A 230,686-nucleotide genomic window follows, 5' to 3' on the forward strand; every position below is an offset into this window, starting at 1 on the left:
GCGCCTTCCACATTCGCACCGGCGGCAAGACCTACTTCAACACCACCCCACTGGGCCGTGCCGTCACCGGCACCCTGCTGGTCCGCGCAATGCGCGAGGATGGCGTGGATGTATGGGGCGATGGTTCGACCTACAAGGGCAACGACATCGAGCGCTTCTACCGCTACGGCCTGATGGCCAACCCGAAGCTGCGCATCTACAAGCCATGGCTTGACCCGAACTTCGTCACCGAGCTCGGCGGTCGCCAGGAAATGTCCGAGTGGCTGCAGGAGCACGGCTTCCCTTACCGCGACTCGGCTGAAAAGGCCTACTCCACCGACGCCAACATCTGGGGCGCAACCCACGAAGCCAAGACCTTGGAGTTGCTCAACAGCTCGATCGAGTCCGTTGAGCCAATCATGGGCGTGAAGTACTGGGACGAAAGCGTTGAGATCAAGTCTGAAGACGTTTCGATCTCCTTCGTTGCAGGCCGCCCAGTGGCCATCAATGGCAAGGAATACACCGATGCCGTTGCATTGGTGAATGAAGCCAACATCATCGGCGGACGCCACGGCCTGGGCATGAGCGACCAGATCGAGAACCGCATCATCGAGGCCAAGTCCCGCGGCATCTACGAAGCACCTGCAATGGCGCTGCTGTACATCGCCTACGAGCGCCTCGTGAACGCGATCCACAACGAAGACACTGTAGCCAGCTACCACAACGAAGGCCGTCGCCTGGGCCGCCTGATGTACGAAGGCCGCTGGCTGGATCCACAGGCCCTGATGCTGCGCGAATCGCTGCAGCGCTGGGTTGGCTCTGCCATCACCGGTACCGTCACCATCCGCCTGCGCCGTGGAGACGACTACACGATCGTAAACACCGAGGGCGAGAACCTCAGCTACCACCCGGACAAGCTGTCTATGGAGCGCGTCGGCGATGCAGCCTTCGGTCCGGTTGACCGCATCGGCCAGCTGACCATGCGCAACCTGGATATCGCTGACTCCCGTGGCCGTCTGGAACAGTACGCCAACATGGGCCTGGTCGGTGGCACCACCGCAAAGCTCGTTGGCTCGTTGGAAGCCGGTGGAGCAGACGACATCGTCAACGCCACCGCTGTGGATAGCGATGATCTTGCTACCGATCGCGCCATTGAATCGGCTGCCTTCGACGCTGGCACCGACTAAGGTCTGCCGCTAGATAAGCAATGACCGGCGCTACTTCTCAGGAAGTAGCGCCGGTCATTTTGCTTATGAACCCAGTTCTCAGCGGGAGAATCCGTTCAGAGCGGCAAGGGACTGCAACGCCATGATGAATCCAATCAAGGCCAGCAGCCGAAGCGAACCGTGGATGAAGGCTCCGGCCTTGGTATCCTTCGCCGGAAGCTTGAATACTTCATCACCCAGCCATGTCACCAAGGTGATCAGGGTTCCGATCAGCGCGACTTGTTCCTCCGGCAGCGCCATCGATTTGGCCATGGCCAATCCGATGGCAATTCCTGCCACAGCTTGAGCCAGCACCCACAAGCCCCGCCTCATGCGCTCGCGTTTGGCCGGTTGGGGTTGTTCCGCCGGGCTCATGCTTCCAGCAATGCCAACAGCGGGCTGATAGCGAGGGTGAAACCAACCAGTGAAACCATGCGCAGGATCAGACGGACCCGCGCACCTGGCTTGGAATTAACCGGTGGCAAGTTGAATCCATGCTCGACGATCCACGCCGCCACGGCTACCAGCACACCGGCCAAGGCCAGCTGCGCTGGTGCAACCTCCGAGAATAATGACGCAATCCCGATGCCGATGATGGCACCGATAAAGGCCTGGAATACGAGATGAAGCGGTGTGCGCGTGGCACCCATTTGCGGCGATTTGCGAGGGGCTCCGGGAGTTTCATCCCGATCTTCCTGAGGAATCATGTCTCCTAATTTCCTATGTCAATTCTGCCGATGAGTCCCTGGCTGCTTCGGTAAGATCCTTGCGGAGCAATACACCGCTGCCTCCAGTGAACCAAACGGATCCAAAGTGCTCGGATCTGGTTACCTCCTCGAATCCTGAGGAGCACTGCAAGCGCAGTGATCCGATATTTCGCGCATTGACAACGCACCAAGCCTGCTGCGCTCTCTGGGCGATCCAGGCCAGTCGCGCAGCTGTCAACCGTGATGCATAACCGCGCTGTTGGAATTCGCGGGCGATTTCGACGCCGGAAAGGTAGTACCCCGCTGGAGCGGAATCGTCGTTGGGATCCCACCAGGCCGCTCGGCCCCACCCGATGAGACGACCGCTCTCGTCTTTGAGCACCAACTGGCATTCTTCATCCCCGAAGCGCGATGGTTCCGAAGTGCGTCCTAGCGATCTGGAGAGCAGGCGTATGGCTTCATGGTCTGAAGCCTTCATCGGCACTGGCTCAAAGGCGCTCATTGCTGCTTAGTCGAGGGTCATTGGCTTGGGCGGCATGGGATGAACACTCTTGATCTTCCCAGGCGTCGCGTAATCGGCGGTGCCAATGCTCATCTTGGTGAAGTCCAGCTTCGCTTCGCGGATGCAAGTCTTGATTGCGGCAACGGCAAGCTTTGGAGCAGGAGTGAGGATGCGGATGTTCAACTTGCGCGGTGCGAAGTCACTCGATTCCACTGTGCCCAAGCCGCGCCAAGCCAGGTGACCGGTCAATGCTTCCTTGGCTTTCTTCTCCAAGTAGCGATCGCGTTCGGTACCCGTCGCAGACTTCAACGAGTACTGCACGATGACCCACGACTGGTCTTCGTCCTGGATTTCGGCATAGCCCTCATCGGAGCATGCCTGCAGGAATCCTGCGAACAACTCGTCGGCACGGTCGTTATTAACGTCCTGAACGTCGCTGGTGGTGGACATGTGTCCCACGCTGCCGTGGTTGATGACGAACTGGCCTACTTCTTCATCTTCGAATTGCTGGAACCACGCCTCACGGAAGTGAAGTACGTTTTTCTCGTCCAAACGGTAAGTGCGAATAATCGCCATTGGTTTCCCTTTACAGGTCAGTAGAACAATGAGGTGCTGGGTTTATGCGTTGTGCAGCTGGTTGGCTTTATCCAGCCAATGCTGGCGGTGCGAATGGTTGAATGGAGGTTCGTCCCGGCGTACGGCATCAAGCAGTGCGCCGCTGACGGCCCGGATCTCGGCTTTGAGTTCCTCGGGGTAGCCCATGGACAAGCCGTGCTCCTCGAATTCGTCTTCATCATCGAGGAAGGTTCCGCGGCTCCGAGACCGGATGACATCAAGATCAAGGTCCACCGAGTTCACTTCCCAGCCGCCCTGTTGCAACGGACGCCATCCGATGCCATGGGACAAATCGATGTACACATCAAAATCGTCAGCGGGATCCGCATAAAGGGTGGCGACCCATGAACCTTCAAAGGGAATGAGGCACAGTGCGTTGGTCTGGGCCAGATGCGCGGCACCAGGCCTCGCGACCAGTGATCCGGCCGGCTGGTGCAACCAGTGGCCGTGCTCGTCGCTTCCAAGGTAAAAGCCCGGAACCACCCAGTGGGGCAGCCCGTTGTATTTCCATGCGCGGGCAACCACCAAGGCACCAAAACTGATGTCCTCAGGATTGCGCGGCAGATCTACGGGGAAACCGTGCAGGTTGCTCATAGCTTGGGAATCTGTCCCGTGGGCAGATCCTGGCCCGGCAACGGACGGGCAAACGGAACCTTGGTACCAAGTACCTGTGCGAGGGTATCGCGAGCTACCTGCTGCGCAGTGAGTCCGACTCGTTCGAGCACCTCGGAGCGTGAGCCGTGCGCCAGGAATTCAGTCGGCAGCCCGACTTCGTTCAGTGCGGTGTCAACACCTGCCGCGCGCATTTCAGTGCGCAGGCGCGATCCGACGCCGCCTGCCCTTACGCCGTCTTCGATGCACACCACGATGCGGTGCCGTGCTGCCAAGGAAATGACGGACTTCGGCATTGGCAGCACCCAGCGCGGATCCACGACTGTTACGGATACGCCCTGGCTGTTCAGCCGCTGGGCTACGTCCAGGGACAATTCGCTCATGGCGCCGACGGATACGATCAGCACGTCCGGTGCAGCCCGGTCCCCCAAGCGGGCCAATACGTCGACGCCATCTGGCAGGCGGTCTACTGCATCAATGGGTTCACCGACAGAACCCTTGGAGAAACGAACGACGCTTGGCGCATCGTTGATATCCAGTGCCTCGCGCAGTTCTTCGCGGAGTCGAGTGGCATCGCGCGGCGCGGCCAAATGAAGATTCGGCACGATCTGAGTCAAAGCCATATCCCACATGCCGTGGTGGCTGGCGCCATCTGGACCGGTTACGCCTGCACGGTCAAGGACGATGGTCACCCCTGCTTTGTGCAGGGCGACGTCCATGAGCAGCTGGTCAAAGGCGCGGTTGAGGAATGTTGCGTAGACACACACCACTGGGTGCAAACCACCGAAGGCCAGGCCTGCCGCGGTGGTCATAGCGTGCTGCTCGGCGATGCCAACATCGATCACGCGTTCGGGATGTTCCTGCGCCATTTTCTTCAGGCCCACAGGCTGCAACATGGCACCGGTGATGGCAACAATGTCATCGCGCTCATTGGCGACTTGCGCGATCTCCTCGCCGAAGACGCTGGTCCAGCTTTGCGCGCTCGGCTTCGAGACTGGAAGACCGGTAACCGGGTCGATGATGCCCACCGCATGGAACTGGTCAGCTTCGTCGGCGCGAGCAGGCGCGTAGCCGTGGCCCTTTTCGGTCAAGGCGTGCACGAGGACAGGTCCAGAATATTGCTTTGCCTGCTGCAAGGCTTCTTCAACGGCCTGCTGGTTGTGGCCGTCAATTGGGCCAATGTACTTCAACCCCAGGTCCTCGAACAGACCCTGCGGAGCCCACCAGTCCTTGATGCCCTTTTTGGTGGCATGCAGGGATTTGTAGGTGAATCCACCAACAGGACCCGAGCCCTTGAGCTTGTCCTTGAGCTTTTCCATCGCCGTTTCGTAGGCAGGATGCGTGCGGAACTTATCGAGCTGCTGTCGAAGGCCGGAGAGCTGGTTTGCCAAGCCGCCGATGGTTGGGGCGTAGGAGCGGCCATTGTCGTTGACGACAATCACGGCTTTGCGGTCCTTGTCGGCCGCGATGTTGTTGACGGCTTCCCAAGCCATGCCACCGGTTAGGGCGCCATCGCCGACCAGCGCCACTGCATAACGGTCGTTGTTGTGCGTGAGCTTGTTTGCGCGGGAGATGCCGTCAATCCACGACAATGACGACGAAGCGTGGGAGGACTCGACCACGTCATGTTCTGATTCGGCGCGGTCCGGATAACCTGAGAGGCCGCCTTGCTGGCGAAGGGATTCGAAGTTCTGGCGCCCAGTGACAAGCTTGTGAACGTATGACTGGTGGCCGGTGTCGAAGACGATGGAGTCTTGTGGCGAGTCAAATACGCGGTGGATGCCCAAGGTCAGTTCGACGACGCCGAGGTTGGGTCCTAGGTGGCCGCCTGTGCGTGCCACATTGTCGATGAGGAAGGTGCGGATTTCGTCCGCGAGCTCATGAAGTTGTTCCAGGGTCAGCGCCCGCAGATCGCTTGGTTTTTTGATGGTCTTCAGCAAAGACACGCTCGTCCCCTTTACAAATTCGCCCGTGGTGGCCGTGAGCCCATGCGAAATACTTAGTCTACCGCGTTGGAAGCTTCTCCTATTATCCGCCACTGCCGGAGATAGCGCGAATTTCTGGGCAATGACCTTGAATACCTTCCACCTCGTTGATGAACAGTGCGTATTTATTCGAACCTCGCCAGCGCCTCGTGAATCATCTGGTGCCCTTGCGCCTCAAACTCATCGTCGCCCACTTCGTATGCCCAGATCGCTGTGCCGACCGCTTCCCGCAATAACATGATCGACCATGCCGGTTCCTGCCGAGGATCTTCGCCGTAGCCTTCCAGGAATGCTGATTCCAGCGCTGGGAGTTCTTTGAACTGTTGGCTGGCCAGTCGTGCGAAGTCGCTGGCTGGCGGACGGAAATCGAACCTTCCAAAATCGATAACGCGCAGGCGCCCTTCTTCGACTAGCCAGTTTCGTGGTTGCCAATCCCCGTGGGTTGGCACAAGGACAACGCCTTTCGGAAGGTAAGCACCTAATATGCGTTCCATCTGCTGGCAATGATTCCGGCTAATTCGATGTTGCAACGACAATAGGTGACGGAATTTTTCGGTCAAGCGCGACTCGTAGTGATGGTCGAAGTGCTGAGTTTGTTGATGGAAGACCTTCAGCGCGGCCCCTGCTTGATGGTAGATGTCGGGACTATATTCATGGCATGTACCCACGCATAGTGTGCCCGGTAAATACTCCAGCACCATCAAACGCAGTTTTTCGTCGTGGAACAACATTCCCGCAGCGAGGCCAAGAGATTTCAACGTACCGGTGTATCGTCGGTGTGCCTGAAGCTCACGAGAAATATGATGGTTTCCTGCTCCCCCGGTTTTGAGGATGATATCGCGCTGATCCGACCGCAGACGAAGAACTATTGTGTCGGTGAGATTCCACGAAAGGTCACGAATAACCTCAACATTTCCCAACCAGACACGAACCTGTGCTGCTTGTTTAGTGGTTAGATACTTTGCAAGATCATCGACCATCATCACGGACCCTTTGCCCATCATCATTGGCCGATGGCACTAGAAAGACCACGTGTTCAGGGCTGACGTAGCCGGTGGTCGAGCCGATTCGCTGCAGTCCCAATCGTTCGCACAGCTGTAGCGACGGGGTATTGCGCGGGTCGACAATGGCGAGAATTTCTGTAGTCACGTTCCGTTGATTGGCATAGTCAATCACGGCGCGGGCGGCTTCCGTGGCGTAGCCTTGTCCCTTGGCATCAGGGTGCAAATGCCAGCCAATTTCCCGGGGCTGATCCGCCAGGCCCATGCCGATCAACCGCTGCATTTGTTCGCTCATCGGCTTGCATAGCAGGTTACCGACGAGCTCACCGCCGTTGCGCAGGGTTATGGCCCAAATACCTTGCCCATCTTCACGAACAGCGCGACGTCGAACAATAGAGGCTGCTGCTTGTTCAAAGGTCGTCATGGGCATTGGATCCGGTCCCAAATATTGCACGGTTTCGCTGCGCGATTCCAGGTCAAGCAAGAACACGGCATCTTCTGGTTCCCAAGCGCGCAAGATCAATCGCTGAGTGTGAAGTTCTTTCACAGATGATCCTTTCTCGCCAAGATATGGCCCAAAGTTCAGCCGTGGACTGTGTATCGGACGGCTACGCTAAATACATGGAACCGAGAGAACCAGCAGATTCCACAGCCAGGCGTTATTCCTCTCTAGCCGAAGCATATATCGAGCTTTTCGGACGCGTCGAGCAAGCTGAGGCAGAAGATCTGGAACTGATCACCCAGTGGTCCCAGGAACAAAGAGGACCGGTTCTGGATGCAGGGTGCGGCCCCGGACACTGGACCCACGTGATTTCCGGGCCTGGTCGTCCTGCCACCGGCGTGGACATGGTGCCCCAATTCCTGGAACACGCCAAGTCCAGCTACCCAGATTGCACTTTCCTGCAGGCAGACATAACCTCCTTGCCCTTCCCGGATGATAGTTTTTCCGGGGTCTTGGCGTGGTATTCGATCATCCACACGCCGCCAGAAGACCTGCCGTCAATTCTGAATTCGCTGACGAGGGTCCTGAAACCAGGCGGAGACTTATTGGTGGGCTTTTTCGCAGCCGAGAAGATCCAGCCCTTCGACCACAAGGTGGCTCCAGCGTGGTACTGGCCTGTCGCTGAATTGTCTGAGCTTATGGCCAATGCCGGTTTCACCATCATTGATCACGCAACACGGGATCGCGCTGGAGCCCGTCGCCACGGGCAGATCATAGCCCGGCTCGAATGCTGAGGTTGTTGAGGGATTAAACAGAGTTGAGGCCCAAGGCTAATGCCTTGGGCCTCAAATCTTGGGTGTTGCGTAACTACTTGAGAGTCACTCCGACAGGTGCCGGGGTGGTTTTCTACTAGTTAGCAGCAGCGATCTGGCGCAGTACGTACTGCAGGATGCCACCGTTACGGTAGTAGTCAGCTTCACCTGGGGTGTCGATGCGCAGAACTGCATCGAACTCGGTGACCTTGCCGTCTTCAGCGGTTGCGGTAACCTTCAGGGTCTTCGGGGTGGTGCCGTTGTTCAGCTCGGTCACGCCGGCGACTGCGAAGGTCTCGGTACCGGTCAGACCCAGCGAATCAGCGGACTCGCCCTCTGGGAACTGCAGTGGAAGAACGCCCATGCCGATCAGGTTCGAGCGGTGGATACGCTCGAAGGACTCGGTGATGACAGCCTTGACGCCCAGCAGTGCGGTGCCCTTAGCAGCCCAGTCACGCGAGGAGCCCGAACCGTATTCCTTACCACCAAGAACGACCAGCGGGGTGCCGGCAGCCTTATAGTTCTCTGCAGCATCGTAAACGTATGCCTGCGGAGCACCTTCCTGGGTGAAGTCGCGGGTGAAGCCACCCTCAACGCCGTCCAGGAGCTGGTTCTTGATGCGGATGTTAGCGAAGGTACCGCGGATCATGACTTCGTGGTTACCACGGCGCGAGCCGTAGGAGTTGAAGTCCTTGCGATCCACGCCATTCTCGATCAGGTAGCGGCCGGCCGGGGTTTCCGACTTGAACGAACCTGCAGGCGAGATGTGGTCGGTGGTGACCGAGTCGCCGAGCTTGAGCAGAACGCGAGCGCCGTTGATGTCCTCAACAGGCTGTGGCTCTGCGGTCATGCCCTCGAAGTAAGGAGCCTTGCGTGCGTAGGTCGAGTTCTCGTCCCAAGCGAAGGTCGAACCCTCAGGGGTGTCCAGTGCCTTCCAGCGCTCGTCGCCGTCGAAGACGCCTTCGTAGCCCTTGGCGAACATGGCCTTGTCAATCGACGAGTCCATGATCTGCTGAACCTCAACTGGCGATGGCCAGATGTCCTTCAGGAAGACATCGTTGCCCTCGGAGTCCTGGCCCAGTGCGTCGGTCTCGAAGTCGAAGTCCATGGTGCCAGCCAATGCGTAAGCGATAACCAGTGGCGGGGAAGCCAGGTAGTTCATCTTGACGTCTGGGTTGATACGGCCTTCGAAGTTACGGTTACCGGTCAGCACTGCGGTAGCTGCGAGGTCGTTGGCGTTGATAGCCTCGGAGATCTCAGCATCCAGTGGACCGGAGTTACCGATGCAAGTTGCGCAACCGTAGCCGACAACGAAGAAGCCGAGCTTCTCCAGGTATGGCATCAGGCCGGACTTCTCGTAGTACTCGGTAACGACCTTCGAGCCTGGTGCGACCGAAGTCTTAACCCATGGCTTGGAGGAAAGGCCCTTTTCGGCAGCGTTGCGAGCCAGAACGGCTGCGGCCAGCATGACCGAAGGGTTGGAGGTGTTGGTGCACGAGGTGATCGAGGCGATCGAAACCAGGCCGTGGTCCAAGGTGAACTTGGTGCCATCTTCCTTGGTGACCTCGACAGCGGTCGATGGACGGCCGATGCCCTGGGTGTCCTCTGCGTCCGACACGTAGTTGTGCAGGTCCTTGCGGAACTGTTCCTTCGAGGACGAGAGCTCGATGCGGTCCTGTGGACGCTTCGGGCCAGCGATCGATGGAACAACGGTGGACAGATCCAGTTCGATGAATTCCGAGAAGCGGATTTCGCGGCTTGGATCGTGCCACATGCCCTGTTCCTTGGCGTAAGCCTCGACCAGTGCCACGTTCTCGTCGCTGCGTCCGGTCAGGCGCAGGTAATCGAGGGTGACATCGTCGATTGGGAACATTGCGGCGGTGGAGCCGAATTCTGGGGACATGTTGCCGATGGTGGCGCGGTTTGCCAGCGGCACCTGGGCGACACCTTCGCCGTAGAACTCAACGAACTTGCCGACTACACCGTGCTTGCGCAGCATTTCGGTGATGGTCAGAACCACGTCGGTTGCGGTGGCGCCAGCTGGGATCGAGCCAGCAAGCTTGAAGCCGACAACGCGTGGGATCAGCATGGAGACAGGCTGGCCGAGCATCGCTGCTTCGGCTTCGATGCCGCCAACGCCCCAGCCCAGCACGCCCAGGCCGTTGACCATGGTGGTGTGGGAGTCGGTGCCTACGCAGCTATCTGGGTAAGCGCGCAGTACGCCGTTGACCTCGCGGGTCATGATGGTGCGAGCCAGGAACTCGATGTTGACCTGGTGCACGATGCCGGTTCCCGGTGGGACGACCTTGAAGTCGTCAAACGCGGTCTGGCCCCAGCGCAGGAACTGGTAACGCTCGCCATTGCGCTGGTATTCGATTTCCATGTTGCGCTCGACTGCGCCCTTGAAACCGAAGGTATCGATCTGCACGGAGTGGTCGATGACCATTTCGGCAGGTGCCAGTGGGTTCACACGGGTTGGGTCGCCGCCGAGGTCCTTGACTGCCTCGCGCATGGTTGCCAAGTCAACAACACATGGAACACCGGTGAAGTCCTGCATGAGGACTCGACCTGGGGTGAACTGGATTTCGGTGTTCGGCTGAGCCGAAGCATCCCACTGACCCAGTGCGTTGATGTGTGATTTGGTTACGTTCGCGCCATCTTCGGTACGAAGCAGGTTCTCAAGCAGAACCTTAAGGCTGTAGGGAAGGCTTTCCGAGCCTTCGACCGTATTCAGTCGGTAAATTTCGTATTCGGTTCCATTGACGTCAAGTACGCCCTTGGCACCGAAGCTGTCCACATTGCTCACGTGGGACTCCTCTCGCCAGACACTCATTCTGTTGCACACGCACACTGTAATTCCAGTTAGGAGTTCCTAACTGAGATAGTCAGGTTCCTAGCGCGGCAGAGCTAAAAACAGTCTATCGCCAACTGCGAGAAAAAGACTCCTCGGAATAAACTTTCATCGAAATTCGTGTCCGAACGGACGTTTTCGCCCGGTTAACGGCGCACGAAGAGCCCGATCGACTCCATATGGTGGGTGTGCGGGTATAAATCGTGAATCTCTACGTGCTCTAATTCGTAGCCGCGTGCAGTCAATCGAGCGATATCGCGGGCGAAAGATGCCGGGTCGCAGGAGACGTAACAAATGCGCGAAACCCCGCTTGAACCTAGTTCAGCGGCGACTTGCTTGTCGATGCCAGCCCTAGGCGGATCCAGCACCACCGCATCCAAGTTGGCATCGCGAGCTACCTGGCGCAAGACGCGTTCAACGCGTCCGCGAATCACCGTCGCCTGTCCGAAGGCCTTCAAATTCTTCTTCGCATCAGCGTGGGTTCCCGGGGCGCCCTCAATGGAGAAAATCCGTCCTTGCTGCCCAACGGCTTTGGCCAGCGGCAATGAGAACAGCCCTGCTCCGGCGTACAAGTCGGCGATTTGCTCACCACGTGCCGGCTCAAGCAGTTCGACAACTCGTTCGCTGAGCAGGTTCGCCGCGGCGCGGTGCACCTGCCAGAACCCTTCACCGGTGATCCGGTACTTCTCCCCCATGACCTTTTCGCTCAGCCAAGAATTGCCGGCCACGACCTGCAATGAGCCCTTGCCATCCGCTGCAGAACCGCCCTGCTGGCTAAATGATGCAACATTCACGCCTTCGGGGAACTGCTTGGCCACTTTAGCGGCAGCACCTGGCTTGGTCTCGGAGAGCAAAACCAAAATGGTTCGATCATCCGCGCTGGACACCGCAACTTCTACGCGGTCGATGCCGGAATAGTCCACCGCATAGATGCCGCTGCTTTCAATGGCAGGGTGGGCCAACGGCATCGAATCGATGCTCGTCAGCTCGTTGCTGCGGAATCCGCTCATGGCCAGGCGTCCTGCGCCGTCCACCGAATAGGACATACGGGTACGCCAGCCAAGGCCGTCCGTCGATCCGGGAGCCGCCTGCACTGATGGGAAGTTGTAGTCCTCGGCCTTCAAACCGCCTAGCCGGGTGAACTGCTCGGCAGCGACCTGGGCTTTCAATTCACGCTGATAGTCGAGGGAAATATGGCCGAACTCCGCTCCGCCTACAGGATCCTGGTGCTTGAGCGCATCGGCGGCATCCCAGAAGTGCGGTACACGATGCTCGCTGGCTTCATGGACCTCCACGACATCGGCGCGCCAGAATTTGGCATCAGGCGCCGAATCGGTGAGCCGGACGGATACGAGTTCGCCGGGAATGCCGTGACGCACAAAAATCACCCGTCCTTCGTGGCGGGCAACAGTATGCCCACCGTGGGCAATATTGCCCAAACGAACTTGGAGCACAGGTGATTCAGTCATGTTTTCGTCTTTCATCAAAAGTATTTTTAGCGGTGTGCCGAGTATTCTTCGGTGGCGCCGCCGCCGACAGTGCGCGATGCGCTCTGCAGTCGCCATGGCACCGAAGCGATCAACACGCCTGGTTCGTAATGCAATCGGTTCTTGACGCGAAGCGCGGTCTGGTTGTGCACCAGTTGCTCCCACCAGCGTCCCACCACGTATTCGGGGATGTACACCACGATCAATTCGCGGGGAGACTCGCGTTTGATGGACCGGATATGTTCGATCAACGCACCGGGAATATCGCGGTACGGCGAGGCCAAGGCGGTAATCGGCACTGGAATCCCCATGCGATCCCAGTCTTCAAGAGTCTTCTCGGTTTTTGCGCGCTCGACATCCACGATGATTGCTTCAAGCTTGGAAGGCCTCGAAGCGCGGGCAAAGGCCAAGGCGCGCAGCACCGGCTTGCGCACCGTGGAGACGAGAACCAAGGCATGCACACGGGAGGGCAGTGCGGTGACCGCGTAGTCTTCATCGACGGCCAGCTCTGCATCCACCTTTTGATAATGGCGCTGCAAAGAATCCATGATCAGCATCAGCACGACAATGCCCAGCAGTGCCAGCCACGCGCCATGCACGAACCTTGTCGCCAGAACGACCACCAGCACCAGTGCCGAGAGGACCAGGCCCACGAGGTTTAACATGCGCTTGCGCTGCTTTGCAGCCCTGATCTTTCGGTCCGCGATCGGCACCAGCACACGTTTCCAATGCTTGAGCATGCCCAGCTGGCTAAGCGTAAAGGAAACGAAAACACCGACAACGTACAGCTGGACAAGTAATGTGACGTCGCCTTGGAACAGCAGGACCAAGACAATGGCCGCCACGCCCAAGGACAAGATGCCGTTGGAGAAGCCCAGGCGATCGCCACGGGTTCGCAGCTGGCGCGGCAGGAAGCCATCGGTGGCCAGGTGGCTGGCGAGCAGCGGGAAGGAATTAAAGGCCTGGTTGCCGGCCAGCAGCAACACCGCGATAGTCAGCACTGAGACCAAGATCAGACCCAGGGTGTAGTCGCCGAAAACAGCCTGCGCCAGTTGCCCCAGAACCGGAACCTGGACAAAGTCATCGGGGATCGGGTTGCCGTGCAGCAAGAATGATTTCTGCGGATCGGCGACCACCTTGATGCCAGTGGCGCGGGCCAGCATCATCGTGCCGAGGGTCAGCACACCGGACAACAGACCCAGAACCAAGAGGATCCGACCGGCGTTCTTGGCCCGTGGCTTGGCCAGCGTCTGGACATTGGAAATGGGCACCTCAATACCAGTCAACGCCGCCGAGCCGGTGCTGAACGCGCGAAGGATCAATAGCGCACCCACGACTCCTTGCAAACCGGTCGAGAATTCCGCCTCCGGGACAATCGTGAATTCAGCGCTTGGCGCCAGTCCGAGGTTGCCGGTCAGCGCCAGCACCCCGCCAATGGCAATCAGCAGCAGCATTCCGGCAACGAACAGATACACCGGAATGGCCAGCGTCCAGCGCCCCTGCCAGGTTCCACGGAGGTTTCCCACCACCAAAAGGGCCACCAGGATCGCGGCAACCCAGGCTTTGTGCTCGCCTAGGAAGGGGAAAATAGCGCTCAAATATGCGGCGGCCGAGGAGCTGGAGACCGCAACGGTCAATACGAAGTCGACCAACAAGGCGGCTGCAACAGCAGTACCCGGGCGTGCCCCGAGATTCTTTTTGACGATCTCATAGTCGCCGCCACCCGAGGGATACTCCACCACCGACTGGCGGTAGGACAGCACGAGCACTACGAGGACTACCAGCACCGCCACACCCACCGCTGGGGAGAGCATCGTGGCTGCGATGCCAGCCATGGCAAGGGTCAGCAGAATTTCGTCTGGCGCGTATGCCAAGGACGACAAGGCGCTGGAGGAGAAAATCGGCAACGCAACGTTCGGCGGCAGCGGCTTCTTTTTCAGCTGTTCAGTGCTGAAAGGCCGCCCCACCAAAATCCTCTTGAGACCATCAAATAATGCAGGCACGACATAACGTTATCGCAGGTATGCAAGGCACACGGGTGGTTCATCGCCAATGAAGTAGGACCGAACAGCGCTATTGTTGCATTCGGAGCACCGTTTGGCGGTGCTTTCGACCAATCATCACGAGCAGCGATTCCAAGGAGATTTCGGTGGCACATTTTGTGATCATGGGTTGCGGGCGCGTCGGCGTTTCGCTCGCCCATACACTGGATTCAGCGGGGCATTCGGTGGCAATCATCGATCAAGACGCTCATGCGTTCCGCCGTCTAAGCAAAGACTTCGGGGGCCTCACCGTCACCGGTCGCGGATTCGACCGCGACACCTTGGAAGCAGCAAGAATTGATGGCGCCTACGCTTTCGCCGCTGTTTCCAGCGGTGATAATTCCAACATTCTGGCTACCCGCGTAGCGCGCGAAACCTACAACGTCCCCCATGTCGTGGCCCGTATCTACGATCCAGGGCGAGCCGAGATCTACCAGCGCCTGGGCATCCCGACTGTGGCCGCGGTGCGCTGGAGCACCGATCAGGTCCTGCGCCGCATCTTGCCGGATTATTCGATGCGCGGTGATTTCCGGGAGCCATCAGGCCGACTGGTGCTGACCGAAGTTGCCTTGAATCGCGGCTGGTACGGACGCTTGGTCAAGGACCTTGAAGCCGCTGCCGGCGTGCGGGTTGCCTACCTGACGCGCTTCGGAGAAGGCACCATTCCGCAGAACCGAACCCGCTTGCAGGGCGGCGACCTGGTCCATGTCATGATGCGCATTGACCAGCTCAAGGACGTTGAAAAGGTTCTTGCCAGCCCTCCTGCTCCCCTGCCGAACGACTAACTGAAAGGCCACCATGAAAGTCATGATTGCCGGAGCCGGTTCAGTCGGTTCCTCCATCGCCCGCGAACTCGTGATCAACGACCACGAGGTCCTGCTGATCGATATCCAGCCGGAAATGGCTGAACGTGAAGATCTTGAAGGCGTTAGATGGCTGATCGGCGATGCGTGCGAGCTCGCTGTTCTGCAGCAAGCGCGCCTTGAAGACTACGATGTCGTGGTTTCTGCCAGCGGCGATGACAAGGTGAACCTCGTGGTCTCGCTCTTGGCCAAGAGCGAGTTCGGCATACGCCGCACCGTAGGCCGGGTGAACAATCCGAAGAACGAGTGGATGTTCGATGATGCTTGGGGCGTCGACGTGGCCGTTAGCACCCCGCGCCTGATGACCGCGCTGGTCGAGGAAGCGGTGGAAGTCGGCGACCTGGTGCGGCTGCTGACGTTGAAAACCGGCGAGGTGTACATGGTTGAATTCACCGTTCCCCATGACTCAGCACTGATCGGACGCACCATCGGGCGCATTCCATGGCCTGAGGACACCACCTTGATGGCCGTGGTTCGCGATAAAACGCCATTCCCGCCAAGTGCGGATGATGTAGTTGAGGGTGGCGATGAAATCTTCTTCATCACCACCCCGCAGGCTGAACCTCTATTGCGCCGGACCTTGCGAGACGCGACGCGCTAGCTAGCTCGTCGCTGCACCCGTTGCGTCGCCGGTAGCGGTTTGAGCGGGCTTGGAAATGAGCCAGGCGAACCACAGGCCGGCGGCATACAGCGGCACGCCCATCAGCGCACGGGCAACTCCCAAAGCCACCACATGATCCATGTAATACATGGGCAGCTGCACGGCCAGGCGGAGTGCGAAAACGGCGATGACGATCCACGTCGCGATCTGGTACCGGCGCAGCCGATCTGCCTTGTTGCGCCATTCAACGCCTTCGTTGCGGATGAAACCGAAAAGCAGGCCGATCAGTGGCCAGCGCACGATCACCGAAACCAGCATCGCCAGCAGGTAGGCGCCAGAGGTGTAGAAGCCCGGGATGTAGTAGTCCTTCGCGTTGCCGGTATGACGCGCGGCGAACGCGCAGATCAGGATGCCGATCAGCCCGGTTGCGGACTGGATCAACGTGGAGCGCTTGGCCAAGCGGATGATCATGAAAACTACGCCGAGGCCGATCGAGGCAACCAGCGCCCAAGTGAGGTTGCTACTCAGGGCAAAAACCATGATGAAGACGAATCCGGGCAGCACCGTTTCCAGAATGCCGCGGACTCCTCCTACCGTGGAGAGCAGATCGATTCCGCCGTCTGCATTTTGGGCGATATTCGAGTTCGCGCCAATCATCGAAGCCAAGCTGGGCTTGGTCTCTTTCTCAGGTTGTTGGCCGTCTTCGCGCCCGAGGTCCTCATTGTGCATTGCTTCTACTTCCATATTTCCAACAGCACCATGGGTGCACGGTCACCGCGGATATCACTTGGTCGCTACCCGCGGGGTACCGGAACAATAACGTAGCGCGGATTAAAGATCGTCGGGATCTGCTCCACCGGCGCGACCATGCCTGAATAGGTCACCTTTACGCCGGGCTTGATCCCCGGAACCGACTTTTGCCCCATGAAGATCAAGCGGACATGCGCAGCTGTGCCGCGTCGAGCAGCAGCCCCGCCGAGCTTGTCTACCACCACGGCTTTGAGCAATGGCCGTTCATTCGGCGCGGAGTAGCTCACCGATTGAACATACCCGGTGTGCTTCACCCTGCCTTTGAGCGGCAACTGCTCCAATGAATCCAGGCATTGATAGTTCAATGTCGGGTCCGAAGGCCCGAGGTGCGCTGATACCGGCTTATCCTTCAACGACATCTTTAGCCGATCTGGGTAATCTCTGGTCCGCGCTCCGGACGCTTGATCTCTGGCTGCGCTTCTTCCTGCGCCGGGCGGGTTTGGGCATTTGCCGGAACGTTCAGAGGCAGTAGTTCTGCCGGCGGCAGTGGCTTGTCGCCACGGTTCACGATGACATCGCGCAAGATCGCGTCCACAACACCAGCTGCCTCTTCATCGGCAATGGCCTTACCGCCGATTACCGCGCGGAGGAACCAGCGCGAGCCGTCAACGCCGACAAAGCGCAAAGCTACATGCCCGGCACGGCCGTCTGGCAACTGCTGCGGAACCTTGGCCAGCAGCTCTTCGCCATATTGGCCTTCACGGGTGAAAATCTCGCCGTTTTGCGCGCCGATATCGCTTTTGATCTTGTCCTTTATGCCAGGCCACAGTGATTCGGACTTCGATGAAGAGAAGGCCATGAGCTGGATGCGGGACTCTGCGATCTCGAGCGAGACAGCGATGACGCGCTTATTTGATTCTTCTACGTCCATGCGGACCTTGAGGCCGCTGACTGGCCTGATAAGAATCGATCCGAAGTCAAGGTACTCAGTGGTGTCCTCAACATCCTTGATGTCGAAAGGGCCAATTTTTGGTTCGGCCGGTGCCGCGGCAGCCTCGGATGACTCGACCGGAGCCTCATGCTCTTTTGATTTTTTACGCTTGAAAATCATGGTGTCCTTAGAAAACTTGCTTGTTATCTTCAGTGCTTAGTTAGCGGCAAATCCGCCGGTCGATCCAAAGCCACCGGCGCCACGCGCTGTTTCTTCGAGGGAATCAACTTGGGTGAACGCTGCCTGCTCGACTTTCTGGATCACGAGCTGGGCAATGCGATCTCCGCGGTTGATGGTGAAAGCTTCCCGCTTGTCGGTATTCAGCAGCGTGACCATGATCTCACCGCGGTACCCTGCGTCAACAGTGCCGGGGGCATTAACTACTGTGATGCCGTGTTTGGTTGCCAGTCCGCTCCGCGGGTGAACCAAGCCAACGTAGCCATGAGGTATCGCCAGAGCGATGCCGGTGCGCACCAATGCACGCTCCCCTGGTTCGAGCACCAGACCTTCGCGAGCATGCAGGTCAGCGCCGGCGTCCGAAGGATGCGCATAGCTCGGCACAGGAAGGTCGCTGTCTAGCATCTTGATGGCGATCGAGATTGTTGGCTCACTCATCAGTTTGGTTATCCCCCGGGAGTTTTGTGAAGTGGTCGTTCGGTAGTTTCGCTGGGTTAACTCTATCGCGTGCGGCTAGGAATGACCTGTCTGCTGTGCGCTGTTCTTGGCTCAAAGAATTATTGCCTAGACTTGGAAACATGAGTAACACCAGCCCTGCGGCATCGAGCGTCCTGTACAGCGAAAAACTTTGGCCTTCGGCCAGCACCTGGATTTGGCCGATCATTATCGCGCTGACCGCTGGTATCGCTGTGGCGCCGGTTAATACCGTGCTGGGCTGGGGCGTAGGCATAGCCATGCTCATCGCCTTGGTGGTCATTTTCCTGGTCCGCGTCCCAACGATTGGAGTCACCGAAACCATGGTGACTGTCGGCCGCGCTAGCATCGAACGTCAATTCATTGGCGAAGTCGTCGGTTACCGCGGAGACGAAGCGTTCAAGCAGCGTGGGCAGAAATTGCACGGGCTTGCCTACATGTTGCTGCGCGGATGGCTTGATGGCGTAGTCAAGATGGAAGTCACCGACGAACGCGACACCACCCCGTACTGGCTGACGTCCACCCGCCGGCCAGAGGAACTCGCAGCCGCTTTGGGTGGAGTCATGTACGAGTTCACCGAAGAAGGCAAAGCCGAGGCAGTAGCCGAAGAATCATCAGCACAGGATTCCGAAGACTGATTCCACGGCTTCTCAAGCACTCACAAATTCATATCGGCAATCCCCGATGCTGACTGCGAAACAGTCCAGTCGTCGGGGATTTATCCTTCACACTCGCTGCAGAACTTTTGCCCGTCATCTTCCCGCACCAGTTGCGTGCGGTGGCGGACCATGAAGCATGACGCGCAGGTGAACTCGTCGGCTTGTTCGCTCAGAATCTCGACCCCGGCTTCTTCCTCGGCCGCTTCCCCGCCTGGAAGCACGTACTCTTCGGCCAAGAACGTTTCGGTTTCGTCGATCAGGTTCGCCATTTGCGCGGTCTTGCCCGCCTTGAGCTGAGCGATCTCTTTGGCGCGTTCCTCTTCCGAGATGACGGCTGATGCAGCAGATTCAAATGCCATGATCGTATTTCGCTCTTTCCTGCAGGTATTCTTCCGAGCCGGTAGCTTCACAACGTGAAAATTCATACCGGCATAAAAGTATAACGTTCTTCGAGCCAATCCATTCCTTCACGCCGAGACATCAGCCACCGGCTGAAGGTTCGGGAATTAAGACGTGAAGTTGATGACTAATCTTGCGCCACACCCGGGGCGGTGGTAGGAATTCAGCCTTCAAGGTGGCAGAGTTTTACTCAGGAAATAGAGCGTGTGGAGGGTATTAATGCGTCAGCTGAGACTGGTAGGAATTCATGAAAATGGTTCCAGCCTGCAGGTCAGCAGTGACGACGGGATGAGCTACGAGCTCCCCGTTGACGATGCACTGCGCAGTGCAATGGCAGAAATAGCTCGCTCACGGGCTCCGAGGAACCGTGAAGAGTCCTCCTCGGTCCACTCGCCACGTGAGATTCAGGCACGTGTACGTGCTGGCGCTTCTGCTTATGACCTGTCGCTTGAATGGGACATCCCGGTAGAAGACATCGTGAAATACGAGGGGCCAGTACTTGCAGAACGCGAGCACATGGCTGAGCTTGCGCGCCGCGTGGAAGTATCGGGACCGCAGACCGATGCCGAATACCGCGAGGTCTTCGGCGAAGAGCCAGCCGATCTCGGGTCCATGGTTGTGCACCGCTTTAATCAGCTGCACATCGATAGCGAGACTGCACGGTGGAATTCCTGGAAGGATCCAGAAGGCCAGTGGATCATCACCGTTGAATTCGATTCCCCGTTGCCAACGGAAAATGTCGAATCCCTTGGGGCCGATTCGTCGGAGGCATCGGAGAACATCGCCCGTTGGGCCTTCTCCCCTGCACGCAAGACGCTGAAGAACTTGAACCGCTGGGCGCAGACCCTCAGCGAACAAGTCGCTCCAGAATACTTTCGCCCCATCTCGGCTGTGAACCAGTCGGAGCCGGAGCCGCCAGCTTCCAATTCTCCTGAAGTTGATGAGACTGAAGAACTGGTGACCCTGCTCAATGCTCGTCGCGGCCAGCGTCCGAAGGACCAGGACCCGGAGCGCGAGTCCCGCTTCAACGACATTATCGAGCGTGGCATGAGCAAGTACGATGCCGAGGATGACGACTCCCTGCCCCACCTGCCGCAGGGCATTTCGCCCCGCACTTCGCAGCTGGTTGTTGTCACCGATTCCGATCAGGATGACTCAGACGCCGAGGACAAGCAGGGCGAACAGAACACCGAGGACTCCTCGCCGCGCAAGGCGAAGCGCTCATCGGTCCCAAGCTGGGATGACATCATGTTCGGCAAGCGCAAGAAGGACACTGATTCCTAATCAGTGTGAGTAACGCTTAAATGCGATCGGGCAGCACCTTCAGGTGCTGCCCGATCGCATTTTCTAAGTAGTTCGATGCATCAGTAACGGTACGTACCGCTCCCCCGAAGTCAACGATCCATGTTGCCCGACCATGTCGAAGGCCATCGGGGCAACCCGGCGCCCATCATAAAAAGCAATGGACTCCGCGGCCAAAATCATCAGGTCGCCCAGCCGGGCTGCATGTTCAGGGATGATCGGCCCGAAATAGCCTCGTTCGATGGCTTCCTGGCGTGTCAGGACCCATGCCTTGGAGCCAAACTCCCTGTGCCACGCGCGCTTGACTTCCAGCCTGCCCGCTTCATTCGTTTCCGGCGCAAAGGTCAGCTGCACTCCACGAGGTTCCCCGCTGGTCAGCTCTACGCCTTCAATCAGTTCCGGATACTGGCTGTAGTCGATCCGCTGCGATTGCGGTACATCAACCATCCCGTGGTCGCCAGTGATCAGCACCGTGGTTTCCTCCGGCAGGCGGGACACCAGGTTTTTGATAACGTAATCGAGTTCTTCCAAAGTGTCGCGCCATTGGCTCGAATCGACACCGAATTTGTGTCCGGTCTTATCCAGCTCATTGAAGTAGGTGTAGACCAGTGCGCTGCGATGCGTTTCAAAGACGGTATGCGTTGCGCGTGCCCGGGCCATCGGCTGATTCGCCGCGACGAACTTCGGCCCGCGCAAGGAAGCGCGAGTTAGTGCGGACTTTGCGAACATTGGAATGGAAACCGTGGCGACATGTATCCCATGCTCAGCCACCTTTTCGAATACCGTCGGGCGGGTTTGCCATGCCTCGGGATTCAGATCACCGGGCCAGCCGCCGAGCTGATTGACCACTCGACGTCGTGCCGGATCGATCACGTCGTATCCGAGCATTCCGTGTTCTCCCGGAGTGACACCGGTGGCGAGGCTGCTCAGCGACGTTGCCGTAGTCGAAGGGAACCCTGTTCCGATCTTGCGACCCACGGCAAAGAGCGAACGCAAATATGGAGCATGGCCAACATGGCTCTTGAGCTGGTTCCACCCCAGTCCGTCCACCATGACCACAACTACGCGCTTGGTCGGCTTGAATCCGAGGGCATTGTCATACCCCGGGACGCCTAGCGCGGCTGCTGCGGAAGGAAGGATCTCCGATAGTGTCGCCTCGCCATACTGCGGCGCGTCAGGGATTTTTTGCTCTGGCACGGGCAGTGCAGTTTCATTCAGCGACTCGTTCATGCTCAAGCGATCGTTGCCAAACGTAGTCGTACCGCGAATTCTCGGGCCTTGTTCACTGCGCGCTGGCCGTCTGCTTCGGCGCTGACCCGGATCACGAGGTCCTCTGGCTGGGACGTGCCGTTGAGTCCATGGTCGGCGTCGCACTGGGGATCACCGCAGGCCGCTGGTGCCAGGTCGATGCGCTTGGTGCCACCCCAGGACATGCCGAAGGTCAATTCCTTCACCGCGTCAGCCGACGAATAGTGCTGCGGCTGGTGGTACACATAACTCGTTGCTACCGACGCGATGCGCGAAAGTGCAATCATTTCGACGGATACTTGCGCCATGACATCCTTGCCATGGTCATCAAGCTGCTGGTCATCGACGTGCAGGATGAAAAGCACTTTTTCGCTCTTCACCATGACCGTAATATGGCGATGCACTTCGGTGTGGTCGAAATGAGTTTCCAGGTGTACATAGTGGTCAAGTACTGGCTGCCCGGCCATGGCCTCAGCAAGGACGTCCTGGACCATCTGCGGGTAGAAGCCCGCCCGTACCAGATCGTCGAGAAGCTCAGCGCCTGGAGCAGTCGAATATGTTGGAGAACTCATAGGTCAAGTCTACTCAGTAGCTCCGGCCAATTCACGTTTTGCGCCTCGGCTCAGCTCCTCAAGGCTCGCCGGACACTGTCGGTGCGCTGCTCAGCATTGCTGATCTGGATATTGACCGAGAGAACGCTCAATGAATCAGCCGCGACGGAAATCGGAGCGAATTTCGCGACAGTGACCTCGGGATGGTTGTCCTTGAACAGCGACACCCTGGTGATGAAGTCTTTCAAGGCGTTAAGATCCACTGCGGCAAGTCCTTGATACCCCAACAGGCGAACGCTGCTTCGCGGACGGCGAATCAGCTGTTCCAAATCATACGTGGACAGCGGCGCGACCCCGTGGGCCCAATCGTCCAACAAATTCACCGGGTCACCACTGAGACCGAACGAAATAACCGGTCCCAGGAGTGGATCTTCTACGGCTTTGAGCACGCACGCTTGGCCAGCCGGGGCCATGCTTTGAACTTCCAGGGCATCAACACCATAGGTCTGCATCAGCATCTTCATATGGGTGAAGTTGGCTTCCAGGCTCGTCCGGTCCGGAATGCTCAACCGGACGCCGCCGAGATCCAATCTTTGGCGCAGGTCTGGATCATTGGCTTTGAGCGCGACAGGCCAGCCCAGTTCATCGGCTGCTTCCACGGCTTCTTCCACGGTATTGACGACTCGTGATCCGTAGATCTGGATCCCATAGAAGCCCAGCAGCTTTTGTGCCTGCGCTTCGGACAGTTCCAACAGGTTGGATCCCGAAACCGTAGCCACCAGTTCCGCAAGGTATTCGGCAGCTCCGTCGGCATCGATGCCCGCCGGGTCTTCGATGCCTTCGTAGGGAACATCAACCCACTGCTGGTAGCCGTAGGCTTTGGCCAAAGCCCCGATGGCGGTGGTCGGCGAGGTATAAAGCGGGACTCCTTGCTTTACGCCGCCGGTGATATCGGAATCCGACAGACCGGGAACCAAGGTCACAACCGGCTTGGATTGGTCGAGGAATTCACGGGCGACCTTGAGAACCGCTGAAGTCTCTAGTCCGGAATACGGCAGATGCGCCAGCAGCACCGTGTGGACTTCTGGATCGTCGACCAGTTCCTGGAGCCGGCTCCGAAGCATTGGGATGGTTCGCGACTGCCCGACACTGTAGTCGAGTTCTTCGCCGTGGATCGCTGTATTGAGATTTCGGTCTTCCGCCACGTCGCAGACGACTTCGGCGATCGTCAGCGAATTGGAGATGATCGCGACATTTGGTCCTTGCGGCGGCGGGAAGACCGAAAGCAGCGACGTAACATCCAAGAGTTCTTCGGATGAACGTACGCGAATGACTCCAGATTGACGCAAGATCGCATTCATAGCGCCCGCCGGAGCCTGGCCGACGCGAACCGAGTGGCCTGGGGGCAGGCGTCGGCCCATGACATCGGTTTTGGCCACGACAACGGGCTTGCGACGCGCCAGCCTGCGGGCGATGCGCGCGAATTTACGCGGATTACCAAAGGACTCCAAGTACATGGCCACAACGTCCGTACGCGGATCATCCTCGAAAAATTGCATGGCGTCATTGCCCGATACATCGGCGCGCAGCCCAGCGGAAATCGCGCTGCTCACCCCAACGCCTTGCTGGATGCCAACGCCCTGGAGAATCATTCCCATGGCTGCCGATTGGCTGAAGAACCCGACGTTGCCGGGCTTAGATGCTCCGGTGCTCCCAGAGATATGCAGATTTACTTCCGGATCGGTGTTGATCAGCCCGAGCGAGGCAGGGCCGAGAACGCGCATCCCGTTGGCCCGGGCCAACGCGACGAGCTCTCGCTGGGCGCTCAGCCCTTGGGCGGACTCGTACCCGGCTGTCATAATGACCAGGGCTTTCACCCCATGTTTTGCGCAGTCCTTGATTGCTTCGAGGATTCCCGCGCGGGGGATGCATAACACCGCCACGTCCACTGGGCCCGGCAGTTCGGTGACCTTGCCGTAGGCGACCATGCCGCCAACTTCCAGCGCCGCATCGTTGACCGCGTAGACGGTGCCGGTGTACCCGGACTCGACAATACGCTCGAGAACATCGTGGCCTAGTTTTCCCCAGGTGCGGCTGGCGCCAATTACGGCGATGGACTGCGGTGATAATAGGCCGGCGACACTGCTCGCTTCGGCTCGGTGTTCCCGGGATTCGGTGACTTCGCGCGATTTGTCGGTGGGGTTGATGGAGAATTCCAGCATCACTACGCCGTCTTCGAAGTGCCTGGCCACTGCGTAGCCGGCGTCCGAGAAAACGGTGAGCATTTTGCGGTTTTCCGGTAGCACCTCCGCGGAGAATTTCTCGATGCCGTTCTCGCGGGCGGCGGCGGCCAGATGCTCAAGCAAAATGGATCCGATCCCCGTGCCCTGGTATTCGTCGGAGACGTTGAAGGCGACTTCCGCTTCCTGCGGATCGTCAAGGCGGTCATAGCGTCCAACGCCGATGATTTTTGATCCGCGCACCACGGTGAAAGCGACCCGATTCACATGATCAACGTTCGTGAACCGTTCGAGCTCTTTAGGGGTCAGCGAGGACTTGTACGTAAAATAGCGTAGGTAGACCGAGGTTTCAGATTGATGCTTGTGCATCTCCTGCAGGGCTTGCGCGTCCATCGGGGTGATGGGCCGCAAATGTGCCGTTGTCCCGTCGCGAAGCACAACATCAGCTTCCCAATGCGCCGGATATGCCGCCGAAAGTTTACGATCCACCATAGGCTTAGGATAGTCGCGACCTTGGTGATGTGCCCAGACGCAACACGAAGTATCGACAGCTCCGGCCGCACGACAGCAGATGAAGGACAAAGAGAGTAATGGCTCGAAAGAAGTCTGAAGAGATTCCAGAGGATTTCATTGAAAACATCGTCGACATCGACGTCACCAATGAAATGGAATCCTCCTTCTTGGAGTACGCCTACTCCGTCATCTATTCACGCGCGCTTCCTGATGCCCGCGACGGGCTGAAGCCGGTCCAGCGTCGAATTCTTTTCCAGATGTCCCAGATGGGCTTGCGCCCCGAGAAGGGGCACGTGAAGTCTGCGCGCGTGGTCGGCGAAGTCATGGGTAAATTGCACCCGCATGGCGATGCCGCGATTTATGATGCGATGGTCCGCCTGGCCCAGGATTTCTCGCTGCGTCTGCCGTTGATCGATGGCCATGGCAACTTCGGTTCCCTTGACGATGGGCCAGCTGCGCCTCGTTATACCGAGGCTCGCCTGGCGGCATCGGCCGTAGCAATGACCGCGAACCTGGATGAAGATGTCGTCAACTTCATTCCGAACTACGACAACCAGTTCATGCAGCCAGAAGTGCTCCCGGCCGCCTTCCCGAACTTGCTGGTTAACGGAACCACCGGCATTGCCGTGGGCATGGCCACCAATATGGCACCTCACAACCTCGGCGAAGTCATCGCAGCCTCGCGCCACCTATTGCTGGAGCCTGAAGCAACCGTCGAAGAACTGATGAAGTTCATCCCCGGACCCGACCTGCCCTCCGGCGGCAGCATCATCGGCCTCGATGGCGTGAAAGATGCATACCGCACCGGGCGCGGCCTATTCCGTACCCGGGCGACGGTGGCGCTGGAGAAAATCTCGGCACGCAAGTCCGCCCTGGTCGTCACCGAGCTTCCATACACTGTGGGGCCGGAGAAGGTCATCGAAAAGATCAAGGACGGTGTCAACAACAAGAAGATCGTCGGGATCTCCGATGTTGTCGATCTCACCGATCGCCATCATGGCTTGAAACTGGTCATTGAGCTGAAGAATGGTTTCAACCCCAACGCCGTGCTGGCCAGCCTTTACAAGTACACCCCGATGGAAGATTCCTTCGGCATCAACAACGTTGCCTTGGTTAACGGGCAGCCGCGGACCATGGGACTGCGTGAACTGCTCACCGTCTACGTCGACCATCGGATCGACGTTGTACGCCGACGGACCGTTCACCGCTTGGCCAAGCGTGAAGACCGGTTGCACCTGGTCGAGGGCCTGCTGATCGCCATCGTCGATATCGACGATGTCATCGCGATCATCCGCTCTTCCGAACAGACCAACGAGGCGCGCCAGCGCCTGATGACCGTCTTCGACTTGAGCGAACCGCAAGCCAACCACATCCTGGAACTGCGCCTGCGCCAGTTGACCAAGTATTCAAAGCTTGAATTGGAAACCGAAGCAGAACAGCTGCGCGAGGAAATCGAGAAGCTGCGCGCCATTTTGGAGTCGGATCAGCTGTTGCGTTCTGTCGTCTCCGACGAGCTGGAAGAGATGGCCGAGACCTTCGGCACTCCGCGACGCACCAAACTGCTCAAGTCCGCGCAGCTCGCCCCGCTCAAGGGCACCGCGCTGCCCGAAGCGGTAGGCAGCGGCAAGCAGGCCAAGCTAACCATGGAGATCTCCGATAGCGCCTGCTGGGCTTTGCTCTCTGCCACCGGCCAGATCGCGCGGACCCACGACCGCACGGACTTGGACTTCTCTTCGGCTCGCATCAAACATGACGTGCTGCTCTCCCAAGTGCCTTCCACGGCCCGCGGTGAGATCGGCGCGCTGACCAGCACCGGCCGGATCATCCGCATCTCCCTGATCGATGTACCGGTGCTACCCGAGTCCCATGGATTCCCGCAGCTGGCGCAGGGCGTGCCGGTCGCTGAATTCTTGAAGCTGCCAAAGAACGAATCGGTGATCGCGCTGGTTCCGCTGAACGCGGTCCTGGCCATCGGCACCCGCAATGGCGTAGTCAAGCGGGTGACTCCCGAGTACCCGCTGAATCGCGATGAGTTCGAGGCGATTACCCTCAAGGATGACGACGTCGTGGTGGCTGCCAGTGTGGCCGGCGAGGATGACGAATTGGTCTTCCTCACCCGTGGCGCTCAGCTGCTGCGGTTCCCGGCCTCGGCAGTACGGCCTCAAGGACGCACCGGTCGCGGCATGGCGGGCATCAAGCTTGGCGCCGATGACCACGTCATCTTCTTCGGCGTCGTTCCGGCGACCGCAGGCAATGCCGTGGTTGCAACGATCGCGGCTGGTTCGCAGACCTTGCCGGGAACTTCTGGCCAGTCGGTGAAGCTGACTGATTTTGCGGAATTCCCCGCCAAGGGCCGTGCCACAGCCGGTGTACGCGCACATCGCTTCGTCAAGGGCGAAGACCACTTGCAACTTGCCTACGCCGGACAGGGGCCAGCACGAGCCAGCTCCACAGCCGGTGTGGTCAGGGCTCTGCCAACGGAATTCGGCAAGCGTGACGGCTCTGGTGCGCCATTGGCCCAGTCCATCAATATCCTGGGCGGCTCGTTGAGCGCGAGCCGGATTTCAGCCACAGCTGAAGAGGCTGGATCGGAACTTGAGCCGGATCAGGCCCCGGTTCAGGAGGAACGCCCGAAGGCGGCTCCAGCATTCAATCCGGGCGAGGATACCCTGCCCTTTGATGATGGAGGAGTCATCCTCTAGATTTCAGGGCTCCTGAAATTCAAAGGTGCTGTTGCGGATCAGGTGATCCGCAACAGCACCTTACTATTTGCTTCCAGCGCCTACTGCAGCGCCCAGGTCGATACGCCCGTCGCACTCCCCCGCCAATTTCTCATCGTGGGTAATGAGCACCACGGTGCGCGAAGCCAGCGCAGTGCGCAGCGACGCCATCAGCTCGCCAGCTTCATCTACTCCCAGATGCGCTGTGGGCTCATCGAGCAGTACCACTTGATGTCCGCCGAGAATCGCCCTGGCGACTGCCAACTTGCAGCGTTGGCCGCCTGAGAGGTTGTGGCCTCCGGATCCGATTCTCGTATCGAGTCCCTGGGTCTGCTGTCCGTACCAGGTTGAGAGGCCAACGTGCTCAAGAACCTCGATCAGCGCTCCGTCGCTGCGTTGCTCGCCTTCGGGCACGCCGAGCATGAGGTTGCGGCGTATCGAGGAATCAAACAGGTGGGCTTCCTGTGGGCACCAGGCCACCGAATTCGCCTCGGCATTCGCTAGCGGGTGAAGTTTCCCCTCGCCATCGAGAACTCGGAGATTGCCGGTGCGTGCTGGCAGGGCACCGAGCAGAGCCGTGAGCAGCGTTGATTTTCCGGATCCGGAAGGGCCGACGATGGCGGTCCACTGGTTTTTCGGAATCCTTGCGCTCAGCTTGTCGATGACGTTGGGACCTTGCCCATATCCGAGGCTTACTTCCTCCAGCTCAAAACCAACGGCTGCGATGGCCCCGCTCGGCGTGCCGGCATGTTCGTGACCTTGCCGGTTCTCGCTGGCCAAGCCATGGCGTTCGAGTTGTTCAGTGAGTTGCCTCAATGCTTGCCCCTGCTGCACTGCCAGCAAGGCTCCACTGGCGCTGTCCCCCAAGGCCAGGCTGAGCAATACCGCCAATGCGGTCAACGAAGCGGAACTTTCGGATACCGAGGTCATCACTATGGCCATGAGCACGCTGAGCAGGACGGCGAGCGCAGAGGCGCTGCCTTGGCCCAGTGCGTGGTGACGAGCATCCTTGGTGTTTTCTTCTTCTGCTCTGCGCATCGACGCAATCGCCGGCTTCAGGGATTCGTTGATTCGCAATGCGGATTTGTGCCGCAGGATCCCGAGGATGGATTGGTTCATGGACATTCGATGGCCCAGCTGCCGCACCAGATGTTGCCCCTCGATGCGCTGGACCAGCCAGCGGATGGGTCCTGCAAGCATCAATCCTGCGACCAGGGCGGTCCAACCGAATTCCGGCTGAATCAGGAACAAGGCAATTATGGCCAGAACCCACAGTACGGTTGCCGACAGCGGCGGGAAGACCACTCGTGCGAGTTGATCGCGTAGTTCATCCACTTCGGCCAGCAAGAACCGCAGGACTACCGAGGATCGACTGAACAGGCCCCAGCGGGCTGGATCTGCAACCATGGCATTCCATATTTTTTCGCGAAGGTTTCCCGCGTATTCGAGGACTGCATCATGGATGGCCAGCTGTTCAAGATAACGGAAGGCAGCTCGTCCGATGCCCAGCGCACGCACCATGACGAATGCGACGCTCAAGTGGAGGATGGGTGGCTGGTAGCTGGCTTCGACAATTAGCCAGCCGCTGAGCGCGGCCAAGGCGACTGCGCACAGTACGCTGGCGGTCCCCCACCCGATGGCTTTCGGCGCGCTGCGATAGCGCTTGAGCAATTCGCTTCGGGGGTTGAAGCGGTGTCCGCTCATTTCACCCTCAGGTGCGCCTGTCCCGCGGTGTGGATTATCCTCGTCAAGCTCGGGATCCGGGGTTGGCACCTTCGATTGGCCCCGAGCCTCAGCGTGGTTGCTTGGTGCGTTGTTGAGCAATGGGTCATGGCTGGCGACAAGCACAGCGCAGTGTTCCGGGAGCTCGCGCAGCAGCTGGCGCACAACTGCGGCATTTCGGTCATCCAGGTGCGCTGTTGGCTCATCCGCGAGTAGCAGGGTGCAGTTGGGGTCGCTGTGCATGCGCAGCACTGCACGCAGTACCTCTAGTCGACGCAGTTCGCCTGGCGAATATTCGGCTATCTCATGTTCGAGCATTTGTCGCATCGAAAGGCGCTCCGCCAGCGCTGCGATCAGTTCGGGGTCGGCCCCGGGCACGTCCTGGTCTAGTTGCTCCCGCCCGGTCTCGGCATCAAATCGCGGATGCTGGCTGATCATGGCCATTGATCCGGAAGTCCGGATACTACCGTGGACTAGCTCTGGATTAAACTCGTTATTGCTGCTCTGGGCTTCGGCAATGATCGTTAGCAGGGTTGTCTTTCCCGACCCGCTCGCGGTTGCGAGGACTTGCCGTTCCCCCGCGCCCAGGCTGAGGTTGAAGTCCTGGTAAATTGGTTCGTCCTCGCCGTAGCGAACACTGAGATCCTCAATTTCCAGAATATGCATAGCCGGCTTGTGGGTGGTTACGTTCAAGGCAATGCTTGGCACGTCAGCGGTTATCTTCTGGTAACGCTGGTAGGCTGCGAGACCGTCGTCTGCCGAGTGATAGGCCGATCCCACCTCGCGAAGGGCGGAGAATAGCTCGGGCGCCAAGATGAGAATTGTCAGTCCCGCGGACAGCTCCATGGAGCCATGGACCAGCCTGACCCCGATGAAGACGGCCAGCACCGCGACTGACAGAGTCGAAATGAGTTCCAGCCAGAAGCTCGACATGAAAACCGTCTTCAGATTGGCCATGGTGGCCGAACGATATTTCGCGCCGACTTGCGCGATGGCATTGCCCTGCTGACGCGCCCGGCCAAGTCCCAGAAGCGCCGGCAGGCCTTGAGCCAGTTCATAGAGCTGGTTGGCCAGCCGGTCAAGCGATGACTGCGTTTCCTTCAGTGTCTCCTGCGTATGCATTCCGATGAGGGCCATGAACACCGGCACCAAGGGAACGGTCAGGAGCAGGATGACCGCGCTGACCCAATCCAGCTGCAGGATGTACAGGCCTAGGAGTAGCGGAATAGCGACGGCACCGATCAGCGCAGGGATAAATTTCGTGAAGTAGTCATCCAGCTTCTCAAGTCCGTGGCTGGCTAGGGTGGCGACCACAGGAATCGGATTTTGAGTGGCTGGAGCGATCGTTGGACGTGATGCCTCGGTTTGGAGCAGCTGCAGCCGCATGCGTTCTTTGGCTCCCAACCCCATGCGCCGGGCTCCAGCGTTGAGTCCCCAGGCAGCGAGAGCACGTAATAGGGCTCCGGCTCCTGCTAGGTACAACAACTGTGGCTCGTTTTCTGCGCTGGCGGCCATGTTGGCAATCCAGGTCCCCAGAGCGTAGGCGACAAGCACCAGCCCCAAGACCTTGAACACTGAAAAGCACGTCAGTACCGCGAATTGGCGTGGCGTGATCAGGTCTTTGGGGAGGAATCTTGGGGCTGGCATGCTTCGACTTTCGGGTCCGGTTCGTTTACTTGACGATTGATGTCACGCGATGGGTTTCGGGAATGTGCTCCTCGCGCAGCCGCTTGCGAAATACCCAGTAGCTCCACGCTTGGTAGGCCAGCACCAATGGAACACCAAAGGCAGCCACGATGCTCATGAGTTTCAGCGTGTATGGAGTGCTGGAAGCCGTTTCAACTGTCAGGTTGAAGGCAGGATCGAGTGTCGAGGGCAAAACCACGGGGAAAGCAGCGATGAAAATGGCTGCGACCGCTGCGACGAGCATGATTCCCAGAGCGATGAAGGAGATTCCCTCTTTTCCGGCTCTGCCCATAATGATTGCTGCGACCAGTGCTGCCAGCGAAAGTGCCAGGCTCACCCAGGACAGTGCCGAATCGTTGTTGATGATCACCCAGAGGGCCCAGACCATCATCGGCAGTACGGCCACCGGCAACCATCGGCCGACGAGTTTCCCTGCTTCTTCACGGACGGGCCCATCGGTCTTCAGCCGCAGGAAGGCGAGCGCGTGGATCCAGCAGAATGCCACCACTGCTACTCCGCCTAGTACTGCGTGCCAGGTAAGCCAGGCGAAGGCGCCACCAATGCGGTCGCCGTTCTCATTCAGCGGCAGGCCAATGGTTGTCGATGCCAGCATGGCTCCTACGCCAAAGGCGGCGACCAGAGAGCCTAGGCCGAGAGCCAGGTCCCAAGCTTTTCGAGTGGGCGCGGTGACTGCTTTGCCCCGGTATTCGATTGCTACCGCTCGGAAGATCAACGCGAGCAGCACGATGGTCAGTGGGATGTAGAGCGCTGAGAAGAGCGAAGCGTACCAATGCGGGAAGGCGGCGAAGGTTGCGCCGCCAGCGGTCAGCAACCATACTTCGTTGCCGTCCCACACCGGGCCAATGGTGTTCAGCAGTAACCGCTTGCGCCTTTCGGTGTTGCGTCCGAGGCCAATGAGCATGCCTACGCCAAGGTCAAAGCCCTCCAAGAAGAGGTAGCCGCACCAGAGTACTGCGATGACAATGAACCAAAGTGTTGGTAGCCATTCCATGGTTTTCTCCTTAGTTCCTGGGTCTAGTAGGCGAACGCCAAGACGTCATCGTCGTCGTTGTCATCGGGTTGTCTTGTGCTCGTGTCGTGGGGCTGATGCTCGGATTCAAGTTCCGGCATTGCCGAGGCCACGCCTCCGCGGACATAGCGGAACAAGAGCACCAGTTCTACGACGAGCAGTACTGCGTAAATGGAAGTCAGAGCAATCAGCGAGAATAGGAGCTCCCCCGCGCTCACCGTGGGTGAGACAGAGGCCGCGGTGTACATGAATACCTGGTCCACCCCGCCCATTTGAGGGTTGGGAGCTACGGTGAAGGGCTGGCGACCCATTTCAGTGAAGATCCAGCCGGTGGCGTTGGCACCGAACGGCGCTGCGATTCCTAGTACAGCGAGACGCGAGATCCACTTGTTATCCGGAACGGTTCCCTTGCGGGTAATCCACAATGCAATGGCCGCGGCAACTGCAGAGAGCCCACCGAAGGTGATCATCAGACGGAATCCCCAGTAGGTCACTTCCATGACCGGCAGGTAGTCGATTTCTTGGCCGGCGTAGGGGCCGAAGGATTCATCTTGCGGATAGTACTTTCCGTACTTTTCCTGGTATTCGGGAATCAGCGTGTTGACGCCCTTGATTTCCGTTGTGAAGTTTCCGTTGGCTAGGAAGGAAAGAATTCCCGGAACTTCGAATACGGCAACTACGTCATCGCAGTTGGTGGATCCATTGGCCGTGATGTCGCCCAGCGACAGCACCGAGAAGCCGGTTCCATCATGGCAGGCAGCTTCCGCCGAGGCCATTTTCATGGGTTGCTGTTCGAACATGAGCTTGGCTTGCTCGTGGCCAGTGAGAGCTACGCCGAGGAAGGCGACGACGGCAATGCTTGCACCGATTCGAAGGGATTTGATCCATACGTGGTAATCCGTTTTGTCTCGGTTCTTGCCTCGGCTCAAATCCTCGCCGATGATCACGCGACCGTCAGCATCTACGGTGTCAATGCCTTCTTTGCGCCGGCGATAAAGGTGGAACCATGAGATACCCAATAGGAATCCGCCGGCTACGGCAAAAGCCCCGAAGAGCGTGTGCGGGAACGTGATCAGCGCCGTGTTGTTGGTGAAGACAGCCCATGCGTCGGTCATCACGGCGCGTCCATCAACGATCTTGGTTCCTACTGGGTGCTGCATCCAGGAATTAGCGACGAGAATGAAGTACGCCGAGAGCATTGTGGCCAGAGACGCGCACCAAATGGTTGCCAAGTGCAGTCGTTTTGGCAATTTCTTCCAGCCGAAGATCCACAGTCCTAGGAAGGTGGACTCTACGAAGAATGCGAGCAGAGCTTCCATCGCCAGAGGTGCTCCGAAAACGTCGCCAACGTAGCGGCTGTATTCACTCCAGGCCATGCCGAACTGGAATTCCTGAACGATGCCAGTAGCGACGCCCATGATGAAGTTGATCAGGAAGAGCTTGCCCCAGAATTTCGTCATGCGCAGCCAGTGCTCGTTACCCGTGCGATGCCAAATGGTTTGCAACACAGCAACTGTTAGTCCCAGCCCGATGGTCAGCGGGACCATTAGGAAGTGATAAACCGTGGTTATGCCGAACTGCCAGCGGGCAATTTCTAGTGCATCCATTGAATCCTCAATTTGTCGCGTGTTGAGATCTTCCACGACTTTTCTACGAATCGTAGAAATGCCGTCAAATATCACCATAGACGATTTCGACAGGTTGTAGAAGTCGGAAACCCGAGATTCAACCCACACTATAAAAACCACCTGACACACAGAGCGATGACTGCAAATCTTGAGGACATTCACAGCCTCAAAACCCTTGCCCGCACGCATCATCTCCTCGATATCACCCCTGCAACTCAGCGCTCCGGACACGAATGCCTCACACTTTTACATGTCGTAGAAATATTGATCAAAACTCGCTACAATTGGTGTTTCAAGCAGTGTGCCGAAGTCCCAGACCCAGGCATGCGGCGAAAGAACTAAAGCAAATGAGGTAAGACCTAGTGGCCAGCCTTGGCGATCTGGAACGTTCCGTCATGGATCTGCTGTGGGATTCCGCAGAACCGCTCACCGCGAATGACCTTCGCGATGATCTCGCGGCACTTGGCACCGATGCGAAAGAACTCGCAGTAACCACGGTGCTGACCGTGCTTGCACGCCTGGAAAAGAAGGGGCTAGTTGAGCGCGAACGCTCAAGCCGCCCTCATCGCTACGCCGCTTCCTCCTCGCGCGAGGACCACACCGTGGGTCTTCTCAATGAGGCGCTGGGCACAGCCCAGGACCGCGAAGCAGTTCTCGCTCGATTCATCGGCGGCATTTCAGCAGATGAAGCAGCTTCCCTGCGTGCTATCTTGGACTCTGTAAAGTCCGCATAAATTATTCAAACTTCGGGGACTGAGTGCTTCTCACCTCATACTTCCTAGCGGCGTTGGCCATCGCATTAGCGTGGCCGACGCCGTTGGCCTTATCTAAAGCCAAATGGACCACTCGCGCGCCGGTCCAAGCTGTTCTCCTCTGGCAAGCCATCGCACTCGGCGGTGGCCTATCCATGATTGGATCCATGCTGGTTTGGGGACTGACACCGCTTGGCGATGATCTCATCTCAGCCTTGCACGGTGGTTGGCGGCTGCTCACCGGCGACCCGACCGTCCGCTATCCAGGCGTCGTCCACCTCTTCGCCCTGAGCACGGCACTGCTCTTCGGATTCCATTTGGTTCTAACCCTGATACGCGCTGCCTGGCGAACCTCGAGGCAACGGGCTAAACATAGGCAGCTGCTTCGGCTGCTCAGTAACCCATCACAAACGCGCCCGAACACTCTCGTCATTGACCACGATATGCCCGTCGCATATTGCGTCCCCGGAATCTCCCAATCAGTGACTGTTCTTTCTCGAGGGTTGATCACCCAGCTCACTGCCGAGGAACAACAGGCAGTGATTTCTCACGAACGATCGCATCTGGATCAACGCCATGATCTGTTGATCCTGGCGTTCACTGCCTGGAATGAAGCGCTGCCGTGGTTGCCCACGTCAAAGCTGTCACTTGAAGCAGTGCGGCAGCTGATTGAAATGCTCGCCGACGATAAAGCCCTAGAGCGCGTGAACCGCCAAACGCTGTTGAAAGCCATAATTACTGTCGCCACCGCGGCCGCGGACTTCGACGAAATATCCCCCAAGCCGAACTCATCGAATGCCGAATTAGTAGGCATGCCTGGCGGAGAAGTTTCATCCCGGCGCCTCCAACGGCTTTTGACCCCGGTTGCCCCGTTGAGGCGCGGGCCGCGCTACCTCGTCCTGGCCTGCACCATCTTATTGCTGGTTTGCCCGACCGTGCTTTTAATTGCTCCTCGTCTGCTGACCTGGTGAACCACAGTAGTCTTCAGCAAATAAAAAAAGAAGTCGTTGGCCAGGGAAAGCCCGGGCCAACGACTTCACATTTAACGATTACACATCGATGCGATCGCGTTCCAAATCATCTGCTCCATCAATGATGAACTTCTTTCGCGGAGCTACATCAGATCCCATCAGCAGGTCGAAAACTTCCTCAGCCGCCTGGGCATGTTCAATACCGACACGGCGCAGCATGCGATGGCGTTGGTCCATGGTCGTTTCAGCCAGCTGGTCGGCATCCATCTCTCCGAGCCCCTTGTAGCGCTGGATCGGTTCCTTGTAACGTTTGCCATCCTTCTCCAGCTGGGCGAGCAACTTGTTCATCTCAGCTTCCGAATAGGTATAGACCACTTCATTCTGCTTCGAGCCTGGATTGATGACTTCGATACGGTGCAGCGGCGGAACCGCAGCATAAACTCTGCCATGCTCGATCATCGGCCGCATGTAGCGGTAGAAGAGCGTGAGCAAGAGCGTGCGGATGTGCGCGCCATCCACGTCCGCATCGGTCATGAGAATAATTTTCCCGTACCTGGCTTGCTCAATGTCGAAGCTTCGGCCGGAGCCTGCGCCGATAACCTGGATCATCGCGGCGCATTCAGCGTTGGAGAGCATGTCCGAGATGGATGCCTTCTGAACGTTGAGAATCTTGCCTCGGATCGGCAGCAAGGCCTGGTACTCGCTGGAACGAGCCAGACGCGCGGTGCCCAAGGCGCTGTCACCCTCGACAATGAACAGTTCAGACTTTCCGACTTCCTTGCTTCTGCAGTCCAACAGCTTTGTCGGCAACGTCGAGGATTCCAAGGCCGTTTTACGGCGCTGGGTTTCCTTGTGCATACGGGCCGAAACACGAGACTTCATCTCGTTTACGACCTTCTCCAGCAACGTAGAGGCCTCGGCTTTTTCAGCGCGCTTGTTCGATCCCAGACGATCATTGAGCGCCTTTTCGACAACCTTGGAGACAATCTGGCGCACCTGCGGGGTACCCAAAATCTCCTTGGTCTGTCCTTCGAACTGCGGTTCGGCAAGACGCACCGTCAGCACTGCTGTCATGCCGGCGAGTACGTCGTCCTTTTCGATCTTGTCTTTTTGGCCGAATTTCAGCTTGCGAGCATTCGCCTCGATATTCTTGCGGAACGACTTGAGCAAGGCCTGCTCGAATCCAGCGCTATGCGTACCGCCCTTGGGGGTAGCAATGATGTTGACGAAACTCCGCAACGAGGTGTCGTAGCCGATCCCCCAGCGCAACGCGACGTCGACTTCGCACACGCGCTGAACATCTTCGATATGGCTACGGCCCTTGTCATCGATGACAGGAACCTTCTCATGGAAGGAGCCACTGCCCTGGAAACGCCAGATATCGGTGACCGGCGAGTCGCTGGAGAGGTAATCCACGAACTCGCTGATGCCGCCATCGTGCTGGAAGATCTCTTCGTGCGGACCATCAGCACCGGGGGTATCCGGAAGGCCACGTTCGTCGCGAAGTGTGATCCGCAGGCCCGGCACCAGGAATGAAGTCTGCCGCGCCCGATCCTGCAGATCCTTGTATGAGAACTTCGCGTCAGGGGTGAAGATGTGGTTATCTGCCCAGTACCGAATGCGGGTACCGGTAACACCGCGCTTCGCCTTGCCAATGATTTCCGGAGACGTGGCGGACTCATGAGGAGTGAAGGTGGCTTCGGCTTTTTTCCGCCCCTTGTCGGCAAACTTTCCGGGCTCGCCACGACGGAACTGCATGCCGTAGGTCTTGCCTCCGCGATCGACTTCTACGTCGAGTCGCGCGGACAGGGCGTTCACAACCGATGCGCCAACGCCGTGAAGGCCGCCAGAGGCGCTGTAGGATCCGCCGCCGAATTTGCCGCCGGCATGGAGTTTGGTGAAGACGACTTCCAAACCGCTCAAGCCCGTTTTCGGTTCAACATCAACGGGAATACCGCGGCCATCGTCCTGGACTTCGACAGAGCCGTCGGCATGCAGCACGACGCCAATTGCCTGGCCGAATCCACCCAACGCTTCGTCAACTGAGTTGTCGATGATTTCCCAGAGGCAGTGCATAAGGCCTCGGGAGTCCGTGGAGCCGATGTACATGCCGGGACGTTTGCGCACCGCTTCCAGTCCTTCAAGGACAGAGAGGTGTCTTGCGTTGTAATTGTCGGATGAAGCCACTGGGCCTTTGTCTCCTACCTACATAAGAAAGAACGTCGTGAGTACTATTCTAATCGTTAATGTGTTCGAATATTGGCCATTTTCCGCTGTCTAGGCGCGGTTTTGATTGCTATGACCTTATCCACATCTACTACGCGGTGAGCGAAAGACACCCGTTTTCGGGATAAAGTCGGAGCTCGAACTGGTTCTATTGAGTAACCATCAACTTTAGGAGGCTGGCAATGACTACTACGACCGCTAGTCGTGAACTGAACGCCCTCGACCGGTGCGACCGCTGCGGTGCACAGGCCTACGTGCGAGCCGTGCTGGCTTCAACCGGCGGTGAACTGCTGTTTTGCGCTCACCACGCCCGCGATGTGGAACCTAAGCTGCGCCCTCAGTCCTCAGTTTGGCAGGACGAATCGTCGCGACTTTACGAAAAGCCAACGGTCGACGTTAACGACTAATCTCGTTGCCGACTAATCGGAGACCGGAGGACCAACCATCGTTGGTCCTCCGGTTCTCTTTTTATCCAGGCACAAAAAATGGCCAGCGGAACAATTCGTTCCGCTGGCCATATTTCTAGTCTGGCTTAGTCGAGGTAGTCGCGCAGCACCTGGGAGCGCGACGGATGGCGAAGCTTCGACATCGTCTTGGATTCGATCTGGCGGATGCGCTCACGCGTCACTCCGTAGACCTTGCCAATTTCGTCTAAGGTCTTTGGCTGTCCGTCGGTCAAGCCGAAGCGCATTGCAACAACGCCGGCTTCACGCTCTGAGAGGGTGTCCAGTACGGAGTGCAACTGCTCCTGAAGCAGGGTGAACGATACAGCATCTGCTGGAACGACTGCTTCGGAGTCTTCGATGAGATCACCGAATTCTGAGTCTCCGTCTTCACCCAATGGGGTGTGCAAGGAGATAGGTTCGCGACCGTACTTCTGGACTTCGACTACCTTTTCAGGAGTCATGTCCAGTTCCTTGGCCAACTCTTCTGGAGTTGGTTCGCGACCGAGGTCCTGCAGCATCTGGCGCTGAACACGAGCCAGCTTGTTGATGACTTCAACCATGTGCACCGGAATACGGATGGTACGTGCCTGGTCAGCCATTGCACGGGTGATGGCCTGGCGAATCCACCACGTAGCGTAGGTGGAGAACTTGAAGCCCTTGGTGTAATCAAACTTTTCGACCGCGCGGATCAGGCCCAGGTTGCCTTCCTGGATCAAGTCAAGGAACAGCATGCCACGACCGGTGTAGCGCTTTGCCAGCGAAACGACCAGACGAAGGTTCGCTTCGAGCAAGTGGTTCTTGGCAATCTTCCCATCGTGGATAATCTGCTCGTAGTCCCAACGCAAACGCTGGTCCATCGAGCCGTCGTCCTTCTCCAGCTTGTCAGCGGCAAAAAGACCAGCTTCAATGCGCAGTGCCAAGTCGACTTCCTGCTCTGCATTCAGCAGGGCGACTTTACCAATCTGCTTCAGGTAATCCTTAACGGGGTCCGCAGTTGCGCCGGCAACCATGACCTGCTGCTGCGGGGCATCGTCATCACCGGTGGAAAGGGTAAAGCCCTTGGAATCGTCTTCGGCCTTAGCGTCGGAACCGGCCTCAGCGTCCTCTTCGCCTTCTGCCACCGCTGCGGTTGATTCGTCCTGTGCTGCAGTATCTGCAGCTACCTTTTTGGTCCGAGGCTTGGCCTTGGTAGCACGCTTCTTCGCCGCGGGAGTTTCCGCCGTTACTTCAGCCTCGGTAACCTCGGCTTCAGTTGCTTGACGATTAGCGTTCGTCTCAGAAGATGACACGAATAACCTTTCTAACGATGCGTTCCGGATGCACCTGCCGGTAACACCACTATGACCCTGTCAAGTCCGAAGACGTTTAATCAGTGACTAAACGCCGCAGGGCTGGCACATTGTAATCAACGCATCAAGCCCGCCTTATGTTCCCAAAATCCGTAGATTTCAGGCAAAGGCAATTCGAACCTAACCGGGTCTGTTATCTCATTATCCATGAATTACCACCTAGACACCACTTGAGACACCCCGTGCACCGGCTTTCAGGAAAAGTTAGCACGCCAGGCTCGCAATTGATCTGTAGCCCATGCAGGCATCACGCCATGCTCCATGAGCTTCTGAAGCAGTCTCGCCAATTCATACGTCTCGTTTTCGAGTACGGCCTGGTTCAAGAGCACCAAAGCCATCGATCCCCTGCCGCGAGCCCACTCAATCCAAGCCAAAATGCACAGCAGTGCCTGTCTCGGTTCACCCTGGGCAACGCCCAACAAGTCCCGGCACACTTCCCATAATCTATCCACCCGTTGCCAGTCCGGCGCGTACCAGCCACGACCCAGCAAATAGTCCGCCAGAGGAGCGACAGCTGCTTCGCGTTCGTCGATAGAGATGCCAAAAAGCGTATCGAGCGCGCTTTCTATGCCCTCCCCTGCCAGGAACGGCAGCAGGTCTCTCACTAGCTTTGTTTGCAACGACCCCACCAGCATCGCGGTCTTGAGTGGATCCGCATGCAAAGCAGCTGTTGTTTCGTTGGCTGGCCTGCTCAACGATTCATTCCATGCTTCGAGTGACACGACAAGATTGGCCTCATGGACTTCTAAGAGCTGAAGGACTTCGTCTGTGTTCGACCACTTCGGGACTCCACTGCCGTCCCATGGCTGGTCCAAGGGCGACGAACCCGCAAACACCATTGACAGGTTCGTTTCATTCGTATCGAGCGCAGGTATTTCCTGCACATCTGAACCATCCGCGGTGTCGTAATTCCAAATTCGCGAACCTTGCCGGCACCACGCATGCCGAATGCGGATATCTTGTTGAGCTAAAGCATCCTCAAGTTCTGACACGAGATTAGCCAGCGGAACGCACTGCTGGTTCCCCGAAATTTCTGGGGCGTAGATGACGACCGCGACATCCTCGATGTTCGGAATGCGGTGCAGCAAGCGGACGACTTGCGCGTTCCAGATCTTGAGATCGAGGTGTTCATCAGTTGAGGGCAGGTCCACGCGGAGGGTTGCTTCGAGTCGATCGTCATCGATGAGCAGCAGGACAGCCGAATTACGCGGATGAAATCCCAAGGCGTGTGGCACATAGGCCAAAATGTCTTTGTAGCTGGACAGCGAAATCGGCTGTCGTTCTGGAGTAGTTGTCATGCACTAAAGGTGCATCGGAAGCACCTTCAATGACCGTTGATCGACACTAGCTGTGGAGAACTATCCGCGGCAGAGAACGGCAGCTACTGTTCTGCTAGGAAACGACGGGCCTTGCGGCGTTCAACCAACATGAAAGCTATGCCCACCGCTGCCATGGCGAACTGCACTGAAAGTGCAATCCTGAACGAGCCGAGGTTGTAGAGCTCGCCCGAAGCGCCGTTGGCTTTGTTCAGCATGTCGAGAATGAACCCGATGACATAGATGGTGATGAATGCTCCGATGAAGCCGCCGGTGTTGACCAAACCGGTTGCCGTGCCCAGGACATTTGGCGGGTTGAAAGTACGAGCGAAATCGAATCCGATCACCGAAGCCGGACCGCCTGCTGCCACACAGATCATCAAGATGATGAGCACCCACAACGGTGCCTGCCCAGGCCAGAAGAGGACTACAGCCCACATCACAAGCATCAAACCGATGATGCCAAGCGCATAGTTGGAGCGGTGTTCGGCGTGGCGCGCTGTCAAGGCGCCGAGCATTGGCCCCAGCACGACGGCGACGACCACGAATATCGACATGAGACCCGACGCCAGCGAGCTGTCTAATCCCTGCCCCTCGACCAGGAATGGATAGCCCCAGGTCATCATGAAGGTGTTAATCATGAATGCGGTCGTGAAGTGCGTCCAGAACCCCAGCCGAGTGCCTGGCTGCTTCAATGCCTGCGCAATTCGCGAACCCGAGGAGTGCCCACCCTGGCCAGCGCCGGCCCAGCTTTGTCCATTGCGCACAAAAGCGATGGTGGTAATAAACGTGGCGAAGGCGAATCCTGACATCACGGAGAACGCTGGCGACCAGCCGACATTCAGCAGCATCATGTGGAACGGGAAGATGCTGATCAGCTGTCCGAGCTGGCCAAAGGTGCCGGTGAGCTGGGTGAGGACCGGTATCCGCGATCCTGAGAACCATAGCGGCAGCAGCTTGAGGACCGAAACGAAGACCATCGCGTCGCCCATGCCCACCATGACACGACCAACCAGCCCCATCGGAACGTTCACCGAGATAGCAAGGAATGCCTGGCCTGCAGACATCAGCAAAGCGCCACAGGTAATCAGGATCCGGGGGCCGAACTTATCCAATAGCAATCCGACGGGCACTTGCGCCCCGGCATAAACGATGAGCTGGACTACCGAAAACGTCGCAAGGATCTGAGCACTCGCGTGAAAACGCTCTGTTGCCTCAATGCCCGCCACGCCAAAACTGGTGCGCTGGGATATTGCAGATATGTAGGCGATGATGGCAAAGCCATAAACCAACCAGGATTTGGTCGAATTCAAGTGCGGTTGACTCACTAGTCTTGATCACCTGATGACGGCTCGTCGTGTCCGTTCCTCAACCAATCGTCGGTGTTTTCAATCGCTGCCAGGAAGTGCTCGGCACTAGCGCCTAGTTCCTCGGCGCCTGGCATTTGCTTGTCTTCATCAAGCAACAATGAACGCGGCTCATGCTCTTGCACGTGGGCATCGAAACGCTCTTCAAACCCATCAACCATCTGCCGCACGTCATTGTTGGCCTCAAGCTGTTCGGCGAGCTGCTGGTCAACCAAGCGTCCAGCTTCGCGGAGCTTATCAGTCGGCAGGGCCAGCTTGAGGGCAGCACCAACATATTCCAAAGTAGCTACAGCCGCCGCAGGATATTCAGATTCGGCAAGATAGTGGGGAGTATGCAGAGAATAACCCACGATGTCGCGTCCCGCTTCGGTCATGCGGATCTCCAGCAGCGAGGTAATCCCCGCTGGAGACTCGACAGTTGGGCTCCACGTGGAGATGTTCTCGATGAGGTCCTTGCGGTTTCCGTGCGCTGTCACGCCAACGGGCCTCGTGTGCGGAACCGGCATCGGCAGTGATGCCGACCCGACGACCAGGGAAACGTTGAAGGCCTCAATGAAACCTAGAAGCTCGGAAATGACGCGTTCCCATTTGAGGTCCGGCTCCACACCGGTGAGGAACCAGAACTTGCGGTCCATCTCATCAGTCATCAAATAGATTTCGATGCGCGGCGCCTGGTATCCAGCGAAGTGGTCGCCAAGGAAAGTCAGTCGAGGTCGCTGTGAAGTGTAGGCAACGAGCTCATCGGCATCGAAAGTGGCAAAAAGTTGGGAGTCGAGGCGCCCGAATAGTTCGTTGGTCACCTGTGAATGGGTATGCCCAGCGTCGCTCATGGACTTGAGCAGGACGTACATTCCCAGTCCCTGTAGACGTGAATCATCCAAGTCGTCTGCGACCATCGTCATCAACGATTGCTTGGACATTTTCTCCTCATTCAATGCCGAACTGTCTAAAAACCGAGTTCAGCGCCACTAGACACTGCTTGGCACCCTGCATTCAGAGCGATAGTACATACTATCGCTTCTGCACTTACGCTCGCTGTGAAGTGACGCACCATGAACTAAATCCTCAGATAACATCGGAGGTAGCAGATGCGTTGCCCACGAGCATGCACTACCTTCCGGATTACCATTCCGGAATTCACGACCTTAGACCCTACAAAGGCACAGAAGGAATGATTTTGTGATCAACTCAAGTGATCTCACTTTGAGCGCCATTGGCACCGACATTAAACGCAAGAGCGCCGATACTCTGGTTTTGGGTGTGCTGAAGAACGACGGAAAAGCATCCATAGTCGCTTCGCCATTCACTGCGGAAACCACCTCGTCGCTGGAGCAGTCGCTGACCGCACTGGGCGCCTCAGGCAAGGCCGACGAAGTGACCTTGCTTCCAGGCGTAGAGGGCTCAAAGGCAAAGGTCCTGCAGTTCATTGGTTTGGGCGTCGAGGAACTAGCTGACCTCACCGATGAGCAGCTTCGCCGCGCCGCCGGCTCGGCCGCGCGGCAGCTTAGCAATGCCAAGTCCGCCATCTTCGCACTGCCATCGGACAGCGTTGAGCGGGTAGCGGCGATTGCAGAAGGCATCGCCTTGGGCAGCTACCGCTATGAAAACCAGCGCTCAAAGAAGAGCGACAAGCCGGTTTTGGCCGATGCACAGATCGCCACCGCCGTCGCCACGTCCAAGGATCTCCCGGCAGTGCTCAAGCGCGCAGCCATCCTCGGCCGTGCCGTGCGTGGCACCCGTGACCTGATCAATGCCCCGGCAAACTTGCTCTACCCTGAATCCTTCGCCACCGCGGTAAAGGACTATGCCAAGTCCTTGCCTTTGAAGGTCACGGTATTGGATGAGAAGCGTTTGGCCAAGGACGGCTTTGGCGGTTTGCTCGGTGTTGGCGGCGGTTCGGTTCGCCAGCCTCGCATGGTCAAGGTCGAGTACTCCCCTGCCAAGGCAACCAAGCACATTGCGCTCATCGGCAAGGGCATCACCTTTGACACCGGCGGCACCTCGCTGAAGCCAGCTGCCGGCATGCACGCGATGAAGTCCGACATGTCCGGTGCCGCCGCGGTATTCCAGACCATCGCGGCCGTCTCCGAGCTGGGCCTGAACGTGAAGGTCACCGCATGGCTGTGCCTGGCAGAAAACATGCCAGGCGGCGCGTCGACCCGTCCGGGCGATGTCTTGACCATGTTCGGCGGCAAGACCGTCGAGGTGCTGAACACCGACGCCGAAGGCCGCCTGGTCATGGCCGATGGCCTAGCAGCTGCAAGCTTGGAAAAGCCAGATGTCATGATCGACATCGCTACCCTGACCGGTGCGCAGATGCTCGCTCTGGGCCTGCGAACCGCAGGCATCATGGGCGACGAGCAGGTACGCGACGACCTCGTTGCCGTTTCGGACCAGGTTGGCGAATTGGCTTGGGGCATGCCGCTGCCCGAAGAACTGCGTCCAAGCATCGAGTCCCAGGTTGCCGATCTGGCTAATATCGGTGAGCGCATGGGCGGCATGATGACCGCCGCGGTCTTCCTGGAAGAATTCGTTGGCGAGGTCGACGGAAAGAAGATTCCGTGGGCACACATCGACTTCGCCGGCCCTGCATTCAACGAAGGCAACGCTTGGGGATACACCCCGAAGAACGGCACCGGGTCACAGGTTCGCACGCTCGTAGCGTACGCCGAGCAGCTCGCCGCAAAATAAGCACCGCTTGCCTGCTTAGCCAGGAGGCAGTGCAATAACAATTCTGTTCCCCGGCATCAACTCGCACCTGCGATTGGCGCCGGGGACAGGATAAAAATAAGAGACATGCCTGACTTTTAGGCCCGCGAAGGTGACTCTGGCCGGTTTGCGGTACTAAGGTAAGTTTTGAAACATCACCGTGGATCAATGGTGCGCGCCAACAAGCGTCACGCTCCCAATGATCTGCGACCGATCCCCTGGTCGGCCAAAGCCGGCCACACTTAGCGAATACGAGGGAGCGTTCACGTGGCCGATTCGGCAGCAACGCAAGAATTTGATGTCCTCATCCTCGGCGGTGGATCCGCTGGATACTCGGCAGCATTGCGTGCCATCCAGCTGGGTTACACGGTTGGATTGATTGAAAAGGAAAAGCTGGGCGGCACCTGCCTGCACACCGGCTGCATCCCAACCAAGGCTTACCTGCACGCAGCAGAGTTGGCTGAAAACGCTCGCGAGGGTGCCAAGTACGGCATCAACACCACGCTCGAGTCGATCGACTTGGCTGGCGTGCGCAAGTACAAGGAAGGCATTGTTGCTGGCAAGCACAAGGGCCTGCAGGGCTTGCTCAAGATGAAGAAGGTCAACGTTATCACCGGTAACGGCCGTCTTGTCTCCCAGGATTCCATCGACGTTGATGGCACCGTATACAAGGGCAAGTACATCATCCTGGCTACCGGCTCCACCTCCAAGACCTTCGGTCTGGAAATCGGCGGCCGCGTACTGACCAGCACCGAAGCATTGAACATGGAAGACCTGCCAAAGAGCGCCATCGTGCTCGGCGGCGGCGTCATCGGCGTCGAGTTCGCTTCCGTATGGAACTCCTTCGGTGTCGATGTCACCATCGTTGAAGGCCTTCCTTCGCTGGTTCCGAACGAAGACCCAGCCATCATCAAGACCTTGGAGCGTGCTTTCAAGAAGCGCGGCATCAAGTTCAACACCGGCGTCTTCTTCGAAAAAGTCGAGCAGGACGCCAACGGCGTCAAGGTCTCGCTGGCTGACGGCAACGTACTGGAAGCAGACATCGTTCTGGTTGCAGTGGGTCGCGGTCCAGTCACCGAAGGCCTCGGCTTCGAAGAGCAGGGCATCACCATCGATCGCGGCTTCGTGATCACCGACGAGCGCCTGCACACCGGCGTCGGCAACATCTACGCCATTGGCGACATCGTCCCAGGTGTACAGCTGGCACACCGCGGCTACCAGCACGGTCGCTTCGTTGCCGAGGAAATCCACGGCCTGAAGCCAACCATCATCGAGGACATCAACATCCCGAAGGTGACCTTCTGCGAGCCTGAGATCGCTTCGGTGGGCTACTCCGAGCCAAAGGCCAAGGAGAAGTTCGGTGCAGACCAGATCGAAACCACTGAATACAACCTGGCTGGCAACGGCAAGTCTTCGATCCTGGGCACCAGTGGCCTGATCAAGATGGTCCGCGTCAAGAACGGTCCAATCGTGGGCGTTCACGGCATCGGCGGCCGCATCGGCGAGCAGATCGGCGAAGCTCAGCTGATCGTCAACTGGGAAGCATACCCAGAGGATGTTTCGCAGCTGATCCACGCTCACCCAACTCAGAACGAGTCCCTTGGCGAGGCCGCAATGGCTCTCGCCGGTGCTCCACTGCACGGCTAATAGCTTTTGGCTCAACTAGGCAGCGCGTTGATCAACGCGCTGCCTAGTGCACAAAGCTCGGAGGCACTGCCTCCAACCACAATTCAAGATTTAAAAACCAAGGAGATACGGGACGATGTCTGAAACCGTAAACCTACCCGCACTGGGTGAAAGCGTTACCGAAGGTACGGTAACCCGCTGGCTGAAGCAGGTTGGCGACCGTGTAGAGGTAGACGAGCCGTTGGTGGAAGTTTCCACTGACAAGGTAGACACTGAAGTTCCTTCGCCGGTTGCTGGCGTAATCGAGGAAATTTTTGTCGCAGAAGACGAGGACGCCGAAGTTGGCGCACCTCTGGTGCGCATCGGCGATGGCTCGGGTTCGGGCGATTCCGCTCCAGCCGCGCCTGCTGCCGAAGAAGCACCAGCACAGGAAGAAGCACCAGCTGCTCCAGCCGCTGAAGAAGCACCAGCTGCCGAAGAGGCACCTGCGGCTGCACCTGCTGCTGCCAGCTCCGCTTCGGGCACCGAAGTCACCCTGCCTGCACTGGGCGAATCGGTGACCGAAGGTACCGTTACCCGCTGGTTGAAGGAAGTTGGCGAGGAAGTCGCCGTTGACGAGCCACTGCTCGAAGTTTCCACCGACAAGGTAGACACTGAAGTTCCTTCCCCGGTTGCCGGCACCCTGCTGGAAATCCGCGTTCCTGAAGACGAGACCGCTGAAGTTGGCGCAGTTCTCGCAGTGATCGGTGCCGCCGGCGCTGCTCCTGCTGCTGCTCCAGCCAAGGAAGAAGCACCAGCTGCTGCTCCTGCACCTGCCAAGGAAGAGGCTCCGGCCGCTCCTGCTCCAGCTGCGCCTGCCGCACCAGCTCCTGCTGCTGCCCCAGCTCCGGCAGCTCCAGCTCCTGCTGCAGCACCTGCTGCTGCCGAGTCGACCAACGAGTCGGGTTACGTAACCCCTCTGGTTCGCCGCCTTGCCAACCAGCACAACATCGACATCGCATCGGTCAAGGGGACCGGCGTTGGCGGCCGCATCCGCAAGCAGGACGTGCTCGACGCCGTTGCTGCCAAGGAAGCTGCTGCACCTGCCGCTGCTCCAGCTGCCGCTCCTGCTGCAGCTAAGCCAGCTGCCCCTGCAGTTGAGGCTTCGTCGCTGCGCGGCACCACCGAGAAGGCTCCACGCATCCGCCAGGTCATCGCCCGCCGCATGCGCGAGTCGCTGGACGTCTCGACTCAGCTGACCCAGGTCCACGAGATCGACATGACCCGCATCGTGAAGCTGCGCGGTTCGGCCAAGGCTGGCTTCAAGGCCACCAACGGCGTGAACCTGACCTACCTGCCATTCATCGCCAAGGCAGTTGCCGAAGGCCTGAAGGCTCACCCGAAGCTGAACGCTGAGTACAACGAAGAGACCCAGCAGATCACCTACCACAATGCCGAGCACCTGGCATTTGCTGTCGATACCGACAAGGGCCTTCTGGTTCCAGTCGTTTCGAACGCAGGCGATCTGAACCTGGCTGGCCTGGCATCGCGCATCGCCGATGTTGCTGAACGTACCCGCAGCAACAAGATCGGTCCAGATGAGCTGTCCGGTGGCACCTTCTCGATCACCAACATCGGTTCGGTTGGCGCACTGTTCGACACCCCGATCATCAACCAGCCTCAGGTAGCCATCCTGGGCACCGGTGCGATCGTGAAGCGCCCAATGGTCATCACCGACGCCGACGGCAACGATTCGATTGCCATCCGCCACATGATGTACCTGTGCCTGACCTACGATCACCGTCTGGTTGACGGCGCCGACGCAGGTCGCTTCCTGCAGACCGTCAAGGCTCGCCTTGAGGGTGGCGCTTTCGAGGGAGACCTGGGACTCTAAGCTCCCGATAAGCCCTTGGGCAAAGCGACGATCGCCTCTGCTGATATTGATCAGCAGAGGCGATCGTCGCTTTTCTACGTTCAGTCGAATTTAGATTAGGCTAGAACCATGGAATTCCTGAAACTCATTTTAGTATTTGTGCATGTTCTTGGTGCAGCGGCAATTTTCGGTGGCTGGCTGGCCAACTTCAAGACCCCGACCGTCAATGCATGGCAGTGGTACGGTTCCCTCGTACAGCTGGTGACCGGTTTGGCACTCGTAGGTATCGCTGAGGCTGGTACCGACCCGGTCAATCATGCAAAGATCGGTGTCAAGCTGGTTATCGCAATTGTCATCGCCGTAGCAGCCTTCATCGGCCGCAAGAAGATCAAGGCAGGCGAGGAAGTTTCGACCGGCATTGCCCACGCAGTGGGCGGCATGGCCTTCATCAACATCGCCGTAGCAACTCTCTGGTCCTAATCCGCACGAGGATCCGCAGAAGGAACCGCAACCGCAAGCATTGAGCACGCTTGGGATTGCGGTTTCTTCCTTTAATGCCGAAGAACATTGCCAATTCGCCACCCACGATCCGAAAGCACAAGCTCGATCTCAATACGTTCAGCCATTGTGGCTTTCGCCGTATGTATCTGTCGGCCTTTGCGATCCACATAATGGTATTGGCTTTGGCTGGATTCGGCCGACAAGACCACGGTGTTCCCCTGTCCCCGGGCCTTGATCGAGACATTTTTCAGTTGTGTCTGCAGCCCCTCGAAGCGCAAACCCAATTCTCGCAGTGTGGCGATGGTTTCTTGATCCCGCTTCAGTTGCTCCGAACCAGAAGAATAAATGGCGGTCAAATCACCGCTGGATAACTTGGACATCGCCCGATCACGCTGTTGGGTCAGGCTGAGGAATGCAGACACTACGGTGTCTTGCTGCATGGCACACGCCGGGACCCTGGCCACGTCATCGATTCGGCACGAAGGCTCAACGGCAGCAGTTTGTTCGTTGGTAGCGTCCGAGGCCGTAGCAGCCCGCAAGTGATTGACGCCTACGAGGCTGCCGGCGACGACGAGCAGGCCGAGCGCTGCAGCGCCTACCAGTTTCATCGCTCCCGGGGTGGGCCGAAGCGGATGATCCTGCCAGGCATCAACCGGTTCATCGACTTTTGTCTGCTGTCCAGCGGCTTTCGCATGCTTGCGCCCTCGTCGGCTGGACGACACTCGGGTTCCTGGATGGACGGTTTCCATCAAATGGGTAGCTTCAGGCGAGACATGGCCTTCCCACCTGACCGGTTCGGCGCTTGCACTGGAAAATAACGTTCTCGCGAACTGTTCAGCGCTGGGCCTCAGCCCCGGATCCGAATCAAGGCTCTCAACCAGGAGCTCCTGGATGATCTGCGGCAGGGTAGGAAATTGCACCTGCACAGGGGGTCTAAGAATTTCCTGCTCCGGGGGCTTGCCGCTCAGGAGGAACCATAGGCAGGCACCCAGCGAATAGACATCCTGCTCCCCTGCTGCCTGTTCCCGACCACCCGGGCATGCTTCCGGTGCCATGAACCCCGGCGTCCCGGCACCAGATACCAGCTCTGCCTGCGATGCAGTCTCCTGAAAATCAATGATCTTCGGCATCCCACTGGCTGTCAGCAGCACATTGGCAGGTGAGATGTCGCCATGACGAGTGCCCTCAGCATGCATAATCGATAATGTCTGGGCCACCGGCGCCAGTGCCGTAATGCACTCACCGAGGCTAAAAACCCCGCGACTGTTCACCAGATCACCGATGCTCCCCCCTGGGCAATATTCCATGATCAAACCATCGCCCAATTGAGTCGCTAGCGTGCCGTAAAAATCGACGACATATTTCCTCGACTGGGTGACCGGGTTTTGCCTTAGCGAAGCGACATCCTCCATAGTCAAACTAAGTTTTAGCACCATGTAAGTTTGGTCACTCTCCCTTCGGATCAGCCAAACTTTACATGGTGACTTGGAGCTTAACGGTCTAACTGTGACATGTCCCGGGCTCGTGGGCCACGCTAGAACATTTGTTGATTCATCCATAGCTCCGTTGTAGATCAAAAACCGAAAATACAAGTTCGTTATCCACAGGTAAGTCCTTCTCAACCGAATTAGCGACGAGCGAAACAACGGCGTAGGGTAACCCTCATGGCGATCGAATTCGAACGAGTCGGACTAGGCTCAAAATTTGTGCCCTACATGGAAGCCTGGGACTACCAGATCCAGCTGCATGATGCGGTAGCCGCGGACGAACAGTCCCCGAGAGTCCTGTTCCTAGAGCACGAAGCGGTATATACCGCAGGTAAACGAACTGAACCAGAAGATCTACCGCTGGACGGAACCCCCGTCGTCGATGTGGATCGAGGCGGAAAGCTCACCTGGCATGGCCCAGGGCAGTTGGTCGGCTATCCGATCGTCAAGCTCCGCAAAATGAGCGCAATCCGCCTCTATGTTGAAACCATCGAAGAGGCGCTGATCAATGTCGTCAGCGATATGGGCATTCCCACCGCCCAGATCAAAGGCCGCTCCGGTGTTTGGGTCCCCGGGAAAGACGGCGAGCAAGACCGAAAGATCGCTGCGATCGGGCTTCGCATCAGCCACGGAGTCACCATGCATGGCTTCGCACTGAACTGCAACAACGATCTGGGAGCCTACGAGCAGATCATCCCTTGCGGAATCACTGATGCCGGCGTCACCTCCATCTCGGCAGAGCTGGGCCGCACCGTTACCCCAGAAGATGTTGTCGACCGGGTTCAGACCGAACTCGAACGTCTCCTTACCCCACAAGTCGTCTAGACAATCATTCCCTCCGAAAGAAAGAGCCGATAATGAGCGTCGCACCTGAAGGCCGCCGCATGCTTCGCGTTGAAAAGCGCAACGCTGCCGTACCCGTTGAGCGCAAGCCCGAGTGGATCAAAGCCAAGCTGAACATTGGTCCCGAGTACGTAGGCCTCAAGAACCTGGTGCAGTCCGAAGGCCTGCACACTGTCTGCGAAGAAGCAGGCTGCCCGAATATCTTCGAGTGCTGGGAAGACCGCGAAGCTTCCTTCCTCATCGGTGGTTCCGAATGCACCCGTCGCTGCGATTTCTGCCAAATCGCAACCGGCAAACCATCCCCCATCGATCGCTCCGAACCTTTCAAGGTCGCGATGAGCGTTAAGAAGATGGATCTGCGCTACGCAACCGTCACCGGTGTAGCCCGCGATGACCTCGAAGATGAGGGCGTGTGGCTGTACGCGGAAACCGTCCGCCAGATCCACAAGATGAATCCGACCACTGGTGTGGAGCTCCTGATTCCGGACTTCAGCGGCAAGCCAGAGAACCTGGATGCGATCTGCGATTCAGAACCTGAAGTCTACGCGCACAATGTCGAGACCGTTCCACGCATTTTCAAGCGCATCCGCCCTGCATTCCGCTACGACCGCTCCATGGATGTCATTTCGCACGGCCGCAAGCGCGGACTAATCACCAAGTCGAACCTGATCCTTGGCATGGGCGAAACCCGCGAAGAGATTTCCGAGGCCATGCGCGACCTGTACGAGGCCGGTTGCGACTTGTTGACGCTGACCCAGTATCTGCGTCCAACCGATCTTCACCTTCCAGTGGATCGCTGGGTTACCCCTCAGGAATTCATTGAGTTGCAGCAGGAAGCCGAAGAAATCGGATTTGCCGGCGTCATGTCCGGGCCATTGGTTCGTTCTTCCTACCGTGCTGGCCGCTTGTGGGCTGGCGCCATGCGCAAGAAGGGACGCGAGATTCCTGAGGCGCTTTCGCAGATAGAGTCCTCCGGCAATACCCGCCAGGAAGCTGCTTCGCTGATCAAGTAATCATCAACTGAAGCACGACCGGACTGCGGCCCCGTATCCAATTGGTTAATGACACCTCTTGGCTGCGGGGCCGATTTTCTACTTCCACACGTCACAAGCACTACAAATTTCATTCCAGATCTGGCGCAAGTTAGATCTATGGGCAACATCGCGTAGAATTAAGGCACTATGGCCAAAAACTCCGACAACGACGCTGCTGCGCAACCAAAGCGCGGTTTGTTTTCGCGTAAACCAAAAGCTGAGAAGAAGAACAAAGAACCAGGTCGACTGAAGCAAATCGGCCAAGTCTTCCAGATGACGCGCCGCAACGACCCTATGGTCGTTTGGTGGATGGCACTGGCAGCCTTGGCGGTAATCGCAGTCTGCTTGGTCATCGGTATCTTGATCAACAACTGGATCACCATGTTGATCATTTCCATTCCGCTAGCTCTTCTTGCGGCGATGTTCATCATGTCCCGCCGCGCAGAAAAAGCGGCCTTCTCTCAGCTAGAAGGACGCCCAGGTGCTGCAGGCGCTGCGATGAGCGTTCTGCGTCGCGGATGGATCCTCAAGCAGGAGCCTGTCGCTTATAACCGACACCAGGATTTGGTCTTCCTTGCCATCGGCCGTCCAGGCGTCGTGCTGGTCACCGAAGGACCTAAGTCGCGAGTTCGCGAACTGGTCACCTCTGAGCGCAAGCGCATTGCGCGTGTTCTTCCGAACGTTCCTGTTCATGTCATCAACGCCGGCCAGGACGAGGACCAGACCAGCTTGGTAGATGTCAGCAAGGAAATGAAGAAGCTTCCTAAGTCCATTACCAAGCTTGAAGTCAGCGCTATCGACAAGCGTTTGAGCACGCTGACTGCCAACCGCCTGCCAATCCCCAAGGGTGTGGATCCGAACCGCGTTCGGCCAAACCGCCGCGCTACCCGCGGACGCTAAAAACTCAGATACAAAGAAGCCGCAACAGGATTTCCTGTTGCGGCTTCTTCGTTGTCCTGAAATTGCTGAATTATTTGATGTTCACAAGAATGGTCTTTGGCAGCCGGTCATGAAGTCCACGCTGATCCTTGTCGGTGATGAAAACCGGAATCGCCAAGCAAAGAAGCAGCGAACGGACCAGCCCTTGCAACGGCTTCACTGCAGTGCCATCCATGGACTGGACCTGCAGGCCGAAGGTTCGGTGCCCGATGGTGTGGCCGGTGAAACCTACGCCAATAATCTGGCCGAGGCAGAATAGCAAAAGAGTCGCCAGGTCGTTCAGGTTAAAAAGCCACCAGCTGAGCAACATTGACAGTCCCCAGTCGATGCAGATCGCGCCGATCCTGCGAGGGAAACGCCCTATGGAGCCAGGGCCCTTCTCCGGTCGCCCTAGATCCTGTCCAGGCCATTCCTGCGAGTTATGCTGTGGCGGGCCTTCAAGCCACGAACTAAAGTCTTTTCTTTCCACGACTCAAGTCTATCGATGGTTTCTGTGCATGCTCGGGGCCGATAATTTCCTCCGCTTGAGACCGCTAAGACTCCAAGTCAGTTTGTTACGAACTGCATCGTCCCTGATCAGCGGGATAGGACATGCCCGAGCATCACCTCTGTAACAGGTTGGAAACAATAGAGACACCATTCAGAAATGGATAGTGGGTAAGCTCTATACGTAAGCAAGGGAACCAGATGGGACATTCCTTCTGATCGTTCTGTTTACCAATTCTCATATCTCACCAGGGAGTCACCTGCACATGTTTACCAGTCCAGAAGAAGTCTTGGCATATATTGCCGAAGAGGACATCAAGTTCGTCGACATCCGTTTCACCGACCTTCCAGGCGTCCAGCAGCACTTCAACGTGCCAGCCAAGTCTGTCGATGCCGACTTCTTCGTGAACGGCCAGCTCTTTGATGGTTCTTCCATTCGCGGCTTCGCTGGCATCTCTGAATCAGACATGCAGTTGATCCCAGATGTCACCACCGGTTTCATCGATCCATTCCGCATCGAAAAGACCCTGGCATTCAACTTCTCGATCATCAACCCACGTACCGGTGAGCCTTACCACCGCGACCCACGTGGCGTTGCAGAGCGTGCCGAGGCTTACCTCGAGTCCACCGGAATCGCGGACACCGCATTCTTCGCTCCAGAAGCAGAATTCTTCATCTTCGAGGACGTTCGCTACGAGTCCAAGCCAGAAGGCGCGTTCTACAAGATCGACTCGGACGAAGCTCCTTGGAACACCGGCCGCAAGGAAGAAGGCGGCAACCAGGGTTACAAGACCGCTTTCAAGGGCGGCTACTTCCCAGTTGCACCAACTGACAAGCAGGCTGACCTGCGCGACGCCATCTGCGTCGAGCTGGACAAGGCTGGCCTTGAGGTCGAGCGCAGCCACCACGAAGTCGGCGCTGCCGGCCAGGCTGAAATCAACTACAAGTTCAACACCATGGTTCACGCTGCGGACGAGCTGATGCTCTTCAAGTACGTCGTGAAGAACGTGGCAGACGCTTGGGGCAAGTCGGCAACCTTCATGCCAAAGCCAGTCTTCGGCGACAACGGTTCGGGCATGCACGTGCACCAGTCGCTGTGGAACGGTGGCGAGCCACTGTTCTACGACGAAAAGGGCTACGCTGGCCTGTCGGACACCGCTCGTTGGTACATCGGCGGTCTGCTGAAGCACGCTTCGGCTGTTCTGGCCTTCACCAACCCAACTGTGAACTCCTACCGTCGCCTGGTCAAGGGCTTCGAGGCTCCAGTGAACATGGTTTACTCGCAGGGCAACCGCTCGGCTGGCATCCGTATCCCGATCACCGGCTCGAACCCTAAGGCAAAGCGCATCGAGTTCCGCGCACCAGATGGCTCCTCGAACCCATACCTGGCTTTCGCGGCTCAGCTGATGGCTGGTCTGGACGGCATCAAGAACCGCATCGAACCAGCAGAGCCAATCGATAAGGACCTCTACGAGCTTCCTGCCGAAGAGGCCAAGGACATCCAGCGCGCTCCTGAGAGCCTGGAAGAAGCCCTCAAGGCCCTGGAAGCCGACCACGACTTCCTGCTCGAAGGCGGCGTCTTCACCGAGGACCTGGTCCAGACCTGGATCGAGTACAAGCGTGAAAACGAAATCAAGCCACTGAGCCTGCGTCCGAACCCATACGAGTTCGACCTCTACTACGGCTGCTAATTCTGATCCTGCGGTTTCCGCGGATTAGATAGTCAAAAGCTGGGTCTCACCATTTTTGGTGAGGCCCGGCTTTTTGTTGTTAGGCTACGGCTATGGATACTTCCCAGTGGGTCAGCGTGCAGCGCGACGATGGAGAAACCCTCGGCTATCTGGAACCGCTCACCAAAGACTACGACAGCGTGCAGCCACGCAATATCCTGGGACATGCCGTATCCGGTCCATGCGAATACTCCGAGGGCGAAGAGCTGCTCCAAGATCGGGGAATCGGGGAGTTGATGTTGCCATGGATCCTTGACGGCCAGATGGAAGACCGCGCCCAGGAGCTATCAATTATCGAGCTCTCGTCTCAGGGAATTGTCCTGGCCAATGCCCTGCATGCCAAGGCCTTGGCCCCAACAGATCCCATCGTGCTTCCCTGGCCCGATGTTAACGGCCGGCTGGCACCTGCCCGACGGCCAGCCTGAGCCAGCCACCGGCTCAACAAGACCGGCGCAAGCGGCTTAGACCCTGTTTGGAAGCAAAGCCCTGCCGTAGCGCCAGCGGGTGAATGCCTGGGCCACCAGCAACAGAGGAAAGGCGACCCGCCAGCAGACACGATCCGAGGGCGCCGTCAAAGAACGGATTTCCAGGAAGACCTCCTGGCCCTGACGAGTCAGGATAAAGGCTTCCTCTCCCCTGACCGGATGGCCCGGGCGGGTCCGGTAAGCGAATCCCACACGACTTGCGCTCCGCAACGTATCCACAACTTCGATGGGCTCGTCAATCGCAATCGGGCCCAGCACCGCTTGCAAGCGAGGCCGATCCCCGATTTGCGCTGGTTCTAGAGGTTCGACGACGAAGCCGCTTCGGGTTTTGATCCGCCAAGTCAATAATGCCTCGGTGGCCTCGTTCCACAGGGCATCTCCGGATCCGAGAAGCCGACGACTCTGCCAGATCCGATGCCCGGTCGCCGCTGGCCCCCAGTGTGCCTCTCCCAGCTGAGTCAGCGTCATCGGATGCTAGTCTTCGAAACCATAAAAGAGTTGTTCGAAGATGCTCCTTGCGTGCCTCGTGGCGCGCAAGTAGTCCTCTTCAAGCTCGGCACCGAAGCGCGGCTCGTAACCGCACCATCTGGCTACAGCTTCCATATCCCTTGACGAACTGGGCAGGACATCGCTGGATCGGCCTGAGGTGATGATTTCAGCGCTACGAATACGTGTTGCCAATCGCCAGGCTATGGCGAGCTGCTCGCTGTCATCCTGCGTGATGAACTCCAGCTTCGCCAGCTCTTCAAGCGCCGCCAGAGTGGATGTGGTTCGCAGCGATTCGTGCTTCCAGGCGTATTGCAGTTGATAGAACTGCACCAGCCATTCGATGTCGGACAGGGAGCCACGGCCCAGCTTCAAGTGGCGGTTCGGGTCGGCGCCACGAGGCAGTCGTTCGGATTCCACGCGTGCTTTGATCTTGCGGATATCGCGAATCTCGTTCACATCCAGGCCCTTGCCGTAGCGCACTGGCTTGATCAGTTCGATGAAATCTTCGGCCAGCGACGCGTCCCCGGCGAAAGGACGAGCACGCTGCAATGCCTGGCGTTCCCAGACTTCCACCCACCGCTCGTAGTAGCTGGCGTAGGCATCGATGGAACGCACCAAAATGCCCTGGCGGCCTTCCGGGCGAAGATCCGAATCGACTTTGAGCTTCACTTCTGCCGGGATCGCAGGCTTGAGCGGCTTCGACGTCCAGGAGACGAGATCAGTTACTACACGAAGCGCTTGTTCCTGGGCTGCCTGGGCCTCGGCACCAGGCAGCGGCCGCTGGATGAACAGGACATCGGCATCGGAACCATAGCCGATTTCCTGGCCGCCCTGGCGCCCCATGGCGATCACCGAAATGACAGCGTGTTCGCCATGCTTTTGGCGGTCTGCTGCGAGCAGCACCTGGAGAACACCGTCAATCATCGCGCCGTCGATATTCGACAACGCTTTGCCCACCTCATCAACGGTGAGCAGGCCAGCTCCATCGGCCAGGGCGACGCGCAGGAATTCCCGGCGACGCACCATGCGGATCATCCGGATAGCGCTCTCGGGCTGCTTGGTGCGGTGGATGATCGACAAATTCTGCTGCAGCAGGCTTTCAAGGCTCTGTGGCATCAAGGATGAGTCCGAACCCAGCCACGCGGCGGCAGCTGGCTCATTGGCCAGCAGATCGGTGAGGAACCGGGTATTGGAGAGCAGATGGCTCAAGCGCTCGGCGGCGGCATTAGTATCCCGAAGCATGCCCAGGAACCAATGGGATTTTCCCAGCGCTTCGCTGAGCCTGCGGAAGCCCAATAGGCCAGCATCAGGATCAACGCCGCGGGCGAACCAGTCCAGCAGAACCGGAAGAAGCTGGCGCTGCAACGACGACCTGCGCGAGACTCCCCCGGTGAGCGCTTCGATATGACGCATGGCAGCCTTGGGATCCAGATATCCAAGGGCTCGAAGGCGGGCCTGGGCCGATTCAGCGGTGAGCCTGACGTCGTCTGCTGAAAGGTTGGAACTGCTGACCAGCAGCGGGCGGTAGAAAATGCGTTCGTGCAGCGAACGCACCATGCGCTTGGTCTCATTCCAGCGCCGCATGAGCTTCTCTGGGCTGGTTGGCTGCAGGTCGCCTGCCCCGCGGATCGATCGGGCGAGTACCCGCTGTGCGCTTTCCACCCGTGGCATGAGGTGGGTTCGGCGTAGCTGGCTGAGCTGGATTCGATGTTCCAGAAGCCGCAGGAAGCGGTAGGAATCATCAAAATTCGTCGCATCTTCACGGCCGATATAACCGATGTTGCTCATGGCTTGGATTGCCAAGGTGGTTGTCGGAATCTGGATGTCAGGGTCTACGCGCCCGTGGACCAGCTGGAGCAGCTGGACAGTGAATTCGACATCGCGCAACCCGCCGGGACCGAGCTTGATCTGCCATGCGACATCGTCCTTGTCGATGTTGTCGCTGACCCGTCGCCGCATCGCCTGCACGGATTCAACAAAACCGTCGCGCTCGGAGCTCGACCAGACCATGGGCGAGACCATGCGTTCATATGAGCGACCAAGATCGGTGTCCCCCGCGATGCATCGCGCTTTGAGCAACGCCTGGAACTCCCACGAGTGGGCCCAGCGCCGATAATAGGCTTCGTGGGAGGACAGGGTTCGGGTCAAGGCTCCGTCCTTGCCTTCGGGGCGCAGGTTCGCATCAACTTCCCACAGCATGGGTTCGGGTCCCGGGACCATCAGGGCGCGCGCAGTGTTCCCGCAGATCACCGTTGCGATGGCTGCCGCCAGGTCCTCTTCGATGCCCGGGGCGGAGCCATGAACGTAGATAACATCCACGTCGGAGATGTAGTTCAGCTCTCGGGCACCGCATTTGCCCATGCCGATAATCGCAATCTTTACGCGGTCTACGTCTTCGGCATCGTATTGTTCAGCGGCTTCGGCACGAGCAATAGCTAGCGCGCCTTCCAAGGCGGCGCCGGCCATATCAGCCAGTTCAGCGGCGACGTTCGGCAAGATTCGCTGAGGATTGCCAGAGCCCAGATCGCGGTGGGCCAGAGACAGCAAGGCCATTCGGTAGCTTGTGCGCAGCCGTTGCCGTGCTTCAGCACCGGTGACCGATGAGACCCAGTGTCCGCCGTCGGTGCGCTTGGCATCAATGGATTCCAGCATGCTGCCCACCAGGTGCTCACTGGTGGCCTGTACAAATTCGGTTGGCGGTGCGGTGCGCACCGTCTCAAGGGCCTGTGGACAGCGAATGAGGAATTCGCCTAAGGCTGAAGAGCTTCCCAGCAGACGAACCAGGCCTTGGCAGCTCTCCGGATCCATGAAGATGTCGATGGCTTCGGGGTGCCGATCCACAAGACGCAGGGCCAGCAGCAGGGCTTGGTCCGGGTCCGGCGCATGAGCCATCTTGCTCACGATCAGGTTTGGATCAATCGGGGCAAGTTCCTTGGCTTGAAGGAATTTCTTGGCCCGTTCTATGTCGCTGAAACCAGCGTTGATCATTGATCGTGAGGATACGTCCGGCATGGTGTTTCTTATTTCTCCCACGAGTCGCCGTGAGCAAGCACACGGCGACATCTCTAGAGGATACTTAGATTCTTATTCAGTTCGTAGGGAGTAACTACCTGGCGGTATTCTTCCCATTCGGCCTTCTTGTTCGAGATGAAAGAGTTGAAGACCTGCTCGCCGAGGACCTCGGCCATGAATTCGGACTCTTCCATCACGCGCAGCGCGTCGTGCAGGCTGCCCGGCAGCGGCACATGGCCCGATGCCCGGCGCTCAGCGGTGGAGAGGTTCCATACGTCATCCTCGGTTGGGTCTTCCAGCTCGTAGCCTTCACGGATGCCCTTGAGACCGGCGCCCAATAGGCAGGCGTAGGCCAGGTACGGGTTGGCTGCGGAGTCGATACCGCGGTACTCGACGCGAGCGCTTTGGCCCTTGCCCGGCTTGTACAGCGGAACGCGCAGCAAGGCGGAGCGGTTGTTGTGGCCCCATGAGCGGTGGCTTGGCGCTTCTCCCCCGCCCCACAGACGCTTGTACGAGTTCACGTACTGGTTGGTGATCGCGGTCATCTCCGGCGCGTGGTGCAAGATGCCGGCAATGAATGAGCGGGCTACGTCGGAGAGCTGGTATTCGCGGCCGGCCTCGAAGAAGGCATTGCTGTCGCCTTCGAAAAGCGAGAAGTGCGTATGCATGCCGCTGCCTGGATGCTCCGAGAAAGGCTTCGGCATGAAGGTGGCATGGATTCCCTTCTGCATTGCCATTTCCTTGATGACAGTGCGGAAGGTCATGATGTTATCGGCGGTCTGCAAGGCATCCGCGTAACGCAAGTCGATCTCGTTCTGGCCTGGGCCGGTTTCATGGTGGGAGAACTCCACCGAGATGCCGAGCGCTTCCAGGGTCGTCACGGAGGCGCGACGGAAGTCCTGCCCTACGCCGTCGGGCACGTGGTCGAAGTATCCACCGGTGTCGATCGGGCGTGGTCGTCCATTGGCGTCAAGCTCAGCCGATTCCAGAAGGTAGAACTCGATTTCTGGATGGGTGTAGCAGGTGAAGCCCATATCGGAGGCTTCGCCGAGTTGGCGCTTGAGTACCTGACGCGGGTCAGCATTGGATGGCTGGCCTTCCGGGGTCAGGATGTCGCAGAACATGCGGGAGGTCGGTTCAACCTCACCACGCCATGGCAAAATCTGGAAAGTGGATGGATCTGGCTGAAGCAGCATGTCAGACTCGGAAATCCGGGAGAGCCCGTCAATGGACGAACCGTCGAAGCCCAGACCCTCTTCAAAGGCATCTTCAACTTCAGCAGGAGCCAACGCCACGGATTTCAGCGAACCAACGACGTCGGTAAACCACATTCGCACAAATCGAACATCACGTTCTTCAATGGTGCGCAGCACAAATTCCTGCTGACGATCCATTTTCCACCACCTTTGAATTTCTAATACCGGCGCTGATCACGGCCGGTAAGAAAATTGACCTGTGGCAACACTATATCGGTTCCTGCCGGGGCATCCAGTAAGCATCGCCCAGTTCAAGTGCGATAAAGTCATTTTATGCCTCAACCTTACCTAGGGAATCCTGATAAAGGCCCGTCCCGCATCCGAATTCATCATCTTCAGCAGGCAAAAGACAATGGCGAAAAATTCGCGATGTTAACTGCCTATGACGTAATGATGGCCGAAATTTTCGATTCAGCGGGCATAGAGATCCTGCTGGTCGGCGATTCCGCGGCCAACACGGTGATCGGTTATGACTCGACTTTGCCGATCACGCTGGAAGAAATGATCGTCTTCACCAAGGCCGTGGCCAACGGAGCCAAGCGGGCCATGGTGGTAGCTGATTTGCCCTTCGGAAGCTACGAGCAGTCTCCGGCCCAAGCCGTGGAGACAGCCGTACGCCTGATGAAGGAAGGCCGCGCGCAAGCGGTAAAGATGGAAGGCACCGCCCAATACGCTGAGCATGTTCGCGCCATGGTTCTGGCAGGCGTTCCTGTCATCGGCCACATCGGGTTCACGCCGCAGTCGGAACATGCCCTTGGCGGTTTCCGCGTGCAGGGCCGCGGCGATGCATTGGATCAGATGAAAGCCGATGCTCTGGCCTTGCAGGACGCCGGGGCTTTCTGCATCCTGATGGAGATGGTTCCTAGCCCCGCTGCCGCCGAAATCGACTCAGTCTTGCGCGTTCCGACCATCGGCATCGGCGCCGGGTCCTCCACTACTGGCCAGGTATTGGTCTGGCAGGACATGCTGGGGCTAGGCGAGCGCCGCACCCCACGCTTCGTGAAGAAGTACGCTGATCTGCGCAGCGTCATTGGACAAGCCGTTAGCGAATACCATCAGGACGTTCTTTCCGGTTCCTTCCCTTCGGAAGAGTACGAATTCAAGGAATAAGCCCGATGGCATAACAAAATAAGGGCGGAGCGCGGACCAATATTGGAATTGGTCCGCGCTCCGCCCTTGTCGTCACGATGCGAGAATGATCCTTCGAGAATTACTCCTCGTTCTCCTCGGCTTCGTCCCACGCTTCATTGCGTGCTTGGACTTTGCTCATGGCTGTTTCAGCTTCAGCCGCCGTCTCATATGGGCCTAACAACTGCGACCAATCGGACTGGGGTCCCTTTTCCACGCTTTTGGTGGAAACGTTATACCAGTACTGGCCTTCGCCTGGGGTGCCAGCTGAGCTCATTGGAAACTCCTCAATTCGTGGTTGGTACTTCCCTCTACACGTTAGCCCACCGTGAGAAAAATAGGTGGAACACCACCCTACTTCACGCTCCAAGCCGAGTCTGCCAAAACCCGTGTGAAGCTAGAATAAGTTCTATGGCTACAGCTTCAACCGCACCCATTGGCAACCTCACCGCAGGCATCGTTTCCCCCGAGCTCCCGGTCCCGAAACATATCGAACGTCCTGAGTACGTCGGCAAGAAAGAACCAGCTGAAAATACGGCATCCGAAGTCAAAAGCGCTGAAGTCATCGAGCGCATTCGCGTGGCTTCCCGGATCGCCGCACAGGCGTTGCAGGAAGTCGGCAAGGCTTGCCAGCCAGGTGTCACCACCGATGAGCTAGATCGTCTTGGCCATGAATTCCTCATGGACCACAATGCCTACCCTTCCACGCTCGGCTATCGCGGCTTCCCGAAATCCCTGTGTTCATCACTGAATGAAGTCATCTGCCATGGCATCCCCGACAGCACGGTGCTGCAGGATGGCGACATCATCAACATCGATATCACCGCCTTCATCGGCGGCGTCCATGGCGATAACAACGCAACGTTCCTGGTTGGCGATGTCGACGAGGAATCACGCCTGCTGGTGGAACGAACCGAGAATTCGTTGAAGCGAGCCATCAAGGCTGTCATGCCTGGCCGCGAAATCAACGTGATCGGGCGAAGCATCGAAACCTACGCCAAGCGTTTCGGCTACGGAGTGGTCAAGGACTTCACCGGCCACGGTGTGGGCGAATCCTTCCATTCGGGCTTGATCATCCCGCACTACGATGCGGCCCCTGCCTACAACACGCTCATCGAGCCGGGAATGGTCTTCACAATCGAGCCGATGCTCACCCTGGGGACAATTGAATGGGACATGTGGGCGGACGATTGGACAGTCACGACCAAGGACAAGAAGCGCACCGCGCAGTTCGAGCACACCTTGCTGGTCACCGATGACGGCGCGGAGATTCTTACGCTTCCATAATCCGGGCAGCAAACGATAGGCCGGCAGCCAATCCCTCCAACGGGATCGGCTGCCGGCCTATTTCGTCTTGCGCTTGAAACCTAGTCCGCGGTCAAGGGCCGCTGGTTGCCCTGCGGTGCGGTGTTGCGACGCTCGCGAAGCCGCCCGATGGCGCTCTCAAAGTCAGTCAGGGACTGGAAGTTGTGATACACGCTGGCGAACCGCAGGTAAGCGACTTCGTCCAGCCTTGAAAGCGGTTCGAGTATGGCCAGACCGACCTGGTGCGCCGGGATTTCGGCAGCGCCGGAGGTGCGTACGGCTTCTTCCACTTCCTGAGCAAGAATCGCAAGATCGTGGTCGGTGACGGGTCGGCCCTGGCAGGCCTTGCGCACGCCGTTGATGACCTTGTTCCTGGAGAACGGCTCTACCGCACCTGACTGCTTGAGAACGCTGAGGCTGGCAGTTTCGGTCGTCGTGAAGCGTCGAGAACACGCGGTGCACTGGCGACGCCTGCGGATGGACACGCCGTCGTCAGCGACTCGGCTGTCGACCACGCGGGAATCAGCATTACGGCAATACGGGCAATTCACGGCACCTCCATCTGTAGCCTGCGAAGCATTCTCGATTTTTCACGGTAGACGAGAATCCACTCATGTCACCTACCAGTTTAGCGCCTATTACGCATTTCGCACGGCGACAGCGTCGCCATGCGCTGGCAGGTCCTCCGCATTGGCCAGATTGATCACGTGCGCTGCCACATCGCCCAGCGCGGCCTTGTTGTAGTTGATGACCTGAATCGCCTTGAGGAAGGTATTCACATTCAAGCCCGAAGCGTGCAAAGCGGTGCCGTTGGTGGGAAGCACGTGGTTCGACCCAGCGCAGTAGTCCCCCAGCGATACCGGCGCATAAGGCCCGACGAAGATGGCCCCGGCCGCAGTGATTCGCGTTGCGGTGGCTTCGGGATCGGCGACCATGATTTCAAGGTGCTCCGCTGCGTAGGCATTGCACACCTCGATGCCCTGGTCCAAGTCCTTGACCAGGATGATGGCGGACTGCGTACCGGAGAGCGCCTGGAGAACGCGATCGGAGTGCTTCGTAGCCGCGACCTTTTTGACCAGTTCTCCTCGCACCGAGCCTGCCAGCTGCACCGAATCGGTGATGAGCACAGCAGCGGCGTTAGCGTCGTGCTCCGCTTGGGAGATCATGTCCGCAGCGACAAAGCTTGGATCGGCGTTTTCATCAGCCAGGATAGCGATCTCAGTGGGGCCGGCTTCAGCGTCGATTCCGACAACGCCCTTGACCAGGCGCTTCGCGGTAGCAACAAACACATTGCCCGGTCCGGAAATGACGTCGACCGGTTCAATCCCGCCGCGCTCGTCATTTTCGACCTCAACACCGTAGGCGAAGGCGGCAACGGCCTGGGCCCCGCCCATGGCGTGGACTTCATCGATGCCCAGCAGCTTGGCCGCGGCCAAGATGGTCGGGTGTGGCAATCCGCCGAATTCCTTTTGCGGCGGGCTCGCCAAGGCCAGCGAGGCGACGCCTGCGGCCTGCGCTGGAACGGTATTCATGATGACCGACGACGGGTAGACGGCCAGACCGCCAGGCACATATAGCCCGACGCGGCGCACGGCTACCCAACGCTGCGTGACGGCAGCGCCATTGGCGTAGTTAACTTCGGTGTCCTGCGGGCGCTGGGCTGCAGCGAAGACCCGGGCACGGTCGATGGATTCTTCGAGCGCGAGGCGAACTTGGGGATCAAGTTCTTCCAAGGCACGGTCCAGCTCGTGCTGCGGCACCCGAGTGTGGTCCAGATCCACATGATCAAATCGCTTGGCAAGATCCGTGAGGGTCTGCATGCCGCGCGCGCGGACATCGTCGATGATCGCTTGCACGGTCTCCGTCGCGGTCTGCGTATTCATCTCAGGGCGTGGCAGATGGGCCTTGAGCTGTGCGTAGCTCAGGGATTCATTGCGCCAATCGATGGTAGCGAGGTCTGAAAATTCGGTATCTGGAATAGTGCTCACCCACCTAGTTTAACGCCGAAGACCGGGTGAGGTTTTATTGATTACCTCACCCGGTCATTCAAGCCGCTTGGGTCGGCGGAAACCAGCCGTCCCACCAGATAATTTCGGTTCTTACACGTCCAAGCAATGTGGACCGAGCAGGACTTTCAGGTCGCCGAACAGCGCCGGATTCGGATTCACCCGGAAGTTCATTCCCAGGCGCATCAACGATGTCCCGCGGCTGCCAGTGAGCTTGACGCGCACTTCGGTATTTCCGCTGTGGGTTCGCAACACGTCGCCGAGTTGCTGGACGAGCGATTCGGTAGCCTTGTGCGTCGGGATGCCAATCACTACGGGCCCGCCGTTGGCGTCCTCCGAAATTTCCGGGATCATCATCTCCTGGGCGTTCAAGGTAATTGAACCGTCGTCGCGTCGCTGGACGCGTCCCTTGATCACCACAATGAGGTCGTCAGCCAGGATTTCAGCAATTGGCTGATAGGCCTGGCCGAAGAACATGACTTCCATGGAACCTGACAGGTCCTCGATTTCACACCGCGCATACGGATTGCCGCTCTTCTTGGCGATACGACGCTGCAAGCCCGAAATCATGCCGGCGATTGAAATGATGTGCCCATCCTGCGGGCCATCGTCGGAGAGCACATGCGTCACGGGCATGTCAGCATACTGGTCCAATGCCGAGCCCAGGCCCTGCAACGGGTGATCGGAAACGTACAATCCCAGCATGTCGCGTTCGTACGCGAGCTTTTCCTTCTTATCCCAGTCGGGCAAGTCGGGAATCGCGACATTCATGGATTCGGAAGCCTCTTCGGAACCAAGGGCGCTGAAGAGGTCAAACTGGTTGGCCGCTTCGTTGCGCTTGACCTGGATGACCGAGTCAATTGCTTCTTCGTGGATGGCCACCAGCGCGCGGCGCGGGTGCTTCAAGGAGTCGAAGGCGCCGGCCTTGATCAACGATTCAATGGTTCGCTTGTTGCAGACCACGGCAGGAACCTTGCCCAGGAAGTCGCTGAAGTCGTTGTAGTGGCCCTTTTCCCGGCGGGCCTCGACGATGCCTGCCACCGCGTTGGTGCCGACGTTGCGAATCGCGCCCATGCCGAAACGGATGTCCTTGCCCACAGGGGTGAAGTTCAGGGCGGATTCGTTCACATCCGGCGGGAGCACGGTGATGCCGATGTGGCGGCACTCATTGAGGTAGAGAGCCAGCTTGTCCTTGTCGTCACCTACGGAGGTCAGCAGTGCTGCCATGTATTCGGCCGGGTAGTGGGCCTTCAAATAGGCAGTCCAGTATGAGACCACGCCATATGCAGCCGAGTGGGCTTTGTTGAATGCGTAGTCGGAGAACGGCAGCAGGATATCCCACAACGTCTGCACCGCAGCGTCGGAGTATCCGTTGTCGTTCATGCCCTGCTTGAAGCCAGCGAACTGCTTATCCAGCTCGGATTTCTTCTTCTTACCCATGGCTCGGCGCAAAATATCGGCTTGGCCCAGCGAGTAGCCGGCAAGCTTCTGGGCAATTGCCATAACCTGCTCTTGGTACACGATCAGGCCGTAGGTGCCACCGAGGATTTCAGCCAGCGGCTCTTCGAGCTCAGGGTGGATCGGGGTTACTTCCTGCAGGCCAGTTTTACGCAATGCGTAGTTGGTGTGCGAGTTCGCGCCCATCGGGCCTGGGCGGTACAGCGCGATCACTGCGGAGATGTCTTCGAAGTTATCCGGGCGCATCATTTTCAGCAATGAGCGCATTGGACCGCCATCGAGCTGGAACACGCCGAGCGTATCGCCGCGCGCCAGCAGGTTATAGGCTTCCGGGTCCTCAATGCCCAGGGTTTCCAGATCGATTTCATCGCCGGTGTTATACCGGATGTTCTCCAAGGCGTCGGAGATGATGGTGAGGTTTCGAAGCCCCAAGAAGTCCATCTTGATCAGCCCCAAGCCTTCACAGGTTGGGTAGTCGAACTGGGTGATAACCTGGCCGTCCTGGATGCGGCGCATAATCGGCACCACGTCGATAATCGGGTCAGAGCTCATGATGACGCCCGCAGCGTGCACACCCCACTGGCGCTTCAAGCCTTCCAGGCCCTTAGCAGTTTCAAATACTCGGGCGGCTTCCGGGTCATTGGCGACCAAGTTGCGGAAGTCCCCGGCTTCTGAGTAGCGCTTGGAGTCCGGGTTTTCGATGTCGTTGAGCGGGATGTCCTTGGCCATCACCGCTGGCGGCAGTGCCTTGGTCAGCGTTTCACCCATGCTGAAGGGATATCCCAGCACGCGCGAAGAGTCCTTCAATGCCTGCTTGGTCTTGATCGAACCGTATGTCACGATCATGGACACGCGTTCGTCGCCGTACTTTTCGGTCACGTACTTGATGACCTCGGAACGGCGGCGATCATCGAAGTCGACGTCGAAGTCGGGCATGGAAACACGTTCCGGGTTCAAGAAACGTTCAAAGATCAATCCGTGCTTGAGCGGATCCAAGTCGGTAATACGCATCGCGTAAGCGACCATGGAACCTGCACCGGAACCACGTCCTGGACCGACTCGGATGCCGTGGTCCTTGGACCAGTTGATGAAGTCGGCCACCACGAGGAAGTAGCCGGGGAAGCCCATCTTGATAATGACGTCGAGCTCGTAGTCTGCTTGCTTGCGCGAGGCTTCGGGAACGCCATCGGGGTAACGGTAGTGAAGCCCCTTGTCGACTTCCTTGATCAGCCAGCTGGTTTCGTCTTCCCCTGGCGGGCAAGGGAATTTCGGCATGTAGTTGGCGCTGGTGTCGAAGGAGACCTCGACACGGTCAGCGATGGCCAAGGTGTTATCGCAGGCTTCTGGGAATTCCTTGAAGAGTTCGCGCATTTCGCGGGCGCTCTTGAGGTAGTAACCGGTACCGGAGAATGCGAAACGGCTGCCGCCCTGATCATAGGTCGGTTCATCGAGAGTGGAACCCGAGTTGATCGCCAGCAAAGCCTCGTGCGCCTTCGCATCGGCTTCGTGCGTGTAGTGGAGGTCGTTGGTGGCGACCAGGGGGATGTTCAGTTCCTTGGCGAGCCGGAGCAGGTCTTTGGTGATCCGTCGTTCGATCTCCAGGCCGTGGTCCATGATCTCGCAGAAGTAGTTTTCCTTGCCGAACAGGTCCTGGAGTTCAGCGGCGGCCGCCTTGGCCGCGTCGTATTGGCCCAGTCGCAGCTTGGTCTGCACTTCGCCGGAAGGGCAACCGGTCGTGGCGATGATACCTTCATGATGCTCGTTGAGCAGCTCGCGGTCCCAGCGGGGGTACTTGCCGAAGACCGAGTCCAGCGAAGCGCGCGATGAACCCTTGAACAGGTTGTTCATGCCCACATTGTTGTAGGACAGCAGCGTCATGTGGTTGTAGAGGCCACCACCGGAGACGTCGTCGCCCTTTTGCGATTCGTCGGTTCGCCATTTCACACGCGTCTTGTCATCGCGGGCCGTGCCTGGCGTGACATAGGCTTCGACGCCGATGATGGGTTTCACCCCAGCGCCGGTTGCCTGCCGCCAGAAGTCGAAGGCGCCGAAAAGATAGCCGTGGTCGGTGATCGCCAATGCCTCCATGCCCTGGCGATTGGCCTCGGCAAAAAGCTCACCGAGGCGCGCAGCACCGTCCAGCATGGAATATTCGGTGTGGGTATGAAGATGAACGAATCCGTCGCGTGTAGCACTCACCCAACCAGTCTAACGATTCACAAGCCTGGTTGCGTCCACCCATGGCTGGGCAGTGGATGTGGTTATTCCGACAGCGCACTCCCCCGGCGCTCTGCGCCCTAGTAGTCGCCGGTGCGCAGGAGCTCGACGGCACCTTCCAGGTCTGCCGGGTAATCACTTTCATACTCCACCCATTGCCCGGAAACCGGATGGCTGAAGCCCAGCTTTTTGGCATGAAGCCACTGGCGGGTCAACCCGAGGGCCGCTCCGAGTTTCGGATCCGCGCCGTAGGTCTGGTCCCCCGCGCAAGGATGTCCGAAGGCCGAGAAATGCACACGGATCTGGTGGGTCCGGCCAGTCTCAAGGTGCACCTCGACCAAGGATGCCCGGCCAAAGGCCTCGATGACCTTGTAGTGTGTCACCGACTGGCGTCCGCCTTCGAGAACTGCGAACTTCCAGTCATGCCCCGGGTGGCGTCCGATGGGCGCGTCAATGGTGCCCTCCAGTGGATCAGGCAATCCCTGGACGACAGCATGGTAGATCTTCTTGGGCGTGCGCTCCTTGAAGGCCCGCTTCAATGCGGTGTAGGCCCGCTCGGTTTTGGCGACGACCATGAGACCGCTGGTGCCCACGTCCAGACGGTGGACAATGCCTTGGCGTTCGGCAGCCCCGGACGTGGAGATGTTATAGCCTTCAGCCATCAGGGCGCCGACCACGGTGGGTCCGACCCAGCCGGGAGACGGATGAGCCGCGACCCCAACCGGCTTGTCGATGACTACGTAGTCATCGTCGTCGGCGATGATCTTCAGCTCTTCCACTTTCTCAACCTTAATTTCTAGTGGGTCCCGTTGTGGCGGAATGGTGACATGCAGGCGATCGCCGGCCTTGAGCTTCAAGGACTTTGCGATGGTTCGCTCATTGACTTGTACGTGCGAATCCTTGCACAGGCTTGAGGCCAGCGTCCTGGGGATGTCCAGATTCCGCGCGAGATAAGCATCGAGTCGAGAGCCGGCATCAACTGGTTCAACGACGAATTCGTGGATTGCGGTTTCGCCGGAAATCATTTCTTGGATTCCGTTTCGTCCTCGCCTGCGTTCTTCTTTACAGGAGCGTCACCAATGGTGCCGTCGAGATTGCGTCCTCGAATCAGCATGTAGGCCACTGCGATCATCGAACAAACGATAAATGAATCGGCGACATTGAAGATCGCAAAGTGCGTAACCGAGAACATGTCCACGACGTGCCCGAAGCCGAAAGCCGGTTCACGGAAGATCCGGTCGCCAAGATTTCCAAGCACCCCGCCGAGCAGGCTGCCAAGCGCAACCGCCCAGCTGCGCACCAGTACTTTGCGAGCCAGGAGGTAAATCACGAATATGGCCACTGCAGCCTGAAGCAGCGCGAAGATGATAGTGAAGTCTTCACCGATCGAGAATGCCGCTCCGGGATTCAGGATGTAATGGATGTTGAAGATCCCGGGGATGACTTCAATCGACTCGCCAAGTCGCATGTTCCGTTCCACCAAAATCTTCACGATCTGGTCGATGACCAAAGCGATCAGTGCAATAACCAGTCCCGTGCCCAGAAATTTTTTCGGCGATGGGGACTTACCCCCAGTTTGAACTGCGTCCACAGTGATACCTATTAGTTCCTCTTAAACGTCAACGGTGGTGCCCGGATAAAATCCGTGCACCACCGTTGATCTTACTAGAAAGCTAGATCAGGTTATTACCTGTCAGCGACTAGTTCGACTTGCTTGCGTCTGCGTCGATCGAGCCCTGGGACTCGAGGTCGCGCAGCTGACCTTCAATGTAGGTCTTCAGGCGAGCACGGTAATCGCGCTCGAATCCGCGCAGCTGCTCAAGCTTGCGCTCAAGAACGGACTTCTGCTGCTCAAGTGCCGACAAGGTCTTGCGGCTCTTTTCTTCAGCGGAGGTAACCAGCGAGTTCGCCTCGGTCTTTGCTTCCGAGATGATCTTGTCGCGCTGCTCGACACCGGCGGCAACGTACTCGTCGTGCAAACGCTGAGCCATGGACAGCACGTTGGCTGCGGACTCTGCGGATTCGGTACGTGGTGCTGCAGCAGGAGCGGCAGCTGGTGCAGCCTGGGTTGCTGGAGCAGCGGCGGCAGCAGGAGCTGCTGCAGGCTTCTCGGTAGCAGCTGGCTTTGCTTCGGCCTTCTTCTCCTCGGCTGGCTTCGGAGCTGGCGTTGCAGCCTTGGCTGGCTCAGCTGGCTTAGCCTCAGCCTTCTTCTCCTCAGCTGACTTTGCAGCAGGAGCAGCCGAAACAGGTGCAGGTACTGCCTGCTCCTTCGATACCGAACCGGCATCCTCACCAAGTTCGGCAAGTCGACTGCGAAGAGCCTCGTTCTCACCGGTCAGGCGACGCAGCTCCACTACGATCTCGTCGAGGAAGTCATCTACCTCGTCTTGGTCGTAGCCTTCACGGAACTTGGTCGGCTGAAACCGCTTATTGACTACGTCTTCTGGCGTCAAAGCCATTGGGTCACCTCAATACTGGGATCATTTCCGCACGACCATGTCATGCCTTGCGAAACACTTACCGTTGTTGTCAGTGTCGCGACCGGTGAAGTCGGAGCACCATTTCCTAAAGGATATAACGATTTGGACACTAAATACGAAATCGAGCTTACGCCCGTGTCTCATATTCTTTGAATCTACAGGGTTTGAACTGTTAGAACAATCCCCGTTTTAGACGAAAATCGCCTAATCAGATCCCTGTAGTACTACCTAGACTACTTACCACTGCTTTGACAAGCATTACAACGATAAATAGCAGCAGAAACGACAGGTCAAGACGGATTCCGCCGAGATCTAGGGGTTTGATCCGCCTACGCAACCAACGCAGAGGAGGATCGGTTATCGACACAATCGCTGTTGCAGCGATCAGTGCGATGCCTTTGGGACGCCAGTGGCGAGCAAAGCTTTCAGTAATATCCAGCACAATTCGCATCAAAAGCAGAATTTGCAGGATTGCTAACGCGAGATAGATGATCCCGAACACCATTTTGCGCTTATGCTCCTGGTGTCTTAGCTCTGGTTGAAGAAAGTAGCCTGGGCTTCAGACTGCTTGCGGTCTTCACCGAGGACCTCAACGGTCGCTGGAGAAAGCAGGAAGACCTTGTTGGTGACTCGTTCGATCGAGCCGTGCAGGGCGAAAACCAGCCCGGCGGAGAAATCTACGAGGCGCTTGGCATCGGTCTCTCCCATATCAGTGACATTCATGATCACTGGGATTCCGTCACGGAAGTTCTCACCGATGATCTTGGCATCGTTGTAAGAACGCGGGTGAACGGTTGTAATCTGACGCAATTCGGAATCCTCATCCCGTACTGAAGGGGCACGCTTGATTGGGGTGACCGGAGCACGGTATTCCGTCTCTGGTTCTCTAGCTTGTGATTGCGGTGCAGCCGGCCGTGCGACAGCCTGCGGGCGTGGGGCTTCTGCAGGGCGCTTGGGAGCAGCATCTTCGACAACACGCACCTGGCTTCTCGGCTCGGCTTGTGTTGCTTGGGTTTCTTCTTGCTCGACGGCGTCCGCCAAGCCGAGATATACCATTGCTTTACGCAGTCCGTCAGCCACGATGTTTCTCCTTGTTCATCCCTTGCATGCAACCCCAGTGCATGCTTCCGCTACTTCGACGCTACCGTACAAATTTCGGCAGATAACGTTCATTCGTTCTATTGTGCGCGGTGTGTCGCGCACGCCTAGGCTACGGACCAGATCAGGCCGGCTAGCCTTCCAGCATCACTGGAGCGGCGATAGGAATAGTAATTTTCGTCTTCCAAAGTGCATACGCCGCTTTGCCGTACGGCCACTGCGAGTCCAGCCAGCTCTTGCTCGGCGGAGGCAGGTAGGTTCAATCCTGTGGTGCCCCATCGGGTCTCGGACCGAATGCCGGACCTAATATGCTCGGATTCTTCGGCCATTTCTGGAGAGACTTCATAACATGCACCGCAAATCGATGGCCCGATAATGGCCTCGATGTCCTGGGCGCCCAATGCACGCAGCTCCTCGACGGTGCGGGTAAGAATTCCATCCAGTAGTCCACGGCGACCAGCATGGGTGGCCGCGGTGACTGTCCGCTGTTCCGTATTGTCACGTCCGACAAAAAGGACCGGAAGGCAGTCCGCGACCATGACTGCTAGCGCTTGGGTCCCAGACGGATCAACGAGTCCGTCGCAGGTGGGCGCCTGCGGGTCAAGCCATGAGTTGCGCTCTACTGGCCGGACGGTGAAAACGTCGGCCGAGTGCACCTGGTTCATGAAATTAAGCGAGAAACGCCGGACCCCGATCGAGTCTTCCAGCCGGCTTCGATTCTCCGCCACGTGGTGAGGATCATCATTCACATGCAGGGCGAGGTTTCCCTCGTGCTGCGAAGTGAATGCCAGTCGAATACTCGGATCAAGGTCCGACGTGAAATGTAGCACTGCTCAGCTTCTCGCTGTTGTTTACTTCAGGAAGTCAGGAACATCCAGGTCGTCGTTGGAACCGTTGAGGTCCGAGTCGACAACGTCTGGAAGATCCTGGAACGAGCCCTTGTTTTCAGCGGCAGGCTTTTCTTCAGCTACTGGTGCTGGCTTTACGGCCTCCGGAGCTGGCTGCGACTGCGCCTCTGGCACAGCAGCAGGTACCGGCTCAACAGGACGCGAAGATACAGCTGGCTTTGCTGCGGCTGGGGCCATTGGCTTGCTAGTGACATCTGGCTCGTCGAAGCCGGCCGCGATCACGGTAACGCGTGCTTCGTCGCCCAGTGCATCGTCGATAACAGCACCGAAGATGATGTTGGCTTCTGGGTGAGCAACTTCCTGCACCAGGCGTGCAGCTTCGTTGATCTCGAACAGGCCAAGATCAGAGCCACCCTGGATGGAGAGCAGCACGCCGTGCGCGCCATCAATCGAGGCTTCCAGAAGCGGCGAGGCGATCGCCAGTTCGGCAGCCTTGACTGCGCGGTCTTCGCCTCGCGCCGAACCGATGCCCATAAGTGCAGAACCTGCACCCTGCATGACGGACTTGACGTCGGCGAAGTCCAGGTTGATCAGACCGGAGGTGGTGATCAGGTCGGTAATGCCCTGGACACCGGAAAGCAGGACCTGGTCGGCCTGGCGGAATGCGTCCAGCACTGAAACGTTGCGATCCGAGATCGAGAGCAGTCGATCGTTAGGAATCACGATCAGGGTGTCGACTTCGTCGCGCAGGGCTTCGATGCCCGACTCGGCGGAGTTCGCGCGGCGACGGCCCTCGAAGGTGAATGGACGGGTAACGACACCGATGGTCAGCGCGCCCAGCGAACGGGCGATACGTGCCACGACAGGTGCGCCACCGGTACCGGTGCCACCGCCTTCGCCTGCGGTCACGAAGACCATATCGGCGCCGCGCAGGACGTCTTCGATTTCTTCGACATGATCTTCTGCTGCCTGGCGTCCCACATCTGGGTTGGCGCCGGCGCCGAGGCCACGAGTAAGTTCGCGTCCCACGTCCAGTTTGACGTCGGCATCACTCATAAGCAGAGCCTGAGCATCGGTGTTAATGGCGATGAATTCAACGCCCTTGAGACCGACTTCGATCATTCGATTGACTGCGTTTACACCGCCACCGCCGATTCCGACGACTTTAATGACCGCGAGGTAATTCTGTGGAGCTGCCACGTCCCGCTTCCCTTGTTAGATGTGCTACATATGTCACGACCCCAGCTCAAAACCTTCATCTTTAGCCTTAAGGTTTAGGTTCTGTCAAGCTGTCGTTATTAGAAACGCTATGAGTCGTGTGGTCTTTGTGCAACGACCGCCTAGGCGTGTCGCTTGTTCAAAACTATCTTTCCAGAATTTCTCGGCTTATTGGTCTTCCCGCGCCCAGAGGAACGCGACTTAATAAACCACTGGATTCTCTGGGTTGGTCACGTCGATGGTGGTCTTCGACGCATACTCTTTGTTCAATTCCTTGACAAAGATTTTTGCGACCTCGTTTTTCAGTGCCGCCTTCGAAGCATCGCCCCAAATCAGGGTGCGCTTCTTAGGCAACAGCAGTTCAGCGAAACCTGCCTTGGACAGTGAGGCAGTAGAAACCTCTTTGAGCACCGAAGCATCAACTGTGCTCAAGATACCAGTGAGCAATTTGAACTTCTCGGGGTCCTTGGTTTCATCGCTGGCTTTGATCTTCGGCAACTTCGTCTTGTCGTTCTTGCCCAAGGTGCGAAGCTTCTTGCCGATATCGGATACGAGGTATTCCTTATCGCCGTCAACCAAAATAGCGACGGGGACTGCCTCAATTACTTCCACCACCAAGGTGTTGGGCATTTGAGCCTTGACGACCACTTGGTCAATGGCCGGCTGGTTTCCCAGCAGTTCTTGCACCTTTGATTCGGAGATCCGAGGCAATGGCGTTCCCTTGAGCGGTTCCAAAGACTCGGTCAATTTGCCAGCATTGACCAGTTTGGTTCCAGTGACCTCGATTTTCTTCGCCGCTAGCACGGGAGAAAAACTCAGTATCAACACCGCAATGAGGCTCAACACCACGATGCAAGCGGCAATAATGATCAGGAGCTTGCGTCGCTTCTTCTCTGGACTTTCTGGAAGTTCTACGACTTTTGCTTCTTCACCCATGGAACACCTTGTTTGGTTGATACGACCAACGTCAGTGGTCTACGACAATTTCGAGTTGCGATTAGCTCAGTGACGCCACGATCTGCGGACCCAGCGCGGTGACATCCCCGGCGCCGATGGTCATGACCACGTCTCCCGGTTCGGCCTGTTCAACAATATGAGCGACGGCACCTGCCGGACTCAGCACATGTGATGGGACCTCAACGCGGGATGCGATCAATTCGCTGGTGACGCCTTCAATTGGTTCTTCGCGCGCAGGATAGATCTCCAGCACGGCTACCGAATCGGCCAGGGACAGAGCCTTGGCGAATTCGCGGTAGAACTCCTTGGTGCGGCTGAACAGGTGTGGCTGGAACACCACATGAAGGTGCCCCTCCCCGGCTACAGTGCGACCGGCAGAAAGCGCGGCAAGGACTTCTGTTGGATGATGGGCGTAGTCATCGTAGACCCGTACATCCCCCACATTGCCTTTGAACTCGAAGCGGCGTGCCGCACCCGAGAAGCTCGCAAGTGCCTTGAGAGCTTCGTCGACGTCCAGCCCAGCATCGATGCCCACCGACAGCGCCGCCGTCGCATTGAGCAGGTTGTGCTGGCCGGGAACTGCCAGGTCCAGGGTGTAGCTCTGGCCGCTGCCCCACTCAACGAGCGCGGAGAACCGGCCGTCCTCGGTGGCTTGGGCCTGCGAAAGCCTGCGGTCGGCGTGGTCGCTGAAGCCGTAGGTCTGGACGCGAAGGTCGCTGCGTTCGTGGCGCATCTTTCGGGCAAGCTCGTTGGCTCCGGGATCATCGGCGCAGCAGATGAGCAGGCCGTCTTCTGGAAGCAGGCGCGCAAAATCCACAAAGGCCTGGTGCACGGCTTCTTCGGTGCCGTAGTGATCGAGGTGGTCGGCTTCCACGTTGGTCACGATGATGACATCAGGACGGTAGTTCAGGAATGAGGCATCCGACTCGTCGGCCTCTGCCACGAAGTATCCACCTTCACCCAACTCGGCATTGGTGCCCAGGCTCGGGATATTTGCTCCCACTGCGAAACTAGGGCGCGCGCCGACTGCCTTGAGCATGTGCGCGGTCAACGACGTGGTAGTGGTCTTGCCGTGGGTGCCGGCGATGGTGACGATCTTCTCGTGGCCGCGCATGGTTGCTTCGAGGCCTTCGGAGCGGTGCAGGATTTTCAGACCGCGGCGAACCGCTTCGTCGTACTCAGGGTTGCCGGGCTTGATGATCGAGGAGATCACCACAGTTTCCGCGTCGCCCAGGTTGGCCGCGTCGTAGCCGATCTCGATGCGTGCGCCGCGCTGGCGCAAACCTTCGAGCACTGGCAGGTCCTTGGCATCAGTTCCTGAAACTTCCAGACCGTAGTCCAGCAACAAGCGAGCTACTGCTGAAACACCGACACCGCCAACTCCCATGAGATGTACTTTGCCGAGTTCAGCTTGCAGTTCGTTGGCGCGCAATGCCATTGTTCTAGCCTTCCTGACCCGCACCACGGCGGGTTGAAACTTCTTCAATAATCCGACGCGCCATGATTTGTGCGGCGTCGCGCTGCCCTAGAGAGGCAGCTGCCTGAGACATCTGTTCAAGTTTATGCTGATCTTCCAGCAATTTAATGACATTTTCGGTGATGTACGACTTGGTGAATTCATCATCCGAGACCAGCACCGCTCCCCCGGCTGCTACCAGGTCGCGGGCGTTGAGCTTCTGCTCTCCATTGCCGATAGGCAGCGGAACCAGAACAGCGGCGGTTCCAGCGACGGCCAGTTCGCACACCGTTCCGGCGCCGGAACGGCAGACCATCAAATCGGCGACAGCGTAGGCATAGTCCATGCGGTCCACGTACTCGACCTGGGTATATCCCTCGTGGGCGAGCAGCTGGCCTTCGGCATCCAAGATCTGCTTGCCGCGACCGGTGATGTGCACGGTATGAACGCCTGCAGCATGCAGTTCCGCCAAGGACTCGGAAATTGCGGTATTGATGCTCTGTGCGCCGGAGGATCCGCCGGTCACCAAAAGCACCGGCTTGTCGCCGCTGACCCCGAAGTACTCGCGTGCTTCACCACGAAGCTCCGTGCGGTTCATCTGCGCCACGTTGGAACGCATCGGCATGCCGACCTGTACCTCGCCTGGCAATCCGGTGTTGGCAAAAGTCGTGCCGACAAAGGCCGCGGACTTGGCCCCCAGCTTATTGGCCATGCCGGCCACGGAGTTGGCTTCGTGGACAAAGATCGGAAGTTTCAGTTGCTTGGCAGCCAGATAGGCCGGCGTGCAGACGTACCCGCCGACACCCAACACGGCTTCGGCTCCGGACTGCTTCAGAACGCGCTTGGCTTGGTTCAGCGCAGTAATGAATCGGAATGGAAACTTCAGCAGGTCGAGGTTCAAGCTGCGCGGCATCGGCGCCTTGGGAATGAGTTCGAGCTGGTATCCCGCTTCGGGAACCAGTTTGGTCTCCAGCCCACCGGGCGAACCAAGCGCGGTGATCTGCGCATCGGCTTGCTCTACTTTGACGGCGTCAGCAATTGCCAGCATGGGCGAGATATGACCGGCAGTTCCGCCGCCGGCCACAACAAGTCGCATTGCTTCAGTCATCTGGTCTTCTGCTCCTTCGTCCCGTTCCTGCGGGATCAGTGCCCCACGTCGTCTAATCGAAGGGCTACAGCTTCACTAAGCGTGTGAACGCCACACGCTACTTTGCGTTATTTGGCTTAGGGGTGTTGTTCTCCACCGAAGAATCAAAGGCGAGCTTCTGGGCCCTGGCCGATGAAAGCACAAAGCCCATGGCCAGCATGATGGCCAGCATGGCTGAACCACCGGATGAAATGAATGGCAACGGCACGCCGATCACCGGGAGAACTCCGGTCACGGTTCCGAGGTTGACGAATGTCTGGCCGATGACCCACGACATCAGGCAGCCCATGAGGACCTTGGTGTACAGGTCGCTGGCTCGCAGGGCGATTCGGTACATGGCCAGCGCCAGGAGGATGAACATCACCAGCACGAACAGGACACCGATCAAGCCGAATTCTTCACCAAGAATGGAGAAGATGAAGTCGTTCTGCGCTTCTGGCACATACGACCATTTCATGCGTGACTGGCCTGCGCCCACGCCGAACCAACCGCCCGAGGCGAAAGCGTGCAGGCCCATGCTCGCCTGGTAGCACAGCTGGTCGCTGGGGCCGCAGTCGGTATCCAGCCAGGCCAAAACGCGCTGGCGTCGGTTGGAGGAGCCCATGACGGCCACGGACAAGCCGACCAGGCCAACAGCACCGAAACCGGCTAGCCACTTCATGCGGATGCCGCCGAGGAACATTGCCGAGGCGATGATCATCAGCAGGACCAAGGCGGTGCCAACGTCCTTGCCGAGGACAACCAGGCCCACGATGCCAATGCCCACGGGAACGACGACCGGAATCACCAGGTGCTTCATGTCGTGCAACAGGTGCTGCTTCTTCTCAAGCATGAATGCGGCAAAAACTGCCAACGCCAGCTTGGAGAATTCACTTGGCTGCAATCCGAGCGGACCAATCTTGATCCAGTTTCGGTTACCGAGAACTTCGTGGCCCAGGGGCGTGAACGCCACCAGGAACAGCAGGAAGAAGGCGGCAATGGCAGATGGCCATGCCAGCCGTTTGAGGCTGGTCGGCTTGACGTACTGCATGCCGAGCATGCAAAGAATACCCACACCGGCGAACATGCCTTGGGACAGTGCGACGGTGAATCCGTCTTTGCCCTTGGCAATGGCTTCAACAGATGCAGAGGACTGCACCATCAGCACGCCGAAGATAGCGAGCACAACGGAGATGACGACGACGAGCCAATAGTCCATGGAGGCCATGCGCCCGCTGGCGTTTTCCACGCTGCCGATCAGCTTGGCGAACCAAGGAGTTTTCTGCTTGGCGCCCGTGGACGGTCGTTGTTGCTTCATCGCCATAGGTGCCTCCTGCCTCGGTGTCATCTGTTCGGTACTCGGTTGCCTAATTGCCTTCGTCAGCTCTATCCATCAGATCACTGACGGCGCTGATAAATGCGTTGCCACGCTGTGCGTAGGAACTGAATTGATCCATGGACGCTGCGGCAGGCGCCATCAGCACGGTGTCACCGGGCTGTGCAATCTCGGCGGCCTTGTACACGGCGCGGGTCATCACCTGGGTTCCGCTCGGCGCGGCCCCGTCGGCATTCTGTGCTTCAGCGGTGACGTTGATGACTTCAACATCCGGCGCCTTCGAGGACAATGCCTCGATCAGGCCCGCGGTGTCGGTGCCGATGAGCAGCACCTTTGCCAGGCGGTGGGCATGCTTGGCAACCAGATCCTCGTAGTCCACGCCCTTGGACAGGCCGCCGGCGATCCACACCACCCGGGTGAAGGCTGCCAGCGACGCGTCTGCGGCGTGCGGGTTGGTGGCCTTGGAGTCGTTGATCCAGAGGATGTCGTTCTTCCGGGCTACCGCCTGGATGCGGTGGTCCCCGGCGTCGAATCCGCTCAGGCCTTGGGCGATGGCTTCTGGCTCTACGCCGTAGGCGCGAGTCAGGGCGGCCGCGGCAGCGGCATTGGCAGCCGTGTGGCGAGGGACGATCTCGCCGATCTGGTCAAGCGGGATCAGTTCCACCGCGTTGGTCTTGCGGTCCTCGATGTAGGCGCGATCCACCAGAAGGCTTTCGACCACGCCGATCATGGATACCGAAGGCGAATCGGTGGTGAATCCGATGGCACGGCAGCCCTCGATCACGTCAGCATTTTCAACCATGCGGATGGTGATCTCTTCTTCGGCGTTGAAGATCGCCGCAACCTGCGTGCGCTCGTAGATCTTCGCCTTGGCTGCCTTGTAGTTCTCGAAGCCGTCATGCCAATCGACGTGGTCCTCGGCGATATTCAATACCACGGAGGCCACCGGCGAAATGCTATGGGTGTAGTGCAGCTGGAAGCTTGAGAGCTCAACAGCGAAGACGTCGTAATCCACCGGTTCGCGGACCGCATCCAGAATCGGGGTGCCGACGTTGCCTACGGCGATGGCTTTCAGGCCGGCAGCCTGCAAGATCGACTCGGTCATTCCCACGGTAGTGGTCTTGCCGTTGGTGCCGGTGATCGCCAGCCACTTCGGAGCGGTATGCCCTGCGCGATTCTGGACGCGCCAGGCAAGTTCGATGTCGCTCCAGATCTCGATGCCCGCTTCAGCGGCCTCGGCGATAACCGGGTGGCGCGGATTCCAGCCTGGCGAAACCATCACCAGCTGGGCGTCCTGCCCATCAACCTGCGGGAGGCTGCGGACATTCTCGGTCCCCAGCAGCACCTGGTGTGCCCCGACAATCTTCAAGGTCTCGGCACGCTGCTGGTTCAGCTCATCGTTCTTGCCGTCAATGACGGTGACGATGGCGCCGAGTTCAATCAGCGTATCGGCGGCGGAGAACCCGGACAGGCCAAGTCCCGCAACCACGACGCGCAGGCCTTTCCAGTCTGCATCCCAGCTGGTTAGCGAATCCAATACTTTCTTGGCATCTGCGCTCACAGTGCGACAACCCATTCAGAGTAGAAGAGTCCCAGGCCGGCGGCCACGAAGAGACCGGCTAGGATCCAGAAGCGGATAACGACGTTTTCCTCGGACCAGCCCGAGAGCTCGAAGTGGTGCTGCAGCGGTGCCATCTTGAACACGCGCTTGCCTCCGGAAAGCTTGAAGTAGCCCACCTGGATGATGACCGACAGGGAGATGATCACGAACAGGCCGGCGATGACGACCAGCAGCAGCTGGGTGCGGGAAAGGATCGCGAATGCGGCAACCGCGCCGCCGATGGCCAACGATCCGGTATCGCCCATGAAGATCTTCGCAGGCTTGGCGTTGAACCACAGGAAGGCGATCAACGCGCCGGACAGGGTGGCGCCGAGCAAGGCAAGATCCTGGGGGTCGCGCACCGAGTAGCAGACATCAAGGGAATTGCTGTTGGAGCATGCCTGGTTCTGCTGCCAGATGCCCATCAGGGTGTAGGCGCCGAAAACCATGATCGAGGCACCGGTGGCCAAGCCATCCAGGCCATCGGTGAGGTTCACTGCGTTGGTGGTGCCGGTGACGATGAAGTTCGCCCAGATGACGAACAGGATCAGTCCCAGCATCGGACCGGCGAACGCCAAATCGATATTGCTGTCACGCAGGAAGGAGATCGCGGTGGATCCCGGAGTCAGGCCGCGCTCGTCAGGGAACTGGAGTGCCAGCACTGCGAAGCTGATGCCGATGACGGCCTGCAGGACGATCTTCTGCCAGGCGCGCAGGCCCAGCGAACGCTTCTTGAAGATCTTGATGAAGTCATCAAGGAAGCCGACCAATCCCATGCCGCCGAAAAGCAGCAGGACCAGCAGGCCGGTGGCAGTGATGCCCGAGGAGGAACGTCCCATCAGGGCCAAAACGCCATGGGTCGCGAAGTAGGCGACGAAGACCGCCAGCACGAAGACAACGCCACCCATGGTGGGGGTGCCGGACTTCACGGCGTGCGAGTTCGGACCGTCATCACGCACGACCTGGCCGTACTGCTTCTTGGTCAGCAGCTTGATGTAGAGCGGCATTGCCACCATGGTCAGTACAAGGGCAATACCTGCCCCCAAGATCAATGCGATCACGCGTCTTCGCCTTCCTTCACGAATGCTGCGATGTCGTCGCCGAGGAAGCGCAGACCGGCCCCATTAGAGGACTTGAACAAGGCGATATCGCCTGGCTGGAGTTCCTTTTGCAGTAGTTCGCGGGCTTCATCTACGTTCTCCACGTAGTAGGCCTCGTCGCCCCAGCTGCCTTCAAGTACCGCCGAGTTGTAGGCGGGCTTGGCGCCGCGACCGACAACTACAAGTTTTTTGATGTTCATTCGAACAGCCATGCGTCCGAGCAAATCATGCTGGTGAATGCTTTCATCACCCAGTTCGAGCATCTCGCCCAGAACCGCCCAGGTCCGGCGGCCCGGGCTGCCGTCCTCGCCCAGGCCCAGCTCGGCCAGGGTGACCAGGGCAGCGCGCATGGATTCAGGGTTGGCGTTATAGGCGTCGTTGATGATGCTCACGCCGTCGGCGCGGTCAATGCGCTCCATGCGCCAGCGGCTGCCGGCGCTCTGCCCGTCCAGGCTGTCGGCGATGAGCTGCGGGCTGACATCCAGCGCAAACGCAGCGTTGGCGGCGGCGAGGATGTTGCTGACGTGGTGGCGGCCAAGCAGCCCTGAGGTGATCCGCTGGCTGTAGCCATCGGGGAACTGCAAGGTCAGCTGCGGCTGGCCCTGGCCATTAACGACGACGTCGCTGGCCCAGACCCCTGCGCGTGCGGGCTTTTGCTCCCCGGTTCCGAAGAAACGGACTTCCGCCGTGGCGCGCGAGTCCATGCGCGCGACGCGGGAATCCTCTGCGTTCAAAATGGCGATGCCGCTGGCATCCAGTGCCTCAACGAGTTCGCCCTTGGCCTTCTCGATGTTCTCGACTCCGCCGAATTCCCCAGCGTGCGCGGTGCCTACACAGAGCACGACACCCACCTGGGGGTGCACCATGTCGGTGAGGTAGGTCAGGTGGCCGATGCCGGTCGCGCCCATTTCGATTACGAAGAACTTGGTCTCTTCGGTGGCGTTGAAGACGGTCAGCGGCACGCCGACTTCGCCGTTGTAGGAACCGATCGGCGAAACCGTCGGTGCCACCTGGGAGAGGATTCCGGCCAGCAGATCCTTGGTGGTGGTTTTGCCGGCAGAGCCGGTGATGCCCACGACCTTGGCGTCGTTTTTGGCTTTGAGGTACTCAACGATGTGCGCTGCGATTTTGCCCATGGCTTCAACAGCGTCGTCGACGATGATCGCGGGATGCACGTCCCGGTTATCGTTATAGGTCAGCCGTTCGGCCAGGGCCAGTACGGCGCCGGCGGCCAGGGCTTTATCGATGAAGGCATGTCCATCGGAAAATTCTCCGGGCTTGGCTACAAACAAGCACCCGGCGGTGACTTCACGTGAATCCGTGGTCACAGAAGTGACCACCGTGTCGGAGGCGACTGTCGCAGTCGCTTCTCCCCCGGTGATCTTCAAAAGGTCAGTCAAAGACAGTTCAATCATGGCATTAAGGACTTTACACTTGAGCGGTGGTGATCGTGGTCTTGTGCCGTCTAGGAATTGGTCACAAATCCATGAAGATTTAGGGCATTTGCCAGTTCCACGCGATCATCGAGTGCAACGTCGATTCCCGCAACGTCTTGGCTAACTTCATGTCCGCGGCCGGCCACCAGGATCGCATCGTTCAGCTGCGCTAAACTCACAGCGAATTCCACGGCTTTGGCGCGTGGCGCGATGTTGAATAGCTGGGTATCGGGCCGTTCAGAGTCGATCACGCCCTGTGCGCCGGCGGCAACCTGCTCGCGGATCGGCTCAGGGGCTTCGCCGTGCGGGTCATCGTCGGTGACAATCACGATATCTGCGTGGCGCGCTGCAACTGCACCCATATCTGGGCGTTTGGTTTTGTCTCGTTCGCCGGTGGCCCCGAAGACCACGATCCGGCGCCCCTCGGCACCCGGTCGGATGGAATCCAGTGCCTTGGCCAGCGCATCGGAGTTATGGGCGAAATCGACGACGGCAACCGGCGACTGGGCTACCACCTGCATGCGTCCTGGAACAGCGACCGACAATGGGTCTTTGGCATCGAGGGCCGCTTGCAATGCTTCGAGTTCTACGCCGCTGGCAAGCACCATGGTCGTGGCCAAGGCGGCGTTGGCCACGTTGAACATGCCTGGCAGCGCGGTGCGAGTGCGCAGCGCGCGGCCATCACGGTTCAGCAGCGTGAAGCTGTGGCCGAGTCCGGAGTGAGCCAGTTCGGTGACGCGCCAATCGGCGTGTTCATTGGCTTCGTCCAGGCTCAAGGACTGCGTAGGAATCTGCGCCTCTTCGGCCAGTCGCGCGCCGTAGGGATCATCGATCATGACGACGGCGCACTGGCTGTGTTCTTCCGTGAACAGCTGCGCCTTGGTCTGGAAGTAGTCTTCCATGGTCCCGTGCAGGTCCAAGTGGTCCTGGGTGAGGTTGGTGTAGCCGGAGACTTTGAAGTCCAGGGCATCAACGCGTCCGTAGCTCAAGGAGTGGCTGGAGACCTCCATGGCTACAGAGTTCACATCTTGTTGCGCCATGCGCGCAAGGACTCCGTGGAGCTGGGTGGACTCTGGCGTCGTCAATACGCTAGGGATGATCTGCCCGCGTGCGGACATCTCGATGGTGCCGATCAGGCCCGTCTCTTCTCCGAGCGCTTCGAGAATCGCGCGAATCATGAAAGTCGTGGTGGTCTTGCCGTTGGTTCCGGTGACGGCGAACAACTGCGGACTGCGCTCATCAGTGCCATAGACCGTCTGGGCGATCTGGGCAGCGGCCTTGCGGACATCGGCCACGACTGCCACAGGGATGGAGAGTTCTTCAGGGAGGAAGTCCAAGCCAGCGGTGTCGGTGATGATGGCAAGGGCACCATTGGAAATCGCGGTGTCCACGAACTCGGCCCCGTGTCGCTTGGCGCCCGAGATGCCCAGGAAGACATCGCCTGGCTGTACGACCTGCGGGTTCAAGCTGACGCCGAGGATCTGCGGAGTCGCGTTGAATTGCGTTCCGGTTCGCACGGCGCCAACCGCGCCGCATACCTGATCGAAGCCCACACCGGCCATATTCTCTGGACGAAGGTACCGTTCCAATTCACGCGGGGTTCCGGGATTCTGGACTACCAAGATTTCTTTTGTTCCTTACCTACAAAGACGTCATACGCCTCTGACTTAGTCGTGCTCGGAGGCACATTGAATGTGTTGAGCGTATGGCTCATCACGTCGGTAAACGTGTCAGCTACCGAGAAGTCTTTCCAGTTGCCCTTTGGACGGTACATCGTCGCCACAACAACGAACTGCGGATCCTCCAAAGGAGCTACACCTGCAAAGGAATAAGTATAGCCGTCGTAGCCCTTGGCGCTGGCGGCCTGGCCGGTACCGGTCTTGCCGCCGACACGGTATCCGGGGATGGCTTCCTTGTAACCGGTGCCGTAGTCGACCACGGATTCCATGATCTTCAGCATTTCCTTGGAAGTGGATTCCTTGATTACACGCTTCTCTTCGGGATCAGGGATCTTTGTGACCGAGCCGTCGTCGTTTCGGTAGCCTTCGATCAGGCTTGGCGAGAGACGGACGCCGCCGTTGGCGATGGCTTGGAAGATGGAAGCGGTGTGCAGCACGGTCTGCGAATAGCCCTGGCCGAACATGGTGGTGTACTGCTGGCGTCGATCCCAATTTTCGGGTTTCGCCAGCTGGCCGGCGCTGGCACCGTTCAGGCCCACCTGGATTGGCGTGCCCAGGCCAAAGGCCCTCATGTAGTCGTAACGGGTCTGCTTGCTCATCTTGTTGCCGACCATCACGGTACCGGTGTTGTACGAGCGGGCGAAGATACCTGCGACGGTCATGTCGTAGGTGGCGTGCTCCAAGGAATCGTTGATGGTTTCCTTGGTGAAAGTCTTCTTGTGCGGCACAGTGAGCTCGTCCGTGGCCTTGACGACGCCTTGGTCGAGGGCAGCCGCGAAGATCGGGGCCTTGCCGGTTGAGCCTGGCTCGAATGCGCGAGTAATCGAAGTGGAGTGGCGGAACTCGGGATCGGTGGCGCCGGGGTCATTGGGGTCCAACTCGGCGGAGTCGCCAATAGCCAGGATCTTGCCGGTCTTCACTTCCATGGCAACCACGGAGACCCACTCGGCGTTGAACTCCGCCTGCTTCTTTTCAGCAGCTCGCTGGGCGACGTAGTTGATGTCGGAGTCGATGGTCAGCAGGACGTCCTGTCCGTTGACCGCCGGGGTTTCTTCGACTTCGGTCACCGGAATACGCACGCCGTCAGCGCTGATCTCGTATTTGCGGCTGCCGGCGGTACCTGCCAAGTGGTCTTCCTGGCTGAGTTCAAGGCCTTCAGCACCGACCATGGAGGTCTGATCTTCCGAATTCCGGACGAAGCCAAGCAACGGGCCGGCGATAACGCCCTGAGGGTACTGGCGTTCGCTGCGCAGCAGGGAGGAAAGTCGCGGGATGCCGATTTCACGGACCTCGTTGCGCACTTCTGGTGTCACGCTCTTGGCGATGACCACATAGCCCTTTGGCTTGGCATCGCCTTGCGGGCGCACCTTGGTGGCGAGTTCTTCGGGATCTTGGTCCAGCGTCTCGGCAAGTTCCTGGATGGCTTGGTCCCAGCTGATGCGCTCGTGGCCATTGGAACCGTCACGCTTGGCACGACGGATATCTTCGTCCTGCTCGCGCTGGTCGATAACCAGGTCATAGCGGTCGACGGAAACAGCCAAGGTGGTTCCATTGCGGTCTTCGATTGAGCCGCGGGTGGGAGCGATGACTTCTTCGCGTTCACGATTCTGCTGGGCCGCGTTGGCTACCGTAGCCGCGTTGATGCCCTGGACCCAGACAAGCCGGGCCAGGATGATCACCAACAGGGTTACTGAGAGAACCAGTACGAAGCGCATCCGCTTTTTCGCAGTGTCGATTGCCGTCGAACTCACAATGAACCTAACTTTCCCTCAGCGTGGTTTCCAGCAGTATCAGCTAGCTCAGTTCTAGCTTAGAAAGATCTCGCTAATTTGCTGGGGATTTGATGCTTGGCGCCGGGATCGTGCCGCCGTTAAGTTCCGAGTCCTGGAAGACCGGACGACCGTCTTCAGCGACCTCGCGCTCGCTCTTTGCTGGCTTCACTTCGCCTTCCTTCGAATCCGCGGCAGAGTCAGTCTTCTTCTCTGCTTCGGTTGAGGTTTTGCCCACAGTGGTCTTCGGGGTCGACGACTTTTCGGTGTCAGCCTTATCCTGGGTGCCTTCGCCTTCGCGGACGCTAGCACCAGGCAATGGCAGGGTTCCGTATTCCTGCTTGTTGTCCTTGGCCTTGACGGCGTCTTCGGCTTCCTGGGTCACCTTGCCTTCGGAAAGGCTGATCAGGCCAGGAGCGCCAGGCGAAACCAGGCCGAGATCCTTGGCTTTGGCAGCCAGAGCCTGCGGTGCAGCCAATGACTGCGCTTCCTTGAGCAGTGCCTGGTTCTCCTGGGACAGCGCGCGTTCCTGGTTGCGCAGCGAAACGATGTCGTATTGGCGCTGGGCTACCGAGGTGTTGAGCAGTACCAAGGTCACGATGACGCTGAAGGCCAGCAGAACCAGAATCGCCGACATAGTGACCATGGAGCGGCGGTTCGTTTCCTTGATCCGAGGGACCAAGGACAGGGTCACCCGCTGGCGGGATTCGCCTTTGGGCAGATCGCTGGCAAGCACGGGCTCGGGGCGCAAGGCTCGTGCAGCACTGCCATCGACAACTGGCTGGTTGTTCACAGCTGCAGTCTTCTGCACGCGGCGCGGGGCTCGTTGGCTCATCCTAGCTCCTCTTCAACACTCGCTCCACAGCTCGCAAACGAGCTGAGGCTGCACGGGAATTCTCGGCAATTTCCTGGTCGCTTGGCTTTTCAGTTCCCTTGGTCAGGACCTTGTATTCAGCCTTATGTTCCTCCAGCTCCACCGGGAATCCCGGAGGGGCCGAAGAGGTTGCACCCTGCACGAAGTGCCTCTTGGTGATCTTGTCTTCCAAAGAGTGGTAGCTCATGACGACGACGCGACCGCCGACGTTCAAAGCTCCCATGGCCGCAGGAATCGCACGCTCAAGCACGTCGAGTTCCTCGTTGACCGCAATGCGCAGGGCCTGGAAGGTGCGTTTCGCTGGGTGGCCGCCATTTCGAGCGGCTGCCGCTGGAACTACACGTCGAATGATTTCCACCAGTTCTGCGGTGGTCGTGATTCGTGCTTGTGCTCGGGCTTCAACGATGGCGGTTGAGATTCGTCCAGCGAACTTCTCTTCGCCCCACTGGCGGATGATGCGCAACAGTTCGTCGCGTTCCAGATCGTTGACCAGGTCCTCGGCGGTTGGACCCACCGAGGTGTCCATGCGCATGTCCAATGGAGCGTCGTAGGAATAGGCGAATCCACGTTCGCGCTCGTCCAGCTGCAAGGATGAGACGCCGAGGTCGAAGAGCACTCCATCAACGCCGGGGAATCCGAGGTCTTCGACTACGTCAGCGATTTCGTCGTAGACGGCGTGAACCAAATCGATGCGGTCTTCGAATGGCTTCAAGCGTGCGCCGGCAAGCTCATGAGCTTGTTCGTCGCGATCGAGGCCGATGAGGTGAAGGTTGTCGAAACGCTTCAGAATGGCTTCTGAGTGTCCGCCCATTCCAAGGGTGCAGTCCACCACGATTGCCCGACGGCCTTCAGCATTTGCACGCTCAATACCTGGTGCGAGGAGATTGACGCAACGGTCCAGAAGTACTGGAACGTGGCGTTCGGATGCTGGTCGCTGGGAATCCTGATTTGGCACTGCGCCCCCTTTCGCTGTTCGATCTGTTGTTGAGATCAGATCCCCCTCCAACCAAGAGGTGGTCCACCTTCTGGCTCCGGGGAAGTGAAGCCAGATGATTTTCCCCGCTAGGTGGCTGGAGATCTCATCCCAACATCATGTGTTGTCGGAATAAACCTCGGTCTGACGACCTCAGTCCTCATCAGTATCTGAGAAAACATCCTCTTGTTCGTCCAAATACTGTTGCCAAGCGTCCGTGTCCCAGATTTCGATGCGATTACCTGCACCAATGACTGTCACTTCACGGTCAAGGCCTCCGTAAGTGCGAAGCACTTGCGGGATCGTGACGCGCCCTTGCTTGTCCGGCACTTCATCCGAGGCCCCCGAGAGGAACACACGTGCATAGTCGCGTGCTCGTCGTGAGGTCAAAGATGCCTGAGCTAGCTGTTCATGCTGCTTTTCGAACTCCCGCTGGCTGAAAACGTAAATGCAACGTTCCTGACCGCGAGTCAGCACTAGCCCGTAGGACAACTCGTCACGATATTTAGCAGGAAGAATCAGACGACCCTTCTCGTCGAGTTTCGGCGTGTACGTTCCCAGGAACATGCACACCGCCTTTCCGCGAAGTGGCCGGAAGCCCCACTCTTCTCTACTTGCCTCCACTTTACTCCACAACCCCCCACTGTCAATGCGATTTCATTGGTTTGGCGAGGGTCTGGAGTTAAAAATTGGCTAAATTTAGCGGTTTCTTGCACCAAGTTCTGGTGGAGGGAAAGTGGGGGTCCTTCCAGGTAGGGGTCTTTGCTTCATAGATTTTTAGGCCAAATATGGCGGAATCCCGGTAAATCTGGGTTCTGTGGTGGGAAGTGGAGGGCCCCGGGGAGGAAAGTGGGGGCGTAGCCAATGGCCCCGTTGAGGCCGAAACTTGGAATCTCCCGAGAATCTGAAAACAGGCCCTGAGGCGTGTCGCGCGCCATCGAATAATGGCCGGAGGAAGTTGACTCGTTGCCAAATCAAAATGCGCCAGAATTGATGCCGACCTATTGGGCAACGGACGCTCTGCGGGTCCGTCACGAGTCGAAACTCGCAGCACCTTCCGGACAAACAAAAAGAGGTGTAACCCTAGGGCTACACCTCAATGTCGATATGTATCGTTCAGCTGTCGGACTGATCCCGCTTGCGCTGATTCCAACGCTCTTCGAGGCTCGACATGAACTGTGAATTATTCCTCGCAGCAGTCTTCGGCCCATTGCCTCCAGGGCGACCGACCTTTCCGCTAGCGGATTTCATCAGTGCCAACAGGACGCCACCAAACATGACCGCGAATCCGATTACGCCAAGAATGATGATGTGCTGTGAGATGCCGAAGATCAGACCAGCTAGGCCAACGATGACCAGCAGAATGCCCAGCGCAATGTTTCGCGTCGAGAGGCGCCCCGCATTGGCCGGCCCCTTCATGCTAGAGGCGAAGCGACGGTCTTCATGCAACTGCTTTTCAAGCTGCTCCAACAAACGCTGCTCGTGTTCCGATAGCGGCATCGTCTTCTCCTTCCAAAGGCAAACTCGACGGTCGTTTACCGTCCTTAGGTTCAACGCCGAGTCAGAGGAAAAAGTTCCCCGATTCTTATGAGCCTTATTACTAGGATAGTCTCATTTAAGCCCAGCCTGCCAGTTGATCTTCACCACTGGTCTCATATACTCACCTGGCTCACAGAATACTTTTATTCCGGCGGTCGCAAAAAACGTGCGGGAGTCACCAAAGATTGCGGGAACTTCTGTCCGATCAGGTCAGCCACTCGTTCCGCTTCCCGCACTTTCTCGTCCTTCGGATCAAGGCTGAGCTGAAGCCCGAAGTCAGGATCCTCTAGACGTTCAGCCCGCACCCCAATCAAGCGAACTGGCTGCGTCAACGGAAGCAACTTCCTCAAGAGCAGCACCGAAGCTTCGCTAATCGTTGCCGATGAGTCCGTCGCCGCGCCCAACGCCTTTGAACGAGTGAGGCCCGTGAAATCCCGATATTTGATTTTCAGGCCGACTCCCCCGGCGGCCTTTCCATGATCCCGCAAACGTCGTGCAACCCTATGGCTGAGCCGAAGCAATTCGCCCTCGAGAACCTGCACATCTGAAATGTCTTCGGGGAACGTGTGCTCAGCGGAAATGCTTTTTTCGTCGCGCGTCACCTGCACCGGACGATCATCGATTCCTTGAGACAGCAGGTGCAAAGATCGGCCATGCTCCCCCATACGCGCCACCAACCTGGATTCAGGTTCCCGAGACAGCTGCCCAACAGTCTCGATACCCAGCGCGCGCAGTTGCTCTCCAGTACGCTTGCCCACGCCCCACATCTTTGAAACCGGAAGCTCTTCGAGAAACTCGCCAGTTCGCTCGGGCGCAATCACGGCCATTCCGTCCGGCTTGGCATAAGTGGATGCGAGCTTGGCGATGAATTTGTTCTTCGCGATACCTACGCTGGCCGGCAATCCCATCTGTGTACGTATGTGCTCGCGAATCGCTTTTCCTATTTCTACAGGGCCACCCAGCCTGCGCATGCTGCCGGTTACATCCAGAAACGCCTCATCCACGCTTACCTGCTCGACCAACGGTGTGATCGTACGGAAGTAAGCCATGATTTCTTCTGATGCCTTCGCATATTTGTAGTGGCTCGGCTCCACGATCGTTGCCTCAGGCATCAGTGGCATCGCCTGGCTCATCGGCATCGCGGAATGGATACCTCTGGCGCGGCAATCGTAGGACGCTGAAAGCACGACACTCCTGCCGCCCGGATGCCCGACGATAACAGGCTTATTGACCAATTCCGGGCGATCGCGCAGTTCAACGGAGACAAAAAAGGCATCCATGTCCACATGCAGCACAGCGCGTTGAACCATTTCCGCCTCCTGAACCAAACAATCGGACAACACAACCATACTCGAATATATATTCGGATTTCACCCTATCGATCATCCGAAGAACGCGAACAACATTGCCCTCGAATCACCGGTAGAGTTGTAACCAACCAGCCGTAGTTACCCAAAGAAATGATTTTGCATGTCGCTGCCTGATTCTTTGCCATCCTTCGAAGCCGAGGCTTCCAAGTTGAGTCAAACGTACACCGCCGAAGTCGCGCGGTTGCTTGAAGAATTCTTGGTTGCCAAAAGCGTAGAAGTTGGCCAGATTACCTCCAGCGCAGTAGAAATCGTCAACGCAATCACATCCTTGACCAAGGGCGGAAAGCGGCTGCGCCCCCTCTTTGCATTCTGGGGATACCTAGGTGCCGGCGGCGTTAAGGACTCTACCGATATCGTGCGACTCGGCGTAGCCCTTGAATTATTCCAGGCGGCCGCTTTGATTCACGATGACATCATCGACAACTCCGACACGCGCCGCGGACAGCCGAGCGTCCACAAGCGTTTTGAATCCCAGCACCAAGCATTGGGGTTGGCGGGAAGCGCGGCAGCCTACGGTAGCGCAAGTGCGATTTTGGCCGGAGACCTTTGCCTCTCCTTAAGTGAAGAAGCTTTCTCCGAAATCGAGCACCTCCCCAAGGATGCGCGCAACATTTTCAATCGGATGCGCACCCAGGTCATGGCTGGCCAGTACTTGGATGTCCTCGAAGAATCTGCTGGACCCGCCTACGACCCTCGCGAAGCAGTAAAGCGTGCGCGAACCATTGTGCGGTTCAAGTCCGCAAAGTACTCGACTGAAAATCCATTCTTGCTCGGCGGTGCCCTAGCCGGCGCGGACGAAGAGCTGCTAAAAAGTTATTCGGCCTTTGCGTTGCCCCTCGGCGAGGCGTTCCAGCTACGCGACGACGTCCTCGGCGTTTTTGGTGATGCCGAAATCACTGGCAAGCCAACTGGCGGAGATCTGCTGGAAGGCAAGCGGACTGAACTCATTGCCCATGCCTTGTTATTGTCGACCGAAGAAGAGCGCGAGTTCATCCAAACGCGACTTGGCGCAAGCGACATGACAGCTGCAGAAGTAGATCGTTTGAGCACCATCCTTCGGGACAGCGGTGCACTCGGAGCCACCGAGCACAGTATTAGTGAACTCACCGAGCAATCCCGCCAGGCCTTAGAAAAATTGTCGATCAGCCCACGCACCCTAGCCGGCCTTCAACAACTCAGCGACGCGGTGACCAAGCGATCCAAGTAACAGCAAGGGTCACCAATTCATAACAAAAGGTCTCGCCCTTCCGAATTCGCTTCGGATGGGCGAGACCTTTTTGTTGCCTTTCGAGCAACAGCTATAAGACGGATGGGCCTACCAGGCCAGCGCCTGTGCTCGCCTTCTAATTTCAGTTTTGCGTCCTGAGCGCAATGCGTTCATCGGCGTACCCGGCAGCGATTCATCCTCGGTGAAGAGCCATGAAATTGACTCTTCGTCGGAGTAACCAGCATCCATCAGCACCGATAGGGTTCCCTTCAGGCTCTCAACAACGGAGCCGTCTTGGAGAAAATCAGCTGGGATGGAACGGATATTCCGTTCTCCGATTCGCACCGAGATAATTGCGCGCTCATCGAGCAGGCGGTGCACACGGCGAATATCTACTTCTAGTTCTTCTGCTACATCGGGCAGGGTCAGCCACTGGCCGACGAGTTCTACGAATTCCTTCACCTCTCAAGGTTCCCACAAATTCGCAAACTCCGCAGAAACTTTGGGAAAAGTCGCCACAGCAGTTTCCATGCGCCACAGGAGTAGTGTAAATTTCCTTGTATCACTTTGATAACAATTGCATCACGGACAACATTAGGAACGTAAGCCTCTAGTGTTACCGGTGTCGCAATGCCCGTTATTTTCACCGTATATATGAGGATCGACTCCATGCCCCACGAATCCAAACATGTCTCGAAGCATGCGTTAGGCGTAGTAGCAGGCGCGGCCATCCCAGCCGCGGTCATTGGTAGCCTCGCGTTGGCACCAGCCGCGCAGGCAGCCCCCGTATCCCTCCCCAAAACCTCAGGCAGCCTTGCCAAGGCAGTCACCCCAGAATCAATCAAGGTCGCCGAAGACCAGATCAAGGCACACTTGATCGCGTCCCGCGTATCAACCCTCGGCCTTCCAGCAAAGCGCGATGTCAAGGAAATCAAGATCCCTGCAGGTGCTACCCTGTCGAGCATCGCGGCCGAATACCACACTTCTGTTGCGGAGCTGAAGAAGCTCAACGGACTGAAGAGCGATGTGATCATTGCTGGCAAGACGCTCAAGGTCTCGGGCAAGTCGTCGAGCTCGAAGTCCGACAAGGGCGGCTCATCCAAGCACAGTTCAGCAGGGACCAAGACTTATACGGTGAAGAACGGCGATACGCTCAGCGCTATTGCCGGCAAGCACAATATGAGCCTGTCCTCGCTGCTGAGCAAGAACGACATCTCGGCAAGCAAGGTCATTTACCCTGGCGATAAGCTCAAGGTCAATGGCTCCGGCTCCAGCTCCGACAGCCGCGATTCCGGATCGAAGTCGAAGAGCAAGGGCTCTTCGTCGGGATCCGCTACCTACACCGTCAAGTCAGGCGACACGCTCGGTAGCATTGCGGTCAAGCACAATATGAGCCTGTCCTCGCTGCTGAGCAAGAACAATATCTCTGCAAGCAAGGTCATCTTCCCTGGCGACAAGCTCAAGATCAACGGTTCTGCGAAGAGCAACGACTCCAAGTCCTCGGACAAGAAGTCGTCCTCGTCGAACACCTCCAGCTACACGGTCAAGTCGGGCGACACCCTCAGCGGTATTGCCTCCAAGCACGATATGAGCCTCTCGGAGCTTCTCAAGGTCAACAACATTTCCTCGAGCAAGCGCATCTACCCAGGTGACAAGATCAAGGTCTCCGGCGGTTCTTCATCCTCGAACTCCCAGGCTCCAAGCAAGCCGAAGGCCAAGACCTCGACTTATACCGTCAAGTCGGGCGATACCCTTGGCGGCATCGCGGTGAAGCACGACATGTCGTTGAAGGCACTGTTGGATATCAACCCTGAATTCAGCGCCAGCACCCCACTGAAGGTTGGCGCTAAGCTCAAGGTTTCAGGTTCCTCGGTTGCCCCTACCGGCGATGTCAAGCAGGACAAGATCGGCAACACCTTCGAGGGCCGCACCTATGAGGATCACGTTGTTCGAGACGCCAACGCAAACAAGAACTACCTGGACTCGATCGACGTCCCAGGCCGTTCCGAAATGCAGGCGCTCGTCCGCTCGACTGCACAGAGCATGGGCGTAGACCCAGCTTTGGCTATGGCCCATGCGTATCAGGAGTCCGGCTTCAACATGCGTGCGGTCTCCCCGGCTAACGCTGTAGGCGTCATGCAGGTCCTCCCAAGCACAAGTGACTGGATCGCTTCCCGCATCGGCCAGGACCTCAATGTCCTGAACCCGCGGGATAACGTCGTCGCCGGTGTGGCAGTCATTGCCTACAACTTGGACAACACCGATGATCTGGACACCGCTATTGCGGCGTACTACCAGGGTCTGGCTGGCGTCAACAAGAACGGCATGTACGAAGACACCAAGCGCTATGTGGCCAGCATCAAGGCACACATGAAGAACTACCGCTAAATCAAGTAAGCGAAGGCCGGTTCAGCATCTCATGCTGAACCGGCCTTCGCTCTTTTAATACTGCTGGATGAATCAGGAGTTTCGGCGCTCAAGGTCCAACGGCATGTCGATAACGACTCTCGTGCCGTTCTTCTCCCCCGCTTCCCAACGGATTTCTCCCGAAAGCTCGCTGGTGACCAGGGTCCGGACAATCTGAAGCCCCAAGCCTTCCCGGCGAGGCTCCTCAGGCAATCCGTGGCCATCATCTTCGATGACCACACGTAGCCAATCCGCCCTATCAGTTCCCAGATACCGCTCGGCCACCAGAGAGACTTCGCCATCGCGGTGCGCTAGACCATGCTCAACGGCATTGGTCACGAGCTCATTGATCACCAGGGACAACGGTGTCGCCAAATCGGCGTCAAGCATTCCGAATTCGCCTTCACGGCGAGTTGATACCCGCTGTTCCGGCGAAGCGATCTCAACGATAAGCCTGAACTGGCGATCCATCAGATCATCAAATTTCACCGTCTCGTTCAGTCCCTTGGAAAGGAAATCGTGGACGGATGCAATGGTTGAGACGCGACGCATGGCCTGCTCAAGACCCTGCTTGCCATCCTCGGACTGCATGCGACGCGACTGCATGCGCAGCAGAGCCGCTACGGTCTGCAAGTTGTTCTTGACGCGATGATGGATCTCGCGGATGGTTGCGTCCTTGGTGACGAGCTCTTTTTCCCGACGACGAAGCTCGGTGACATCGCGGCACAAGACCAAGGCGCCCCAACGTTTGGATTCGTTGCGCAACGGGATAGCGCGCAACGATAGTGTGACTCCGCGGTGTTCCACTTCCGTGCGCCATGGCATCTTCCCCTGGAGGACCAGAGGCAACGTCTCGTCCACGACGCGCCGATCACTGACCAACGCCATGGTCAGATCCGACAATGGCTGGCCTTGGAGCACGTCTGCGGCTCCTAGCCGACGGAATCCTGAGACAGCGTTGGGGCTGGCGAATTCGACGGCTCCGTCAACGCTCAGGCGGATGAAACCGTCGCCCACGCGAGGCGCGCCTCGGCGCGATCCGGTGGGGCTTGAGAACTCAGGCCATAAACCTTGAGTGCCCATTTGGAGCAGATCATCCGCGCTCTGGCGATACACCAGTTCCAGATTTGACGGGGTGCGTGATTGGTTCGGATCGAAATGCGAGGTGATCACGGCAACGGGACGGTTCTGCCGAACCAGCGGAATGGCCTGAACAGTGGTCAAACCCATGATGATGTCGCTGCCGACCTGCTCGGCCGAGCGCTGGACCTGCATCGTCTCCCACGCACGATCGACCATGATGCGCAGATCCTTGCGGATTCGCTCGCCCACAAAATCGCTATGGAACGCCGTATGCGATGTCGAGGGGCGGACATGCGCTAGCGCGATATACGAGCCATCTCCGGTGGGGAACCAGAGCACAAGATCGGAGAAGGCAAGGTCTGAGACCAACTGCCAGTCCCCCACCAGGAGATGGAGCCAGTCCTCATCACCGGGTGCTAGCGCAGCACGTTGACGTAGTTCTTCGGTGATGAGGGCCATTGGCGGTGTTTACCTTCGTACGATGGAACGCAGCAGGCGAAGCGCAACGGACAAGGAAGCCATGTCGTCGCGTTCGAGGCTATTTACTTCCTCAAACATAGTCTTCGCACGATCTAGGTTAGCCGCGTTTGCCTCTTCCCAGGCAGCAACACGCTCTGCCGGATCCTCAATATCGCCATGAGCATCCAGGATATTCCCGGTCAGATCCATAATGGTGGTGTACAGGTCATCACGCATTGCTGCGCGAGCCAGTGCCTGCCAACGGTCTGAACGCGGCAGCTTGGTGATCCGGTTCAGCAGGCTGTCAACGCCAAACAGATCGTAGAGAACGAAGTACGTTTCAGCGACCTTGGCCGGCGCAATCGAGGTGCGGTGCACGTATTCGGCGATGTCCAGCAAGGCGTATGACTCGAACTGAGTGGCCCACATGCTGGCCCGCAGCTCTGGAATGCCGAAGCCCAAGGCCTCATCACGCCATTCGTTGAAGCGTTCCAGATCATTGCCTCGAAGGATCGATGGCAACGCCTTACGCAGCTCGGTGACCGTGTCCTGGAATCGGGTAATCGCCTCGGTGACCAGCAGTTCCTCGTCAACACGGTTAATGAACCAGCGTGTGGCGCGATCGAGTAAGCGGCGCATATCGTGATGCTGGCGGCCCCAATGCTTCAGGCTCGTACCGGCAGGCTGGGCGTTGATCGCATCGAACTGGCGGTCGAAGCCGTAGACCTCGCGCAGCGCGCAGAAGACCTTGGCGATCTGCACCTCGCTGGCGCCGGTCTCTTCCATGGCACGGAAGACGTAGGTAATGCCACCGACATTCACGATGTCGTTGGCAATCACCGTAGCGATGATTTCCTTGCGCAGCGGATGGCTCTCCAGCTGGTCGCCGAAACGTTCAACGAGCTTCTCCGGGAAGTAGCGGCGCAGGGTTTCAGCGAAGTAGGGATCCTCAGCCAGATCCGATTCAGTCAGTGCATTGGCCAGCTGGATCTTGGAATAGGCAGCCAGGACCGAGAGCTCCGGTGTGGTCATCGCCCCGCCCGATGAGCGTCGCTCCTCCAGCTCAACGGTGCTTGGCAGGAATTCGAGCTCGCGATTCAGATCAGCGGCCGATTCCAGCCACTGCATCAATCGTTCGTAGGCTGGCGCCCACGTGAGCGCAGCGTGCTTTTCGTTGAGCAGAAGCACGTTCTGCTCAAAGTTGGTTTTCAGAACGAGGTCGCCTACGTTGTCGGTCATCGACAGCAGGAAATCGGTTCGTTCGTCTGCCGTGAGGTTGCCGGCGGCGATCTGGCGATCCACGAAGATCTTGATATTCACTTCGCGGTCCGACGTGTCCACACCGGCCGAGTTGTCGATGGCGTCGGTGTTCAGCAGGACACCTTGTCGGGCAGCTTCGATACGACCCAGTTGGGTCATGCCGAGGTTGCCGCCTTCGCCCACGACCTTGGCACGCAGATCCTGGCCGTCTATGCGAATCGCATCGTTGGCGCGGTCGCCGACCTGTCCATGGGTTTCGCTGGAGGCCTTGACGTAGGTGCCAATACCGCCGTTGTACAGCAGGTCTACCGGCGCCGACAAGATGGCCTTCAGCAGTTCATTTGGGCTCAGCTTGAGCGTGTTTTCAGGCAGGCCGAGCACTTCACGAATCTGGGCGCTGATCGGGATCGACTTCAGGCTGCGCGAGTACACGCCGCCGCCAGCGGAGATCAGTTCCTTGTTGTAGTCTGCCCAGCTGGAACGAGGCAAGTCATACAAGCGCTGGCGCTCGTCGAAGGCAACCTGCGCATCTGGATTCGGATCCAGGAAGATATCGCGGTGGTCGAAAGCCGCGACGAGCTTGACCGTCGGAGTGCGGCGCAAGCCGTTTCCAAACACGTCGCCTGACATGTCGCCGACACCCACCGCGGTGAACTCATCGCTCTGGGTATCAACCCCGAGCTGGAAGAAGTGGCGCTTCACGGATTCCCACGCGCCACGGGCCGTGATGCCCATGCCCTTGTGGTCATAGCCCACTGAGCCGCCCGAAGCGAAGGCATCGCCCAGCCAGTGGCCCTTCTCCGCGGAAAGCGAGTTGGCAATATCGGAGAAGCTGGCGGTGCCCTTATCGGCCGCGACGACCAGGTAGGAGTCATCGCCATCACGACGGACCACGTTTTCCGGTGCAACGATGTGCTCGCCGGTGCCATCGGTGACCATGTTGTCCGTGAGCTGCAAAAGCGTACGGATGAAGACCTTGTAGGCGCCCTTGCCTTCTTCCATCCATGCTGCACGATCCTGGGCAGGATTCGGAAGCTGCTTGGCGTAGAAGCCACCCTTCGCACCGGTAGGAACAATGACGGAGTTCTTGACCATCTGGGCCTTCACCAGGCCAAGGACCTCGGTGCGGAAGTCTTCGCGACGATCCGACCAGCGCAAACCGCCGCGAGCCACGGCGCCGAAACGGAAGTGCGTGCCTTCAACGCGTGGCGAGTAGACCCACAGCTCGTGCTTCGGGCGAGGGAACGGCGCGAAGTCGATTTCCTCCGGAGCGAGCTTGAAAGCCAGGGCCTGGTGCTCGGTGAAGTAGTTGGTGCGCTTGGTCGCCTCGATGACCTTGACGAATCTGCGCAGCAAGGTGTCGGCGTCCAAGGTTGGCACTGCTTCCAGTGCTTCGCTGATCTTCGACTTGGCTTCCTCGCGAGCAGCCTCGGAGGCTTCGGCGCTGAGCGCAGGATCGAAGGTAGCTTGGAACAGCTCCACGATGCTGTGGGTGACTGATGCGTTGCCGACCAAGGTGTTCGCGATGAACCCGGTCGAGTTCGGCACGCCCAGCTGCAGCAAGTAATGCGCGTAGGCGCGAAGCATCGCTACCTGCTGCCAGGACAGGCCTTCGCGAAGCACCAGAGCATTGAGGCTGTCGGACTCGGCATCATTGCGAACGACGGCGCAGTAGGCTTCGGCCAGTTTGCCTTCGATCTGGCTGAATTCGATCTCCTGGTCGAACTTCAAACCCATGTCGTAGATGTAGCGCTGGCCGACGCCCTCGGGGTTCAGCTCGTAGGGGCGCTCGTCCACTACCTGAAGTCCCAGATCCTGGAGAACCGGCAAGATGCGGGAGAGCAAGAGCGGCTGGGTCACGAAGATCTTCATGCGCTTGGATACGGGCGAATCCTCGTCAACCGGTGTTGGGTCGTAGAAGGATACGATCGGTCCGCTCTCGGCGGACTCCCCCAAGCTGGAGAGCAGATCGATGTCCTTGAGGGCGTCTTCGATCTCGAACTGGACCTTGTATGAAGCCGGGAAAGCTTCGGACCAGGCGTTCGACAGGGTGTTGGCATCGCCGAGTTCCAGGCTTGCGCGGGCGGTATCAACAATCGCGTCCGACCACGAGCGCACGGCCTTGGCGATTCGATCTTCCAGCCCAGTGCGGTCAACGACCGGGATCAGGCCGTGGCGCTGCAGACGCAGACGGTAGAACAAACGCACCAGGGCGCCGGCGCCAAGCTGGGCTTCGTATTCAATGGATTCGGCATTGAAGCTGTCCTTGAGTTCCTTCTCAACGCGCAGGCGAACGTCCGTGGAGAACCGATCGCGGGGCAGGAAGACCATGGCAGTGACGAAGCGCCCGTAGTCATCGGTGCGGAGGAACACGGAGGTGCGTCGGCGTTCCTGCAAGCGCAGGATGCCAAGAGCGGTCTTGGTGAGATCTTCAACCGAGATCTGGAACAGCTCATCACGAGGGTAGCTTTCCAAAATCGTGGTGATGTCCTTGCCGGAGTGCGAATTCGCCGCAAAGCCGGTGCTCTTCAATACGGCTTGAACCTTTTCGCGGACCACCGGAACAGTCTTGACGCTGGAGGTGTAGACGCTCGATGAGAACAGGCCGATGAAACGGCGTTCGCCGTTCACTTCGCCGTTGGCATCGAAGCTCTTCACGCCCACGTAGTCCAGGTACACGCCGCGGTGCACAGTGGAGCGGGCGTTGGCCTTGGTGATGATCAGCGCGCTCTTGTCGCGAGCGGTGATGCGTCCGCGCTTGGTCAGGTGCTGTGGGCCCTGGGATTCCAGCTCGCGCATGAGTCCAAGGCCGCTGCCGGAGCGCGCTACCAGGACGTCTTCGCCGTTGATTGATTCCAGGTCGTATTCGCGGTAGCCGAGGAAGGTGAATTGGCCGTCGGCCATCCAGTCCAGCAATTCGGCAGCCTGCGGAAGCTCGACGATCTGTTCTGCATGCGCGGTCTGCGGCAGGGTCCGGGCGATATCCTTGGCGCGGTCGAGCATGGCCGGCCAATCCTTGACTGCGATGCGCACATCGGCCAGCACGCTGTACAAGCGTTCAACAAATTCCTGCGCCTGCTCGTCACTGAGCTCGCGCGCAAGTTCAACGGAAATCCACGATTCGACGTGAGTTTCAGTCCCTGCGGAAATAAGGGTGCTCAAGTCCGACAGAGCCGCCGTGTCGCCGCTTGCCACGTGCTGCAGGCCGGCATGGCTGATCTTCACGATTTCGCCGGTCTCGGCCTTGCGCGATACGACGAACGTCGGGTGGACGACCAACTGGATTGGCGAATTGAGCTGGACCAATGCTGCAGTGACGGAATCAACCAGGAAGGGCATGTCATCGGTGACAATGTGCACCACCGAGATTCCGTTGTTGCGCGTAATGGCGACGTTCGGGCTTTCCGCTTCGCGTTCGTAGCCGATTTCTAGGTGTGCTGCCACGCGAGATTCGAGTTCGTCTGGCCGGTAGGCTGCCACGTCCTCAGTCGCAATTTGGCTATAGTACTCGCTCACCAATTTTGGGGTGAGAGTCGCATCCATGAATGATTCTGACATGCTGGATTCCGACGAGTTCAACTGAACGCCTCCAAGAACAAAGTTCGATGTACCCGCGCCGTTGCGGGTCACTAGTCTAATCAACCCTACCCGTTTTTTACGTCTTCAGTTCATGCAGACTTGCTAAATCGACGACTAACCCGTTTCTTGGGTAAATCCGTGGATTTTATGCCGGCCAACGACCGGATTTCCGTACGCAATGAACTTTTAGGCGCTATCTCGAGTAAAGGGCTCCCTGCTAACACTGACGCACTGCAGACTGCACTGTCATTAGGCATAAAGCCAACGACGTCGTGCATTGGACCAAAGCGGTCCCATGCTTCAATGAGTCTGCGCTTTGGGGTCCGTCCGCTGCTGGAGGCGCTGACTCTGTTGAAGATGATTTTGGGCTGCAGGCCTACCTGGGATTCTTCCAATTCGTCGATGGCACGAAGTGCGCGCGGAATGCCGATACTGTCGGATTTGACCACCATGAAAACTTCGTCAGCACACCGCAGCATTTCGACTGTCACGGCATTGCGTTGTGGTGCTTGGGTGTCGAAGCTCAGTTGCTCATCCATCGCGATATGCGGCGCGACGTCGAGGACGACGAGGTCATAGTGGTTGCGGAAAACCGTTGTGGCTCGACGCAATGCAGAAGCCCTCACCTCCGGCCAACGGCTGGATCGCGGGATGCCCGTTCCCACGCGGATGGTTGCATCGCCCACTTGCACCAGCGAGCACGCGGCGTTGAGCCGACCAATGTCGGTGCTTCCGGAATCGACGATGCGGCATATTTGCGCGACCGAGGCGGACTCATCCATTAGCCCCAATTGAATCGAAATGGATGCGGCATGAGTGTCAGCATCTAATAAGACCACTGCTTGCCCGGCAGCGGCTGCTTCAACTGCGAAATTCAGGGCGATTGTACTTCGTCCCGGTGACCCCGGGGCGCTCCAGAAGCAAACGATCTTGCCTTGGTTCCTGGATGCGGGATCGGCAAGGTCATGATTCGCTTTGGCTGGCAGTGAATCAGGTCTTTTCAACGATTGAACGGTTGCGGTGATCCGCTGTTCCAGGTCGGACATGGTGATATCGGCGGGAAGCTGAAGCACGTCAGGCAGCGGGTTGATGTCCACATAGCTGTCGAGCATATAGACAACGGCGGTGCCCTGGCCTATCAGTTCATCAATCTGTTCCATGGGAGGAACTTGTTCGGCATCGGCCACGAGCAGCACGTCGGCGATCGCCGTGAGGCATGCTGCAATGGCTTCTGCGATATCAGAGCAAACCCGGGTGACAATCAGCTCGCCTTGATAGCCCTCGATCTGGCGGACGATCGATTCTTGATCACCCAACACGATGACGGAGATGCTCATTACTTGGCTCCGGCAGGGTTATAGATCACGATGATCCGGGATTCGTTGGCCAGCGCTTGCAGCAACGGCTCGAGTTGATTCGGTTCCACCAGAAGTTCGAGGTTGGTTCCTTGCCTATCGACCAGTCCCCCGCCGCTTTCCACGCGGGCTGCGACTTCGACCATGGAGGAAAGCTTTTCTGGCACCCCGTACGTGTTGCCTCCGGACTCCCGCTTGGCGATCCATACATCCACAAAACTTCCCGGTCCAATCGATGAGGTCAGATCGGCAGGGAGTTCAATGTTGATGGGGCGTCTAGACCCGAGGTCGCTGTGCGTCACCGAAGTCACCGGGATCAGTTCTCCGGCGCTGATGAAGGTGTTTGCACGAGCCAGATCATCGATATCCAAGTCCGGGTTCAGGTATCGGCCTGCCGTCTCACCGAGTTGCACCTCTTGCGTCTTCATGTTTTCCGCTGTGAGTTGCTCCCCGAGGGTGATGTTGGAGCGGGCTACATAGACGGTGGTGGTTTCGTGCATTTCACCGACGAGATACATGGTTCCGGCGACTGAGGCGACAACAAGGACTGCGCCAAGGGCCAAGCGCGGATCCTTCCATCCTGGACGCCTGATTCTAGCCGCCTTTACCGACCGCGTCCCTTGGAGGACTTGTTCACTCATCGTGGCTCTACCTTCCACCGGCGAATGTGCTTATGGATGGTGAGCCTACGACAAGTTTCTTCAGTAGAAAAGACCCATTTATATGGTGTGGATTAATTTAGCGCCCTAGAGACGATCCAGCCTACTGATCCCAGCGGGATCAATAATTGGGGTTTGCGCCCGTTCGAGTGCACGTATTCGTCGCGTTGGTGTACCGAAATCACGAGAAAGTCTTTTCCTACTTGGGTCAGTGTTCCTTCCGCAAGCACTTGCCCCTGCAATCCGTGGATGTGGCAACGGGCCCTGTCGCGCAGCAAGGCACGGATGACTGCTGAAAACCGGATGGCATTTCCTTGTTGACTTTCCGAGGATGATGATCCGGGTGCTATCGGCAGGGCTATGGATTCGACCGATTGATAGCGGACAATCCATTGGTTGGATTCGGATTCAAGACAGAAATAATCAGTCGCGCACGGGCCTAGCAGTGCGCGAATTTCGGTGCGACCGACCAAGTTGACTGAAATCTCTTGGCCGCGGAACCGCAATAAGCTCTCGCCAAGCTCAGCTGTCGCACGTTCAATCCTGGTGTTCTCTGCGATTTCGTCTCGCAATTGAGCCCGGTTTTGTTCGGCAAGTTGTGCCTCAAGATCATCAAAAAGTGAATCCCAGCGCATGTGCCAACTGTACGAGACAAATTCTTGTTCCAATAGCTCTTCACAAAAAGACTTCAAAGTGTCATCATCTTTATCAAATAACATCAAATGCTATGAAAAGACACCTAAGGAAGTGTTTTCAATGATGAGGATTCGAGCACTGTTCATACTTTTCCTGTTTTCCGCTGCAGGTTCCGTTCTTCTGCATATTGCTCTGAGCAGCGTTTATAGCTTTACCGCCGACACCGCATCCAGAGAAGAGCCGTCAAGATACATTCATTTCTTGATTAGCATTTCAACCCTGGCTCTCCTGGCCTTGCTGCTGATGCGCTTCATTGCCGAACGCCTACTGACGTGGGCCATCCATCATGAGCACCAAGAGATCCTCAAGTTCTTCCAGTGGATTGCGCCGAGTTTCAGTCGAAGGATCCTCACTTCGCTGGTCGGCACCTCGATCGTCCTTTCGAGCGTGGCCACGGCCAACGCCAGCACAGCCGCACCATCAGCGAACCTATCGAGCTTGATCAGCGCGGAGAGCAGGAACCTGTCCGGAGCCTCGGAGAAGATTCAACGCGCAGTTCCGACCGCTCAATGGTTCCCCGAGCAGATTTCCGTACCGATCAGCCGCCTGGTCACATCCGGCGCAGAGCCCAAACAGGAACGCAAAAGTGCTGGTTCCGAAACCGTCGTGGCTGAAGGCGAAAACCTGTGGAGCATCGCTGCCGCGCATCTTGGCGCACAAGCGACATCCGAAGAAATCTCCCACTACTGGCCGCGAATCTATAAGGCAAACCAGCGCGTCATTGGTTCAGACCCCAACCATCTTGAGGTCGGAACGGTCTTAGCCCTTCCCCCAAAGGAATAACAACTGCAAACGGCAAACACCACCCGTTCAAGGAGTCATCATGAGTACCATCACCATCAGCGCACGCTCGGCCACCACGGACCCAGTCCCCCGCAACGTCAATCAATCGGCCCACGAGGCAGCATCTATTAGCTCGTCTTGCGAGTCGCCGGCGCATCTGCGCCGGGCACTGGATCATATTTTTCATCGCGCCGAAGTCTGCCGAACAGAGCACCGGGCGATTGTGGAAATCACCCATTCTGTGGCTCGCGCCGTTTTCGAGATCGTCGCGGGATATCGCAGCGTCAGTCAACTGGCCTTTGTCATGGAGCCAAGTTGCATTGCCAAACTACAACGCAGGGCGCTGCTGGAGACTGCGCAATACACCGTGGATCCCGAACCAGGGACCGCCCACGGCCAAATACTTTCCTTGCACTTGGACCGCTGCTTTTCAGGCTGCTGGGAATGCACGGCGATCCTCGGCTTTAAAAACCGCGTCCGCGCCGTAGCTCTCAAAATTGAGCCATGGCACGGACGCTGGCAAGTCACCGACGTGGAACTAATCTAGTTCCGCTTGGACTTCTTTTTCTTGTTGTTATTGGTCGCCTGCGCACGCGTGGTGCTGGCCTCCCCATCTTCGTCCGGGCCGGTGAACTGCAGGTTCTTTGGCTTGGCCGATTCATCGATCACCGGAGCGTCCTCAACAGCAGCGGCACCGGATGGAATGTCCAAGTTGAACAGCGCGCCAATGCTCTCTTCGCGGATGCTTTCCATCATGGTCTGGAACATCGTGTAGCCCTCGCGCTGGTATTCCACCAAAGGATCGCGCTGCGCCATTGCACGCAGTCCGATGCCTTCCTTGAGGTAGTCCATCTCGTAGAGGTGTTCCTGCCACTTGCGTCCAATGGTGGACAGCACGACACGGCGCTCCAAATCACGCATGGTGGATGAACCGACAAGCTTTTCACGCTCTTCGTACTGGTACTGGGCGTCAGAGTGGATCTCTCGTTCCAGGAACTGTGCGGAGAGGTGTCCGATGCCGCCAGCTTCTTCCACGACTTCCTCAAGGGTGATGCCGATGGGGTACAGCTGCTTGAGGTTGGTCCAGAGCTGCTTGAGCTCCCACTCATCCGGGTTGCCAACCTGGGTTGCTTCCAAGACCATGGCCTTGACGACATCTTCCAGGAAGTGGCCTACCTTTTCTTCGAGGTCGCCGCCTTCCAGGATGGCCCGGCGATCAGCATAAATCGCTTCGCGCTGGCGGTTCATCACGTCATCGTATTTCAGGACGTTCTTGCGCTGTTCTGCGTTGACGCCTTCCACCTGGGCCTGGGCCGACTCGATCGCACGGGAGACCATCTTGGATTCCAGCGCAACGTCGTCCGGCATCGAAGGGTTGTTCATGATGCGCTCTGCCATGCCGGAATTGAAACGGCGCATCAAATCATCGGTCATCGAAAGGTAGAAGCGGGACTCGCCCGGGTCGCCCTGACGACCAGCACGACCACGCAACTGGTTATCAATACGGCGCGACTCGTGGCGCTCGGTACCCAGAACGTAGAGGCCGCCTAGTTCAGCGACTTCCTTGGCTTCCTTGGCTACCGTCTCCTTGGCCTTGGCAAAGACTTCGTCCCAGACCTTGTTGTATTCTTCTGGATTGTTCTCAGCGTCCTGCCCGCGACGTTCCATTTCGGCGACCGCGAGGAATTCTGCGTTGCCGCCGAGCATGATGTCGGTACCGCGACCAGCCATGTTGGTTGAAACGGTCACGCCGTTCTTGCGGCCCGCCATAGCGACGACGGCGGCTTCACGGGCGTGCTGCTTGGCGTTCAGGACCTCGTGGCGGATGCCCTTCTTGGAGAGCAAGCGGGAAAGGTATTCGCTCTTCTCCACGCTGGTGGTACCAACCAGAATCGGCTGCCCGGTTGCGTGGCGTTCAGCGATGTCCTCGACGACAGCGTCGAACTTGGAGACTTCATTCTTGTAAATGAAGTCGGACTGGTCCTTGCGGATCGCAGGCTTGTTCGTTGGAATCTCTACGACGCCCAGCTTGTAGGTGCCCATGAATTCCGCGGCTTCGGTCTGCGCGGTACCGGTCATGCCCGAGATCTTCTCGTACATGCGGAAGTAGTTCTGCAAGGTGATGGTGGCCAAGGTCTGGTTTTCAGCCTTGATGGTCACGCTTTCCTTGGCTTCGATCGCCTGGTGCATGCCTTCGGAGTAACGGCGGCCCTGCAGTGCTCGGCCGGTGTGTTCGTCAACGATCATGACTTCGCCGTTGACTACAACGTAGTCCTTGTCCTTCTTGAACAGTTCCTTGGCCTTGATGGCGTTATTCAGGAAACCGATCAGCGGAGTGTTGTTGGCTTCGTAGAGGTTGTCGATGCCAAGGTAATCCTCGACCTTTTCGATACCGGACTCCAGCACGCCGATGGTGCGCTTTTTTTCATCGACTTCGTAGTCATCTTCGCGCTTCAGGCGGGAGACTATCTTGGAGAATTCGGTGTACCAGCGATTCACATCGCCCGATGCCTGGCCCGAGATGATCAGCGGGGTTCGGGCTTCATCGATCAGAATCGAGTCGACCTCATCGACGATAACGAAGTTGTGGCCACGCTGGACCAGTTCGTCCTTGCTCCACGCCATGTTGTCGCGCAGGTAGTCGAAGCCGAATTCGTTGTTCGTGCCGTAGGTGATGTCCGCTTCGTACTGCTTGCGTCGCTCGTCCGGCTTCATGTTGGCCAGGATGCAGCCGCAGCTCAGGCCGAGGAAACGGAATACGCGGCCCATTAGATCAGACTGGTACTGCGCGAGGAAGTCGTTGGTCGTCACCACATGGACGCCCTTGCCGGTCAGCGCGTTGAGGTACGCCGGAGCGGTCGCTACCAGCGTCTTGCCTTCACCGGTACGCATTTCAGCGATATTGCCCAGGTGCAACGCGGCTCCACCCATGAGCTGGACGTCGAAGTGGCGCATGCCCAGCACACGGTCCGATGCTTCGCGAACTACTGCGAAGGCCTCAGGGAGCAGGTCATCCAGGGTCTCACCGTTAGCCAAACGTTCGCGGAACTTATCGGTTTCGCCCTTGAGCTCTTCGTCTGAAAGTTCGCGAATTTCGACTTCCAACGTATTGATCGTGTCGGCGTACTTACGAAGAGTTTTCAGAATCTTCTTGTCGCCGGTACGCAAAATACGTTCTAGCAATGATGCCACGTGGTAGCTCCCAATATCTCAAGCACAGTATTTTCTGGCGTCTTTAGTCTACGTGAGGAATTGGGCGTATCTGGCAATTCCTGATGGTTGAGTACTGTTCTTATAGCGAACAGCAACAAGATGGACAGCCTGTTCACAGGCCAACTTGCACTGAATCGAGCCGCAGCCACTGCGCCATGCGTTCCAACTCTGCCAGCAGCGGCTGTTGCGCTTGGCTTTCCCAGCCATCCTCGAAGTGCACGCTCTTGGCGTGCAGGACGCTGCGGGATCGATCCGCTTTCAGATCCACTCGGCCTACGAATTCATCACCGAAGAGCATCGGAAAGACGTAATAACCGTAGCGGCGCTTGGGCTCCGGAACATAAATCTCGATCCGGTACTCGAAGTTGAAGAAGCGTTCCAGGCGTTTGCGGTTGAAGACCATTGAATCAAACGGTGAAATCAAGCGAAGATCTGGCTCGATCTTGCGAGGAATCTTGGTCCCCAATGGCAGATAGGCCGGTTCGTTCACCTCCGGCACCTGTACCTGTTCGACGACTCCGGCGGCGGCCTGCTGAGCGAGCAACGCCTTGACGTCCCGGATAGGCAGCCTGAAATACTCTGCGACGCAATGCGCCGTGGCAATGCCTTGGGCCTCCAGCGATCGAGCGACCAATCGCTCCAACGCGGCGTTTCGGTGCAACTCGTCGATTTCCAAAGGCTTCTTCAACACATGGTGGGCCAGTGCGTAGCGGCGTTCGAACTGCGAGTTCCTGCCCAAGGTCAGGATCTTTGCCCGGGCGAAGAGGGATTCAGTCACATACTTCGTGTCGTTCCAATTCCAGCCCCAGTGTTCTTTGGAGGCCACTGGTGCCACGTCCAATGCCGAGCTGATTTCCCGGGCGCTGGAGCCAGGATTTGCTGCCAGATATTCGATGACTCGGTGCGAGAGCTCTTGCTGCTCGTCGGTGAACCGGTCGGACTTGTCGATCCAGGTACGGCGCTGCCATAGCAATAGATCCGGAACCAGCTCCGCACTGACCACGGATGCTTCGTGGGCCCAGTATTCGGTCAAGGGGCTGCCCGGGGTAGCGAGAATGGTGTCGAGGGCCTCGATGTCGTAGGCGCCAAGCCTGGCGAAAAGCGGCATGTAATGGGCTCTGCGCACAACATTGACCGAGTCGACCTGCAACTGCGAGATCGACTGTACTGCGGAGATCATTTTCCGTGCGGTGACTGCTTGGCCGGTCCTGCTTCGAGACAGACCTTGGGCGGCCAACGCGATTCGCCGAGCCTGTTTTTGGCTCAGGACGCGCTGACCGCCCAACGTAGATTGTGCGCTGATGGTTAACCCTCAGTTGCTAGTGCCTTGTCGCGGTAGCCGCGAGTTTCGGTGGTCGCTTCTTCATTGGAGCTCAGGGATGGATCCAACGAGATCACGCCGTACTGGTACTGGGTGCGTCCGTAAACCACGGCATGCTCCCCGGTGGCTTCATCGATGAACAGGTAGAACGGGTGCCCGACCAGCTCCATGCGATCTACTGCATCGTCCACGCTCATCACTTCAGCTGGGAAGGACTTGCGGCGGATGACCACTGGCGAGTACTCGGCCTCTTCTTCGGCTTGGGCAGCCTCAGCGGCCTTCTGGGCCTCAAGAGTGGATTCCACCAGTGACTTGTCGCTGGAAACAGTTGGCAGTGTGCTTGTGGCCTCGTGCACTGCGACCGGGGTATGGTTACCGCGGTGGACCTTGCGCTTGTCACGGGCCTTGCGCAGCCGTTCCAGGAGTTTTGCGAAAGCGATGTCGAAGGCGGCGAATTTGTCTGCGCCGCGAGCTTCAGCTCGGATTGCCGGACCACGGCCGACAACGGTCAATTCAACGGACAGCGCCGTGCTCTGGTCACGGGCATGTGATTCTTTGAGGACCTTGACGTCAATGCGTTGAACCTTGGTGGCCAGCTGGTCGACCTTGGTTATTTTCTCATCCACGTACTCACGGAAACGATCCGAAATGGTGATATTGCGTCCGCTGTAGTTCAGCTCCATGGTGTCCTCCAATAGAGAGTCGGGTGACACAACAGTCCGAAAGTTCCTTCCCTTCGGACTGAAGATGGGCTTTTCGCTGCATCTGTGATGCAACCCATACTTCACCTTAGGCCACCACAGCGAAGATTCAAGTCTCTGAGCGTAGTTTTCCTATCGCGTTCAGCGTAATCACTGTTCAGACTCATGATTCGGGGGCTTGGTCAGGGCCAATACGATCCCCAAAGTGACGTTGTATCCCGCTTCATGACAAGCCATCGCAGCCTGTCTGAGGGTCGATCCGGTGGTAAGGACATCGTCCACCAGGATGACGGGGCGCCCCGGTGTGTCGGCCTGCTCGGCAATGAAATGCTCCTTGCCGCTGCGCCGGGCAGATCCGCTCTTCAGTTTCTGCGCACCGGCAAGAATCGATCGAACCCGATAATGAAGCACCGGTTTGATGGCCAAATCAGCTGAATACAACCCCCTGCGCATACCGCGAGCGAGCATCGAGGACACCGGGGAATAGCCGCGTTTCCCCGTGGCCTTGAGCGAGCTCGGAACCGGAACGATGTAGGTTTCCAGCTGGCCGGGCTGCGGAATGCAGCTGGAGTTGATGGCCGCGGCCAGATACGGAGCGAAAACCGCGCCAAGGAAGTAGCGCTGCTTGTTCTTAAAAGCCAGCATTGAACGCGCCAGTTCCTTGCCGTAGATGCCGCAGGAACTCACCGGAAGCTGCTGCGCCAATAGCGGCAGTTCAACGTAGTGGTGCTGGCCGTCGGGTAATGGCGGAAGGAAAAGCTGGCGCTGGATCTCGCTTCGGCATTCCGGGCAAAGCCGGAAGTCGGCCCGGGAACATACCGCGCAGCTGGTGGGAATCAGGAAGTTGGCCAACTCGCGAAAGCCAAAGGCGATCCACCGCATCGGCCTGCGCTGGCTCAAGTACTCCAGGGCTCCCAGCCACATCGTCGGCATATCCATCCAACTACCATGGCGCGATCCACCGAGGCTGGGAGCGGGAAAACGACCGGTTGTGGAAAGGGCGCGTGGCTAGCCCGGGTAGGCGACGTCCTGGGCGAAATCGTCGAGTTCATGCCAGGAGTTGCCCACGCGGGTGTAGAGCTTTTCCTTGGTTTCGGCATAGACCTCGCGCCGATCGCCAACGCCGGTAGCGATGCCGACCATGCCCAGCAGCAATTGCAGATGCTCGCTGCCGCCTTCGAAGGTCATCTGGGCGGCCTCGACAGCCTCGGAGTCATCCAACGCCGCCACGATGATCGAGCTATCCGAATCCCACAACGCGGTGTTCACCGGAACCTCTGGATACAGGCGCATTGGCGAATCGGTCAGGCCGCGGGGCACGCCCTCGGCATCGCGGATCACGCCGGCCACATACACCGCAGTGTTCGAGCCCTTGGTGGCGACGATCAATGCGCGGGCGCCATCTCGGGAAATCCGCAGGGAATCGATGTTGGCCCCTTCCAGCCAGGCAACATCGATCGGGCGCGCTTCTCCCTTGCTTTCCGTATCCGCCGGGACCGCCATGATCGGGGTCTCCGCCCCGTTATCAGCGGTCCAGGTCCAGCCGGCCACGTCCATCGACGGCTGGATCAGGTCCTTGCCTTCCAAGGCCAGCCGAAGCCGGCCGGAGTCGTCGATGCGCAGCAGCTGGGTGCGGCGTCCGTTGAGGAAGGCGTAGCTGTTGCCCACTGGCGACATGGCTGGATCACGAGGATCATAGGCCGAGACATCGGGCAGCCCGCCCACCGGGATGATCGAGCGGCCCTTGACGTACACCAGGTCCTGGTCGGAAATGCCCACCAGCGTATCCTGGGTGCTCGGATTGATTTCAGCTGGCTCGATGCTCGATTCGTTCGAAGCCAGGTTCACTTCGTTCTCTTCACGCAGCATCTTCACCGAGTCCACCGAGGACAGGCCGGTCAGCGACTGCTCCAGCTGTTGCTTCATCAGCAACAGCGTCTGGTCGTTGGTGTCGGTGAAGGAATCCGAGTTCAGGTCGATCGTGGCTTCGCGGTCCCGCACCGGAACCGCCGAGCGCACCAGCTGGCTGGCCGAGGAGAAGGCCGAGACGACCGCATTCTCCAGGTAGGGGGCCGGCCCCTTCAGCAACGCCTCCACCATCGAGGTAGCCGTGCCCGATCCCGAGGTGAACCATCGGACATCCGGCACCAGGTAGGCGTAGCTGGCATCGTAGAAGTACAGGGTCTGCGCGGCGAAGATCTTGGTGAAGGTCGAGGCTTCGAGCATGGTGCCATCCGGCGCGTCGATGATTCGCCATTGGTCATCAACCTTGGCAACCTTGATGTCAACGGCACGGGTGGAGTGGCTCGGGTAATTGGTCCGCACTCCTTGCGCGTCCACTTCCCCGGTAATCTCCAATTGGATGGTGTACTGGTTGGCATCAGCCCCGTTGACCACGTTGAACGCCTCGTAGATCAAGGTCTGGGTATCCCCGCGCCAGGAGTTCTTCAGCTCCGCGGTCATGTACTCGCGGGCTACCGCATAGTCTTCGGACACCGAGCGTCCGGCCTCGACAAACCCTTCGACAATCTCGCGGGCGTCGGCGCCGTCGGCAGGCCCTTCGGCCGCGTAGCTGTAGCTCTCGCCGCCGCCGTCTTCCGAGCCGGCCTCGATCTGCTGGACGCTGGAGGAACGAGGAATGGAGGCGCAGCCGGAGAGCACCAGCAGCCCGACCAGCAACCCGGAGAGCAGAACCCGTAGTTTCTTTCCCACTAGCTCTCCTCCTTCTTCGTTTCATTGCCCGCTGCGCTCGGGTCGGTCACGTCATCATCGACCAGGGCATCGTCCAAGCCCAGGATCAACGGCGTGTAGCCGATCTTCGGCACCTCGCCGGTGAGCGGGAAGCTGTCGCCCAGCGGAGGCAGGATATTTTCTGGAGCCGCCGGCTCCAATGGCAACGGCGACGAGTCGATCTCCTGGTCCTCGGATTTCGGCAGCGTCAGGCGGAACACCGAACCGACCTGGGGCTTGCCCCAGGCCTCCAGCCGGCCTTCATGCAGCCGCGTGTCTTCCATGGAGATCGACAGACCCAGCCCGGAGCCGCCGGTGGTCCTGGCACGGGCCGGATCGGCACGCCAGAACCGGTCGAAGACGTGCTGGCAGGCTTCCTGGGACATGCCGATGCCGTAGTCGCGCACGGATACTGCCACGGCGCTCTGGTTCGAGGCGATGGTGATATCGATCGGGTTGCTTTCGCCGTGTTCCACGGCGTTGAGCACCAGGTTGCGGATGATCCGTTCAACACGGCGCGGGTCGACCTCGGCTACGCAGCCTTCGCTCGGTGCGTTCAAGCGGATAATTGAGCCGTATTCATCGGCGACCGGCGTCGCGGTTTCGATGACCTTGCGGGCGATCGCGTTCAGGTCGGTGGACTCCCGGTCCAGGACCGCCACCCCGGCGTCGAAGCGCGAGACTTCGAGCAGGTCGTTGAGCAGGTGCTGGAAGCGCTCGATCTGGTTGTACATCAGCTCAGCGGATCGCGCGGTGAGCGGGTCGAAATCCTCGCGGGCATCGTGGATGACCTCTGCCGCCATGCGCACCGTGGTCAGCGGGGTGCGCAATTCGTGGGAAACATCGGAAACAAACCGCTGCTGCATCGCGGAGAGATTATTCAGTTGGGTGATCTGTTCCTGCAAGGAGTGCGCCATGTGGTTGAACGCGGTGCCCAGGCGGGCCACCTCATCCTTGCCTGCGACCTTCATGCGGCGGTCCAGGTCACCGGAGGCGATCCGCTCCGAGACGTAGGCGGCATCGGCGACCGGTCGCACCACGGTACGCGCCACGGACCAGGCGACAAAGCCGACCACAGCCAGCAGGATCAAGCCGGTGAATGCCAGCGCGCGGTTGATGAATTCGAGGGTGGATTGGACGCTGGAGAGGTCGTAGACCAGGTACAGGCCGTATTCGCGGCCTGGCGGGATCAGGACCTTGGTGCCGACAACGAGGCCCGGCTGCGCCTGGTCGTCGCTGCCCAGCTCAACCGAACGCCAGTAGATGCCTTGCTCGCCGGCCACCCGTTCAGCCAGGTCGGCGGGGATCACGCGGGTGGTCAAGGATCCGGAGGCCATCGGGCCGACGTAGAGGCTCTGGTCCCCGGCAATGGGCATGAGTACAAAATCGCGCACCACGGTAGCGCCGTCGCCTTCCAACGAGGCGAGGGTGGAGTTCACCAGGGCCTGGGTGGAAGCGCGGTCAGTGGTTGACGCGGATTCGAGGATCGAACGGGCCTGGGTCAGGCCGCGCTCGGACTCCTTGGAAATCTGGTTCACGCGCTCTTCATAGAGCGTGGAGGCAATCTGGTTGGACAAGAACGCGCCCGCGGCCAGCAATGCCAAGGTGGTGAAGAGCAGCGTGGAGATCACCGTGCGGTAGATCAAATGGCGCTGCCAGCGCACCCGGAGGGCAAAGAGCGGACGCCGTGCCAACGATTTCAGCTTCGCAAAGGAGAACCGCTTCGACTGGGATTGGGCAGACACGTCGAGCGGAACCAACTCCTTGCCGGTCGACGTGTGTGAGCTCAACTTGCCGAACCTGCTTTATATCCCACCCCGCGTACGGTTTGGATGATTTGCGGCTTCTCTGGGTCGATCTCGATCTTGGAGCGCAGTCGCTGGACGTGGACGTTGACCAAGCGGGTGTCTGCCGCATGGCGGTAGCCCCAGACTGCTTCCAGAAGCTGTTCTCGGCTGAAGACCTGCCATGGTTTGCGGGCCATCGTCACGAGCAGATCGAACTCCAACGGAGTCAAGGAAACCGGTTCCTTGCCGCGGGTGACCTGGTGGCCGGCGACATCGATGGAGACCTCGCCAACCTGCAGGGTTTCCGCCGCGTGGGTTTCGCTCGGGCGCAGACGCGCGCGAACCCGGGCTACGAGTTCTGCTGGCTTAAATGGCTTGGGAACGTAGTCGTCGGCACCGGATTCAAGTCCGCGCACCACGTCGGCGGTGTCGGACTTGGCGGTGAGCATCACGACCGGAACATCGGACTCGGCACGGATCTGCTTGCAGACTTCGATGCCGTCGATGCCCGGGAGCATCAAGTCCAGGAGAACCAGATCAGGGTTGAATTCACGGAATGCAGCCAGGGCACCGGATCCTTCATAGCAAAATGAAGCTTCGAAGCCATCATTTTGCAGGACGATGCCAATCATTTCCGACAATGCTTCATCATCGTCAACGACTAGAATCCGTGCTTTCATCCCATGTCCCCCTGTAACCGTAGGTCTGAGGTTCCAACCAACTGGCCAAACCGGGCAGATCAGCTACCCCATTACCTAAGATACATGATCAACTGCCGTATTCCGGCTGTGACCGGCACGAATAAACCAAACCGTTATGCGTCGACGCGCGTTTGCTCCAGCGCTTGGGCATAGGTCGAAAGCCTCTGCAAAGTGACTACGGCTTCGGCGCTGGTGGATCGGGTGAAATCACCGCGCGGCATCAGCGTCATCGAACCCAGCTGGCCATCTGACAGGCCCAGCTGCCGCCACGGGCGCAAGATGGAATTCACCGCGTCACCCACTCCCGGAGCGCGGTCGCCCGGTGCGAGCACCTGCAGGAAGATATGGCCGCCGCCTTCCACGAATCCGGCAACCCGTTCCCACTTGCGGTGATCCAGTCCCTGGGGATCAAGTACCACGGCGCCAGCGCCTGCCTGGGTGAGCATGTCCATGCGCTCGATCCACTGCTCATCGCCCGTGGACAGGTTGAGCAGCGGGCGCACGTTCCACTGCTGTCCCCCGGCCTGGATCACCTTGAAGAATTCTTCATAGCCGCCGCGCACCTCGGAGCGCGGAATGGAACGCAGCGTGCGGTAGCCGCTGGAGGTTTTGATCGTGCCATCGAGAACGTCGGCCAGCAGCGGCTCATCGAGCTGCACGGTGAATGACCGGACGCTGGTGATCCGCACCAGGCGGTCGAGGTGTTCTTTGAGCCCGTGGGCATAGGCGGCAATGATGTCCCGGCGAGCGCCGTGGTCGCTGATCGCGCGTTCGCCGCTGGAGAGGTACAGCTTCGCGGCCAGGCTCCAGGGCCCGAGCACGGTGAGCTTAAGCCGCTGCGCCGGTTTCCGCTCTGCTCCCAGCACATCGGCCAGCAGGTTCTCGTCGCTGCGCAGCAGGCTGCGGGCGCGTCTGGCATCCACGCCGTCATTTACGCCGACGCGCCAGCCGTGTGGCTGCAGGTCGAATCCTAGCTCTGCGAGCAAGCTGGCGCTGCGCCCTACCTGGTCGGCTCCGACTCCGCGGTCGGCAAGCTGAGGGAAAACGGCAAGGTTGGGTTCGCCGAGCTCGCCGCGAATGATCTCGTGGATCTGCAGCGGGTCCGTGCCGGGAAACTGGCAGAACGCCGTGGCGTATACGTCCGAGCGTTGCGCCTCAGGGACCAGCTCAGGCATCGTTATGCGAGTCAGAAATATTCTGGTGGTGCCGGATCACTTCGGAAATCACGAAATTCAGGAACTTCTCGGCGAATTCCGGATCCAGGTGGGCTTCATGCGCCAGGGCGCGCAGGCGTTCGATCTGCGCTTTCTCCCGGTTGGGGTCGCTCGGTGGCAGCTTGTGCTTGGCTTTGAGATGTCCTACGCGCTGGGTCGCCTTGAAGCGCTCGGCCAACAGGTAGACCAGCTGTGCGTCGAAATTGTCGATGCTGCCGCGGATGGCGTACAGCTCCTGAAGCACTTCGTTCTGGACCTCACCGTGCAACGAGCTGGCGTGCGGGTCGAATGACTCGTTCAGTGGAGTGTTTTTCGGCTCGTTCATGGGTTCAAGTTTACGGGTTCACCTCGTGAATCTCCCACAAAGTGACATGCCCCGGCTACGCGGGTAGCGTAGCCGGGGCATATGCCCGGATCACAGATCAGGGTCAGCGCTGATTCAGTTCTTCGATCAATGCCCGTCGCTGGGCCTGCTCGCGCGGGTCCGGGACCGGAAGCGAGGCGATCAGCCGTTGCGTGTAGCTGTGCTGCGGGTTTGCCAGGACTTGCGAGCCCAGCCCTTCTTCGATCAGGCTTCCGCGGTAGAGCACGCCCACCCAGGTCGCCAGTTGGTCGACCACGGCCAAATCGTGCGAGACGAACAGCGCCGCGAATCCGAGCTCGGTCTGCAATTCGCGGAAGAGCTCGAGCACCTTGGCCTGCACCGAAACGTCCAGGGCGCTGGTCGGTTCATCGGCGATCAGCAGCTTGGGATCCAGCGCCAGGGCGCGGGCCAGGGAGGCTCGCTGGCGCTGCCCGCCGGAGAGCTCGTGCGGGTAGCGCTGGGCGAAGCCTGCTGGCAGCTGCACCGCCTCGAGCAGTTCGCTGACCTTGGCCCGGCTTTGCGCCGGGTTCAGATCGCGGTGCACCGCCAACGGCTCGGCCACGCATTCGCCGACGGTCAGGTGCGGGTTGAAGCTGGCGGCCGGGTCCTGGAAGACAAAGCCGATCTGTTCGCGCAGCGGCTTGAAGCTTCGTTCCTTGAACTGCGCCATCTCATAGCCCAGTACCTTCAGCGAACCGGAGGTGGTGCGGTTCAGCCCCGCGATGCTGCGCCCGATGGTGGTCTTGCCCGAACCGGATTCGCCGACCAGCCCGTAGACTTCGCCGGCGTGGATCTTCAGGTCCACCTCCTTGACCGCGGTGAAGCCCGGTGCCCCGAGCCGTCCGGGAAAATGCACGCCCAGGCCGCTGGCTTCAACCAGTACCGGCGAGTCAGCGTGCGGGCGTTCGGCAAGGCCGGCCGAGGCGCTGTCGCGGCCCAGGTGCGGCACGGCGGCCAGCAGCGACTTGGTGTAGTCCTCCTGGGGACGCTCGAACAGCTCAAGTGCTGGCGCCTGTTCGACGATCTGCCCCTGGTTCATGACGACCACGCGGTCGGCGATATCCGCGACAACGCCCATATTGTGGGTGATGATGACGATCGCGGTGCCCAGTTCTTCGCGAAGTTCGCGCAGCAGCGAGAGGATCTCGGCCTGCACGGTCACGTCCAGGGCGGTGGTTGGCTCATCGGCCACGATCAGCTTGGGCTTCAGGGCCAATGCCGCGGCAATGACCACGCGCTGCTTCTGCCCGCCGGAGAACTGGTGCGGGTAATAGTTCACGCGCTGCTCCGGGTCGGGGATGCCGACCTGCCGCATCGCCTCGATGGCCCGCGCCTTGGCTTCCTTCTTGGAGATCTTGTTGTGGGTGCGGATGCCCTCCATGATCTGCCAGCCGACGGTGAACACCGGGTTCAGCGCGGTGGATGGCTCCTGGAAGACCATGGCCACGTCGCGTCCGCGCACGGCGCGCAGTTCGGAACCATGCAGGGTGAGCATGTTCTTGCCGTTGAGGTACACCCCGCCGTGGGCGGCGCCGTTCTCCGCGAGGATGCCCAGCGCCGTGCGGGCGGTGACCGACTTGCCCGAGCCGGATTCGCCGACAATGGCCAGGATCTCCCCGGCCCTGACCTGCAGGTCGACGCCGCGCACGGCAGGCACCGCGCCGGCGTCGGTGACGAAGTCGATGTTCAGCCCTTCAATGCGCAGGACCTCGGCTTCGGCATCGGCTGGGCCGCGTGTTTCGGTTGAGCTCTGGTTCACTGGGTTGCTCCTGCCTGTGCAGACTGGGTGATTCGCTTGGCTTTCTTCCGGCTGAAGCGCCGCAGCCGCGGATCATTCAGGTCATTCATCGACTCGCCGACCAAGGTCAGGCCCATCACGGTGAGCACAATGGCCAAGCCCGGGAACAGGCCGGTCCACCAGATGCCGCTGGTGGCATCGGACATGGCCCGGTTCAGGTCATAGCCCCATTCGGAGGCGGCGGTAGGCTCGATGCCGAAGCCCAGGAAGCCCAGCCCGGCCAGGGTGAGCAATGCTTCGGTGGCATTCAGCGTGAAGATCAGCGGCAGGGTGCGCGTGGAGTTGCGCAGCAGGTGCGTGAACATGACACGCCACGGGCTGGCGCCGATGACCTGAGCCGACTCCACGAATGGTTCGGCCTTCAGGCGCATCACCTCGGCGCGCACCACGCGGAAATACTGCGGGATGAACACGACCGTGATGGAAATGGCCGCGGCCATGATGCCGCCGAAGAGCGAGGACTGGCCCTGGGAAATCACGATGGACATCACGATGGCCAGCAGCAGTGAAGGGAAGGCGTAGATCGCATCGGCCAGCACCACCATGATGCGGTCGAACCAGCCGCCGAGGTAGCCGGAGATCAGGCCGAGCAGCACGCCGACGAACAGCGACATCACCACGGCGGCGACAATCACCCAGATGGCGGTTTGCGCGCCGAAGAGGGTGCGCGAGAAGACGTCGTATCCGGTGGAGGTGGTCCCCCAGATGAATTTCGAATCCGGTGCTGCTTGGCGTGGGAAATCGCCCGAGGCATCGGATGACTGCGCAAAATCGAAGGGTGCGATCAGCGGCGCCAGCAGGGCGCACAGCAGGAACAGCGCTGAGAGGACCAGGCCGGCAATCAGCATGCCGCGCTGCAATCCGGAGGACATGCGCAGGTGCGAAATGACCGGGAGCTGCTTCAGCCGGGAGCTGGCGGAGGTTGGCAATGTTGGGGTAGCCATGTTTAGTACCTGACTCTCGGGTCGATCAATGCTGCCAGGACGTCAACGATGAAGTTGGTGACGGCCACGATGATGGCCAGCAGCACCACAATGCCCTGTACGGCGACGAAGTCGCGGGCGGTGAGGTATTCGGCAAGCTTGAAGCCCAGGCCCGACCACTCGAAGGTGGTTTCGGTCAGCACGGCTCCTCCGAGCAGCATCGCGATCTGCAGGCCCATGACGGTGATAATCGGGATCAGCGCCGGACGGTAGGCGTGCTTGGTGGTAAGGCGGAATTCGCTCACCCCACGCGAGCGTCCTGCTTCCACGTACTCGCGTCCCAGGGTGCCGATGGCGTTGGTGCGCACCAGGCGCAGGAATACGCCGCCGGTGAGCAGGCCGAGGGCCAGCGCGGGAAGCAGCGCGTGCTCGGTGACATTCCAGAAGGCTGGCATGTTTCCGCTGCGCAGGGCATCGAGCCAGTAGATGCCCGAAGGGCTTTGCAGGCCGGTTAGTTCCAGTTCGGTTTGCCAGTCGGCGCGTCCGCTGATCGGCAGCCAACCCAGCCAGACGCCGAAGATCAGCTTCAAGACCAGGCCGGCGAAGAAGACCGGGGTGGCGTAGCCCAAGATGGCCAGGATGCGCAGAATGGCATCCGGGTAGCGGTCGCGGAACTTGGCGGCGACCAGGCCCAGCGGGATGCCAACCAAGAGCGCGACGATCACCGCGTTGATGGCCAGCTCCAAGGTGGCGGCACCGTAGGTGGCCAGCACCTCGGTCACGGCGCGGTTATCGCTCAGGGTGCGGCCCAGGTCTCCGGTGAAGACCTGTCCGAGGTACTCGAAGTACTGGATCAACAGCGGCCGGTCATATCCGGCTTCATGGATGCGCGCGGCGAGCTGGTCAGGTGTCAGGCGTCCGCCCATGGCAGCGGTGATCGGATCTCCGGTCACGCGCATGAGGAAGAAGACCACTGTGATGAGGATGAAGACAGTGGGGATGATCAGCAGGAATCGCGTGATCAAGTAGCGCAGGAATCCGCCGCCTTGGTTTTTGGCGCGGGGTGCTGCTATCGGGCTTGTTTCTTGTCCCGGTGGTGACGTGATGGTCATCGTCAGTCCTTATGGTTCAGGATGCTTGGCCTGCGCCGCAGCACGGTAAATACGACGGCGCATGCCAAGGGGATCCGGCGTGCGCGTGGTGTACGACGCACGTCAGATCCCCTTCGATTTGATGTGTACAGGCAGAGCCGGATTACTTGCTCAGCACGCCAAGGCGGAACTTGAACGAAGCGTCCAAGGTCTTGTCAACGTTCTTGACGTCCTTGCCTGAGACAGCCACCTGCGCACCCTGCAGCAGCGGCAGCGTGGAAAGATCCTCTGCCACCATGGTCTGCAGCTTCTCGATGGCTGCGGTTCGCTCGCCTGCATCGGTCATGCCGCGCTGGTCAGCGATCAGCTTGTCGACCTCTGGGTTGTCGTAGTTGTTCGACAGGAAGTTGTCCTTGGCGAAAAACGGCGAGAGGTAGTTGTCGGCATCCGAGTAGTCCGGGAACCAGCCCAGCTGGTAGGCCGGATAGTCGGTGACGCGCTGCTTCTGGTAGGTCACCCATTCGGTGGACTTCAAATCCACGTCGAACAGGCCATCTGCTTCCAGCTGCTTCTCGACCAGTGCGTATTCGTCACCGGAGTTCGGGCCGTAGTGGTCCGGGTTGTACTGCAATGCCAGCTTGACCGGGGTCTTCACTCCGGCGTCTTCCAGGACCTTCTTGGCCTTGGCGGCATCTGGCTTGCCGTCGGTGCCGTACAGATCCTTGAGCGGTTCTGCCGCGCCGGTGAAGCCCTGCGGAACGAAGGAGTATGCAGGAGTGTAGGTGTCTTTGTAGACATTCTTCGCGATGGCTTCGCGGTCTACCAGGTGGGCGGCGGCCTGGCGCACCGCCAGCGACTTGGCTTCGTCGGCATCAGCGGTCTTGGCACCGAACGGCATGGTGTCGAAGTTGAAGACGATGTAGCGAAGTTCGCCACCTGGGCCCTTGTGGACGGTCAGGTTCTCGTCCTTGCCCAGGTCTTCGATATCGGTAGGAGTCAGCGAACGCCAGGCTACGTCGATCTTGCCTTCCTGGACCTCGAGCTTGAGGTTGTTGGCATCGGCGTAGTACTTGATCGCTGCCTTGCTGTTAGCTGGCTTGCCCAGCACGCCCGCGTACGCATCGTTGGCGCTGAAGGAGATCAGGTTGTTCTTGTTGTAGGAATCGATGACGTACTGGCCACCGAATGCCTTGCCTTCAACAATCTTCTGATCGTCCAATAGCTTGTCTGCCGGGAAGACTTCGTCATCGACGATCGGGCCAACCGGCGAGGTAAGAACCTGCGGGAAGGTCTGGTCGTTGGCGACCTTGAGCTTGAAGACCACGGTGGTGGCATCCGGTGCCTCGATGGAATCCACATTGCCGAGCAAGGAGGACGGCCCATTGGGGTCGGCGATCTTCAGCTGGCGGTCAAAGGTGAACTTCACGTCCTTGGAGTCGAGGTCGTGTCCGTTGGCCCACTTCAGTCCGCTTTTGAGCTTGACCGTGTATTGGGTAGGAGTAGTGAATTCCGCCGACTCCGCCAAGCTCATCGATGGCTCGGGGCTGCCCGGCTCGGAATTCAGCAGGAATGGGAAAATCTGGTTCATGACCATGAATGAGCCGTTGTCGTACGAGCCGGCTGGGTCAAGGGAGGTCACTTTGTCGGTGGTGCCCAAGGTGATCGGGGCGCTGGAATCGCCCGAGCCACCCGATTTGCTGTCTTCTGCCGCTGAGGTGCAGCCGGTCAGAGCCAGGGCAGAGATACCCACAACGGCTGCTGCGAGTCGCAGTCCGTTCTTTGTGCGAGTCATGAATCATCCTTTTTCTAGATACACGCATGTGTGGTGATGATTAACACATGTTTCACATATCCTAAGTGATGCACTGCACTAATGACGAACAATAATCGCGATTATCGGCAAAAACTGTGCTGTCGACCGCACCGTGTTGTGCTTGGCGCCACGCGGAAATTCGGGCCTGCCGGGCCCGTTGAAAAATTCTTGCCGCACCTGATCCCCGGTGGCATAAGCTAGATGACAATGATGACTCGTAGAGACGCGGCAATCGCGTTAGATATCCCTGTAGAGATGGCCAAGCGCCATGGCGTACCTTCCCGCATGACTGAAGCGGAGTTCCGGGAACTGAACACCAATCCGCCGGCGTGGCTGGTCCAGTCGCGGGCCAATCGCACCGGCAAGCGTCCGGTGTGGGTCCACTTGGTGTGCGAAGTCTGCGGGTTCAGCGAATACGAGCGCCCTAAGAAGTGGTGGCCAACCTTCGACTTCGTGCACTGCCACAGCCACTCCCCGGCCCAGCTGCCCAAGCTCGCGTCCGGGAAGACCCGTGTGGAATACCAGGATATTTCAGCGCATATGTTCGGCATCGTCGACGAGGACTAGCCAACAACCGCTTGGTGCCAGCAAGGCGCAAAAGGGCATAAAAATACCTCAGGGATCAGATTGAACTGACCCCTGAGGTATTTTGCTTATCTAGCGGACCTTTTCCGAGTCCCACGCGCTGGAGCGGGCAGAATCAATGGTCGCCTGGCCAAGCACGCGGCTGCCCTTGTAGACCACCATGGTCTGGCCCGGCGCCACGCCTCGCATGCCTTCTGGCAGGTTCACGACCAGCTCGTCGCGCCCTTCGGCGGAGCGTTCCATATGCGCCACAGCCTCGACAGGATCGCCGTGAGCCCGCACCTGCACCATGCAGTCGAACTTGTCTCCGGTGAAAACTTCTGCGATCGGAACACCGGCCCAGGAAATGCGGATACCGCGCAACTGGTCAACGGCCAGCAATGCTTCTGGCCCGACGATGACCTTGTTTTCCTTGGGACGGATTTCCAGCACGAAGCGCGGCTTGCCATCGGCAGCTGGACGGCCCAAACGCAGTCCCTTGCGCTGTCCCACGGTGAAGGCCTGAGCGCCTTCATGCTCGCCTAGCTGGTTGCCCTCGTGGTCAACGATTTCGCCTGGCTTCATCTCGATGCGCTCTGCGAGCCAGCCGCGGGTGTCGCCGTCAGGGATGAAGCAGATGTCGTAGCTGTCCGGCTTGTTGGCAACGGTCAGTCCGCGAGCTGCTGCTTCGGCACGCACTTCAGCCTTCGATGGAGTTTCAGCCAGCGGGAACATGCAGTGCTCCAGCTGCTCGTGGGTGAGCACACCCAGAACGTAGGACTGGTCCTTGGCCCAGTCGGCAGCACGGTGCAATTCAGGCGCGCCATTCTCGTCACGCAGGACCTTGGCGTAGTGCCCGGTGCATACGGCATCGAAGCCCAGGGCCAGGGCCTTCTCCAGAAGGGCCGCGAACTTGATCTTCTCGTTGCAACGCATGCAAGGATTAGGGGTTCGGCCAGCTTCGTATTCGTCAACGAAGTCCTGGACAACGTCTTCGGCAAAGCGGTCGGAGAAGTCCCACACGTAGAACGGGATGCCCAGCTTGTCGCAGGCGCGCCACGCGTCGTTGGAGTCTTCCACCGTGCAGCAGCCACGCGAACCGGTGCGAAGCGTTCCTGGCATGCGTGAAAGCGCCAAGTGCACGCCGACGACGTCGTGGCCGGCTTCAACTGCGCGGGCTGCGGCTACCGCCGAGTCCACGCCTCCGGACATCGCTGCTAGTACCTTCATCGTGTAAAACCTGTTCCTGCCGTGTGGATGCTGCTTTCATCGGCTGCCATGCCAGCCTTCTTTGCCCGTGCATACGCTTCGGGCAAAGCCTCTATTAATGCGTCAACGTCGGAACGGGTGGATGTATGCCCCAATGTGAAGCGTTGCACACTTCGGGCACTGCGCGCATCCCGTCCCATAGCCAATAAAACATGCGATGGCTGCGGAACGCCAGCGGTGCACGCCGACCCGGTGGACGACGCGATGCCGAACATGTCCAGAAGGAAGAGCAAGGAATCGCCCTCGCACTCCGGGAATGTGAAGTGCAGATTCCCCGGCAGGCGTTTGCCTTCATTGGCAACATCGCGAGGGCCGTTCAAAACTGCTTCGGGAATCATGTCGGTGATGCGCTGCACCGCGTATTCGCGCAATTCGCTCAGCCGCGCGGCTTCTTCACCCAACTGCTCCCGCACTGCCTTCGCTGCGGCCGCGAACCCTGCGGCGCTGGCCGCGTTCAGGGTTCCGGAGCGCAGCTTCCGTTCATGCCCGCCGCCATGCTGCACTGGCGTCAGGACGATATCGCGACGCACCAGCAGACCGCCGATGCCTACCGGCCCGCCGATCTTGTGCGCGCTGATAGCCATCGTGGCCAAGTTCGATTGGGCGAAATCCACCTCTACCGCCCCGAAAGCCTGTACCGCGTCCGAGTGCACGGGGATTCCGTACTGCGCCGCCAAGGCAGCGAATTCAGCCACTGGCTGGACGGTGCCTACTTCGTTGTTGGCCCACATCAAGGTAGCCAGTGCGATCTGTGCGTGGTGTTCCGCAAAGAGCGAGGCCGCAGCTTCGAGATCCACGACTCCGTCGCGGTCGACCGGCAGCCACAACAAGGTGGCGTTCTCGTGCTCTTCGAGCCACATGGCGGTGTCCAGCACCGCGTGATGCTCGATACCGGTGAGCGCGATGGTGCGCGCCTGCTCATTTGCGGCGACGCGGTTCCAGAACAGGCCCTTGATAGCCAGGTTGTCGGACTCTGTACCGCCAGAAGTAAAAATCAGTTCGCTCAGATGCGCTCCTGCGGACTGCGCGACAGCGAGGCGTGCATCATCGACCGCCCGGTTAGCGCGGCGCCCAGCACCATGCAACGACGAAGGATTACCGGTCAGAGAGTACTGTTCGGTGATAGCAGCCAACGCTGCAGGATTCAGATCAGTGGTTGCCGCGTGATCCAAGTAAACGGCGGAAGTATTCATAACCCTTTAATGGTACGGCTTTACAGACCCTCGTTTGAATGGCCAATCCGTGTGAATTGGCCGACCTCGATCACTTCAAGATCAGGATTCTTCAAGACTGCCTCGATCAACGCGGCCGATCCCCCAAGGATGGTGCAGTCGTCATAAGGCTCCGTGGAGAGCATCCAGCTCTTGTCGGCGGAGAAAGCCAAAGCCGGGCGCTGGCGCTGGGCGCCGTCCACGGTTTGGGCCCACAGCGGGCGAGCCAAGAATTCGGCATCCGCTTCGAACAGGTGGTAGTTGCGGTAGCCTCCGCCCAGTTCCAGCGGGGCAGCATTCACGATCTCGGGGCCGAAGGCCGGCTTTTGGGCTTCGGCCAAGGCCGTTTGGTAGGCCGTCTGGTTTTCTTCGTCGCTGAGCTGCGGGTCAGGTTCCTGCTCTATCTGGATCCGGTCTCCGCCTTCGATAAACGCGTATCCGGCCCACAGACCGGCAATGTATTTTTGCGTCGGCTCAGCATCCGCCGTCAGGGTATGGATCAGCGACTGCCACTGTTCTTCCGGCAGCTGATCCAATGGCAAGTCGGTATCAACCCACGCGTCTTCTTCGACCGGATCACCTTGCGCATCCAATCCGGCGACCGTTTCAAACAGGTCGGCGGCGGTGATGATGTGATTGCGGCTTTTAGCTACAGTCCCCCAGCTGACCAGCTGATCATCTTCATCCAGGGCCGGATGCAAGATGCGAACGTAGCGTTCGTAACCTACTGGAATCTGCGCCACGACGGTTGAAGGATCGGCTGACGAGCAAGCCGAAGCGATCCATTGGCCCTGCTCTGCTGAAATATGTGAAAACTGCATGTCCTTAGCCTAGCGATGTCTCGGAGCGAAATCTGCCTTGGGAATGCCGTCGGTGGTATGAATGAATAGACACCTCGTGACACGCGACGTTTACTGCAAGGGAGCTTCCATCGATGTTCAAGCCTGAGTTGCTAGAGCCCATCCACGAGTTTTCTCGGCAAACCATCGATTTCTCCCGGAAAATCGCCATCATGGCAGTGATCAACCGCACGCCAGATTCCTTCTACGACGCAGGGTCCACCTTCGGCCTCGATCAAGCGGTCTCCGCTGCCTTGCAAGCCATCGAGGATGGAGCGGACTGGGTCGACATTGGCGGCGTCCCGTTCTCCCCCGGCCCAGAACTTCACTGGCAGGATGAAGCTGAGCGCATTGTGCCGGTGATCAAGGCCGTGCGTGACCGCAGCGACGCGATCATTTCAGCTGATACTTTCCAGCCTCTCGTTGCCCAGGCTGCCATCGAGGCGGGGGCGGATGTCATCAATGACACCACCGGCTTGGCCTATCCCGAACTGGCTGAAGTTGTTGCCAAGAACAACGTTCACCTGGTGATCACGCATTCGCTTGCCAAGCCGCGAACCATCTATCCGCGACCGCACTACGCAGATGTCGTCGCGGAGGTCAGGCAGTATCTCAAGGACAAGGTGGCTGTGGCCCTCGCCTCTGGCATCTCGCCGTCAAAAATCATTGTTGACCCGGGGCACGACCTCAATAAGAACACTAGGCACACGCTGGAGATCACAAACAATTTCCAGGCTTTTGCCGACTTGGGATTCCCAGCCTTGGCCGCCGTCTCGAATAAGGACTTCATCGGCGAAACCCTGGATCTGCCAAAGGCGCAGCGTACGCTCGGGTCCATGGTCGCAGCCACGATCTGCGCCATGAACGGGGCACGTATCCTGCGCATGCACAATATCCCCGAATCGGTCCAGACAGTTCGATTGCTTGAAGCGACCCAAGGTTGGCGCGAACCGGCGTATCAGATTCACAACATGGGTGATGTCAATCCACCTGCTCATCCCGAACGCGAACATAGCAAGTAAAGGACCAGCATCAATGCGAGCACTGCTTCCCGAACCAATCAATGACCTAAGCGACGATCAGCTCCTGGAACGCTACGACAGCGCAAGCCGCCCCTTTGTACGATTCAATTTCGTCAGCAGCATCGACGGCAGCGCACAGGCCGACGGGCTGTCGGCGAAATTGGGCTCCGACGGCGATCAGAGGATATTCGCGCTGCTCCGCCGGCTGGCTGATGTCGTCGTCGTTGGCGCTGGAACTGTTCGCGCCGAAGGCTACGAAGGAGCTCTCGTCTCCGCAGAAGATGAAGAATGGCGCACCGCCCACGGATTATCTGCACATCCAGCGCTTGCCCTGATCTCTGCCGGATTGCACCTTGACCCTTCAGCACAGATTTTTAAACAGTCGCCTGTCCCCGTCATTGTCTTCACCTCTGTTGAAGTCACTGACGAGATGCGTGGTTCCTATCCCGACAACGTGGAAATCATCCGGGTGGGAAAGCTGGAGAAAGGCTGCGATCCCGAGGACATCGTTGAGCAACTCGTCGCGCGGGGAATGGGTTTCATCCATTGTGAAGGTGGCCCGCACATATTCGGCCAGTTCGCGTCGGCTGGCATGGTGGACTCAGCGTGCATCAGCTATTCGCCAGTAGTTGTAGCAGGCGAGGGATTGCGAATTGCGGCGCACAACCAGCAGACTTTCCAGCGTTTCATGCTCAATTCTTTGTGCGAGGAAGAAAGCATGCTCTTCTGCGACTACCGGATCAAGAAATCAGATTAATAGCTCCCGTCAGCACACGGACATCAAAATTTCCTGTCCCGACGTACTCGCCGTCTGCGAAACTATCCTGCTGAGTTTCGACATGTGCTGACGAAAGACGGTGGCTGATTTTCCAGCGATGGGCCGACCCGCTCAAGATCTTGCCGATGGAGGGCAAAACGGGCAACACGTTCTCGCCACGGACCATGCTCAGTTCCAAGACTCCATCCGTGAACTCAGCAGCAGGAAAGAGCCGAATTCCGCCGCCCAATGACCGGATGTTCGCGATGCTAGCTGCCAAAGCGGGTCCATCAAAGCTGAATTCTGGTGTAGCGACCCTGCTGTGGAAGCTTTTGAGCCTCGGCAGCGCAAATAGCAGGCCCACAATATATCTGAAGGCTCCTAGCTGCCGCGGCAGTTCATTGGCAGCCGCATTGATCTTTGCTTCAGCACCCCAGGAAACAGCACCGACTGCATACTTGATCTGGCCGGGATCATCTTCGAATTTCAGCTCCAACGCGTCAACCTTCATGGCCTCGCGGCGATGCATGAAATGCGAAACGATGCGTTCGATGGACTCGTGCTGATTTTGATGGGCGAGCATCCTCCACAGATCGTTGCCACTTCCAGCAGGGACAATCCCGACCGGGATTCCTGTGTTCACAAGACGTGGAAGCACTCGATGGATCAATCCGTCGCCACCAACGACTACAAGGCCTCGGCAAGGCACCGGGTTTGTTGCGTTTGTTTCCATTGAAACGAAAGAAGCATCGACAAGTTCACTGGCGATGTTGATGGCGTGAAGCGACGACGCCAAGTTTTCTGCCCTTTGCTGCCCCGCACCTCTGCCAGCAGACGGGTGGAAAACAATGCGGACGATCCCGTCCGGATCAAAAGTCATCATGTGAATAGAGATTACTGAGGCAGTGAGCACAACCCAATTATTTGTCAGGCGCTATTAGCTAAACTGGAACACATGGCACACTGCCATGCCGTTCGAGAGGACCCAACTGGACTATGAGCACGCCGAGCCCGTACGAAATTCTTGGTGTAACTCCTTCAGCCAGCATGGAAGAGATCAAAATTGCCTACCGTCGGGCAGCCAGGGCTACCCACCCCGATCTGGGCGGCAGCGAAGAAAAATTCAAACAAGTTCAGCAGGCATTCCAAGACATTACCGAGCTCGAGAATCCTCTGAGCCACGATCAAACCTTTCAAAAGCCAGGCGAGGCACCTCGGGCGGGATTCACCGCCCGCCCATTCGACGAGCGGCTGCGCAAGACTCCCCAGCAGCCAAAAGCACAGATGTCCACGGAATACGTTCCCGCGCTGTCGGATGCTTCATTTACCTGGTTGAGCAAGGAACTCTCCGAACAAAGAATCCACGGGGAACCACGCAAACGCGGCCTATTCGCCAATCGGGCAAGATTGGTCCGCGAAGCAACAACGATTAATTTGCTGAGCAAGAACGTGCTCAACGTGTTGCCAGCGGCTCGCTTGGTCAATGGGGTTTCCTCGCGGCAGGGCGGCCACTACGAGCACATTCTTGTGGCTGGCTACCGCATGGCGGTCATTAATACGATGACCCTCCCGGAAGGCTACTACTCCTTTGACGGCAATGTGCTTCGCCATGGGAACAAGATGACCCAGCCGCCGGTATTCAACATCTCGGCACTCCAGCGGAACTTCATGCAAATGAACGTCATGGCTTTCACCCTGGTTCTCTCCCCAACTGGGAATCGCCACGAACCGGTCATCGAATATCACCGCAATGCCGATCCGAGTCTTGGCACCTCCCCGAACGTGCTCAACGCAGCTGGTTTGGTCCGAGAGCTAAAGCTCTTCCTGGGATCCGGTCCTACTCCGAATGTTGTCGACCGTGCGGCTATAGCTCATCTACGTGAGGCGATGTACTGAGTTCAATGGCGCAAATGGCATCCTGCAGCGCTTAAACTGGTTAAGTGTTTCGTATCGTATTCAACGCCCCAGAGATCCCGGGTAATTCCGGAAATGCCATCCGCCTATCGGCCATTACCGGTGCAGAACTGCACTTGGTCAAGCCACTAGGCTTCAATTTCGAGGATGCGAATCTGCGTCGTGCGGGGTTGGATTACCACGATTTAGCCAACGTCACGATTCACGAGAATCTTAACGCCGCTTTCGAAGCCTTGGGCGAAGGCCGTGTTTTCGCCTTCACTTCTGAAGGCGAAACGGTGTACTCGGATCTCAGTTATGAGCCGAGCGACATCTTCCTATTCGGCAAAGAGTCGGTCGGCCTCAGCTCCGAAGATAAGAAGCACCCACGCGTCACCGAGCTGGTACGACTGCCGATGCTTCCAGGACGCCGCTCACTCAACCTGGCGAATACGGCTTCCATCGTTGCCTACGAGGCGTGGCGTCAACACGGATTTGCTGGCGCGTAAAGTACCAGTCTCCAACCGCCGCGTATACAGCTTTACCTAATCTTTATAAAGTAGGCTCATTACTGTGCCCGTGACCGAACGGGTATTGAACTTTGCCGACGACCTTTCGGGAGAATCCAAGACAATGACCGGTAGCCATTCCCAGCACCGCGACGAGCCTCAGGACGAAGACCTGGGACTAGACCTGGTGAGCCACGTGGCCAGCAGCTCACGAGCTGAACGAAAAACCAGACCACGACGCTGGATTTTCGCGATCGTAGGCGCTGCGATCATCGTCATTCTGGCTTTGGTCGTCTTCTCCCTGCTCAACGGCGGAACGAAGGCGTCCAAAGCTTCAAAAGCTGATGATGCGATTTCTGTTGCCGTCGACCTCAAGAGCGGCGGTAACGCCAACCTCAGCAGTTCGAAGTCGGAAGATGCCATCGGCGTCGAGCTGACCTCGCTGCCGCCATTAGACGAATCTGAACAGTATGTTGCGTGGGCGATCCACGATTCCGGCAGCGTTTCGGTCATTACGAAGAGCAATGGCGAAGATGCATCAGCTGGTTATTCCCCCGCCGACGACGTCATCGCCATCCATATTACTGTCGAGAGTTCCACTACTCCCGCGCAACCATCAGAAGACACCGAAGCTTCGGTAGATCTTCCATTGAGCGCGGATTCAAGCACTCAGGCCAGCCAGGGTTCATAGCCCGGGACTTCAGGTGTCAATGACAAGGTGCCTGTGACCACAGAGGAGATTCTCCTCTGTGGTCACAGGCACCCTGTGGTTTATCAAACGAAGATCAGCTAGAAGCCGGCGATGGTGTCATCGGCATTCACCGCAACGAGGTGGAAAGCCTCCGCTAGACGCTGCTCGTCGTACTGCGCACGCTGCCCATTGGCGGTGCATTGCTGAAGCACGAAGCGCTCCATGGCCGCTACATCAGGATGCTGCGTGAAATGAGCGCGCAATGCGTCCATCTTCTTGTCGAAGAAGTCCGTGATGTCGACAAAGCCATTTTCACGTTCCTTCGGTGCGCCATATAGCCAGAGCCAGGGTACCTTGTAGGCCTCCAGTTCTTCCTCGTGAAGCAACTCCGGGTAAGCGAATGGATTCTCCACCGCAGGGTAGATTGCGCGCGTGACAGCTTCACCACAGGCCAGATGGTCCGGATGCGAACGCTGGATGCGATCCCAATTCCGTTCTGGATGCATGGCCATGACAATGGTTGGCTGCACCTGGCGGATCAGTCGCACGACCTTACGCATCACCTCATGGTTGGCTTCCAGGAAGCCATCACGTTCGCCAAGGAAATGCACGGTTTTCACACCGACTTTTTCAGCGGCCTGCTTCTGCTCCGCGTGGCGCAAGGCGGCTGTTTCCCGCGGATCCCGATCATCGAAGCCACCGGCATCGCCGTCGGTCATGATGCAATACTGCACCTCAATACCGGCAGCCGTAAACGCAGCAATCGTTCCCGCTGCTCCGAAGTCCAAGTCATCCGGATGCGCGCCGAAAGCCAGGACTCGTTTGGTTTTCTCACCGAAGAATTCAGTTGTGTCGATCATGCTTGACGGCGTCGAATCTCTTCTGCAGCTTGTGGAAGCACCTTGGCCAAATCGCCAACGATTCCGAAATCAGCGATTTCGAAAACAGGCGCGTCGACATCTTTATTGATGGCAATGATGCACTTGCTGGTTTGCATACCGGCCTTCTGCTGGATCGCTCCGGAGATACCGGCAGAGATGAACAGCTGAGGTGAAACCGTGACACCGGTCTGGCCGATCTGTGCATCATGGGAAATCCAACCGGCGTCAGTGGCAGCACGCGAGGCGCCGACAGCGCCTGCAAGTGCGTCGGCCAGGTCCTCAACTGGGCCGAAGTCCCCGTTGACTCCTCGTCCGCCAGCAACCACAACGCGTGCTTCGGTCAGCTTTGGACGATCCGAGACAGCTTTGGCTTCAGTGGCCACAATGCGAATGGCAGGCGTAGCGGCAGCCTCGTAGTCCAGTGGCTGGACCTCCAGCTGCTGGCCCTGTGACTGTGGCTGTGGCGCATCTTCAATGCTGTTCGGCTTCACGGTAACGAATAACGTTCCGTTCGTGGCTTTAGCCTGGGCGCTGTAGCTGCCGGCCAGCTCGTCTTTGGTCACAACCAGATCCGCGGAAACATCAATGGCATCGGTAATGACCGCGCCATCAAGGCGAACGGCCAATCGTGCTGCGATCTCGCGGTTGAAATTATCGTTGGCAACCAGAACTACATCGGCTTCGCTCTGCTTGACGGCAGCTGCAAGAGCCGAGAGCGCATGATCGATGAAGACATCGTCATTTCCGGGTGCAACCAGGAGCTTATCCACTCCGTAGCCACTGACTACATCCTGAGCGGACTGCGGAACCTCAGAGGCAACGGCCAAAGTAGCCCGATCAAAACGGGAGGCAAGGGTCAGAAGCTCTCGTTGCGCCTTGGAAGGGGCATCGGAAAGTTCGTTGAAAAATACTAGTGCTGAAGGCATGTTCAATTTTCCTTAGATCAGCTTCTGTTCGGCCAAGAAATCAACCAGGGCAATGCCTGCCTGGCCGCTGTCGTTGATGACTGTTCCTGCTTCACGGGCCGGTCGAGCAGTGGCATCAAGAACAACCGAACGCGACCCCGAGGCACCTACTGCTTCAGCGTCCAGGCCGATGCCTGCCAAATCCACTTCGGTGATGCTCTTCTTCTTCGCGGCCATGATGGCCTTGAAGTTCGGGTAGCGCGGCTCATTGGCCTGATCAGTCACCGACAGGACTGCTGGCAATGCTGCAGTGAGGCTTAGAGTTCGATCTGCATGATCGCGGCGAATGGTCAGCTCTCGGCTGGCGCCATCAAATTCAACAGCCAAGGCATGGGTCAGCTGCGCAAAGTTCAAACGCTCAGCCAACTGGGCGGGAACAACCGAAGTCTCTGCGTCAGTTGAAGACATTCCTGTGACAACAAGATCAACGTCGCCGACATGCTCGATCAGCGCTGCCAGAGCCTTGGAAGTCGCAACGGTATCGGAACCAGCCAGTGCATCATCGTTGAGGTGGAAACCTGAGCTGGCACCCATCTGCAGGGCTTTCTTTACGGAGTTGCTGGCACTCTTTCCACCCATGGTGGCTGCGATGACTTCGTGCCCGGCAGCGAATCCGCCCTGGGATTCAACCAAAGATACAGCTGCTTCGACAGCGTATTCGTCCAATTCGGAGAGGACCGATTCCGAACGGTCAAGACGCAACGAAGCAGAATCGATGTGACGATCAAATTGGACATCTGGAACATGTTTGACCAGCACCACTATTTTTAGCGGCACCGTAGTTTCCTCGGTCATTCGAGCCTTCCTACAAGCTTTCGCGCCCAGCCTCCATAAGGCATGGCTGGACTTTTTATTCACTCTCTATCGTATCGATACATCACGATTCACTCGTTCTTTATCGCCGAAAGTGCAAGAAGTGACGCAGGCTGGTTCGTCACCTGCCTGCGTCACTGATTTCACTGCGTCATCATGAAGATTTATTTAGTTTTTTGACAGCTCTCCGACGGTGACATTCGCAGTCTTCTCTTCACCGTTGCGAAGGTAGCGGATTTCGGCCTTGCCGTTAGCTGGAATCTCGCGAATTGCGGCAGTGACGGTCTGCGAATCGTGAACGGCACGACCGTTCACGCCGGTGATCACGTCGCCAGACTTCAAACCAGCCTTCTCAGCGGCCGAACCCGAGCTCACCTCTACAACCTTGGCCCCAACCGAGAAGGATGAGGTGTTCTGTTCACCCTTTTCAGCAGTTCCCTGAGCCGTCACGGTAGCACCGAGCAGGCCGTGCGAAGCGGAGCCGTTGTCGATGAGTTCCTGAGCGACACGCTTGGCGTAATCGATCGGGATCGCGAAGCCCACGCCAATGGATCCGCCTTCTTCACTGGACCCGGAAGACGCAATGGCTACGTTTACACCGATGATTTCGCCCTTGGCATTGACCAAAGCGCCACCGGAGTTTCCATGGTTGATGGCCGCGTCGGTCTGAATGACATTGACGTAGATCGAGCCGCTTGACTGTTGCTGTTGTTGCTGTTCCTGGCCTGGGAACTGGAAGTTGAACTGGCTGCCGTCATCCCCATTGGACTGGTCGCCTTCCTCAGGGACTGCCGACGAAGCGATGGAAATCGTACGGTTCAAAGTTGAAATGATGCCGTCAGTCACGGTTCCGCTAAGTCCCAGCGGTGCGCCAATGGCTACGGCGGTGTCTCCAACATTCAATTCCGAAGACGAGCCCATGGTTGCCGGCACCAGTCCGTCAGCCTGGATATTGATCACGGCCAGATCCGAGAGCGGATCTGTTCCGACAACCTTCGCTGAATGCACGGTGCCGTCATTCATCTGGACGGTGATGGTTGGATTAGCCACCTCGCCGCCAAGGGTGACCACGTGGGTGTTCGTCAGAATATTGCCCTTGTTGTCCAGCACAATGCCTGAGCCCGAACCACTGTTGCCATTTCCGGAGACTTCGATGGTGACAACGCTAGGGCTTGCCTTCGCTGCAGCTGCGGTAACTTCAGTTACCTTGTCTGGATTATTGATTACAACGCCTTCACGCGGTGCCGATCCGCCGGTGGTTGAGGTGCTGCTTCCATCCTCCATCAAATACGTGGTGCCCGCGGCGGTCAGGCCGCCGACAAGGGCGGCTGCAACCATGCCGGCAATGAGGGTGCTGCCAGCAAAACGCTTCTTATCCTTAGGCTGCTTTTCTGGAGGCACAGGGTAAGTCGTTTGGGTGTACGCTCCGCCAGCATAAGGCGAACCATAAGGCGAGTTCGACTGGTTTTGCTGACCTGCGCTGTTCTGTGACTGGTAAGGAGAGGCTGGTGCGCTTGCAGCAGCTGCGCTGATTGGCTCGGTGCGTGGAGCCGACGATGAATTATCGTTGCTGTCCTGCTGACCGGCTTGCGCTTCCTGGTTCAACCGCGGATACCGAGCGGTTGGTTCAGAGGAATCTGAAGGCTGGCTTGCCTGGTCGTTTGATGGCCGTGCAGAATCACCCAAGTTTTCATCACGTGGCTCATTCGGGGTCTGGCTCATTTCATGCCTCTTTCGAACTATCGAATCTCTTGGGTTTAATTATTCAGGTCTGGTCTGTGGCATCGAATTGTGGTGACTTTGCATCGCCTGTGAGTTAACTATTCTGGCAGCTGAATGACATAGACGTGCTTCATTAGGCCAAATAGAATCAATTCTAAGTGTGAATCCAGTCTCTGGATACATCAGATCGGGTACATCCTGATTTTAGTTCGACTTAGCTTTTCAGGCGGGAACAAGACATGGGAATGAAGAGTCGGAAGCTGATTGCCAGTGCAGTAGTGGCGTCGGTTGTATCGCTCGGAATAGCTACGCCGGCACTCGCTGAGTCGCCGGTGACCATTCCACCAGGCGACTTTGTGATCGACAATTCTGGAGTGCTCGGTTCGGACCAAGCACGCATTGAAGAAGAAATCAAAGAGCTGAGAAGCGATACCGGCCTGAGCCTTTTCGCCGTCTTCGTCGACGAGTTCTCCAACCCCACTAAGGCCAACGAGTGGGTCAAAGAGGTCGCAGACAAGAAGGGCTTTGGGCGCTCGGACGTGATCCTCGCGGTAGCCACAGAATCCCGTCAAGCCTACTTCGCTGCTTCAGATAGCGGGCCTCTGGCAGAGCAGGACTCCGAAATCTATCGCTCGCAGATCAGTCCCGCCTTGGGCGAAGACGACTGGGCCGGAGCTGTTGACGGCGCCATTGATGGCATCAAGAACGTCGAGAGCGGCGGCACCGCAGAGGGCTCTTCCGGAGGCGGCGGTTTCATCACCGTCCTGCTAGTCATCGCAGCGTTGGCTGTCGGCGGATACTTCCTCCTTGCTAGAAGAAGCCGCAAGAAGTCGCAGGCTCTGCCTCCGCAGCAGAACAACTACCCTGGCATGGCCGGTAGCCCTGCGCCGCAGCAACCGCTGATTCCTCTAGACCAGTTGCGTTTGCAGGCCGATCAACTGCTCGTTGCCGCCGATGATTCCATCCGCTCATCCCAACAGGAACTCGGTTTCGCTGAGGCCCAGTACGGAAAAGAAGCTGTCGCAGTTTTCGTCCAGGATCTGGGCAAGGCCAAGGAGCATCTGACCGAGTCATTCCGTCTCCAGCAGCAGCTGGATGACGATATCCCTGATACCGAAGCAGACCAGCGCTCTTGGCTCAACGAAATCATCAACCGATGCCGCGACGTCAACCAGTCGTTGCAAGAGCATGCTGATGATTTCAAGCAGCTGCGCCAGCTGGAACAGAACGCTGAAGCACGGATATCCGAGGTGAAAGCTAACCAGGAGCCGCTGAACCAGCGACTCTCTTCTCGCGTGTCCGATCTGGAACAGCTCTCGGGTAAGTACGACGAGAGTGCGGTCAGCCAGATCAAGGACAACGCCCAACAGGCAGGCGAACGGCTAACGTTCGCTGCTTCAGCCCTGCAACAAGCTGCTGAAAACCTCGCAACTAGCCGCTCGGACGCAGCCGTGCTCATTCAGAATGCGGAGGAAGCGCAGGATCAGGCTGATGTCCTCCTTGAGGCCATCGCCAAAGCGGGCACGTCATTGCAGCAAGCTGAACAGGATCTTCGTGCAGCCGTTGCCTTGGCAGAACGAGATCTTGCCCAGGCCAAGGCCACGTTCGCAACCGGAAACAGTTCCGATCTGGCAGGACCGATCGCCGGTGTGGAAAGCGCGCTGAGCACAACACGACAGGCCACAGCCGGCGGAAAGTACAATCCGCTGGCACTGATCACCCTTCTGGACGAGGCAACTACTCCCCTGGGCCAGTCATTGGCCAATATGCGCGACCGCGCGCAGCAGGATCAGGCAGCTCGCGACCAATTGCAGTCCTTGCTGCATACCGCTGCGTCACGCATCAATGGAACCGACGACTACATCCGGGCCCGCCGAGGAGGTGTTCGCTCTTCGGCTCGTACGCGTTTGGCCGAGGCGCAGCGCACTCTGGATGAGGCTCACTCCTTCGCGCACTCCGATCCCGCTCGTGCCGTCGCCGCGGCCCAGCGCTCCATCCAGCTTGCCGATCAGGCAGCCCAGATGGCCGAGAACGACGTCAGCGGCTTCGGTGGCTATGGCGACAGCTTCGGCGGCGGCTACGGTCGCGGACGTGGCGGCGGAGTATTCGACGGTGTCGGCGGAGCAGTGCTCGGTGGCATCCTCATCAATACCATCCTTGGAGGCGGCCACAGCGGCGGCCACTCGGGAGGAAACGATGGCTTCTTCGGTGGCGGCGGCTTCGGCGGGTTTGACGGCGGAGGCGGCGGTGGATTTGGAGGAGGTGACTTCGGCGGAGGCGACGGAGGCAACTTCTAACCCGCCGATCTATATTGACCAGCAGTTCTGCAACACCATCGATCACTTAACTAATAGGAAGGTCCCATCATGACCAAACAATCAATCTTCGGACGCATCTCACAACTAGCCAAGGCCAACATCAACGCCCTGCTCGACTCGGCGGAAGATCCACAGAAGATGATGGATCAGATGGTTCGCGACTACAACGACAACATCGCCGAAGCGGAACAGGCCATTGCCCAAACCATCGGCAACCTGCGCATGTTGGAAGAGGATTACCGCGAAGACGAAGAGGCCATGGCCGAGTGGGGCAATAAGGCTCTGGCGGCGTCGAACAAAGCTGACGAGTTCCGTGCTTCGGGCAAGGCCGATGAGGCCGGCAAGTTCGACAACTTGGCCAAGGTTGCGATCCAGCGCCAGATGCAGGCTGAATCCGAGATGAAGACTGCACAGCCAACCATCAACTCACAGCGTGAAATCGTTGATAAGTTGAAGACCGGCTTGAACCAGATGAAGGAAAAGCGCACCGAGCTTGCTAGCAAGCGCGATGAACTGGTGGCACGTTCAAAGGCAGCGCATGCTCAGAACCAGGTGAACGAGGCCGTGAAGGCCGTGAACATCATGGATCCGGCCAGTGAAATCGGACGCTTCGAGGAAAAAGTCCGTCGCGAAGAAGCCCGCGTTCGCGGAGCTGCCGAGTTGGCTTCCTCCAGCCTCGACGCCCAGTTCGAGTCACTGGAAGATCTCGGCGAACAGACCGAGGTCGAAGCCCGTCTGGCAGCTTTGAAGTCCAAGCAGACTGGCGCTATCGAAGGCTAAGCCTCATCGATGCGAGCCAGAAGCTAACGAAGGTGTGCCGATGATGAGCATCGGCACACCTTCCTCGTTAAGCGGGTATACAAAAATGGAGACCCTTTCGGATCTCCATTTCCACTTTCGTGGCGGGGAGAGGATTTGAACCTCTGACCTCCGGGTTATGAGCCCGGCGAGCTACCGAACTGCTCCACCCCGCGTCGGTAAATACAACACTACCAATCCGTGAATGACTTGGCTAATCGAGATGCCGTGTCCTTGATCACCCGTCGAGGGTCGAGGTGAGCGGACCAGGCTTAGGAGCAGCTTGGTAGGGCGGACTCGGACTGCTCCTCGCCAACCACTAGGTAAACAAAAATGGAGACCCTTTCGGATCTCCATTTCCACTTTCGTGGCGGGGAGAGGATTTGAACCTCTGACCTCCGGGTTATGAGCCCGGCGAGCTACCGAACTGCTCCACCCCGCGTCGGTAAATACAACATTACCAACTGATGAACTCAATAGCCAATCGAGCCAAGTGACCTTGATCGCAGGCCCCTCGCTGTCAAGATCAGCGGCTGTCGCAATTGGTGACAATCCCATTTGGATTCAGCGCACCAGCTTCGGCGGGAACTTTTACTCCGACGCTTCCGTCTCTGCCAGAGCCGCCCACAAACATAGGTCCGGCGAATGAATCAGGTTCAGCGCAGGGCCCGTTGCTTGATCCGGAAAGCAAAAATGGAGACCCTTCCGGATCTCCATTTTCGTCTTTCGTGGCGGGGAGAGGATTTGAACCTCTGACCTCCGGGTTATGAGCCCGGCGAGCTACCGAACTGCTCCACCCCGCGATGACTAGACAATTCTTGCATCATCGCGGAGTGAAAGCAAATCGGGGCGCTTCGCTGCTATCCCTCGGTACCTTCGGCTGGCGCCGAAGGCTGAGGGGTCGCGGTGGCACCGTTCTCGTCCAGCTTCACTTCCCCATCAACCTCGGTACCGTTGATAGCTGCGTCAGCTTCCATGGCACGATCCAAAGCGTTCTGCAGCTGCTTCTGCGCCTCGCCATAGGCTGCGAAGTCATTCTTCGCGAGTGCCTCCTGGCCCTTCTTGATGGCGGCGTTGGCATCCGACAGTGCAGTCGAGAGCTTCTGCTCGTCTGACTGCGTCGGAGTCTTCTCCCCCTCTGGAGTGTCCCCTGGAGAAACACCTTCGGTTTCACCGGTCACAGCGCCAGAGTTGCCGCCGAAGACTTCATCAAGTGCTTCAGCCAAGGTATCTGCGAAGCCAACCTGATCACCGAAGGAGACCAGTACCTTACGCAGGGTCGGGTAGCTGGTCTGGCCCGAAGACTGGACGTAGACCGGCTGGACGTAGAGGATACCGCCGCCAACTGGCAAGGAAAGCAGGTTGCCGTTCTTGACTTCCGAAGCGCCCTGGCGCAGCAGGTTCAGTTCCTGCGTCACGCGGGTATTCGTATCGAAGTTCTGCTGCGCCTGGCCAGGACCTGGCACAGCGGTATCTCGCGGAAGCTCCAAAAGTCGCAGCTTTCCGTAGTCCTCAGATTTCACGCCTGCCTGTGAGCCAGCATCGGCCGAGGCTGACAGGAATCCGAACAGCACGTTGCGTTGCTGCCCATTGGATGCTGCCGCAGGAATGAACGTTGAGGTCAACGAGAAGCTCGCTTCGTCCTGTGTCGGCATCTTCAGGGACATGAAGTATGGAGGCTGCTTCACACCGGCTGTAGACGACGTTGGATCGTCTGGAACGGCCCACGCGTCATTCGACTCGTAGAAGGCGTCTGGGTTCTCCACGTGGTACGTGGTCAGCACTTCACGCTGGACCTTGAACAGATCCTCTGGGTAGCGCACGTGCTCGATCAGATCAGCGGACATGTCCTTGAGCGGCTTGTAAGAGGATGGGAACACCTTCTGCCACGACTTCAGGATCGGGTCTTCGGTATCCCAAGCGTACAGCTTCACCGAACCGTCGTAGGCATCAACCGTTGCCTTGACCGAGTTCCTTAAGTAGTTCACCCGGCCGGTCATGGACAGGTCCTGGGCATTGGTCAAGGAGTCGGTGACGGCAGAATCCAGCTGTTCCTGCTGCGAGTATGGGAAGTCGTTAGACGTGGTGTAGCCATCAACGATCCACTGGACCCGGCCATCGACAATGGCTGGGTAGGCGCTGGAGTCAAGGGTCAGGTACGGGGCTACCTTGCTGACACGGTCGCGTGGGTCGCGATCGTAGAGGATCTGCGACTCGGAGTTGACCTGCTGGGAAAGCAGCAGATCTGTTGATGCGAACTTCAACGCGTAAACCAGGCGGTTGAACATGTTGCCCACGTTCGGGCCGCCGTCACCGGTGAAGGTGTATCGAGTGTCCTGGTTTTCGCCGCCGGTACCTGGGCGGTCCAGCTCCTGGTCGGTCCAGCCTTCGTCTGGACCGCCGACAACCGAGTATTCCGGGGAATTTTCGCCAAAGTAGATGCGTGGCTCGTAATCCTTGTCGGTGATCAAATCACCTGACGTTGGGATACCGCCGAGCATGAAGTCTGGTCGGCCGCCGGCAGCAACACGATTGCCGTAAGCAGCCACCAGTCCATAACCGTGGGTGTAGTTGATGTGCTGGTTGACCCACGTGTCGGTCGGGTCGACGTTGACTTCACGAGCCGCGATGACAGTGTCTTCAACCTTGCCGTCAATCTTGTAGCGGTCAACGTTCAGGTTCTTCGGGAACGTGTAGTACCCGCGGAATTGCTGAAGCTGTGCAAAGGCGGTTGAGACCAAGTTAGGATCCAGCAAGCGGATATTAGCGGTCGTTGCGGTTTCCTCGGCCAAGGCATTTTTCTCGGTGGAGATCTTGGCGTCGTAGTCGGTGACTTCAATGTCATCAAGACCGTAGGCCAGACGAGTCATTTCGATGTTGCGATCGATGTAGTCGCGTTCAAGTTCACGCTGCGAAGGAACTACCTGATACTGCTGCACCAGGAACGGGTAGACACCGCTGACCACAATCATGGTGACAACCAGCATTGCTGTACCGATCAATGGAATTCTCCAGCGACCGGTGAACGCGGCAATAGCGAAGGTGATAGCGATCAAGATCGCGATAATAGCCAGGATCATCTGCGCAGGAATGACTGCGTGCACGTCCTTGTAAAGCGCACCAGCAACGCGGCCTGACTGGTCGGTGAGTGTTTCATACTGGCCGATCCAGAAATTAACTCCCTGAAGCACCAGGAACACGGCAACAACGATTGCAGTATGGACGCGAGCTGCCTTGCCTACGGTGATTCCGCCACGTTCTTCAACCCGGATTCCGCCATAAAGATAATGAGTCAACAGTCCGGCAACACCGCTCAAGAGCACCACCGAGACCAGGAATCCGATGATCAGGGCGATAAATGGCAACGAGAAGATGAAGAAGCTCAGGTCCATGTTGAACTGAGGATCGTTGCTGCCAAATGGAGTCTGGTTGAAGAAGAGCAGCACGGTCTGCCATTGGCCGGCAACTGCCACCGCGGCGAAGATGCCGACAACCAGCGGAATGCCGACCATCAGGAAACGGCGGATAGGTTCCAGTTGCGATTGGTAGCGTGACATGGAATCAGGTTGATTCGCATTCGGCGCATACACCGGACGGTGCTTGTAGGCGCTGCGCATCGAGAACCACATAGGTACGGCCATCAGCACCAAGGCGATCACGAAGATGATTAACTTGGCGACGCGTTCAGTCCAGTAAACCTGCGAGAAACCCAGCTGGTTGAACCAGAGGATATCTGCATAGAAATTCGACAAGAAAACGAAAACCGCAACCAAAATAACCACCGCAAAGATGGTCAATGTCAGGGGTGACACTTTCTTGCCAGATGGGCTGGAAGGCCTTTGCGGTTCACGAGGCCTTGGCGGGCCTCCGAACGGACTATCCGATCCGTATGACACTATCTATTCCTTACCTTGGGTTCTCGCTGCATCGAAGCGGCGGAACTCGTGTACCTAATTCTTAGACGAACGAATAAAAGCTTTTGATCCTTGCGTCACATTCTTCCCCTGACGCGGGGCTAAATCTATTCACATGTCGCAAAGTTTGCGGGATTCTCACCGTCAGCAATTTTCGTCAGAGCCGTTCGCGCCTGGGAGAGCGTCGAAATCTTCAACACGTTCAAACCATCGGGAACCCTGCCCACGACCTCGTTGCAGTTATCTGCTGGTGCCAGGAAAATCGTGGCTCCAGCATTTTTTGCGGCAACCATCTTCTGTGCGATGCCGCCAATCGGACCGACCGTGCCATCCGCGGAGATCTCGCCCGTTCCGGCGACATGATGATTGCCTGCCAACGACCCATCGGTCAGGCGATCGATAATGCCCAAGGCAAACATCATTCCGGCACTCGGCCCGCCAACATTCTGCAGCCCGAATTGAACATCAATCGGGAATTTATGTTCCGTGCTCAGGTAGACACCGAGCTGTCGCTCGCCGTCGGCCTCGTCGGTTTTCACTGGAACGGCAACGTCCTTATAGTCGCCGTTCTTATCCTTGCGGCCCACGATGAGTTCGGCGGGCTTGTCTCCGTTGGAGTTCAGCGACTTCTTCAGCTCTTCCAGCGAACTGATGTCTTGGCCGTTGTACTTCAAAAGACGGTCGCCCTTTTTCAATGACTTGCTGTTGGTTCCGGCCGAGAAGTCTGCCACGGCCAGCCAGGTCTTGAAGTCGTAGCCCAATTCGCTCAGTGCCGCCGCGATGGCCAGATCTTGCGATGAGGTCATCATCTGGTCATTCTGCTCATTTTGCTGTTGGCTAGACGAGCCGTGGGCAAGAATCGTTTCTTCGGGGACAACGTCCTTGTTCGGATTCAGCAAAGCTTCCAGGACCACGGGAATGGTGACTCGATTCTGGCCGCCACCCTGTACATAAATGGTCAACAGGTCCAGCTCGCTTTGCGAGGGGAAGGTCTTCTCCCCCGCGATCGAGATGACATCTTTCCCGTTATCTTCGTCTTTGCCCAGGGTGTTGAAAACCGGCCCCGGAGAACGAATCATGAAATTGGTCGGGAGGAACATCATAATGCCGATGAGCAGGAGAGCCACAACTCCGGCACTGGTGCGTTTAAGGGCTTTGGAACCTTGGGGCGCTCGGCCAAATTCGCCAAGCGCTTTATGCGAGTCTTGTGGTTCCCGTTCGTGCACTGATCTTGCTCCCGCCAACTGTCAAAAAAGATGCGGATCCTTCCTTGCGGAGTTCACCACTCTTAGCCTACTGAAGCTTCGAGGCTTAAGGCATCAGCAATGAGGCGTATTCAGTGTGCCGAAAGCGAACTGTCGCCAAGATCCGTGGGAACTCATAGCAAGGCGCGGTAGTTTTAATGTCATGGCACAGAACCCCCCGAATAACCGCCCGAACGGCGACGACGACGATAACAATCAGCAGGATCCATTTTCTGCCATGTTCGGTCAGCTCTTCGGTGGCGGATTTGATCCCAACAATCTTCCTCCGCAGCTTCGCGATGCGCTAGGCGCCCAGGGCGACCCTGAAGCAATGCAAAAGATGATGCAGCAAGCCCAGGCAATGATGTCGGCCATGATGAGCAACAACGCCTCATCCGGTCCGGTGAATTGGAAGCTCGCCTCGGATACCGCACTGCAGGCTTATGCAAGCGACGATCCGGCAGTTTCAGAATCCCGGCAGAGCGCCATCAGCGACGCGTCGAACTTGGCTGACCTGTGGCTGAACAATTCGACATCGTTCGAATCCAACGGGCAAGTCACCGAAGTCTGGACGCGCAAGCGCTGGTATGACAAGACTTTGGCCACGTGGAAGCAGGTCACCGAGCCGGTGGCCGAATCGGTGGCAACTGCGATCACCTCCGCCATGAAGGAACAGATCCCAGAAGAGATGAAGGGAATGCTGGGCAACTCCGATGGCATGTTCCGGAACCTTGGAGCGAGCATGTTCGGCATGCAGCTGGGCACCGCACTCGGCGGGTTGGCAACGGATGTTCTCGGCGGCACCGATATCGGCCTTCCGCTGGCCGGAAGCACTCCTGGAATCATCGCCACCAACGTCGCCAAATTCGGTGAAGGTCTGGAGATCCCAGAGCAGGAAGTACTGCTCTATGCGATCCTTCGCGAGAACGCCCATGCACGCTTGTTCAACCGTGTTCCATGGTTGAGTTCCAAGCTCATTGGCGCGGTCGAATCCTACGCTCGCGGCATCCACATCGATATGTCGCGGATCGAAGAAGCGGTTCGTGACATCGACCCATCCAATCCTGAAGCGCTGCAGTCCGTATTGGGTGAAGGGCTATTCACCCCGCAACGCACTGAGCAGCAGGAAAAGGCTCTGGAGAATCTTGAGCTGACTCTGGCCCTCATTGAGGGATGGGTTGATCATGTCGTTTCCCTGGCGGCTGCGAACCTACCGTTTGCCGAGCATCTTCGCGAAACGATGCGGCGGCGGCGCGCCTCCGGCGGACCGGCAGAATCCGCCTTTGCATCGCTGGTTGGACTGGAGCTCCGTCCGCGTAAGCTGCGTGAGGCCGCAGCCCTGTGGCAGCACCTTCACGATGAGCGTGGGATCGATGGACGCGACGCCGTCTGGGACCACCCGGATCTTATGCCAACCCAAGAAGATCTGAAGGACCCAACGACCTTCACCCAGCGTCGTGAGCTGGCCGCAACCGAATTCGATGACTTCGATGCGGCCTTGGACAAGCTGCTTTCCGGCGAGTTCGACAATGTCGAGCCAACGACCGACCAAGAGAATCCAGGGGAACCAACGGATCCTCAATCGCCAAAAGATCCAGAAAAATAATCGTCGGTTTCCAGACTGCGGGGAGCAACGCTTAGGCGTTGCTCCCCGCAGTTGCACTATGTGCTCTTACTCGGCATCGTCGCCAAAACCGTCGAGTTCATCCGTTGATTGGCCAAGTTCTCTTGCGTGAGAGCTATAGCCCGCGTGAAAAGCATCCAGGTACAGGTCGGCTTCGGCTCGCCTCTCGAACTTATTGAGCAGCTTCTGGAATTCAGGACCGTGCCCGGTACTCGGGGACGCCAAGTGGGCCAGTTCATGCACCAGGACGTAGTCGCGGACCCATGACGGCATGTGTTGGAGTTTTGATGAGAGCCTGATGCTCCGCTGCTGGTACGACGCTGAACCCCATCGCTTATTCTGATTGGTTACCCATCGCACTGATGATGGCGCTGCCAGGCCGCCGAAGTAGTGCCGGTCCAACTCATGCGCCCTGCGTTCCAACGCGTTGTCTGTGTGCCCGTCGGTGCGCCGTTGGCGGTTCTGGCGATATTTCTTGAGCATCTCTTCAATGAATGAGCGCTCAGTTTTCTCATCAAGTGCAGCCGGAACCTGGATGATCAGGGTGTCATCGCGCCATTGGGAAGAAATAGTCTTTCGCCGTTTGGTGGAACGCACCACCCGAACTGGTATGTCGTCAGGAGCAACAAATTCAAATGTACTCGGTGAAACAGGCATGGATTTCGGCTCCTTGCATCAGCTGGGCGGTCTTCGGGCTGCGATATGGCTAGCAAGCCCCGGTTCCTACGCTAAAGAACCAATGGATGCGATCAATTCATCCATCGCGAACTGTGAATAGCGATTAACCCCGGTGGGATCCAAGGACCGCAAGGACTGCTTCGCCGTAACGTTCCAGCTTGCTGCGCCCGACACCTGCAATCTTGGATAGGCCTTGCAAAGAGTCCGGTTGGTGTTCCGCAATGGACATCAGCGTGGCGTCGGTGAAAATCACGAATGCCGGAACCGAATTCGAGCGGGCAATTTCCGATCGCCAATTGCGCAAGCTATCAAACAAGGCTTCGTCATAGGCAGCGGGACATGAAGCACAGCGCTTGAGCTTTCGCTCCTTGGCGCTGGTCAGGAACGACCCGCAGTTGGTGCAGACGGCCGGAATGAGTTTCTGTTCGCGTTTCTTATACGTCGTTTGCTGTCGGCTGCTTGCCTGGCGGACGGACTTGATTCCATCCAGGAATCGCGATGGATAGCGGTGGGCTCGTCCGCCGGGAGTGCGCGCGAGTGACCATGATAGGAACAGATGCTTACGCGCACGGGTGATGCCCACGTAAAGCAGTCTGCGTTCTTCATCAAAACCTGCTTGATCCTTGGCATAGGAAATTGGCACCAGCCCTTCGCTGAGGCCAACGAGGAACACCGCATCCCATTCCAGGCCCTTTGCTGCGTGGAACGAAGCCAAGGTGACGCCGTCCAGCGTCGGCGCATGCTGGATGGCCACACGGTCTTCAAGTTCCTTCACCACATCATGCAAGGTTGCTTCGGTGCCTTGCTCTGTTTTCAGGGCTACAACTTCATCTGCTAGTCGCACCAGCGCGGAGAGGGATTCCCACCGCTGTCGCACCGCCCCGGTACCTCCACTGGGTGCGTTGGCCGAATAGCCATGGGAGGAAAGCACATCGCGCACCAGCTGCGATACCGATGTCTCGGCGGCAACGCTGAGGGCAGCTCGCAGAGCCAGCATGCCTTCTTTGACTTCCCGGCGCGAGAAGAAGCGCTCGGCTCCGCGCATGACATAGGGAATTGAGTGAGCTGACAGTGCTTGTTCAAAGGCTTGGGATTGGCCGTTGGTGCGGTAGAGAATCGCAATCTCGGAAATGTCTTGGCCTTCACCCATCAATTTCTTGATGCGCTGGGCGACTTCTTCCGCTTCGTTCTCATCGTCCTTGGTCTCAAAGAATTCCGGGCTCGGGCCATGATCGCGCTGGGCAATGAGCTCCAATGGTTCAGGCCACGTGACGTTGCGGTCGGGCACAGAGGATTCAATCCGGCGCGTCGAAAGGACCTTGTTTGCCAGATTCACTACTTCTGGCGTGGAGCGATAGTCGCGGACCAGCTTGACGACCTTGGCTTCTGGGAACCGAGTACCGAAGTTCAACAGGAAATCCGGCCGAGCGCCTGTGAAGGAATAGATGGTCTGAGACGCATCACCGACAACGCACAGTTCGTTGCGCTGCCCCAGCCAAAGGTCCAGAAGCCGCTGTTGAAGCGGCGAGACGTCCTGGTACTCGTCCACGACAAAGTGGCGATACTGCTGGCGAACGTGGGCAGCTACTTTTTCGTTATCTTCAAGAATGGCAATCGTCAGCAGCAGGACGTCTTCGAAATCGATGACTCCGCGATCGTCTTTGAGCTCTTCGTAAGTCTGGAAGATCCTTGCCATGCTCACCGGCTCCAGGCCGTTGGGCATCTCCCGGGTTGCGGCGATCTTCGCGTAGCTTTCCGGAGTATGCATCGAGACCTTCGCCCACTCGATTTCCGCGGCTAGATCGCGCACCATGGCACGATCACTTGAGATGCGCAGCCGTCGAGCGGCTTCGGCAATGAGCGGCGCCTTGTGCTCGACGAGATTGGGCAGGGTACCGCCAATGGCCTGGGGCCAGAAGTACTGCAACTGGCGCAAGGCGGCCGCGTGGAAGGTTCGAGCCTGTACGCCTGGCGCGCCCAGCTGGCGCAATCTGGTCCGCATTTCCGCGGCAGCACGAGTGGTAAAAGTCAACGCCAGAACGCTGGTCGGATTGTAGATTCCCGTGTGCACGCCATGGGCAATGCGGTGGGTAATTGCCCTGGTCTTGCCGGTTCCTGCGCCTGCCAGAATACACAATGGACCGCTGAGCGTTTCAGCTGCCTGCCGTTGTTCAGCGTCCAGTCCCGCCAGCAAGTCCTGTACTGGTGGAGCGTCGTGTTCTGTCACTTGTTCAGGGCCTCCGGAAGGGGTTCTCCGTACCAACTACGGATTAGTGCGTGCGCTATGGAAACGCCACGCGGTATGTCAATTGTTCCCGATTCCAAGGCAACGCGCAGTTCCTCTCGGCTGAACCAGCGCAGGTCCTTGATCTCAGCGCCGTCAGGAACCAGTTCTTCGCTCGTGGCTTCCGCTGCGAAACCGAGCATCAGTGAACGGGGCAACGGCCATGGCTGCGAGCCACGGTATGCGACCTCTCCTACGTGGACGCCGGATTCTTCAAACACTTCACGGCGAACCGCTGATTCCAGCGATTCACCTGCCTCGACAAAGCCCGCCAAGACCGAATACATATGCGTTCTGAATGTGGCATTGGCACCGAGAAGGATTCGATCCTGCTGATCAATGACCGAGGCGATAATTGCCGGATCGGTGCGAGGAAAGAGTTCATGGTCGTTTATCACGCAACGTTGGCCCCAGCCAAAGGTCGAGGAACGAACTTCCGAACCGCATTGCGGGCAAAAGCGCTCGGCTCTAATCCAGTTGGAGATGGCTTGGGCCTCGACCAGCAGCTCGGCTTGAAGCTGAGGCAAGACAGTGAAGGCCTCGCGCAAGGAAATCCAGCGCTCAATAGCCAAATGAGCGTAGTCCTCAGCCTCGACGATCGCCAATACGAAATCTGTCGATTCAGCGGTTCCCAGATACACCTGGCGTTCAGATTCAGTGAGCACGTAGTCAGGTCCGCTGATGAAGAAAAGCTCGGTACCCGTCGAGGCGGCTCCGTGCTCGGAAATCAGCATGACTTTGGTCGTTCTCAGGGCGAGTTTCTCGCTGAGCAGCTCAGGGTTCGGCCGTTCGGTCAACGGGCGTTCGATGAGCGACTGCGCAAACGGCAGTCCCTTGATTGGAGTTTGATAATTCTCTGCCAAAGCCATACTACTAACCTAGTGCACCCGGACCTCCACTCCCCTGTTTCGAACCGGGTGTGGATAGCCACGTACCGGGAATTTTCTTGTCAACCCTGAACATTGCCGGTGAATCCCACCATATTCTGTGCGTCATTCAGCCTCTAAGGTCACGAATTCGCATACGGTGGAACATGTGAAACGCTCTGCCATGGAACTCGCCGCAATTGCCACCGCCGCCGTCCCCGGATTAGCCCCGGTTGGTTTCGCGGCGCTGTCAGACGACGCAGAAGATTTTGATTCGGCTCTCGTCGTCGATGCGCTCAAGCACCGGTGGCGTGTACGTTCGCCACGCCACGATGAAGCAAGCATGCGCCTGGAGGCCGAGCTATCAGCACTGCGTGCTTTCTCGGCCAAGGTGCGAACCTCGTTGCCGTTCGCGCTCCCAGCTGTTGCTGGCACAGTCCGCCAAGGATCCCTGCGTACTTTTGTCTACAAGGACATGCCAGGACATGTGCCGACGTTGGATGAACTTGTCGATGAAGGAAGCAACCTAGCCAAGGCACTGGGACAATGCATGGCTGCTATCCACCAGATTCCTGATGAAGCCGTGGAAGTTGCTGGCTTGCCGACCTATTCCGCAGACGAAGTGCGTCAGCGCAAGCTCAATGAGCTCGATACCGCGGCGGCCACCGGCAAAGTGCCTAGCCGTTTGCTGCGCCGCTGGGAACACGCCATGGAGGATGTTGCTTTGTGGCGTTTCAACTCGGCGGTGGTTCATGGCGACTTTGATGAAGAGCAACTGCAGATTTCGCATTCCAGCATTACAGCGGTTAAGGGCTGGACGGACTTGCATGTCGGCGACCCCGCAGATGATTTCGCGTGGCTCTCCGCCATCGAAGATCAGCAGTTCACTGACCGTGTTTTCTCTTCCTATGTTGAAGCACGAGGCAAGGCCGCCGATCCGCACATCATGCGTCGTGCTGCCCTGGCCGCGGAGTTCGCATTGGCTCAGTGGCTCGTGAAGTCCCTTGATTCCAAGGATCCGCAGCGTATCGCCGAAGCCGATGAAATGCTGCAGGAACTTGATCACGACATTGCAGAATTCGGTGGACAGCCGTTGTCCGTCGTCGAGGCGCCACGTCCGTTGTCCCCTCAGGCATCTACGCCAGCGCAAGACGCCACCGACGAGGACAGCAAGACGGCTCCAGAAGATTCGAAGCCCGCGCCGCAGCCATCGGCAGCATCGACTAACCCACGGATCAATACGGCAAAGGTCACCGCGCTCTCCGACCCGGCGCCCGCCTCGGAGAGCTCCACCACAGCACCAGCTTCCAGCGCCGAGTCCAAGACCTCAGATGATTCCGTTGCGCCGAAGCCAACCGCGAATCAGGCGGAAGAACCCAGCAACGCAAAGCCCGAACCAGTCTCCAAGGCTGGTTTGGAATCGGCTCCTGCAGCAGATTCCTCCGCCGCGCCAGAAGCAAAGAAGACCCAGGACGATCCTGAAATCGCCAAGCCTGCTTCCGAGTCGGAAAAGGCCAAAGATGACGAGGACGGCGCCGAAAAGTAACCCTTTCGGGCTACCTGGCGCCGCCTTGCCTTAGCTTTCGAGCTGCTCGAACGCGCTGGAGATCATTGCTTCCAGCTCCGCTTCATCGGACAGGTGTTCTGCACGCACGGTGATGCCGGCCGCGACGTAGTAGAACGCTGCCTTGATGTCATCAAGCTCGATGCCATGCAGGCGCGACCATCCCAGGCGGTAGACCGCGAGCTGAACCAATTTGCTCTTCAAGTCTTTTCCATGCGGGACGCGTCCGGTCTTCCAGTCCAGCAACAGCCAAGTGCCATCGTCCATTTGGAAGACGGCATCAATTCTGCCTCGCACCGCCACCGGTCCGACGCGAGTCTCCAATGGAACCTCGACGTAGGCTGGCTGCAGTTGCGCCCATTCGCTGGCGAGGAATGCTTCCTTCATTGATTCCAGGTCCAGGGCTTCATCCAGATAGCTGTCCGCGGGTTCGACAAGATCCCCGAGATCAAGCATCGAGGTCTTTTCGTAGAATTCCTCAATCCATGCGTGGAATGCCGTGCCTCTGCGGGCTGCCAGCCCTGGGCGTCGCGGCACAGGACGGCGAAGATTCTCTAAGACCGAGATCGGGTCTTCGGCCAATTCAACGAACAGCGAGGCACGCACATGTTCCGGAGCTTCGATGGCTCGCTCTCGGTTGCTGAGGAATTCACGCTGGGCCAGAAGCTTCTGGGCCTCATCAAGCCACTGCTGCCCCTCGACGCTCACAGGCTGATAACATTCCTGCGCTGCCAAGACATCATCAGCGATTTCTTGGACAACCGCTCGTCGCGAATAGGCCGATTCGCTATCGTGCATGCCGCCGGTAACCTGTGGCCCGTCCAAAGGATCATAAGGCCATAGGGCTTCCAGCGGGGTCAGCCTATTGGGGTTCTGCTCGGGCGCATCCTCTTCATCAACCCAGATTCCGATTTCCGCTTTTGGATCAGGCCCCTCGGCCAGAGGCTTCAACGCCGTGAAGAACTCTGAAGCCTCGGTAGGCTTGCTTCGCGTCGCCGTCCAAATGCTGCTGCTGCAGATCAGCAGGGACTTGGCACGGGTGACCGCAACGTAGGCCAGCCGGCGTTCCTCATCGATATGGTGATCTTCAACCTGATCCTTGAACAGGGATTCAGCTTCCAGGAGCTCCTTGAGCGCCGGCTGATCCGTGTCCCACTGCGGCAGGTCCTTGGCGTCACCGCGCAGCGGCCACGGCAGCGCTTTATCCCCACTGGTCCATCGATCTGATTGGGCGCCCGGGAAGACTCCGTCATTCAAGGACATCACAGCAACAATGTCCCATTCCAAGCCTTTCGAGGCGTGGACGGTCAGCAACTGCACCGCCTGGGGATCCGCATCCTCGCTGGGCAATGGCAAGCCTTTTTCTTTTTCGGCGGCTTGCTCCAGCCACATCAGGAATCCGGCGAGCTCCACTCGTGGAGCGTTGCGGCAATATTCGCGAACGACATCGGCAAAAGCATCAAGGTTTGCCCGCGAAACATCGCGCTCGACCCACGGACGTACTGCTACTTCAATATCGAGATTCATGGCCCGCTCGACTTCTCGGATCAGGGTTTCCAAGTCATCGTTGGCCATCAAGCGCAATGAAGCCAGCTCTTCTTTCAGCGCAGCCAATCGGATTCTGCCCTCGGTGCTCAGGCTTCTGCCATCTGAGCTACTCCACCCTTCCGGAGGCAGAAAGTCCAGTGCTTCAATGAGGCTGGCGGCATCGTTGAGCTCTGCTCTCGCTGTTTCGACAGCTTCAGCCTCAGCGGATTCTTCCGTGATGGCGCCACTGGACCGCAATCCGTGGGAGCGACGCCGTTCGAGTTGTCGTGACCAGTCGGCGAATGCTGCAAGGTCGGCAGCGCCCATGCGCCACCTGGCTCCGGCGAGCAGGCGCATCAGCTTGTCCGAGCGCAATGGATCCACCAGAACATGGAGGCACGCCACAAGGTCGGTAACCTCGGGAGTGCTCAATAGCCCTGATAATCCCACCAACTGGTATCGAATACCACGCTGGGCGAGCACCTCGCCCATGATGCCCAGCTGGCTGCGGTTTCGCGAAAGCACTGCGCTCGTTTTTTCCGCCTGGGGATCACGTTGATGCTCGGCCTCAATCAGGTCCGCAATCGCTTCGGCTTCCTGGCGTACTGTGGCACACCGGTTGAGCACTACGCGTCCTGGCTGGGCAAAAGCGGACGGTTCCAAAGGCTTGACAGTGACCGGTCCAGAGTGGGCGACTCCCCCGGCAGTAATCTGGTTGGCCGCCGACAGCACGTTCACCGTATTTCGCCAGGCGATCGTCAGGTGCTTGACGTGGGCGATTTCGCGCTGCTCCCCGCGAACGATGGGGAAGGTTTCGGGGAACCGGAACAGCTGCCCGGCGCTCGCGCCTCGGAAGCCGTAGATCGATTGATTGGGGTCGCCCACAGCGGTCACTGGATGGCCCTGCCCGTAGAGCTGTGAGAAGAGAACCATCTGCGCGTGGGATGTGTCTTGGAATTCATCAAGCAGCACGACTTGATGACTGGTTCGTTCGGCGAGCGCGGCGGCAGGGACTTCCTGTGCGATTCTGGCCGCGTGGGCGACGAGGTCTCCGTAGTCCATCACGCCCAGCCGCTTCTTTTCGCGCGTATATTCCTCGGCCAATTCAGCGATGGTTGCTCTCGATGCGAGTTTGTCGATGAGCTTCAATGCCGCCTGCGTCGGGGCTTTGTCCTTTTCCGCATCCATGGGCAGGGCTCGCAGCGTTGATACGAGGTCATCGATCCATTGGCGGGCTTCCGGGGCAGTGGCCAGATGTTCGGAGGCTTCGGAGCTGAAAGAGACGATGGCATCGATGAGGGTACTGCTGGCACTGTTCAAGTGCTGGTAGTCCCCCGTGTATTTCTCCAATACGGAATGTCCCAGCTGCCATGATTGGGCTGCGCCAAGCAGGGCACTGTCTTCCTCCAGCCCCAGACGCAGCCCATGATCCTGGACCAAGGTGTTGGCGTAGGAGTGATAGGTGGAAACGGCTGGGTCGAGGAAGTCGCGAGTCTCTTCCTGGCTCAATAGTCCTGCGGCTACGAGCTGGGCGATCTTGGCCCGGATTCGCAAAGACAGTTCTCCCGCGGCTTTGCGGGTGAAGGTGACACCGAGGATTTGTTCTGGACGCACTAGTTGGTTGGCAACCAGCCAGACAACTTTGTCGGCCATGGTTTTGGTTTTTCCGGAGCCTGCTCCAGCGATGACGAGCATCGGTTCCAGCGGGGCGGCGATGATTTCTGCCTGCTGCTCGGTAGGAGGGAACTTCTCTCCTAATGCCTGCGACAGTTCTTGAGGGCTGTACTTGATGGTGCTCATCGTTCGGTGACCTGTCGTCCTTCAGTGCACAGTGGGCAAATTTCCGGCAGTGTGCAGTTGCCCAGTATTCCGGAGGCACCCGCGACGTGCCTAGTTATGAATTCGTTGTTGCCCATCAGGTTCGCGGCCTCCAGAATGAGGGTTCTTGCCCAATCATCTTCCCCCAGCGAGGGCTGTTCCCTGATCGTGGGGCTCTTGGTGTTCGTGCCGACGTAGACCAAGGATGCTCCGGCTGGCTGGTCGGACAGCTCAGCAGTCTGGTCATGTTCTTTGAGCGCTCCGAGCTGAATGGCCGTTTGATAAACGCCAAGCTGTGGATGCTCAAGAGTGTCGTTCTTGCTGGGCGCCATCGAACCGGTTTTGAGATCAACCACGGTAACTTTGCCGTTGGCATCGGCCTCGACACGATCGATAATGCCTCGCAGCTGAACCTGTGTCCCGTCGCTCGTGGGCACGTCAATCTGGAAGGGCAATTCGCGCGCGACAAGTTCGCGGCCTTCTTGTCTCATCGCGATGCAGTATTGGGCGAATTTCTTGAGCATGAGCGTCGCCCGGTCGAAGTCACGCTGCCCTTCCCAATTCTCCAGCTTTTCCAGCTCCGGCCACCGCTGTTCCAGGATCTGCTGGTATTCGGAGCCGCTGGCTTCCGGGTGTTCTTCAGCGATGGAATGGATCAGGGTGCCCAGGGAGGCGGCAAAGTCGTGGGCTGCTGTTCCGCCCGCGCTTTGGACGAACCAATTCAGCGGGGACTTCACCAGCGTTTCGACCTTCGACGGAGAGACCCGTCTTGGCTGGCCTTCCGGTACTACCGGGCCGGTGGAGGACAGCGCGCGCAGTCCCCACCACTGCTCCGGGTGGGCACCGCGAACCGCATGCTCGGACTTGGCCAGCTGGGCCAGGACATTGACGGCGTCGTTGTATTGCTCGGCCGGGTTGAGCCCTTCGGGCGCTGGTATGGCACCGAGCTGTGCTGCTTTGCTCTGTTCAGCAGTTTTGCGCAATTCGGCCACGAGTGTCGGCAATGAGCGCAGGCGCGGTACGGGAGTGGTGGCTCGCCCCTCGGTTCCTGGCGGGTCTACTAGATCCAGGAAGGAGGAAGGCTGGCTGTCTTCGTTATCCACCGCCGTGCAGATGAGTTGTTCGCCGGCTCGCGAGACGGCGTTGCTGAAGCTGCGCAATTCGTCATTTCTGATCTGGCGGACCAGGTGGGTTGGTGTCCGGGTAGCAAGGAACTCAAGGCCGTGTTCAACGACGTCAGCCAGGGCGTTAGAGCCTAACAGCTCGCCACGCAATCGCAGGTTTGGCCATGAGCCTTCCTGCAATCCCGGGATGAACACTATTGGCCATTGCTTTCCAGCTGCGGCAGCCGTGGTTAGCACGGTCACCATATGGCCGCCCGCCGCGCGAGTGGCCAAGGAGTCCATCGGCAACTCCTGATTGAGGATGTGTTCAATGAATTGGGGCACGCTGGCTCCGGGCAGCTGATCTACAAATCGTTCGGCTGCCTGGAACAATGACAGCACAGCGTCGAGGTCATGATCGGCGCGGCGCGCAGCCGTCCCGGTGCCCAGCGCCTCTTCGCGCCATGCTTGGGCCCGCCCGGATGCTTCCCACATGGCCCACAGCGCGGTTTCTGGTGTTGCTGTTCCGCTGGCCAGTTCGGACTTCAGCGCCCCGTACATTTTCAGCACTCGCTGCAAGCCGAAGGCGGGCTTGCCGAGGTCCTGAGCGAGTTCGGGTTCACGCAGGCAGGTTTCAAGCAGCTCCTGGCTGGAGCGCCGTCCGCCTTGCGCCGCTTCTTGTTGGCGCAGCAGCTGGCGCAGACGCCGGATTTCCAGCGCAGTGCTCATGCCGTAGCGGGATAGCAGGAGGTTCTGCATCAGCAATGGATCATCGGCCACTGAATCGTTGAAGGCCAGTTCCAGCAAATCCAAGAGGGGACGTACAGCCCCCTCATCTTTCAGCGGGATCTCGGCGGGAGGTACCTGCACGGCGATCCCCTGTCCTTCGAGGAACCGGCTATAGGAACGCACCTGCGATCCGTTGCGGACCACGATGGCGATGTCCGAGAGGCTGCGGTTTTCGAACAGGCTCAGTTGGACGATGCGTTGGGCGATATATCGCTCTTCGAGGGTCGAGTTTTCGAAGGTCAATGCCTGGCAGGTGTCGTCCTGTCCGGCGGTACGCGGTTCAATGCTGCGCCCGCGCAATCCGGCAGCCAGGGGAACCCGGCTGACGATGCGTTCCCATGCACCGGTGATACGCGGCGACATCCGGTGGCCGTGGACCAGCTCCAAGAAGGCTGCTTCTGCGGTACTCGAATAATTCTGTGCGAAACGATGCAGCTCATCGGTACGTGCTCCGCGGAATCCCTGGACGACGCTATCCGGTGCGGCGAAGGCTACCAGTGGACGGTCCTTGGCCAGCAAAGCCAGCAGTCGGTGCTGGGATAGCGTGGCTTCTTGAAGGTCGTCAACGAGCACCAGGGCAAGCCGGTCTTGTTCAGCGTGCAGGAATTCCGGGTGTTCTTCCAGAAGTTCGGCAGCACGGGTAATGAGTCCGGCGGGGTCGAAGGCTTCCGCGCTGCCCAGATCCAGCAGGTCGCGGTATTCTTGGTAGAACGCTGCCGCGGCAACCCATTCAGGCTTGGCGGCTTGCTCCCCAAGATCATGGATATCGGCAGGTTCCAGTCCTAATTCTGAAACACGATCAAAAAATTCACGGATCTCTTTGCGGAACCCCCGAGTCTCGATGGCAAGTTCCAGCTCGCTGGGCCACTCCGGTCCCTTGGTCAGGCCCGAGGCATGCCCTTCAAGCAGGTTGCCGATGAGGGTATCTTGTTCCGGCCCGGACAGCAGTCGAGGTGATCGTTCCAGGTAAGGCAGGAGTCCTTCAACGCGGGCCCTGCGAATAAGGTCAAAGGCATAGGCTGACCACGTGCGTACAACTGGCTCGGTGAAGGTGCGTTTAGCCCGGCGGCTCAGGTCATCACGGATGGAGGCGGCCGTCAGTCGAGTAGGCGCGATAATGAGCAATGATTGCGGATCAAGCCCCGCGTCAAGGTGCCACACCGCTGTGCTGATCAGGGTAGTGGTCTTGCCGGTCCCCGGCGCACCGGTGACGAGCACCGGCCCGCTTACGGACTGAAGCTGGTCCACGATTTCCTGCGAACCCGATTCGGTCCCATCTCGCGTTTCATCCATGGTTATAGTTCATCATCCAATGCGGACATTTTGGGGTTGCCCAGTGACAGTCTGAGGATATCTATCTTGTGCCATTGGGACTCCGTAGGGTTCCAGCGAAGTTTCTTGATTTCGACGCGACGGTCCGGGCGGGCAAGGCTTTCCTCATCCCAATGGACACGGGCTCTAGGCAGCAGCGGCTCCGCCATGCCTCCGTCCGCTCTTGTGACTCGCCACCATGGGGTGCCGTCGGGGGCGGTGGCCATGGCCTTGCCTACTTGGCGTGGACCTCCACTGCCAAGTAGCTCAGCAACGTCGCCGTAGCTGAGGACTGCTCCGGAAGGAATCAGCTGCGCCAGCTGGTGCACCGCTTGAACGTAATCGAGCTGGCTCGGCACTTCGGCATCTGTCATGGTTCTATTCTGCCAAGGAGCTGACGTTGATCCACAAAGGGCGCGTCTGGCGATGGCGGTGGCTTGATCTGCCTGTAGCGTTGTACCCATGAATGAATGGCATAAGGGCCTTGCAATTGGCTTTGACTTGGAAACTACCGGCGTTGACACCACTACGGCACGTATCGTGACCGCATCGGTCGTATTGCTGGACGAGCAAGGCAATGTCGTCAACCGTCGCGAGTGGCTGGTCAATCCCGAGGTGGAGATTCCCGAGGCGGCGACCGCGGTCCACGGAATTTCCACGGAAAAGGCCAGGGCCGAAGGCGCACCGGCAAAGCAGTCAGTCCAGGAAATATTACAGCTGTTGATGTTCGCCTCGGAGCAGTCCCCCATTGTTGCGTTTAACGCTTCCTACGACTTCTCGGTGCTCTACCACGAGGCTGTCCGCTACGATCTGCCGCCATTCTTCCCCGGAAATGTCATCGACCCATTCATCATTGACAAGCAGGTCGACAAGTTCCGCAAGGGGAAACGCACTCTGGCTGCGGCGTGCGAGTTCTACGGAGTCGTACTGGAGAATGCCCACACTTCTTTGGCAGACGCCATTGCCTGCGTGGCTGTTGCGCGGCAAATCGGCGAACGGTACCCGCAGCTGCAGGTTGATCCCCAAGTGCTGCACGGCTGGCAAATTGGCTGGGCCCGCGAACAGGCAAAAAGCTTCCAGGCCTACCTACGGAAGACGAAACCTGAGGCCGTAGTCGACGGCGCATGGCCGATCATGGAGGGATAGATCACAGGCAAACAAGCATCTGTGCCTCATTTCACAAGCCAATAAATCTCTGGTGCGTCATTCCGCGGAAGTCGATAGTTCATGTTCTGTCACAAATCGAAGAATAATCTTCGGGCAGCAAGGCTAAATGACTCCCAGCTAAGAATCTTAACCCGATTTTCACGCTTATTCGGGCGATTTTGTTCGATAATGGTTCAATGGAGGGTACTCTCTATACCCATTTGAGAACTGAAGGAACACGCCTAGTGATCACAGTTAGTGACCTGCGCAAGGTCTACCAGCAGGGCAGCAAAGATGTCGTTGCTCTTGATGGTGTCAGCCTTGAAGTCCCCACCGGGAAAATTCATGGCATCGTCGGACATTCGGGGGCTGGCAAGTCCACCCTTGTCCGCTGCTTGACCCTGCTTGACCAGCCAACTTCCGGCTCCGTTTCCGTTAACGGCAAGGAACTGACCAACGTCAGCTCTGAAGAGCTGCGCAATGCGCGCCGCCGTATCGGCATGGTGTTCCAGCACGCCAATCTCTTTGATTCGCGTACCACCGAGCAGAACGTTGCCTACCCTCTGGAATTGGTGGGAACCCCGAAGGATCAGGTTGCCAGCAAGGTCGCTGAACTTTTGGAACTAGTTGGCCTGTCCCAGTTCGCAAAGGCGTACCCATCCCAGCTTTCCGGCGGCCAGCGCCAGCGCGTAGGCATTGCCCGCGCGCTGACCACCGACCCGGATGTTCTTCTGTGCGATGAGCCAACCAGCGCTCTCGATCCGAAGACAACCGATGAAATCCTTGAGCTTGTCAAAGAACTGCGCGATCGTCTGAACATCACGGTTCTGATCATCACCCACGAAATGCACGTCGTGAAGCAGGCCTGCGATTCGGTATCCCTGCTCGAAGGCGGAAAGATCGTTGAGCATGGCGATATCGAAGCCGTGATCACCAACGCTTCGGGCCGCCTGGCTTCAACTTTGCTGCCACTTCCTGGCGATGCTCCTCGCGCTGAAGGATCCGGACCGATCCTCGACCTGCTCTACACCGGCCAGCAGGCCACTGAGCCAGTGATCTCTTCGCTGGCCCGCCAGTTCAATACCGATGTCAATGTTTTGGCTGGATCCGTCGAACAACTTGGTGAGCAGCAGTATGCCCACCTGCGCCTGCAGCTAAATGCGGACGCTGATTTGGAAGCAATCGTGAATCACCTGTCCTCCACCGGAATCGCAGTGACCGTGAAGGGAGCGAAGTAGTCCATGAATTTCTTTACTCCTACAGTCCTCAAGGCCATGGGCATTGCCACGGTTGAAACCCTTGAGATGGTAGTCATCTCGGGGATCATCACCGTCATCATTGGTTTAGTTCTCGGCATTCTTCTGCACGTGACCGGTAAGGGCGGCTTGACGCCTATTCGTTGGCTCAACGTCATCCTGTCGGCAATCATCGTGAACATCACGCGTTCGATTCCGTTCGCCATCCTCATGGTTGCATTGATTCCATTTTCCGCGATGGTGGTTGGCACGTCCCTCGGCCCAATCGCGGCCTCAGTGTCGTTGACCATTGGCACCATTCCGTTCTTCGCCCGACTGGTTGAAACAGCATTGCGAGATGTCTCTGCTGGCAAGGTCGACGCTGCCCTGGTCATGGGTTCCACCAAGATGCAGACCATCCGCAAGGTACTCGTACCTGAAGCCATGCCCGGCATCATCGCTGCTGTGACCACAACTGTGGTGACGTTGATCGGTTACTCGGCCATGGCTGGCTTGGTTGGCGGTGGCGGCCTCGGACGTATGGCTTACACCTACGGCTACACGCGTTACAACATGCCAATCATGATCACAACGATCATCATCATCGTGGTTCTGGTGCAGCTCGTGCAGATCATCGGCGACCTGATTGCCCGCAAGGTCGATCACCGCTAATCCCCCAAGATTTCCACCGGTTTCCGGTGGAGCCGTGGAATATGTCATGACACGGCACCCTCACTCGCAACCGTGCCCCACGGCTCGAAACCAAAGGAAGACAAGTTATGCGTAAGAAGCTCGCACTTGCAATCACTGGCATCGCCACCGCCTTCGCGCTGACCGCTTGCGGCAGCAGCGATCCATCGGCAGATGCCAACGCTACCCTGGACCCAGCCAACCCGGTCACCATCAAGGTCGGCGCCAGCCCGGTTCCACAGGCAGAGATCCTGAACTACATCGATGAGAACCTGGCCAAGGATGCCGGCATCGACCTGGATGTTGTGGAAATCGATGACTACGTCACCCCGAACACTTCGCTGCAGGACGGCACCCTGGATGCCAACTACTTCCAGACCGAGGCCTACCTGAAGACTGAGACCGAAGAAAAGGGCTACACCTTCGCTCACGGCGCCGGTATTCACGTTGAGCCAATGACCGTCTTCTCGAAGACCTTCAAGGACCCTAAGGACGTCACCGAAGGCACCACTGTTCTGCTGAACAACGACCCAGTGAACCAGATCCGCGGCATGCGCGTTCTGGAACAGGCCGGCCTGTTGAAGAACATCGCCGATGACGACGACATCCTGACTGTTGAGGGCGACAAGGAAAAGAACCCACTTGGCCTCAAGCTCAAGGATGCCAACGCCGAGCAGGTTGTTCAGTACTACAAGAGCGACAAGTCGATCGGTGTTGCCGTGATCAACGGCAACTTCATCGTCCAGGCCAAGCTGAACAAGGACGAAATCCTGGCTCAGGAATCCGGCGAGAACAACCCGAACGCCAACTTCCTGACCTGGCGCGACGGCGAAGAGACCGCAGCCATCAAGAAGCTCGAAGAGCTGCTGCACTCGGATGAGGTTCGCGCCTACATCAAGAAGACCTGGACCGACGGAAGCGTTATCCCAGCGTTCTAATCCAGTCTTCTTTCCCGGGTCACTGACCCGAGAGCACGACTAAACAAACTGCCCGAGTTCCTTATGGAACTCGGGCAGTTTTTGTTGGCCTGCGGCCTGTTCTAGCGCTTAGGCCTTGGCAGCGGCTGCAGCCTTCGCGGCTGCCGGCAACGCAGCGAAGATCTTCTCCATGGCAGCGTCATCGTGCGCCGCAGATACGAACCATGCCTCGAACACGCTTGGTGGCAGGTAGATGCCGGAATCAAGCATGGAGTGGAAGAACGGAGCGTAGCGGAAGCCTTCCTGAGCCTGCGCATCGGCGTAGTTGTGTACGCCCTTCTCGGAGGTGCCAAAGGCGACCGAGAACAAGGTGCCAGCGCGCTGGATGGAGTGATCCAATCCGGCCGCGTTGAAGGACTCGGTGATCGCGGCCTGCAGGGCCTCGGACTGCTTGCCCAGGTGGGCGTAGACGTCCTCGGTTGCATGAGTCAGCTGGGCGATGCCGGCGGCCATGGCGACCGGGTTACCGGAGAGGGTGCCTGCCTGGTACACGGGACCCAGTGGAGCCAGGTAATCCATGACCTCGGCGCGCCCACCTAGGGCAGCGGTTGGCAAGCCACCGCCAATGACCTTGCCGAAGGTGTACAGGTCGGCGGTCCAGTCCTCGACCTTGCCGGTCAAGCCCCAGTAGCCGGATGACGAGGCGCGGAAACCGGTGAGCACTTCGTCGAGGATAAGCAAGGCACCGTGCTTCGCGGTGGTCTCCTTGAGGAACTTGTTGAAGCCCTCTTCCGGAGTCACAACGCCCATATTGCATGGAGCGGACTCGGTGATCACAGCAGCGATGTTGGCGCCGTGTTCAGCGAAGGCGGCTTCGATGGCGGCACGGTCGTTGTACGGCAGCACCAGGGTTTCGGCGGCGGTGGCCGCGGTAACGCCGGCAGAGCCTGGCAGTGCCAGGGTGGCGACTCCGGAGCCGGCATCAGCCAGCAGCCCGTCGAGGTGGCCGTGGTAGCAGCCGGAGAACTTGATGATCAGCTCACGGCCGGTGAAGCCGCGGGCCAGGCGCACAGCGGTCATGGTGGCCTCGGTGCCGGTGGAGACCATGCGCACGCGCTCAACCCCACCCACGCGGGACTTGATCAGCGCACCGAGCTTGGCCTCATCCGGGGTGGAAGCGCCAAAGGACAGTCCGCGATCCACCGCGGCATGCACCGCGGCCTGGATTTCGGGGTGCGCGTGGCCGAGCAGCGCCGGACCCCACGAGCAGACCAGGTCAACGTATTCCTTGCCGTCGGCATCGGTGAGGTAGGCGCCCTTGGCACCAACCATGAAGGGTGGAATGCCACCGACCGAGCCGAAGGCGCGCACCGGGGAGTTCACGCCGCCGGGCATGACCTCGCGGGCCTCGGCAAAGAGCTGTTCAGAGTTCGACATCGGTCTTACTTACCTTCCTTGAGCCAGCCGGCAACTTCGGCTGCGTAGTATGTGAGGATCTGCTGGGCGCCGGCCCGCTTGATGGACAGCAATGATTCGAGCACCGATGCCTTGCGGTCGATCCAGCCATTGGCGCTGGCCGCTTCGATCATCGAGTACTCGCCGGAGATCTGGTAGGCGGAGACCGGTACCGGAGAGAATTCAGCGATATCGCGCACGATGTCCAGGTAGCTCATGGCAGGCTTGACCATGATCATGTCGGCGCCCTCGGCGATATCCAATTCGGCTTCGATCACTGCTTCGCTGCGGTTGGCCGAATCCATCTGGTAGGTGCGGCGATCGCCCTGCAGCTGGGAGTCGACGGCCTCGCGGAATGGGCCGTAGAAGGCACTGGCATATTTTGCGCTGTAGGCCAACAGGGATACGTCCTGGCGTCCGGCGGCATCCAGGGCCTGGCGGATCACGCCGATCTGGCCGTCCATCATGCCCGATGGGCCGAGCATGTGGGCGCCAGCCTGCGCCTGCGCCACGGCCATCTGGCCATAGATTTCCAAGGTCGCATCGTTGTCCACGACGCCGTTGGCATCAAGCACGCCGCAGTGCCCGTGGGAGGTGAATTCGTCCAGGCACACATCGGACATGACAACCAGTTCATCGCCTACTTCGGCGCGGACCGCGGCGATGCCCTGGTTGAGGATGCCCTGCGGGTCCAGTCCCGCGGAACCGGTTTCGTCGCGTTCCTCGGGGATGCCGAAGAGCATGATGCCGCCCAGTCCGCGTTCAGCGGCGTCGTTGGCGGCGGCCTTGAGCGAGTCCATGGAGTGCTGGAATACCCCTGGCATGGAGGTGATCTCGTTGGGCTGGCTCAATCCTTCGCGCACAAAGGCAGGGAGGATCAGCTGGCGTGCCGAAAGCTCGTTTTCGGCGACCAGCCGGCGAATGGCAGGATTCTGCCGCAACCGGCGGGGACGATGCTGTGGGAAACCCATCGCTCTACTTTCTATCTTGACTACTTGGTCTCTTCAGCCGCGGCAACGCTGCCTGGCTGAAGCAATTCTTTGGCCGCGCGGGCCAGGCCCTGCGGGGTTGGTTCTGACGCGATCGCATCCACCGGCAGGCCAACGGCCTTCAGCGCCTTGGCCGTGGGTGCGCCGATCGCGATGGTCCGCACTTTCTGGGGAATCCGGCCACCGGCCAGCTGCGCGAAACGTCGCACGATGCTGGGAGCCGAGAAGACGATCAGATCCATCTGACCCAGTTTCCCACCAATATTCCCCGGGTGCAGGACATTAACCGCCTCGGGCACCCGGGCAGCATCCACCGGGGTGCCGGCTGCTGGGGCATCCACGCTCTGGTAGGCGATCACTTCATCCACGGTGACCGGCTTGTCGGCCAGGGCGTCGGACAAGGTGGAGCTGGCCAGATCCCCGTGGGGATAGCAAATCACGGAGCCAGGTTCGGGACGCCACAGGTCGAGCATTCCGGCCGCCGACTGCACCTGCGGCTGGAAGTCCACGCTCCGCCCCAGCTTGGCGGCAATGGCCTGGCTGGTCTTTTCACCCACCGAGGCGATGCGCAGCGAGCTTGGCAAGGTTCGCGAGCCGAGCACCTGTTCGAGCACCTGCACGGTACTCACCGAGGTGATGGCCAGCCACGAATACCCGCCATCAACCAACCGCTGGGCCATCGTTTCAAGCTCCTGGCGGTCTTCGGGCCAGATGGCCGTAACCAGCTGGGCGCACCAGGAGGTGATGCCCAGCTGCTCGAACTGCCGCACCGTGGCTTCGGCTCGCGCCGGGTTGCGCAGGATCAATGCGTGGTAGGCCATGGGCGAAGGCTCTAGGCCAATCCGGCGATCACTGCGGCGCCATCGGCGATCATCGTGTTCGCCAGGTCGCGGCCCAGCTGCTGTGCCGACTCGACACCGTTGATGGTGCTGCGGGCGCTGCGGCGCATGGTCTGGGATCCATCGGGGTTGCAGGCCACGGCCTGGAGCACCAGCTCGTTGCCTTCCACGTGGGCCAGGGCGCCGATTGGTGCCGCGCAGCCGGCCTCCAAGGTGGCCAGCAAGGATCGTTCGGCGACTACCTGCAGGCGGGTTGCCTCGTCATCAAATGACGCCAGCGCCGCGTCGAGGGCAGCGTGGCCGGTGCCAGTGCTGCGCGTCTCCAGGGCGAGGGCTCCCTGCCCCGGGGCCGGGAGCATGATCGACGGATCCAGGTATTCGGTGATGTACTTTTCCAGGCCCAGCCGGCGCATGCCCGCGGCGGCCAGGATCACCGCATCCAGGTCGCCCTGGGTAGCGCGGCCCACGCTGCCGTCGTCCAGGGTTTCGCCGATGCCCTTGACCCGGCCCAGACGGGTGGGCACATTGCCGCGGATATCAACGATCTCAAGGTCCGGGCGATGGGCCAGCAACTGCGCGCCGCGCCGCGGTGAACCCGTGCCCACCTTGGCGCCCTGCGGCAGCTGGTCCAGTGAGAGCCCGTCATGGGAGCACAGGGCATCGCGCACGTCCTCGCGCTGCGGGATGCAGGAGAGCACCAGGCCCTCAGGCTGCGCGGTCGGCAGGTCCTTCAAGGAGTGCACGGCCAGATCGCAGCCCGAATCCAGCAGGTGCTGGCGCAGCGCGGCGGCGAAGACACCGGTACCGCCGAGGCTGGCCAGCGAACCGGTCACCACGTCGCCTTCGGTTTTGACCAGCACGGTCTGCACGCCCAGCCCGGAGATCTCCGAGAGCTTCTGCGCGGCCCAGCCGGTCTGGGTGGTGGCCAACGCGCTGCCACGGGTTCCTACGCGGAAAGTTTCGCTCATGCCTGGGGTACTCCCACTTCCGAATCGACCGCGGCGATGGTTGGACGCAGCGTCCCATCCAGGGCCCGCTTTTCGCAGCATCCCGGACGGCAGACATCAAACCACGGGCCGCCGGCCACCACCGACTGGCGGCCTTCGCGCAGGGCCTTGCCATCGGCGCCGAGCAGGCGTTCCTCGATCAGATCCACCAGCCCGGAGACGAAAGCCTGGTGGGTGCCCGGAGTCGCTACGCGATCAAAGGCCAAGCCCAGTTCCGCACAGGTGTCCTTGGCTTCAGTGTCCAGGTCCCACAGCACTTCCATGTGATCGGAGATGAAGCCGATGGGCACCACCACCACGCCGTCGACGCCGGCGGCCGCGTCGGCTTGAAGCGCGTCATTGATATCCGGTTCCAGCCATGGCGTGTGGGGCGCGCCCGAACGCGACTGGTACACCAGCGAATGCTCCAGGCCGGCGGCCTCCTGGACCTGGGAAAGGATGTATTGGGCCACCGCGCGGTGCTGGACGGTGTACAGGTTCTCGCTCTGTGCCGCGCGGATCTCTTCGGGCCCGGCGGCGTTGGCGTCGCTCAGCGGGATCGAGTGGGTGACGAAGACGATCTTGATCTCGCCCTCGGCCTTGCCGGCGGCTTCGAGCTGGGTCCGCACCGAGGCCAGCGACTGGCGCAGGCCCTGGACAAAGGGCTGCACGAAGGCCGGGGTGTCGAAGAACTGGCGCAGCTTGTCGACCTCGACCTCGTGGTCCAGGCCGGTGGCCAGCAGGCCCATTCCCAGATCCTCGCGGTACTGGCGGCAGGCCGAGTACCCGGCGTAGGCGCCGGTGCCCAGCATCAGCACCTTGCGGTGCCCGTCGTCGGCCAGCTGCTTCAGCGTGTCGTTGACGAACGGGTGCCAGTTGCGGTTGCCCCAGTAGATGGGCAGGTTGATGCCACGGCCGGCCAGTTCGCTTTCCAGCGCGGCCTTCAGCGCCCGGTTCTGCTCGTTGATCGGCGAAATGCCGCCATTCTTGCGGTAGTGCACGGCCACCTCTTCGAGGCGCTCGTCCGGGATGCCGCGCCCGCCGGTGACATTGCGCAGGAAGGGCAGCACATCGTCTTGCCCTTCGGGGCCGCCGAAGGAGGCCAGCAGCAGGGCATCGTACGCCTTGGGAATCATCCGGCCGTTCTGGTCGTACCCTTGGCGCGGGTCAAAACTCTGGCTCACTTCAATACCTCAAGCGCCTCGACGGCAGTGATCTTGCGTCCGGTGTAGAACGGGGTCTCTTCGCGGACATGGTGGCGGGCCTCGGTGTAGCGCAGGTGGCGCATCATGTCCACCAGGTCGATCATGTCGTCAGCTTCCAGGCAGATCTGCCACTCGTAGTCGCCGAAGGAGAAGGCGGCCACGGTATTGGCCAGGACGTTCGGGAATTCACGGCCCAGGATGCCGTGGTCGCGCAGCATCTTTCCGCGCTCCGCAGGATCCATGGTGTACCAGTCGGTGGAGCGCACGAACGGGTAGACGGTCATCCATTCCTTGGCGCGGATGCCCCGGGCGAAGGCCGGCGAGTGGTTCTTGGCGAACTCGGCTTCGCGGTGCACGGCCATGGTGGAGTACACGATCTGGGTGCCTTCCAGCAGCGCCGAACGGCGGATCTGGCGCATCGAGGCCTGCAGCAGCTGTGCCGATGGCCCGTGGACCCACACCATGATGTCGGCATCCTCGCGCATGGCCGAGACATCGTAGATGCCGCGCACGGTGGCGCCCTCGGCGGCGAGCTGCTCGATCAGGGCGTCGAACTCGGTGGCGGCCTCTTCGCTGCGATCGATCAGTTCAGAGCGCTTGAAGATGGTCCAGAGCGTGTAGAAGAAGGTCGGGTTCTCCCCCGCATTCGCCCGTTCATTCATAACCGGCGAATTGTGCTGCGGTGCGTTGCTCACGTGATGTTCTCCTTGATCTGGGGATCTGAAAATGGATGTTGGCATCCGAGGTAGTTTGCTTAGTTCCTAGCGGGCGCTGATAGCCACGGCACGGCGCGCCTGGCCGATCACCCTGGCCAGGCCGGTGCCTGAAATCCAGGCGCCAACCACGGCCAGCCCGTCAAATGGCGCCAGCGCCGTCTCCAGCTGCTTCCGGCGTTCCAAGGCTGCGTCGCCTTGCAGCGGCACCATATCGCTGAACCGCGAGACGGCACTGCCCAGGACATCATCCCGATGCAATTGAACACCGAGAATCTTTGAAGCGTCTTTGATCGCCACATCGATCAGCTGCTCGTCATCCCCGGATTCCACCACGGGCTCATGCTCGCCGATGCGTCCGAAGGAAAGGCGCAGCACGTGGGTTCCGGGTCCAGCCTCATCGGCCAGCCAAGACCACTTCGCGGTGGAGTGGGTCAACGCCTTGGCGGTCAACGGCGCCTGCTTGGAAACCAGCACGCCCGAACCCCTCGGCGCATCATCCAGCTCCGGCTTGTCCACCACCAGGATGGCCAAGGCAATGGAGTTTGCCGGCTGCTCGGCGCCGATCTTCTTCTCATCGCCCAGCAACGGGTTGATCAATTCCAAGGCCGGGGCTGCCGGGGTGGCGATGACCACGCGGTCGGCGCGGATCTCTTCGCCGAGGCTGGCCAGGGCATATGGCATAACCGCAGCGGCGTCATAGCTGATCGCGGTGACCGGCGAGTTGCGCACCAGCGCGGCCCCGTCGGCTTCCAGCTGCTGCACCAGGGCCTGGACCATGGTGTACATGCCGCCATTGAGCCCGCCAACCCGCGAGCCGGCCGGCGCGGAGGCCTGCAACTGGGCCACGGCCTTGGCCAGCGAACCGGTCTCCTGCATCGCCTGGCGCAGCCCGGGAGCAGCGGCGTCGATGGAAATCTTGGCTGGATCGGTGGAGTAGACCCCGTTGACCACCGGGGCGACCAGCTGGTCCAGGACCGCCTGGCCCATGCGCGTGCGGACCGCTTCGGCGATGGACAGCTTTTCGGTGGCCCACTTCTTGCTCATCGGGGTAATCAGGTCCGCGGCGGCGCGCACCGTGGCGGCCCGGCCGATGATATTGCGGACCTCGTCGGTGCGGACATCGGCGGGGATGCCCATCAAGGCGGTGGCCGGCATCGGATGGGCGAGGATCTGCTGGTCATCGGCCTGGATCATCCACGCCGATTTCCCCGAGGTCTTGGCGATCTGGCCTGCAAGGTCCAGCTCGTCCAGATAGTTGGCGACCGTTCCCTGGCGCACGGCGAAGGATTCGGCCCCGGCATCGATGTCCAGCCCGGCGACCTCGGTGGTGCGCACGCACCCGCCGAAGTTCTCGCCGGCTTCCAGGACGGTGACTTCGTGGCCGCTCTGGCGCAGGTCTCGGGCGGCGACCAGCCCGGCGATGCCGCCGCCGACTACCACCGCATGCGGTGCCGGGGCCTTATCCGTCTCGCTGGCCGCGGCCTTGGCATGTCGGGCTTCGCTGGCTTTGCGCACTTTTTCGAGCAAACGCAAGGCATGGGCGGGCGCTTGTGCAGTTTTGTCCCGACGCGCAGCTGTTGCGGGCGTTGATTCCTTGCTCACGTACTTAGCACCTTCTACCTTCACGTATTGCGGCGGCCGTCTTGGGCGAAATATTGCGCTGGCGCTCCCAAGGCATTACTTCCAGCTTAGACCCGATGAATTACAGCGAGTGAATGAGCTCGACCACTTTGGTCAGCACCGTCGGGTCGGTGGTCGGCGGCACGCCATGGCCCAGGTTCACCACGTGCCCGCGCGCCTGCTTGCCTGCCTCGACTACTTCACGCACGTGGGCTTCGAGCACCTCCCATGGGGCGGTGAGCAGAGCAGGGTCGATATTGCCCTGCACGGAGACCTCTTGGCCCAGGCGGCCGATCGCGGTCTGCAGCGGAATACGGTAGTCCACGCCCACGGTGTCCACGCCCACATCACGCATGGCGGTGAGCAGCTCGCCGGTGCCGGTGCCGAAGTGGATCATCGGCACGCCCAGATCGCGCACGTGGTCAAGGGCCAGGGAGGAGTAAGGGGCCACATACTTCTCGTAGTCCGGCAGCGACAGCGAGCCAGCCCAGGAGTCGAAGAGCTGCGCGGCCGAAGCGCCGGCTTGAACCTGCGCACGCAGGAAAAGGCCCGAGGCCTTGGCGGCCCACTTCATCAGCCCATCCCAGACATCAGGATCACCGTGCATCATGGTGCGCGGGCCCAGGTGGTCGCGGCTTGGCTTGCCCTCGACCATGTAGGCGGCCACGGTGAATGGCGCCCCGGCGAAACCGATCAACGGGGTCTTGCCCAGTTCGGCCACGGTGAGCTTCACTGCTTCGCGGATCGGCTCCAGTGACTCGTCGGTGAGTTCTGGCAGCTCGGCCACCTGCTGAGCGGTGCGGATAGGGGTATCAAGCACCGGGCCGACGCCCGGGACAATGTCAACGCCGATGCCAGCCAGGCGCAGTGGGATCACGATGTCGGAGAAGAAGATTGCCGCATCCACCTTGTGGCGGCGTACCGGCTGCAAGGTGATCTCGCTGGCCATGGCAGGATCCAGGCAGGAATCCAGCATGCTCACGCCCTCGCGCAGCTTCATGTATTCAGGCAGCGAGCGGCCGGCCTGGCGCATGAACCACACGGGGTGATGCGACGGCGTTTTGCCGGTCAGTGCCTGGATCAAAGCGGAATCTTGGGTACGTCCATCAAGCATCGGATGGTTCTGCGACAGGGTCATAATCCAATTCTGCCAACTCTTGAGTTTAAATGCTCATTCAGGACGTTCGCCGGTGGCCGAAGGTGAGCAACCTAACCCACGGCAAGTGCCGGAATTTAGGCAAACCTGCGTTGTTTGGCTGTCCGTTCCGGCTTATTCTAGGGACACTGTGGTTTTCTTATCTCTTGTCGCTTCGCATTCGCAGCTCGATCTTGAGACCGTCGCGCAAATCAGCGCCTCGGCCGACGGGCTGGCAGCTGCCTCCGTTAACGGCTCGGCGGCCATCAATGGTGCCGTCGTCCTTGCCACCTGCAACCGTTTCGAGGTGTACGCGGATGTAGAACAAGTTGATGACGCCGCCGAGCACCTGGTCAGCACGCTGGCACAGTCCACCGATCTCTCCCCCGATTTCCTGGCCCGCCGCCTGACCACTCTTGAAGGCGAGCCGGTCATCGAGCACCTCTTCTCGGTAGGTGCCGGCTTGGATTCGGCCGTAGTGGGCGAACGCGAAATCGCCGGACAGGTCCGCCGCGCACTGACCCAGGCCCAGCAGGAGAAAACCACTACCAGCAACCTCACCCGGCTGTTCCAGAACGCCACCCGAGCCGCCAAGGAAGTTGGCTCGAATACCGATCTGGGTTTGCAGGGCAAGTCCGTGGTATCCGTGGCGCTTGACCTGGCTGAAGAGCTGATGGCCGGAGACCGTGATTGGTCGGAGCAGGATGTAGTCCTCTTTGGTACCGGATCCTACGCGGGCGCCACCATGGCTCTGCTCAAGGAACGCGGCGTCAAGCGCATTTCGGTCTACTCTCATTCGGGTCGCGCAGCGGACTTCACTGCCAAGCGCGGCGGTTTCCCGCTCTCCGAAGAACTGCTGCCGCAAGCGTTGCGCGAAGCAGATGTCATTGTCGGTTGCTCCGGTGGCGGACACCAGCTCTCGCGTGCCGAGCTTGAAGAGCTGCGCGTCAAGAACCACCCGTTGATTGCCATCGACATGGCGTTGACCCACGATTTTGATCCGACCCTGGTTGAATTGCCGGACGCCGAATTGATCACCCTCGAATCGGTCCGCATGGCCGCCCCTACCGAGCAGGCCATGGCAGTTCACGCCGCCGGCCGCATCGTGAAGAAGGCCACCGCGGAATTCGCCGCTGCCCAGCGTGAGCGCGAAGCCGATTTCGCGATTGTTGCCCTGCGCCAGCACACCAAAACCGTGCTCGACGCGGAGATCGCCAAGGTGCGCGCGCAACACGGTTGCTCCGCGGCGGCTGAAGAAGTCGAGCTGGCCATGCGCCGCATGGTCCGCCAGCTCCTGCACGTCCCTACCGTCCGCGCCCGCGAATTGGCTGGCGAAGGCCGCACCGATGAGTACGTCGCAGCCCTGGAAACCCTGTATGGCTTGGAAATCTCCGAGCCAGGCGGCAAAGAGGCAGAGGTACAGCCCGTTGCCGAAAATTCCAGCACGCCAGTGGCCAGCTGCCCGGTGACCGCTGAATCAAAAACCGCGTAGCTTATACACGAGTATTGATTTTCAGTTCTGCATTCCAAGTCAAAGCATGGAATACTACAGTCAACTAGATCACTTCCCTCTACTTATGAGGCGAATGTGGGAGTTGGTCGCGTAGTAGCTCGAAAGGCCGGAAGAACATGACGGAACTTGAAAATATCAAAGGTGCCCGCTCGCAGCGGATGCCTCGAGAGGCTCGACGCCGTCAACTCCTGCAAGCGGCACACCAGGTTTTTGTAGCCCATGGCTACCACGGCGCTTCCATGGATGAAATCGCTGAAGTGGCCTTGGTTTCCAAACCGGTGTTGTACCAGCACTTCCCCGGCAAGCGCGAACTCTACCTCGCATTGCTCGACTCGCATCTTGCAGACTTCAGCCGGCAGCTTGATGAAGCCATTGACTCGACCACGGATAACCGCCAGCGGGTCTTCGCCACCATCAACACCTATTACAGCTACATCAAGGGCGAGTCCCAGGCCTATCGCCTGATTTTTGAATCAGACGTGCTTGCGGACGCTTTAATTGCCGGACGCATCGAGCGGTTCAACAACGCCTTGGCGCAATCCATTGCCCGGGTTGTTGTCGAGGACACCGAATTGAGCGAAGCCGAAGGCCTTCTGGCTGGTCGCGCGTTGGCTGGCCTCAGCCAGGTTTCTGCACGGTATTGGGCCTCCACAGACGAAGCGGTGGACCAAGCTACGGCCGTGGATCTGATTTCCCGTTTAGCTTGGCGCGGAATTTCGCAGTTCCCCAAGGAAAACTAGCTAGATTAGTTTTCAGAGGACCCATACGGGACACCTAATTCGTTCGAGAGGATCAGCGACAATCATGGAAATCCGGATTGGCATTCAGAATGTAGCCCGCGAAGTTGTACTTGAATCCGAGCTCAGCAACGCAGAAGTCAACGATCTGGTTTCAAAGGCTATTGCCGATGGAACGAGCCTGGCACTCAAGGACCCTAAGGGCCGCGAAGTATTGATTCCATCTGCTGGCATCGCATACGTCGAGATCGGCCCGGAAGAGGTCCGCCGCGTAGGCTTCGCGCAGTAGTTTCCGCACTGCATCAGGCGCCCGGCGCCTGCTGGACTTGGCTGGTTTCCCCTTCGGGGAAACCAGCCATTCTTTGTCTCAATGGTGATTTGGTTCACGCAACTGTGGTAGTGCTAAAGGGTGAGTGATCGACGAATCCGTAGCCCCCGCCCCGTACCCGCCAGCGACCTCGCCCAGCTGCTGCTGGGACTTGAAACCGAGTTCGATGTGCCTGCGCCTTTCGATGAAGCGACACTGGCGGCCGCCGAGAGCGCAGTAGCGAACCTGGCAATGCCTGCCGAGGATGCCACAGCCATCCCGTTCTTCACCATTGACCCAGAAGGCGCCACCGATCTGGATCAGGCGATGTACCTGGAAAAAACCGATGACGGCTATATCGTCAATTACGCCATCGCCGATGTGCCCGCCTTCGTCGAACTCGGCAGCACCCTGGACCAGGTAGCCCGGGACCGTGGCCAGACTTTTTATCTCCCGCATCGCAAGATCACGTTGCACCCTCCGTTGATCTCCGAGGACCAAGGTTCCTTGCTGCCGGACCAGATCCGCCCTGCATTCCACTGGAAGATCCACCTCGATCAACAGGGTGCCTTGGGCCCAGTGGAACTGCAACGCGTGCAGATAAAGTCCCGCGCCCAACTGGACTATGCCGGGGCCCAACAACAACTTGATAATGGCTCAGCCAATGAACAACTCGCGCTCCTGGCCGAAATCGGCGCGTTGCGCATCGAGCAGGAAAAGCTGCGCGGCGGGGCCTCGCTGAATCTTCCGGACCAGGAAATCAAGGAAGACGGCGACGGCTACCAGCTCGTAAGCCGGGTCCCTCTTCCCCTGGAAGATCACAACGCCCAGATCTCCCTGCTCACCGGGATTGCCGCAGCCCGGCTCATGCTTGATTCCGGGGTAGGAATCCTGCGGACCATGCCGCAACCCGAAGAGAAGAGCCTGCAAGAATTCCGCATGCAAACCCAGCTTTTAGGACACGCTTGGGGCGAAGAAATCAGCTACGGCCAGTATCTGCATTCACTCGATGTCAGCGACCCCCAGCAGCTGGTCATCATGCATCGAGCGGCATCCTTGTTCCGCGGTGCCGATTACCACGTGATCAATGGGCAACCGGAAGAAGAACTCGTCCAGGCAGCACTGGCCGCGCCCTACGCCCACACCACAGCCCCGCTGCGCCGGCTGGTGGACCGGTTCGTGCTGCTGACCTGCCATTTGCTCACCACCGGGGAAAGCATTCCAGAAGAACTCAAGGCCGCGCTCGAAGAATTGCCGGGCCTGATGCGCGAGAGTTCCACTGCCGCGAACCGGGTCAACCGCGCTTCCCTGGATCTGATGGAAGCCTTTGTCCTGCAGAAACGCGTCGGTGAAGAATTCCAAGCGATCATCCTCCAGGCCCAGGACAATGGCGAAGGCAAGGACTCTGACGGGCAGCTCCAGCTGGTGGATCTTCCGGTCACCGCAAGCTTCACGGGAGCGGCTGAACCCGGCACCTTGGCCACGGTGAAGCTCGTTCACGCCGATCCTCAGCAGCGTCAGATTAATTTTGAAATCGTGGCCCAAAACTCCTAACCCAAGGTTTTCGGGCAAAACCCGTTATGCTTGGGCTATTGGAAAATAGGATGCCCGATCGCAATGGGCTGAGAAATTAAACAGTATCTTGGTGGCTTCCCAGCGGTCACCATTCCCTAGGGGCCGAGGAATTCCCCTGAGTGAAAGAAGCGATCGGCTCCGCTGGAATTGTGCAGCACCGAGCGCCTGTTGCTGGATTCAAGCACGGGATGGGCAGGTTCTGCGCCCACATGAAACGAGAATATAACTATCGTGAGTGACACGACTTTGACGGCAGAGGCCGTCGAACCACAAGACAACACAAATGCCGCTGAGCCGGAACAGCAAAGCTTTGCTGAACTGAACGTGCGAGAAGACATCGTGGCTTCGCTTTCCGAAGCCGGAATCCTGTATCCCTTCCCTATCCAGGCGCTCACCTTGCCGGTGGCCTTGGGCGGCAACGACATCATCGGCCAGGCGAAGACCGGTACCGGCAAGACCCTGGGCTTCGGCATTCCGGCCCTGCAGCGTGTAATCCGCAAGGGCGACAAGGGCTTCGAGGATCTCGAATTCCCGGGCGCGCCACAGGCCCTGATTGTCGCTCCAACTCGCGAATTGGCCATCCAGGTCGGCGCCGATCTGGCCCAGGCTTCCAAGCACTCGAACATTTCGATCACCACCATCTACGGCGGCCGCCCGTATGAGGAGCAGATCGCTGCTCTGAAGGCCGGAACCGACGTAATTGTCGGTACCCCAGGTCGCCTGATCGACCTGAACCGCCAGCGTGTGCTGAACCTGAAGCAGGTGCGCACCGTGGTGCTGGACGAGGCTGACGAAATGCTAGACCTGGGCTTCCTGCCTGACGTCGAGCGCATCCTCGCGGCTCTGCCACCGGTACGTCAGGCCATGCTCTTCTCCGCCACGATGCCAGGCGCCGTGATTACCATGGCCCGCCGCTACATGACCCGCCCGACCCACATTCGCGCACAGGATCCGGGCGATGACGACTCGCTGACCAAGCGCAACATCCGCCAGCTGGTCTACCGCGCGCACAACATGGACAAGGACGAGATGGTTGCTCGCCTGCTGCAGGCCGAAGGCCGCGGCAAGACCATCATCTTCACCCAGACCAAGCGTTCGGCAGCCAAGCTGTCCGACGAGCTGGTGGACCGCGGCTTTAACGCCGGCTCACTGCACGGCGATCTGGGCCAGGGAGCCCGTGAACAGGCTTTGAAGGCCTTCCGCGCCGGCAAGGTCGACATCCTGGTGGCCACCGACGTGGCCGCCCGCGGTATTGACGTGGACGACGTGACGCACGTCGTGAACCTGCAGTGCCCGGATGATGAGAACACCTACCTGCACCGTGTTGGCCGCACCGGCCGTGCTGGCAATACCGGCACCGCGGTGACCTTCGTAGACTGGGATTCGGTGCCTCGCTGGTCGCTGATCAACAAGGCACTTGGCTTGAATGTGCCAGAGCCGGTAGAGACCTACTCCTCCTCGCCGCACTTCTTCACTGACCTTGATATCCCGAAGGGAACCAAGGGACGCCTGCCACGTGCCAAGAAGGCCAACGCCGCTGAGGGCGAAGGTTCGGACGCCTCGGAGAACACGCCACGCACCCCACGCCGTCGCAGCAACTCCCGCTCGCGCACCCGCACCGTCAATGGCCAGCGCACCGAAAAGCGCGCCGCCCAGGGCGAGGGCACCGAGCAGGAGGGTTCGCGCCACGGACACTCGAAGGGCAAGCAGGATCGGCCAGCCCGCGAGAACGAACGCCACCGCGAGACCCACCAACATGGCACCGAAGGCGACGAGAACTCGCAGGCTCCAGCGCAGGCACGTCGTCGCCGTCCGCGCCGTCGTACCCGCAGCACCGATGAAGGCGGACAGGACTAGTTCCTAGTCCCCTTGTTAGTTCGTTATTCCGAAAGGAACCTAAGCCAGCGGTGCTTGCTCAACCCGAAGAATCAGCAATACCTGAAACCGGACCTACTCATGCCCCGGCATGTGCAGGTCCGGCCTCAGCCAATACCGTGTACCACGGGGATAACCTCAGCGTCCTCTCCTCCTTGCCGGAGCAGAGCTTCACGCTGATCTATGTGGATCCGCCATTTAATACCGGACGGAAGCAGACCCGTGCACAGCGCACCATGGTGCGGGCGGCCGAGGGAGAAGGCGACCGCACGGGTTTCCAGGGACGCGCCTACAACACCGAGCTCGGCACGGCGCGTTCCTACCACGACACCTTTGATGATTACCTCAGCTTCATCGAGCCTCGGCTCCGTGAAGCGCACCGGCTGCTGACCGAAGATGGCACCTTGTACGTGCACCTCGATTACCGGGAAGTGCACTACGTCAAGGTGCTGCTCGACGAGATCTTCGGGCGCGATTGCTTCCTGAACGAATTGATTTGGGCTTACGACTACGGAGCCCGGGCCAAGAACCGGTGGCCGGCAAAGCACGACACCATCTTGGTTTATGTGAAGAATCCGAAGCATTACCACTTTGATTCTTCAGCGGTGGACCGCGAACCTTATATGGCTCCAGGCTTGGTCACTCCGGAGAAGCGTGCGCTGGGCAAGCTTCCCACCGACGTGTGGTGGCATACCATCGTTTCGCCCACCGGCAAGGAAAAGACCGGGTACCCCACGCAGAAACCCGAAGGGATCCTGCGCCGAATCATCACCGCGTCTTCACGTCCCGGCGACTGGGTGCTGGACTTCTTTGCAGGCTCCGGAACCACCGGTGCCGTGGCAGCCAAACTGGACCGCCAATTTGTCCTCGTGGATCAGAATCCTGAAGCTATTGACGTGATGCGTTCACGACTGCCAGAGTCCACGGCCTATACCAAGGCCTGAGAACCGGTACCTTCCTGAATAATACGTTGCAGCATTTCCGGCTCGGTGAGATTCTCACCGAGCCGGTTCAGTTTTCCGGTCCCGTGATAATCAGAGGAACCGGTGACGATTAGGTTGTTTTGGGCCGCAAGCTCCAACAGCCAGCGCTTGCCTTCTTCGGTATTATCCCGGTGGTGGACTTCAACCCCGCCAAGCCCCGCGTCAATCATGTCGTGGAAGGTCGCGTCGGCAACTACTCGACCGCGCTTGGACGCTTTCGGGTGGGCAAAGACCGGTACTCCCCCGGCTTCACGAACCAATTGCACGGCTTTGGCCGGGTCCACTGCCGGATGCGCGACGTAGTAGCGCGAACGGTAGGAAAGCACGTTGGCAAACGCTTCATTGCGGTTGGCCACTATGCCCGCGGTCACCAGTGCGTCCGCAATGTGGGGACGGCCCACGGTTGATCCCGGTTGGCAGTGGTCCCGCACGAGATCCCAATTGATCGGGTAGTCCTCGGCCAGGCGTTCAACGATGCGCTGGGCGCGAATGATGCGGGCGTTCAGCGCGAGATCAAGTTCATCGAGCAGCGGCTGGTAGTTGGGGTCGTGAAGGTAGCTGAGCAGGTGGACGCTGATGCCTTGCGGATCTTGGCAGGTGATTTCCATGCCAGGAACAAACCCGATGCCCACTTCCTGTGCCATCGCTGCCGCCGATGCCCAGCCGGTGGTCTGGTCGTGGTCAGTCAGCGCCACGATGTCCAGGCCCGCAGCGGCCGCGGAGCGTATCAGTTCGGAAGGAGTTTCCGTTCCGTCAGACACATTGGAGTGGGTGTGCAGGTCAATTCGCATATGCCTAGATTATCCCTTGCGCTGATACTTTGCTGGGATACCTCCGATGGTGACACACTTGGACTATGACCAATCAAGAATCAACTGCGCAAGGCACAGATCAGCCGTTGGAAGACCGAGTGAACAACCGTTCCCAGCGTCCAACGTCCAAAGCATTCCAAGAATTCATGGCCTCCTCATGGGCTACCGATACTTCTGAACTGCCACAGCAGGATGAAGCTGCCAGCTACGCGGCAGCTCGCCGCGCGAAGCTTTCGGAGAATTTCGCGGGTGAACGCCTTGTCATTCCGGCCGGTCCGCTCAAGGTCCGCTCCAACGACACCGATTACCGGTTCCGCCCGCACTCGGCCTTCGCCCACCTGACTGGTCTGGGCGTTGACCACGAACCAGACGCCGTGCTGGTCATGGAGCCTACCGATGACGGCGCAGGCGAACGGGGCACCAACCACGTCTCCACTCTGTATTTCGCTCCAATGGCGGGACGCGACAGCACCGACTTCTACCTGAACTCGCGTTCCGGCGAGTTCTGGGTTGGTCCACGCCCGACCCTTTCGTCCCTGGCTGCCCGCACCGGCCTGCCCACCGATTCGCTGGACCAGCTGGAAATGGCGGTCACGAAGAATTCCGGCCCTCAGGCTCTGGGCGGCATCCGCATCCGCTTGGTGCGCGAAGTCGACCTGAACATGGACGCGTTGGTTGATACCTCGCGAATCAACACCGGCCAGGATCTGGAAGCGAGCGACTCGCTGGATACCGAACTTGCCGAATTCGTCTCGGAAATCCGCCTGGTCAAGGACGAGTACGAAATCGCTGAATTGCGAAAGTCCGTCGCTGCAACCATCAATGGTTTCGAAGATGTCGTGCGCAGCCTGGATCAGGCCATGGCACACCAGCGCGGTGAACGAGTTGTCGAAGGCGCGTTCTTCGCGCGTGCCCGCTTGGAAGGCAATGAGCTGGGCTACGACACCATCGCGGCCTCCGGCAATAATGCCACCATCCTGCACTGGATCCGCAACACCGGCTCCGTCAACGACGGCGAAGTCCTCCTGCTGGATGCCGGCGTTGAAGCCGACTCGCTGTACACCGCGGACATCACCCGTTCCCTGCCAGTCTCCGGCAAGTACACCGATGTCCAGCGCAAGGTCTACCAAGCGGTTTTGGATGCCGCTGATGCCGCATTCGCCGCCGTGAAGCCGGGGCTGAAGTTCCGTGACCTGCACCTGATCGCCACCCGTGTTCTGGCCGAGCGTCTTTCTGAATGGGGCATTCTTCCGGTGTCGGTCGAGGAAGCGATGAGTCAGGAAGGCCAGCACCACCGCCGCTGGATGCCGCACGGCACCAGCCACCACCTGGGCCTGGATGTGCACGACTGCGCGCAGGCACGTGCCGAGTTGTACCTGGACGCAGAGCTGAAGGAAGGCATGGTATTCACCATCGAACCTGGCCTGTACTTCAAGGATGAGGATCTGGCGATTCCCGAAGAATACCGTGGCCTGGGCGTGCGCATCGAAGATGACATTCTCGTCACCGCCGATGGCGCCGAGAACCTGAGCGCGGCGCTTCCACGCAACCCGGATGAGGTTGAAGCATGGATGGCCAAGCTGCGCGGCTAATGCCAGCGGTGGCACTTTAAAGCAAGTGAGGGTCCGGGTTCAGTTACCAAAAGTAACTGAACCCGGACCCTCACTGCGTTTTTGCTGCCTTATGCCTTTGGCTCGTCGTCCTTGGACGGCGCCGACGGATGGTTTTCGGGATTCACCTTCGGCTCCACGCTTGAGAGGTCCTGCTCCTGCTGTGCATCAGCGGAAGAATCCTCCGAGGCTGGTGCCTGCTGCTCACTGTGCGCTGACGATTCAGGCTGCTCTTGCGGCTTGGCTGCAGGCTCCGCGGCTGGCTTCGGTTCGTTGACACGAACGCCATAACGAGGGCGCCCATCCGGAAGATCCGGGAACTGTCCGCGACGTGGATCGGTGGACTCGCTTGGCTTGACCGCCGCCTGGGTCGGAGCCGGCGCGGTAACCGGGGCCGCTGGCGCCTGCTGCTGGATCTGGGTCTCAGCTGGCTGGCCAGCACCTGGATGCGGGCGCATGGGCAGCTTGGACGCAAGGGTTCGTGCGGCCTGCGCATGCTCGAAGTCAACCACCACATCAAAGCTGGTGGCGACAAACTGGCTGGAGGATGCGAAGTCGCGCTTGCCGCGACGGGTCGAATAGCTCACCACGCCAGCGATCATCCAAATGGCCATGCCCAAGCCGATGGAAGACAGGATCTGGTACAGGCCATTGCCTCCTCCGCCGAACAGGGACAGCAACAGGCCGACAAACAGGCCCATCATGCCGCCCTGGGCTGCGCCAGCCAGTGCCACCTTGGGATAGGAAAGCTTCGCGGTCACTCGCTCCACAGTGCGTACGTCATTACCGACAATGCTCACCGAGGCGACGGGAAAGTCATTATCTGCCAAATAGTCGACGAGCTTCTGCGCATCGAGGTAGCTGGTATAACGTCCAAGCAGTTCTCCGCGAGGCAAACCGTTGGGGCTGATCGAATTTACTCCATGAGGCGAGGTCATATCTATATTGTGCACAGGTTTACTGTGAGCCTGCCTAGTTGTGAACTAACTATCGCTGTGGGTGAAAGAAACAGTTAACCGCTTGTGTCTTTGCACACCGCAATGATCATTCGGACACGATAGTCTAGAGAGGTGAGCGCACAAGTGTCTAAAATCTTCGTCGCCCGGCTTCTCGGGCTTGATGTCTTCGACCCCTTGGGCGACCGTCTGGGCCGTTTGCGCGATGTTGTTGTCGTGTCCCGCGGTCCGCAGAAGCCTGCCGCCTGTGTGGGTCTGGTCGTCGAGGTCCCCGGCAAGCGCCGGGTCTTCGTTCCGATGACCCGTATCCAATCCATGGAAGCCAACCAGGTCATCTGCTCAGGCCTGGTCAACATGCGCCGCTTCCAGCAGCGTGGCCAGGAAATCCTGGTTGTTGCCGAAATGTTCGACCGCACCATCAGCTTCATCGATGGCTCGGGCCGCGGTGTCATCGAGGATATCGGCCTGACCCAGACCCGCCGTGGCGACTGGGAGATCAACGAATACTACGTGCAGCGCGGAGTCCCCAGCTCCTCCTTGCTGGGTCTGCGCCCACGTCGACGCGACAAGGTGCTGGTCTCGTGGGATGAAGTGCGCCATGGGTCCCAGGAAGAACCGCAATCGGCTGATACCTTCGTGGCCACCCACGATGAAATGAAGCCCGCTGACTTTGCCGACGCGCTGCATGAAATGAACGAGAAGCGCCGTCTTGAAATCGCCGCGCACCTGCAGGATGAGCGTCTTGCTGACGTACTCCAGGAATTGCCAGACCGCGAGCAGGTAGAGATCCTCTCGGCGCTGGGTCTTGAACGCGCCGCCGATGTGCTCGAAGAGATGGATCCGGACGACGCCGCCGACTTGTTGGCCGGCATTGGCGAAGAGACCAAGCACCAGTTGCTGGATCTGATGAACGAGGACGAAGCCAAGGACGTACGCCGATTGCTGGCCTACCCCGAAGGCACCGCCGGTTCGATCATGACCCCGGTTCCGGTGATCCTCACCCCCGAGTCAACGGTCGCCGAAGCGCTGGCCTCGGTTCGCCTTGAAGAACTCAGTCCGGCTTTGGCTTCCACCGTTTATGTGGTGCGTCCTCCGCTGGAAACGCCTACCGGCCGGTACCTGGGCCAGGTTCATATCCAAGCGCTGCTCCGAGCGGCACCGCCTGAGCCCCTGGGCGATATTCTTGATACCGAACTTGAGTCGATGTCAGACCTCGCGGATATTTCCGAGGTCGTGCGGCATCTGGCCACATATAACCTCACCAGCGTGGGTGTCACCAATAAAGAGGGCCGGCTCGTTGGAGCCATCACCGTCGATGACGTATTGGACCACATCCTTCCCGATGATTGGCGCTCGCAAGACTAAACGAGCACCATCACTAGACAGATCAGCAGAGGAGTTCCAGCTATGGCTGAGCAGCGTAAGACGAATGGCCTGGACACCCCACTGGCAGCACGACAACGTTTCTGGCCGAAGTTCTCGCCTAACCCGGACCTGTTTGGTTCGGTCACCGAGAAGTTCGCCCGGTTCATGGGTACTCCCCAGTTCCTGCTGTACATGACCGTGTTCTGTGCCTTCTGGCTGATCTGGAATTCCGTGGCGCCCCAGAGCTGGCGTTTTGACGATGCCACCATCGGCTTCACGGCGTTGACACTGATGCTTTCGCTTCAGGCTTCCTACGCTGCGCCGCTGTTGCTGCTGGCCCAGAACCGCCAGGACGACCGTGACCGCGTCTCGCTGTCTGAAGACCGCGCCCGAGCCGAACGCAACCTGTATGACACCGAGTACCTCACCCGGGAGTTGGCGTCCCTGCGCTTGGCCCTGCGCGATGTCGCAACCCGTGACTACGTCCGTTCGGAACTGCGCAATGTCCTCGAAGAGCTGCTGGAAACCACCGACGGCGAAGAGCTGCACCTTCGCGCCAAGAAGAAGAGCGGCGGCAAGAATTCCTCGCCGCAGACCGGCATCATCGAAACGGTCAATCCTCAGCAGTCCCAGCAGCGGAAGAACAACAGCAAGTGAGCAATTCGCAAGTCCTGCTTGATGCACTGAACAGCGTTAATGATCCTGAGCTGCGCCGCCCTATCACCGAACTTGATATGGTGCAGTCCGCGCAGCTTGATGGGCAGACCGCACGCGTGACGATCCTGTTGACCATTGCAGGTTGTCCCATGCGTTCAACCATTGAACAGGACGTGACCGCTGCGCTTTCTGGTGTCCCTGGCGTGGAAGACGTCGAGGTGAGCCTTGGCGTCATGGATCCCCAGCAGCGTGCAGCATTGCGCGAACGGCTCGCCAGCCGGCGCACCCCGTTCTCCGACCCTGCTTCCCTGACCCGCGTGATTGCGGTGGCCAGCGGAAAGGGCGGCGTCGGCAAGTCCTCGATTACCGCGAACCTGGCTACGCAGCTGGCATCCCAGGGCTTGAAGGTCGGCCTGATAGATGCCGATGTGCATGGCTTCTCGATCCCCTCGCTGATGGGCATCACCCAGAACCCCACGCGCATGGACGATATGATCCTGCCGCCGGTGGCCCACGGGGTAAAGGTCATTTCCATTGGCATGTTCCTGGATTCCAACCAGCCGGTGATTTGGCGCGGACCCATGCTGCACCGTGCCTTGGAGCAGTTCCTCTCCGACGTGTACTTCGGGGATCTGGACTATCTGTTCCTTGATCTGCCGCCGGGCACCGGGGATATGGCCATCTCGGTCTCCCAGCTGTTGCCGAACAGCGAACTGCTGGTGATCACCACCCCGCAGTCCACGGCCACCGAAGTCGCTGAACGCGCCGGAACGATTGCGTTGCAGACTGATCAGAAGGTGATTGGCGTCGTGGAGAACATGAGTTTCCTGCAGCTGCCCGATGGCTCCCGCATGGAGGTCTTCGGATCTGGCGGCGGAGAAAAACTCAGTGAATCACTGACCCGCCAACTGGGCTATGAGGTCAATCTGCTATCCCAGATCCCGCTGGAAGAATCCGTCCGCGTAGGCTCGGACCAAGGCACACCGGTGGTCCTCAGCGCTCCCCAGGCGCCAGCAGCCGTCGCCCTGCAGGACTTGGTAGAGAAACTAGTACAGCGACCGCGCGGACTAGCCGGGCGATCGCTGCCAATGTCGTTCTGATTTTTTGTGCTTTAGGTGGCTTCGGAATCGAAGGGAGCCGCTTCGTTTGCTGCCAGCGGGGCCTGCTTCTGGGTTTCCGGGGCAATGGCGGTACGTACCGGAGCCGGTGCCACGGACGTATTCGGTGAGCTCTTTGCGACGTTGATGGCGTCATCAAATTCGTCAACCAGCGCTTCCTTGATGATGCGTCGCGGGTCGTATTGACGAGGATCGAGTTTCCGCCAGTCGATATCGGCCACTTCATCGCCGACTTCTTCGCGCAACTGCTCCTTGGCGCCATTAGCCATGCGCCGTACTTCTTTGACGAGGTTAGCTAGCTTTTTGGCGTACTCAGGCAGCTTTTCCGGGCCAAGAATGACAACCGCGAGCACTGCGAGAACAATGAACTCGCTACCATTGATTCCAAAAAGATCCACGTAAAGAGATTACCTTGTCCCGGACGAACTCACGAAGTCACCGCGCCACGGAGCATACCGTGGCACGGCTATTGGCCGATTAATTCGCGGCCCGCAATCCCAAGGGAAGACGTGGCAACGACATGGTCTTTGCTGGGCGGTTGGCCGGATTGCGGTGTGCCAGGGCATCACGCAGCATGGCGCGTCCACGGTGAATTCTTGAACGAACAGTCCCGAGCTTCACATTCAGCATCTGGGAGACTTCTTCGTAGGAGAAGCCCTCCATGTCGCACAAAACGATGGCAGCGCGGAATTCCGGCGAGAGGGCGCGCAAGGCTTCCTGCACGTCGACATCAAGGTTATTGAACTCGAAGTAGCGTTCAGGGGAAATCACGTTTCCAGGCAGGCGGTCTTCGGCGCCGTCGGCAAAACCGTCGAAGCGGATCTTGCTCTTGCGCCGGGCCTGATCCAAGAAGAGGTTGGTGGTGATGCGGTGCAGCCAGCCACCCATGGTTCCCGGCGTGTACCCGTCCAGTGCCTTGAAGGCGCGAACGAATGCTTCTTGGGAGAGATCCTCCGCATCATGGCGGTTGCCAGTTAAACGGTAAGCCAGTCGGAAGACCTGTTCGCCATGTTCTTGGACCATCTGATCCCATGTCGGCGTCGAGGTTTCCGGAGCCGCAATGGCCGAAACTGATTCACTTGGTGCATTGTTCACTCTTCAAGTATGAGTTGGAAAGCTGAGCTGAAGCTAAGAATCCCCTACGGGGGAACTATCAAGTTGAACAACTTCGCATCTCGCGCTGGGTACGATTGATAGTGGCCGTCAACAGACAACGTTATTGAGGATCCCTACCCATGCCTTCGATAAATCCAGAACTCTTCGCGAGCTGGACCTATACCCAGAACCACATCAGCGAGCCCGAGCATGTTGCCCAGGTCCGCGAACGTGCCGAAGATCTGGGCGTACGATGCATCGATCCGGCGGGACGCTCCATGCTGCAGCTGCTATGCACCTTGCGCCGCCCGCGCAATGCGGTAGAGATCGGATCCGGCGTGGGGGTCGCATCGCTCGCCATGCTCGAAGCTGTCGGCCCTTCATTGACGCTGACCGCGATTGAATCAGACCTGGAACACGCCAACGCGATGCGCCAGGGCCTGCGCGAATCCGGTATTCCATCGGCACGGGCCAGGATCATCAACGAACGCGCGGAAAACGTCCTGTCGCGCTTGGCGGATCATGCCTACGATCTGGTGCTCATCGATGCCGGCGCTGATTTGCTGCTGGAGTACGTCGCCGAGGCCAAACGCATTGTCGGCGTGGGCGGCGTGATCATCTTGAACAATGCTTTTGATGAGCACCGCTTGGCTAAGCCCGCCGTGCGCAAGACTTCCACGGTCATGACCCGCGATGCCTTGCGGATGCTGCGAGAGGACCCGCGGTTGCAGACCCACCTCTTCCCCACCGAGCAAGGATTGTTCGTGGCCACCGTCTTGCCGCCGGCCGCCCCTAAAATCAGATAGCATGCGAAAAAGGCCGACAAATTTGTCGGCCTTTTTGGGTCGCATAGTTGCGATCAAGCTAAATTATTCGGTGACCTTCAACAGGCAGTCGCGCAGTTCGGTCGCCTCAGCGTCGTTCAACTCGACGACCAGTCGTCCACCGCCATCGATTGGCAAGCGCAGGATCAGACTCCGGCCCTCTTTAACGACTTCCATTGGCCCATCACCAGTGCGTGGCTTCATAGCAGCCATTAAGCTGTTCCCTTCGTCTGTGGCTAACGCGCGCAACAGTTTTTGCGTTGCGCACAACCGAATGCCTTGTCCATCATCTGCCCAGATTCCCGGCTGAGTTGGGACTCTTATCTTCTATTATTACTAATTTTCGCCCGTGTCGCTAATCACACGCCGTGACTCAAGGTCACGAATGGTATTTTCCAGACTGGTGATTTCCGCCGCCAGCACGTCCAAGACCTCATCAACCTGATCGCAGCGATAGCCGCGCAACCCCAAAGAAAAGCGCACTTTCTCGATATGTTCAGCACGGGGATTTTCAGGCAGGAGAACCGGTGGCAATGAAGCCTCATGTTCTACCAGACCGACGATTGGTTCGCTGGGAGCCTCGAAATGCCGGCCAACGCCCAACTTCTTTCGCTGGCTGGACAGCAGCAGTGCCACCGCCCCGACAAGGAGCAGCGCAATCAGAATCAACAAGAATGGCATCAGTATCCCCTACACCGCTTCTTCCGGAGCCGGCTGCTTATCGGCCGTACCGAGCACCAGGTCCACTGCCTCATCGGGATCATCCGTCACCATGAACAAATTCAGATCCTTGGGCGAGATGGCACGCTCTGCGGCCACGGTATTAGTCAGCCAATCCACCAAGCCGCCCCAATAGGACTTGCCGACAAGAACAATCGGGAAGCTCGTGATCTTCTGGGTTTGCACCAGTGTCAAAGCTTCGAAGAGCTCATCCAAGGTGCCGAATCCGCCGGGCAGGACAATGAAACCTTGCGAATACTTCACGAACATGGTTTTGCGCACGAAGAAGTACCGGAAGTTCAGGCCCTTATTCACCGATGAATTCAGCCCGGTCTCAAATGGCAGTTCAATGCCCAACCCGATAGAGATGCCGTCGTTGTCAGCGGCGCCCTTGTTGGCTGCTTCCATTGCACCCGGACCGCCACCGGTGATGGTGGTGATCCCTGCTTCAGCCAAGCGGCTGCCAATGCGGTGGGCCATCTCGTAGTACGGGCTCTGCGGGTCGGTGCGTGCTGAACCGAAGACGGCAATTGCTGGTCCGGTTCCAGCTAGGGTTCCGAATCCATTAACGAACTCGGATTGGATCCGCAGAACGCGCCAGACGTCGGTGTGGGTGACGTCTTCTTGCGGGCTCTCCAAAAGATAGTGGTCGAGCTGGTCTTCCGGACGCTTGCCAGGCCAATTCGCTTCGACGTTGCGTTGCCCCGCACGAGCATTCTCTTCGCTCTTTCGCTGATGAACCATGACTTCACTCTATCGGTTAATTCCTCGTGACCCGGACTGTGTCGCAGCACTGTTAAAGTGACAGTTATGTAACAACTATGTGTGACTTGTTCGAAGTGGCGCGTAGTACGTGTCACATCAAGTAATGTCTATTCCATGAACAGCGATCATCAGGCTCAGGCTTCTACAGCGGACCCCATCGTCCAACTGACTGGGGTCAATAAGCACTACGGTGCCCTGCATGTACTCAACAACATCAACCTCGAAGTCACCAAGGGCGAGGTTGTCGTGATCTTGGGTCCGTCAGGTTCAGGTAAATCCACCTTGTGCCGTACCATCAACCGACTCGAGACCATCGATGAGGGCACCATCAAGATCGATGGCAACACGTTGCCATCTGAAGGCAAGGCCCTTGCCAAGTTGCGTGCGGACGTCGGCATGGTTTTCCAGTCCTTCAACCTCTTTGCGCACAAATCCATTCTGGAGAATGTGACCCTCGGGCCGATCAAGGTCAAAGGCATGAAGAAGGCAGAGGCCAAGGAACTGGCTCTTCAGCTCCTGGAACGAGTCGGCGTGGCCAATCAGGCCGAAAAGCTTCCGGCACAGCTCTCCGGCGGCCAGCAGCAGCGCGTGGCCATTGCCCGCGCCCTGGCCATGAAGCCAAAGGTCATGCTCTTTGATGAGCCCACCAGCGCGCTGGATCCGGAAATGATCAATGAAGTGCTGGACACCATGGTGGGACTGGCTAAGGAAGGCATGACCATGCTCGTGGTTACCCACGAAATGGGCTTCGCCCGCAAGGCTGCCGACCGAGTGATCTTCATGGCCGATGGCCAAATCGTTGAGCAGGCCACCCCGGAAGAATTCTTCACCAATCCGCAATCTGATCGTGCCAAGGACTTCCTCGGCAAGCTCATCACCAATCACTGATTTCATCACCACGCATCCAACAGGAGGAATTATGCGTAAGTCACGTTTTGGCACCATTGCAGCAATGGCAGCCGTCGCAGCACTGGCCCTGACGTCATGTGGCGGTTCGGACAGCGAAGCTGACGGCGACAAGATCCGCATCGGCATCAAGTTCGACCAGCCGGGCCTGGGCTTCAAGGATGGCGATAACTACACCGGCTTCGATGTCGACGTCGCAAAGTACGTAGCGAACGAACTGGGCTACTCCGAGGACAAGATCGAATTCGTTTCGGCCCCTTCGGCCAACCGCGAGACCATGTTGCAGAACAACCAGGTCGACATGATCTTCGCAACCTACTCGATCACCGATGAGCGCAACAAGGTCATCGACTTCGCTGGCCCATACTTCGTTGCCGGCCAGGATCTGCTGGTGGCTTCGGATTCCGACATCGACGGCCCAGAGGCCCTGAACGGCAAGAACCTGTGCTCGGTCACCGGTTCCACCTCCGCTCAGAAGGTCAAGGACAACTACGCTGAAGGCACCAATCTGCAGGAGCTTCCGGGCTATGCAGAGTGCGTCACCCAGATGAGCGGCGGCACCATCGACGCAGTGACCACCGATGACATCATCCTTGCAGGTCTGGCCGCACAGCCTGCTTACAAGGGCAAGTTCAAGGTCGTTGGCGCTCCATTCTCGGAAGAGAACTACGGTGTCGGCCTGCCGGACGGAACCGACAAGTGCAAGGCCATCAACGAGGCGATCACCAAGATGATCGACTCCGGCGACTGGCAGAAGGCGTTGGACAAGAACACCGAGGGCACCGGCTACAAGCCGAACTCGAAGACCAACCCGCCAAAGCTCGCAGATACCTGCGCTTAGCATTTTCGATGCGGCGGGGGTCAAGCCTTGTACTTGGCCCCCGCGGCATTCTTGTTTTCCCGATGAACGAGTATTCGTTCTTCGATCCCATAGCCGCTTGGCCCTCACTACGGCCATCGAGATAGAGGCTTGCAGTGGAGAATTATTTATCCATATTCACTGAGTACGACATTCCCGGAGCATTCTGGGTCAATATCCAACTAACTTTCTGGGCGGCCATCGGCGCGCTGGTGTTGGGCACGATTCTTGCGTTGCTTCGCATCTCTCCCGTGGCCAGCTTCCAGGCCATCGGCACCAGCTACGTCAACTTGGTTCGAAATACCCCACTGACCATCATCATCCTGTTCGCGGTCCTGGCTCTGTATGGACAGCTCGGGTTCACCCTGGGCGGCGATTTCCAAGCGAACTTCTTCCGCCTATCGGTTTTGGGGCTTGCTGTTTACCACGCTGCCTTTGTCTGCGAAGCTATTCGTTCGGGCGTGAATACCGTTCCCCTGGGACAGGCCGAAGCGGCGCGTGCTATCGGATTGAGCTTCCTGCCGGCAGCTCGCTTGGTGATTTTGCCCCAGGCTTTCCGCGGCGCGATCGTTCCGCTGGGTAATACCCTGATCGCACTGATCAAGAACTCCACCGTCGCTGCCGTTGGCTCGGTCGCTACCGAATCCTCGTCGGTCATGAAGACCATGATCGAGTTCCGCTCGGACATCGTCATCCCGATCTTCTTGACCTTTGCTATCGGCTTCGTGATCATCGTGATCCCTGTAGGCCTGTTGACTACTTGGGCTTCGAAGAAACTGGCGGTGGCACGATGAGCGCATCAATTCTTTTTGACACCCCCGGCCCCAAGGCCCGCCGCCGCATCCTGATCATCAATATCATCGGCGCGCTGCTCGCTTTGGGCATCGTGGCGTGGATTTTCTTTGGCCTCGCGGCCAAGGGACAGATGCAGCCAGAGCAATGGGACGACTTCGTCCAGGGAAGCACATGGAAGAACTATCTCCTTCCAGGCTTGCTCAACACCGTCAAGGCAGCGATTCTGGGCATCATCGGCTCGGTGATTTTCGGTTTGGTCTTCGGTGTTGGACGTTTGTCGCAGAACAAGCTGATCAATGGTTTCTGCACGGTCATTGTGGAATTCTTCCGTGCCGTGCCAGTGCTGCTGATGATCGTGTTCTTCAACGTGTTCTTCTCCCGGTCTCTTGAACTGCCAGGCGATACCGCGTTGTGGGCCGTTGTGGCCGCATTGGTCTTCTACAACGGATCCGTCGTTGCAGAGCTGGTCCGCTCTGGCGTGCACAACCTGCCCAAGGGACAGCGTGAAGCCGGCATTGCCATCGGCCTGACTCGTGGCATGTCGCTGCGCCATATCGAAATCCCGCAGGCGCTGGTGGCCATGCTGCCGGCCCTGATCGGCCAGTTCGTCGTGATCTTGAAGGACTCCGCGCTGGGCTACATCATCAGCTTCAACGAGCTGTTGTTCTTCGCGCGCACCTACTCATCACCTAACGGCAACGTCCTGCAGGCGCTGATTGTCACTGCGGTCATCTTCATCTTGATCAACTTCACCTTGAGCAAGATTGCAGAAATCGTCTCGCGGCGCCTGAGCAGCCGCATCAAGAAAGACAAGAATGCTCCGGCAGTAGTTGGCACCACGGCCGTGACCTTCGCCGAGGCCGGCACAGATGCTGGATCAAAGGATCAATAACGGATAGTGCTCCGCGTTCCACTCGTTGCAGACAGAACGGGCCGTTCCTTGCATGATGCAAGGAACGGCCCGTTCTGTCTGTGCTGTGGGCACCCGGTTGGCTAGCTGAGCCAGGCGCGCAAGGAGTTAAGGCAAGTGCGGATATCTTCCTGTGGAACATGCTCGTCGTCGCTGTGCGCGAGCAGCGCATCACCCGGACCGAAGTTCACTGCCGAGACTCCCAGCGCCGAGAAACGGGATACGTCCGTCCAACCGTATTTCGGCTTCGGTTCCTGCCCAAGGATATTAATCAGGTCAGCGGCGATTTCCTGATCCAGTCCCGGCTTGGCTCCTTCGGCGCCATCGGTGCGCTCGATCTCGAATCCGTCGAAGAGCTCGAAGACCAGTGCTTCAGCCTGAGCCAGAGTCTTGTCCGGGGCAAAACGGTAATTGATTTCGACTTCGCAATAATCGGGAATGACGTTGCCGGCGATACCCCCGTTGATGCGCACCGCGTTCATTCCTTCGCGGTAGTCCAAGCCCTCCACGGTGATGGTTTGCGGCTGGTAGTCGGCTAGTCGCTGCAGGATCGGTGCGGCATCGTGGATGGCGTTGTGGCCCATCCAGGAGCGTCCTGAGTGTGCTGCCTTGCCACGGGTGCGAATCACGAATCGGCTGGTGCCGTTGCAACCGCCTTCGACCGTGCCGTTCGTCGGTTCCAGAAGGATGGCGAAATCAGCTTCAAGCAGTTCCGGGTTGTTCTTGGCCAATCGCCCGAGCCCTGATTTGGCCGCTTCCACTTCTTCGTGGTCGTAGAAGACATAGGTGACATCGTATTTGGCGTCCGTCAGCTCGGCGGCCAGAGCCAGCTGGACCGCTACCCCGCCCTTCATGTCGGTGGCCCCTCGGCCGTAGAGCACCCCGTCGATCACCTGGGCCGGGACCGTTCCCTTGGCGCCCTCGGTGCGCGGCAATGGGACGGTGTCCAGGTGGCCGGCGAGCACGACCCTGCGTTCGCGGCCGAAGTTGGTGCGGGCAACGATGGCGTCTTGATCGCGGTGTACCTGCAGGTGCTCCAGCTTGAGCAATGCCTGGTGTACTTGATCAGCAATTTGTCGTTCATTCCCGGAAACAGATTCAATGTTCATGATCTGTTCGGTCAGCACTGCGACGTCCTGTTGCAGGTCCAATTCGTTCACGGTATTCAGCGTCCTACGTCTCTAGCTTCACTAGCCTGTCATCTATCAACGTTACCCGGGGTTTCGACGATACGATCAGTGTATGACTTCAGAATCTGTGACTTCATCCAGTGACTCCTCTGTCCGCTTGGCCTCTGGCCATGGTCTTGCCACGGTTGCCGCGGATGGAACCATCCTCGATGTTTGGTATCCAGCCCCGGTCCTCGGCGAGCTTTCGGCGGCTGAAGAGCTTTCCGGCGAACTCGCCGCGGCTGCCCAGGACGACGCTGCCCGAGGCACCACCCAGAAGGTTGTCTCGCTGACCATCGACCTCGATGTGGCTCCAGCTGACACCGCCGATGTGTGGCTGCGACTGCACCTGCTCTCCCACCGGTTGGCCCAGCCGAACACGATCAACCTCGACGGGATTTTCGGCCACCTGGCAAACGTGGTCTGGACCAACTTCGGCCCATGCCAGGTTGATGGCTTCGAGGTAACCCGTTTGAAGCTGCGTGCCCGCGGCGCGGTCACCGTGTACGGCGTGGACAAGTTCCCTCGCATGGTCGACTACGTGGTGCCAACCGGCGTGCGCATTGCCGATGCCGACCGTGTTCGCCTTGGCGCGCACCTCGCAGAAGGCACCACCGTCATGCACGAGGGCTTCGTGAACTTCAACGCAGGCACCTTGGGCACTTCGATGGTCGAGGGCCGCATTTCGGCTTCCGTCGTTGTCGGCAACGGCTCCGATGTTGGCGGTGGCGCTTCGATCATGGGCACCCTTTCGGGCGGTGGACGTGAGCGCATCGTCATCGGCGAGCGGGTGCTGCTGGGCGCCAACGCCGGTGTAGGCATCTCCGTGGGCGACGACTCCGTAGTGGAAGCGGGCCTGTACGTTACCGCCGGCACCCGTGTGCTCTTGGGCGAGAAGCAAGTCAAGGCCTTGGAGCTCTCCGGAGTGCCGAACCTGCTGTTCCGCCGCAACTCGATTTCCGGCGCTGTGGAGGCATTGGCCCGCGCAGGCCAAACTGTCGAACTGAACAGCGCACTGCACGCCAACTAAGCCAGTGCGAGGGCCAGCCGAAACGGCTGGCCCTCGCTGCATTTAACCGCCGGGAAAGATGATGGTGACCATGGGCTGGATGAAGCCGTGGAAGGCCTTGGCATCTTGAAGCAAGGAAGTGCTGGCAACGATGGTCGCTCGGCCGGTGAGCCAGGCACGAGGCTCGTCCAAGGGAACATCGATGACCTGTATCTGTTGCTGCGGTGCGCTCGTATCATGATCCACCCCGTGATCCAGCAGGATTCTCTCTAATTCATCCAACCGGCGCGGCACGTAGTCCACGCTCTTGGCGACAAAGTCATCGGCATGCTGCTGGGCGAAGAGGGTCGCTTGACCGTAGTGGGCTTTGGCCAGCTTCGCTAGAGCCGGATAGCCTTCCTGGTCCAGATGCTCATGCAGCGACTTTTCCGGCGCTGCCTCCGGCTCGATCTCTCCCGTGGTCAACGCGCTCCACCAAGCGCTCCACTCTTGCTTGAACTGCCCATGAGCGGCGTCGGCTCCATTGCGGTTCTTCACCACGGAGGTCAGTCGCGAATTCGGTCCGGCCTCAGCCGGATCAACTCCACCGAGCTCACGTAAGTACAAGGCCATCAACATCGTCTGATTGGTTTTTACCGCCAAAGACCAGTTGTTTCCACGACGAAAGTACATGCATACCACCTGACTTTTAGGCATACCCCCGCGGTCTTAGATTCAAAGGATACTCCCGTCAAGGTGGTTAAAACAGATAAGGAGCCTCCCACCAATTCAATGGTGGAAAGCTCCTTGTCAGCGAACGCTATATACCCGGTGGCTTAGAGGCCTGGGTAGTTGCGAGCGGTTTCACCCATGTACAGCTGACGTGGGCGGCCGATCTTCAGTTCAGGATCCTTGATCATTTCGCGCCACTGTGCGATCCAGCCTGGCAGGCGGCCGATGGCGAACAACACGGTGAACATCTTTTCAGGGAAGCCCATGGCGGTGTAGATCAGACCGGTGTAGAAGTCCACGTTCGGGTAGAGCTTGCGCGAGATGAAGTACTCATCGTTCAGCGCGGTCTCTTCCAGCTTCATCGCGATCTCAAGCAGCTCGTTCTTGCCCTGCTTGGCCAGCAGGTCGTGAGCGGTCTTCTTGATGATCTTGGCGCGTGGATCGTAGTTCTTGTACACGCGGTGGCCGAAGCCCATCAGGCGTACGCCGTCTTCCTTGTTCTTGACCTTCTGCATGAAGTCTTCTGGTGAGATGCCAGAGGACTGGATCTCGCGCAGCATCTTCAGGACGGCTTCGTTGGCGCCGCCGTGGGCTGGGCCGGACAGAGCGTGGATGCCAGCGGAAACCGAAGCGAACATGTTGGCTTCCGAAGAGCCGACCAAGCGCACGGTGGAGGTCGAGCAGTTCTGCTCGTGGTCTGCGTGCAGGATCAGCAGCAGGTCAAGGGCCTTGACCACGTCTGGATCCAACAGGTAAGGCTCGGCAGCGGTGCCGAAGCACAGGCGCAGGAAGTTCTCGACCATGTTCATCGAGTTATCCGGGTACAGCAGGGCCTGTCCGATGGACTTCTTGTGCGCGTAGGCAGCCAGAACTGGCAGCTTGGCCAGCAGGCGCAGGGTCGAACGCTCGACCTGCTCGTCGTCCTTTGGATCCAGGGAATCTTGGTACCAGGTGGACAGCGCGGAAACTGCGGAGGACAGAACTGGCATCGGGTGCGCGTCACGCGGGAAGCCGCCGAAGAAGCCCTTGAGCTCTTCGTGCAGCAGGGTGTGGCGGCGCAGCGAGTTGTCGAATTCTGCAAGCTGGTCTGCAGTTGGCAGTTCGCCGTAGATCAGCAGGTAGGTTACCTCGATGAAGCTGGACTTCTCGGCCAGCTGCTCGATAGGGTAACCGCGGTAACGCAGGATGCCTGCATCGCCGTCGATGTAGGTGATCGCGGATTTGGTGGCCGCGGTGTTCATGAAGCCAGGATCGTAGGTCACGTTCCCAGTGGTCTTCAATAGTGGGGCTACGCTGAATCCGTCGTTGCCTTCAGCAGCCGGAATTACCGGAAGCTCAAGATTGGATTCTCCAAAGTGTAGCTGTGCAGATGTAGTATCTGTCATTGCTTCTCCTAACCGGAAAGCGTGTAGTTCCGAAAGGTCAGTCGTCACCGTAGAACATACCGCGATTTGACCCCATCCCGCTAATCAGACTGTCATCTTCACCGGTTGGCGGAAGAATTCAGCCGTTCAACGGCGGCCGCGATCCGTTCGTCGGAGGCGGTCAATGCCACGCGCACGTGGCGTTCTCCTGCAGTTCCATAAAAGGCACCTGGACCAGCGACGATTCCCAGCTGCGCGAGGGCGCCGATGGTCTCGAAGCTTGGCCGGTCCTGGGTGCACCATAGGTACAGGCCGGCCACCGAATCCTCGATTCGCAGGCCGAAGTTTTCCAGGGCGGGGCGCAGCGCGTCGCGTCGGTCCCGGTAGAGCTCTCGCTGGGTGGCTACGTGCTCGTCGTCGTTCAGCGCCACCACCATGGCGTGCTGGATCGGGCCAGGCACGATCATTCCGGCGTGCTTGCGACTGTTGATCAGCGTCGGCATGAGATTTGGCGCGCCAGCGACAAAGGCGGCGCGGTAGCCTGCGAGGTTCGACTGCTTGGAAAGCGAGTAGAGCGCCAGCAGGTTATCCAGGTTGCCGCCGTTGACCTTCGGGTCCAGGATGCTGGGCACCTGGCCTTCGAATTCTTTCCAGCCAAGTTCTGCGTAGCACTCATCCGATGCGACAACGGCACCGATTTCACGAGCCTGTTCGACGATTTTCTTCAGCTGGTCGGCGCTGGTGACCTTGCCGGTGGGGTTGCCAGGCGAGTTGACCCAGATGAGCTTGACGCGCGAGAGCTCGTCGGCACCCAGTTCATCAAGGTCGTCGGTGGCAATCGGGGTCGCGCCGACAAGCTGTGCGCCAATGTCATAGGTCGGGTATGCGATTTTTGGACGCACGACGATGTCCTCGGCACCGATGCCCAGGAACAGCGGCAGCCAAGCCACCATTTCCTTGGAGCCCACGGTGGGCATCACGTCGTTGATGCCCAGGCCAGTGACCTGGCGGCGGCGTGCGAACCAATCCACGATGGCCTGGCGAACTTCGACGGTTCCGTGTGTGGTGGGGTAACCGTGGGAGTTCGCGCCGTCGGTCAGCGCGTCTTGGATGAGCTGTGGGGTGTCGTCAACCGGCGTGCCGATCGACAGGTCCACGACTCCCCCTGGGTGCTTCGCTGCCTGCTCGCGGTATGGAGCAAGCTGGTTCCAGGGGTAATCGGGGAGCTCAAGCATGAAAGTAAAACCTAGCCTTGGTTCTGAGGTGGCAAAGCACTGATGAATGGGTGATCAGTACCGGTGTTACCAATTTTAGCGGCGCCGCCCGGGGAACCAAGTTCATCGAAAAAGTCGACGTTCGCCTTGTAATAGTCAGCCCACTCGTCTGGCACATCATCTTCGTAGTAGATGGCTTCAACGGGGCAGACGGGTTCGCAGGCGCCGCAGTCTACGCATTCATCCGGGTGAATGTACAGCGAGCGCTCGCCTTCATAAATACAATCTACCGGGCACTCTTCGACGCACGCCTTGTCTTTCACGTCGACGCACGGCTGAGCGATGATGTAAGTCACGAGGGCCGAGACCTTTCCTTGCACTTGGTGGTTTCAACACGAGCCAGCCGGATTCCTGGATGCTGTTTGAATCCCTTACCAGCTCAAACTACAGTCTAGTCCTGATATCAATACATCAAAGCGCCCGAGAGCCTGCTGTGACGTAACCGACCATTCACATTTCAGCCTCAGAGGGTTTAGATGAATTCTTCTTACGAAAAGATGACGCGGAAAAATGCTTAGTTTTAGTGATGTGACTCCCGGTGAACGCATAGTTGTGCGTTATCGCTTGTCCGTGGACGCCGCAGGCGTTGGCGGGCGTTTTAGCGATGCACTGGGCGAGTTGCAGGCGGTCACCGATGAATCAATCAGCGTGCAGACGCGATCTGATCTGGTGGTCATCCCCCGCTCAATGATCACCCATGCCAAGTTGGTTCCGCCTGCCCCGGCGCGTCGCCGGCCGCGAACGCCAAGGAATTAGCGCACATCAGGATCTATCCGGTGCTGGAATCCGCTGTTTGGCGACATGTGATTTGATACTGCCAATCACTCGCCGATTTTCCCGTATGCTGTTTTTATGCCTTCTGACAAACTTGTCCAATCGCGAGCACGTGCACTCAGCTCACCGCTGAGGCTGCGTATTCTGCGTTTGTGCCTCCACGAGTCACGAACCAACAAGGAAATCGCGGACATTCTTGATCTGAACCCGGCCACTTCCCTGCACCATGTGCGGACGCTGGTGAACAACGGCTACCTCGCTCCAGAGGAGGCCCGCCGCGGCAATCGTGGCGCGAAAGAAGTTCCTTACCGCAGCACCAAGCAGTCCTGGGGAACACGTATCCCGGACGCAGCCCCAATGCTGGTTGATACTTTCCTGCAGGAAATCGAGGGCTTGGATCCCCAAGAAATCCAGATCATCCGGGTCGGCCTGAAACTCAGCGACGAGTCCCGGCAAGAGATGATGTCCCGGCTTCGCGAAGTCATCGAGGACTACGCGATGCGCGATCCTGAGGAAGATGGCGTAGCGACGTCGCTGTTCCTGGCCCATCACCTGGACATCACGGGCAATTCCAGTGCCGAGGACCCAAACGCCCCCAACGACAACTGATATTAAAAGCAGAAGGTGAACTTCCCGGTCTGGGAAGTTCACCTTCTGCTTTTAGTTCTGACGGTGCTGTTTGCGAATCACTCGCAGGGCCAGCACCAGGCCGATGATCGCAGGAACAATCATTCCGTACATCCACAGGGCCGAGGCTAACGCCGGGCCAGGCAGATACTTGTAATACTGCATGCCGAGGATCAGCTGGTCGTCGCCCACGTAGGAGATCAAGCCTACGCAGACATAGCAGCCAATGAAGCCCAGCGCGCCGGACCATAGTTTCCCGGAGGATACCGCGGCCCAGTAGACCAGAAGGCCCAGGAGCAGCCAGGCGACCGCCACGCCCCACACCAGCGGAACGTCATTGGCGACGTAGCTGATGGATGCGTGGATAGCAGTGCCGAAAAGTCCTGCTACCAGGGCAACAACAACCCCGCGCCAGAGCGCGGAGAGGTTGCTGCCTTGGGTATTGCGCTGATTAGGAGCGAGCGCGTGCACGGGTTGCCTTGGCACGGTCGTTGGCGTTCAGCAGTACCTTGCGGATACGGATGGCTTCTGGGGTGACCTCAACGCACTCGTCTTCGCGAGCGAATTCCAGCGACTCTTCCAGAGTCAGGGTGCGTGGTGGGGTCAGGTTCTCGAAGCTGTCCGAGGAAGCTGCACGCATGTTGGTGAGCTTCTTTTCCTTGGTGATGTTCACGTCCATGTCGTCGGCGCGGGAGTTCTCGCCCACGATCATGCCCTCGTAAACCTCTTCGGTTGGCTTCACGAAGAAGTTCATGCGTTCCTGCAGGTTGATCATTGCGAATGGAGTCACAACGCCAGCGCGGTCGGCAACGATCGAACCGTTGATGCGGTACTCGATGGCACCTGCCCATGGCTCGTAGCCTTCAGCCAGCGACGAAGCGATGCCGGCACCGCGGGTGTCGGTCAGGAAGCGGGTACGGAAGCCGATCAGGCCACGTGCTGGAACCATGAATTCCATGCGAACCCAGCCGGTGCCGTGGTTCGACATGTCGGTCATGCGGCCCTTGCGCGAAGCCAGCAGCTGGGTGATAGCACCCAGGTATTCTTCCGGCACGTCAATGGTCATGCGTTCCATTGGCTCGTGGACCTTGCCATCGACAACCTTGGTCACAACCTGTGGCTTGCCGACGGTCAGCTCGAAGCCTTCACGACGCATCTGCTCAACAAGAATAGCCAGTGCCAGTTCGCCACGGCCCTGGACTTCCCAAGCATCCGGACGCTCGGTTGGCAGGATGTTCAGCGAAACGTTACCGATCAGTTCCTTGTCCAGGCGATCCTTCACCTGGCGGGCGGTGACCTTGGCGCCCTTGACCTTGCCAGCCAGTGGCGAGGTGTTGATACCGATGGTCATCGAGATTGCTGGTGGATCAACGGTGATCAGTGGCAGCGGCTTAGGATTCTCAAGGTCGGTGAGGGTTTCACCAATCATGATGTCTTCGATACCGGCAACTGCGACGATCTCGCCTGGGCCAGCTTCTTCAGCTGGAACACGCTGCAGACCCTTGGTGGCCAGAAGCTCGGTGATCTTCACCTGCTTCATGGTGCCGTCCTGGCGGGCCCAGTTGACCTGCTGGCCCTTGCGCAGGGTGCCGTTGATCATGCGCAGCAGAGCCAGACGGCCGAGGAATGGCGATGCGTCAAGGTTGGTGACATGTGCCTGCAGAACTTCGCCCTCGTTGTAGGTCGGAGCAGGAACGTGCTTGATGATGGTCTCGAACAGTGGCTCGAGATCTTCGTTGTCTGGCAGGGTGCCATCGGCTGGCTGGTTCATCGAAGCGTAGCCGGCCTTGCCCGAGGCGAAGACAACAGGAACGTTCAAGATGGCGTCCAGATCCAGGTCCGGAGCTTCATCAGCCAAGTCGGAAGCCAGGCCCAGCAGCAGGTCCATGGAGTCGGAGATGACGCCATCGATGCGGGAGTCCGGGCGGTCGGTCTTGTTGACCACGATGATGACTGGCAGGTTAGCGCCCAGTGCCTTACGCAGCACGAAGCGGGTCTGTGGCAGTGGGCCTTCGGAAGCGTCAACGAGCAGAACCACGCCGTCCACCATGGACAGGCCGCGCTCGACCTCGCCACCGAAGTCAGCGTGACCCGGGGTGTCGATGACGTTGATGGTCATGTTCTTGCCGTCAGCAGCTGGACCGCTGTAGAACACGGTGGTGTTCTTGGCGAGAATGGTAATGCCCTTCTCGCGTTCCAGTTCGCCGGAGTCCATCACGCGATCTTCGGTTTCACCATGGCTGTCGAATGCGCCGGTCTGCTGAAGCATTGCGTTGACCAAGGTGGTCTTGCCGTGGTCAACGTGTGCAACGATGGCTACATTGCGAAGTTCATCGCGACTAATGGTGTTAGCTGACATGCGTGAAGGCTCACTTCCGCTCGAGGATTTTGGGTCTAAGGAGACGGGGCCAAAGTCGACCCAACAAACTAGTTTACGCTGTTCCTGCAAATACTCCGGTGCTCTGTGTCAGAACATACAAGAATTTCACGTAAAGTCGCGGAAAATCAACGGTTGGATTGGGTGGAAATCCAGTACCGAAGAGTCCTGGTGCCGTCCGCGGCATCCAGATGCGGGAATTGCTGATCCAGTTCGCCCCCGCATTTGAGGATCGTAGCGATGGAACCGGCGTTGGTGCTATCGCAGGTGACTAGTGCCTGATCCACTCCGGCGGCTTGCACTTCACGCAGGCCGAACTGGCACAGGGCCGCGGCCACGCCACGGCGCCGATGCTCTGGAACGACTCCGTAGCCGATGTGCCCGCCCTTTTGGAGCAGCCAATCATTGAGTTCGTAGCGCACGGAGACGCGCCCAACCAGTTCTCCGTCGTCGAAGGCGGCAAAGAGCGCCGAGCGCACCCAGCCATCGGGAATGTTTTCTCCGCGCCTACCTGCACTCATCCGGTAGATGAATTCTTCCCACTGCTGATCTTCAGACCAGGTTGGCAAGAATTCGAAGTCGTCGGCCAGCATCGCATGATGAGCGTCGATGGCTTGTTGCTCGTCTTGACTAGCTAGTTCGCGAAACTCCAGGGCGGTGGTGAAGGCCATAGGGCCATTATGTCAGCCACGGAGACCCGGCAAAATTCCGCATCCTGCTAGTAGGTGATTTGCCGTCCTTCAACCTGGGCAAACCATTGCAGCGTCCCGCCTTCAAGGCTGTAGATCTTGCGGTGCGCTGGCTGTTGCTGCGCCAGATGCCGAGCGGCTTTTTCGGAGCGGACACCGCTCTTGCAAACCATGACCAGGCTGCGGGCGCTAGCAGGCACTTGAGGGTAGTCCCCCGCGAGCAGCTGGTCCATGGGCACATGGACGCTGCGTGGAATCGACGCGATGTCACGCTCCCACGACTCGCGCACGTCAATGACGAGCACCTCATGCTGGGCTTCCAATACCTGCAGCTCTTGCACGCTCAGCGATGCAACCGGATCCTCGATGGCACAGGCAACCGGCTGGTAGTCCCCCAATCCGCTCACTGCCTCGCGTTGCGGGTCCGCCGTGAATTCCAAAGTCCGCATGCTCGCATTCAAGGCATCATAGAGCCACAGCTTGCCGCTGAGTGTTGCCCCGATCCCGGTGATGAGCTTGAGCGCTTCGGTAGCCATCACCGAACCGACCACTCCGCACAGTGCTCCGAAGACCCCGCCTTCGGCGCAGCTCGGCACCGAATCAGCATCAGGGATATCAGGGAAGATGTCGCGAAGCATCGGACCGGTTCGAGGATCAAAAACCGATACTTGTCCCGAGAACTGGAAGAGCGTTCCCCACACCAGTGGCGTCCCGGTGATTTCCGCCGCGTCCGAGGCAAGGTACCGGGTGGCGAAGTTGTCACTGCCGTCGATGACCAGGTCATAAGCCTCAAAGAGTTCAATCGCGTTCTCTGTGCTCAGCCGTTCGTTCAGCGCTCGGATCCGCACGGTGCTGTTGAGGTCTTCGGCCAGCCGCTGCACAGAGGCGACCTTGGGCAAACCGACATCGGATTCCCGATGCATGATCTGGCGCTGCAAATTCGAGAGCTCAACGGTGTCGTCGTCCAGGACCCCGATCTGGCCAACGCCCGCGGCGATCAGATAGCTGGCGATCGGGCTGCCCAGTCCCCCGGCGCCGATGATCAGCACCTTGACATTGATGATGCGCCGCTGGCCTTCTTCGCCGACTCCGGGAAGGGTCAGGTGCCGCGAGTAGCGGGCCAGCACGCCCGGGTCGATGCTTGGCGCCGGTTCGCACAGCGGCGGGCGCGGCATCAGAATTCCCCGACCAGGGTTTGCATGATTCCTTCTACTGGCGAGGAGGCCAGCGCGGTGTCGCGGCGCGGGATCCTGCCGGCCAGCCGGGCGGCACGTCCTGCGCGCACCGCATCACGCATGGCTGCCGCCATCAGCGGGGCATTATGGGCACGGGTGACGGCGCTGGCCAAGAGGACCGCGTCGCAGCCTAGCTCCATGGCCAGCGCGGCATCCGAGGCAGTTCCCACGCCGGCATCGAGGACCACCGGCACATTGGCCCGGGAAACGATGGTGGAAATATTGTGCGGGTTCAAGATCCCCAGGCCGGAACCGATGGGCGCTCCGGCAGGCATGATCGCCGCGACCCCGGCATCCTGGAGCCGCTGTGCTAGCGCCGGGTCATCGTTGGTGTAAGCGAACACCTTGAAGCCCTCGGCGACCAGTTGCTCGGTGGCGGAATACAGCTCCAGCGGATCCGGCAGCAAGGTGTGCTCATCGGCGATGACTTCAAGCTTGATCCAGTCGGTTTCCAGGGCTTCGCGGGCCAGCTGCGCGGTCAATACGGCATCCCGAGCGGTGAAGCATCCGGCGGTGTTTGGCAGCGGGATCACGTTATTGCGCTGCAGCAGCTCGTAGACATTCCCCGCGCCGGCAGCGGAAAAGTGCCGAATGGCGACGGTGGTCAACTCGGTGCCCGAAACGGCCAGAGCGCTCTCCAGCGTCGCCAGGGATGTAGCCCCGCCGGTGCCCAGGATCAGTCTCGAAGACAGGGTGCGTCCAGCGACGACGAACGGGTCGGTGTCCGCATCGAGTCGGTTGACTTCTTGCGATTCCATCTTTAGCCTCCTTGGGCTGCGGTGACGAGTTCTACGCTGTGCCCGTCTTCAAGCACCTTGCTGTTCCAGCTGCTGCGAGGGACCACTGCGCCGTTGACGGCGGCGGCCACGCCGAGCTTGCTGCCGTCAACCGCTTTCGAATCGGCGTCCAGATCCTTGCCGATCTGCGAGCTGACAAATTCACGCAGGCTTGTCCCTGCTGAGAGCTGGACTTGCTGGGAGTTGAAGGTGATGTTGATCGTGGTCATCCGAGGTGCTCCAGTGCGAGAGTCGAGTGTTGGGTTGCAAATCGTTGGGGGTCAACGTCTTTCAGCATGGGATGCGTGGTGTTGTTTTCGGTGAGGTCCGCGGTCAGTTCGGAACCCAGCGGGCTCAGCAGCACTCCGTGCCGCGAATAGCCGGTGGAGAGCACCAATCCTGGGTCCAGTCGCCCGATCAGCGGGCGGTCATCGGCGGTGGCTGGTCTTGGCCGGGCGATCAATTCGTTCAATGTGCAGTCGCTGATTCCCGGCACGAGCCGGCGTGCATCGTCCAAGAGGGTGTGCATGGCGCCAACGTTGACCTCCGGGTTGCCGTCTTCCCTCACGCTGGCCCCCAGCACCAGGCTTCCGTCCTTGCGCGGGACGAGGTAGACGTTGCGCCGGTGGACAATGCCGCGCACAATGCGGCTGAGCATTGCGGGGCCCGCGGGACCTTGGATCCTGAGGATGTCGCCGTAAACCGGGCGCAGGGGAAGGTCTTTGAGGCCTTTGACGGTTCCGAGCGCGGTGGCGATGACGGTTTGGTCTGCTTCTAGCACCCGCCCCGTGGTGGTTCGCACGGCGCTGGTTCCTGCCTCGTCGGTGAGCAGTTCTTCGGCTTGCTCGCGGATCACGTGATTGGCAAAGTGCTTGAGCAGGATGCGCACCACGCTGCGAGGGTCGATCTGATGGTCCTCGGCGCACAGCACGCCTCCGGCGATGTTGCTGGCAAGGGCTGGTTCCAAGGATCTGGCCTGGCTCGGCAGGAGTTTTTCGGCAGCTAATCCCAGCGATGACTGCAGCGCGACGAGCTCGTGGAGGGCATCGCGGTCAGCGGGCTCCGCAGCGATGACCAGTGTGGAACTTTGCAGGTAGTCCGGGCGCTCCCCGGTGGATGCTTCGATGCGCTCAACGAACCGCGGATATCCGGCATTCGATGCGGCCAGCAGCTGGTGCAATGGGCCTTGGCCCCACACTGTTTCTGCTGCCGGTGCCAGCATTCCGGCTGCGGCGTAGCTGGCGCCTTGGCCGGGAGCTGGATCGATGATAGTGATGCTGTGGCCGCGCGAGCTGAGCTCGAAGGCGGTGGCGAGGCCGATGATTCCGGCGCCAACAATATTGACATGCACGGTGGCACGATTCCTTCCTACGGCGGCATGACCCGCATCAGGTGTAGCGGTCGGCTCAGTGCCCTCTCAGCCTGGTCGAGTCAGGCTCCCGCGGAGTAATTGCGATTATAAGCATGATGCAGCTCATAAAAGCGAACTGTTCTTGACTTAGTCCCGTCATCTTTTGTGATGTACTTACTGACATGGAGCAACAGGACTATCCCATGAATTTGTCGGCGGATTCCCCGCTGTTCCGCGAAGTCGTTGACCTGGAGCGGCATTTGCTCGATCCTTCGCTTCGCCACGATGGAGCGTGGCTGGAAGGCGTCCTGCATGAGCAGTTTTACGAAATTGGCGCGAGCGGACGGACCTTCGACAGGTCTGAAGCCATCACCCTGCTCGCGGCTGAAGATCCGGATGCTCCTGCACTGCATGTCGTGGATCCGTCGGCAGTCCGTCTGGCAGAGGATCTGGTCCAATTGCGCTGGGCCACTGATGGGTCCCGCCCCGCGATGCGCAGTTCCTTGTGGATTCGGGATGCGGGCCGATGGCAAATGTTCTTCCATCAAGGCACGCTCACGGCCCAACCTGTGCGTGATCCCGAGCGGGCAGGGAATGCGCCGTCGGCTGAGCCTGAAGATGTGTACACTGTCAGGAACCTGAAGTCCACCGACGCCGCCGCGGTGCATGAGGCTTTCATCTCGCACCCGGATATGGCGCGGCAGGGCGATGCCGATACCCCTGAGAAAGCGCGGGCTTACGTTGATTTTCTGCTGGGCAATGACCAGGTTCAATGCCCGCTGGCCATCACGATCAACGATCGTTTAGTGGGCTTGGTGTGCGGTACCGTGGATCGCTCGAATGCCAACGCGTGGATCTGGTATTGGATGCATCATGAATACCGTGGCCGGTCGCTGACCACCAGGGCCGTGGCGGCCTTGGTTGATCACCTTTACGACGAGCTGGGCTTGTTCCGGCTGGAGCTCGGCCTGCGGGCCAATAATCCTGGATCCCGGCACGTGGCTGAGAGCAATGGCTTCCTGCGCGAAGGAATAGAGCGTGGCAAGTTCCTTGTTGATGGCGAACGCATCGACGTCTACACCTATGCCCGCCTGAGAACAGATCCGCCAGCGAACGTGCAGCCCTTGCCGCTCAAGCGCGCGTAGCGATTTGCTTTGAACGCAAAATAGCCGCGGAATCCGTGGTGGATTCCGCGACTATTTTTGTGTCCCTTTTAGGTTCTGTTCGGGATGGTTAGATACCTGGCGACGTTGGCGGTGCTGGCGGTGCCGAATCCGGACCGTTGGAGCTCAGCTTGTCGGTATCGATCTTGTTGAGGGTACGAGCGGCTGCCTCGCGACCACCAAGGCCGAATGCGAGAGCGGCTGCAAGAGCTGCACCGATGACAATTGCGCCGAAGGCCATGTTGATGATCGAGTCAGCGATTCCCATGTACTTCAGGCCCATTGCCACGAACAGTGCAATGGCGGTGTAGCGGATGATCTTCGACGCGGTGGTGTCACCCATGAACTTGCCGATGACGTTAGCCACGACGAAGCCAGCGGCAACGATTGCCGCACCGAAGAGGATCTTGCCGCCCAGTTCCAGAATCTCGTTCAGGATGTTGGTGATTGCCGGGAAGTTCAGCATCTGGGCTGCCATCACACCGAAGAACAGTACGATTGCGATCTTCACGATGCCGGCGATGATGCCCGATGCACTCTTGCCTTCTGGGACAACGCCCCAGCCAGCAACGACGCGGTCAGTGCCGACACCCTGCAAGGTGGACTCCAACAACTGGCCAACAAACTTTGCGATCAGGAAGCCAACTGCCAGAAGGACCAGGGCCATGATGACCTGTGGGATGGCAGTGAAGACCAGCTGCAGCATTTGCTCGGCAGGCTGCGAAATCGCGGCGATGCCCAAGACCTGCAGAGCAGAGATTGCGACGACCAGCAGGATCAGGGCGAAGACGATGTTCGCGATGATGTCAACGATCTTTGCTTGGGTTTCGCGAGACTGAATCTCATCTACTGGCTCGTCGCCTGGGGTCAGCTTGCGGACAATGCCGCTGAAGTCGACCGTTCCCAGACCAGTGGTCAGCAGCTGTCGAACAATGTTGGCGATGACGTAGCCGATAAAGAAGATAAAGCCGGCGCCGATGAGGTTCGGGATGAACGCCATGACTCCGCCGAGCAGGCCCTGGACCGGCGTAAGAACTTCAGAAAGCGCGAAGACCTGAAGGATTGCGACGAGACCAAAGAGCCAAACAATCAGTCCAGCGACCTTGCCTAGAGACTGGCCTATTTGAGCTCCGTCATTTCCCTGCTTCTGCAGGAACTTCACCCTGGATACGAGCTTGGCTGCAGCCCAGCGAACTATTCGCGCCACAAGCCACGTAACGATGAGAATGACTAGCGCAATGCCTACCTTTTGTAGCATTGACGCCCAGTCGATGTTGCCTAAGACGTTCTCAGATTGCATGTCTGCTCCTTCAACGTAGGGACATCTCGACCCTACGATGAAGGACCAGCGCTGACTAGGGCAAAGAGTTAAATTCCCAGCTGGTTTCATGGAACTTCCACAGCTTCAACTACTAAAACCGAAGCCGTAGATACGAGATTCAACGGAAAACGCAGAAAGTGACCTAGAACACTACTGGATCACGAAAAATTTGAAAGCTCGCAAACCTTCAATCCCGTGAATTTCCTTGGAGTGACTTGTAGTTTCTGCTTTTCGACGCTAGCTCCAACGCCGAAAAGCAGAGACTTCACGCTTTATTCAACTACTTCGCTGACAACTTTTGCGCCGAACTCAACTGTGCGTGAAACGGTGCAGTATTTGTCATGCGACAACTTCACGATTCGTTCGACCATGCTGGCCGCCTTGCGTCCTTCATCGGTATCGGGGAACTTCAAATCGAACCCGAGATGAATGTCATCCATACGGCTGGCACCGTCCTCGGATAGCTTGTATCCGCTGGCGAGTACATCAAATTTCTCTGGTTCGCTCCGGCGGGTTGTTGCCACATCAACGTCAATGGACGAGCAGCCAGCAATGGCGGCAAGCAGCAGCTCCACCGGGGTCAGCAAGCCCTCTCCTTGGCCGAATTCAATGCTTGCACCGCTCTCAAGGCTGGTAGCTGTGTACTTTCGTGATTCGGTGCGCTGAACACTGACTTCGCGGATTTCTCGGCTATTTTCACTCATGAAACTATCGTGCCACGTTATTCGCTGATGAAAAGTCGTAGCGCAATACGACCCTGGACGAATCCCCTTGCGCACTGGATGGCGTTTGCTGGAATCCGCAGGTTCGGAAAAATTCAATGGCCTGTGTGCGTCGAGAATCCAGATGCACAGCCACTTCCGGGCAACGCTCGGTGATATGGCTCAGCAAGAGCCGGCCCACCCCGTGGTGACGATCTGCATGGCGTACCCAAAGGATCTCGATTTCCGACTCATTCCAGGCTGCAAAACCCAGGATCTGCTCACCTTGCTGGGCGATGCGGACCTGCAAGGATTGGGAATACACCGATTCCAAAGCGGCAGCGACAGCATCCAGATCAGCTGCCGACAAGAAGTCCAAACGACGTTCGACCGAACTTTTCCAGACATCCAATAAGTCTGGAACCTCATCGATACTCGTCCATTCACGAAGAACAATTTGGTCTTCCATACGTTGTTTCCTGCTTTCGAACAACCACTGATAATGCTTGAGGGAAATCTAATCCCACAACAGACTTTACTCAACAACTATTTTGAGTATTGATCGTCCTGCCGAATTGTGAATATCGCCCAAGTACCGGTCTACTTTGGCAACAGCAGTCTTTGAACTTTTTCCGCCCAAGTCCGCAATTCGCCCTCGACTATTTCAGGTTGCTCAATATGCACGTTGTGCCCTGCTTGCTCAATGACGTTTATGCGAAGTTCGGCGTAACGCGTGGCCAGAAGATGAGGGTCTTCGAAACCAGTGACGTGGTCATGACGCCCACACACGATGGAAACCGGATTGGACAACCGACCTTCACGATGCAGTGGAAGAGGCTGGAGAAAATAGCGTTTGGAAAGCTTGGCCATCGCTCGCAAATTGGCCGACACAAGACCCGGTAGAACCCATTCGGAGAATCGTTCCCAGGCTGGACGCGTTTGAATGACTGCGACGTCGGTGAACAGCTGTTTGTCCCTCTCACTGAGCGACTCCAGCAAATCCTGATCCGCTACGGCCACCGCAGGATCAGGAAGCGTGCGCTGCTTGCTGTCCGCGTATACTGCCGGAGCGATGAGGAACATTCCCTGCACGGAGTCGCTAAACCTGTCAGCCATTTCCTGGCACAGCAGCCCACCCATGGAATTTCCCAGCAACGCGAAAGGCCCGTTGCCGACAATAGCGCCGATTTCATGTTCCAACCAGTCAGCAAGTTCCGGCAAACCGCCAGCATCGGCCAGCGGTTCACACTGCCCAAAGCCGGGCAAATCCAGATAATGACGTTCGAACACCCCAGACTCGGCGAGCACTTCATCCAGCGGCAACAGGATTCGATGGTCTACCCCGTTGCCATGGACCATGAATAGCGGCATGCCACTGCCGTGGATTTTGTGCAACGTACTGAGCTCATTTCCTCATCTGAACCGGCGGGGCCTGTGCGACCTGCACAGACCACAGCTCCCGGAATTCCGCCCCTCCTGCTTTAGAGCGTGCACGGTTAGTGGCTTGGGGCCGGCAGTATGCAGAATTCGTTGCCGGATGGATCCAAGAATACTTGCCAGGGAACCTCGCCCCACGCATGCGGCAGCTTGGTTGCCCCAGTGTCGAGCACCATGGCCAGAATCTGTTCCACGTCGTCTCCCGCTTCCAGCCGCAGATCCAGATGGACGGAAGATTTAGCGGACGTTTTCGGATGCTTCTCAGGCACCAGCACAATCATTGGTCCGAGACCGGCCGGATGCTTGAGCACTGTCGACGAGTGCTCGGCAGGTTGAAATCCGGTGAGCTTCGCCCAGAATATGGCATCTCGTTCTGGATCAGAGCTAAGTATTTCTACCGCTAGCAAAGCCAGTGGGCGTGACGATTCGGATGCCTGGCCGAGAACAAAATACGTTCGCGCAGCGGCGTCCGCATGTTCGCCGCGAGTCGCGCCCTGGTAATCAACGGTTGTTTTCTCATAGTCTTCCGCTGAAGCCAGCACCGGGAAGACCCGTTGCGACTCGGGCTGCGGATCCGGGACCGTTGGAAAACAAATATCGAGAAACTGTTCGCCAGCAAGCGCAAGCCGGGTTTCAAACCCGCCCTCGTTATCCGTCAGGGTTTCGCTCCCCAGCAACTCTTCCCAGTGCTTTCCCTGCCGGCGTGGGGAGTCAGCATCAAAAACCAGATTTTCCCAGTACATCTATCCTCGACTTGAATTTGCCGCTCTCGGCGAGCGCCTTGTGGACGGTCAGATCCCGCCGCAACTGATGGCGTTGCGGCGGGATCACCTTGATTCGGACATTCTTAGCTTTGGCGCCATGCGCCAAGCTGCTGGGTTGAGACTTCAGCCAACCACTTTTGCCATAGCGGTCCGAAGCTCACGCGCCTCACTCCGAGTGCGCGCAGGGCGGCGAGGTCTCCGGCAGCATGGGCGGTCACCGGGTGGGCGGTGACATTCACTGGAATCGAGACGGCCTGGACCACCTGCTCAACCTGTTCGGCAGTGGACAGGGCTACCGGATAGACACTCCGGGCTCCTGCTTCTTCCAGCAGCTTGATACGCGCAATAGCTTCTCCCAGCGGATCGGCAAACTGATCGCTGAGTTTCACGGCATCGGTACGTCCATTGATGACAAATTCCACACCTGCTGTGTCAGCGGCTTCGCGAACACCGTGGATGTAGTCTGCATGCTCTTGGCGGTCGCGAACGCGCTTGCCTTCTTTGTGCACTACGTCTTCGATATTCACGCCGACTGCGCCAGCGGCGAAGACACGTTCAAACAGCTCTTGCGGGCTCAGGCCATACCCGGATTCCACATCTGCGCTCACCGGTACATCCACCGCCCCTGTGATCCGTTGAACCACAGCCAGGTAATCGGCGAAGTCCATCTGTTCCCCGTCTGCGCTGCCAATGGAATCTGCAACGGGGTGGCTGCCGATGGTCAAGCTGGCGAACCCGGCGTCGGCTGCCAGCGAGGCGCTAAAGGTGTCCCACACTGTGGGCATGACCAGAAGTTCCCCGGATTCGTGCTGGATTGCGAGGTTGTGGGCACGTTCTTTGAAATCCGACAATGCGTCCTCCTGAAGTTAGTGGTTCGAGCCCAGTCTACGGAGGCCGAACCACTTGCCAATAGGCTTATCGCAAACTTTCAGTGACAGCCGCTCAGCCCAGAGCAAACACCAATGATTCGCTTCGGCGCGAATTCGACTTGTTGGCGATCGGGCGGCGCTGGATGAGAACGAATCCGGACTTTTCCAGCACTCGGATGGATGCCGCGTTCTGGGGGTCGCAGGTTGCTTCGATCCTGCGCAGTCCTAGCTTTTCACAGCCAAGCTGAATCAGCAGGCCCGCGACTTCGGTGGCAAGACCTTGGCCCCAATAATCCTGGTTCAGGGTGTACCCCATCTCCCCCACCAGGCCGGTGTCGTCGGTTCGCCAGATAGCAGCGGAACCGATGACCTTTTCTTCCATCATCACCGCGGTCATCATGCGGCCAGGCCGGACGATCATCGCATCCGCGATGAAGGATTCGGTTTCAGCCAGAGTATTCGGGCCCCACAAGGAATAGCGGCAGACCTCCGGATCGGAGGTGTAGGCATGGACCTGCATCAGGTCGCGAGCCAGGAATCCGGCGAGCGCAACCCTTGGGCCGACGGCTGCTATCTGCCGTGATCCCGGTGCTTCGGCTTGGGTTCCGGATGTGCTGGGATCTTCAAATCCAGGTTTGATGCGAATCATCCTTGGGGCTCATTGCTGGTCAGGTGGAAGGCGAAGGGGCGGACCCTATCTGAATTTCCAGCCTACCCGTGAGGATATTTCGCAGCTGTTAAGCGGGGTTGAGATTCTTTCCTGTTTTTGGAATCGTGGCACCCACATGCCCTGACCTTGGTATGTCCGCAACCGGAAGGAGAGCCATCGTGCTCGCACTGACCGATCAAGCAGCATCCATCGTGACCGCTATTGTCACCAACCAGTCCGAGGCCGAGAACGCGGGACTGCGCATTCACCAGGCCGACAAGACCAACGCTCCTGAAGAAGCGGCCTTCGCCATCCAGATCGTTCCCCAGCCAGAGGAAACCGACACCGTGATTTCCGGTGAAGGCAGCCCGGTATACCTCGACGAGCTCGTCGCTGATGAGCTGGATGACAAGGTATTGGACGCCGCCGTTGATGAGCAGGGAGGCGTCAGCTTCCAGATCTTGGTTCAGAACTAATAGTTCTGCCCCTACCCCATAGACTTCCATCGAGAGCCACCTTTTACTAGGTGGCTCTCGTTGTCTCTTAATCTTGGCGACACGGTGGGCATCGGCCAGATTCGCAGATAGTGCCGATGCGGTAAAGAATGGCTGTATGCCTTTCGCTGATCAACTCATCGGCGTGGACGTCGCTGAACGCCTCGTGCACGAACTACAAGCCGTCGACCCGCAACGTTCGCTGGCAAACCTCAGCAGCGCAACACAAGCGCTGCAACCGTTGAGCTTGCGTGAACGCTCCGATGCCCTGCGTGATGGGCTGCTGGCTGACTATCCGCAGTCCTATGCGGAGTTAGCGGATGCCGTCAAGAAGGCTGCAGAGTACTCGCAGTCCTTTACCGGCTGGATGATCTGGCCGGTCACCTCGGCATTGGCAACGCGTGCAGCCGATGAAAATACAGGTTCCGCTTTCGAGGACGCCATGGGCATGATGGCTTTGTTGACCCCTCGCCTGAGTTCAGAGTTCGCCATTCGCGTGTTGCTCAAACATGATCTTGAGAAGGCCTTGGCATTCGCCCAAGAATGGACCGGCGCGCCCAACGAACATGTACGGCGCTTGGCCAGCGAAGGCACGCGCCCTTATCTTCCATGGGCTATTCGCGTCCCGCAGATCCTGGAAGATCCTGCCTGCACCATCCCAATCCTGGATGCCCTTTACCGCGACCCGAGCGACTACGTTCGCCGTTCTGTAGCGAACCATCTCAATGACCTCAGTCGCAATGAACCTGAGCTCGTGGTTGAAACTGCGCAACGCTGGCTGAAGACTCCGGAGCCCACCACCATGGCTGTGGTTAAACACGGGCTACGCACCCTCATCAAGCGCGGGAATCCAGAGGCTCTGGCACTGCTTGGATTCGGCACCCCTACGGTGAAGATCGATGGGCCTCACATTGAACAACGCCATGTGGTTTGGGGTGACTCCGTGAACTTCACCGCCTCAGTGCTCAATACCGGGAGCGAACCGATGCCGCTGGCCATTGATTACGTGCTGCATCATCGTAAGGCCAATGGACTCACCAAAGCCAAAGTCTTCAAACTCTCTACGCGCACCCTCGCTCCGGGTGAAACGTTGAAGATTGACCGCTCGCATTCGTTCAGGGCGATCACCACACGGCGCTACTACCCAGGAACCCATTCGGTAGCCTTACAGGTCAATGGAAAGCCCACGGACAGCGTTGATTTCGAACTGCTGGCTGACGCCGTGGAGGATCCTCAGTAACAGCAGTTCCACGACTGTGGCTGGGCATTCCCAACAAATTGGTGTTTTTTCGTCGGGTGCTTCTCTTGTAATTCTCGCTTTCGTGGGCGATTGTTCAATTGAGTCGCAAAGGAGCGCGCATGGACGCGGAAACAGAAAGTCGCAAGGAATGGGCCACCATTCCCAATGCGATCACGGTGCTCCGTTTTTTACTGGTAATACCAATATGCATTTACGTCGTCTCTGGAACCCACCCCACGCTAACGGCTCTACTGCTCTTGGCCTTTGGATTAAGTGACTGGGTTGACGGCTTCATTGCACGCAAGTTTTCTCAGGTGTCCAAGCTTGGAATTTTGCTTGATCCCATTGCGGATCGACTGGGGATCGTGGCCATTGCGGTTGCTTTGGTAGTTGCCGGGCTGATTCCCTTGTGGGTCGGCCTCGTGATCTTCTGTGTCGATTTGATATTGCTGGGCACCTATTTTTTCCTGCGCTTATCGCAACCGCCGGCTTCAACGTGGCTCGGAAAAATTAGAACTGCTCTGATGATGCTGGGGTTGGCATGTGTGGCGGTGGGCCGCATTGATCAGTTTGTGTTCCTTTATGTACCGGGAATCTTTGTCTTATCGGCAGGGACGTTACTACATATCGTGGTTGGGTACGGCTACTTCCAAATCATGCGTGGCCAGGCAAAGAAAGAACCAGTGGTACCGGCTGAATCCGACAATCAATAGCTGAAGCGATCAGTTGCACGGCTTTAAGTTCGTGCCGCTGATAGTTTTGGAGAGACAGCAGGGTAATGCCCGATCGATTTGTTTGGCCCCAACGAGAGTAGAAGTTCCGCAACTGCTTATGGCAAATTTTCATCCGGGTAGCTCCTACAATGCCGATCGTGCTTCTTCATCCGTGCGACCGTGGTCCGCGCAATTTCGTAGCATGCTGTTCAAAAGTATTTTTGTTGCCGTCTTCATGACGATTTGGGTGCTTCTGTCCGGCACCGGACAGATGACGACCAATCAGATTAATAAGATTGACCCGGACGGTAGCTTCGCGGGAACCGTTGCTGCAGCATGCGCCATGGTATTCATCGTGCTTGTGGTCGACTTTCGCCGCAGCGGCTCTGGGTTGCCCGCCGTCGGCCTGACGCGATTGCTCATGTCTTCAACCTTGTGCGCGGTTGCCGTTCTTTTGCTATTCATGGCCAGCTGGCCCATCTCTGTTAAGCAAGAATTCTTTGGGACTCCTGTCACGGCTGAGTACCTTTCAAATCCGAAGGCCTTCGCACTGGCTGCCGCATTTGTTTGCGCATCGTACTTTTGGTCCAATTTATCCCTCATCGGATTCACCATGGGCAGACCCTCTGGGCACCTAGTCGGTTTCGCAATCCTGTTTCTGATCGTAGGACTCGGGATATGGCTGGGGAGCGATTTGTTCGGAAGTCCAGCTTCCGAAGGGAACCTGAGCCTGTGGCTAGGTCTTGCCATAGCGGGTTTTGCTCTACAACCCCTCGCGAGCATTTTCATCAAGCGAAACATCCAAAAACAACAAGAGTCCTAAGTCGACAAGCAAAAGATTGGTCTTGGCATGACAAAGGCCTGTTCAAGCGACACCCAGGCGCTTTAACCCAGGTGAGCAATCGGGCTACTCCCCCGCGAGCACCGCAAGCTCTTGGCTGCGTGGTTGCCAGAATGCCGCACGAACTGCTGTCAGTTCGTGGCAGCGTCCAGCTGCCAACTCATCCAGTGCCCGAATATAGTCCGGAACTATTTCTCGCGGCAGCCTCAGCCCCATCGTCAGGTGAGGTGTCCAACGCGGGCCTCTTCCTTCAGTGTTCTCGACACTGATTTCCCGTGCCGCACATTCCAGCTCGTCAGTAGTTTCCAGCAGCCAGGCAACGGTTTGCTTGCGTCCAGTGCCGAAAACCACTGTGCCTACGCGGCTAAGCTTCGCCGGCACTACAGAAGGAAGTACCTCAGAAGCGCGCTGTATAACCACGTCAGCCAGGCTGTGCGCGAAGGTGATGCTGATGTGTGGAGTCTGGTTCTGCACCGGAAACCCCTTGAGTGCCAACTCGTCAAAGATTTCCCTGATCTGTTGCTCTTCTGGATCGTCCAGATACAACAGAATATTTTCTGGTGAACGACTCATTGATGCTGCGCCCCTCCGTTCATTTCTGTTGAACGTAGTTTCCCACGCCCAGCTCATTGAGCCAGTTCTCCCACACACCGAGGGTCCGCCTGGGGACAACTGCCCAGCCGGCTATTCCGGTGTTTGCCGCCGATGGTTGACGGTGGACGCGATATGGCACAAGATGGCAATCACTTTTGTAAGGTCTATTTCAACCAATGGAGTGTGCCAGTCATGGCAACTTGCGAAGCTAACGGCGTCGAACTAGGGGTTCAAAGCTTTGGGGATCTCGCGGATCCCCTGTTGTTGTGCATCGGCGGCACCACGATGCTTTCTTGGCCCGACGAACTTTGTCACGCTCTGGCGCGAGGCGGCCGTCATGTAGTCCGTTTCGATTTGCGTGATAGCGGAGAATCCACCACCATTGATCCACTTAATCCGGACTATACGTTGCGCGATCTAGCAGCAGACGCTGCAGCCCTCGCCGTGTCCATAGACCCTAGACCGGCTCACTTAGCAGGCATTGGAGTTGGCGCCATGGTCGCCCAGGTCGCCACCTTGGACTATCCGCAAGCATTCTCAGAACTCACGCTTATTGGCTCCCGCCCGGTAGCTCCAGGACCGGTTGATCCAGACCTGCCAGATCATGATCAATCAACACTGGGTCAATTGTTTTCACGATCAATGCCAGACTGGACTGACCGCGAGGCCGTCGCCAGCTACGCAGCTGAAGGCGCCAGCATTCTTGGCAACAGCCCGGAGAATGCGCGTCAGCTAGCGGCTCGCGTCTGGGACAGGACTCCAGATGCGTCAGCACCTGTGCATATGGCGAATCAGCTCGGAATGGTGTTTTCCAAACTTGATTGCACGCCCCGTTGGCGTGAACGCCTAGGCGACATCACTCTGCCGACGCTAGTAGTCCATGGCCGCAAGGATCCCTTCTTTCCGCTGGGCAATGGCCAAGCATTAGCCCACGAGATCCCCAATGCACAGCTCCTCGTGCTTGAAAGCGCTTCAACAGCAATCCCTGCTTCGAACATCGCAGAAGTGGCCGGCGCGATGCTAGATCTGGGAGGAAGCCGGTAACTGGGGCCAAAGTGGAATCACAACCCTAGACAATGACCTGGGACTTGGGCATTGTTGGTCAAAGATCGTCAATTGACTTGAGCACTTTCGGGAGGCACCTCATGGGCGAGGCCTACATCATCGATGCACTGCGCACTGCTGTAGGGAGGCGCGGAAAGTCATTAGCCGGTGTGCACCCACTTGATTTGGCAGCAACGCCACTAGCCGAACTGGTTCGACGCAATAACGTCGACTCAGGAGAATACGACGAAATCATTCTCGGGTGCATCGACCAGGTGGGACCCCAAGCCATGGATATCGCTCGTAATGCGTGGCTCGCGGCCGGTCTGTCCGAGCATGTCCCTGGAACCACTGTGGAACGCCAATGCGGCTCTGGCCAGCAAGCGGTTTCCTATGCAGCGCAGGCAGTGATGAGTGGCAGCAGCGATCTCGTCGTGGCCGGCGGCGTGCAATCCATGTCCAGCATTCCGCTGTCCTACTCGAACGCGGCGGCGAAGGACTTCGGCTTCCCCGATCCCTATCATGGTTCCAAGCTGTGGGCAGCACGTTATGCAGGCGAAGAGATTTCGCAGTTCCGTGGCGCCGAGATGATGGCCCAACGCTGGGGATTCACGCGAGAGCAGCTGGAGGACTTTGCCGTTACCTCCCACGAGCGGGCCTTGACTGCCCAGGCCCAAGGATACTTTGACCGCGAAGTCCTGGCGATGGATGAGTTGGCCGTTGATGAAGGGCCAAGGACCCCGGATCGCGCCAAGATGGCCAGCCTCGCGCCCATAACCGATGGCGGATTGCACACCGCGGCCACCGCCTCGCAAATGTCTGACGGTGCGGCCATGTTGCTCATTGCCTCCGAAGCTGCAGTCAAGCGCTACGGCCTGAAGCCACGGGCGCGCATTCACCACGTCTCTGCCCGAGGAGATGACCCCATCATGATGCTCTCTGCACCAATCCGCGCAACAAAGTACGCATTGGAACGCACAGGATTGTCCCTCCAAGATATGGACCGCGTCGAGATCAACGAAGCTTTCGCAGCCGTGGTCTTGGCCTGGGAGAAAGAAACCGGCGCGGATATGTCCAAGGTCAACGTCAATGGTGGCGCGATCGCCCTGGGCCACCCTATCGGCGCTACCGGAGCCCGTTTGATGACATCATTGCTCCACGAGCTTGAACGCAGCGACAGCCGTTGGGGACTGCAAACGATGTGCGAAGGCGGCGGGCAAGCAAATGTCACCATCATTGAGCGCCTGTAGCTTAGAACCAAATCGAGATGGGCAAAAGATAGATTTTCTGAGCAAGGAGAAACCGTGAGCGCTGATCCGTGGAAGACCTACGATCTGAGCCAGCCGCTGGACACCGACTATCTCTCGGCTTTCGCAAGTGCCACGACAGCGGATCGTGAACATTGGCAGCGAGCCCGCCAATTTGCCCAGGAGGTTTTCCCGGTCATCAATCAGCATTGGGAGAACGCGTTTTATCCTGTGGACCTCGTCCGCCGCATGGGTGAACTTGATCTGCTCACCGATGGACTGGAGATTGGCGGCCACGCAGTCTTCTCTCCCCTCGCGGCCGGTCTTGTCACCATGGAGATCTCCCGTGCCGACGGGTCAATGGCTGCCGCGGCGGCGGTCCAAGGCGGGCTGGTCCTCAGGAGCTTGAAGCTCTTCGGAACTGCCGAACAACAAGACCAATATCTAGAGCCGATCGCCACCGGAACGCTGCTTGGCGGGTTTGCCCTCACCGAACCGCACCACGGTTCCGACTCCGTCAGCTTGGAGACGAGCGCCCGCTTCGACGGCAAGACCTGGATGCTCAACGGCAGCAAAAAATGGATTGGCAATGGGGCCGCCGGAGGCATCACCATTGTGTGGGCCCGGGATGAAGGCGACGGGCAAATCAAAGGCTTTATCGTCGATCAGCAAGCTGCTGGCTATGAAGCCACACCGGTTCGCGGCAAGGGCGTGCTCAGGGCCATCGAACAAGCCAAGATCAGGCTGCAAAACGTGCGAGTCCCCGATTCGGCCTTCCTGGCTCAGGCGCGGTCATTCAAGGATGTCTCGAAGGCGCTCGTTGATACACGAGTCAATGTCGGTTGGTCAGCGCTTGGCCATGCCCTGTTCGTCTTTGAAGCCGCACTTCAGTACTCGAAACAGCGAGAACAGTTCGGCAAGCCGCTAGGTGCCCATCAAATGGTGCAAGAGCGTCTTGCACAAATGCTCGCGGAGCTGACCAACATGCAGTTGCAGTGCGCCGCGGTCGCCTCGGAACAGGCAGCCGGACGGCTTCGACCAGCGCAAGCTTCCCTGTTGAAATATCACAACACGCGTGCTGCCCGGCGGGTGGCCGCTACGGCACGAGACATGCTCGGTGGCAACGGGATCCTCTTGGAGAATCACGTGATTCGCCATGTTGGGGATATCGAAGCTCTTCATACCTACGAAGGTACCGAGTCGATCCAGGCGCTGATCTTGGGCCGTGACCTCACGGGTCTGAGCGCCTTCGGCTGAGTATTAATGCGCTGATCAATTACGATGAGCATTAGCTGCCGAGTTTCTGAATCGAAGGACTAATCATGTCGTCTGTCGTTGATTTCAAAGAGGTCTCCACCGTTGGTTTGGAAACCTCTCCTGTAGCTGACGCTCTGGCAGGTTTGCGGGCTAATGAAGCCCGGTACCTGAAGAATAAATTCGACCATGATTTTGTGGTTATGGACGCGTCAGAGGCAGAGGACGTTGTTGCCTGGATTCACAATATCCTGGCCCAGGAACGTGACCTGCATATAGCTTCCCGCCCGTTGCAGGCCTGTGTCTTTGAAGCCGATGGTGCCAAGCGCGCCTACGTTTTCTACGAGTCGGGACTGTCCATCAATGTTCTCTACGGTATTGCGGACGGTGACAAACGGGCCGTCGGATTCAAGCTCTCCGACGGCATGGAGGTGCCGGAAGAACTGGCTGACAAATTCAAGTTTGCTCGCCAGAAGTCCAAGCTGGCTGGAACGATTCGCGGGTCCTACTTTGTGATCAAGGGCGAGTACTAATCCCCTATTTCCCGATATCCGTCCTTGGCTGCCTCGCGCAAAAATTCTTCGGGCCAAACATGAAGAAGCCGAGCAGAAAAATCGATTCGCTCCGCGGGAATCCTTGCCGTTTGCGCGCTTCGAATCTCTTGGGCCAGCAACTGGAAATCCTTCAATTGCTCAATGACGAAGGAACGTTCCACGGGCCGGCCGTGTCCTGGAATGATCACGTGCGAGTCGCTGATGTCGTCCAGCAGTGACGTGAGCACTCCCGGCCAGCCCAGCGGATGGGCTCCGGAACCAAACATCGGCGGGCCCGATTCCTCAATGATGTCTCCGAGGAACCACACGCCGGCGTCAGGAATGTGGATTGCCAAGTCGGAATCCGTGTGGCCCGCGGCTAAGGGGATCAGTTCAATGTCACGGCCGCCGACGCTGATGAGCTCTCGTTCTTCAATCAGAACTGTTGGCGGGGTGAGAATGACGTCCTGCCAGGACTTGTCCGGTTCCGCCGCCGGATGGCTTTTCACACGAGCTAGATACGGTTTTTCGTATCTCTCAAAGTGATCGGGAACGAGGTAGTGCCCGTAGATCGGGATTCCCGCAGCCTTGAAAACCTGATTGCCGAAGGTGTGGTCATAGTGGGCGTGCGTATTGATGACCGCGACAATTTCCTGTCCAAACCACTGGGCGACATCCATGATGATTTCCTCGGCTTCGGCGGGATTGTTGCGGGTATCGATGATGGTGGAGCCGGTGGGCCCCACCACTAATCCGATGGAAACATCCAGTGGTTCATATCGGCGGTGGAAGACGCCTTCAGCAACCTTGTTCCATTGGCCATTAGACATGTGTGCTCCCTCGTGGTGTCACCAACCGTTTTACGCGCGCCTCGGCGTGGTGATTAGTGTTGATACTAACGTGAATCTAGCCGTTGAATTCCCCTGCCTCTCATCTGGGCTGTTGGGTGTGTCCCATCTCAAGGAAACGGATTGCCACCAAAATGTCGCGCGGTTTACACCGGGTGACTAGGCTGGGTAAATGGCCACTGTAATTCTTGTGCGGCATGGCCGCACCACTGCCAATGCTTCTGGCATCTTGGCCGGACGGGCGCCTGGCGTCAGCCTCGACGATACCGGCAAGGCCCAAGCTGAGCGGACCGCTTCGCGGTTGGCGGCTGTGCCTCTGGCAGGCATAGTTTCCAGCCCATTGGAACGCTGCCAGCAAACAGCGCAGTTCATTGTCCAGGCGCAGAAGAATGCCCTGGAACTTCAGTTTTCCGCGGACCTCACCGAATGCGATTACGGCAGCTGGCAGGGAAGCAAGCTCAGCGACCTGTCGGTTCAGGCACTGTGGTCGAAAGTCCAGGCGAATCCCTCAGCCGTGACATTCCCGGACGGCGAGTCCATGGCTGGCATGCAGGCCCGTGCGGTCGCAGAAATCCGCCGGCTCGATGCAGCCTTTGAAGCTGAACTTGGAAGCAGTGCGGTCTGGGTTGCTGTGAGCCACGGCGATATCATCAAATCCGTAGTCGCTGATGCGTTGGGCATGCATCTGGATTTGTTCCAACGCGTGAACGTGGGACCGGCCTCCGCGTCGATTATCCACTACGGCTCCGGTTCCCCGAGCGTGCACTCGGTCAATACCGAGGAAGGGGATCTGTCCTGGCTGGCCCCCGGAATCAAAACAGTTGACGCCCCGGTGGGCGGCGGAGCAGGAAACTAAGGAAGTAGATATGACGACAGAAGTCCACGAATTCAATTGGCCAGATCGCGTTGTCATTGGCACCGTCGGTGAACCCGGCTCCCGCACATTTTATTTGCAGGCTCGTGCCGGGTCGAGCTTGACCAGCATAGCTTTGGAGAAGCAACAGGCAGCTGTTGTTGCCGAGATGATCGACGAAATCCTCGATCAGGTTTCCACCGTTGCAGGGAACCCGTTTAGCGTTCCGACCCACACACCCGTCGAGTTGGTCGATAACGAACCTTTGGAAGATGTTATCGAAGCTTTCAGGGTCGGTTCGATGAACCTTGGCTGGGACGCCACCGTGGCGCAGGTCGTTTTGGAGGCGTTCTCCTTCGATGAGGAACGCCCTGATGACGGTTCCGATGCCGTGATGCAGGTGCGAATGCCGGTGGGAACCGCTCGTGCCTTCGCCATGCGCACCCACGAGGTAGTCGCCGCCGGACGCCCTGTTTGTTCTTCGTGCGGCTACCCGATTGATCCAGACGGCCACACGTGCCAGGGACCCGAACTTTCATGACCCAAGCGGACCTGCTCAACGGTGAACTCGAACTCACCGGGCGCATCACCACGGCTTCCAATGCCACGTTTGTCGGCACCATTGATTCTGTCAGTGTGGTCTACAAGCCGATTGCCGGTGAAAAACCGCTCTGGGATTTCCCGGAACATACCCTGGCCTACCGCGAAGTCGCTGCCTATCTGCTTTCCGAGTCTTTAGGCTGGAATCTCGTGCCGCAAACCTGGCTCCGGGAAGGCCGATTTGGCGAAGGCATGGTGCAGCTGTGGCAAGAGGTGGCTCCGGGGCAACAGGCCGTGAATCTCATGGCGACCCACAGCGTCCCGACGCAGGGATGGAAGACGGTCCTGAACGGGCAGGATGAAGACGGGCAGCAGGTGAGCTTGCTTCACGAAGATAGCGTGGCGTTGCGCCGGATGGCTGTCTTCGATGTGCTGGTCAATAATGCGGACCGCAAGGGCGATCATGTATTGGCTATGTCCGATGGGCACCGGTTTGGCGTCGACCACGGGTTGAGTTTCCATGATGAGCACAAGTTGCGCACGGTGTTGTGGGGCTGGATTGGCGAGCCCTTATCCGAGGAGGAGCTAGATGGCATTGATCGTGTCAGCGAAGCCTTGAATTCCACGCTGGGCGTGGAACTTGGCCAGTTGCTCAGCGAAGTGGAGCTCGAAGCCCTGCACCAACGCTGCTTGCAGCTGCGCCAGGACGCCCGCTTCCCTGGCCCGAGCGGGGACATGCCAGCGGTGCCCTGGCCACTATTCTGAGCAGGGGTATCGCTTTGGGCCTGCTTTACCCCGCAGCGTACGGCGCCAGATGCGTGAGCGGGATTCCACTGTTGCCCTTCGATAGGCGGCAACTTCACCTGTGGGCTTGTAGCCTAGGCTTTTCCAGAAAGGTTCTGCAGCCCCAGCGTTGGAGTCCACGATAGCCAGCCGCAGGTCCTGGAGCACATCGATCTTGAGCAATTCCGAGACCATGGCTTCATGCAGTTCATGCCCCAGCCCTTGGCGGGCTCGAAGTGAGTCCGTCATCAGCAGGCCGATATGCGCCGTGCAGGGTTCAGGCCAACCAATGATGACATCACAGAACGCCACCAGAAGATCTCCGTCCCACAACCCGAACCCGCGTTTTTGCTCTGCAGATACGCTGGGCGGCAAAGCCGTCAGTGCATCCTGCGCTGCACAAGGTTCGACTTCACTTCCTGAAATCCTGAACGTATAGCCTGCGTTGGTTTCCATCAGCCGCTGCAAGGCTGGCGCGTCACCCAATTCGACTGGTTTGAACCTGTTCATCTTGCCCGGGCCTCAAAAATCATGACTGCTTGGCTGCCATCGAATGGTGTCCGGTCCCAGGTCCCCCAAATATTTTCAACAACGAAGCCCGCCGCCTCCAATTGCGAGTTAATTTGCTGGTCCGTACGGAAAACCAGCACCACATCGTCTTGCACTATCTCGCCACTGTCTTCGAATCGAGCGAATGATTCGAGCAGAACCTTCCCGTCGCCCAGTTCCCTTGTCTGGCACCACTCGGTCTGCAAACCAAAGGGAGTCATCCTTGTGGTTGGCTCTTCCTTTGCCCAGGTTTCCCATGCGCGACGTAATGGGTTCCGGCTTTCAAAGCACAGCAACGAATCGATCGCTAGATTCCTTCTCAAGTTTTCTAAGGTTTGTTGCCACAGTGGATCCGGAATGTGCTGGGCGACGTTGCCCGACATCACGGCATAGTCGAATGACCTATGGTTGAGCACACGGCAATCGCCTTCAATCCATTGCACTCGTTCTGCACCTGGGCGTACCCGCGCATATTCGAGCATGGCTGTCGATGGATCAAGGCCGAGGACTTCCCGGTCTTTGCCGGCCAAGGTGACGGTGAGAATTCCGGTGCCGCAGCCGACGTCGATAATTCGCCGTGCACCTATTTGATCGGCTCGCGAGCGGTAATAGTCGTGATCCGGGCCGTCTGGGTTATCGGCGTCGTAGAGCGCGACGATGCGCGGGTCGTAGTCGTTCACATAGGCCTCTTTTCTGGTTGGCAGTCAGCCGCGAACTGCAGCGATCATGGTGCGGAAAACGTCGAGGACGTCTCCTTCACCGCCGGATTCCACCCAGATATCTACTGACGCATCAAGGCAGGAGAGCGCGGTGGCAACAATGCCGCGGGCTGCGATGTCGCGGCCATCCCCATGAATACGCAGCGCAATTTCGGGGGCGAGCAAATCTTGCCACCGTTTTTGTTTTTCAAGGCGGAATCGCTGCAAGGCTGGGGTCTGCCGCAGGAGTTGGGCTACTTGCAAAGTTCGATCCTTGGAACTCATTGGCCCCCGGCCGTCCGAGCTGAATGCTGCGGCATATAGCGAATCCCACGGCGATTCATCGGTTGGCCGTTCCTTGAGTGCGGCGAGCATCTCATTTCCGCGAACTGCAATGTCTGCCGCGGCCATCTCTTCCTTAGAGGTGAAATAGCGAAAGAGCGACCTCCTAGACACCCCGACCCGCTCAGCAATCTCATCAACCGTCGTGGCGTCGAAGCCCTGGGCAAGGAACATGTCCATTGCCGTCTTGCTGATATCGGCTCTTACTGCCAGGCGCGTGCGTTCTCGAAGACCAACTTCATTCATAACGCCATCATAGCGAAGTTCGACACCTTTTGGCACCCAGTGCCAAAGTAAGTATAGGATGCCGACATGGATAAAATTGACTACACTCAGGAAACTACACTTGTCACCGGTGCCAGTTCCGGGCTTGGCGCAGAATTCGCACGGCAATTAGCAGCCCGCGGCTCCAACCTCATACTGGTCGCCCGCAGGGCGGATCGACTCCATGACCTTGAATCGGATCTGACGGGCAAATACGGGATCAGCGTGACGACGGTTCCGTTCGACCTCGCCACGGCAGACTCCGGACGACGCCTGCATCAAGAACTCACCCAACGCGGCGTCAAAGCCACCAGCCTGATCAATTGCGCTGGATTTGGAACACACGGGGATTTCACACAGGAGGACGCGGAACGAATACAGCAAGAGATCACCCTCAACGTCGCCGCCCTGGTCGACGCCACACACGCCTTCCTCCCAGACCTTCGCGGCGTATTGGTCAACGTCGCCAGCCTCCTGGCATACCAGTCATGGCCAACAGCTGCGGTCTATGGCGCCACCAAGGCCTTCGTATTGAGCTTCACGGAGGCGCTGTGGGAAGAAATGCAAGACAATGATCTTCGGATCCTGGCGCTGGGCCCCGGGCCAACACGCACAGAATTTTTCGACGTCGCCGGATCAGATCAAATGAGCGCCGGAGCTCCCATGCAGACCTCGGCCCAAGTAGTAAGAACCGCCCTCCGGGTACTTGACCGTCGCACCCCTCCCCCAAGCGTCGTTTCAGGTCCTATCAACAAGGTGATTGCTACGCTGCCTCGACTCCTGCCTCGCCGCTTGGCGGTACAGACTTTCGGCAAGATCGTGCGCCGAGGAGCCGTGGCCAAATGACCCATTCACCACAAGCTACCGTTGAGCGAGCACGCCATTCGGCGGGCGACTCGCGAAGGCTGCGGCACTCAACCCTAGGGATCTCCCTTGGATTTGGCGGAGCCGGAAGCGCCTGGAGCCTGGCTCATCTGTATTTCGGCGCACCCGCATTCATTTCGGAAATCCTGTTCGGCGCCAGCGCGCTGTGGTGGCTTATCGTCACCGCGGCTCGCGCGCCTTTGACGCCCCGCCGCTTCGCTTACCTGCGCGATGACTTCCGCAATCCTTCCGACGGACCGCTCCTGGCCTACATTCCGATCATTGCGCTGCTGTTGACAAGCCATTACGGGCCACATCTGGGATCAACCGCCCAATCAGCACTCAGCCTCGGTTTCGTCGCATTGCTGTCTCTGGTATGCGCCCGACTGCTGGCCGTGTGGCTCAGCGGCGAGATGCAACTGGAACACATCCATCCGGGCTATGCCCTGCCCGTCATCGCCGGCCCTTTCATCGCCAGCATGACTCTGACTGCGACAGGATTCCCTTCCCTGGCCGTCGGGGCCATCGCTGTCGGCGGTTTCTACTGGCTGTCCATGGGAACCATTATTTTCTTGCGCCTGCTACACGGACCCGATCTCCCCCGCCCTCTGAAACCAACTCTTGCTGTTCTCGTGACCCCACCCGTCACGGCCGGGCTCGCGTGGTTTTCATTGCGCAACGGCATCTTAGACGCAGTACAGCAAGGCCTGGCCGGCATCATCGTACTCTTGCTGTTGATGCAAATTTTCTTGGCTTCGCGGTACCTGCGAGGCGGATTTCATATCGGCTGGTGGGCTCTGGCATTCCCAACTGGGGCCATGGCTTCCTACGCCATTCGCTGGTCTATCAGCTCACAGAGCTCAACGAGCGACGTTATTGCGTGGATCGCGCTGGCCTTCTCGGCAATCCTGCTCGTTGCACTGATGGTTTGCACCATACTCTCAGCTCGACGGCCTAGCACACAGGCGGCGCAGCAAGACTAGTTTCATTCAAATAGCCATCAATTGTGCATGCCAAATGATAGGCCCGTGGACGAGCGGACATCGAATCTCTTCCCGGGATATCGCAGCCCAGCAAAATAAATGTTCGTACGAGCAATGATTTCCTGGGCTGCGATTTTCGTTCCGCCCCAATCTGCATCCTAGGTGGTGTGAGCATCGACCACGCGCGTGACGTCTAAGCCCAACACGGCAGCACGTTGAGTTGTGATCCGGATACAGAAATCACTCTGGTCACCTGCCGCGACCAGAAGCTTCTCCCCCAGACGGTCGAAATCAGGAGTTAGGTCGCTCCGGGTGAACGAATCGCGATATTCCTTGCGAATAACCGGCTCGTTTGGCAGCCGAGTCAAGCCGCGGACAAGTTCCGAATCGGTGGTTCCCGCACCCACTGGATCGTGCACCACCGACACGACAGGAACTTCTTTTCCTCGCGCGCGTTCCACCAGCGAAGCCACACGCTGGATTGCCTCTTTTTCCTGGAAGCACCCGGAAACCGCGCCTTGTTGCATATCAACAATGAGAAGCACTGACCTGTCACCTGAAACCATGTAGAAATCTTATTAGCGGATCACTACATATCTAGTCAGCTTATATTACTAACCACCCTTGGTTCGTAACTGATAAACCCGCAACAAAGAGGCGGTCACCCAGGACCTCCAACAGCCACTTATCGACAGCGCAACCGCACGCCACGTAAGGCCACCAGGCAATGGCAGGCCAGTGACATATCAACCGGCGCGTAACAACCCAGAGGGCATGAAGAATATGGATCAAGAACAGAAAACCGATTTGGGAATGTCTCTTTTCATCCCCTATCGCCACACCGAGGACCGCATGTTCAAAGCGGTCCAGGATGCCGGCTTCAACGACTGGACGCTCGCACAGTGCAGAGTGCTGCAGCGCATTTCGCCTGAAGGATCCCGCCTTACAGATCTTGCCGACCAGGCCCAAATGAGCAAACAGAGCGCGGGGGTTCTCGTTGACCAGCTGGAAAAGCTGGGATACGTGGCTCGAATTCCCGATCCTTCCGACGGTCGCGCCCGGCTCATAGTTCTCGAAAAGCGTGGATTGGACGCGGTCAAAGTCGCCATGGCCACAATGGATGCGATCCATGCGGAATGGAGGGAATACCTGGGGTCGCGAAACTTTGCACTACTGGAAGACCTCCTGTGGCAACTGCGCGAAATCACCGATCCTTACACCGGGTAAAACCCTTGAAGGTTATCAACTAACTTATTGGCATGGTCAATAACATTGACTAAAGCAGTCAATGTTCCTGACGATATATCGCTGAATATTGCGATATCTCCCCTGACCGTTGCGCAACACACTCCTTGCAGCGCGACCCCCTCATCGGACTCACGTCATGCCATGAATTTTTCAGTAGAAAGAGAACCGTCATGAAACTGCTTGTTATCGGCGCAACCGGACGCACAGGTGCCCTGCTCATCACCAAGGCACTCGACGAGGGGCACGAAGTCACTGCCCTGGTTCGAAACGCCAAGGTCGACATCGACCCGCGAGTCCAGATTGTCCAGGGCAGCGTCACCGACGCCAATGCCATTGCCAACGCAGCAACCGGGCACGATGCGATCATTAGCGCATTGGGTGTCCGTAGCATCAGCGAGACTCCAACGCTGATAACTGACATGGTCCGCGCTGTCATTGCCTCTTCCAAGATCTCAGGTGTTAACCGTTTCGTCTTGCTCTCTGCTTTTGGCGTAGGAGACTCCCTTGCCAAGGCCTCCTGGATTGCTTCGACGCTCTTCCGCACCATGCTGAAAAAGGTCTACGCCGACAAAGCCAACTCCGAACAGCTCTTGATCGCAAGTGACCTGGTTTGGACCCTTGAATACCCTGGTGCCTTGAACGATCACGCCGGGAAGTCGTACACAGCAACCGAGCTGGATAATGTTTCGAAGCTGCCGCTCGTTCCAGCAACGTCCCGTGCAAGCGTTGCCGACTTCCTTCTGCGTTCAGCCGTGGATGGAACATTTATTCGCCAGATCGCCGTCGTCACTGACAAGAAATAGAGGTGCGTGCCCGGCCCACCCCTGGAAATCCAGCGAGATGACCGGGCAACAAGCTCTCTAATCTGGCAATGCTCGCGCAAGAGATAGCGCACCACCGCCACAGCCTTCACGTCGCTCTTTACCGCGAGGCTGGCGTCATGATTTCGATACGATTGCCGAATCCGTCACGGGCATGAAATCGTACATACCCTTCGAAGGTATCGCGCTCCGCCCAGGACGATTCATAACCTTGGCTTTCTATCCTCTGTGCGGTTGCTTCCAGCTCCTCTAAAGAGTCGACAACAAGCCCAGGATGAGCTTTTCGAGCCGCAGAAAAAGGCTCATCAACGCCGAGATGGATTTCCGCGATGACGACGTCACCATCATAGGCTCGGAACCAGCAACCACCTCGACCTCTTAAAGAAGGTGGTTTCGTGGCCTCGTGAAGACCGAGAGCTTGGGCATAAAACCGGCGAGCTTCCTCTTCTTCTCCACTGGGCATCGAGATCTGTACGTGATGAAGTTTCATCTTGGCCTCCAACTGTAGAACTGCGAGTGGTTCAAAGCTTGATTGGATCAGCACAAATGCAAACCGCGCCGTGAACTTCCATATTTATTTTGGTTGCAGCATTCGCTTGGCGAGCGGTGCCATGAACCGAGGCGGCAAAAGTCGAGCCAGCAATGCACTCGCCTTGTTCATCCCGCCATCAATGACGGCAGGTCCGTTGGCTTCCAGCGCCGACAAGGCAGTCCAAGCGACTTGCTCCGGCTGCCGTTTTCCGCGTGCAGGTGCAGAGTTCATGGGAGTCAAGGTCGGTCCAGGGCTGACAGCCACTACCCGCACCCCGCTATCGCGGGTCTCCGCCCACAAAGCCTGGGTAAAAGACAGCACATATGCTTTTGATGCTGCATAGACGGCCAAAAGCGGGGCCGGGCTATAGGCTCCCGTGCTGGCTACGTTGATGATCGCCCCGTGCCCTCGTCGGACCATATCGGCGACAACCATTGTGGTTAATTCAGTCAGCGCCCCGACGTTCAGATCAACAAGCTGCCTCAGGATGGCAGGCTCGTATTCGGCAACCAAGTCCTTGGAACTCGTTCCTGCGCTGTTGACCAGCATCTCGATATCGATTCCCACCTCGGCGACTTTTGCGATCAATTCGCTAGCAGCTCCCGGGCTATGGAGATTCGAGGCAATGTTTTCGCCAGTCACGCCATGATTCTGGCTCAGTCCAGCGGCCGTCTGTTCGAGTCGATCCGATGCCCGAGCCACCAGAATGATGTTGGCACCGGCGGCAGCAAGCTCGTTGGCAATTGCCACCCCGATGCCACTCGACCCTCCAGTGACCAGTGCGTATTTTCCCGCCATTTCGCTCAAGGTCGTCATGGCCTCAGCCTATACCTTCGTGTTGGCGTAAGTTCCCTGGCCTAGCGCATGCGGCGCTTGATATCTCTGTTGGCGTATTGCTGCTGGATCAGCGGATGAAAATGCTCTTCAAGCGCGACAGCAAGCCCCGTGGCTTTTGAGAGCCGCGCTCTTCGAATTCAGCAAATTCCATCGCAATGTCGTCTTGGACATCAAAGGCCCTGAGGACTTCGCTGATTTGGCCGATGACCAGAAGGTCTATATGGATTCCAGTGATCTCGCCCTGTGCATCCCTCGTTTCCAGCACTGGAAAAACCCGGTCGGGACGAGGCAATGAGCATTGCGATATTCTCGCCATTGCTTGCCATGGGCAGCGGGGTGATCAGCGAACCGAGCGGGCCATCAATTTCGGTGTCCATCCGATCGAACCAGCCAGAAGCATCACTGGGAGATATGACGGACTCGAACCAGGTGGCAGGGTCTGCTGGCATGCCTGGGGCGATAGCCTCGGCATCCGTGATCGCCACGCTGGACATGTCCGAAGACGGGATTCCGCGAAGGTCTGGTAATCCCGAAACACCGGCAATGGCACGAGTCCCAGCGTCCAAGCCCGTTTGGAGGAATTGCGCAGGTGCCACGGAAACGGTTGGTTCATCAGAAATGACAAGACTCAGGTAAGCAGGTCGGCTCAAGGAGTAGTCATAGCTTTCCGGAACATGCGCGATAGTCGCAACAACCCGATGGTCGCCGGCAGGCACGTTAATCATCCCAGGTGTCTGCAACAACAGCGGATCGCATACGGCCGCTATGCCCGAGCGGATATGCAGTTCTCCGAGTTCGTGCGCTTTGAATCTTGCCGGTTGCCCGTCAGGAAGCCTGAACACACCCGAACGCAAAGCAAATAGCTGATCCACGTACATGACATTCCCGCTTCCTGCCCCAAGGCGGATAGGCCGTCCTCCAACTGTCTACAGCGTAGCCGACCCCGCTGTTGCAGCTGCATCTATTCCGGCCGGTCATATTCAATTTCGAGATCCAACAGGCACAATGGAACTATGAATGCCCACGCAATATTTGCAGATTTTATCCAACGTCCTATCGATGCAGCTCATCGCCTCCCGGAGCTAACCGGCGAACAGCTGAATGCGCATCCAGAGAATCATCCGAATTCTATTGCTTGGTTGCTGTGGCACACCGGCCGCGAAATTGATGTCCAGCTATCCCACCTCTACGGCAAGCCTGAAGTCTGGGAGTCCTTCCGCGAACGTTTT

The 230,686-nt window shown here is 58.6% G+C and carries 208 protein-coding genes, 3 tRNA genes, 1 pseudogene and 1 riboswitch (2 of these 213 running past the window's edge); of the genes and pseudogenes, 74 read left to right on the forward strand and 138 right to left on the reverse strand.

Annotated elements, in window-relative coordinates:
- Positions 1-1,166, forward strand: partial view of an argininosuccinate synthase gene (gene argG, locus D3791_RS01365; RefSeq protein ID WP_022876488.1) — the 3' portion only. The gene continues 262 nt to the left of window position 1, outside the view; the window shows 1,166 of its 1,428 coding nt (coding positions 263-1,428); its start codon lies off the left edge, out of view; its stop codon occupies positions 1,164-1,166.
- A 78-nt stretch (positions 1,167-1,244) separates the two neighbouring features.
- Here the strand turns inward: argG and D3791_RS01370 are convergent, their stop codons facing one another.
- The 8 genes from D3791_RS01370 to D3791_RS01405 form a co-directional block, all read right to left on the reverse strand.
- Entirely contained in the window at positions 1,245-1,559 is a 315-nt protein-coding gene (locus D3791_RS01370; protein WP_172511089.1) for a hypothetical protein, read from the reverse strand.
- Positions 1,556-1,891, reverse strand: a complete 336-nt coding sequence (locus tag D3791_RS01375; RefSeq protein WP_172511090.1) for a hypothetical protein — start codon at positions 1,889-1,891, stop codon at positions 1,556-1,558. The genes D3791_RS01370 and D3791_RS01375 overlap by 4 nt, the downstream gene beginning before the upstream one ends.
- A 13-nt stretch (positions 1,892-1,904) precedes the next feature.
- Positions 1,905-2,393, reverse strand: coding sequence for a GNAT family N-acetyltransferase (locus D3791_RS01380; RefSeq protein ID WP_172511091.1), 489 nt, complete (start codon positions 2,391-2,393; stop codon positions 1,905-1,907).
- Positions 2,394-2,399: 6 nt separating this feature from the next.
- Positions 2,400-2,969 carry a hypothetical protein gene (locus tag D3791_RS01385; RefSeq protein WP_022876492.1) on the reverse strand — a complete coding sequence of 190 codons (570 nt, stop codon included), beginning with the start codon at positions 2,967-2,969 and terminating at the stop codon, positions 2,400-2,402.
- 42 nt (positions 2,970-3,011) lie between these two features.
- Positions 3,012-3,602 (reverse strand): DUF402 domain-containing protein, encoded by a 591-nt coding sequence (locus tag D3791_RS01390; RefSeq protein WP_172511092.1) that lies wholly within the window; start codon positions 3,600-3,602, stop codon positions 3,012-3,014.
- On the reverse strand, positions 3,599-5,566 hold the full coding sequence (dxs, locus tag D3791_RS01395) for a 1-deoxy-D-xylulose-5-phosphate synthase (protein ID WP_172511093.1): 1,968 nt from the start codon (positions 5,564-5,566) through the stop codon (positions 3,599-3,601). The genes D3791_RS01390 and dxs overlap by 4 nt, the downstream gene beginning before the upstream one ends.
- Positions 5,567-5,730: 164 nt before the next feature.
- Positions 5,731-6,588: a phosphotransferase gene (locus D3791_RS01400; RefSeq protein ID WP_172511094.1), complete on the reverse strand. Its 858-nt coding sequence runs from the start codon at positions 6,586-6,588 to the stop codon at positions 5,731-5,733.
- Positions 6,575-7,153 carry a GNAT family N-acetyltransferase gene (locus tag D3791_RS01405; RefSeq protein WP_172511095.1) on the reverse strand — a complete coding sequence of 193 codons (579 nt, stop codon included), beginning with the start codon at positions 7,151-7,153 and terminating at the stop codon, positions 6,575-6,577. The genes D3791_RS01400 and D3791_RS01405 overlap by 14 nt, the downstream gene beginning before the upstream one ends.
- Before the next feature lie 41 nt (positions 7,154-7,194).
- Here D3791_RS01405 and D3791_RS01410 point away from each other — a divergent pair, with 41 nt between their 5' ends.
- On the forward strand, positions 7,195-7,842 hold the full coding sequence (locus D3791_RS01410) for a class I SAM-dependent methyltransferase (protein ID WP_172511096.1): 648 nt from the start codon (positions 7,195-7,197) through the stop codon (positions 7,840-7,842).
- Between the two features lie 115 nt (positions 7,843-7,957).
- Here the strand turns inward: D3791_RS01410 and acnA are convergent, their stop codons facing one another.
- The 3 genes from acnA to D3791_RS01425 all read right to left on the reverse strand — a co-directional run bounded on the left by acnA (position 7,958) and on the right by D3791_RS01425 (position 14,201).
- Positions 7,958-10,666, reverse strand: a complete 2,709-nt coding sequence (gene acnA, locus D3791_RS01415) for an aconitate hydratase AcnA (RefSeq protein ID WP_061955427.1) — start codon at positions 10,664-10,666, stop codon at positions 7,958-7,960.
- A gap of 191 nt (positions 10,667-10,857) precedes the next feature.
- The gene (locus D3791_RS01420) at positions 10,858-12,180 is read right to left on the reverse strand and encodes a class I SAM-dependent RNA methyltransferase (protein ID WP_172511098.1); all 1,323 of its coding nucleotides are present in this window, start codon (positions 12,178-12,180) and stop codon (positions 10,858-10,860) included.
- Between the two features lie 26 nt (positions 12,181-12,206).
- Positions 12,207-14,201, reverse strand: coding sequence for an APC family permease (locus D3791_RS01425; protein ID WP_082689477.1), 1,995 nt, complete (start codon positions 14,199-14,201; stop codon positions 12,207-12,209).
- 146 nt (positions 14,202-14,347) lie between these two features.
- Here D3791_RS01425 and D3791_RS01430 point away from each other — a divergent pair, with 146 nt between their 5' ends.
- Both D3791_RS01430 and D3791_RS01435 read left to right on the forward strand, forming a co-directional pair.
- Positions 14,348-15,025 carry a potassium channel family protein gene (locus tag D3791_RS01430; RefSeq protein WP_172511099.1) on the forward strand — a complete coding sequence of 226 codons (678 nt, stop codon included), beginning with the start codon at positions 14,348-14,350 and terminating at the stop codon, positions 15,023-15,025.
- A gap of 13 nt (positions 15,026-15,038) precedes the next feature.
- Positions 15,039-15,704 carry a potassium channel family protein gene (locus D3791_RS01435; RefSeq protein WP_172511100.1) on the forward strand — a complete coding sequence of 222 codons (666 nt, stop codon included), beginning with the start codon at positions 15,039-15,041 and terminating at the stop codon, positions 15,702-15,704.
- Here the strand turns inward: D3791_RS01435 and D3791_RS01440 are convergent, their stop codons facing one another.
- The 4 genes from D3791_RS01440 to dut are packed head-to-tail and all read right to left on the reverse strand — an operon-like array spanning position 15,705 to position 18,060.
- Positions 15,705-16,448 (reverse strand): DUF3159 domain-containing protein, encoded by a 744-nt coding sequence (locus D3791_RS01440; protein WP_246242259.1) that lies wholly within the window; start codon positions 16,446-16,448, stop codon positions 15,705-15,707. It abuts the gene before it with no gap.
- Positions 16,449-16,498: 50 nt separating this feature from the next.
- On the reverse strand, positions 16,499-16,873 hold the full coding sequence (locus D3791_RS01445; RefSeq protein WP_172511101.1) for a hypothetical protein: 375 nt from the start codon (positions 16,871-16,873) through the stop codon (positions 16,499-16,501).
- A 2-nt stretch (positions 16,874-16,875) separates the two neighbouring features.
- Entirely contained in the window at positions 16,876-17,565 is a 690-nt protein-coding gene (locus D3791_RS01450; RefSeq protein ID WP_172511102.1) for a DUF3710 domain-containing protein, read from the reverse strand.
- Between the two features lie 36 nt (positions 17,566-17,601).
- Entirely contained in the window at positions 17,602-18,060 is a 459-nt protein-coding gene (gene dut, locus D3791_RS01455; RefSeq protein WP_172511103.1) for a dUTP diphosphatase, read from the reverse strand.
- A gap of 140 nt (positions 18,061-18,200) precedes the next feature.
- Here dut and D3791_RS01460 point away from each other — a divergent pair, with 140 nt between their 5' ends.
- Positions 18,201-18,734 carry a DUF3093 domain-containing protein gene (locus D3791_RS01460; protein WP_172511104.1) on the forward strand — a complete coding sequence of 178 codons (534 nt, stop codon included), beginning with the start codon at positions 18,201-18,203 and terminating at the stop codon, positions 18,732-18,734.
- A gap of 80 nt (positions 18,735-18,814) precedes the next feature.
- Here D3791_RS01460 and D3791_RS01465 read toward each other — a convergent pair whose 3' ends face one another.
- Positions 18,815-19,114 (reverse strand): DUF4193 family protein, encoded by a 300-nt coding sequence (locus tag D3791_RS01465; RefSeq protein WP_172511105.1) that lies wholly within the window; start codon positions 19,112-19,114, stop codon positions 18,815-18,817.
- Between the two features lie 259 nt (positions 19,115-19,373).
- Here D3791_RS01465 and sepH point away from each other — a divergent pair, with 259 nt between their 5' ends.
- Entirely contained in the window at positions 19,374-20,438 is a 1,065-nt protein-coding gene (gene sepH / locus D3791_RS01470; protein ID WP_061955415.1) for a septation protein SepH, read from the forward strand.
- Between the two features lie 63 nt (positions 20,439-20,501).
- Here the strand turns inward: sepH and D3791_RS01475 are convergent, their stop codons facing one another.
- Genes D3791_RS01475 through D3791_RS01485 form a run of 3 tightly spaced genes read right to left on the reverse strand, consistent with a single transcriptional unit; the run spans position 20,502 to position 24,987 of the window.
- Positions 20,502-21,653 carry an alkaline phosphatase family protein gene (locus D3791_RS01475; RefSeq protein WP_246242260.1) on the reverse strand — a complete coding sequence of 384 codons (1,152 nt, stop codon included), beginning with the start codon at positions 21,651-21,653 and terminating at the stop codon, positions 20,502-20,504.
- Positions 21,654-21,688: 35 nt separating this feature from the next.
- Entirely contained in the window at positions 21,689-22,276 is a 588-nt protein-coding gene (locus tag D3791_RS01480; RefSeq protein WP_022876511.1) for a DUF5998 family protein, read from the reverse strand.
- Positions 22,277-22,326: 50 nt separating this feature from the next.
- Complete coding sequence (locus D3791_RS01485) at positions 22,327-24,987, reverse strand: bifunctional acetate--CoA ligase family protein/GNAT family N-acetyltransferase (RefSeq protein ID WP_172511106.1); 2,661 nt, start codon at positions 24,985-24,987, stop codon at positions 22,327-22,329.
- Positions 24,988-25,085: 98 nt separating this feature from the next.
- Here D3791_RS01485 and D3791_RS01490 point away from each other — a divergent pair, with 98 nt between their 5' ends.
- Positions 25,086-27,710, forward strand: a complete 2,625-nt coding sequence (locus tag D3791_RS01490; protein ID WP_172511107.1) for a DNA gyrase/topoisomerase IV subunit A — start codon at positions 25,086-25,088, stop codon at positions 27,708-27,710.
- 63 nt (positions 27,711-27,773) lie between these two features.
- Here D3791_RS01490 and cydC read toward each other — a convergent pair whose 3' ends face one another.
- From cydC to D3791_RS01505, 3 genes are read right to left on the reverse strand one after another with little or no spacing between them, the layout of a single operon-like run.
- Positions 27,774-31,097, reverse strand: a complete 3,324-nt coding sequence (gene cydC / locus D3791_RS01495; protein ID WP_172511108.1) for a thiol reductant ABC exporter subunit CydC — start codon at positions 31,095-31,097, stop codon at positions 27,774-27,776.
- Positions 31,098-31,122: 25 nt separating this feature from the next.
- On the reverse strand, positions 31,123-32,148 hold the full coding sequence (gene cydB, locus D3791_RS01500; RefSeq protein WP_172511109.1) for a cytochrome d ubiquinol oxidase subunit II: 1,026 nt from the start codon (positions 32,146-32,148) through the stop codon (positions 31,123-31,125).
- Between the two features lie 23 nt (positions 32,149-32,171).
- Positions 32,172-33,773 (reverse strand): cytochrome ubiquinol oxidase subunit I, encoded by a 1,602-nt coding sequence (locus D3791_RS01505; protein ID WP_061956667.1) that lies wholly within the window; start codon positions 33,771-33,773, stop codon positions 32,172-32,174.
- Between the two features lie 383 nt (positions 33,774-34,156).
- Here D3791_RS01505 and D3791_RS01510 point away from each other — a divergent pair, with 383 nt between their 5' ends.
- Together D3791_RS01510 and D3791_RS01515 are read left to right on the forward strand one after the other, a co-directional pair.
- Positions 34,157-34,528, forward strand: a complete 372-nt coding sequence (locus D3791_RS01510; RefSeq protein WP_022876517.1) for a BlaI/MecI/CopY family transcriptional regulator — start codon at positions 34,157-34,159, stop codon at positions 34,526-34,528.
- Positions 34,529-34,551: 23 nt separating this feature from the next.
- On the forward strand, positions 34,552-35,517 hold the full coding sequence (locus tag D3791_RS01515; RefSeq protein WP_022876518.1) for a M56 family metallopeptidase: 966 nt from the start codon (positions 34,552-34,554) through the stop codon (positions 35,515-35,517).
- A 78-nt stretch (positions 35,518-35,595) separates the two neighbouring features.
- On the opposite strand, the gene D3791_RS01520 is transcribed toward D3791_RS01515, so the two are convergent.
- Positions 35,596-37,704, reverse strand: a complete 2,109-nt coding sequence (locus D3791_RS01520; protein ID WP_022876519.1) for a DNA gyrase/topoisomerase IV subunit B — start codon at positions 37,702-37,704, stop codon at positions 35,596-35,598.
- 221 nt (positions 37,705-37,925) lie between these two features.
- Here D3791_RS01520 and D3791_RS01525 point away from each other — a divergent pair, with 221 nt between their 5' ends.
- Positions 37,926-38,150 (forward strand): DUF7455 domain-containing protein, encoded by a 225-nt coding sequence (locus D3791_RS01525; protein WP_022876520.1) that lies wholly within the window; start codon positions 37,926-37,928, stop codon positions 38,148-38,150.
- Positions 38,151-38,275: 125 nt separating this feature from the next.
- On the opposite strand, the gene D3791_RS01530 is transcribed toward D3791_RS01525, so the two are convergent.
- The 4 genes from D3791_RS01530 to D3791_RS01545 form a co-directional block, all read right to left on the reverse strand.
- Positions 38,276-39,478, reverse strand: a complete 1,203-nt coding sequence (locus D3791_RS01530) for an RNA polymerase sigma factor (protein WP_157379100.1) — start codon at positions 39,476-39,478, stop codon at positions 38,276-38,278.
- Between the two features lie 254 nt (positions 39,479-39,732).
- On the reverse strand, positions 39,733-40,836 hold the full coding sequence (locus D3791_RS01535; protein ID WP_172511110.1) for a DUF4192 domain-containing protein: 1,104 nt from the start codon (positions 40,834-40,836) through the stop codon (positions 39,733-39,735).
- Positions 40,837-40,919: 83 nt separating this feature from the next.
- A complete protein-coding gene (locus tag D3791_RS01540; RefSeq protein WP_246242261.1) occupies positions 40,920-42,167 on the reverse strand; it encodes an MFS transporter in 1,248 nt (415 codons plus the stop codon).
- Between the two features lie 14 nt (positions 42,168-42,181).
- A complete protein-coding gene (locus D3791_RS01545; protein ID WP_172511112.1) occupies positions 42,182-43,141 on the reverse strand; it encodes a proteasome assembly chaperone family protein in 960 nt (319 codons plus the stop codon).
- Positions 43,142-43,400: 259 nt separating this feature from the next.
- Between D3791_RS01545 and D3791_RS01550 the strand changes: the two genes are divergently transcribed.
- The 4 genes from D3791_RS01550 (at position 43,401) to D3791_RS01565 (ending at position 48,888) form a co-directional block, all read left to right on the forward strand.
- A complete protein-coding gene (locus D3791_RS01550) occupies positions 43,401-44,912 on the forward strand; it encodes a leucyl aminopeptidase (protein ID WP_172511113.1) in 1,512 nt (503 codons plus the stop codon).
- A 285-nt stretch (positions 44,913-45,197) separates the two neighbouring features.
- The gene (gene lpdA / locus D3791_RS01555; protein ID WP_172511114.1) at positions 45,198-46,577 is read left to right on the forward strand and encodes a dihydrolipoyl dehydrogenase; all 1,380 of its coding nucleotides are present in this window, start codon (positions 45,198-45,200) and stop codon (positions 46,575-46,577) included.
- Positions 46,578-46,692: 115 nt separating this feature from the next.
- Entirely contained in the window at positions 46,693-48,429 is a 1,737-nt protein-coding gene (gene sucB, locus D3791_RS01560; RefSeq protein WP_172511115.1) for a 2-oxoglutarate dehydrogenase, E2 component, dihydrolipoamide succinyltransferase, read from the forward strand.
- 108 nt (positions 48,430-48,537) lie between these two features.
- Positions 48,538-48,888, forward strand: coding sequence for a hypothetical protein (locus D3791_RS01565; protein WP_172511116.1), 351 nt, complete (start codon positions 48,538-48,540; stop codon positions 48,886-48,888).
- A gap of 71 nt (positions 48,889-48,959) precedes the next feature.
- On the opposite strand, the gene D3791_RS01570 is transcribed toward D3791_RS01565, so the two are convergent.
- On the reverse strand, positions 48,960-50,321 hold the full coding sequence (locus D3791_RS01570; protein WP_172511117.1) for a serine/threonine protein kinase: 1,362 nt from the start codon (positions 50,319-50,321) through the stop codon (positions 48,960-48,962).
- A 240-nt stretch (positions 50,322-50,561) separates the two neighbouring features.
- Here D3791_RS01570 and lipB point away from each other — a divergent pair.
- The 3 genes and pseudogenes from lipB to D3791_RS01585 all read left to right on the forward strand — a co-directional run.
- A pseudogene (gene lipB, locus D3791_RS01575) lies at positions 50,562-51,221 on the forward strand (lipoyl(octanoyl) transferase LipB); the annotation flags it as partial.
- Positions 51,222-51,253: 32 nt separating this feature from the next.
- Positions 51,254-52,252 (forward strand): lipoyl synthase, encoded by a 999-nt coding sequence (lipA, locus tag D3791_RS01580; protein WP_022876531.1) that lies wholly within the window; start codon positions 51,254-51,256, stop codon positions 52,250-52,252.
- A 168-nt stretch (positions 52,253-52,420) separates the two neighbouring features.
- Positions 52,421-53,173 carry a DUF4191 domain-containing protein gene (locus D3791_RS01585; protein ID WP_022876532.1) on the forward strand — a complete coding sequence of 251 codons (753 nt, stop codon included), beginning with the start codon at positions 52,421-52,423 and terminating at the stop codon, positions 53,171-53,173.
- 70 nt (positions 53,174-53,243) lie between these two features.
- On the opposite strand, the gene D3791_RS16855 is transcribed toward D3791_RS01585, so the two are convergent.
- Positions 53,244-53,522: an RDD family protein gene (locus tag D3791_RS16855; RefSeq protein WP_343034508.1), complete on the reverse strand. Its 279-nt coding sequence runs from the start codon at positions 53,520-53,522 to the stop codon at positions 53,244-53,246.
- 442 nt (positions 53,523-53,964) lie between these two features.
- On the opposite strand from D3791_RS16855, the gene glnA (D3791_RS01595) reads away from it, so the two are divergent.
- Both glnA (D3791_RS01595) and D3791_RS01600 read left to right on the forward strand, forming a co-directional pair.
- Entirely contained in the window at positions 53,965-55,389 is a 1,425-nt protein-coding gene (glnA, locus tag D3791_RS01595; protein WP_022876534.1) for a type I glutamate--ammonia ligase, read from the forward strand.
- A 92-nt stretch (positions 55,390-55,481) separates the two neighbouring features.
- On the forward strand, positions 55,482-55,853 hold the full coding sequence (locus D3791_RS01600; protein WP_172511118.1) for a hypothetical protein: 372 nt from the start codon (positions 55,482-55,484) through the stop codon (positions 55,851-55,853).
- 36 nt (positions 55,854-55,889) lie between these two features.
- On the opposite strand, the gene D3791_RS01605 is transcribed toward D3791_RS01600, so the two are convergent.
- From D3791_RS01605 to glnA (D3791_RS01615), 3 genes are read right to left on the reverse strand one after another with little or no spacing between them, the layout of a single operon-like run.
- The gene (locus D3791_RS01605) at positions 55,890-56,381 is read right to left on the reverse strand and encodes a DUF1990 domain-containing protein (protein ID WP_022876536.1); all 492 of its coding nucleotides are present in this window, start codon (positions 56,379-56,381) and stop codon (positions 55,890-55,892) included.
- A 6-nt stretch (positions 56,382-56,387) separates the two neighbouring features.
- On the reverse strand, positions 56,388-59,414 hold the full coding sequence (locus tag D3791_RS01610) for a bifunctional [glutamine synthetase] adenylyltransferase/[glutamine synthetase]-adenylyl-L-tyrosine phosphorylase (RefSeq protein WP_172511119.1): 3,027 nt from the start codon (positions 59,412-59,414) through the stop codon (positions 56,388-56,390).
- 53 nt (positions 59,415-59,467) lie between these two features.
- Positions 59,468-60,808, reverse strand: a complete 1,341-nt coding sequence (gene glnA / locus D3791_RS01615; protein ID WP_061955368.1) for a type I glutamate--ammonia ligase — start codon at positions 60,806-60,808, stop codon at positions 59,468-59,470.
- Positions 60,809-60,943: 135 nt separating this feature from the next.
- On the opposite strand from glnA (D3791_RS01615), the gene panB reads away from it, so the two are divergent.
- Positions 60,944-61,780 carry a 3-methyl-2-oxobutanoate hydroxymethyltransferase gene (gene panB / locus D3791_RS01620; RefSeq protein ID WP_022876539.1) on the forward strand — a complete coding sequence of 279 codons (837 nt, stop codon included), beginning with the start codon at positions 60,944-60,946 and terminating at the stop codon, positions 61,778-61,780.
- A 100-nt stretch (positions 61,781-61,880) separates the two neighbouring features.
- On the opposite strand, the gene D3791_RS01625 is transcribed toward panB, so the two are convergent.
- Entirely contained in the window at positions 61,881-62,075 is a 195-nt protein-coding gene (locus D3791_RS01625; protein WP_022876540.1) for a hypothetical protein, read from the reverse strand.
- 134 nt (positions 62,076-62,209) lie between these two features.
- On the opposite strand from D3791_RS01625, the gene map reads away from it, so the two are divergent.
- Entirely contained in the window at positions 62,210-63,085 is an 876-nt protein-coding gene (map, locus tag D3791_RS01630) for a type I methionyl aminopeptidase (RefSeq protein WP_022876541.1), read from the forward strand.
- Positions 63,086-63,165: 80 nt separating this feature from the next.
- Here the strand turns inward: map and nrdR are convergent, their stop codons facing one another.
- The 24 genes from nrdR to dinB all read right to left on the reverse strand — a co-directional run bounded on the left by nrdR (position 63,166) and on the right by dinB (position 91,583).
- A complete protein-coding gene (nrdR, locus tag D3791_RS01635; protein WP_022876542.1) occupies positions 63,166-63,654 on the reverse strand; it encodes a transcriptional regulator NrdR in 489 nt (162 codons plus the stop codon).
- A gap of 87 nt (positions 63,655-63,741) precedes the next feature.
- Positions 63,742-65,091 carry a histidinol dehydrogenase gene (hisD, locus tag D3791_RS01640; RefSeq protein WP_172511120.1) on the reverse strand — a complete coding sequence of 450 codons (1,350 nt, stop codon included), beginning with the start codon at positions 65,089-65,091 and terminating at the stop codon, positions 63,742-63,744.
- Positions 65,092-65,202: 111 nt separating this feature from the next.
- Entirely contained in the window at positions 65,203-68,766 is a 3,564-nt protein-coding gene (gene dnaE / locus D3791_RS01645; protein WP_172511121.1) for a DNA polymerase III subunit alpha, read from the reverse strand.
- Positions 68,767-68,864: 98 nt separating this feature from the next.
- Complete coding sequence (locus D3791_RS01650) at positions 68,865-69,809, reverse strand: RluA family pseudouridine synthase (protein WP_022876545.1); 945 nt, start codon at positions 69,807-69,809, stop codon at positions 68,865-68,867.
- Positions 69,806-70,375: a signal peptidase II gene (gene lspA, locus D3791_RS01655; RefSeq protein WP_022876546.1), complete on the reverse strand. Its 570-nt coding sequence runs from the start codon at positions 70,373-70,375 to the stop codon at positions 69,806-69,808. The genes D3791_RS01650 and lspA overlap by 4 nt, the downstream gene beginning before the upstream one ends.
- A 109-nt stretch (positions 70,376-70,484) precedes the next feature.
- Positions 70,485-71,243 (reverse strand): DivIVA domain-containing protein, encoded by a 759-nt coding sequence (locus D3791_RS01660; RefSeq protein ID WP_172511122.1) that lies wholly within the window; start codon positions 71,241-71,243, stop codon positions 70,485-70,487.
- 229 nt (positions 71,244-71,472) lie between these two features.
- Positions 71,473-71,769: a YggT family protein gene (locus D3791_RS01665; RefSeq protein WP_022876548.1), complete on the reverse strand. Its 297-nt coding sequence runs from the start codon at positions 71,767-71,769 to the stop codon at positions 71,473-71,475.
- Between the two features lie 23 nt (positions 71,770-71,792).
- On the reverse strand, positions 71,793-72,344 hold the full coding sequence (locus D3791_RS01670) for a cell division protein SepF (protein WP_022876549.1): 552 nt from the start codon (positions 72,342-72,344) through the stop codon (positions 71,793-71,795).
- Between the two features lie 125 nt (positions 72,345-72,469).
- Positions 72,470-73,192, reverse strand: a complete 723-nt coding sequence (locus D3791_RS01675; protein WP_022876550.1) for a purine nucleoside phosphorylase YfiH/LACC1 family protein — start codon at positions 73,190-73,192, stop codon at positions 72,470-72,472.
- Positions 73,193-73,213: 21 nt separating this feature from the next.
- Positions 73,214-74,410 carry a cell division protein FtsZ gene (gene ftsZ / locus D3791_RS01680; protein ID WP_022876551.1) on the reverse strand — a complete coding sequence of 399 codons (1,197 nt, stop codon included), beginning with the start codon at positions 74,408-74,410 and terminating at the stop codon, positions 73,214-73,216.
- A gap of 219 nt (positions 74,411-74,629) precedes the next feature.
- Positions 74,630-75,364: a cell division protein FtsQ/DivIB gene (locus D3791_RS01685; protein WP_022876552.1), complete on the reverse strand. Its 735-nt coding sequence runs from the start codon at positions 75,362-75,364 to the stop codon at positions 74,630-74,632.
- A 61-nt stretch (positions 75,365-75,425) separates the two neighbouring features.
- The gene (murC, locus tag D3791_RS01690) at positions 75,426-76,823 is read right to left on the reverse strand and encodes a UDP-N-acetylmuramate--L-alanine ligase (protein WP_022876553.1); all 1,398 of its coding nucleotides are present in this window, start codon (positions 76,821-76,823) and stop codon (positions 75,426-75,428) included.
- Positions 76,824-76,827: 4 nt separating this feature from the next.
- On the reverse strand, positions 76,828-77,949 hold the full coding sequence (gene murG, locus D3791_RS01695) for an undecaprenyldiphospho-muramoylpentapeptide beta-N-acetylglucosaminyltransferase (protein WP_022876554.1): 1,122 nt from the start codon (positions 77,947-77,949) through the stop codon (positions 76,828-76,830).
- A 97-nt stretch (positions 77,950-78,046) separates the two neighbouring features.
- Entirely contained in the window at positions 78,047-79,285 is a 1,239-nt protein-coding gene (locus tag D3791_RS01700) for an FtsW/RodA/SpoVE family cell cycle protein (RefSeq protein ID WP_246242262.1), read from the reverse strand.
- Positions 79,286-79,334: 49 nt separating this feature from the next.
- The gene (gene murD / locus D3791_RS01705) at positions 79,335-80,879 is read right to left on the reverse strand and encodes a UDP-N-acetylmuramoyl-L-alanine--D-glutamate ligase (RefSeq protein ID WP_172511123.1); all 1,545 of its coding nucleotides are present in this window, start codon (positions 80,877-80,879) and stop codon (positions 79,335-79,337) included.
- Positions 80,861-81,964 carry a phospho-N-acetylmuramoyl-pentapeptide-transferase gene (mraY, locus tag D3791_RS01710; RefSeq protein WP_022876557.1) on the reverse strand — a complete coding sequence of 368 codons (1,104 nt, stop codon included), beginning with the start codon at positions 81,962-81,964 and terminating at the stop codon, positions 80,861-80,863. The genes murD and mraY overlap by 19 nt, the downstream gene beginning before the upstream one ends.
- The gene (locus tag D3791_RS01715) at positions 81,961-83,418 is read right to left on the reverse strand and encodes a UDP-N-acetylmuramoyl-tripeptide--D-alanyl-D-alanine ligase (RefSeq protein WP_172511124.1); all 1,458 of its coding nucleotides are present in this window, start codon (positions 83,416-83,418) and stop codon (positions 81,961-81,963) included. Before D3791_RS01715 ends, mraY begins: the two co-directional genes overlap by 4 nt.
- A 50-nt stretch (positions 83,419-83,468) precedes the next feature.
- Positions 83,469-85,061 carry a UDP-N-acetylmuramoyl-L-alanyl-D-glutamate--2,6-diaminopimelate ligase gene (locus D3791_RS01720; protein ID WP_172511125.1) on the reverse strand — a complete coding sequence of 531 codons (1,593 nt, stop codon included), beginning with the start codon at positions 85,059-85,061 and terminating at the stop codon, positions 83,469-83,471.
- Positions 85,055-86,869: a peptidoglycan D,D-transpeptidase FtsI family protein gene (locus D3791_RS01725; RefSeq protein WP_246242263.1), complete on the reverse strand. Its 1,815-nt coding sequence runs from the start codon at positions 86,867-86,869 to the stop codon at positions 85,055-85,057. The genes D3791_RS01720 and D3791_RS01725 overlap by 7 nt, the downstream gene beginning before the upstream one ends.
- A gap of 73 nt (positions 86,870-86,942) precedes the next feature.
- Positions 86,943-87,722, reverse strand: a complete 780-nt coding sequence (ftsL, locus tag D3791_RS01730) for a cell division protein FtsL (protein WP_172511126.1) — start codon at positions 87,720-87,722, stop codon at positions 86,943-86,945.
- A gap of 1 nt (position 87,723) precedes the next feature.
- Positions 87,724-88,716, reverse strand: coding sequence for a 16S rRNA (cytosine(1402)-N(4))-methyltransferase RsmH (gene rsmH / locus D3791_RS01735; protein WP_172511127.1), 993 nt, complete (start codon positions 88,714-88,716; stop codon positions 87,724-87,726).
- 171 nt (positions 88,717-88,887) lie between these two features.
- Complete coding sequence (mraZ, locus tag D3791_RS01740; RefSeq protein ID WP_022876563.1) at positions 88,888-89,301, reverse strand: division/cell wall cluster transcriptional repressor MraZ; 414 nt, start codon at positions 89,299-89,301, stop codon at positions 88,888-88,890.
- A 549-nt stretch (positions 89,302-89,850) separates the two neighbouring features.
- Entirely contained in the window at positions 89,851-90,234 is a 384-nt protein-coding gene (locus D3791_RS01745; protein WP_061955333.1) for a DUF3040 domain-containing protein, read from the reverse strand.
- Positions 90,235-90,416: 182 nt separating this feature from the next.
- Complete coding sequence (gene dinB / locus D3791_RS01750; RefSeq protein ID WP_028268795.1) at positions 90,417-91,583, reverse strand: DNA polymerase IV; 1,167 nt, start codon at positions 91,581-91,583, stop codon at positions 90,417-90,419.
- A 160-nt stretch (positions 91,584-91,743) separates the two neighbouring features.
- Between dinB and D3791_RS01755 the strand changes: the two genes are divergently transcribed.
- Complete coding sequence (locus tag D3791_RS01755) at positions 91,744-92,850, forward strand: polyprenyl synthetase family protein (RefSeq protein WP_172511128.1); 1,107 nt, start codon at positions 91,744-91,746, stop codon at positions 92,848-92,850.
- A gap of 108 nt (positions 92,851-92,958) precedes the next feature.
- Here D3791_RS01755 and D3791_RS01760 read toward each other — a convergent pair whose 3' ends face one another.
- The gene (locus D3791_RS01760; RefSeq protein WP_172511129.1) at positions 92,959-93,312 is read right to left on the reverse strand and encodes an Rv2175c family DNA-binding protein; all 354 of its coding nucleotides are present in this window, start codon (positions 93,310-93,312) and stop codon (positions 92,959-92,961) included.
- A gap of 207 nt (positions 93,313-93,519) precedes the next feature.
- On the opposite strand from D3791_RS01760, the gene D3791_RS01765 reads away from it, so the two are divergent.
- Positions 93,520-95,238 (forward strand): lytic transglycosylase domain-containing protein, encoded by a 1,719-nt coding sequence (locus D3791_RS01765; protein WP_172511130.1) that lies wholly within the window; start codon positions 93,520-93,522, stop codon positions 95,236-95,238.
- A gap of 72 nt (positions 95,239-95,310) precedes the next feature.
- Here the strand turns inward: D3791_RS01765 and D3791_RS01770 are convergent, their stop codons facing one another.
- The 5 genes from D3791_RS01770 to D3791_RS01790 form a co-directional block, all read right to left on the reverse strand.
- Positions 95,311-96,798, reverse strand: a complete 1,488-nt coding sequence (locus D3791_RS01770) for a sensor histidine kinase (RefSeq protein ID WP_172511131.1) — start codon at positions 96,796-96,798, stop codon at positions 95,311-95,313.
- 9 nt (positions 96,799-96,807) lie between these two features.
- Positions 96,808-101,616, reverse strand: a complete 4,809-nt coding sequence (locus D3791_RS01775) for an NAD-glutamate dehydrogenase (RefSeq protein WP_022876570.1) — start codon at positions 101,614-101,616, stop codon at positions 96,808-96,810.
- Between the two features lie 110 nt (positions 101,617-101,726).
- A complete protein-coding gene (locus D3791_RS01780; protein WP_172511132.1) occupies positions 101,727-102,974 on the reverse strand; it encodes a CpaE/TadZ family protein in 1,248 nt (415 codons plus the stop codon).
- A complete protein-coding gene (locus D3791_RS01785) occupies positions 102,974-103,555 on the reverse strand; it encodes a CpaB family protein (protein WP_028268797.1) in 582 nt (193 codons plus the stop codon). The genes D3791_RS01780 and D3791_RS01785 overlap by 1 nt, the downstream gene beginning before the upstream one ends.
- 170 nt (positions 103,556-103,725) lie before the next feature.
- Positions 103,726-104,370: a hypothetical protein gene (locus D3791_RS01790; RefSeq protein ID WP_022876573.1), complete on the reverse strand. Its 645-nt coding sequence runs from the start codon at positions 104,368-104,370 to the stop codon at positions 103,726-103,728.
- On the opposite strand from D3791_RS01790, the gene D3791_RS01795 reads away from it, so the two are divergent.
- Together D3791_RS01795 and D3791_RS01800 are read left to right on the forward strand one after the other, a co-directional pair.
- The gene (locus tag D3791_RS01795; protein WP_172511133.1) at positions 104,345-105,130 is read left to right on the forward strand and encodes a LysM peptidoglycan-binding domain-containing protein; all 786 of its coding nucleotides are present in this window, start codon (positions 104,345-104,347) and stop codon (positions 105,128-105,130) included. The two genes, D3791_RS01790 and D3791_RS01795, sit on opposite strands and share 26 nt — an antisense overlap.
- A gap of 40 nt (positions 105,131-105,170) precedes the next feature.
- Positions 105,171-105,677, forward strand: coding sequence for an Rv3235 family protein (locus D3791_RS01800; protein WP_172511134.1), 507 nt, complete (start codon positions 105,171-105,173; stop codon positions 105,675-105,677).
- Here the strand turns inward: D3791_RS01800 and secA are convergent.
- The 13 genes from secA to D3791_RS01865 form a co-directional block, all read right to left on the reverse strand.
- Positions 105,674-108,322 (reverse strand): preprotein translocase subunit SecA, encoded by a 2,649-nt coding sequence (gene secA / locus D3791_RS01805; RefSeq protein ID WP_172511135.1) that lies wholly within the window; start codon positions 108,320-108,322, stop codon positions 105,674-105,676. The two genes, D3791_RS01800 and secA, sit on opposite strands and share 4 nt — an antisense overlap.
- Positions 108,323-108,455: 133 nt before the next feature.
- Positions 108,456-109,523, reverse strand: a complete 1,068-nt coding sequence (locus D3791_RS01810) for a winged helix-turn-helix domain-containing protein (RefSeq protein WP_172511136.1) — start codon at positions 109,521-109,523, stop codon at positions 108,456-108,458.
- A gap of 125 nt (positions 109,524-109,648) precedes the next feature.
- Complete coding sequence (gene hpf / locus D3791_RS01815) at positions 109,649-110,347, reverse strand: ribosome hibernation-promoting factor, HPF/YfiA family (RefSeq protein WP_022876578.1); 699 nt, start codon at positions 110,345-110,347, stop codon at positions 109,649-109,651.
- A gap of 168 nt (positions 110,348-110,515) precedes the next feature.
- Positions 110,516-111,304 carry a ComF family protein gene (locus D3791_RS01820; RefSeq protein WP_172511137.1) on the reverse strand — a complete coding sequence of 263 codons (789 nt, stop codon included), beginning with the start codon at positions 111,302-111,304 and terminating at the stop codon, positions 110,516-110,518.
- A gap of 69 nt (positions 111,305-111,373) precedes the next feature.
- Complete coding sequence (locus tag D3791_RS01825) at positions 111,374-113,077, reverse strand: LpqB family beta-propeller domain-containing protein (RefSeq protein WP_022876580.1); 1,704 nt, start codon at positions 113,075-113,077, stop codon at positions 111,374-111,376.
- On the reverse strand, positions 113,077-114,885 hold the full coding sequence (gene mtrB, locus D3791_RS01830) for an MtrAB system histidine kinase MtrB (RefSeq protein WP_172511138.1): 1,809 nt from the start codon (positions 114,883-114,885) through the stop codon (positions 113,077-113,079). The genes D3791_RS01825 and mtrB overlap by 1 nt, the downstream gene beginning before the upstream one ends.
- Positions 114,882-115,562, reverse strand: coding sequence for an MtrAB system response regulator MtrA (mtrA, locus tag D3791_RS01835; RefSeq protein WP_022876582.1), 681 nt, complete (start codon positions 115,560-115,562; stop codon positions 114,882-114,884). Before mtrA ends, mtrB begins: the two co-directional genes overlap by 4 nt.
- Before the next feature lie 134 nt (positions 115,563-115,696).
- The gene (locus D3791_RS01840) at positions 115,697-116,758 is read right to left on the reverse strand and encodes a uroporphyrinogen decarboxylase/cobalamine-independent methonine synthase family protein (RefSeq protein ID WP_172511139.1); all 1,062 of its coding nucleotides are present in this window, start codon (positions 116,756-116,758) and stop codon (positions 115,697-115,699) included.
- Positions 116,751-117,122 (reverse strand): chorismate mutase, encoded by a 372-nt coding sequence (locus D3791_RS01845; protein WP_172511140.1) that lies wholly within the window; start codon positions 117,120-117,122, stop codon positions 116,751-116,753. The genes D3791_RS01840 and D3791_RS01845 overlap by 8 nt, the downstream gene beginning before the upstream one ends.
- Before the next feature lie 103 nt (positions 117,123-117,225).
- Positions 117,226-118,920, reverse strand: a complete 1,695-nt coding sequence (locus D3791_RS01850) for a dipeptide ABC transporter ATP-binding protein (protein ID WP_172511141.1) — start codon at positions 118,918-118,920, stop codon at positions 117,226-117,228.
- The gene (locus tag D3791_RS01855; RefSeq protein ID WP_022876586.1) at positions 118,917-119,903 is read right to left on the reverse strand and encodes an ABC transporter permease; all 987 of its coding nucleotides are present in this window, start codon (positions 119,901-119,903) and stop codon (positions 118,917-118,919) included. The genes D3791_RS01850 and D3791_RS01855 overlap by 4 nt, the downstream gene beginning before the upstream one ends.
- A 2-nt stretch (positions 119,904-119,905) precedes the next feature.
- The gene (locus tag D3791_RS01860; protein WP_172511142.1) at positions 119,906-120,994 is read right to left on the reverse strand and encodes an ABC transporter permease; all 1,089 of its coding nucleotides are present in this window, start codon (positions 120,992-120,994) and stop codon (positions 119,906-119,908) included.
- A gap of 142 nt (positions 120,995-121,136) precedes the next feature.
- Positions 121,137-122,765 (reverse strand): ABC transporter substrate-binding protein, encoded by a 1,629-nt coding sequence (locus D3791_RS01865; protein WP_172511143.1) that lies wholly within the window; start codon positions 122,763-122,765, stop codon positions 121,137-121,139.
- A gap of 228 nt (positions 122,766-122,993) precedes the next feature.
- Here D3791_RS01865 and D3791_RS01870 point away from each other — a divergent pair, with 228 nt between their 5' ends.
- The gene (locus D3791_RS01870; protein ID WP_172511144.1) at positions 122,994-123,353 is read left to right on the forward strand and encodes a hypothetical protein; all 360 of its coding nucleotides are present in this window, start codon (positions 122,994-122,996) and stop codon (positions 123,351-123,353) included.
- 90 nt (positions 123,354-123,443) lie between these two features.
- Here the strand turns inward: D3791_RS01870 and mnmA are convergent, their stop codons facing one another.
- Genes mnmA through D3791_RS01885 form a run of 3 tightly spaced genes read right to left on the reverse strand, consistent with a single transcriptional unit; the run spans position 123,444 to position 126,651 of the window.
- Positions 123,444-124,580: a tRNA 2-thiouridine(34) synthase MnmA gene (gene mnmA / locus D3791_RS01875; protein ID WP_022876590.1), complete on the reverse strand. Its 1,137-nt coding sequence runs from the start codon at positions 124,578-124,580 to the stop codon at positions 123,444-123,446.
- Entirely contained in the window at positions 124,577-125,812 is a 1,236-nt protein-coding gene (locus D3791_RS01880) for a cysteine desulfurase family protein (RefSeq protein WP_172511145.1), read from the reverse strand. The genes mnmA and D3791_RS01880 overlap by 4 nt, the downstream gene beginning before the upstream one ends.
- Positions 125,813-125,832: 20 nt before the next feature.
- Positions 125,833-126,651, reverse strand: a complete 819-nt coding sequence (locus D3791_RS01885) for a hypothetical protein (RefSeq protein WP_172511146.1) — start codon at positions 126,649-126,651, stop codon at positions 125,833-125,835.
- 113 nt (positions 126,652-126,764) lie between these two features.
- Between D3791_RS01885 and folP the strand changes: the two genes are divergently transcribed.
- Together folP and D3791_RS01895 are read left to right on the forward strand one after the other, a co-directional pair.
- Complete coding sequence (folP, locus tag D3791_RS01890) at positions 126,765-127,691, forward strand: dihydropteroate synthase (protein ID WP_172511147.1); 927 nt, start codon at positions 126,765-126,767, stop codon at positions 127,689-127,691.
- A 13-nt stretch (positions 127,692-127,704) separates the two neighbouring features.
- A complete protein-coding gene (locus D3791_RS01895; protein ID WP_172511148.1) occupies positions 127,705-128,448 on the forward strand; it encodes a pyrimidine reductase family protein in 744 nt (247 codons plus the stop codon).
- Here D3791_RS01895 and D3791_RS01900 read toward each other — a convergent pair.
- Entirely contained in the window at positions 128,432-129,331 is a 900-nt protein-coding gene (locus D3791_RS01900; RefSeq protein WP_081638181.1) for a diacylglycerol/lipid kinase family protein, read from the reverse strand. The genes D3791_RS01895 and D3791_RS01900 overlap by 17 nt on opposite strands.
- A gap of 113 nt (positions 129,332-129,444) precedes the next feature.
- Here D3791_RS01900 and D3791_RS01905 point away from each other — a divergent pair, with 113 nt between their 5' ends.
- The 3 genes from D3791_RS01905 to D3791_RS01915 all read left to right on the forward strand — a co-directional run bounded on the left by D3791_RS01905 (position 129,445) and on the right by D3791_RS01915 (position 131,541).
- Positions 129,445-130,344: a J domain-containing protein gene (locus D3791_RS01905; RefSeq protein ID WP_172511149.1), complete on the forward strand. Its 900-nt coding sequence runs from the start codon at positions 129,445-129,447 to the stop codon at positions 130,342-130,344.
- Between the two features lie 44 nt (positions 130,345-130,388).
- Complete coding sequence (locus tag D3791_RS01910) at positions 130,389-130,850, forward strand: tRNA (cytidine(34)-2'-O)-methyltransferase (protein ID WP_172511150.1); 462 nt, start codon at positions 130,389-130,391, stop codon at positions 130,848-130,850.
- A gap of 64 nt (positions 130,851-130,914) precedes the next feature.
- On the forward strand, positions 130,915-131,541 hold the full coding sequence (locus D3791_RS01915) for an anti-sigma factor (RefSeq protein WP_172511151.1): 627 nt from the start codon (positions 130,915-130,917) through the stop codon (positions 131,539-131,541).
- A 98-nt stretch (positions 131,542-131,639) separates the two neighbouring features.
- Here the strand turns inward: D3791_RS01915 and D3791_RS01920 are convergent, their stop codons facing one another.
- From D3791_RS01920 to D3791_RS01935, 4 genes are all read right to left on the reverse strand, one after another.
- Complete coding sequence (locus D3791_RS01920) at positions 131,640-132,401, reverse strand: PIG-L deacetylase family protein (RefSeq protein WP_172511152.1); 762 nt, start codon at positions 132,399-132,401, stop codon at positions 131,640-131,642.
- On the reverse strand, positions 132,398-133,348 hold the full coding sequence (locus tag D3791_RS01925; protein ID WP_022876600.1) for an electron transfer flavoprotein subunit alpha/FixB family protein: 951 nt from the start codon (positions 133,346-133,348) through the stop codon (positions 132,398-132,400). The genes D3791_RS01920 and D3791_RS01925 overlap by 4 nt, the downstream gene beginning before the upstream one ends.
- A gap of 12 nt (positions 133,349-133,360) precedes the next feature.
- Positions 133,361-134,182, reverse strand: coding sequence for an electron transfer flavoprotein subunit beta/FixA family protein (locus D3791_RS01930; RefSeq protein ID WP_022876601.1), 822 nt, complete (start codon positions 134,180-134,182; stop codon positions 133,361-133,363).
- Positions 134,183-134,368: 186 nt separating this feature from the next.
- On the reverse strand, positions 134,369-135,922 hold the full coding sequence (locus tag D3791_RS01935) for a S1C family serine protease (RefSeq protein ID WP_172511153.1): 1,554 nt from the start codon (positions 135,920-135,922) through the stop codon (positions 134,369-134,371).
- Positions 135,923-136,161: 239 nt separating this feature from the next.
- Between D3791_RS01935 and D3791_RS16810 the strand changes: the two genes are divergently transcribed.
- Together D3791_RS16810 and D3791_RS01945 are read left to right on the forward strand one after the other, a co-directional pair.
- Positions 136,162-138,219, forward strand: a complete 2,058-nt coding sequence (locus D3791_RS16810) for a TPM domain-containing protein (RefSeq protein ID WP_281350617.1) — start codon at positions 136,162-136,164, stop codon at positions 138,217-138,219.
- Between the two features lie 69 nt (positions 138,220-138,288).
- On the forward strand, positions 138,289-139,020 hold the full coding sequence (locus D3791_RS01945) for a PspA/IM30 family protein (protein WP_172511154.1): 732 nt from the start codon (positions 138,289-138,291) through the stop codon (positions 139,018-139,020).
- A gap of 120 nt (positions 139,021-139,140) precedes the next feature.
- On the opposite strand, the gene D3791_RS01950 is transcribed toward D3791_RS01945, so the two are convergent.
- The 5 genes from D3791_RS01950 to D3791_RS01970 form a co-directional block, all read right to left on the reverse strand.
- A tRNA-Met gene (locus tag D3791_RS01950) sits at positions 139,141-139,214 on the reverse strand.
- A 192-nt stretch (positions 139,215-139,406) separates the two neighbouring features.
- Positions 139,407-139,480, reverse strand: a tRNA-Met gene (locus tag D3791_RS01955).
- Positions 139,481-139,767: 287 nt separating this feature from the next.
- A tRNA-Met gene (locus tag D3791_RS01960) sits at positions 139,768-139,841 on the reverse strand.
- Between the two features lie 57 nt (positions 139,842-139,898).
- Positions 139,899-142,934, reverse strand: a complete 3,036-nt coding sequence (locus tag D3791_RS01965; protein WP_172511155.1) for a UPF0182 family membrane protein — start codon at positions 142,932-142,934, stop codon at positions 139,899-139,901.
- Positions 142,935-143,059: 125 nt separating this feature from the next.
- Positions 143,060-144,178: a YlbL family protein gene (locus tag D3791_RS01970; RefSeq protein WP_172511156.1), complete on the reverse strand. Its 1,119-nt coding sequence runs from the start codon at positions 144,176-144,178 to the stop codon at positions 143,060-143,062.
- A 181-nt stretch (positions 144,179-144,359) separates the two neighbouring features.
- On the opposite strand from D3791_RS01970, the gene D3791_RS01975 reads away from it, so the two are divergent.
- Positions 144,360-145,802 carry a zinc-dependent metalloprotease gene (locus D3791_RS01975; RefSeq protein WP_172511157.1) on the forward strand — a complete coding sequence of 481 codons (1,443 nt, stop codon included), beginning with the start codon at positions 144,360-144,362 and terminating at the stop codon, positions 145,800-145,802.
- A gap of 66 nt (positions 145,803-145,868) precedes the next feature.
- Here the strand turns inward: D3791_RS01975 and D3791_RS01980 are convergent, their stop codons facing one another.
- The 3 genes from D3791_RS01980 to nudC all read right to left on the reverse strand — a co-directional run bounded on the left by D3791_RS01980 (position 145,869) and on the right by nudC (position 149,651).
- A complete protein-coding gene (locus tag D3791_RS01980) occupies positions 145,869-146,477 on the reverse strand; it encodes a M48 family metallopeptidase (RefSeq protein ID WP_172511158.1) in 609 nt (202 codons plus the stop codon).
- Between the two features lie 124 nt (positions 146,478-146,601).
- The gene (locus D3791_RS01985; protein WP_022873931.1) at positions 146,602-148,725 is read right to left on the reverse strand and encodes an ATP-dependent DNA helicase UvrD2; all 2,124 of its coding nucleotides are present in this window, start codon (positions 148,723-148,725) and stop codon (positions 146,602-146,604) included.
- Complete coding sequence (nudC, locus tag D3791_RS01990; RefSeq protein WP_022873932.1) at positions 148,722-149,651, reverse strand: NAD(+) diphosphatase; 930 nt, start codon at positions 149,649-149,651, stop codon at positions 148,722-148,724. Before nudC ends, D3791_RS01985 begins: the two co-directional genes overlap by 4 nt.
- Before the next feature lie 166 nt (positions 149,652-149,817).
- Between nudC and D3791_RS01995 the strand changes: the two genes are divergently transcribed.
- Positions 149,818-151,194: a phosphotransferase gene (locus D3791_RS01995; protein WP_172511159.1), complete on the forward strand. Its 1,377-nt coding sequence runs from the start codon at positions 149,818-149,820 to the stop codon at positions 151,192-151,194.
- A gap of 30 nt (positions 151,195-151,224) precedes the next feature.
- Here the strand turns inward: D3791_RS01995 and D3791_RS02000 are convergent, their stop codons facing one another.
- Genes D3791_RS02000 through D3791_RS02010 form a run of 3 tightly spaced genes read right to left on the reverse strand, consistent with a single transcriptional unit; the run spans position 151,225 to position 158,134 of the window.
- A complete protein-coding gene (locus tag D3791_RS02000; RefSeq protein ID WP_172511160.1) occupies positions 151,225-154,539 on the reverse strand; it encodes an ATP-dependent helicase in 3,315 nt (1,104 codons plus the stop codon).
- Positions 154,536-157,742: an ATP-dependent helicase gene (locus D3791_RS02005; protein ID WP_246242270.1), complete on the reverse strand. Its 3,207-nt coding sequence runs from the start codon at positions 157,740-157,742 to the stop codon at positions 154,536-154,538. The genes D3791_RS02000 and D3791_RS02005 overlap by 4 nt, the downstream gene beginning before the upstream one ends.
- 2 nt (positions 157,743-157,744) lie before the next feature.
- Entirely contained in the window at positions 157,745-158,134 is a 390-nt protein-coding gene (locus D3791_RS02010; protein ID WP_022873936.1) for an MGMT family protein, read from the reverse strand.
- Between the two features lie 88 nt (positions 158,135-158,222).
- Here D3791_RS02010 and D3791_RS02015 point away from each other — a divergent pair, with 88 nt between their 5' ends.
- The 4 genes from D3791_RS02015 (at position 158,223) to D3791_RS02030 (ending at position 161,769) form a co-directional block, all read left to right on the forward strand.
- The gene (locus D3791_RS02015; protein ID WP_172511161.1) at positions 158,223-158,906 is read left to right on the forward strand and encodes a 3'-5' exonuclease; all 684 of its coding nucleotides are present in this window, start codon (positions 158,223-158,225) and stop codon (positions 158,904-158,906) included.
- Between the two features lie 245 nt (positions 158,907-159,151).
- On the forward strand, positions 159,152-160,144 hold the full coding sequence (locus D3791_RS02020; RefSeq protein ID WP_022873938.1) for a methionine ABC transporter ATP-binding protein: 993 nt from the start codon (positions 159,152-159,154) through the stop codon (positions 160,142-160,144).
- Between the two features lie 3 nt (positions 160,145-160,147).
- The gene (locus D3791_RS02025; protein ID WP_022873939.1) at positions 160,148-160,813 is read left to right on the forward strand and encodes a methionine ABC transporter permease; all 666 of its coding nucleotides are present in this window, start codon (positions 160,148-160,150) and stop codon (positions 160,811-160,813) included.
- Positions 160,814-160,920: 107 nt separating this feature from the next.
- Positions 160,921-161,769, forward strand: a complete 849-nt coding sequence (locus D3791_RS02030; RefSeq protein ID WP_022873940.1) for a MetQ/NlpA family ABC transporter substrate-binding protein — start codon at positions 160,921-160,923, stop codon at positions 161,767-161,769.
- A 108-nt stretch (positions 161,770-161,877) separates the two neighbouring features.
- Here the strand turns inward: D3791_RS02030 and hemL are convergent, their stop codons facing one another.
- From hemL to hemE, 8 genes are all read right to left on the reverse strand, one after another.
- On the reverse strand, positions 161,878-163,185 hold the full coding sequence (hemL, locus tag D3791_RS02035) for a glutamate-1-semialdehyde 2,1-aminomutase (RefSeq protein WP_022873941.1): 1,308 nt from the start codon (positions 163,183-163,185) through the stop codon (positions 161,878-161,880).
- 5 nt (positions 163,186-163,190) lie between these two features.
- Positions 163,191-164,174: a porphobilinogen synthase gene (gene hemB, locus D3791_RS02040; protein ID WP_022873942.1), complete on the reverse strand. Its 984-nt coding sequence runs from the start codon at positions 164,172-164,174 to the stop codon at positions 163,191-163,193.
- A 20-nt stretch (positions 164,175-164,194) separates the two neighbouring features.
- Entirely contained in the window at positions 164,195-165,013 is an 819-nt protein-coding gene (locus D3791_RS02045; protein WP_172511162.1) for a uroporphyrinogen-III synthase, read from the reverse strand.
- Positions 165,014-165,024: 11 nt separating this feature from the next.
- Positions 165,025-165,999 carry a hydroxymethylbilane synthase gene (hemC, locus tag D3791_RS02050; protein WP_172511163.1) on the reverse strand — a complete coding sequence of 325 codons (975 nt, stop codon included), beginning with the start codon at positions 165,997-165,999 and terminating at the stop codon, positions 165,025-165,027.
- Positions 165,996-167,201 (reverse strand): ferrochelatase, encoded by a 1,206-nt coding sequence (locus tag D3791_RS02055; RefSeq protein ID WP_022873945.1) that lies wholly within the window; start codon positions 167,199-167,201, stop codon positions 165,996-165,998. Before D3791_RS02055 ends, hemC begins: the two co-directional genes overlap by 4 nt.
- A complete protein-coding gene (gene hemQ, locus D3791_RS02060; protein ID WP_172512872.1) occupies positions 167,198-167,884 on the reverse strand; it encodes a hydrogen peroxide-dependent heme synthase in 687 nt (228 codons plus the stop codon). Before hemQ ends, D3791_RS02055 begins: the two co-directional genes overlap by 4 nt.
- Before the next feature lie 99 nt (positions 167,885-167,983).
- Positions 167,984-169,540: a protoporphyrinogen oxidase gene (gene hemG / locus D3791_RS02065; protein ID WP_172511164.1), complete on the reverse strand. Its 1,557-nt coding sequence runs from the start codon at positions 169,538-169,540 to the stop codon at positions 167,984-167,986.
- Positions 169,541-169,640: 100 nt separating this feature from the next.
- Positions 169,641-170,696: a uroporphyrinogen decarboxylase gene (gene hemE / locus D3791_RS02070; protein ID WP_172511165.1), complete on the reverse strand. Its 1,056-nt coding sequence runs from the start codon at positions 170,694-170,696 to the stop codon at positions 169,641-169,643.
- Between the two features lie 148 nt (positions 170,697-170,844).
- On the opposite strand from hemE, the gene D3791_RS02075 reads away from it, so the two are divergent.
- The 6 genes from D3791_RS02075 (at position 170,845) to D3791_RS02100 (ending at position 177,644) form a co-directional block, all read left to right on the forward strand.
- Complete coding sequence (locus D3791_RS02075; RefSeq protein WP_172511166.1) at positions 170,845-172,185, forward strand: glutamyl-tRNA reductase; 1,341 nt, start codon at positions 170,845-170,847, stop codon at positions 172,183-172,185.
- A 137-nt stretch (positions 172,186-172,322) separates the two neighbouring features.
- Positions 172,323-172,946, forward strand: a complete 624-nt coding sequence (locus D3791_RS02080) for a TetR/AcrR family transcriptional regulator (protein ID WP_035761649.1) — start codon at positions 172,323-172,325, stop codon at positions 172,944-172,946.
- 64 nt (positions 172,947-173,010) lie between these two features.
- A complete protein-coding gene (locus D3791_RS02085; protein ID WP_022873951.1) occupies positions 173,011-173,232 on the forward strand; it encodes a DUF3107 domain-containing protein in 222 nt (73 codons plus the stop codon).
- Positions 173,233-173,352: 120 nt separating this feature from the next.
- Positions 173,353-174,804, forward strand: coding sequence for an RNB domain-containing ribonuclease (locus tag D3791_RS02090; protein WP_172511167.1), 1,452 nt, complete (start codon positions 173,353-173,355; stop codon positions 174,802-174,804).
- A 252-nt stretch (positions 174,805-175,056) separates the two neighbouring features.
- The gene (locus D3791_RS02095; protein WP_172511168.1) at positions 175,057-176,682 is read left to right on the forward strand and encodes a DEAD/DEAH box helicase; all 1,626 of its coding nucleotides are present in this window, start codon (positions 175,057-175,059) and stop codon (positions 176,680-176,682) included.
- A gap of 77 nt (positions 176,683-176,759) precedes the next feature.
- Positions 176,760-177,644: a DNA-methyltransferase gene (locus D3791_RS02100; protein ID WP_052165161.1), complete on the forward strand. Its 885-nt coding sequence runs from the start codon at positions 176,760-176,762 to the stop codon at positions 177,642-177,644.
- On the opposite strand, the gene D3791_RS02105 is transcribed toward D3791_RS02100, so the two are convergent.
- Positions 177,629-178,474, reverse strand: coding sequence for a PHP domain-containing protein (locus tag D3791_RS02105; protein WP_022873955.1), 846 nt, complete (start codon positions 178,472-178,474; stop codon positions 177,629-177,631). The two genes, D3791_RS02100 and D3791_RS02105, sit on opposite strands and share 16 nt — an antisense overlap.
- A 65-nt stretch (positions 178,475-178,539) precedes the next feature.
- Here D3791_RS02105 and D3791_RS02110 point away from each other — a divergent pair, with 65 nt between their 5' ends.
- The gene (locus tag D3791_RS02110; protein WP_172511169.1) at positions 178,540-180,087 is read left to right on the forward strand and encodes an aminopeptidase P family protein; all 1,548 of its coding nucleotides are present in this window, start codon (positions 178,540-178,542) and stop codon (positions 180,085-180,087) included.
- Between the two features lie 89 nt (positions 180,088-180,176).
- On the opposite strand, the gene D3791_RS02115 is transcribed toward D3791_RS02110, so the two are convergent.
- The gene (locus D3791_RS02115; RefSeq protein ID WP_216847357.1) at positions 180,177-181,058 is read right to left on the reverse strand and encodes a YflT domain-containing protein; all 882 of its coding nucleotides are present in this window, start codon (positions 181,056-181,058) and stop codon (positions 180,177-180,179) included.
- A gap of 117 nt (positions 181,059-181,175) precedes the next feature.
- Between D3791_RS02115 and D3791_RS02120 the strand changes: the two genes are divergently transcribed.
- From D3791_RS02120 to D3791_RS02130, 3 genes are read left to right on the forward strand one after another with little or no spacing between them, the layout of a single operon-like run.
- On the forward strand, positions 181,176-182,426 hold the full coding sequence (locus D3791_RS02120) for a magnesium transporter MgtE N-terminal domain-containing protein (RefSeq protein ID WP_028268310.1): 1,251 nt from the start codon (positions 181,176-181,178) through the stop codon (positions 182,424-182,426).
- A 42-nt stretch (positions 182,427-182,468) separates the two neighbouring features.
- Positions 182,469-183,083: a DUF1003 domain-containing protein gene (locus tag D3791_RS02125; protein ID WP_022873959.1), complete on the forward strand. Its 615-nt coding sequence runs from the start codon at positions 182,469-182,471 to the stop codon at positions 183,081-183,083.
- On the forward strand, positions 183,080-184,183 hold the full coding sequence (locus tag D3791_RS02130; RefSeq protein WP_022873960.1) for an Mrp/NBP35 family ATP-binding protein: 1,104 nt from the start codon (positions 183,080-183,082) through the stop codon (positions 184,181-184,183). Before D3791_RS02125 ends, D3791_RS02130 begins: the two co-directional genes overlap by 4 nt.
- Positions 184,184-184,194: 11 nt before the next feature.
- Here D3791_RS02130 and D3791_RS02135 read toward each other — a convergent pair whose 3' ends face one another.
- A complete protein-coding gene (locus D3791_RS02135; RefSeq protein WP_022873961.1) occupies positions 184,195-184,599 on the reverse strand; it encodes a sec-independent translocase in 405 nt (134 codons plus the stop codon).
- Positions 184,600-184,678: 79 nt separating this feature from the next.
- Entirely contained in the window at positions 184,679-185,296 is a 618-nt protein-coding gene (sigE, locus tag D3791_RS02140; protein ID WP_022873962.1) for an RNA polymerase sigma factor SigE, read from the reverse strand.
- A gap of 140 nt (positions 185,297-185,436) precedes the next feature.
- On the opposite strand from sigE, the gene D3791_RS02145 reads away from it, so the two are divergent.
- Positions 185,437-186,102 (forward strand): O-methyltransferase, encoded by a 666-nt coding sequence (locus D3791_RS02145; RefSeq protein WP_022873963.1) that lies wholly within the window; start codon positions 185,437-185,439, stop codon positions 186,100-186,102.
- Positions 186,103-186,165: 63 nt separating this feature from the next.
- Here D3791_RS02145 and D3791_RS02150 read toward each other — a convergent pair whose 3' ends face one another.
- From D3791_RS02150 to D3791_RS02160, 3 genes are all read right to left on the reverse strand, one after another.
- Positions 186,166-186,333 (reverse strand): DUF3117 domain-containing protein, encoded by a 168-nt coding sequence (locus D3791_RS02150; protein ID WP_022873964.1) that lies wholly within the window; start codon positions 186,331-186,333, stop codon positions 186,166-186,168.
- Positions 186,334-186,456: 123 nt separating this feature from the next.
- The gene (locus tag D3791_RS02155; RefSeq protein WP_022873965.1) at positions 186,457-186,801 is read right to left on the reverse strand and encodes a DivIVA domain-containing protein; all 345 of its coding nucleotides are present in this window, start codon (positions 186,799-186,801) and stop codon (positions 186,457-186,459) included.
- Between the two features lie 9 nt (positions 186,802-186,810).
- Complete coding sequence (locus tag D3791_RS02160; RefSeq protein ID WP_022873966.1) at positions 186,811-187,584, reverse strand: LOG family protein; 774 nt, start codon at positions 187,582-187,584, stop codon at positions 186,811-186,813.
- Positions 187,585-187,761: 177 nt separating this feature from the next.
- On the opposite strand from D3791_RS02160, the gene D3791_RS02165 reads away from it, so the two are divergent.
- The 4 genes from D3791_RS02165 to D3791_RS02180 all read left to right on the forward strand — a co-directional run bounded on the left by D3791_RS02165 (position 187,762) and on the right by D3791_RS02180 (position 191,057).
- Positions 187,762-188,493: an amino acid ABC transporter ATP-binding protein gene (locus D3791_RS02165; protein WP_172512874.1), complete on the forward strand. Its 732-nt coding sequence runs from the start codon at positions 187,762-187,764 to the stop codon at positions 188,491-188,493.
- Between the two features lie 31 nt (positions 188,494-188,524).
- The gene (locus D3791_RS02170) at positions 188,525-189,352 is read left to right on the forward strand and encodes a glutamate ABC transporter substrate-binding protein (RefSeq protein WP_022873968.1); all 828 of its coding nucleotides are present in this window, start codon (positions 188,525-188,527) and stop codon (positions 189,350-189,352) included.
- Positions 189,353-189,486: 134 nt separating this feature from the next.
- On the forward strand, positions 189,487-190,164 hold the full coding sequence (locus tag D3791_RS02175; protein WP_022873969.1) for an amino acid ABC transporter permease: 678 nt from the start codon (positions 189,487-189,489) through the stop codon (positions 190,162-190,164).
- The gene (locus tag D3791_RS02180; RefSeq protein ID WP_022873970.1) at positions 190,161-191,057 is read left to right on the forward strand and encodes an amino acid ABC transporter permease; all 897 of its coding nucleotides are present in this window, start codon (positions 190,161-190,163) and stop codon (positions 191,055-191,057) included. Before D3791_RS02175 ends, D3791_RS02180 begins: the two co-directional genes overlap by 4 nt.
- A 101-nt stretch (positions 191,058-191,158) precedes the next feature.
- On the opposite strand, the gene dapE is transcribed toward D3791_RS02180, so the two are convergent.
- Complete coding sequence (dapE, locus tag D3791_RS02185) at positions 191,159-192,235, reverse strand: succinyl-diaminopimelate desuccinylase (RefSeq protein ID WP_172511170.1); 1,077 nt, start codon at positions 192,233-192,235, stop codon at positions 191,159-191,161.
- 82 nt (positions 192,236-192,317) lie between these two features.
- Between dapE and dapD the strand changes: the two genes are divergently transcribed.
- On the forward strand, positions 192,318-193,274 hold the full coding sequence (gene dapD, locus D3791_RS02190) for a 2,3,4,5-tetrahydropyridine-2,6-dicarboxylate N-succinyltransferase (protein WP_022873972.1): 957 nt from the start codon (positions 192,318-192,320) through the stop codon (positions 193,272-193,274).
- 42 nt (positions 193,275-193,316) lie between these two features.
- On the opposite strand, the gene D3791_RS02195 is transcribed toward dapD, so the two are convergent.
- From D3791_RS02195 to fdxA, 4 genes are all read right to left on the reverse strand, one after another.
- Positions 193,317-193,865, reverse strand: a complete 549-nt coding sequence (locus D3791_RS02195) for a hypothetical protein (protein WP_172511171.1) — start codon at positions 193,863-193,865, stop codon at positions 193,317-193,319.
- A 203-nt stretch (positions 193,866-194,068) separates the two neighbouring features.
- Positions 194,069-195,349 carry a citrate synthase gene (locus D3791_RS02200; protein ID WP_022873974.1) on the reverse strand — a complete coding sequence of 427 codons (1,281 nt, stop codon included), beginning with the start codon at positions 195,347-195,349 and terminating at the stop codon, positions 194,069-194,071.
- Between the two features lie 98 nt (positions 195,350-195,447).
- On the reverse strand, positions 195,448-196,563 hold the full coding sequence (dapC, locus tag D3791_RS02205) for a succinyldiaminopimelate transaminase (protein ID WP_172511172.1): 1,116 nt from the start codon (positions 196,561-196,563) through the stop codon (positions 195,448-195,450).
- 11 nt (positions 196,564-196,574) lie between these two features.
- Entirely contained in the window at positions 196,575-196,898 is a 324-nt protein-coding gene (gene fdxA / locus D3791_RS02210) for a ferredoxin (RefSeq protein WP_028268312.1), read from the reverse strand.
- Positions 196,899-197,112: 214 nt separating this feature from the next.
- Here fdxA and D3791_RS02215 point away from each other — a divergent pair, with 214 nt between their 5' ends.
- Positions 197,113-197,358, forward strand: a complete 246-nt coding sequence (locus D3791_RS02215; protein WP_172511173.1) for a putative acetyltransferase — start codon at positions 197,113-197,115, stop codon at positions 197,356-197,358.
- 96 nt (positions 197,359-197,454) lie between these two features.
- The gene (locus D3791_RS02220; protein ID WP_022873977.1) at positions 197,455-197,985 is read left to right on the forward strand and encodes a helix-turn-helix domain-containing protein; all 531 of its coding nucleotides are present in this window, start codon (positions 197,455-197,457) and stop codon (positions 197,983-197,985) included.
- Between the two features lie 51 nt (positions 197,986-198,036).
- Here the strand turns inward: D3791_RS02220 and D3791_RS02225 are convergent, their stop codons facing one another.
- From D3791_RS02225 to thiO, 7 genes are all read right to left on the reverse strand, one after another.
- The gene (locus D3791_RS02225) at positions 198,037-198,474 is read right to left on the reverse strand and encodes a hypothetical protein (RefSeq protein ID WP_172511174.1); all 438 of its coding nucleotides are present in this window, start codon (positions 198,472-198,474) and stop codon (positions 198,037-198,039) included.
- Positions 198,455-200,362: a translational GTPase TypA gene (typA, locus tag D3791_RS02230; protein ID WP_022873979.1), complete on the reverse strand. Its 1,908-nt coding sequence runs from the start codon at positions 200,360-200,362 to the stop codon at positions 198,455-198,457. The genes D3791_RS02225 and typA overlap by 20 nt, the downstream gene beginning before the upstream one ends.
- Positions 200,363-200,508: 146 nt before the next feature.
- Positions 200,509-201,051: a GNAT family N-acetyltransferase gene (locus D3791_RS02235; protein ID WP_172511175.1), complete on the reverse strand. Its 543-nt coding sequence runs from the start codon at positions 201,049-201,051 to the stop codon at positions 200,509-200,511.
- A gap of 47 nt (positions 201,052-201,098) precedes the next feature.
- Positions 201,099-202,244, reverse strand: a complete 1,146-nt coding sequence (locus tag D3791_RS02240) for a ThiF family adenylyltransferase (protein ID WP_172511176.1) — start codon at positions 202,242-202,244, stop codon at positions 201,099-201,101.
- A complete protein-coding gene (locus D3791_RS02245; RefSeq protein WP_172511177.1) occupies positions 202,244-203,062 on the reverse strand; it encodes a thiazole synthase in 819 nt (272 codons plus the stop codon). The genes D3791_RS02240 and D3791_RS02245 overlap by 1 nt, the downstream gene beginning before the upstream one ends.
- 2 nt (positions 203,063-203,064) lie before the next feature.
- Positions 203,065-203,310 carry a sulfur carrier protein ThiS gene (gene thiS, locus D3791_RS02250; RefSeq protein ID WP_172511178.1) on the reverse strand — a complete coding sequence of 82 codons (246 nt, stop codon included), beginning with the start codon at positions 203,308-203,310 and terminating at the stop codon, positions 203,065-203,067.
- Complete coding sequence (gene thiO, locus D3791_RS02255; protein WP_172511179.1) at positions 203,307-204,431, reverse strand: glycine oxidase ThiO; 1,125 nt, start codon at positions 204,429-204,431, stop codon at positions 203,307-203,309. The genes thiS and thiO overlap by 4 nt, the downstream gene beginning before the upstream one ends.
- Positions 204,429-204,533: riboswitch (TPP riboswitch) on the reverse strand. Its footprint overlaps the gene before it by 3 nt.
- Positions 204,534-204,634: 101 nt before the next feature.
- Here thiO and D3791_RS02260 point away from each other — a divergent pair.
- Positions 204,635-205,576, forward strand: a complete 942-nt coding sequence (locus D3791_RS02260; RefSeq protein WP_172511180.1) for a GNAT family N-acetyltransferase — start codon at positions 204,635-204,637, stop codon at positions 205,574-205,576.
- A gap of 88 nt (positions 205,577-205,664) precedes the next feature.
- Here D3791_RS02260 and D3791_RS02265 read toward each other — a convergent pair whose 3' ends face one another.
- The 7 genes from D3791_RS02265 to D3791_RS02295 form a co-directional block, all read right to left on the reverse strand.
- On the reverse strand, positions 205,665-206,894 hold the full coding sequence (locus D3791_RS02265) for a mechanosensitive ion channel (RefSeq protein WP_061955202.1): 1,230 nt from the start codon (positions 206,892-206,894) through the stop codon (positions 205,665-205,667).
- Positions 206,895-207,187: 293 nt separating this feature from the next.
- Positions 207,188-207,619, reverse strand: a complete 432-nt coding sequence (locus D3791_RS02270) for an OsmC family protein (protein WP_172511181.1) — start codon at positions 207,617-207,619, stop codon at positions 207,188-207,190.
- Between the two features lie 4 nt (positions 207,620-207,623).
- Positions 207,624-208,085, reverse strand: coding sequence for a GNAT family N-acetyltransferase (locus D3791_RS02275; protein ID WP_172511182.1), 462 nt, complete (start codon positions 208,083-208,085; stop codon positions 207,624-207,626).
- Positions 208,086-208,216: 131 nt separating this feature from the next.
- The gene (locus D3791_RS02280) at positions 208,217-209,011 is read right to left on the reverse strand and encodes an alpha/beta fold hydrolase (protein ID WP_172511183.1); all 795 of its coding nucleotides are present in this window, start codon (positions 209,009-209,011) and stop codon (positions 208,217-208,219) included.
- Positions 209,012-209,112: 101 nt separating this feature from the next.
- Entirely contained in the window at positions 209,113-209,796 is a 684-nt protein-coding gene (locus D3791_RS02285) for a VOC family protein (protein ID WP_172511184.1), read from the reverse strand.
- A 104-nt stretch (positions 209,797-209,900) separates the two neighbouring features.
- The gene (locus D3791_RS02290) at positions 209,901-210,668 is read right to left on the reverse strand and encodes an isocitrate lyase/PEP mutase family protein (protein WP_022873990.1); all 768 of its coding nucleotides are present in this window, start codon (positions 210,666-210,668) and stop codon (positions 209,901-209,903) included.
- Between the two features lie 91 nt (positions 210,669-210,759).
- Positions 210,760-211,335, reverse strand: coding sequence for a GNAT family N-acetyltransferase (locus tag D3791_RS02295; protein ID WP_022873991.1), 576 nt, complete (start codon positions 211,333-211,335; stop codon positions 210,760-210,762).
- A 179-nt stretch (positions 211,336-211,514) separates the two neighbouring features.
- On the opposite strand from D3791_RS02295, the gene D3791_RS02300 reads away from it, so the two are divergent.
- From D3791_RS02300 to D3791_RS02315, 4 genes are all read left to right on the forward strand, one after another.
- Entirely contained in the window at positions 211,515-211,811 is a 297-nt protein-coding gene (locus D3791_RS02300; protein WP_022873992.1) for a (Fe-S)-cluster assembly protein, read from the forward strand.
- A gap of 136 nt (positions 211,812-211,947) precedes the next feature.
- A complete protein-coding gene (locus D3791_RS02305; RefSeq protein ID WP_172511185.1) occupies positions 211,948-213,069 on the forward strand; it encodes a DNA alkylation repair protein in 1,122 nt (373 codons plus the stop codon).
- A 119-nt stretch (positions 213,070-213,188) separates the two neighbouring features.
- Complete coding sequence (locus D3791_RS02310) at positions 213,189-213,782, forward strand: CDP-alcohol phosphatidyltransferase family protein (RefSeq protein WP_172511186.1); 594 nt, start codon at positions 213,189-213,191, stop codon at positions 213,780-213,782.
- A gap of 118 nt (positions 213,783-213,900) precedes the next feature.
- Positions 213,901-214,605 (forward strand): hypothetical protein, encoded by a 705-nt coding sequence (locus D3791_RS02315; RefSeq protein ID WP_172511187.1) that lies wholly within the window; start codon positions 213,901-213,903, stop codon positions 214,603-214,605.
- Between the two features lie 84 nt (positions 214,606-214,689).
- On the opposite strand, the gene D3791_RS02320 is transcribed toward D3791_RS02315, so the two are convergent.
- Positions 214,690-215,196: a 2'-5' RNA ligase gene (locus D3791_RS02320; RefSeq protein WP_022873996.1), complete on the reverse strand. Its 507-nt coding sequence runs from the start codon at positions 215,194-215,196 to the stop codon at positions 214,690-214,692.
- 153 nt (positions 215,197-215,349) lie between these two features.
- Here D3791_RS02320 and D3791_RS02325 point away from each other — a divergent pair, with 153 nt between their 5' ends.
- From D3791_RS02325 to D3791_RS02340, 4 genes are all read left to right on the forward strand, one after another.
- A complete protein-coding gene (locus D3791_RS02325) occupies positions 215,350-216,261 on the forward strand; it encodes an alpha/beta fold hydrolase (RefSeq protein ID WP_246242273.1) in 912 nt (303 codons plus the stop codon).
- A gap of 101 nt (positions 216,262-216,362) precedes the next feature.
- Positions 216,363-217,511: an acetyl-CoA C-acetyltransferase gene (locus tag D3791_RS02330; protein WP_172511188.1), complete on the forward strand. Its 1,149-nt coding sequence runs from the start codon at positions 216,363-216,365 to the stop codon at positions 217,509-217,511.
- A 54-nt stretch (positions 217,512-217,565) separates the two neighbouring features.
- On the forward strand, positions 217,566-218,765 hold the full coding sequence (locus D3791_RS02335; RefSeq protein WP_172511189.1) for an acyl-CoA dehydrogenase family protein: 1,200 nt from the start codon (positions 217,566-217,568) through the stop codon (positions 218,763-218,765).
- Between the two features lie 65 nt (positions 218,766-218,830).
- Positions 218,831-219,295, forward strand: a complete 465-nt coding sequence (locus tag D3791_RS02340) for a hypothetical protein (RefSeq protein WP_058254782.1) — start codon at positions 218,831-218,833, stop codon at positions 219,293-219,295.
- Here the strand turns inward: D3791_RS02340 and D3791_RS02345 are convergent.
- Positions 219,292-220,125, reverse strand: a complete 834-nt coding sequence (locus D3791_RS02345; protein WP_172511190.1) for an MBL fold metallo-hydrolase — start codon at positions 220,123-220,125, stop codon at positions 219,292-219,294. The two genes, D3791_RS02340 and D3791_RS02345, sit on opposite strands and share 4 nt — an antisense overlap.
- 190 nt (positions 220,126-220,315) lie before the next feature.
- Here D3791_RS02345 and D3791_RS02350 point away from each other — a divergent pair, with 190 nt between their 5' ends.
- Genes D3791_RS02350 through D3791_RS02360 form a run of 3 tightly spaced genes read left to right on the forward strand, consistent with a single transcriptional unit; the run spans position 220,316 to position 222,301 of the window.
- Positions 220,316-220,999: an MSMEG_4193 family putative phosphomutase gene (locus D3791_RS02350; protein WP_172511191.1), complete on the forward strand. Its 684-nt coding sequence runs from the start codon at positions 220,316-220,318 to the stop codon at positions 220,997-220,999.
- 10 nt (positions 221,000-221,009) lie between these two features.
- The gene (locus D3791_RS02355) at positions 221,010-221,537 is read left to right on the forward strand and encodes a DUF3090 domain-containing protein (RefSeq protein ID WP_172511192.1); all 528 of its coding nucleotides are present in this window, start codon (positions 221,010-221,012) and stop codon (positions 221,535-221,537) included.
- Complete coding sequence (locus D3791_RS02360; protein ID WP_172511193.1) at positions 221,534-222,301, forward strand: SCO1664 family protein; 768 nt, start codon at positions 221,534-221,536, stop codon at positions 222,299-222,301. The genes D3791_RS02355 and D3791_RS02360 overlap by 4 nt, the downstream gene beginning before the upstream one ends.
- On the opposite strand, the gene D3791_RS02365 is transcribed toward D3791_RS02360, so the two are convergent.
- From D3791_RS02365 to D3791_RS02375, 3 genes are read right to left on the reverse strand one after another with little or no spacing between them, the layout of a single operon-like run.
- A complete protein-coding gene (locus tag D3791_RS02365; RefSeq protein WP_246242275.1) occupies positions 222,293-222,775 on the reverse strand; it encodes a GNAT family N-acetyltransferase in 483 nt (160 codons plus the stop codon). The two genes, D3791_RS02360 and D3791_RS02365, sit on opposite strands and share 9 nt — an antisense overlap.
- Before the next feature lie 50 nt (positions 222,776-222,825).
- A complete protein-coding gene (locus tag D3791_RS02370) occupies positions 222,826-223,548 on the reverse strand; it encodes a class I SAM-dependent methyltransferase (RefSeq protein WP_172511195.1) in 723 nt (240 codons plus the stop codon).
- 24 nt (positions 223,549-223,572) lie between these two features.
- The gene (locus tag D3791_RS02375) at positions 223,573-224,190 is read right to left on the reverse strand and encodes a TetR/AcrR family transcriptional regulator (RefSeq protein WP_172511196.1); all 618 of its coding nucleotides are present in this window, start codon (positions 224,188-224,190) and stop codon (positions 223,573-223,575) included.
- A 30-nt stretch (positions 224,191-224,220) separates the two neighbouring features.
- Between D3791_RS02375 and D3791_RS02380 the strand changes: the two genes are divergently transcribed.
- Both D3791_RS02380 and D3791_RS02385 read left to right on the forward strand, forming a co-directional pair.
- Entirely contained in the window at positions 224,221-225,018 is a 798-nt protein-coding gene (locus D3791_RS02380) for an SDR family NAD(P)-dependent oxidoreductase (protein ID WP_172511197.1), read from the forward strand.
- Positions 225,015-226,019 carry an SLAC1 family transporter gene (locus D3791_RS02385; RefSeq protein ID WP_172511198.1) on the forward strand — a complete coding sequence of 335 codons (1,005 nt, stop codon included), beginning with the start codon at positions 225,015-225,017 and terminating at the stop codon, positions 226,017-226,019. Before D3791_RS02380 ends, D3791_RS02385 begins: the two co-directional genes overlap by 4 nt.
- A gap of 158 nt (positions 226,020-226,177) precedes the next feature.
- Here the strand turns inward: D3791_RS02385 and D3791_RS02390 are convergent, their stop codons facing one another.
- Positions 226,178-226,585 carry an isochorismatase family protein gene (locus D3791_RS02390; RefSeq protein WP_172511199.1) on the reverse strand — a complete coding sequence of 136 codons (408 nt, stop codon included), beginning with the start codon at positions 226,583-226,585 and terminating at the stop codon, positions 226,178-226,180.
- A 217-nt stretch (positions 226,586-226,802) separates the two neighbouring features.
- On the opposite strand from D3791_RS02390, the gene D3791_RS02395 reads away from it, so the two are divergent.
- Together D3791_RS02395 and D3791_RS02400 are read left to right on the forward strand one after the other, a co-directional pair.
- A complete protein-coding gene (locus tag D3791_RS02395; RefSeq protein WP_172511200.1) occupies positions 226,803-227,246 on the forward strand; it encodes a MarR family winged helix-turn-helix transcriptional regulator in 444 nt (147 codons plus the stop codon).
- Positions 227,247-227,437: 191 nt separating this feature from the next.
- Entirely contained in the window at positions 227,438-228,070 is a 633-nt protein-coding gene (locus D3791_RS02400; protein WP_172511201.1) for an NAD(P)-dependent oxidoreductase, read from the forward strand.
- Between the two features lie 118 nt (positions 228,071-228,188).
- On the opposite strand, the gene D3791_RS02405 is transcribed toward D3791_RS02400, so the two are convergent.
- The 3 genes from D3791_RS02405 to D3791_RS02415 form a co-directional block, all read right to left on the reverse strand.
- Positions 228,189-228,578, reverse strand: coding sequence for a VOC family protein (locus D3791_RS02405; protein WP_172511202.1), 390 nt, complete (start codon positions 228,576-228,578; stop codon positions 228,189-228,191).
- Between the two features lie 84 nt (positions 228,579-228,662).
- On the reverse strand, positions 228,663-229,436 hold the full coding sequence (locus D3791_RS02410) for an SDR family NAD(P)-dependent oxidoreductase (RefSeq protein WP_172511203.1): 774 nt from the start codon (positions 229,434-229,436) through the stop codon (positions 228,663-228,665).
- 191 nt (positions 229,437-229,627) lie between these two features.
- On the reverse strand, positions 229,628-230,329 hold the full coding sequence (locus D3791_RS02415; protein ID WP_172511204.1) for a hypothetical protein: 702 nt from the start codon (positions 230,327-230,329) through the stop codon (positions 229,628-229,630).
- Positions 230,330-230,470: 141 nt separating this feature from the next.
- Between D3791_RS02415 and D3791_RS02420 the strand changes: the two genes are divergently transcribed.
- Positions 230,471-230,686, forward strand: partial view of a mycothiol transferase gene (locus tag D3791_RS02420; RefSeq protein ID WP_172511205.1) — the 5' end (the start) only. The gene runs 288 nt beyond the window's last position; the window shows 216 of its 504 coding nt (coding positions 1-216); it begins with the start codon at positions 230,471-230,473; its stop codon lies off the right edge, out of view.

This window comes from Glutamicibacter mishrai, assembly GCF_012221945.1.
Taxonomy (GTDB): Bacteria; Actinomycetota; Actinomycetes; order Actinomycetales; family Micrococcaceae; genus Glutamicibacter; species Glutamicibacter mishrai.

Excerpts from the sequence above, each read along its gene's own strand:
- D3791_RS01370 (WP_172511089.1), bottom strand. The coding sequence starts at position 1,559 with ATGAGCCCGGCGGAACAACCCCAACCGGCCAAACGCGAGCGCATGAGG.
- D3791_RS01375 (WP_172511090.1), bottom strand. The coding sequence starts at position 1,891 with ATGATTCCTCAGGAAGATCGGGATGAAACTCCCGGAGCCCCTCGCAAA.
- D3791_RS01380 (WP_172511091.1), bottom strand. The coding sequence starts at position 2,393 with ATGAGCGCCTTTGAGCCAGTGCCGATGAAGGCTTCAGACCATGAAGCC.
- D3791_RS01385 (WP_022876492.1), bottom strand. The coding sequence starts at position 2,969 with ATGGCGATTATTCGCACTTACCGTTTGGACGAGAAAAACGTACTTCAC.
- D3791_RS01390 (WP_172511092.1), bottom strand. The coding sequence starts at position 3,602 with ATGAGCAACCTGCACGGTTTCCCCGTAGATCTGCCGCGCAATCCTGAG.
- D3791_RS01400 (WP_172511094.1), bottom strand. The coding sequence starts at position 6,588 with ATGATGGTCGATGATCTTGCAAAGTATCTAACCACTAAACAAGCAGCA.
- D3791_RS01420 (WP_172511098.1), bottom strand. The coding sequence starts at position 12,180 with ATGACTGAATCACCTGTGCTCCAAGTTCGTTTGGGCAATATTGCCCAC.
- D3791_RS01435 (WP_172511100.1), top strand. The coding sequence starts at position 15,039 with ATGAAAGTCATGATTGCCGGAGCCGGTTCAGTCGGTTCCTCCATCGCC.
- D3791_RS01440 (WP_246242259.1), bottom strand. The coding sequence starts at position 16,448 with ATGGAAGTAGAAGCAATGCACAATGAGGACCTCGGGCGCGAAGACGGC.
- D3791_RS01445 (WP_172511101.1), bottom strand. The coding sequence starts at position 16,873 with ATGTCGTTGAAGGATAAGCCGGTATCAGCGCACCTCGGGCCTTCGGAC.
- D3791_RS01450 (WP_172511102.1), bottom strand. The coding sequence starts at position 17,565 with ATGATTTTCAAGCGTAAAAAATCAAAAGAGCATGAGGCTCCGGTCGAG.
- dut (WP_172511103.1), bottom strand. The coding sequence starts at position 18,060 with ATGAGTGAGCCAACAATCTCGATCGCCATCAAGATGCTAGACAGCGAC.
- D3791_RS01460 (WP_172511104.1), top strand. The coding sequence starts at position 18,201 with ATGAGTAACACCAGCCCTGCGGCATCGAGCGTCCTGTACAGCGAAAAA.
- D3791_RS01465 (WP_172511105.1), bottom strand. The coding sequence starts at position 19,114 with ATGGCATTTGAATCTGCTGCATCAGCCGTCATCTCGGAAGAGGAACGC.
- sepH (WP_061955415.1), top strand. The coding sequence starts at position 19,374 with ATGCGTCAGCTGAGACTGGTAGGAATTCATGAAAATGGTTCCAGCCTG.
- D3791_RS01480 (WP_022876511.1), bottom strand. The coding sequence starts at position 22,276 with ATGAGTTCTCCAACATATTCGACTGCTCCAGGCGCTGAGCTTCTCGAC.
- D3791_RS01485 (WP_172511106.1), bottom strand. The coding sequence starts at position 24,987 with ATGGTGGATCGTAAACTTTCGGCGGCATATCCGGCGCATTGGGAAGCT.
- D3791_RS01490 (WP_172511107.1), top strand. The coding sequence starts at position 25,086 with ATGGCTCGAAAGAAGTCTGAAGAGATTCCAGAGGATTTCATTGAAAAC.
- cydC (WP_172511108.1), bottom strand. The coding sequence starts at position 31,097 with ATGCCAGCCCCAAGATTCCTCCCCAAAGACCTGATCACGCCACGCCAA.
- cydB (WP_172511109.1), bottom strand. The coding sequence starts at position 32,148 with ATGGAATGGCTACCAACACTTTGGTTCATTGTCATCGCAGTACTCTGG.
- D3791_RS01505 (WP_061956667.1), bottom strand. The coding sequence starts at position 33,773 with ATGGATGCACTAGAAATTGCCCGCTGGCAGTTCGGCATAACCACGGTT.
- D3791_RS01525 (WP_022876520.1), top strand. The coding sequence starts at position 37,926 with ATGACTACTACGACCGCTAGTCGTGAACTGAACGCCCTCGACCGGTGC.
- D3791_RS01535 (WP_172511110.1), bottom strand. The coding sequence starts at position 40,836 with ATGACAACTACTCCAGAACGACAGCCGATTTCGCTGTCCAGCTACAAA.
- D3791_RS01545 (WP_172511112.1), bottom strand. The coding sequence starts at position 43,141 with ATGTCCAAGCAATCGTTGATGACGATGGTCGCAGACGACTTGGATGAT.
- sucB (WP_172511115.1), top strand. The coding sequence starts at position 46,693 with ATGTCTGAAACCGTAAACCTACCCGCACTGGGTGAAAGCGTTACCGAA.
- D3791_RS01565 (WP_172511116.1), top strand. The coding sequence starts at position 48,538 with ATGGAATTCCTGAAACTCATTTTAGTATTTGTGCATGTTCTTGGTGCA.
- D3791_RS01570 (WP_172511117.1), bottom strand. The coding sequence starts at position 50,321 with ATGGAGGATGTCGCTTCGCTAAGGCAAAACCCGGTCACCCAGTCGAGG.
- lipA (WP_022876531.1), top strand. The coding sequence starts at position 51,254 with ATGAGCGTCGCACCTGAAGGCCGCCGCATGCTTCGCGTTGAAAAGCGC.
- D3791_RS01585 (WP_022876532.1), top strand. The coding sequence starts at position 52,421 with ATGGCCAAAAACTCCGACAACGACGCTGCTGCGCAACCAAAGCGCGGT.
- D3791_RS16855 (WP_343034508.1), bottom strand. The coding sequence starts at position 53,522 with ATGTTGCTCAGCTGGTGGCTTTTTAACCTGAACGACCTGGCGACTCTT.
- glnA (WP_022876534.1), top strand. The coding sequence starts at position 53,965 with ATGTTTACCAGTCCAGAAGAAGTCTTGGCATATATTGCCGAAGAGGAC.
- D3791_RS01600 (WP_172511118.1), top strand. The coding sequence starts at position 55,482 with ATGGATACTTCCCAGTGGGTCAGCGTGCAGCGCGACGATGGAGAAACC.
- D3791_RS01605 (WP_022876536.1), bottom strand. The coding sequence starts at position 56,381 with ATGACGCTGACTCAGCTGGGAGAGGCACACTGGGGGCCAGCGGCGACC.
- D3791_RS01610 (WP_172511119.1), bottom strand. The coding sequence starts at position 59,414 with ATGCCGGACGTATCCTCACGATCAATGATCAACGCTGGTTTCAGCGAC.
- glnA (WP_061955368.1), bottom strand. The coding sequence starts at position 60,808 with ATGGATCGTCAGCAGGAATTTGTGCTGCGCACCATTGAAGAACGTGAT.
- panB (WP_022876539.1), top strand. The coding sequence starts at position 60,944 with ATGCCTCAACCTTACCTAGGGAATCCTGATAAAGGCCCGTCCCGCATC.
- D3791_RS01625 (WP_022876540.1), bottom strand. The coding sequence starts at position 62,075 with ATGAGCTCAGCTGGCACCCCAGGCGAAGGCCAGTACTGGTATAACGTT.
- map (WP_022876541.1), top strand. The coding sequence starts at position 62,210 with ATGGCTACAGCTTCAACCGCACCCATTGGCAACCTCACCGCAGGCATC.
- D3791_RS01650 (WP_022876545.1), bottom strand. The coding sequence starts at position 69,809 with ATGATTTCCGGCGAAACCGCAATCCACGAATTCGTCGTTGAACCAGTT.
- D3791_RS01660 (WP_172511122.1), bottom strand. The coding sequence starts at position 71,243 with ATGGCTTTGACGCCAGAAGACGTAGTCAATAAGCGGTTTCAGCCGACC.
- D3791_RS01665 (WP_022876548.1), bottom strand. The coding sequence starts at position 71,769 with ATGGTGTTCGGGATCATCTATCTCGCGTTAGCAATCCTGCAAATTCTG.
- D3791_RS01685 (WP_022876552.1), bottom strand. The coding sequence starts at position 75,364 with ATGGGTGAAGAAGCAAAAGTCGTAGAACTTCCAGAAAGTCCAGAGAAG.
- murC (WP_022876553.1), bottom strand. The coding sequence starts at position 76,823 with ATGGCATTGCGCGCCAACGAACTGCAAGCTGAACTCGGCAAAGTACAT.
- murG (WP_022876554.1), bottom strand. The coding sequence starts at position 77,949 with ATGACTGAAGCAATGCGACTTGTTGTGGCCGGCGGCGGAACTGCCGGT.
- D3791_RS01700 (WP_246242262.1), bottom strand. The coding sequence starts at position 79,285 with ATGAAGCAACAACGACCGTCCACGGGCGCCAAGCAGAAAACTCCTTGG.
- murD (WP_172511123.1), bottom strand. The coding sequence starts at position 80,879 with ATGGGTTGTCGCACTGTGAGCGCAGATGCCAAGAAAGTATTGGATTCG.
- D3791_RS01715 (WP_172511124.1), bottom strand. The coding sequence starts at position 83,418 with ATGATTGAACTGTCTTTGACTGACCTTTTGAAGATCACCGGGGGAGAA.
- ftsL (WP_172511126.1), bottom strand. The coding sequence starts at position 87,722 with ATGAGCCAACGAGCCCCGCGCCGCGTGCAGAAGACTGCAGCTGTGAAC.
- mraZ (WP_022876563.1), bottom strand. The coding sequence starts at position 89,301 with ATGTTCCTGGGAACGTACACGCCGAAACTCGACGAGAAGGGTCGTCTG.
- D3791_RS01745 (WP_061955333.1), bottom strand. The coding sequence starts at position 90,234 with ATGCCGCTATCGGAACACGAGCAGCGTTTGTTGGAGCAGCTTGAAAAG.
- dinB (WP_028268795.1), bottom strand. The coding sequence starts at position 91,583 with ATGGTTCAACGCGCTGTGCTGCATGTGGACATGGATGCCTTTTTTGTC.
- D3791_RS01755 (WP_172511128.1), top strand. The coding sequence starts at position 91,744 with ATGTCGCTGCCTGATTCTTTGCCATCCTTCGAAGCCGAGGCTTCCAAG.
- D3791_RS01765 (WP_172511130.1), top strand. The coding sequence starts at position 93,520 with ATGCCCCACGAATCCAAACATGTCTCGAAGCATGCGTTAGGCGTAGTA.
- D3791_RS01770 (WP_172511131.1), bottom strand. The coding sequence starts at position 96,798 with ATGGCCCTCATCACCGAAGAACTACGTCAACGTGCTGCGCTAGCACCC.
- D3791_RS01775 (WP_022876570.1), bottom strand. The coding sequence starts at position 101,616 with ATGTCAGAATCATTCATGGATGCGACTCTCACCCCAAAATTGGTGAGC.
- D3791_RS01780 (WP_172511132.1), bottom strand. The coding sequence starts at position 102,974 with ATGAGCATCTCCGTCATCGTGTTGGGTGATCAAGAATCGATCGTCCGC.
- D3791_RS01790 (WP_022876573.1), bottom strand. The coding sequence starts at position 104,370 with ATGTTATTTGATAAAGATGATGACACTTTGAAGTCTTTTTGTGAAGAG.
- D3791_RS01800 (WP_172511134.1), top strand. The coding sequence starts at position 105,171 with ATGAGTACCATCACCATCAGCGCACGCTCGGCCACCACGGACCCAGTC.
- D3791_RS01810 (WP_172511136.1), bottom strand. The coding sequence starts at position 109,523 with ATGATCTCCGCAGTACAGTCGATCTCGCAGTTGCAGGTCGACTCGGTC.
- hpf (WP_022876578.1), bottom strand. The coding sequence starts at position 110,347 with ATGGAGCTGAACTACAGCGGACGCAATATCACCATTTCGGATCGTTTC.
- D3791_RS01820 (WP_172511137.1), bottom strand. The coding sequence starts at position 111,304 with ATGGATATGCCGACGATGTGGCTGGGAGCCCTGGAGTACTTGAGCCAG.
- mtrA (WP_022876582.1), bottom strand. The coding sequence starts at position 115,562 with ATGAAAGCACGGATTCTAGTCGTTGACGATGATGAAGCATTGTCGGAA.
- D3791_RS01840 (WP_172511139.1), bottom strand. The coding sequence starts at position 116,758 with ATGCCTGAGCTGGTCCCTGAGGCGCAACGCTCGGACGTATACGCCACG.
- D3791_RS01845 (WP_172511140.1), bottom strand. The coding sequence starts at position 117,122 with ATGAACGAGCCGAAAAACACTCCACTGAACGAGTCATTCGACCCGCAC.
- D3791_RS01855 (WP_022876586.1), bottom strand. The coding sequence starts at position 119,903 with ATGGCTACCCCAACATTGCCAACCTCCGCCAGCTCCCGGCTGAAGCAG.
- D3791_RS01860 (WP_172511142.1), bottom strand. The coding sequence starts at position 120,994 with ATGACCATCACGTCACCACCGGGACAAGAAACAAGCCCGATAGCAGCA.
- D3791_RS01865 (WP_172511143.1), bottom strand. The coding sequence starts at position 122,765 with ATGACTCGCACAAAGAACGGACTGCGACTCGCAGCAGCCGTTGTGGGT.
- D3791_RS01870 (WP_172511144.1), top strand. The coding sequence starts at position 122,994 with ATGATGACTCGTAGAGACGCGGCAATCGCGTTAGATATCCCTGTAGAG.
- mnmA (WP_022876590.1), bottom strand. The coding sequence starts at position 124,580 with ATGAAGGTACTAGCAGCGATGTCCGGAGGCGTGGACTCGGCGGTAGCC.
- D3791_RS01880 (WP_172511145.1), bottom strand. The coding sequence starts at position 125,812 with ATGAATACTTCCGCCGTTTACTTGGATCACGCGGCAACCACTGATCTG.
- D3791_RS01885 (WP_172511146.1), bottom strand. The coding sequence starts at position 126,651 with ATGCAGTTTTCACATATTTCAGCAGAGCAGGGCCAATGGATCGCTTCG.
- folP (WP_172511147.1), top strand. The coding sequence starts at position 126,765 with ATGTTCAAGCCTGAGTTGCTAGAGCCCATCCACGAGTTTTCTCGGCAA.
- D3791_RS01895 (WP_172511148.1), top strand. The coding sequence starts at position 127,705 with ATGCGAGCACTGCTTCCCGAACCAATCAATGACCTAAGCGACGATCAG.
- D3791_RS01900 (WP_081638181.1), bottom strand. The coding sequence starts at position 129,331 with ATGATGACTTTTGATCCGGACGGGATCGTCCGCATTGTTTTCCACCCG.
- D3791_RS01905 (WP_172511149.1), top strand. The coding sequence starts at position 129,445 with ATGAGCACGCCGAGCCCGTACGAAATTCTTGGTGTAACTCCTTCAGCC.
- D3791_RS01920 (WP_172511152.1), bottom strand. The coding sequence starts at position 132,401 with ATGATCGACACAACTGAATTCTTCGGTGAGAAAACCAAACGAGTCCTG.
- D3791_RS01925 (WP_022876600.1), bottom strand. The coding sequence starts at position 133,348 with ATGCCTTCAGCACTAGTATTTTTCAACGAACTTTCCGATGCCCCTTCC.
- D3791_RS01930 (WP_022876601.1), bottom strand. The coding sequence starts at position 134,182 with ATGACCGAGGAAACTACGGTGCCGCTAAAAATAGTGGTGCTGGTCAAA.
- D3791_RS01935 (WP_172511153.1), bottom strand. The coding sequence starts at position 135,922 with ATGAGCCAGACCCCGAATGAGCCACGTGATGAAAACTTGGGTGATTCT.
- D3791_RS16810 (WP_281350617.1), top strand. The coding sequence starts at position 136,162 with ATGGGAATGAAGAGTCGGAAGCTGATTGCCAGTGCAGTAGTGGCGTCG.
- D3791_RS01945 (WP_172511154.1), top strand. The coding sequence starts at position 138,289 with ATGACCAAACAATCAATCTTCGGACGCATCTCACAACTAGCCAAGGCC.
- D3791_RS01975 (WP_172511157.1), top strand. The coding sequence starts at position 144,360 with ATGGCACAGAACCCCCCGAATAACCGCCCGAACGGCGACGACGACGAT.
- D3791_RS01980 (WP_172511158.1), bottom strand. The coding sequence starts at position 146,477 with ATGCCTGTTTCACCGAGTACATTTGAATTTGTTGCTCCTGACGACATA.
- nudC (WP_022873932.1), bottom strand. The coding sequence starts at position 149,651 with ATGGCTTTGGCAGAGAATTATCAAACTCCAATCAAGGGACTGCCGTTT.
- D3791_RS02000 (WP_172511160.1), bottom strand. The coding sequence starts at position 154,539 with ATGAGCACCATCAAGTACAGCCCTCAAGAACTGTCGCAGGCATTAGGA.
- D3791_RS02005 (WP_246242270.1), bottom strand. The coding sequence starts at position 157,742 with ATGGATGAAACGCGAGATGGGACCGAATCGGGTTCGCAGGAAATCGTG.
- D3791_RS02010 (WP_022873936.1), bottom strand. The coding sequence starts at position 158,134 with ATGACAGATGCCGAAGTGCCGAGCCAGCTCGATTACGTTCAAGCGGTG.
- D3791_RS02015 (WP_172511161.1), top strand. The coding sequence starts at position 158,223 with ATGAATGAATGGCATAAGGGCCTTGCAATTGGCTTTGACTTGGAAACT.
- D3791_RS02025 (WP_022873939.1), top strand. The coding sequence starts at position 160,148 with ATGAATTTCTTTACTCCTACAGTCCTCAAGGCCATGGGCATTGCCACG.
- D3791_RS02030 (WP_022873940.1), top strand. The coding sequence starts at position 160,921 with ATGCGTAAGAAGCTCGCACTTGCAATCACTGGCATCGCCACCGCCTTC.
- hemL (WP_022873941.1), bottom strand. The coding sequence starts at position 163,185 with ATGTCGAACTCTGAACAGCTCTTTGCCGAGGCCCGCGAGGTCATGCCC.
- hemB (WP_022873942.1), bottom strand. The coding sequence starts at position 164,174 with ATGGGTTTCCCACAGCATCGTCCCCGCCGGTTGCGGCAGAATCCTGCC.
- D3791_RS02045 (WP_172511162.1), bottom strand. The coding sequence starts at position 165,013 with ATGGCCTACCACGCATTGATCCTGCGCAACCCGGCGCGAGCCGAAGCC.
- hemC (WP_172511163.1), bottom strand. The coding sequence starts at position 165,999 with ATGAGCGAAACTTTCCGCGTAGGAACCCGTGGCAGCGCGTTGGCCACC.
- hemQ (WP_172512872.1), bottom strand. The coding sequence starts at position 167,884 with ATGAATGAACGGGCGAATGCGGGGGAGAACCCGACCTTCTTCTACACG.
- hemE (WP_172511165.1), bottom strand. The coding sequence starts at position 170,696 with ATGACCCTGTCGCAGAACCATCCGATGCTTGATGGACGTACCCAAGAT.
- D3791_RS02080 (WP_035761649.1), top strand. The coding sequence starts at position 172,323 with ATGACGGAACTTGAAAATATCAAAGGTGCCCGCTCGCAGCGGATGCCT.
- D3791_RS02085 (WP_022873951.1), top strand. The coding sequence starts at position 173,011 with ATGGAAATCCGGATTGGCATTCAGAATGTAGCCCGCGAAGTTGTACTT.
- D3791_RS02105 (WP_022873955.1), bottom strand. The coding sequence starts at position 178,474 with ATGCGAATTGACCTGCACACCCACTCCAATGTGTCTGACGGAACGGAA.
- D3791_RS02110 (WP_172511169.1), top strand. The coding sequence starts at position 178,540 with ATGACCAATCAAGAATCAACTGCGCAAGGCACAGATCAGCCGTTGGAA.
- D3791_RS02125 (WP_022873959.1), top strand. The coding sequence starts at position 182,469 with ATGGCTGAGCAGCGTAAGACGAATGGCCTGGACACCCCACTGGCAGCA.
- D3791_RS02145 (WP_022873963.1), top strand. The coding sequence starts at position 185,437 with ATGCCTTCGATAAATCCAGAACTCTTCGCGAGCTGGACCTATACCCAG.
- D3791_RS02150 (WP_022873964.1), bottom strand. The coding sequence starts at position 186,333 with ATGGCTGCTATGAAGCCACGCACTGGTGATGGGCCAATGGAAGTCGTT.
- D3791_RS02155 (WP_022873965.1), bottom strand. The coding sequence starts at position 186,801 with ATGCCATTCTTGTTGATTCTGATTGCGCTGCTCCTTGTCGGGGCGGTG.
- D3791_RS02160 (WP_022873966.1), bottom strand. The coding sequence starts at position 187,584 with ATGGTTCATCAGCGAAAGAGCGAAGAGAATGCTCGTGCGGGGCAACGC.
- D3791_RS02170 (WP_022873968.1), top strand. The coding sequence starts at position 188,525 with ATGCGTAAGTCACGTTTTGGCACCATTGCAGCAATGGCAGCCGTCGCA.
- D3791_RS02180 (WP_022873970.1), top strand. The coding sequence starts at position 190,161 with ATGAGCGCATCAATTCTTTTTGACACCCCCGGCCCCAAGGCCCGCCGC.
- dapD (WP_022873972.1), top strand. The coding sequence starts at position 192,318 with ATGACTTCAGAATCTGTGACTTCATCCAGTGACTCCTCTGTCCGCTTG.
- D3791_RS02195 (WP_172511171.1), bottom strand. The coding sequence starts at position 193,865 with ATGGCCTTGTACTTACGTGAGCTCGGTGGAGTTGATCCGGCTGAGGCC.
- D3791_RS02200 (WP_022873974.1), bottom strand. The coding sequence starts at position 195,349 with ATGACAGATACTACATCTGCACAGCTACACTTTGGAGAATCCAATCTT.
- dapC (WP_172511172.1), bottom strand. The coding sequence starts at position 196,563 with ATGCTTGAGCTCCCCGATTACCCCTGGAACCAGCTTGCTCCATACCGC.
- D3791_RS02215 (WP_172511173.1), top strand. The coding sequence starts at position 197,113 with ATGCTTAGTTTTAGTGATGTGACTCCCGGTGAACGCATAGTTGTGCGT.
- D3791_RS02220 (WP_022873977.1), top strand. The coding sequence starts at position 197,455 with ATGCCTTCTGACAAACTTGTCCAATCGCGAGCACGTGCACTCAGCTCA.
- typA (WP_022873979.1), bottom strand. The coding sequence starts at position 200,362 with ATGTCAGCTAACACCATTAGTCGCGATGAACTTCGCAATGTAGCCATC.
- D3791_RS02235 (WP_172511175.1), bottom strand. The coding sequence starts at position 201,051 with ATGGCCTTCACCACCGCCCTGGAGTTTCGCGAACTAGCTAGTCAAGAC.
- D3791_RS02240 (WP_172511176.1), bottom strand. The coding sequence starts at position 202,244 with ATGCCGCGCCCGCCGCTGTGCGAACCGGCGCCAAGCATCGACCCGGGC.
- D3791_RS02245 (WP_172511177.1), bottom strand. The coding sequence starts at position 203,062 with ATGGAATCGCAAGAAGTCAACCGACTCGATGCGGACACCGACCCGTTC.
- thiS (WP_172511178.1), bottom strand. The coding sequence starts at position 203,310 with ATGACCACGATCAACATCACCTTCAACTCCCAGCAAGTCCAGCTCTCA.
- D3791_RS02260 (WP_172511180.1), top strand. The coding sequence starts at position 204,635 with ATGAATTTGTCGGCGGATTCCCCGCTGTTCCGCGAAGTCGTTGACCTG.
- D3791_RS02265 (WP_061955202.1), bottom strand. The coding sequence starts at position 206,894 with ATGCAATCTGAGAACGTCTTAGGCAACATCGACTGGGCGTCAATGCTA.
- D3791_RS02270 (WP_172511181.1), bottom strand. The coding sequence starts at position 207,619 with ATGAGTGAAAATAGCCGAGAAATCCGCGAAGTCAGTGTTCAGCGCACC.
- D3791_RS02275 (WP_172511182.1), bottom strand. The coding sequence starts at position 208,085 with ATGGAAGACCAAATTGTTCTTCGTGAATGGACGAGTATCGATGAGGTT.
- D3791_RS02285 (WP_172511184.1), bottom strand. The coding sequence starts at position 209,796 with ATGTACTGGGAAAATCTGGTTTTTGATGCTGACTCCCCACGCCGGCAG.
- D3791_RS02295 (WP_022873991.1), bottom strand. The coding sequence starts at position 211,335 with ATGATTCGCATCAAACCTGGATTTGAAGATCCCAGCACATCCGGAACC.
- D3791_RS02305 (WP_172511185.1), top strand. The coding sequence starts at position 211,948 with ATGCCTTTCGCTGATCAACTCATCGGCGTGGACGTCGCTGAACGCCTC.
- D3791_RS02310 (WP_172511186.1), top strand. The coding sequence starts at position 213,189 with ATGGACGCGGAAACAGAAAGTCGCAAGGAATGGGCCACCATTCCCAAT.
- D3791_RS02315 (WP_172511187.1), top strand. The coding sequence starts at position 213,901 with ATGGCAAATTTTCATCCGGGTAGCTCCTACAATGCCGATCGTGCTTCT.
- D3791_RS02320 (WP_022873996.1), bottom strand. The coding sequence starts at position 215,196 with ATGAGTCGTTCACCAGAAAATATTCTGTTGTATCTGGACGATCCAGAA.
- D3791_RS02325 (WP_246242273.1), top strand. The coding sequence starts at position 215,350 with ATGGCACAAGATGGCAATCACTTTTGTAAGGTCTATTTCAACCAATGG.
- D3791_RS02330 (WP_172511188.1), top strand. The coding sequence starts at position 216,363 with ATGGGCGAGGCCTACATCATCGATGCACTGCGCACTGCTGTAGGGAGG.
- D3791_RS02340 (WP_058254782.1), top strand. The coding sequence starts at position 218,831 with ATGTCGTCTGTCGTTGATTTCAAAGAGGTCTCCACCGTTGGTTTGGAA.
- D3791_RS02345 (WP_172511190.1), bottom strand. The coding sequence starts at position 220,125 with ATGTCTAATGGCCAATGGAACAAGGTTGCTGAAGGCGTCTTCCACCGC.
- D3791_RS02350 (WP_172511191.1), top strand. The coding sequence starts at position 220,316 with ATGGCCACTGTAATTCTTGTGCGGCATGGCCGCACCACTGCCAATGCT.
- D3791_RS02355 (WP_172511192.1), top strand. The coding sequence starts at position 221,010 with ATGACGACAGAAGTCCACGAATTCAATTGGCCAGATCGCGTTGTCATT.
- D3791_RS02360 (WP_172511193.1), top strand. The coding sequence starts at position 221,534 with ATGACCCAAGCGGACCTGCTCAACGGTGAACTCGAACTCACCGGGCGC.
- D3791_RS02365 (WP_246242275.1), bottom strand. The coding sequence starts at position 222,775 with ATGGAAACCAACGCAGGCTATACGTTCAGGATTTCAGGAAGTGAAGTC.
- D3791_RS02380 (WP_172511197.1), top strand. The coding sequence starts at position 224,221 with ATGGATAAAATTGACTACACTCAGGAAACTACACTTGTCACCGGTGCC.
- D3791_RS02385 (WP_172511198.1), top strand. The coding sequence starts at position 225,015 with ATGACCCATTCACCACAAGCTACCGTTGAGCGAGCACGCCATTCGGCG.
- D3791_RS02390 (WP_172511199.1), bottom strand. The coding sequence starts at position 226,585 with ATGGTTTCAGGTGACAGGTCAGTGCTTCTCATTGTTGATATGCAACAA.
- D3791_RS02395 (WP_172511200.1), top strand. The coding sequence starts at position 226,803 with ATGGATCAAGAACAGAAAACCGATTTGGGAATGTCTCTTTTCATCCCC.
- D3791_RS02400 (WP_172511201.1), top strand. The coding sequence starts at position 227,438 with ATGAAACTGCTTGTTATCGGCGCAACCGGACGCACAGGTGCCCTGCTC.
- D3791_RS02405 (WP_172511202.1), bottom strand. The coding sequence starts at position 228,578 with ATGAAACTTCATCACGTACAGATCTCGATGCCCAGTGGAGAAGAAGAG.
- D3791_RS02410 (WP_172511203.1), bottom strand. The coding sequence starts at position 229,436 with ATGACGACCTTGAGCGAAATGGCGGGAAAATACGCACTGGTCACTGGA.